Source organism: Hydrocarboniphaga sp. (assembly GCF_965279055.1).
Taxonomy (GTDB): Bacteria; Pseudomonadota; Gammaproteobacteria; order Nevskiales; family Nevskiaceae; genus Hydrocarboniphaga.
In genome coordinates this window covers 2,446,195-2,675,612 of sequence record NZ_OZ257125.1, presented here as the reverse complement: position 1 = coordinate 2,675,612, position 229,418 = coordinate 2,446,195, and the positions used below count along the sequence as shown (strand labels likewise).

Below are 229,418 nucleotides of genomic sequence, written 5' to 3'. Positions count from 1 at the left end.
GGTCGTGCGTAGCGCCGGGCTGGCGACCAGTTGCAGCGGCGTTTCCGCTGCATGCGCGAAGCGTTGCGCCATCAGCGGTGCATCGCGGCGGCCGCGCTCGTTCAGCGGTCGGTCGAAGTCGGCGAGGGCGGCGTTGTCCCAGGACGATTTGGCGTGGCGAACCAGAGTCAGCGAGCGCATCCGTGCGAATGTCAGTTAGCGGTTGTTGAGATAGACATCGTAGCGCGCCTGAGTTCCGCCGAGTTCGAGCGCCGGCTTGCGATCGCCCAGCCAGCCGGCTTTGGCGCCGCGTTTGACCGCGATCCGCCGTGCGCTGCCGGCCAGCGCCGCATCGAGCAGGGCCGCGGCATCGGCGTCGCCGCCGGTGAGGTCGCGCAGCATCTGCATGGCTTTCTGCGGCAACGCGGTCTTGCCGTCGTCGGGATACATCGGGTCCAGATGCACCGCGTCGATGAGCTCGGCGGTGTGCTGCCGCAGCCACGGGATCGCATCGGCCTCGATGATGCGAACGCGCGCCGCCGCCGCCGCCAGCATCGCCACCGGCGATTCCAGCGCGCGCCGCTGTGCGTCGCGCAGCAGCGCGGCCATGATCGGCTGACGCTCGATCAGGCTGACCGTCGCGCCCAGCGCCGCCAGCGTGAAGCCGTCGCGACCCAGGCCGGCGGTAGCGTCGACCAGGTGAATGTCGTGTTTCTTGTGCAGCCCCAGCGCGCGCGACAGCAGCTGCTTGCGGCCGCCCTGAATGCGCCGACGCACTTCGGCCGAGGTCCAGTCCAGGCTCAGCGGCTCCCAGTCCGGGCGATGCAGCGCGCGCAGGGACAGCGCGCCGGCTATGGTTTCCAGCGCAAACGAAAAACCCCGGGCGTCGCCACCCGGGGTTTGCTCGTCGCCGGCGCCGGGCGGGCCGCTGCGCTCGCCGCTTTGGGCCAAGCGGGTATCAGCCAAGCTTGCCGGCGTCGAAGATCGTGGTCATGCGCTGCGCCAGCATCAGGTCGCCGTCGACCGACAGCTTGCCGGTCATGAACGCGGTCATGCCGTTGAGTTCGCCGGTCATCAGCGCGACCAGGTCGTCGTCTTCCATCGTGATGGTGACGTCGGCGGCCGGCGAGCTGCCTTCGCGCGCTTCGCAGGTGCTGTTGGCGATCACCACATACATCGGCGTCGACACGTTGAACTGGATCGTACAGTCCACACCGGCGCCGGCGTCGGCGTCGAAAGCCTCGGGCATTCTCTTGATCAGGTCGGTTGCAGCGCTCATTGAAGTATTACCTCAGGACTGAAAGATGATGGCGCGGATACTACGTAGGCCTCGGGCGCCGGGCAACATCCGTTCGGGCGAGCCGCGGTACCGGTTCGGCTGCGATTCGGGGCGGGGCGATACAATGCGTTTTTCCCTGGCTTGCCGCACAGACCCCCGATCCGATGAGCGCTTCCGTCGAAATCTTCCGCAAGGACTACCGCCCCCCGTCCCACGTCGTCGATCGTATCGAGCTAAGCTTCGATATCCGCGAGCGGACCACGGTCGTCGCTGAAATGCAGCTGCGGCGCGTTGAGGCCGGCGATGCGGCCGCGCCCTTGCTGCTCGACGGCCGCGGCTTCGAGCTGCTGGAGATCGCCGTCGACGGCGTCGCGCTGGGTGAGTCGCGGTACCAGCGCGGCGACGAGCAGCTGACGATCGCCGATCTGCCGGACGCCTTCGCGCTGCGCGTGGTGACCCGGCTCGATCCGGATGGCAATGCCTCGCTGGAAGGCCTGTACCGCTCCGGCGCGATGCTGTGCACGCAGTGCGAGGCGCGCGGCTTTTCGCGGATCACCTATTTTCCCGATCGCCCGGACGTGCTGACCACGTTCCGCGTGCGCATCGAGGCGGACGCGCAACGCTATCCGGTGCTGCTGTCCAACGGCAATCCGGTCGAGTCCGGTGCGCTGGACGGCGGCCGTCATTTCGCGATCTGGGAAGATCCGTTCCGCAAGCCCTGCTACCTGTTCGCGCTGGTCGCCGGCGATCTGGGCCTGGTCGAGGATTTCTACACCACCGGTTCCGGACGTGAGGTAACCTTGCGCTTCTATGTCGACCACGGCAGCGAATCGCGCGTGCCCTACGCGATGGACTCGCTGAAGCGCGCGATGCTCTGGGACGAGGACGTCTACGGCCTGGAATACGATCTCGACACCTACATGGTCGTCGCCGCGCGCGACTTCAACATGGGCGCCATGGAGAACAAGGGCCTGAACCTGTTCAACGCGCGCTACGTGCTGGCCTCGCCGCAGACCGCGACCGATGCCGATTTCGAAGGCGTCGAAGCGGTCATCGCGCACGAATATTTTCACAACTGGACCGGCAATCGCGTCACCTGCCGTGACTGGTTCCAGCTGTCGCTGAAGGAGGGCCTGACGGTTTTCCGCGACCAGAACTTCTCGCAGGACATGAACGGTGCCGACGTGCACCGCATCCAGAGCGTGCGCCAGTTGCGCACCTTCCAGTTCAGCGAAGACGCCGGGCCGATGGCGCATTCGGTGCGGCCCGAGTCCTACGTCGAGATCAACAATTTCTATACCGCGACGGTGTATGAAAAAGGCGCCGAGATCGTGCGCATGATCCAGACCCTGCTCGGCCGCAAGACTTTCATCAAGGGCGTGCAGCGTTACCTGCAGTTGCATGACGGCTCCGCGGCGACGATCGAGGATTTCCTCGCCGCGCACGAGGAGGTCTCCGGCCGCAATCTCGATGGTTTCCGCCGCTGGTACTCGCAGTCCGGCACGCCACTGGTCACGATTAGCGACGAGCACGATGCGCGCGCGCAGACCTATACCCTGCGCCTGCGCCAGAGCCATCCGACCGCAAGCGCGGCGGCGCCGAAACTGCCGGTGCCGATCCCGATCCGCTTTTCTCTGCGCGACGGCAACGGCGCGCGTATCGAGGTCGCCCCGCAGGCGCCGCTGATGCCGGCCGACGACCTGCTGTTGCTCGAAGACCAGGAAGCGGTGCTGATACTGCCGAACATTCCGCAGCCGCCGACGCCGTCCTTCCTGCTCGGCTTCTCCGCGCCCGTGCGGCTCCAATACGCCTACGACTCCGAACAGCTGGTCAATCTGCTGCTGAACGAGGACGACGGTTTCGCACGCTGGGAGGCGTCGCAGCGCCTGCTGATGAATGCGTTCTTCGAGCTGCTGTCGGGTGCGCCGGGCGAAGACACGCGTGCGCTGATCCACGGCTTCCAGCTGCTCGCGGCGCGGCCGGCGGAAGACCGCGCGCTGCTGGCCGAGTTGCTGCGCATGCCCTCGGAAAGCTATCTGGCCTCGCAGCTGCAGCCGCTGGATGCAGCGCGTCTGACGTCGGCGCGCGACGCGCTGCGACTGCGCATCGCGCAGTCGCTGACCGGACCGCTGTCGGTGTGGTCGGGCTCGGCGCCGGAAGAACCGGGGCCGAACAATGCCGCGCGCCGCGCGCTGGCCAACGTCGCGCTGTGGTACCTGGCGGCGACGCGCGTGGGCCGCATTCTGGACATCTGTGCCGCGCGTGCCGACTCGGCCAACATGACCGTGTCCTATGGCGCGCTGGCTGCGATCAACGACATTGCCTGCCCGCAACGCGAGGCGGCGATGGACGCTTTCCTGCAGCGCTGGCGCGGCGATGCGCTGGTGCTGGACAAGTGGTTCGCGCTGCAGGCCGGCTCGGCGGTCGAGAACGGCGTCGAGCGCGTGCAGAGCCTGCTCCAGCATCCGGATTTCACGCCGAACCCGAACCGCCTGCGCGCGGTGCTCGGCACCTTCTGGCGCGAGAACCTGCGCGCCTATCACCGCGCCGACGGCGCCGGTTACCGCCTGCTCGGCGAGCAGATCGCGCATCTGGACCAGAGCAATCCGCAGATCGCGGCGCGGCTCGCCGATGGCCTGCTTGGCTGGCGCGATTGCGTCTCGCCACAGGACCAGCTGCTGCGCGCGGTGCTGGCCGAGCTCGCTGGTAAATCCTTGTCGGCCGATGTGAGCGAGAAGATCCAGAAGGCGCTGCTGTGAGCCTTACGCGAATGCCGCTGTCACACAGCAGTCATATAATGGCCGCCATTGCCACAAATTTGTAACACCTTGTATTTAGCATCCCGCGAATTCCTCAATAGCGCATGGGCATGTCAAACAAGCTGATACTGGTAGTCGAAGACGAGGCGCCGATCCGCGAGATGCTCAAGTTCGCGCTGGAGCGGGCGGATTTTGGCGTCGCACTGGCCGGCAATGCCGCCGAAGGCCGGCTGCGCATCGCCGATCAGCAGCCCGACCTGATCCTGATGGACTGGATGATGCCGGGCATGTCCGGCGTCGAGTTCTCGCGCGAGCTGAAGAACAACCCGACCACGCGCGACGTACCGATCATCATGGTCACCGCCCGCGTCGAGGAAGAGGACAAGGTGCGCGGCCTGAATGTCGGCTGCGACGACTATGTCTCCAAGCCGTTCTCGTTCCCGGAGCTGATCGCGCGCATCAACGCCGTGCTGCGCCGCTCGACGCCGGGCGGTGAGGAAGAAACCCTGGCCGTCGCGGGCCTTGAAGTCAACGCCGCCAGCCAGCGCGTCACCGCCAAGGGCGAGCCGGTGCGGCTCGGGCCCACCGAGTACCGCCTGCTGCATTTCTTCGTCAGTCACCAGGACCGCGTGTACACGCGCGAGCAGGTCCTGGACCGCGTCTGGGGCCAGAGTGTGTACGTGGAAGAACGTACCGTCGACGTGCACATCCGCCGGCTGCGCAAGGCGCTGGAGCCGCATGGCTTCGACGCGATGATCCAGACGGTCCGCGGCACCGGCTACCGATTCTCCGAGAAGGTCTAACAGCGGATGGCGAGCGAGCAGCCGGAAACCCTGACGGCTGCGGCTGCGCCCGCTGAAGCTAGGCCCGAGGTCGCCACCACACCGCTGGCGGTCACGACTACCGGCAGCACATTCAGACGCAGCACCAAGCGCCGGCCGTTCCGCTCCGTGGTCTGGCGGCGCGAGCTGGGCAAGCTCGCCGGCATGATCGCCGCCGGCACCCTGCTTGGCTGGATGTTCGGCAACACGCTGCTCGGCTGCACCGTGGCGATCACGCTGTATCTGGGCAATCACCTGCGGTATCTGCGACACCTGCGGCTGTGGCTGGCCGCACCCAAGCAGCATTCATTCCCGGACACTTCCGGTATCTGGGGCGAGGTTTTCGAAGCTCTGCAGGCACTCGAGATGCGCAACAGCCGTCGCAAGAAGAAACTGGCCGAGATCGTCGCCGAATTTCAGGCCTCGACCGCGGCGCTGCCCGATGGCGCCGTGGTGCTCGGCGAAAGCGGCATGATCCTGTGGTTCAACCGTGCCGCGCAGGCGATGCTCGGTCTGCGCGTCAGCCACGACATCGGCATCCGCGTCGCCAACCTGATCCGCCATCCGAACTTCACCAACTACATCGCCAGCGAAATCTACGAAGGCGAGGTGGAAGTGCCGTCGCCGATCAATCGCGCGGTGTCGCTGTCGCTGCGCATCATTCCGTATGGCAACAACCAGCGGCTGATGATCGTGCGCGATGTCTCCGAAATCCGCCGGCTGGAAACCGCCCGCCGCGATTTCGTCTCCAATGCCTCGCATGAACTGCGCACGCCGCTGACCGTGCTGCGTGGCTATCTGGACATGCTCGACCCGGAAACCCGCGAGGGTCGCAGCCTCGCCGGCTGGAAGATGCCGATTTCGGAAATGCGCCAGCAGTCGGCGCGCATGGAATCGCTGATCAACGACATGCTCAAGCTGGCGCGTCTGGAGTCCGACGCCTACGAGCACAAGCAGGAGCTGCTCGACGCCTCGATGATCCTGAACCGCTCGGTCGACGAAGGCCGCTCGATGTCGGCCGGCGCGCATCGCTTCGACGTCAGCATCCAGCCGGGCCTGAAACTGTTCGGCCGCGAAGTCGAGGCGCAGAGCATCTTCTCCAACCTGATCACCAACGCGGTGCGCTACACGCCGCCGGGCGGCAGCATTCGCGTGCGCTGGTGGAGCGACGCCGAAGGCGCGCATCTGTCGGTGGCCGACAGCGGCATCGGCATTGCCGAAGACGATATTCCGCGGCTGACCGAACGCTTCTACCGGGTCGACGTCGGCCGCTCACGCGCCAGTGGCGGCACCGGCCTGGGCCTGTCGATCGTCAAGCACGCGCTGGAGCGGCATGAGGGCAGCTTGCGCATCGAAAGCGAACTCGGCGTCGGCACCACGTTCTTCTGCGATTTTCCGCCGCATCGCGCGCACAGCGAAGTGGAGCCGGCGCGGGTGGCGCGGTCGGGCTGATTGTTCCCGAATTTTCTGCATAACCCGTTCGTGTCGAGTAGCGGGCTTGCCCGCGTATCGAGACATTGCGCAATCCCTCGATTCGCTCGCTGAAGCGAGCTACTTGGGAGGAACGCAGAACCGCTCAGGCGTTCAACGTCCGCCCGGCTTCGGCGCATCGACGCGCCTGGCCTCCACTGCGATCTCGATCGTGACCTCGTCGCCGACCAGGTTCGGCAGGTAGGCGGTCATGCCGAAATCCGAGCGCTTGATCGTCGCGTAGGCATCGAAGCCGCAGGCCCAGACGCGGAACAGCGGGTGGATCGCGCAGGCCAGATGCTGTACGTCGAGCTTCACCGGCCTGGTGACGCCATGCAGGCTCAGCTCGCCCTCGACGCTTGCCGTCGTCGCCGAGTTCAGGCTGACTTTGCTCGACGCGTAGCGCATCTCGGGGAATCGGGCGGCGTCGAAGAACTTGTCGCTGAGCAGGATCTTGTCGCGTCCGGCGTGGCCGCTGTTCAGCGAATCCACGCGGATCACTGCCTCGACCCTGCTCTTGTTGCCTTCGCGGTCGAGAACGAAGCTGCCGCTGGTGTTGTCGAAACGGCCGTGCAGCGTCGACAGCCCGGCATGATTGATCGCAAACAGCGGGTACGTGTGAGAGCCGTCGATCTGGTATTCGTCGGCGGCCCGCACCGTGCCGCTGCTGAGCGCGAACGCTGCCGCGAGAAAAACCAGCTTTTGATGGCAGCGATCCATGCGAGCACCTGCGAGCGAAAGGACGCGGCGATCATAGCCCCGTTCAGCGGGGCGACGCCCGTGCCGGGTTTTCCTTAAACTCGCGGTTTGCCGACCCTTACGGCCAGGCCCGCGCCCGGCTTCCACACGCAACCGAACAAATATAAACAGACCATGCAGAGACGAGATTTTCTGAGCGCGGCCGCCGCGCTGTCGGCCGCCGGCCTGTCCGCACCCGCCGCCTTCCTGAGCCTGACTGCCGACGCGGCCGATCTGAAGCGCCTCGGCAATGCCGAGCCTTTCAGCTACGCGGCGCTGAAAGGCCAGGCGCGGGCGCTGGCCGCGCAGCCTTACAAGTCGCACACCGGCGAGCTGCCCAAGGAAGTCGCCGCGCTGGACTGGGATCAGTACCAGGCGCTGCAGTTTCGCAACGATCACGCGCTGTGGGGCGAAGACGCGTTGCGCTTCAAGGCCAAGTTCTTTCACCTGGGCCTGTTCTTCAAGAGCCCGGTGAAGATGTATGAAATCGAGAACGGCCAAGCCAGCGCGATTGCCTACGACCCGGCGATGTTCGACTACGGCAAGAGCGGCGTGAACGGCAAGAAGCTGCCGAAAGACCTCGGTTTCGCCGGCTTCCGCCTGAACTTTCACACCGACGACACGCGCGACGTCGCCGCGTTTCTCGGTGCCAGCTATTTCCGCGCGGTCGGTGGCGAGTGGCAGTACGGCCTGTCGGCGCGCGGCCTGGCGATCGATTGCGGCAATTCGACACCCGAAGAATTCCCCAACTTCACGTCGTACTGGCTGGAGCGGCCGGCGAAAGACAGCAATACGCTGACGATTTACGCGCTGCTGGATTCGCCGAGCACCACCGGTGCGTACCGCTTCTTCCTGACGCCAGGCGGCACGCTGGTGATGGACATCGACGCGGCGCTGTATCCGCGCAAGCCGATCGACCGGCTCGGCATCGCGCCGTGCACCAGCATGTACCAGTTTGCCGAGAACGATCACCGCATGGCCAACGACTGGCGTCCGGAGATCCACGACTCCGACGGCCTGTGCATGAACACCGGCAGCGGCGAGTGGATCTGGCGGCCGCTGAACAACCCGCGCAACCTGCGCTTCAACGCCTACCAGGACGAAAACCCGAAAGGCTTCGGCCTGCTGCAGCGTGATCGCGACTTCGATCATTACCAGGACGACGGCGTGTTCTACGATCGCCGGCCCAGCCTGTGGGTCGAGCCGAAAGCCGGCTGGGGCAAGGGCTCGGTGCAACTGGTCGAGATTCCGACCAATGACGAGACTTTCGACAACATCGTCGCGTTCTGGAACCCGATCAAAAAGCCGCAGCCGGGTGACGAGCTGCTGTTCGGCTATCGCCTGTACTGGGGCGCGAAAATGCCGAGCAACCCGCCGAACGCGATCTGCGTGGCGACGCGCACCGGCCTCGGTGGCGTCGTCGGCCGCCCGCGCACCTATTTCTCATGGCGTTTCGCGATCGACTTCGCCGGCGGCGATCTGCCGCTGATCTCCGCCAAGGCCAAGGTCGAGCCGATGATCAGCGTGTCGCGCGGCAAGGTCGAAATCACGTCCGCGCGGCCGCTGGATTCGATCAAGGGCTATCGCGTGATGTTCGACGTGGTGCCGCCCGACGACAGCACCACACCGATCGACATCCGCGTGTATCTGGCGGCCAATGGCCAGTCGATGACCGAAACCTGGATGTACCAGTACACGCCGCCGCCAAAGGAAGAGCGCAAGCTGGTTTGAGTTCAGCGGACAAAGCCCCGGGTTTCACCCGGGGCTTTTCGTTTCAACGGATATAAACCGGCCCGCGCAATTCCTTGCCAATTTTCAGTCCGCCCTCGTTGGCCAGTGTCGGCTCGACGACGACGGTATAGCGGCCGGACTTGAGTCCCTTGAACAGCAGCATGCGGCGATTGCTGTTGAGCTCCCAGGCGCCCTTGGCCGGCTGGCCGTTGTCGGCCAGCAGCTTCACCGAGGACGCGAAGTCCGCGGTCTCCGCAAAGCTCGAATCGAACAGCAGGCCGACGGTGCGTTCCTTCGCTGCCTGACCGGCGTAAAGCAGATTCAGCTGGCCCGGCGTCGAACGCTCCGGCCACCACTGGCTGAGCACGTCGGCGCGCGGCGCGGACTTCGCGACCACCGCGGCTTTCGGCGCAGCGGCCGGCTTGGGCTTTTCTGCCGGAGCCGGAGCCGGCGGCGGTGCAGCTTCCGCGGCCGGCGCCGGCTCTGACTTGGCAAACGGCTCGGCTACCGGGGCGGGCTCGGCGTCGGCGAGCGCGGTCTCAGTGGGCGGCGCAGCTTTCGGCTTCACCACCGGATCCGGCGTCGGCCGCGGCAAGGGCACGGCGGGCGCTTCGGGCTTCGCAGCCGGCGGCGCTGCGGCCGCGACCGCGGGTTCGGGCGCAGCAGCCGGCGCATCAGCCGGTGTCGACGTGCTCGCGGGGCTGTCGTCCGGCATCGGAAAGTCCGAGGCGCCTTCGATCTCGACGGCGCCTTCCTTGGGCGCGTCCTTGGCAGCGGGAGCTTCGGCGGCCGGCTTGGGCGGCGCCTGGTTGTCCGGCGGCACCGCGATGTCGGGCACGCCGTGCGCGGTTGCCGCGGCGCTGCTCGGGGCGTCGGCGGCAGCGATCTGGGTCGCCGGCTCGGCCGCGGCCGGTGCAGCGGCGGTGGGCACCGGCGCGCTGCTGACGTCGCTGGCGAACACTTCGTCGACCTTGGCGCCGGCCGGCAGTTGCTCGTCGTGCTGCTTGAACGGCTTGACCAGATTCAGCACGACATAGGTGACCACGACGACGCCGACGGCGATGCCGGCGATCGTTCCAAGCCTGTTGCTCATTCCACGCTCCGCATCGTTTTTCTTGTGTGGTGTGCTGCCCGCATCGGGCCACTATTGTGGCCGGCAGCGAGCGCGTCAATCGCCATTCGGACTAGAGCCTGCTCACCGCCGACAGCCGCGCATTTGCTTAATCGGGCCAGGCGTCTGGCCGCGGTGCCAGTGTGGCCTGTGCAACGCCACTGGATAATGGCGGTCTTCTCTTGATCTATTCCTTTTCTAATCTTCTGGAGCTTTGCATGAGCGATCGTCTGCTGGACTTCACCCAAACGGCCATGGGCAAGCAGATCGCCGGCCTGCTCGGCGTGCCGACGCCGCCGAAGCTGCGCCGTGCCAAGTCCGGCTACGCGCAGCAGCCGCTCGAAGGCAAGAAGGTGTTGCTTGGCAGCGCCTCCGCCGGTGAGTTGTCGCCGGCCCTGGTCAGCGCGCTGCATGAAATGGGCGCGACCATCGTCGTCAGCACCGAGCTGCCCGGCCTGGCGCCGGTAAAGAAGGCCGCCACCGACGCCAAGATTCCGCTGAAGACCGAGGCCACGGGCGAGGGCGCCCACGCCTATGTTTTCGACGCCTCCGGCATGGAAGGCACCGCCGGCCTGCGTCAGTTGTATGACTTCCTGCAGCCGCGCCTGTCCAAGCTCGCCGCGAACGGCCGCGTGCTGCTGCTGAGCCGCGCCGCGCAAGACACCGCCTCGGTCGCCGCCTACACCGCATCGATGGCGCTGCGTGGCTTCACCAAGAGCCTGGGCAAGGAGATCGGCAAGAAGGGCGCGACCGTGAACCTGGTTGAAGTCGGCGCCGGTGCTGAGGGCACCATCGCCGGCGCGCTTCGCTTCCTGCTGACCGAGCACTCGGCCTATGTCGACGCGCAGTTCCTGGCGCTGAGCAAGCCGGCCAAGGGCGCGCTGCTGAACAGCTTCGTGCTGCCGCTGGCCGGCAAGACCGCGATCGTCACCGGCGCCGCGCGCGGTATCGGTGCCTCCATCGCCGAGACGCTGGCGCGCGAAGGCGCAAGCGTCGTCGGCATCGACCGTCCGGCCGAAGAAGGTGCGCTGGGCCTGACCATGAGCCGCATCGGCGGCCGCGGCCTGGCGCTGGACGTGACCTCACCGGACGCCGGCGACCGCCTGGCGCGCGAGATCGGCGGTCTGGATATCGTCGTCCACAACGCCGGCGTCACCCGCGACAAGATGCTGCGCAACATGCCGCAGCACTGGTGGGACCAGGTGCTGGACATCAACCTGGGCTCGATCCTGCGCATCAACGAAAGCCTGTTCCAGAACGGCCTGAACAAGGGCGGCCGCATCGTCTGCATCTCGTCGATCGGCGGCATCTCCGGCAACGCCGGCCAGACCAACTACGGCGCGACCAAGGCCGGCATCATCGGCTACGTCGAGAAGCTCGCCGAACAGATGGCCAAGAACGGCGGCGCGATCAACGCGGTGGCGCCGGGCTTCATCGAGACCCAGATGACCGCCGCGATGCCGCTGATGCCGCGCGAAGTGGGCCGTCGCCTGGCCTCGCTGAACCAGGGCGGACTGCCGGTCGACATCGCCGAGGCGGTGACCTTCATGGCCAGCCCCTTGGCGGCCGGCGTCAATGGGCGCACGCTGCGCGTCTGTGGCCAGAACTTCATGGGCGCCTGATCGGCCAACCGGGGCAGATCCTTGGGGCAAACCCAAGGGCTTGCCGGACAAGGTAAAATCGGCGGCGCCAGGACGCTCTGGCCTCCTCGCTATTGCGATGGGGCCGGCCGTCACCATCGTTCGGGCCATGATTCTCCTTCGCGTCAGGCCCTGACGCCTCCGATAAAGCCATGCTGACTTCCTCGCTACCGACCCCGGCCACCAGACGAATCCCGTTGGAAAAGATCGCCGAGTCCAAGCTGCCGACGCCGTTCGCGGAATTCCGCATCTCGGTGTTCAGGACGCCGGACGAGAAAGAGCACGTGGTGATTGCGCTCGGCGATCTGGCCAGCGGCGAGCCGCCGCTGATCCGCGTGCATTCCGAATGCCTGACCGGCGACGCGCTGTTCTCGCTGCGCTGCGACTGCGGCTTTCAGCTGCAGGCCGCGCTGGCCAGCATCGCCGAGGCCGGCCGCGGTGCGGTGCTGTACCTGCGCCAGGAAGGCCGCGGCATCGGCCTGGGCAACAAGATCCGCGCGTATGCGCTGCAGGACCAGGGCCGCGACACGGTCGAGGCCAATCACCAGCTCGGCTTTCCGGCCGACGCGCGCGACTACGGCCTGGCGGTGGATCTGCTGCGCCAGCTCGGCCTGCAGAAAATCCGGCTGATGACCAACAACCCGCTCAAGCTCGACGCGCTGGTCGCCGAAGGCATCGAGGTGACCGAGCGCGTGCCGGTGCAGTCGGGACTGAATCCGCATAACGAAGGCTATCTGCGCACCAAGGCCGAAAAAATGGGGCACTGGCTGACCTTGCCGTGAGTTCCGAGCCGTCTGCGCCCGGCGGCGGCAACTCGCCGCCTGCAAAACGCGGCGGCCTCCTGCGCGATCTCGGCTCGCTGACGGTTTCGACCTACCGGCTGACGCAGAGCCTGTCGCCGCTGCTGAAACAGCTCGGCTCCTCCGACGATGTGACGCGCGAGGATCTGGCGAAGTCCATCGATGTGATCTTCGACGCGCTGTATCGCCATCCGCTGCTGCGATCCAGCGAAAAAGTCACCGCGTTCCTGCGCTCGCGGCGGCTGATTCCGAACGAGCAGTCCACCGAAGAGCTGCTGCGATTCGTCGTCGCGCAGGCCGTCGCCCGCAGCCCGGTGCAGGTGCCGGACTCCATCGTTCAGGAGTTCTGGCGCTTCTTCGACGAGCTGTTTGCCAGCCCCGAGCTGAAGGGCCTCGGCGAGCTGACTTTGGACATGGTACGCCTGGTCGTGCGCACCTACGAACCCTTGCTGGTCGAAGTCGTCAACGTGCTCAAGGCCGGGCGCCGCTACAACGAATGGCAGGTGCGCGAACTGATGCTGCGCGCCGCATTGATCCGCGGCGACGTGACCATCGTGCAGCGGCAGATACGCGCGCTGCGCTACATCAAGCCGTTCTTCCAGACCGACGCCAAGGACTTCAAGGCGCAGGCGCAGATCATTGCCAGCATGGTGCGCGAGTTCGGGCCGTTCTTCGTCAAGATGGCTCAGGTTGCAGCGGCAAATGCGGACTTTCTGCCCGAGGAAATCGCCAGGGAACTGGCCGTTTTCCACGAAGACGTGCCGCCGATGAGCGCCGACGAAGTCGAGGCCGCGTTCCAGGAATGCTATGGCCGCCCGCCGAACGAGCTGTACATGGATTTCGACACGGCGCGGCCGGTGAAGTCCGGCTCGATCGGCAGCGTCTACGTCGCCAAGAAACCTTTCCTTGAGCATGGCCCGGATGGGGCCCGCGAAGTGCTGCGGCCGGTGGTGATCAAGGTCGGCCGCCACAACATCGACCGCGAATTCGCGATCGGCAAGCTGGTGCTCGGGCTCGCGATCATGTCGAGCCAATACTGGGCGCCGCACTCGAAGCTGACGCCGTTCCTGCGCGCGATGCAGGAGCAGGTCGACGAGTTCGTCGCCGGCTTCGTCGAAGAGCTGGACTTCGAAAAGGAAGCGCAGAACCATGCGCGTTTCTACGATCGCAGCCTGCGCAGCGGCCTGTGGAAAGTGCCGCAGCTGTATGGCCACACCCATCGCATCATCGAGATGGAATATCTGGCCGACGCCACCGGCCTGACGCGTGCGCTGCGGCGCATGAACCGCCGCGATCGCCGCCGTTTTCAGGCGCGGCTGGCCGAGCGCCTGCTGTACGCGGTGCTGTATCACGGCCTGGTTTACGGCGAAATCCACGGCGATCTGCATCCGGGCAACGTCATGGTCGGCTCCGACGGCGCGCTGCATCTGATCGACTGGGGCAACGTCGTCAAGCTCGACGGCAAGTGGGCCGCGGTCTGGGACTATCTGGCCGCCGCGGTGCTCGCCGATACCGGCCTGCTGACCGACACGCTGATCGAAATGTCGACGCATCCGGAAGAGAATCGCGCGCGTCGCAAGGAGATCAAGGCCTCGCTCGACGAGACCCTGGAACGCAAGCAGGTGACACCGCTGACGCGGCGCAACTTCATCATCGAACTGCAGCGCGGCGGCCTCGACGGCCTGTATCGCCGCGGCCAGACCGTGTTGCAGCTGATGACGAATACGCAGCAGGCCGGCCTGGTGCTGCGCCGCGATTATCTGCACCTGTCGCGCGCGCTGTTCGCCGCGGCCGGCAGCTTCGGCAGCCTCTACGAAAACGAATCGAAGACATTGCTGGCGCGCGACATCGCGATGTCGCTGGCGCGGATGCCCTTGCGCGCCAGCCAGGACTGGCTGATGTTCGAGACGCGCGGCATCGCGCGCGCGCTGGCCGACAGCCTGCCGATGCCGCAGTTCCTGCGCTCGCGGCTGATGCCGCCGCCGCGGCGCGCACAGTCGGAGCCGGTGCCGATTCCGCGGCGCGAAGCGGCGGCGAAGCACGTTGTCGATGCGCCGATGCTGGCAACGCCGGCGCCGAAGCCGCGGCCAAAAAGCAAAGCTGCCAGGAAAACCACCGCGGCGCCGAAAGCGCCGCGACGCAAGCGAGACGATCCAACACCATGACCGGGCTTTATTCGCTGGCGCGCAAGGCGCTGTTCACTCTCGACGCCGAACGTGCGCACGAAATAACCCTGGAAATGTTCCAGCGTTTTCCTAAGCTGGCGACGGCGCCGTTTGCTTCTGCCGCGGTCGAAGATCCGGTGACCCTGCTCGGCCTGCGCTTTCGCAATCGCGTCGGCCTGGCGGCCGGACTCGACAAGAACGGCGCCTGCCTGCGTGCCTGGGACCGGCTCGGCTTCGGCTTCGTCGAAATCGGCACGATCACGCCGCGGCCCCAGCCCGGCAATCCGCGGCCGCGCATGTTCCGCCTGCCCGAGCATCGCGCCCTGATCAACCGGCTCGGCTTCAACAACCTCGGTGTCGACGCGCTGCTGCGCAATGTCGCGGCCGCGGAGTTCTCCGGCGTGCTCGGCATCAACATCGGCAAGAACGCCGATACCGCGATCGAAAATGCGGTCGACGATTACCGGCTGTGCCTGCAGAAGGTTTACAGCGCCGCGCACTACGTGACGGTCAACATCTCGTCGCCGAACACCAAGAACCTGCGCGATCTCCAGGACGAGGCCAGGCTGCGTGCGCTGCTCGTCGAACTGGTTGCCACTGCCAGACAGCTGGCGCAGCAGTACGGCAAGCGCGTGCCGCTGCTGGTCAAGATCGCGCCGGATGTCAGCGAGGCGCAGCTCGACGGCATCGTCGTCGCGGCGCGCGAATCCGGTATCGACGGCCTGATCGCGACCAACACCACGATCGAGCGCGGCGCCGTGCAGGGCAGTGCGCATGCGGCGGAAATCGGCGGCCTGTCCGGCGCGCCTTTGCTGGCCCAGTCCACCGAGACGCTGCGCCGGCTGCGCCGGAAAGTTGGCCAGGACTTCGTTCTGGTCGGCGTTGGCGGCGTGATGTCGGGCGCCGACGCAAGGCTCAAGCGCGAAGCCGGCGCCGATCTGGTGCAGGTCTACAGCGGTTTCATCTATCAAGGTCCGCGGCTGATCGCCGATGCAGCGCGCGCGCTGCGAAGCTGACGACCCGCGCGCATTGAACACTCGCGAGCCTGCCATTAGAGTGGGCAGGTTGTTGCTTCGCAATAAAACAACAGTAGAAGGTCGCGATTCGGCGGCCGCAAAGGGATCGGTCGAATGAAGAAGTTAGCCTTGGGGCTGTTGCTGGCTTGCGGTTTTGTCTCGGCTGCGAACGCTGACGATGGCGTGATCGGCCCATCGACGCTGTCGCTAGGCGGCCTGTACGAATTCCCTGACAGCCATCGCGATTCCGACGACGGCTACGGTGGCCACGTCACCTTCAATATGCCGCTGCAGAGCCGCCCCAGCGAAGGCATCGAGATCGATTTCTATGGCCTGAAGCGTGACGCCGATGCCGGCGGCACCGATTCGCAGATCGGCCTGTTCGCGAATTACACCAAGGGTTTCGGCCTGTATGGCTGGGACCAGGAAGACGGCGTCGAACGCTTTCTGCCGAGCTTTTCACCCTACGGCCTGATCGGCGTCGGCGTGGTCCGCGACGATGTCGCCAACGACGAGCATTACGTGCCGGCGCTCGATGCCGGGCTTGGCCTTGCGTTCCCGCTGGGCTGGCGCGGCCTTTCGCTGCGCACCGAGGCGCGCGTGATCGGCCAGTTCAACAACGACTCGGTGCCGGACGAGGACTTCCTGCTCGACGTGCAGCTGCGCGTCGGCCTGAGCTTGCCGCTGGGCACGCCGGCGGCTGAGAACGTCGACGATACCGCGCTGAGCAAGGAATGCGGCCTGGCCGTGGTCGACCCGGTCACCGGCCGCAAGGATTGCTCGGTGGATTCGGATCGCGATGGCGTCAACGACAACGCCGATCTGTGCCCCGGTACGCCGGCCGGCACGCCGGTCGATCTCAACGGCTGCGCCGCGTCCGCGAGTTTCGACTCCGATGGTGACGGCGTGCCGGACGACGCCGACCAGTGCCCGGGCAGCCTCGCCGGCGCCGCGGTCGACATGAGCGGCTGCGCGGTTACCGGTGAGGGTACGCCGCCGCCGTCGACGCCGGGCAGCACGACGCTGGTGCTGAGCACGGTGCGCTTCGCCAAGAACTCGGCCGAGCTGACGCCGGAAGCCACCGCGCTGCTGGATCAGGCCGCGGTCGGCCTGACCGGCGACTCCGAGATCGTCGTCGAAATCGCCGGCCACACCGACAACGAGGGCAAGTCGAACTACAACCTGATGCTGTCGCTGCTGCGCGCCGACAAGGTGCGCCAGTACCTGGTCGGCAAGGGCGTCAGCCGTTACCGGCTGTTCGTCGAAGGCTATGGCGAGACCAAGCCCACCGACAGCAACGCGACCGAAGCTGGCCGCGCCCAGAACCGCCGCGTCGATCTGGACAAGCTCGACGTCAAGGTCAGCGAGCCCAAGCACTAGGCGGTTCGCTTCGACAAAAAGGCCACGCATCGCGTGGCCTTTTTCGTGATCCGTCATTCCCGCCTGCGCGGGAACGACCAGGTTGGCGCTATTTCAGATATCGCCCCGGCAATCGGGACTGACGCGCATCGACACCGCTGAAGCTTTCGCGATCCACAACCAGGTGCGCGCGAAAGCTGTCGTCGGTGGCCGCGTACATCACGTTGCCCAGACGTACCGTGCCGGCCTGGCCGTTGAAGTCGGGCAGGTACAGGTAGTACTGATCGTCGACATAGTCGTCGGCGAGCCAGGTCTGGCGATGGGCACGCGACACGAAGTACAGATAAGTGCCGGGCTCGAAGCTCACCGCCATCCAGTTCGGACCACTGGCCAGCACCACGCCGGGCGTGCCGCCGTCGATGACGACCTGGTCGACGTCGCGCGAACTGCGGTTGACCAGGCGGCCGTCACGGATGCCGGTCTCGCCCGCCGAGGCGCTGCGCACCAGGCGGATCGTGTCCGAGACGTAGTACTGCAGCAGGCGCTTCTGCTCGCTGCCGAGCTTGTATTCGGCCGAAAGTCCGTCGGTGAACGCCAGCCGCTCGGCGTAGCCCGCGCCGCCGGAGCTGGCGCAGCTGGCGAGCAGGCCCAGGCACGGCAACAGGGCGGTCCTGAGCAGGCGGCTGGCAGTGCGGGGCTTGCGCATAGGCTGTTTTGACGAGTCGGATTGTCGAATTGCCGACAGTGTAACGATAGGACGGGGCCTTGCCGCGTGGTTAAATACACTATGTCCACCGACACCCTGCAAGCCGATCGCAGCCAGCCGCCGGCGTCGCCCTGCGTCAGCGTCTGCGCGCTGGATGCCGCGGGCCAGGTCTGTGTCGGCTGCGGCCGTTCGCTGCACGAAATCGGTGAGTGGTCGGCCGCCGGCAACGCGCGCCGCTGGCAGATCGTCGAGGCGGCAGCACAGCGGCTGGCGCGGATCGCGGCGGCGTGATCACATCCATTCAAGTGTTCGAGACGGGGCCGCAATGAGTCGTGTACTGAGCAATATCGGTCTGGTGGGCTACGTGCTGCTGTCCGCGTTCGCGCTGCTGTGGTGGGCGCCGAACTTCTTTGCCGCCAATCTGCACATGTGGCCGGAGCTGAACTACCGCTACGTCTCGGCCACTGGCATCCCCTTCTCGCTGCTGCTGATGACGGTCGCCGCGCGCCAGTCGCTGATGCCGCGCTTTTCGCTGACGCTCGTGCTGCAGGCGGTGCTGGCCGGACTGGCGCTGATGCTGGGTCTGATGTCGTTCCAGTTCCTGCCGCAGGCGGTGTTCTTCTGCGCGCTGCACCTGGGCATCTGCGGGCTGGCGCTGGCCTGGAATTTGAATGCCTATCGCCGCGAACTGCAGGCCTGGAACAAGCGCCAGGCGGCGTTGCGCGCTTAGGATTTCGAGTCCGGGGTAAAACCCGGGGGCGAAGCTAGAGCCGCAGATCGCTAAACTCGCGCGCCGGCTCGGCGTGCTGCCATAGCTGCTCGAAGTCGCGCAGCTGTTCGCGCGCCAGCCCCGGCGCGTCGGCGTAATAGCTGGCTTCCAGTTCGCCCGGATCGCTGCGCAGCAGCAGGCTGCGCTGGTCGACGATGATGCAATCACCCGCCATGCTCGCCGTCGCCGTGATCGGCTGACGGAATTCGATACGGCTCGACAGCACCCGCGACAGCTCGACCATGCGATGAGCGCCCCGCATTGCCGCACGCGGATCGCCGACGATGCCGCGCAGCCGGCCGCGACGATGCTCGAGCAGGAACTTGCGCAGCGCGTCGACCAGACTCTGGTCGCCGTAGATACGGCGATCCAGATCATGGCTGCAGATGATCACTTCCTGACGGGCGCTGCGCGCCATTGCCAGCGCGCGCTCGGTGAACTCGACATGCCCGAGTACGGACTCAGGTGTCTGCGCCGGCGCGGGCTGCGACTCGCTGTGGCCGCCGGCCGAACTCATGAGCGCAGCTTGGCCTGTTCGGCTGCGTTGCCGACGTAGTGTGCCGGCGTCATCGACAGCAGGCGCAGCTTGTCGGCCTCGGGGATTTCCAGCGTCTGCACGAAAGCACGCAGCGCATCGCGGCCTATGCGCTGGCCGCGGGTCAGGCGCTTGAGCTGCTCGTAGGGCTCGGGCAGACCGTAGCGGCGCATCACCGTCTGGATCGCCTCGCCGAGCACTTCCCAGTTGTCGTCGAGATCGCGGCCGAGCTTCCAGGCATCGGCCTCGAGCTTCTTCATGCCTTTCTCGATCGCCTGGTAGGCGATCAGCGAATGGGCGGCGCCGACACCGAGATTGCGCAGCACCGTCGAATCGGTGAGGTCGCGCTGCCAGCGCGAGATCGGCAGCTTTTCGGCGAGGTGCTGCAGGATTGCGTTGGCGATGCCCAAATTGCCTTCGCCGTTTTCGAAGTCGATCGGGTTGACCTTGTGCGGCATCGTCGAGCTGCCGACTTCGCCTTCGACGGTCTTCTGGCGGAAGTAGCCCACCGAGATGTAGCCCCAGACGTCGCGGCAGAAGTCGATCAGGATGGTGTTGAGGCGCGTGATCGCGTGAAAGTACTCGGCGATGTAGTCGTGCGGCTCGATCTGCGTGGTCGCCGGTGACAGCGTAAGGCCGAGCCGGGCGACGAAGCCGCCGGCCAGCGCCGGCCAGTCCACGTCCGGATACGCGGCCAGATGCGCGCTGTAATTGCCTACCGCGCCGTTGGCCTTGCCCAGCAGCGGCACCGCGGCGAGCTGCTCACGCTGGCGCTTCAGGCGCTGCACGAACACCGCCATCTCCTTGCCGAGCGTGGTCGGCGACGCCGGCTGGCCGTGAGTGCGCGCCAGCATCGGCTGCTCGGCCAGGCGCACCGAGTTCGCGGCGATCAGCTTGATCAGCGAATCGATCGCCGGCAGCAGCACCTTGCTGCGCGCGTCGCGCAGCATCATGCCGTGGGCGAGGTTGTTCATGTCCTCGCTGGTGCAGGCGAAGTGGATGAACTCCTTCATCGCCGCCAGTTCGGCGTGATTGCCGATTTTTTCCTTCAGGAAATATTCGACTGCCTTGACGTCGTGATTGGTGGTCTGCTCGATGGTCTTGATGCGCTGGGCTTCGGCGATGTCGAAGCCGTCGATGATTTTCTCGAGGCGCTCGTTGGCGGCGGCCGACAGCGCCGGCACTTCCGGGATGCCCTCGTGCGCGGCCAGGGCCTGCAGCCAGCGCACTTCCGCCACCACGCGATAGCGCATCAGCCCGTACTCGCTGAAGATGGGGCGGAGGCTGACGGTCTTTTCGGCGTAGCGGCCGTCGACCGGCGAGATTGCGGACAGGGAGGTCAGATTCATCGTCAGGCTGGTTTCGGGACGGCGGAACAGGAACCCATTCTAGCCGAGGCGGTCAGCTTTCTAGTCCCGGGCGGCAACAAAACACCGTTTTCCTACAGCACGCCCACACAGGAGAGGTCATGGCCAGGAAGCACAGCGCGGCGCCGGCGGCGTATCGCAGCGAGCACGACAGCATGGGCGAGCTGCAGGTGCCGTCCAGCGTGCTTTGGGGCGCGCAGACCCAGCGCGCGGTCGACAACTTCCCGATCTCGGGCCTGCGGCTGCCGCGCGGCATGATCCGCGCGCTCGGCCTGATCAAGGCCACCGCGGCCGAGGTCAACCAGGGCCTGAAACTGCTCGACACGGCGCGTGCCGCAGCGATCCGCGACGCCGCTTCGGCTGTCGCCGAAGGGCTTTACGACGAGCATTTTCCGATCGACGTGTTCCAGACCGGCTCGGGCACGTCGAGCAACATGAATGCGAACGAGGTGATCGCCCGGCTGGCCAACCAGGGCGGCGGCGCGACCGTGCATCCGAACGATCACGTCAACATGGGCCAGAGCAGCAACGACGTGATCCCGACCGCGATCCATGTCGCCGCCAGCCTCGCGGTGCATGAGCAGCTGCTGCCGGCGCTGCGCCACCTGGCGAAAGCCATCGAGCGCAAGGGCAAGAGCCTGAAGCGCATCACCAAGACCGGCCGCACGCATCTGATGGACGCGATGCCGCTGCGCTTCGACCAGGAGCTGTCGGGCTGGGCGCAGCAGCTGCGCAACGGCGTCGCGCGAGTCGAGTCGGCGCTGCCGCGGCTGCAGGCGCTGGCGCAGGGCGGCACCGCGGTCGGCACCGGCATCAATGCCGACACGCGCTTCGGCGCGCGATTCGCCAAGGCGCTGGCCAGACGCACGCGAGTGGCCTTCACCACGTCGCCGAATTATTTTGAAAGTCTGTCGAGTCAGGACGCGGCCGTGGAAATGAGCGGCCAGCTGAAGACCGTGGCGGTGTCGCTGACCAAGATCGCCAACGACCTGCGCTGGATGAATTCCGGCCCGCTGGCCGGGCTGGGCGAGATCGAGCTGCCGGCACTGCAGCCGGGCAGTTCGATCATGCCGGGCAAGGTCAACCCGGTGATCGCCGAGGCTTGCCTGATGGTCTGCGCCAAGGTCATCGGCAACGACGCGACGATCACCATCGCCGGGCAAAGCGGTAATTTCCAGCTCAACGTACAGTTGCCGCTGATCGCGCACGACCTGCTGCAGTCGATCGAGCTGCTGGCCAATGTGTCGCGGCTGCTCGCCGATCAGGCGATCGCCGGCTTCACCGTGCGCCGCGATCACGTGGAGGCGACCCTGGCGCAGAACCCGATCCTGATCACCGCGGCCAACCGGGTGATCGGTTACGAGGCCGGCGCCGCGATCGCCAAGCAGGCGTACAAGGAAAAACGCCCGGTGCTGGACGTGGCACGCGAACGCACCGGCCTGGACGAGGCCACGTTGAAGCGCCTGCTCGACCCGGTGGTGCTGACCGAGGGCGGCATTCCCGATCCGGGTGCCACTGGCGGTGGCTGACAGGCCGCACCGCTGATCGGAAGCAGTCCCGGCTTCATCGGCGTGGCACCATGATCAGGCCGGGGCTCCGATAGGCTTTGGGCCATGTCAATCCGCGTCGATTAGTGAGGGGTGAGTCATGCTGGGGCTAGGGAAGAGTGCCAAGCGCGTCGTCGAACCGGCGGCCAGAACCCAGGGAACCTATCTGCACGTGGTGACGCCGTCGCTGCCCTCGGCCGACGCCGACGTGCGCGCGCTGATCGACGAAGAGCTGCCGGAAGGCATGCGCTGCGAAATCGTCGCCGGCAGCGGCGCGACGCGTTTCGACGCGCCTTTCGTGCTCAGCCTGTTCGTCGACCCGAGCCAGCTCGACGGCCTGGCGGACGCGGTGCTGGCCAAGCGCCAGGCCGGCGCCAGCACCACCTTGATCGTCGCGGTCAACTCCACCCAGCTGGCCGCACTCGGCCGCTGGCTGGATGCGCGCGCCAATGCCAACCGGCTCGCCGGCACGCGGCTGCTGCTCGCCGCCAACGTCGAGGCCGCGGTGCGCCAGCTGCCGGAGCGGCTCGGCCTGGTGACCGAGGACAACGTGATCCGCATGCCGGTGTCGCCGGAGATCGAGAACACCGCGTACAAGAATTTCTTCGTGTTCAGCCCGCAGCTGCACAAGCTGGCGAAACGCATTCGCGGCTTTGCCGAGAACGGCATCAACCGCGCCTACCTGCTCGGCGGTCCGGGTTCCGGCAAGACCAGTTTCGCGTTCTATTTCTGGCTGGTGCGCAACAAGGGCCGCTTCGTTTCGGTGAACCTGTCGGCCGAAGCCACCGGCGACAAGGCCGCGATCAAGTCCTTGCTCTGCGGCCACGTTTCCGGCGCGTTCCCCGGCGCCGGCGCCCGTACCGGCTCGTTCCTGCATGCGCGCGACGGTGTCTGCTTCATCGACGAATCACACGGCGTCATCGGACCGGTCATGGAAGTGCTGATGGAGGCGCTGGACAACGGCCAGTACCTGCCGTTCGGTGCATCCGCCAAGCAGCCGATCCAGTGCGCGATCGTGTTTGCCAGCAACCGCAGCTGGGAGCATCTGCAGAACGCCGTGAACCTCGACGAATTCACCCGCATGGGTGCGGCGATCCTGGAAGTACCCGAGCTCAACAAGCGCGAGGAAGACATGATCGCGGTCGCCGCCACCACGATCGCCAGGATGGGCGCCAAGTGCAGCTCGTGGACGGCGCCGATCGGCGTCTCCGACGGCGCCTGGCGCGCGATCAGGGAATGCCGCTGGCACGGCAACGTGCGCGCGCTGGTGCGTGTGCTCGAGGCCGCGTTCGTCGACACCGCGTCGAGCACCGGCGACCAGCTGATCCAGGCCGAGGAGATCGAGCAGGGCATCGCGCTGTGGGAGCCGAAGGACCACCACAGCCACAAGATTTACGCGGCGGCGTAACACCCCGAAAGCGCGGTCGGCGGGGACGGGCAGGGGGTAATTCCGGTAGCATTCGCGCCGGAATTTCCCTCGTCTGACCTCCCCGCCATCATGACCACGATCCGCCAGGAAGACTTCATCACGTCGATCGCCGACGCCTTCCAGTACATCAGCTACTACCATCCGCTCGATTACATCACGGCGCTGGGCCAGGCCTTTGATCGCGAGGAAAACCCGGCTGCGAAGGACGCGATCGCGCAGATCCTGACCAATTCGCGGATGAGCGCCGAGGGCAAGCGCCCGATCTGCCAGGACACCGGCATCGCCACGGTGTTTCTGAAAGTCGGCATGCATCTGCGTTGGGACGCGACCATGAGCGTTACCGACATGGTCAATGCCGGCGTCAAGCGCGCCTACGACCACCCGGACAACAAGCTGCGCGCCTCGGTGCTGGCCGACCCGGCCGGCAAGCGCATCAACACCAAGGACAACACGCCGGCGGTGATCCATTACGAGATCGTCGAAGGTGATCATCTGGAAGTGATCTGCGCCGCCAAGGGCGGCGGCTCGGAAGCCAAGTCCAAGATGGCGATGCTCAATCCCAGCGATTCCGTCGTCGACTGGATTCTGAAGACGATCCCGACGATGGGCGCCGGCTGGTGCCCGCCGGGCATCCTCGGCGTCGGCATCGGTGGCACGCCGGAGAAGGCGATGCTGCTGGCCAAGGAATCGCTGATGGCGCCGGTCGACATCCACGAACTGATCGCGCGCGGGCCGAAAACCCGCGCCGAAGAGCTGCGCCTGGAGCTGTACGAAAAGGTCAACGCGCTCGGCATCGGCGCCCAGGGCCTCGGCGGCCTGACGACCGTCGTCGACGTCAAGGTTCTCGACTATCCGACGCACGCCGCCAACCTGCCGGTGGCGATGATCCCGAACTGCGCCGCGACGCGTCACGTGCACTTCCATCTCGACGGCTCCGGCCCGGCGGTGTTGCCGACGCCGAAGCTCGAGGACTGGCCCAAGGTTACCTGGAAGGCCAACCTCGAAACCTCCAAGCGGGTCAATCTGGACACGCTGACCAAGGAAGAAGTCGCCAGCTGGAAGCCGGGCCAGACCCTGCTGCTGAACGGCAAGATGCTCACCGGTCGCGACGCCGCCCACAAGCGCATCGCCGACATGCTCGCCAAGGGCGAGAAGCTGCCGGTGGACTTCGCCAACCGCGCGATCTACTACGTCGGCCCGGTCGATCCGGTGCGCGACGAAGTCGTCGGCCCGGCCGGCCCGACCACGGCGACGCGCATGGACAAGTTCACCGAGATGATGCTGGCGCAGACCGGCCTGATCACGATGATCGGCAAGAGCGAGCGCGGCCCGACGGCGATCGAGTCGATCAGGAAGCACAAGAGCGCGTATCTGATGGCGGTCGGCGGCGCGGCCTATCTGGTCGCGAAAGCGATCCGCAGCGCCAAGGTCGTCGGCTTCGAGGACCTGGGCATGGAAGCGATCTACGAGTTCGAGGTGCAGGACATGCCGGTGACCGTCGCGGTGGATTCCACTGGCGAGTCGGTGCACGAAACCGGCCCGAAGATCTGGCGCGCGAAAATCGGCAAGATTCCGGTGACGATCGCCTGATCTGATGTAGACGTACGAGCCAACCCCCGTTCGTCCCGAGTACGCTCGCAAAAAACGCGGGCCACTCGGGGCGAACGGGGTTCGTTTAGTTTTCACAGCTTTAGGAAACCGATGCTCTTCAACTACCGCGTACTGAACCTGCTGGGCTTCGCCGGCTGCATCGGCGGCCTGCTGTTTGCGATCCTGTTCCTGCAGCAGACGCTGGGCTACGAGCCTTGCCCGATGTGCATCTTCCAGCGCGTGGCGATGTTCGCGACCGGCATTTTCTTTTTGCTCGCCGCGATCCACGGACCGAAAGGCGGCGGCCGCTGGGGCTACGCGCTGCTGACCGTGCTCGCCGCGGTGATCGGCGCGGGCATCGCCGGCCGCCATGTCTGGCTGCAGTCGCTGCCGGCCGACCAGGTACCGGCCTGCGGCCCGACGCTGGCCTACCTGATGGACATGTTTCCGCTCGGCGAGGTGATCACGATCATCCTCAAGGGCGACGGAAACTGCGCCAAGATCGACGCGCAGTGGCTGGGCGTGTCGCTGCCGGGCTGGACGCTGATCGCCTTCGTGGTGTTCGCGGTCTGGGCACTGGCGGTGCCGCTGCTGGCACGTCGTTCGCGAGTCTGAGCCGCACCCGGGAATCAACAACACAAAGAGGACGCTTCGATGTCTTACGCCACGACTGATCTCTCCGATGCCCACCCCGATGCGCCGGTGTGCGCGCCGATCTTTCGCGACTTCGGCGGCCGCATCACCTTTCACGGCCAGATCAAGACGCTGAAAGTGTTCGAGGACAACGCGATCGTGCGCTCGACCCTGGAAACCCCGGGCGAAGGCCGCGTGCTGGTGGTCGACGGCGGCGGCTCGGACCGCTGCGCGCTGGTCGGCGGCAATCTCGGCGTGCTCGGCGTCAAGAATGGCTGGGCCGGTATCGTCGTCTACGGCTACATCCGCGACTCCGAGGAAATCGGCGCGCAGGCGATCGGCGTCAAGGCGCTGGGCCTGCACCCGAAGAAGAGCGAAAAAGGCCTGCACAGCGCCCAGGCCGACAAGGTCGTGACGTTTGCGGGCGTGCACTTCCATAGCGGCCACTGGCTCTATGCCGACCGCGACGGCATCGTCGTCTCCGACAAACCGCTGCACGAATAAGCCCGGCTGCGCGCCGGCAGGCAAACTCATGGCGGCGATGCAGGACCTCACCAGCGGCTCGATCCGTGGCCATCTGCTGCGCATGGCCTCGTTCATGCTGGTGACGATGCTGGTGCAGACGATTTACGGCGTCATCGATCTGTTCTGGGTCGGTCATCTCGGCCGCGAGGCGGTGGCCGCGGTCAGCATCGGCAGCAATCTGATGATGGGCGTCATGGGTGTGTCGCAGGTGCTCGCGGTCGGCGCCTCGTCGATGGTGGCGCAGGCAATGGGGCGCAAGGACCGGCCGGCGGTGCAGCAGCTGTTCAATCAGTCGATGCTGTTCGCAGCGCTGATGGGCGTGCTGGTCGGCGGCCTGGCTTTCGCGGTGCGCCACCGCTACTCCGCCGCGCTGTCGAACGACCCGACGACGATCGCGCTGACCAGCGAGTTCCTGGCCTGGTTCGCGCCGGCGATGGCGCTGCAGATTCCGATGATGGTGCTGTCGTCGGCCCTGCGCGGCGTCGGCAACATGCGCATTTCGTCGATCGCGCAGCTGGCGACGGTGCTGTTGAACATCGTGCTGGCGCCGTTCCTGATCTTCGGCTGGGGCACCGGCGTGCCGCTGGGTGTCGGCGGCGCCGCGCTGTCGACCTTGATCGCGATCGTGCTCGGCTTCGTCGGCATGATGATCCACGTGTTGCGCAGCCCGGAATACTTCTCGACCGCCAAGGGCGCCTGGCGCGTGCAGCTGGCGTCGTGGCAGCGCATCACCACGATCGGCCTGCCGTCCGGCCTGGAACTCGGCCTGATGGCCGCGTACATGGCCGCAGTGATGGGCCTGCTGCAGGCCTTCGGCCCGGCGCAGCAGGCCGGCTTCGGCATCGGTATGCGCCTGCTGCAGGCCGGCATGATGCCGTCGATGGCGATGTGCTTCGCCGCCGCCGCGATCGTCGGCCAGAACTATGGCGCCGGCCGCGGCGACCGCGTGCGCGAGGCGTACTGGCTGTCGCTGCGCTACACGCTGATCGGCGCCAGCGGCTTCGTGCTGCTGCTGCACATCGGCCCGCATTGGCTGATCGAGCCGTTTTCCAAGGACGCCGACGTGATCACCGCCGGCGCCGATTTTCTGCGGCTGATTTCGTGGAACCTGATCGGCTCCGGCATCGTCTTCGCCTGCTTCGGCGTGTTCTCGGGGCTCGGCGATACGCGGCCGTCGCTGATCAGCTCGGCGGTGCGCATCGCGCTGATCCTGGTGCCGGCGACCTGGCTGTCGCATCGCGCCGACTTCGCGCCGCTGTGGATCTGGTACCTGTCGGTATTCGCGACGATGGTCCAGGCGCTGATGAATCTGCTGTTCCTGCGCCGACGATTCTCCGGCCTGAAAACCTCGACGTCCGCGGCACCCGAGCCGGCCTGAACCCATACCGTTTCCGCCACTGGTGGTACGCCGCGGCTTCCATATCTATTAAATATGGAAGCCGACAGTCGCAACAATGCTGCGTTGCAAAAGTCACAAACGCTCGGCTATGATTCGCGCCCTCAAATGGCCTGAGCGGCCATGCAGCCCCGCCATCACCGGCAGGCGCTGAGCTTAGGAGCCTCGGATGAGCGCGGTTGCGGTGCTTGAAGCCTGGAGCGACGGCGCTCCTGTGCCGGCTTTCACTTTCGCTCCAATGGCGACGTCGAGTCCGCTCCGTCGCAGCTCCCGCATTCAATCACCAGTGCGGTCCCGTTTTGTCGGCGTCGGCTTGCCGGCCGCCGCTGTTGCGACGCTGTAAGTAACCAACGAATCAATACCCCTCCCATAGGAAGCTGACATGACCATTAGCCGCGAAGAGCAGATCAAGGCCCTCGAAAAAGACTGGGCGACCAACCCCCGCTGGAAGGGTGTGAAGCGCACGTATTCCGCCGCCGACGTCGTGCGTCTGCGCGGCAGCCAGCAGCTCGAGTACACGCTCGCCCGGCAGGGCGCCGAGAAGCTCTGGGCCAAGATCAACGGTGGCGCCAAGAAGGGCTACGTCAACGCGTTCGGCGCGATCACCGCCGGCCAGGCGATGCAGCAGGCCAAGGCCGGGCTGGAAGCGGTGTACCTGTCCGGCTGGCAGGTCGCCGCCGACGGCAACACTAGCGAAACCATGTACCCCGACCAGTCGCTGTACGCGTACGACTCGGTGCCGACGATGGTTCGCCGCATCAACAATACCTTCAAGCGCGCTGACGAAATCCAGTGGAGCCGCGGCATCGAGCCGGGCCACAAGGACTTCGTCGACTACTTCCTGCCGATCGTGGCCGACGCCGAAGCCGGTTTCGGTGGCGTGCTGAACGCGTTCGAGCTGATGAAGAACATGATCGTCTCCGGCGCCGCCGGCGTGCATTTCGAAGATCAGCTGGCCGCGGTGAAGAAGTGCGGACACATGGGCGGCAAGGTGCTGGTGCCGACCCAGGAAGCGATCGAGAAGCTGGTCGCCGCGCGTTTCGCCTCCGACGTGCTCGGCGTGCCGACCATCGTGCTGGCGCGTACCGACGCCGAAGCGGCCAACCTGATCACCTCCGATCACGATGCCAACGACAAGCCGTTCCTGACTGGCGAGCGCACCCCGGAAGGCTTCTACCGCGTCAAGAACGGCCTGGAGCAGGCGATCAGCCGCGGCGTCGCCTACGCGCCGTACGCCGATCTGGTGTGGTGCGAAACCGGCGTGCCGGATATCGGCTTCGCCCGTGAATTCGCGCAGGCCGTGCTCAAGGACAACCCCGGCCAGCTGCTGAGCTACAACTGCTCGCCGTCGTTCAACTGGAAGAAGAACCTCAACGACAGCCAGATCGCTTCCTTCCAGGAAGAGCTGAGCGCGCTGGGCTACAAGTACCAGTTCATCACGCTGGCCGGCATTCACATCAACTGGTTCAACACCTTCCAGTTCGCCCACGCCTACGCCCGCGGCGAAGGCATGAAGCACTACACGCAGATGGTGCAGGAGCCGGAATTCGCGGCTCGCGAGAAGGGCTACACCTTCGTCAGCCATCAGCAGGAAGTCGGTGCCGGCTACTTCGACGACGTGACCACGGTGATCCAGGGCGGCGCTTCCAGCGTCAAGGCGCTGACCGGTTCGACCGAGGAAGAGCAGTTCCACTAAGCCGTTGCGGCGGGGCTGGTTCTCCAGCTTTGCCGAGTGGTTCGTAGTTCAGCTCTTACAAAAAGCCCCCGCTGACCGCGGGGGTTTTTTGTTGGTCGCGACCTGACGAAAACAATCGCTTGAAGTGCCAGGCAAGGTGATACAGGCTAGGCGCGGGGACAGTACAGCTGTACACGAAAGGGGGATGGGGCGATGCGGATACTCAAGACACTGCTGGCGGTGTTCGTCGTGCTGGCGATCGCGGCCGTCGGCGTCGGGTTCGCGTTGCCGGACCAGGCCAAGGTCGAGCGCAGCGTCGTCATCGACGCGCCACCGGCCACGGTCTACACCGTGCTCAACGGCTTTCACCAGTTCAACCGCTGGTCGCCCTGGGCGGACATCGATCCGCAGACGGTGTACACCTACGACGGCCCGCTGCTCGGCGTCGGCGCACGCAGCGCCTGGAGCAGCCAGGACCCGCAGGCCGGCTCCGGCGATCAGGAGATTCTGGAGTCCACGCCATATTCGATGGTCAAGGTGCGGCTGCGCTTCGCCGGCATGGACATGGACAACCTGCTGACCTACGCGCTCGCCGCCGAAGGCGCCGGTACCCAGCTCACCTGGACTTACCAGTCCGATTTCAACGGCAACCTGCTGAACCGCTACTTCGGGCTGTTGCTGGACCGGATGATCGGCCCGGACTTCGACAAGGGCCTGGGCCGGCTCAAGTCCTTCGCCGAGGCGCTGCCCAAGGATGATTTCACCGCGATCCAGCCGGAGCTGATCCAGACACAGCCCAAGCCGATCGCCTACCTCGCGGCGGAAGCGCCGTTCGAGACCGCGGCGCCGGTGATCGCCGCGGCCTACGGCCGCATCGGCGAATTTCTCGCCGCCAGCGGCCGGCATATGGCCGGCGCGCCGATAACCCTTACCCGCAACTTCGACGCCACCACGCGCTACTGGAAATTCGACGCGGTCATCCCCATAGACCAGGCCTGTACCGCAGCGGCGGAGGACGGCGCGATCCAGTGCGGCAACAGCCATGCGGGCTGGGTGCTGCGCGCTCGCCACGTCGGACCCTATGCGAGTATGGATCAGAGCTATCTGAAGCTGGCCGCATTCAGGACGGTCGCCGGCCTCGACGACAACGGCGCGCACTGGGAAGAGTACGTGACCGACCCCGGCACTACGCCAGCGCCATCGTTGCTGACGCTGCTCTACGCTCCAGTCAAATAGGCTGAAATCACTTGCATTCCCAGACCACTGCTGCTTCTACACGAATTTTTTCGAAGGTTGATTTGATGATCAAGATCATGCTGGTTGACGATCACCGGCTGGTCCGTGCCGGCTTGCGTCGCGTACTGCAGGAGGTGGCCGACATGGCCGTCGTCGCCGAAGCCTGTTCAGGCGAAGAGGCCCTGGAGCTGGCGCGTGACAGCAACCCCGACGTGGTGCTGATGGACATCAACATGCCCGGCATCGGCGGCCTGGAATGCACCCGCCGGCTGCTGCAGCGATCGCCGGCCACCAAGGTGATCGCGGTGTCGATGCACATGGAGGAGCCTTACCCGAGCCGTCTCCTCGCCGGCGGTGCCGCCGGCTATCTGAGCAAGGACTCGGCCGCCGACGAAGTCGTCTCGGCGATCCGTCGCGTCCATGCCGGTGGTCACTACGTCGCGGCCGATGTCGCCGGCAACCTCGCCGCCAGCCTGGTGCGCGGCGCCAACAACAGCCCGTTCGAGCAGCTGTCGCAGCGCGAAACCCAGGTCATGCTGATGGTGACCAAGGGCTACGGCACGCAGGAGATCTCCGACCGCCTGCATCTGTCGCCGAAGACGGTCAGCACGTATCGCTATCGTTTGTTCGAAAAGCTCAACGTCACCAACGATGTCGAGCTGACGCGCATGGCAATGCGCTACGGCCTGCTGGAGGACAAGGCGGAGCCGGCGGCTCGCTAGCGCTTGAGTTCCCCTCTCCCTTCGGGAGAGGGGAACTCAAGCGCGTTAAACTGTTGCCTATGGCAGCCAACAGCGAGAGTTTCGACTCCCGCGCCTTCCTCTCCCAGCTGACGACTCACCCCGGCGTTTACCGCATGTATGGTGGCGCCGACGAGCTGTTGTATGTCGGCAAGGCGCGCAATCTGAAGAAGCGGGTCGGGCAGTATTTCCTGCGCGCCTCCGGCGACGCGCGCATCGAGTCGATGGTGTCGCAGATCCGGCGCATCGAGATCAGCGTCGTCCGCACCGAAGACGAGGCGCTGACGCTCGAGAACAACCTGATCAAGGAGCTGAGTCCGCGATACAACGTGATGTATCGCGACGACAAGAGCTATCCCTACGTCCGCTTCTCGTCGCACCGATATCCGCGCATCAGTTTCTACCGCGGCGCGAAGACGCCGCCGGATCGCTACTTCGGCCCTTTCCCCAGCGCCGGCGCGGTGCGCGAGACGCTCTACACCTTGCAGAAACTGTTTCGTGTTCGGCCTTGCCGCGACAGCTTCTTTGCGCATCGTGAGCGGCCCTGCCTTCAGCACCAGATCAAGCGCTGCAGTGCGCCCTGTGTCGGGCTGATCGAGCCCGAGGATTACGCGCGCGATCTGGCCAAGGCGGCGCGCTTGCTCGAAGGCCGCGGCGACGAACTGGCGCGCGAACTCTCCGATGAAATGGAGCAGGCCGCCGAGGCACTGGATTTCGAACGCGCGGCGCGCGTGCGCGACCAGATCGCCGCGCTCAAGCGCGTGCGCGAGAACCGCGTCATCAGCGGCAGCAGCGACGCGCTCGACGTGATCGCTGTGGCGCCGCATGCATCGAGCAGCTGCGTCGTCGTCATGAGCGTGCGCGACGGTGTGAATCTCGGTCACCGCAGCCATTTTCCGAAACATCCGCCGCATACCGAAGTCGCCGAGCTGCTCGACAGCTTCATCAGCCAGCACTACAGCGCACAGCCCTGTCCGCCGGAAATCCTGATCAGCCACGACGTCGAGGACCTCGACTGGCTGGAAGAGGCCTTGAGCCAGCACGCCAAGCGCAAGGTCAGCATCAAGCTGCCGCAGCGCGGCGCCAAACTGCAGCTGATGGAGATGGCGCGCAATACCGCCGCGCAGGCGCTGTCGACGCGTCTGGTCGAGGCATCGAGCATGGACGCGCGGCTGCTGGAGCTGCAGCGCGCGCTCGATCTGGAAAATCCGCCGCGGCGCATGGAGTGCTTCGACATCAGCCACACGCGCGGCGAAAAAGCGGTGGCGAGCTGCGTGGTGTTCGGCGAAGAAGGCCCGCTGAAAACCCATTACCGCAAATTCAATATCGACGGCATCACGCCGGGCGACGACTACGCCGCGATCAAGCAGGCGGTCGGCCGGCGCTTCGCGCGCGTCAAGTCCGGCGAGGTGCAGCGCCCGGACGTGCTGTTCATCGACGGCGGCAAGGGCCAGCTCGGCGCGGCCATGGAAGCGCTGGACGAACTCGGAATCGACGACCTGCGCATCGTCGCCATCGCCAAGGGTCCGACACGCAAGCCCGGGCTGGAAGAACTGATCCTGCCGGAGATGGAGTTCCCATTGAGGCTCGCCGCCGATTCGCCGGCGCTGCACCTGATCCAGCGCATCCGCGACGAGGCGCATCGCTTTGCGATCACCGGCCATCGCGGCCGTCGCGACAAGGCGCGCGTCAGCTCGGACCTGGAGACCATCGACGGCCTGGGGCCGGCGCGTCGCCGCGCCTTGCTCAAGGCTTTCGGCGGCACTGCGCAGCTGCGCCGCGCCACGGTCGACCAGCTCGCCCAGGTCGAAGGTGTCAGCCAGACTTTGGCTGAACGCATTTACGCGTTCTATCGCGACTGAAAAACGGCGCTCACTTCGTTCAGCTGTCGCTGCGCGCCAAAAGCGCCATACTCTCGCCATGCGCCTGTCCATTCCGAATCTTCTGACCCTGCTCCGCGTCGCGGTGATCCCGGTGATCGTCGTGCTGTTCTACCTGCCGTATCCGTACATGAGGCAGCTCGCGCTGTGCCTGTACGCGGCCGCCTGCATCACCGACTGGATCGACGGCTACCTGGCGCGCAAGTGGGGTGAGACGTCCAAGTTTGGCGCGTTCCTGGACCCGGTCGCCGACAAGCTGCTGGTGACCGTGTCGCTGGTGATGCTGCTGGAGTCGGAGCCCGATGGTCTGCTCGCGGTGCTGGTGGCGATCATCATCGGCCGCGAAGTCACGATCTCCGCGCTGCGCGAATGGATGGCCGAGCTGGGCCAGCGCACCAGCGTCGCGGTCGGTGTCGTCGGCAAGCTCAAAACGATTTTCCAGATGGTCGCGATCGGTTGCATGATCTGGAAGATCCGCACTTTCGGCATTGAGTGGTACACGCTCGGCTTCTACATGCTGTTCGCGGCCGCGGTGCTGACGGTGTGGTCGATGCTGATCTACCTGCGCGCCGCCTGGCCTTACATGAAGGAAGAACACCCGGTCCCCTGAGCAATCGCCGAGCGTCGGGCGAGACGGGCAGGGCGCGTTGGAATAAAGCCTTCGGAAGTTCTTGACAGCCCACCGCCAGACGCTAAAATGCGCGCCTCTTCGCGGGAATAGCTCAGTTGGTAGAGCGCGACCTTGCCAAGGTCGAGGTCGCGGGTTCGAATCCCGTTTCCCGCTCCAGGCATTCAAAAGAAACCCCGATACACCGGGGTTTTTTATTTTCGACGCCGGCGTGGCGCGATAACATCGTTTTATTGGGCTGCGTGGCAGAACGGTCATGCAGAGGACTGCAAATCCTCGTACGTCGGTTCGACTCCGGCCGCAGCCTCCATCTTTCGACTCATTCCCCCCGTTCTACACGCATCACACTGGCAGCATGGCCGCTGCTGTTTTGCTGCCGCCTGATCGGATCGTCGCCAAGCGGTGAAACCGGTCGGCATAAGGGACTTGAGACACTGCGAGCACTTCGAGGCGCGCCCCGATTGTGAAGCCGTTCGAATTCGGTCAACGCCCTGGGGACCTGGAGCATCTGCGCCCACACCGCAGCCAAAGCCAAGCCGGGGCCAGCCAACTTGGTGGCTTACGAGGACGCGAAAGGACGATCGACGGCCGGCAGCGAGAGCAGGGCGATGCGTCGCGACTCGTCGAAAGATAGACCCAGGTTGTGCAGGGCTACGGCCGCGGCACGCTCTGGAATGTCCTCGGAACTGAGACCCAGTTGTTTAAGTTGTTTAAGCGAATCCGTCGGTTTGCCCGCGAGCTCCAACTCTGCCGCGATGGCGCCCAGCACGCCTCCGCCGATCGTGACAAAGGTCATGAAGGGATCGGGTATGTTGAATCGCCCTTTGGAGACGCCTATCAGGATGTCCCGCATCAGGCGCACGCCCAGTCCGCGCGACAGCACCCTCGCCGAGAAGCCCTCGCGGACCAGGAATCGGCCCCACAAAGGTTCTCGACGAGCGCGAAGAATCGTGTGGCGCACGCAGATGGCAATGAACTCTGCGGGGTCGTCCACATTCTTGACGAGGAGGTCGAGCGCATCGCCAAACTCTTCGAACACTGAGTCCATGACGACGGCGTAAATCGCCTCCTTGGATTCGAAGTGGTTGTAGAACGAGCCGAAGCCCACGTCTGCGGCCTCGGTGATCTCATTGATCGCCACCGCGTCCATGCCGCGCTCGGCCATCAGGCGAAAGGCGGCTTCCAGCAGTTTTTCCCGGGTCTCCCGCTTACGCCGCGCACCGCGCGGCTCACGCTCGGCCTCATCAGGAGTTGCGTTCGCGAGTGACTTGCGAGCGGCTACCGTCTCGGCGGACGCCTCGGGAGGGCGGGGGCTGGAATTGTTCACGACGATTGGCAGGTCGGTGCAGTGGGTTGGCGTCAGTATAGACTCACGGATCAAGATTGATAAAATTATCAGACTTGCTTAATGTATCACTGTGCCCGCATCTGAAGGGCGTCCTGGAGAACATCATGAGCTTCGCCACAACCCCCAATCGCGCGCTCACGACGGAGGAAATTCGCCGCTACCGCGACGACGGCGTCGTGATGATCAAGGGGGCCATCGACCCCAACTGGTTGAAGCTGATCGAGGCGGGGGTCGATAAGGCCCGGGCCAACATGTCGGTGCAGGGACGCTTCATGTCCCGCAAGACGGCTGGCTATCAGATGGACACCTTCCTCTGGAAGCACGTAGACGAAATCCGTGATGCCATCTACTACGGGCCGTTCGCGCACTGGGCGAAACAGTTGATGGGCTCGGAGCAGGTGCGCTTCTTCTACGACCAGATGTTCGTCAAGGAGCCGGGCACCGACGCGCCCACGCCCTGGCACCAAGATCTGTCGTTCTGGCCGATTCGCGGCGAGCAGATCAGCTCGTTCTGGATTCCGCTGGACCCGGTCACGCGCGAAAGCAGTGGCTTGATGTATGTGCGCGGATCTCACAAGTGGCCGCAGCGCTACAAGGCGATCTCACCGGACTACGTCGCCGCCATCATCGATGAGCAGATGGACGACGTTCCGGACATCAATGCCAATCCGGAAAAGTACGATCTGGTCGATTGGGAGATGCAGCCGGGCGACATGCTGATGTTTCACCCGCTGACCCTGCACGGCAGCTACGGTAACCATCACCGTACCCGGCCGCGCCGCGCGCTGGCGCTGCGCTGGACCGGTGACGACGTGGTGTGGGCGCCCACGTCCAAGCGCATGCCGGTGCACTACCGGCACGACTCCGTCGTCGGCGGATCGCTCGCCGGCGCCGCTTTCCCGCGCATCCTGCCGGAGCCCGTCGCGGCCGAGCGCGAATTGCGCCGGTTCCCGGAGTCGCCGAGCAAGGCCCAGCTCCTGGTCTCGCTATGGCACAACATCGCTGCGGCGGCACGACTGAAGCTGCGCTCGAAGCCCCTGCAGCTTCAGCAGACGTGGCAGGTGTCTCCAGAGGCACAGAGCGGTGCATCCGGTGAAGCGCCCCGCTTCTGATCCGAACCGGATGCTCCCGTGAAAATCCTCCTGTTTCTGCCCGTTGTACCGGTTCCGCGGCTGGCCGGCCGGTTCCGATCGTGCCCGGGCTTTAGACGCCTCCGAATGAACGGACCTGGCACCCTCGTTCGAGCTTTCAGGGATCCAAGAACGTCATGACCGAGCTCCGCACCATGCAGCCGGTCCGCCACCCGAATCCCATGGTGAAAGCCAGCTCACTGGCCTACCTGATTTTCGAGCGGCCCGATCTCGACCGGGCCGAGCAATTTCTCACCGACTTTGGCCTTGTGCCTGCAAGCCGCACGGACGAGGTTTTGTACCTGCGCGCTGCCTCGAACGCGCCCTACTGCTACCGCGTGCATCGCGCGGCCCGGGCGCGGTTCGTCGGGATGGGCTTCACCGTCGGCAGTGGTGCCGATCTGGAGAAACTCGCCAGGCTTCCTGGCGCGAGCGGGATTGAGGCGGTCACCCACCCGGGCGGTGGCGAGCGCGTGGTGCTGACGGACCCGTCCGGGTTCATGGTCGAAGCAATCCACGGCCAGACGCCGGTCGAGGAACTGCCGTGCCGCAGTCCCCTGCGCTTCAATTCCACGGGCAAGTCGGTGCGTGTCAACGGGACGCAGCGGCCCGCGCCAGAACCCCCCGAGGTGATCCGACTCGGCCACTGCGTGATCGAGGTCGCGGACTATCAGGCGACGAGTGCCTGGTACACCCAGCATCTGGGTCTTATTCCCAGCGACGTCCAGGTGCTGCCGGACGGTTCGCCCGCCGTGACCTTCTTCCGCTTGGACCTCGGCGACACGCCTGCCGACCACCACAGCCTCGCGATGGCCCAGGGGTTCATGCCGCTCTACAGCCATAGCGCCTACGAGGTCGTGGATGCGGACGCCGTCGGCATGGGCCAGCGCGTACTGCGCGAGAAAGGCTGGAAGCACGCCTGGGGTATCGGCCGGCACATCCTCGGCAGCCAGATCTTCGACTACTGGAATGATCCCTGGGGCGCCAAGCATGAGCACTACTGCGATGGGGACCTGTTCACCGCCGACCGTCCGACCGGCGTGCATCCGGGCAGCCGCGCGGCGATGTCGCAGTGGGGACAGCCGATGCCGGCCAGCTTCACCAGGCCCAAGCTCACGCCGTCCGCAATTGCGGCGTTGATCCGCAATGTGCGGCGCAGCCCCGATCTCAGCCTGAGCAAGCTGCTCACGCTCGCGAAGCTGTTCGGCTGAATTTCCTGGCCATGAGCGCTGACCGCGCCGATCCGCAACGACGCCGCCTGATCCAGGCCGGCGCTGCGGCGGCAATGGTCGGCGGCGGGGTCGCGCTTATGGCCTGCGATCCAATGCCGCGTCACCAAGAAGTCCCGAAGCCTGTCTCGCCCCCAAATCCCACCGAACGAGCCTCCGCCATGTCTCTCAACATCGTCCGCTTCGAACACCAAGGCCGCGCCCAATGGGGCGTGATTCGCGGCAGCCAGATCACGCCGGTGCCGGGCGATTTCTCCACCACCGGCGACTTTATCCGCGGCACGTCGCTGGCGGAGCTGGCGACGCTCGATGGCCCCGCTCTGGAGCGGTCCGCCGTCAAGCTGCTGTCGCCGGTGACGCAGAACCAGCAGTTCGTCTGCCAGGGTGCGAACTATCGCCAGCACATGATCGAGTCCGGCATGGACCCCGACGCGAAGACCTACAACATGATTTTCACCAAGGCGCAGAGCTGCATCGTTGCGGCCGACAGCGAGGTCATCAAACCTCGCATGGTGAAGTTCCTGGACTATGAGATCGAACTGGGTTTGATCCTGCGCAAAGCGATTCACGGCGCAGTGACGGTCACCGACGGGAACCTGCACGAGTATGTCGCCGCCGCCGTCATCGTCAACGACTACTCGGCGCGCGACGTGCAGATTCCGCAGATGCAGTTCTACAAGGGCAAGTCCTTTCGCACGTTCGGCCCGGTCGGGCCTTGGCTGACATTGCTGGATGCTTCAAGCATGGCCACGCTCAAGAACCTGCAGCTGAAACTGACGGTGAACGGTCAGGTTCGGCAGAGCGACAACACGGCGAACTTGGTCTATGGCCCGGCCGAAACGCTCACCGAGCTGTCCGCCGTGCAGGACTTCGAGCCGGGCGATCTCCTCTCCACGGGCACGCCCGCTGGATGTGCCCTGTCGATTCCTTCACCGGCGAAGCAAAAGATTGGCGCGCTGCTGCCGGAGAAGAAGAAGTGGGAGGTCTTCTTCAAGGTCCAATCCAAGCGATCACAGTATCTGAAGCCCGGCGATGTGGTCGAGGCCAGCATCCGCGCGGCGAATGGCAGCATGGACCTCGGCACGCAGCGCAACAACATTGTCGCCGAGAGCTGAAGCGATGCCCGGTATCGCCAACATCGGTGACGTCGAGGCTGCCGAGAGTCGAGGCTTGCCCGCAGATCTTCCCACCAGCACCTACGAGATGATCAGGCGCGGTGCCAGCCTGAACCCGCGGGCTCCAGCATTAAGTTTCTTCCTGACCACGGACGAGCATCGCAAGCCCGAAACCTGGAGCTACGGCGAGCTGCTCGCGCGAATTACTCAGACCGCCAACTTTTTCCACGACCTCGGAGTAGACAAGGACGACGTCATCGCCTTCGTGTTGCCCAATCTGCCTGAAACCCATTTTGTGATCTGGGGCGGGCAGGCCACGGGCATCGTCGCGGCGTTGAATCCGCTGCTGGAAGGCCCGGCGATCGCCGAGCTGCTGAACGCCGCCAATGCCTCGGTGTTGGTGACGCTCGCGCCGTTCCCCGACATCGACCTCTGGACCAAGTTGCAGCCACAGTTGGCGAGCATCAAGTCGCTGCGGCATCTGGTGCTGGTGAACCTCCCGGATCGCGTGCGCGGGCTCAAGCATTTTCCCTCCCGGTTGATGCAGCGTCGCGAAATTGCGCGGCTGCATGGCCATGCGGGCATCCGCGGCGCCGTGCCCGCCTCAATCCAGATCCACGACTTCAACCGAGGCATCCGCGCGCGGAACGCCAATCGACTGAACAGCGGGCGTCGAATCTCGGCCGACGATGACTCCTCATACTTCTGCACCGGCGGTACGACGGGTCTGCCCAAGATCGCGATGCGCCGCCACGGCAACGAGGTTGCGAATGCCTGGAGTGCGGCGCAGTTCCTGGGCGACGGTATTGGTGCCGGCAAGGTGGTGTTCTGCGGCTTGCCGCTGTTCCACGTCAACGGCGTGCTCGTCACCGGCTTGTTGCCTTTTTCCAAGGGCGCGCATGTGATTCTCGGAACGCCGCAGGGCTATCGCGGCGAGGGCGTGGTCAAGCGATTCTGGGAAATCGTCGAGCACCACCGCATCAATTTCTTTAGCGGAGTGCCCACACTCTACGCCGCGTTGCTGCAGGTCCCCATCGGCACACGCGACATCGCGAGCCTGGAGTACGGACTCTGCGGCGCGGCGCCCATGCCGGTGGAAGTGTTCCGCAAGTTTCAGGAACGGACCGGCCTGCATATCCTGGAAGGCTATGGCTTGACCGAAGCGACCTGCGTGAGCAGCGTGAACCCGCCGCTGGGTGAGCGCCGCCTGGGCTCGATCGGACTGCGCATTCCCTGCCAGAAGATGAAGGCTGTTTTGCTTAGCGAGCAGGGTGCATACCAGCGGGATTGCGCGCTGGGTGAAGTAGGCGTGCTGCTCGTGTCGGGTCCCAATGTGTTCGCCGGCTACCGCGTGCCGGAACAAAACAAGGGGCTATGGATCGACTGCGGTGATGGCCAACGTTGGCTCAACACCGGTGATCTTGCACGTCAGGATGACGGAGGCTACTTCTGGCTCACCGGCCGCAAGAAAGAGCTGATCATTCGCGGCGGGCACAACATCGATCCGGCGACCATCGAGGAGCCGCTGCACCGGCATCCGGCGGTGGCGATCGCTGCCGCGGTCGGCCGGCCTGACGCACATGCCGGTGAACTTCCAGTGGCCTACGTCCAGCTCAAAGCGGGGGCGACAGCCACCGAGAGCGAACTTGTGGAATTTCTGAAGAAGGAAATCACCGAGCGCGCTGCTTTGCCCAGGCAGGTGCGGATCATCGACCAGATGCCGTTGACCGGCGTGGGCAAGATTTTCAAACCTGCCCTGAAACATCGTGAGACCCAGGATGCCCTTGAACTCGCGCTGCGTGAGGCCCAGGTCTTGTTCCGCGATGTTTCTGTCGCCGATGACAAATCGAAGGGCCTCGTCGTCAGCGTACGACTTCAAGCAGGCATCGCCGAGGAAGCGGCGCATGTAGTGCTCGGTCGCTTCCCTTTTTCGTTCAACGTGAGTTGAAACGGCGCGTGGATAGCACACGCCCGAGACGCAACCTCAACGTCGCCGGACGGCAGCTTCCGGTGATCCTCTTGCCGATCCCGACTTTCCAGCACTGCTTCCCGGTGCTGGCCAGCACCACATTGATGGAGACAGTGCAATGAACCTTTCGAATCGTACCGCCGTGGTTAGCGGTGGCTCCTCCGGCATCGGCAAGGCGATCGTCAGCCGCCTGCATGCGCAGGGTTGGAGCGTGTATACCTGCGGTCGCGATGCGACAAAACTTGCGGCGCTGGCGCGCGAACTGCCGGGCGTGACAACGGCGGTCTGCGACGTGAGCGATCGGCTCGCGGTACGCGCGTTCGCCAGCGCCGTCGCTGCAGCCGCGCCCTCCGTGGACTTTGTCGTCAGCAACGCGGGCGGCCTGTGCGAGATCGACTTCACGCGCAGCGATCTTGCAGGCCTGGATCTGTCCGCCGAGCTGCGCAACAACACCGAGGGCGCGATAAACCTGATCGCGGAATTTCTGCCGGGCTTGCGCGCGGCCAGCCGTGCATCGGTCTTGATCGTGAGTTCCGGCTATGGACTGGCGCCGGCGACGCGCGCGCCCGTGTATTCGGCGTCGAAGGCGGCATTGCACAGTCTGTCGAAATCCTTGCGCCGCCAATTCGCGCCGCTCGGCATTGCCGTCACCGAGCTGATTCCCCCGGTGGTGGACACGCCCGCCACCGCCCATCACAAGGTACCGAAGCTTTCTGCCGAGAAGGTGGCAGCGCAGGCGGTGGATGGCGCGCTGAAAGGACTTGAGGAAGTCCGGCCCGGTGCGGTGCGCTTTCTCCCCATGCTGTTGCGCCTCGCACCGCGTATGGCAGAGCGCGTGGTCGCGAAGACCTGAGAGCCCCAATGGCAACACCCATTCCCCCAGCGGTCGACGTACTCATCGTCGGCTATGGCCCGGTGGGCGCCGCAGTGACGCTGCTGCTTGGCCGCTACGGTGTAAGTACGCTGGTGGTCGACAAGGCCAGCGACATCCTGACGGCGCCGCGCGCCATCGCGCTCGACAACGAGGCCCTGCGCATCCTTCAGATGGCGGGGCTATCGGAAGATGCGTTCGAGAAGATCGCGATTCCGTATGTGCGCATGCTTTGTCCGCAGGTGGGGGAGTTCGGGCGTATCAACACCAGCGGCAGCATTGACGGCCATCCCAAGCTGGTGACGTTCTACCAGCCCGATCTCGAACGTGCGCTGCGCCGGAAGGCGGAAAGCTGTGCCGTGGTGTCGACCTTGAGCGGCACTGAGATGTTGAGTTTCACCGAGGAGGTTGAGGGTGTTCGCGTCGTACTGCGGCTCGCGGATGGCGACGAGGTCACGGTCCACGCGCGCTACCTGATTGGAGCTGACGGCGCCGGTTCAAAGGTGCGCGGGGCTATCGGGCAAGATTTCCGGGGCAAGACCTACGCCGAGGACTGGCTGATCGTCGACGCCCAGAACGTTCCCGGCGCGTTCGATCACGTCGAGTTCATATGCGATTCCCGGCGTCCGACGCCGCACATGATCGCGCCGGGCGGCCGCGTCCGCTGGGAGTTCATGCTGCAGCCGGGCGAGACGCGCGAGGAGATGGAGAAGGACCAGACCATCACGCGGTTGCTGGCGCCGTGGGCCACGGCAAGCGAAATCAAGATCGAACGCAAAGCGGTGTACCGCTTCCACGCGAGATCCTGCGAGCGCTACAGCAAAGGTCGCGTGTTTCTGGTGGGCGACGCCGCGCACATCACGCCGCCATTTGCGGGGCAGGGTCTCGTCGCGGGATTGCGCGATGCCGCCAACCTGTCCTGGAAGCTCGCCTGGGTAGTGAAGGGGCTCGCCGCGCCAGCGGTCCTGGATACCTACGATGAGGAGCGTCGGCCGCACGCCACCAAGATGATCGCGCTGGCCAAGTTGATGGGGCGACTGGTCATGCCCGGCAGCCGGCCGATGGCGATTCTCATCCACGGCGCAATGGCGCTGCTCCGGCGCATTCCGTCGCTGCGAACATTTCTTGACGAACTCGGCGTCAAACCGAAGAACGAGTTCAATGCCGGGCTGTTCGTGAAAGGCCACGTACGACTACGCCGTGGCGGACTGTTGCCGCAGGGGCTGGTTCGGTCGGCCAGTGGCGAGATCCTGCTCAGCGACGACGCGCTCGGCAGCGAGCTTTCGCTGGTGGGCTTCGGACTTCCTGCGGAGCCTCAGCTGACAGCCGCGACGCTGGAGCTCTGGACTCGTCGTGGCGGCCGGACTGTCCAGTTCTGTCTGCGCGGTGAGTCGGTGCATCGTGGAAATCACGTCTTCGAGGATATGGACAACCGACTCGTGCCCGGCGGCGCGCCGTACGGCTGGTGCGCAGTGGTGCGACCCGACCGCACGATCCTCCACGACGGGCCGGTCGACAACGCTGATCGCATCGTGCGCGAGTCACTGGCGCTGCTCGGCAACTCCCGACCCACCTCATAGTCGAGGTGACCCATGAAGTACCGCGTCTGTTTCGCAGCCATGGTCGTGGCGACGCTGAGCGGCAGTGGTGACTAGCTTCGATTGGCGTGGCCTGCACGCGTGCAACTCGCGCGCCTGCAGTGCGGGAGGCGCCACTGCAAACCAGAAAAAAACAAAACAAAAAAAGGCGGGAGAGAGATGACGCATCTTACGAAAGCGGTGGCAGCCCACGCGGCGCAGATATTGACCGGGTTGATCCTCAGCGCCGTCAGCTTGGACTGCGCCCATGCGAACACCTTCGAGATTCCGATCGGCGACGAAAAGATCGATGCCGCTCTCAACACCAGCATCACGATGGGCGGTGGTGTCCGCGTGGAAGGCCGTAGCGACAGCCTCATCGGTAAAAGCAACCTCAACCCGCAGGTCTGCTCAGGGCCCAACGGGGCGTATCAGGCTTGCCAGGGGTTGTTCAAGAATCAGCTCTTTCCGGCGCAGCAACTGGTGGCTGCGCCGGGTGCGGCGTCGGCCAACAACGATGACGGCGATCTCAATTACGACAAGGGCAAGGTTTTCTCTGCTGTGACGAAGGTGACGTCCGATCTGAATTTGACCTTCGGCGACTTCGGTTTCTTCACTCGGGCAATGTTTTTCTACGATGCCGTCAACGAGAACTTCACTGAGACGCATCCCAATCGGATCACCAAAGACAACTACCTCGACGTTGGGCGCCGCACCTCGGCATTGCCCGTGGGGCTGCCGAACAATCCGGCTGTCTTGCTGACCCAGCCTGCCGCGCTGCTCACCGGCCTGATTGCGGGCCGTCCGTGGGGTCAGCCGACAGGCGACGGCGGACGTGTTTCTTATGGCCCTGGCGGAGTCGTCCGTGAAAAGCGTCGCGATGGCGAGACCCTGCGTCAGATTGGCACTGACTTACAGCTGATGGACGCGGTTTTCTACGGCAATCTGCGGCTCTGGGACGGACACGAGCTGACGTTAAAAATTGGCCGGCAGCTGGTCAACTGGGGCGAAAGCACCACCTTGGTCATCAACAGCATCAACCAGGCCAATCCAGTCAATGCAAACAACTTCAACCGGATCGGCAAATCGATAGAAGAGGTCTTCACGCCGGTGAACATGGTGTACGGCAGTTTCGAACCGGTCACCGATCTGAGCGTAGAGGCGTTCTATCAGCTGGAGTGGAGGAGCGTCGAAACCGCGGCGCCGGGCAGTTACTTCTCCGATTTGGACATTGGCAGTCACAACGCACTCAACAACATCAATGTCAGCACTGGCGGCGTTGCTGAAGATCCCGACATGGTCGGCACTCCTCTGGACACACCGGTATCGGGGTTGAGTAACACCACGGTCACGGTTCGCAGAGTTCGGGACGAATATCCGCGCTCCGGCGGACAATTCGGTGTTGCGTTGAAGTATTACTTCGAAGGCATCGGCAGTGGGGTGCAGACCGGCCTTTATTACATGAACTATCACTCGCGCCTGCCGATCGGGAGCTTCTACGCCGCCCATGCCAGCTGTGCCCGACGCGAAGGCAATCCGCTAGGAATCGACGCAAACGACTTGCTCAGCTTTCTTGCAACCTGCCCCGACATCCCGTTCTTGCACTCTTTGACGCATCCGGGCGATTCGGCCAGCGATGCGACCGATAATGCAGCGTCGCTCGACTCGCCTCGCTTTCAACTCGAATACCCGGAAGACATCCACTTGTTTGGCATCAGTTTCAACACCACCGTTGGTGACTATTCGATTCAAGGTGAAGTGGCCTATCGTCCGAATCTGCCACTGCAGGTCGATCTGCAAGACCTGGGTTTTGCCGCGCTCGGCCCCACACTGACACGCTGCCATGAGCGGTCGCTTGGATGCGCCGGGTCTGCACAACTTGCAAACCTGGGTATCGGTTTCGACGCCAACGGCAATGCCATCAACTATGGCAGTAGCGATTTCACCGACGCCGACGGCAACAGCCCTTATCCGGATCTGATCAGTGTCGGTATCGGCCACGTTCCAGGTTCAGCGCGCGCGTTTCCGAATTTTGTGATTCCGTATCGTGGCGGGCTTGTGGGCGAGAACACACCTTGCCCGACGAACATGAGGGAATCTGACTATCACCCCGGAGCCGACTGCTACATCCGCGGCTACGAGCGAGAACAGGTATACGAATTCAATCTCAGCACGACGCGCGTGCTGTCGCCCGATAATTGGTTTCATGCGGATCAGATCATCGTCGTCGGCGAATGGGGTGCCGAGTGGGTGCCCAAGCTGCCGCCGCTCGATCAGCTGCAGTTCGAAGCGCCGGGCACCTATTACACCGCGAGCGCTGGTGCAGACGGCTCCGGCGCCGATGGTTCCCGCCAGGCTTGTTCGACGAATCCGAGCTGCACCGTTGGTGCCGACGGCGTGCGCTTCAACCAGCATCAGCAGGATCTGAGCCTGTTCCCGGATGAGTTCTCGTGGGGCTACAGGCTGATCAGCATTTTCAGCTACGAGAGCGTGCTTCCGAAGATCAGCCTTCGACCGATTCTGAGCTGGTCGCATGATGTGGGAGGAACGGCGCCCGGGCCCGGCGGCAACTTCATCAAGGGGCGAATGCAAGCCGATAGCCTGCTGGAGACGCGCTACCGCGATTTTTTCTCGGTGACGATCGGCTATACACGGTTCATGGGCGGAGGCAGCGCCAACCTGATGCGCGATCGCGACTACGTCCAGGCCTATCTCAAATACCAGTTCTAGCTTGTTCAGCGGGCGCCCAAGGAATGAACAAGCAACCCGGCAGCAGGTGCCGGGGGTGGGGATCGTGGTTTCGTCCGGCGCCGCTCGGGTCGGCGACAAGCCGACCTCGATGGAAGTCTGCATTGTTCGAATGCAGGATCAGGCTGTCAGGAGGGAGAGGACTGAAAGTCCTCGCAGGTCGGTTCGACGCCGGCCTCAGCCTCGATTTTCTGCCTGCCGTGCCCGGTCAGAACGGCATTTCGCCTTTGGCGAAAAAGTCTTCGGCGACGATCTTGGCATGCTCGGCCGCGTCCTCCGCCGACAAACCCCAGTCCGCCTGCAGCGCCGCCGCGAACTTGCCGCGTGCGCTGTCGACCAGTTGCGGCGTCAGTGCCAGCTCGCGCAGCAGAAATACGCCGAAGCCGACGATCTCGCGCGTGTCGGTCAGAAAATCGGTGGTCTGCTGTGCTTCCTGAAGGCTCTTGTCGAGCTTGCTTTCATGGCGCTGCACGCGCGCCAGCAACTGTTGCTGCGCGCGCTCGATCTTGTCGAGGCGCTTGCCGATGTCATCGCTCATCTACGCGTCCGGTGGTTTGATCGCGCGCAGTAGACGACGCCGGCGCGCCGCGGTGCAAGACCGTCGGCGGCGTCGCGCGCAGTGCTACCATTCGCCTCCGCGCGACCGTGGCGGAATTGGTAGACGCATGAGACTTAAAATCTCCCGCCTTCTGGGCGTGCCGGTTCGATTCCGGCCGGTCGCACCAGACTTTTAAGCCCTTCCACGACCTTGACCGACCTGCTGCGAACCCAAAGCCTGAGCGTCGGTCGCGGTGATCGTGTGCTGCTGCGCGACTTCGACCTGGCGGTTGCGGCCGGCGAGCTGGTCCATCTGCGCGGCCGCAACGGCACGGGCAAGACCTCGCTGCTGGAAGTGCTGGCGGGTTTACGCCCGGCGGTTTCCGGCAAGATCGAACGACCCGCGGCAGGTCTGCATTGGCTGGGTCACAAAAACGCGCTGAACGGCGATCTGAGCGTGCTCGAGAACCTGCAGTTCTGGAGCGCGTTGCAGCACTGCGACCCGAAGACGATACCGGCGGCGCTGGAGCGCCTGGGTTTGGCCAGGCTGCGGCACCGGCCGAGCCGCACGCTGTCCGCCGGTCAGAAGCGCCGCGCCGCGCTGGCCCGGCTGCTGGTTGCACCGCGACCGCTGTGGCTGCTCGACGAGCCCCTGGCCGCGCTCGATGTAGAGGGCCTGGCTCACGTCGGCGCGCTGCTGTCGGCTCAGCTGGACGGCGGCGGCGCGGTGCTGGTCACCAGCCATCAGCCGCTGCCGGTGGACGCGGCGCGCGTGCGTTCGCTGGAGATAGGCTGATGCTGCGCGCCTTTGCCGCTGCGCTGCGCCGCGAACTGCGCCTTGCCGCCCGCCACAAGGGCGACTGGCTGCTGCCGCCGCTGTTTTATCTGATCGTCGTCACGCTGTTCGCGCTCGGCAGCAAGCCCAACGATCCGCAGCTGGCCGCGTTCGCGCCGGCGGTGCTCTGGGTCGGCGCGCTGCTGTCGGCGCTGCTGAACCTGGACCGGCTGTTCCGCGCCGATTTCGACGACGGCAGCCTGGAGCAGATGTTTCTGTCGCCGCACGGTCCGATCGCGATCGTCTACGCCAAGCTGGTCGGGCACTGGCTGCTCGGCGGCCTGCCGCTGGCGGTACTGGCCGTGCCGCTGGCGCTGCAACTCGGTGTGCCGGTCAAGGTACTGGGTACGCTGTTCGCCGGCCTGCTGCTGGGCACGCCCTTGCTCAGCCTGATCGGCGGCTTTGCCGCCGCGCTGACCGTCGGCCTGCCGCGCGCCGCGGTGCTGCTGCCGGTGCTGGTGCTGCCACTGATCGGCCCGGTGGTGATCTTCGGAGCCGGCGCCGCGCGCGCCGCCGCGGCCGGTCTGGATGCGGCCGGTCCGTTATACTTGCTGGCATCGCTGCTCGTCCTCGGGCTGTGCCTTCTGCCTCTCGCCGCGACCGCGGCCCTGCGCAACAGCTTCGACTGACCAACCCGATAACGGACCATGTGGACCTGGTTTCATAGGCTCGCGTCGCCGCCGACTTTCTATCGTCTGGCCGATCGCTTTTCGCCCTGGCTGGCGCTGCTGTCGGCGCTGCTGATCGGCTACGGCCTGGTCGGCGGCCTGGTGCTGGCGCCGGCGGATTACCAGCAGGGCGAGGCCTTCCGCATCATCTACGTACACGTGCCGGCGGCCTGGCTGTCGCTGTCGGGCTATGTCGGCATGGCGCTCGCGGCCGGCGTCGCCATCATCTGGCGGATCAAGCTGGCCGAATGCGTGGTGGTGGCGATCGCACCGGTCGGTGCCAGCTGGACCGCGCTGGCCCTGGTCACCGGCATGCTCTGGGGCAAGCCGATGTGGGGCGCTTACTGGGTCTGGGACGCGCGCCTGACCGCCGAGCTGGTGCTGCTGTTCCTGTACCTGGGCGTGATCGGCCTGAACCAGGCGTTCGAAGACCCGCGCGCCGGTGCCCGCGCCTGCGGCCTGCTGGCCCTGGTCGGCGCGGTCAACGTGCCGATCGTGCATTACTCGGTGGAGTGGTGGAACAGCCTGCACCAGGGGCCGACGGTGTCGCGCATCGGCAAGCCGTCGATCGCGCCGAGCATGCTGTGGCCGCTGCTGAGCATGACCGTCGGCTGCATGGCGTTCTTCGCATACGCGGTGCTGCGCCGGGTGCAGAACGAGCTGCTGATTCGCGAGCGCCGCAGCAGCTGGGTCAAAAACTGGCTGCGTGAACGCGAGGCCGCCGGCGATGTCTGAGGCCTTGACCCGGTTCTTCGCGATGGGCGGCTATGCCGTCTACGTCTGGGGCAGCTTCGGTGTGTTCGCCGCGGTGCTGGTATGGAATATCGTCGCGCCGCGCCGGGCGCGCAACGGCGTGATGCGCCAACTGACAGAAACCGATGAAGCAGCGCCAGGAGACCACGAGTGACCAAGCGCCAGGGCAGGATGATGTGGATCGCGGCGCTGCTCGGCGGCATCGCGATTGCGGCGGCGCTGGGCTTCACCGCGCTGCGCAAGAACATGATGTATTTCTACACGCCGAGTGACCTGGTCGCGCAGAACGCGCCCAAGCATGCGCGGCTGCGCCTCGGCGGCCTGGTGGAGCGCGGCAGCGTGCAGCGCGGCGACGGCCTGCTGGTCAGCTTCACGCTCGCCGATTGCGCCAAGACCGTGCAGGTGCGTTACGAAGGCATCCTGCCTGACCTGTTCCGCGAAGGGCAGGGTATCGTCGCCACCGGCATGCTCACCGACGACGGCGCGTTCAAGGCCGATGAAGTGCTGGCCAAGCACGACGAAAACTACATGCCGCCGGATCTGGCCAGCTCGCTGAAAACCGCCGACGGCAAGCATTCCTGCGCGCCGTTCAAGTCGGTGAATGGCAATGTCGCCAGTGCCGGGGCCGTCGAATGAAGCCTGCCGGTGTTTCCCCTCTCCCTGCGGGAGAGGGTGGCCCGGCGGGCCGGGTGAGGGCCTTGCAGTTCGCATCGGCCTTCGACGCCCTCGCCCGGCGCTGCGCGCCACCCTCTCCCGCAGGGAGAGGGAAAACAAGCGGAGCCGTCCATGGCTGAAATCGGCCATTACGCGCTGATCCTGGCGCTCGCCGTGGCGATCGCACAGAGCGTGCTGCCGGTGATCGGCTACCTGCGCCGCGATTCGCGCTGGCTGGCGATCGGCGTCAGCGGCGCGCAGACCCAGTTCGGCCTGGTCGTGCTGGCCTACGCGATGCTGACGCTGGCCTTCGTCTACAACGATTTCTCGCTGAGCTACGTCGCCAGCAATTCGCATTCGGCCTTGCCGCTGATCTACCGGCTGTCCGCGGTCTGGGGCGCGCACGAGGGCTCGCTGCTGCTGTGGCTGTTGATGCTGACCGGCTGGGGTTTCGCCGTGTCGCTGTCGAGCCGCAAGCTCCCTGCGGATATCGCCGCGCTGGTGCTGGCGACGATGGGCGCGATCAGCGTCGGCTTCATCCTGTTCATGCTGTTCACCAGCAATCCCTTCGACCGCGTTTTTCCGGTGCCGCTGGAAGGCCGCGACTTGAATCCGCTGCTGCAGGACCCGGGCCTGATCATCCATCCGCCGACGCTGTACATGGGCTATGTCGGCATGTCGGTCGCGTTCTCGTTCGCGATCGCGGCCCTGGTCACCGGCAAGCTCGACGTCGCCTGGGCGCGCTGGACGCGGCCTTACACCACGGTTGCCTGGCTGTTCCTGACGATGGGCATCACACTCGGTTCCTGGTGGGCTTACAACGAGCTTGGCTGGGGCGGCTGGTGGTTCTGGGACCCGGTGGAAAATGCGTCCTTCATGCCCTGGCTGGTCGGCACCGCGCTGATCCATTCGCTCGCGGTGACCGAGAAGCGCGGCGTGCTCAAATCCTGGACCGTGCTGCTGGCGATCCTGGCGTTCTCGCTGTCGCTGCTCGGCACCTTCCTGGTGCGCTCCGGCGTGCTGGTGTCGGTGCATGCCTTCGCCACCGATCCGGCGCGCGGCGTGTTCATCCTGGCTTTCCTGGCGACGGTGCTGGGCTCGGCGCTGCTGCTCTATGCCTGGCGCGCGCCGAAGCTGGTGTCGGACGGCGAAGTCGATCTGATGTCGCGTGAAGGCCTGCTGCTGCTGAACAACGTGTTCCTGGTCGCGGCCGCGGCGGCGGTTTTGATCGGCACCCTGTATCCGCTGGTGGGCGAGGCGATGGGCGCGAAGGTTTCGGTCGGCCCGCCGTACTTCAACCTGATTTTCCTGCCGCTGATGATGCCGCTGGCGGTGCTGGTCGGCATGTCGGCGCGCGTCGGCTGGAAACGCGCCCGCCTGCGCAGCGCGCTGTGGAGCCTGCGCTGGATGCTGCTGACCTCGCTGGTCTGCGCGGCGCTGCTGCCGTTCGTGCTCGAGCGCTCAACGAAGTGGCTGGCGATGCTGGGCACCGCGTTCGCGATCTGGGTGATGCTCGGCTCGCTGCTCGACGTCGTGCATCGCGTGCGCTCCAAGCGCGACCGCTGGCAGGGCCTGCGCTCGGTTCCGGCCGGCACCTGGGGCATGACATGCGCGCATCTGGGCCTCGGCTTCTGGATCTTCGGCGTCACCTACGCCAGCCTTTTCAGCGTCGAGAAAGATGTGCGCCTGGGCCCGCAGCAGGCCGCGGAAATCGGCCCATATACGTTCACGTTCCAGGGCACTCAGCATGTCGAGGGCGCGAACTATCGCGCCGATGTCGGCAGCGTGCTGGTCGAGCGCGAAGGCAAACTGATCGCCAAATTGCAGCCGGAAAAGCGCCTGTATCCGTCGCAGGGCAGCGTCATGACCGAGTCCGCGGTCGACCACAATCCGCGGCGCGATCTGTATGTCGCGCTGGGCGAGCCGATTGGTGAAAACGACTGGGCGCTACGGCTGTACTACAAGCCGTTCATGCGCCTGGTCTGGTTCGGCGGCGTGCTGATGTTCTTCGGCGGCATTCTCGCGGCGAGTGACAAGCGCTACCGGCTGGCGCGCCGCGCCGTCGTCGCCGGCGACGACGTCAAGGCCGCGGTCTGAGCATGCGCTTCGCGATTCCGGTCATCGTCCTCATCGGCCTGCTGGCGCTGCTCGGCTTCGGCCTGCGCCAGGACCCGCGCGAAGTGCCGAGCCCGCTGATCGGCAAGGCGGCGCCGGCTTTCGAGCTGCCGAATCTGGAAGGCACCGCGAAGCTCACGCCGCAGGATCTGAAAGGCCGGCCGGTGCTGGTGAATTTCTTCGCCAGCTGGTGCGCCGGCTGCCAGGTCGAGCATCCGGTGCTGATGCAGCTGGCGCACGAATACAACATCGAAATCGTCGGCATGGATTACAAGGACACCCGCGAAGACGCGCAGGCCTGGCTGGCTCGCCACGGTCAGCCGTATCGCAGCGTGATTGCCGATCAGCAAGGCAGCGCCGGCCTGGACTGGGGCGTCTATGGCGTACCGGAAACCTTCGTGCTCGGCGCCGATGGCCGCATCCTGTACAAGCAGATCGGGCCGATGACGATCGAGGCCTGGCGCGAGCATATTGCGCCGCTGATGGCGGGCGCTTCGTGAAGCCCCGGGTTTCACTCCGGCTACGGATGATGGCGCTGCTGTTCGCTATATGTGCGAGCGCCACTGGCGCCGATGTACCGCTCGACGCGCAGCAGCAGGAACGCTACCAGACGATGATCAGCCAGCTGCGCTGCCTGGTCTGCCAGAACCAGACCATCGCCGATTCGACCGCGCCGCTGGCGCTGGATCTGCGCGATCAGGTGCACAAGCAGATCGCCGCCGGCCGCAGCGATACGCAGATCCGCACTTATCTCACCGATCGCTACGGCGACTTCGTGCTGTACAAGCCGCCGCTGCGGCCGCGCACGTTGCTGCTGTGGTTCGGGCCTTTCGTGCTGCTGGCGATCGCGCTGGCGACGGTGGTGATGTTCACGCGGCGCTCGCGTCGCAGACCGTCGGCGACGACAGTGGATCGGCAGGCGCTGCAACGCCTGTTGTCAGAACAGCAGGATGGTCGTTGATGCAGGGCTCGATGTGGCTGTACGCGCTGATGGCGCTGTTGACGATCGTAACGGCATTGAGCCTGGCGCGGCCGTGGTGGCGGCGTCGCGCCAGCCCGGAGGTGCAGCGCCGCGCGAGCAACGTCGCGGCGTACCGGCACCGCCTGATCGAGATCGACAATGAAGTCGCGGCGAGCCTGATTCCGGCCGAGTCGGCGCAGGCGATGCGCGACGAGGCCGGCGCGCGCCTGCTCGACGATGTCGGTCCGGTCGACGTCGCCAGCGAGCCCAGGCTCAGCGTGCAGCCGCCGCGTCGCGCCGCTTTCATCCTGTTGCTGCTGCTCGGCGTATTCGCCGGCGGCTATTACTACTCACAGGGCAGCTGGCAGTTGCAGCGCCTGGTCAGCGGCGAAGTCCAGCAGCCGATGCCAACCGCCGCCGAGATGGACCAGGCGATCGCGGCGCTCGCGCAGAAACTGAAAGAGACGCCGGACGATGCCGACGGCTGGGCGATGCTCGGCCGTTCGTACTTCGTGCTGCAGCGCTACACCGAGTCGGCTGCGGCCTACGCGCAGGTGAATCGCATCACCGACAACCGTAATCCGGATGCGCTGACCAGCGAAGGCGAAGCGCTGGCGATGGCCGGCGATCGCGATCTTGGTGGCCGCCCGCGCGAGCTGTTCGAAAAAGCGCTGGCCATCGAACCGATGCACGGCAAGAGCCTGTGGTACGCCGGCCTCGCTGCCGCGCAGGCCGGCGATAGCGCGCTGGCGATCCAGCGCTGGAATGCGCTGCTGGCGCAGTCGCAGTTGCCGGACGAGCTGCGCAGCCTGATCGGCCAGCGCATCGCCGAGCTCGGCGGCGCGCCGGCCGACGCCGTGCCGCCGGCCTTGGCCGCTGCGCCAAGCGCGGCGCCCGCGCAGGCCACACCGTCGGCGGTGTCGCTGCAGTTACATTTGAGCCTGGCACCGGAACTGCGTGACAAAGCGCCGAAGGATGCCGTGCTGATGGTTTACGCGCGTGCGCAGAGCGGGCCGCCGATGCCGGTCGCGGTCAATCGTGGACCGGCGCCGGCGCTGCCTGCCGACGTGAAGCTCGACGACAGCATGGCGGTGATGCCGACGATGCGGCTGTCGCAGTTCGACAGCTGGGTGGTCACGGCGCGGCTCAGCCGCAGCGGTCAGGCCAAGGCCGAGAGCGGCGATCTGCAAGGCAGCCGCGTGGTGACGCGGGCCGAAGCCGGCGCACCGCTGGCGCTGACGATCGACCAGCTGGTGCCCTGAACAACGACTCACTTACTTTTCTCATTGCAACAGCCGCGCGGCGGCTGCACAGGAACTTGAAGCATGACCACGCAAACGCTGCCCAAACTGCCCGACGCCCGCCCGCTGCTGCTGAAGGCGCTGGGCACGATCAGCCGCAAGCCCAGCGCCGACGCCAAGATTCCAGCGCTGTCGGTCAAGGTCTCCGGGGTCAAGGCCGACGCCGCGCTGGTCGAGCGTTATCGCGAGGTCTGCGGCTTCGCCGACAGCAACGTCATGCCGATCACCTATCCGCAGGTGCTGGCGACCTCGCTGCACCTGTGGCTGATGACGCAGCCGGAATTTCCGTTCTCTCTGCTGGGCCTGGTCCATCTGCGCAACAAGATCGAGCAGGTCAAGGCGCTGCCGGTCGACGGCGTCTATGAGGTCACGGCCAGCCTGGGGCCGGCGCGGCGCATCCCCAACGGCATCATCTTCGACCTGCTCGCCGAGTTCGCCGACGAGAGCGGCGAGGTCATCTACAAGTCGGTGACGACGCCGCTGGTGCGGCTGAAGACCGACATGCCCAAGGGCAAGATGCCCGAGCCGGTGCTGAGCGGTGTCGCGGACTACAAGGCGATCAGCGCGCCGGCCGACACCGGCCGCCGTTACGCCGCGGTGTCGCAGGACTACAACCCGATCCACCTGTTCCCGCTGACCGCGCGCCTGTTCGGCTTCAAGCAGGCCATCGCCCACGGCATGTGGACGGTGGCGCGCTGCGCGGCGCTGCTGGAGGGCGACCTCGACGGCGCGCCCAAGGAACTGCAGGTCCAGTACCGCGCGCCGGTGATGCTGCCGACCAAGGGCGTGGTCAAGCGCTCGGTGACCAGCAAGGGCCACGAATTCCTGATGCTGGCCGCGAACAAGGAGCGCACCTACCTCAGCGGCTTCATCCGCTGAAGCCACGTCGACGTTTTTGGGCCGTGGCCTGATCCCAGGCCGCGGTCGTCTCCCGTCATTGCAATTTCCGAATACGGCAATAGCGCCAAAACGCATGCATTTGTCATCCTGACCGCCTAAACTGTCGCGCGCTGTGGGACCCGCCGGGCATGGACATTGCCTCCCCGGCCAGTCCCCAACAACCCAGGAGCGATGCATGCGTATTCGTAAGGCGGTATTCCCGGTTGCCGGTCTCGGCACGCGGTTTCTTCCCGCGACCAAGGCCAGTGCCAAAGAAATGCTGCCGGTCGTCGACAAGCCCTTGATCCAGTACGCGGTGCAGGAGGCGATCAGCGCCGGCGCCGAGGAGCTGATCTTCATCACCGGCCGCTCGAAGAATTCGATCATGGATCACTTCGACAAGGCCTACGAGCTCGAGGCGGAACTGAGTCAGCGCGGCAAGGAAAAGCTGCTGCAGATCATTCAGGAAATCCTGCCGCCGGGCATCACCTGCATCTTCATCCGCCAGGCCGAAGCCCTGGGCCTGGGCCACGCCGTGCTGTGCGCCTGGCCGGCAGTCGGCGACGAGGACTTCTCGGTGATCCTGGCCGACGACTTGATCGACGGCAAACTGCGCCCCTGTCTGGCGCAAATGCAGCGCGTCTACCAGGAATACGGCACCAGCGTGATCGCCACGCAGCGCGTGCCCAAGGAAGACGTGTCGCAGTACGGCATCGTCGAAACCCAGCCGGTCGGTCCTGGCCTGGGTGAAATCCGCCGCATCGTCGAAAAACCCAAGCCCGAGGATGCCAAGAGCAACCTCGCCGTGGTCGGCCGCTACATCCTGACGCCGCGCATCTTCAAGCTGCTCGAGCGCACGCCGCGCGGCGCCGGCGGCGAGATCCAGCTCACCGATGCGATCAGCATGATGATCCAGGAGCAGACCGTGCTGGCCTACGAGTTCGAAGGCACGCGCTACGACTGCGGCTCCAAGATCGGTTACCTGAAAGCCAACGTCGAATATGGCCTCAAGCATCCCGAGCTGGCCGACGAGTTCCGTGAATACCTCACCGAACTGCAGATCGGCCTGAAGCAGCCCGAGAAGGCCGAAAAAGCCGTCGCCAAGAAATAAGCCTCAACCCGCTGTGCGGGGCGGCTTTGCCGCTCTTGTCTCTGCCGCGATCCCTCAAGCGGCTCAATCGTCCCGCACAGTGTTGTCCCCGCAGCCTCAACGCAGAGCATCGCGGCAGCCAAGAAAAATGAGCGGTAACAAATATCAGAGTCTGATCGAGTCCAGTTCGATCCAGGGTGCCAACGCCACTTACGTTGAAGCCTATTACGAGCAGTTTCTGGACGATCCGGAATCGGTCGATGCGTCCTGGAGAGCCTATTTCAGGCTGATCCAGGATCAGAACGCGCCGCGCGAAGTCGCGCACAGCGACGTTCTCGCGCGCTTCGAGAAGCTCGCGCGCGACAAGAAGCCCGGCACCGTCATCAACGCGGCATCGACGGCCCAGGGCAGCTTCGACGCCCGCGCCGCCGAGAAGCAGGCCGCAGTGCTGCGCCTGCTGAACTACTACCGCGTGCGTGGTCATCAGGCCGCCCGTCTCGACCCGCTGAACATCGCGCCGCAGGTGATGATCGAAGACCTCGATCCGGCCTTCCACGGCCTGTCCGCGGACGACATGGACACGGTGTTCAACACCGGCTCCCTGATGCACGGCGGCGCCGACCGTCTGCCGCTGCGCGAGATCATCCGCATCATCAAGAATGTGTACACGGACACCATCGGTGCCGAGTACATGTACATCACCGAAACCGCGCAGAAGCGCTGGATCCAGAAGCGGCTCGAAGGCCAGGCGTTCAAGCCCAAGCTATCGGTCGAGGCCAAGCGCGACGTGCTCAAGCAGCTGGTCGCGGCCGAAGGCATCGAACGCTACCTGCACAACAAGTACGTCGGCCAGAAGCGCTTCTCGCTGGAAGGCGGCGACTCGCTGATCCCGGCGATGGACGAAATCCTGCGCGGCGCCGCCCAGCGCGATGTCGAGGAAATCGGCATCGGCATGGCGCATCGCGGCCGCCTCAACGTGCTCGTCAACGTGCTCGGCAAGTCGCCGAAGGACCTGTTCGCCGAGTTCGAGGGCAAGTATTCCGCCGAGAGCCTGTCGCGCGCCGGCGACGTCAAGTACCACATGGGCTTTTCCACCGACGTGGAAGTGCAGGGCAAACGCCTGCATCTGGTGCTGGCGTTCAATCCCTCGCATCTGGAAATCGTCAACCCGGTGGTCGAAGGCTCGGTCAAGGCGCGCCAGATGCGCCGCCACGACGATGCCGGTGACCGCGTGGTGCCGGTGCTGATCCACGGCGACGCGGCTTTCGCCGGCCAGGGCGTGGTCATGGAAACCATGCAGCTGTCGCAGTCCAAGGGCTACGGCACCGGCGGCACCTTGCACATCATCGTCAACAACCAGATCGGCTTCACCACGCCGAACCCGATCGAGGCGCAGCCCGGCCACGATTCGCGCACCTCTCGCTACTGCACGGACCTGGCGAAGATGTTCGAAGCGCCGGTGTTCCACGTCAACGGCGACGACCCCGAGGCGGTGGTGTTCGTTACGCGCCTGGCGATGGACTTCCGCAATGAATTCCACAAGGACGTGATCGTCGACATCTGCTGCTATCGCCGCCTCGGCCATAACGAAGCGGATACGCCGAGCATCACCAGCCCGCAGATGTACGAGGCGGTGAAGAAGCAGCCGACGACGATGAGCCTCTACGCGCGCAAGCTCGAGGAAGAGGGCACCATCGCCAAGGGCGACATCGACGGCCTGGTCAAGGCGTATCGCGACGGCCTCGACAAGGGCGAGAACATCGCGCGCACCACGCTCGGCCTGGTCGGCAACAAGTACACCGTCAACTGGGCCAACTACACCAAGGGCGAGTGGGATTCTCCCGCCGACACCGCGGTGAGCCTGGAGACGATCCGCACCGCCGCCGCGCGCGTCGCCAAGCTGCCGGACGGTTTCACGCTGCACAGCCTGGTGAAGAAGCTCTACGACGACCGCGCCAAGATGGCGGCCGGCGATCTGGCGATGGACTGGGGCTTTGCCGAAACCATGGCCTACGCCACCCTGGTCAACGAAGGTTTCTCGGTGCGCCTGTCCGGCCAGGACGTGCGCCGCGGCACCTTCTCGCATCGCCACGCCACCGTGCATGACGCGGTCAACGGTGAAAGCTTCACGCCGCTACGGCATCTGGACCCGGACAAGAACCGCTTCATCGCCACCGACACGCTGCTGTCGGAGGAAGGCGTGCTCGGTTTCGAATACGGCTACTCGACCACCGATCCGGATTCGCTGGTGATCTGGGAGGCGCAGTTCGGCGACTTCGCCAACGGCGCGCAGGTGGTGTTCGACCAGTTCATCTCGTCGGGCCAGGCCAAGTGGGGCCGCGCCTGTGGTCTCGCCGTGTTCCTGCCGCATGGCTACGAAGGCCAGGGTCCGGAGCATTCCTCCGGCCGTCTGGAACGCTGGCTGCAGCTGTCGGCCGGCAACAACCAGCAGGTCTGCGTGCCGTCGACGCCGGCGCAGATGTTCCACATGCTGCGCCGCCAGATGAAGCGCGGCCTGCGCATGCCGCTGATCGTGATGACGCCGAAGTCGCTGCTGCGTCATCCGCTGTCGGTGTCGACGCTGGACGATCTCACCAAGGGCAGCTTCCAGACCGTCATCGGCGACAGTGAAGTCGAGACCGACAAGATCGAGCGCATCGTGTTCTGCTCGGGCAAGGTCTACTACGACCTGTACCAGGCGCGCCTCAAGCAGAAGATCGAGAACGTCGCGATCGTGCGCATCGAGCAGCTGTATCCGTTCCCGCGCAAGGAGTACGAGAAAATCCTCGACACCTATGCGAACGCCAAAGACGTGGTCTGGTGTCAGGAAGAGCCGGAAAACCAGGGCGCCTGGTACCAGATCAAGCATCGGCTCGACGCTTACCTGAAGCCGGCGCATCGCCTGCTGTACGCCACGCGCGGCGGCATGTCGACCACTGCCGGCGGCTATCTGAAAGTACACAACAAGGAGCAGGAAGAAGTCGTCAACGGCGCACTCACTGGCGGTAAGCCAGCGGGCCACAACGCCTGAGACGCACGCTTTTAACCTGCTGCCACGATACGAAGAAGAAGAAAAGGACAAGCAACTCAAGATGAGCATCGAGATCAAAGTACCGACGCTGCCGGAATCGGTTTCGTCCGCGACCCTGGCGACCTGGCATCTGAAAGCCGGCGAGCCGGTCAAGCGCGAGCAGAACCTGGTCGACCTGGAAACGGACAAGGTCATGCTGGAAGTGCCGTCGACGGTCGACGGCATCCTCAAGGAGATCCGCATTCAGCCGGGCTCGACGGTCAACGCCGGTGACGTGATCGGCATCATCGAGGAAGGCGCCACCGCGGCCAGCCCGCCGGCCGCCGAACCCTCGGTGACGAGCAAGGCCGAAGCCAAGGCTTCCGCGCCGAGCAGTTCGACGACGACGCCGGTCCCGGCGGTCGAAGCCGGCGACGACGGCCAGAGCCCGGCCGTGCGCAAGCTGCTCAGCGAGCTGGGCCTGGGTTCGTCCGGCATTCCGGCGACCGGCAAGGGTGGCCGTCTGACCGTCGAAGACGTCAAGGCCTATGCTGCGGCGCCCAAGGCCGCCGCTCCGGCAGCAGCGCCGGCTCCGGCCGCCGCCAAGAGCGAAGCGCCGGCACCGCGTGCGCCGACCGGTGCGCGCGAAGAACAGCGCGTGCCGATGACGCGCATTCGTGCACGCATCTCCGAGCGTCTGAAAGAAGCGCAGAACACCGCGGCGATGCTGACCACCTTCAACGAAGTGGATCTCAAGGCGGTCAACGATCTGCGCGCCAAGTTCAAGGACACCTTCGAGAAGACCCACGGTTCCAAGCTCGGCTTCATGAGCTTCTTCGTCAAGGCCGCGATCGAAGCGCTGAAGAAGTACCCGCTGGTCAATGCCTCGATCGACGGCAACGACATCGTCTATCACGCCTACTACGACATCGGCGTCGCAGTCAGCAGCGACCGCGGCCTGGTCGTGCCGATCGTGCGTGACGCCGACACCTTGAGCTTCGCCGAAATCGAGAAGACCATCGCCGGCCTTGGCGCGAAGGCCAAAGCCAACAAGCTGACGATGGAAGACCTCACCGGCGGCACCTTCTCGATCACCAACGGCGGCATCTTCGGCTCGATGATGTCGACGCCGATCCTGAACCCGCCGCAGGCCGCGATCCTCGGCATGCACGGCATCTTCGACCGGCCGGTCGTGGTCGGCGGCGAAATCGTGATCCGCCCGATGATGTACCTGGCGCTGACCTACGATCACCGCATCATCGACGGCCGTGACGCGGTGCTGTTCCTGAAGACGATCAAGGAAGGGCTGGAAGATCCGTCGCGGTTGTTGCTGCAGGTCTGATCGGTAGTGGTTTGCACAAAAAAGCCCGCGAAAGCGGGCTTTTTTGTGAGTGACGGTATCGCCTCACCTGGACGGATATCACTGCCTGCGTAGGAGCGGACCCTGTCCGCGACTGTGCCATCCCAGCCTCAGTCGCGGACAGGGTCCGCTCCTACAGGGGCGGAATTCAGCTCACTGGTACCCGTCTTCCCGCCACGAAAACCCATCCCGCGTGATCAGCGTGTTCGCCGCCGTCGGTCCCCAGGTGCCGGCCGCGTAGGTCTTCGGCGGCTCGCCCAGACTGTCCCAGCCGTCGCGGATCGGGTCGATCCACTTCCACGCGGCATCGAGTTCGTCGCGGCGCATGAACAGCGTCAGCTTGCCGAGGATCGCGTCCATCAGCAGGCGCTCGTAGGCGTCCCACTGGCGCGTCTTGAACTCCTGCTTGAAGTCCAGGTTCAGGTCCACCGGCCTGACCTTCATTTCCGCGCCGGGTACCTTCACCATCAGGTACAGCATCACGCCCTCGTCCGGCTGCAGACGAATGACGAGACGATTGCCCTCGCTCGCCGACACCGGCAGGATCGCGTGCGGAACCGGGCGAAAGTTGACGACGATTTCGGCAACGCGCTCCTGCATGCGCTTGCCGGTGCGCAGGTAAAACGGCACGCCCGACCAGCGCCAGTTTTCCAGCTCGGCCTTGATCGCGACGAAGGTTTCGTTGTGGCTGTCGCCGGGAATGCCTTCCTCGTCCAGATAACCCGGCACGGCCTTGCCGTTGATCGCACCGGCGCGGTATTGGCCGCGCACGGTCTTGGCCTTGATGCAGTCCGGCGTGATCGGCTTGAGCGCGCGCAGTACTTTGAGTTTTTCATCGCGCACCGCGTCGGGATCGATGCTCGACGGCGGCTCCATCGCCAGGATGCACAGCAGCTGCAGCAGGTGGTTCTGCACCATGTCGCGCAGCGCGCCGTAGCGATCGTAGTACTCGCCGCGGCCCTCCACGCCGACCGTCTCCGCAATCGTGATCTGCACGTCCTGAATGTTCGAGCGGCGCCATAGCGGCTCGAAGATCGAGTTGCCGAAGCGCAGTGCGATCAGGTTCTGCACGGTCTCCTTGCCGAGGTAATGATCGATGCGGAAGATCTGCCGCTCCTCGAAAATCTTGCCGACCGCCTCGTTGATCTCGAAGCTTGAGGCGCGATCGCGGCCCAGCGGTTTTTCCAGCACCACGCGCGTCTGCGGCGTGACCAGGCCGGCGGCGGCGAGGTTCTGGCAGATCTGCGCGAACAGGCTGGCCGCGGTCGACAGATAGAACACGCGAATGCGCTCGCTGGAGTTCTGCAGACGCCGCGCGAGCTCGGCGTAGTCGTCGGCTTGCAGGCCATCGAGGCGCAGATATTCCAGGTGCGTGGTGAACGCGTTCCAGGCCGGCTCGTCGAATTCGCCGCCGGGAATGAAGCGCCGGCAATGTTCGTTGACCAGGTTCAGATATTCCTCGCGCGTCATCTCCTGGCGCGCGACGCCGATGATGCGCCAGCCCTGGGTCTGCTTGCTGTCGCGGAAGCGGTTGTACAGCGCCGGCAGCAGCTTGCGCATCGCCAGGTCGCCGGTGCCGCCGAAGAAGATCAGGTCGAATTCCTGCAGGCTGTTGCTGGCTTTCGCGTCCTGCGTGTTGATCACGTCGCGCTCCTTTGTGAAAACGTTTTCACAGCGGGCATTTTTGCATAGAATGGCGCGGCGATGTGAACCGGCGGCGTTCCACGGATCGGAACGTGCAAGCCAGCGAAGGGTCCATCTGCATCCCGGGCCAGCTCGTCGTGGCTCAGCTTTTGCCAGTGCGATTATCCGCACAGGGAGATGTCATGCAACACGCCCAGCTGCATCCGGTCATCGCCGCGGTCACGCAACGCATCGTCACGCGCAGCGCGCCTCTGCGCAGCGCCTATCTGGCGCGGATGAAGGCAGCGAAACTCGCCGGCACGGTGCGCTCGCACATGTCGTGCACGAACCTCGCGCACGCGTTCGCGGCGGCTGACCACGACGACAAGCAGCAGTTGCGTGCCGGTCGCTGGCCGAACCTGGCCATCGTCTCCGCGTACAACGACATGCTGTCCGCGCATCAGCCGCTGCAGCATTATCCCGAGATCATCAAGCAGGCCGCGCGCAAGGCCGGTGCGGTGGCGCAATATGCTGGCGGCGTGCCGGCGATGTGCGACGGTGTCACGCAAGGCGAGCCCGGCATGGAGCTGAGCCTGTTCTCGCGCGACGTGATCGCGATGGCCACCGCAGTTGCGCTGTCGCACAACAGCTTCGACGCGGTGCTGTGCCTGGGCGTGTGCGACAAGATCGTGCCCGGCCTGCTGATGGGAGCGCTGCATTTCGGCCATCTGCCGGTGATCTTCGTGCCGGCCGGGCCGATGACGTCCGGCATTTCCAACGACGCCAAGGCGAAGACGCGCCAGCTCTATGCCGAAGGCAAGGTCGGCCGCGAGGCGCTGCTGGAATCCGAGGCGGCTTCGTATCACGGCGCCGGCACCTGCACGTTTTACGGCACCGCGAATTCCAACCAGATGCTGATGGAGATCATGGGCCTGCATCTGCCGGGCTCGGCCTTCATCAATCCGTATACGCCGCTGCGCGATGCACTGACCGCGGCGGCAGCGGCGCGCGCCGCGAAGATCACCGCGCTCGGCGACGAGTACCGTCCGCTGTGCGACATCGTCGACGAGCGCAGCATCGTCAACGGCATCATCGGCCTGCACGCGACCGGCGGCTCGACCAATCACACCATCCACATGGTCGCCATCGCGCGCGCCGCCGGCATCCTGATCAACTGGGACGATTTCGCCGACCTGTCCGCGGTGATTCCGCTGATGGCCAAGGTCTATCCGAACGGCAAGGCCGACGTGAATCATTTCCATGCTGCCGGCGGCATGGCTTACCTGATCGCCAATCTGCTGGACAACGGCCTGCTGCATGGCGACGTCGAGACCGTCGCCGGGCATGGCCTGCGTCATTACGCACAGGAGCCGGTGCTGGTCGACGGCGCGCTGAGCTGGCGCGATGCACCGGCGCAGAGTCTCGACGACACGATCCTGCGGCCGGCGAGCGCGCCGTTCAGCGCCGACGGCGGCCTGCGCTTGCTGACCGGCAATCTCGGCCGCTCGGTGATCAAGGTGTCGTCGGTCAAGCCCGAGCATCGCATCGTCGAGGCGCCGGCGATCGTGTTCGACAGCCAGGAAGCGGTGCAGTCCGCGTTCAAGCGTGGCGAACTCAAGCGCGATTTCGTCGCCGTCGTGCGCTTTCAGGGGCCGCGCGCCAACGGCATGCCGGAGTTGCACAAGCTGACGCCGGCGCTGGGCGTGCTGCAGGACGAGGGTTTCAAGGTCGCGCTGATCACCGACGGCCGCATGTCCGGCGCGTCCGGCAAGGTGCCGGCCGCAATTCACGTGACGCCGGAATGTCTGGCCGGCGGTCCGCTGGCGCTGGTGCGCAGCGGCGACATCATTCGGCTCGATGCGGAAACCGGCGAGTGCTTCGTGCGCGTGCCGCCGTCGGAATGGGAGCTGCGCTCGCCCTCGGTGGTCGATACCAGCGGCAACGAGCACGGCATGGGTCGCGAGCTGTTCACCAACGCGCGGCTGCATGCGGCCGGAGCCGAGCAGGGCGCGCAGATCTATGCGCCTTATGAAATGCCGCAGACGGTGAACGTTTTGGAAGCCGACAAGGTCGAAGCCGCGTAAATCCGGATGGTGCCGGCTCGGCCGCAATCCCCTCTCCCTCCGGGAGAGGGGCAGGGGTGAGGGTGTTTCAGTCCAGATGGCAGCTGCATCGCTGAGAGTCCCTCATCCGGCGCTTCGCGCCACCTTCTCCCGCGGGTAGAAGGAAATACAACAGTACGAGTGCCGATATGAAGATCGACGACATCCTTGCGCTGGGCCCGGTGATTCCGGTGATCGTGGTCAAGCGCCTCGAACACGCGGTGCCACTGGCGCGCGCGCTGGTGGAAGGCGGCATTCGGGTGCTCGAAGTCACCTTGCGCACGCCGGTCGCACTCGATGCGATACGCGCGATCGGCGAGCAGGTGCCGGACGCGGTGGTCGGCGTCGGCACGATCACGCGCGTGCAGGATCTCAACGCATCGCTGGCTGCCGGCGCGAAGTTCGGCGTCAGCCCCGGGCTGACGCCGGCACTGCTCGACGCGATCCTCGCCTCCGGCCTGCCGTTCCTGCCGGGCTCGATGACACCGTCCGACGTGATGCTGCGGCGTGATGCCGGCTTCACCGCGATGAAGTTGTTTCCGGCGCAGCAGGCCGGCGGCATCGGCATGCTGAAGGCTCTGGGCAGCGTGTTCGCCGATGTGCGCTTCTGTCCCACCGGCGGCATCGACGTGACGACGGCGCCGCAATTTCTGGCGCTGCCGAATGTCGCCTGCGTCGGCGGCTCGTGGCTGGCGCCGCAGGAGATGGTCGAGCAGGGACGCTGGAGTGAGATCACCGCATTGGCAAAGGCCGCGTCGCAGCTGGCTGCGAAATAGCGTGTCGCGGCGACCGGTTCACAGCGCCGTGAGCCGGAGATTTGCCGCGATCCTCGCCCTGCTGCCGATCGCGGTCAGCGCCGCCGATCTGACATTGCCTGCAGTAGCTGCAGCACCTGCTGCACCTGCATCACCTGCTGCAGCTACTGCAGTCGCAGACGAGCCCTCGATCCTGGTTCAGGCACCGCAAGCCAGCGAACCGGCGCCGCTGGAGTTCGACGTGCTGCTGCCGCAGCAGCGCAGCCTGCGCGAGCGTGATCCCAAGTTCGATCGCATGCTCAAGAATCTGCCGGACCTCGATCCGAACAACAGCGTGCCTTTCAGGAAAGGCTGGACCGAGAACATCGCCGATGCCTTCCATCGCCAGGTGGTGAACGGTCCGGACGAATGCGAGCCGAGCCAGTGCGTCGGCGATGAAATGAAAGAACAGCGCATCAAGCAGATGGACACCGACTACGGTCCCCAGGACGACTGGACCTGGACGCCGCCGAGCCGCTGATCGGCGGCGCGGCGGCGCCAGGCGCTACTGCATGAAATCCGCCTCGACGTCTTCCTGAGTCAGCAGTCGCACGGGCACGTCGGCGACGGTCCAGATTTCCTTGCAGTACTGCGCGATCGTGCGGTCCGAAGAGAACTTGCCGGAGCGCGCGCTGTTGATGATCGCCATCTTCGCCCAACGCGCCGGGTCGCGGTAAACGCGGCTGACTTCGTCCTGGCAGGCGAGGTAGGAATCGAAGTCCGCGAGCAGGAAGTAAGGGTCGTAGTGCAGCAGCACGTCGACCAGCGGCTTGAATACGCTGGCATCACCGCGCGCGAAATAACCGCTGCTGATCAGGTCCAGCACTTCACGCAGCGCCGGGCTCTTGTCGTAGCACTCCATCGGCCGGTAACCGCGCGCCTGCCAGGCGTAGACCTCCGGTGTCAGCAGGCCGAACTGGAAGAAGTTTTCCTTGCCGACCTCCTCGAGAATCTCGATGTTGGCGCCGTCCATGGTGCCGATGGTCAGCGCGCCATTCATCTGGAACTTCATGTTGCCGGTGCCCGAGGCTTCCTTGCCCGCGGTGGAAATCTGCTCGGACAGATCGGCGGCCGGATAAATGCGCTGCCCGTTGGTGACGCTGAAGTTCGGCAGGAACACCACTTTCAGCCGATCGCGCACGTGCGGATCGACGTTCACCACATCGCCGATCGCGGTGATCAGTTTGATCATCAGCTTGGCCATGTGATAACCGGGCGCCGCCTTGCCGCCGAAGATAAACGTGCGCGGCACGATGTCGGCGTTCGGGTCGTTCTTGATGCGCAGGTACAGCGCGATGATGTGCAGCGCCGCCAGATGCTGGCGCTTGTATTCGTGAATGCGCTTGACCTGCACGTCGAACAGCGAATCCGGATCGACGTTGATGCCGAGCCGGCGATGGATGTGCGCAGCCAGCTCGGCCTTGTTGTCGCGCTTGACGGCCTGCCAGCGCCGCACGAACTCGGGATTGTCGGCATGTGCCTCCAGGCCGCGCAGCTGATCCAGATCGCGGATCCAGCCGTCGCCCAGGGTTTCGGTGATCAGCGCGCTGAGCTTGGGATTGGCCAGCACCATCCAGCGACGCGGCGTGACGCCATTGGTCTTGTTGCTGAACTTTTCCGGCCACAGCTCGTAGAAATCCTTCAGCACGTCTTCTTTCAGCAGCTCGGTGTGCAGCGCGGCGACGCCGTTGATGGCGTGGCTGCCGACGCAGGCGAGATTCGCCATGCGTACGTAACGCGGGCCGTGTTCCTCGATCAGCGACATTCTTGCCAGGCGCTCTTCATCGCCGAAGAAGCGCAGGCGCACCTGGTCGAGAAAGCGCGCGTTGATTTCGTAGATGATCTCCAGATGCCGCGGCAAGGTGCGCTGGAACAGCGGCAGCGACCAGCGCTCGAGTGCTTCCGGCATCAGGGTGTGATTGGTGTAGCCGAAGCTGCGGCAGGTGATGTCCCAGGCCGCGTCCCAGACCAGCAGGTGTTCGTCGACCAGCAGGCGCATCAGCTCGGCGACGCCGATCGACGGATGCGTGTCGTTCAACTGCACCGCGAACTTCTCGTGAAAGCGATCGACCGGAATGCCCTGGATCTTCAGGATCCGCAGCATGTCCTGCAGCGAGCAGGAGACGAAGAAATACTGCTGCTGCAGACGCAGTTCCTTGCCTTGCTCCTGCTCGTCGTTCGGATACAGCACCTTGGACAGGTTCTCGCTGACGATCTTCTGCGTCACCGCGCCGGCGTAGTTGCCGCTGTTGAACTGGCCGAAGTCGAAAGACTCCGGCGCCTCGGCCTTCCACAGCCGCAAGGTATTCGCGGTGTTGACGTGATAACCGAGAATCGGCGTGTCGTAAGGCACGCCATTGACGATGCGCGCCGGGATCCAGCGCACGCGCAGCCGGTTGTGCTCGTCGGTGTACTGTTCGGTATGGCCGCCGATCTTGATCTCGACCAGCCACTCCGGCCGCGCCAGCTCCCAGGGGTTGCCGTAGCGCAGCCATTTGTCGGTTTTCTCGGCCTGCCAGCCGTCGACCAGGGTCTGGTGAAAAATGCCATATTCGTAACGTATGCCATACCCCAGTGCCGGCACTTCCAGCGTCGCCAGCGAGTCGATGAAGCAGGCGGCGAGGCGGCCGAGGCCGCCGTTGCCCAGGCCCGGTTCTTCTTCCTGGTACAGCAGCTCTTCGATGTTCAGGCCCAGATCGTCGAGCATCTCGGCCGCGGTGTCGTATATGCCGAGGTTGATCAGGTTGTTGCCCAGATGCGGGCCCATCAGGAATTCGGCCGACAGGTAGCAGACGGTGCGCGATGCCTGCTGCGTATAGGCCGCGGCGGTGCTGATCCAGCGCTGCATCAGGCGGTCGCGCACGGTGTGCGCCAGTGCCAGGTAGTAGTCGGTCTGAGTCGCCAGGCGTGGGAACTTGCCCTGTACGTAAAGCAGGTTGTCGAGAAAGGAGCGGTGCAGCGCGCGCTTGTCCAGCGCGGCGCGTTCGCTGATCGCACGGCGTTCGGGCTCGCGCTTGTTTTCGGGTGTTGTGCTGTCCACTTCCGACTCCATCTTCTGTTCTTGTTGGTCTTGGCCTGGTCCCGTCTGCGCACAGCAAGTTTCATGCTGGGGCTCGTGCAAGCCAAGGCCATACGCTTGGCGCTACAATAGGCGTGATCAACCAGAGATAAAAATGAGCGAAAACTACGACGTTATCGTGATCGGCGGTGGTCCGGCCGGTTATCCCACCGCGATCCGCGCCGCGCAGCTTGGTTTCAAGACCGTTTGTATCGACGCCTGGCTGAACACCGACAAGACGCCGGCCTTCGGCGGCACCTGCCTCAACGCCGGCTGCATTCCTTCCAAGGCGCTGCTGGAATCGTCCGAGCTGGTGCATCGCGCCCAGCACGAATTCGAAAAACACGGCATCTCGGCCGGCCCGGTCAGTTTCGATCTCGCCAAGATGCAGGCGCGCAAGACCAAGGTGTCGCGCGATCTCACCGGCGGCATCAAGGCACTGTTCCAGGCCAACAAGGTCACCGGCCTGTTCGGCTACGGCAAGCTGCTCGGCGACGGCAAGGTCGAGTTCAAGGACCACGACGGCAAGACCCAGGAGCTGGTCGGCAAGCACATCGTCATCGCCACCGGCTCGGCGCCGGTGAACCTGAAGATCGCGCCGTTCGACGGCGACAAGATCATCGACAGCTGGGGCGCGCTGGATCTGGCCGAGGTGCCGAAGCGTCTCGGCGTGATCGGCGCCGGCGTCATCGGCACCGAGCTCGGCAGTGTCTGGAGCCGTCTCGGAGCCAAGACCGTCATCATCGAAGCGCTGCCGACCTTCCTGCCGATGGTCGATCAGGCCGTGGCCAAGGAAACGCTGAAGCATCTGACCAAGCAGGGCCTGGACATCCGTCTCGGCGCCAAGGTGCTCGGCGCCAAGGCCGGCAAGAGCGGCGTCACCGTCGAATACGACCAGAACGGCGAGAAGAAGACCGAGGAGTTCGACAAGCTGATCGTCGCGGTCGGCCGCCGTCCGTACACCGACGGCGTCAACGCCAGGGAAATCGGCGTGGCCTTCGATGAAAAGGGCTTCGTCAAGGTCGACGCGCATTACAAGACCAGCGTCGCCGGCGTCTATGCGGTGGGCGACGTCATCGGCAACCCGATGCTCGCGCACAAGGCGATCGAGGAAGGCGTCGCGCTGGCCGAGCAGCTCGCCGGGCACCACACGCAGCTCAACTACAACGCGATTCCGTCGGTGATCTACACCAATCCGGAAGTGTCCTGGGTCGGCTTGTCGGAAGAGCAGGCCAAGGCGCAGGGCTTCGAGGTCAAGACCGGCACCGCCTCGTTCGTGCCGTCCGGCCGCGCCAAGGCGATGGAACAGAACATCGGCATCTGCAAGGTCATCGCCGACGTCAAGACCGACCGCATTCTGGGCGTGCACATGGTCGGCCCGCATACGTCGGAGATGATCGCGGAGTCGGTGCTGGCGATCGAATATTCGGCCACCTGCGAAGACATCGCGCTGACCGTGCATGGTCATCCGTCGCTGTCGGAGACTTTCCACGACGCAGTGCTGCTCTGCGACAACCGTGCTGTGCACGCGGTCAACAAGCCGCCGCGCAAAGCCTGATCGGCTGGCAGGATGTCGGCAATAAAACATAAAAGGAAAACGACAATAATGACCAAGCTCCATGGATGGCTCGCTGCGGTTCTGCTCACTGCAGCGGCGCTGCCGGCGAAGGCCGAGACGCTGGATCTGAACATCAACGACGACGCGGTATTCGGCCAGTTCAGCGGGCCGCTGTCGCATGTGTTCAACAACGCCGACGGTGAATACCAGCTCGGCGGCCTGTACAGCGACGACAAGAACCTGAGCCTGACCAACCTGCACGCCGGCTTCATGCTCAGTGGCGACGCCGGTGCCCAGGAAGCCAAGCTCACCGCCGGTATTGGCCTGCGCGGCCAGTACACCGACACCAAGGTCGATACCGGTGGCGGCGCGGCGATCGGCGGCCAGTTCGATGTGCGCTTCGCCGGCTTCGACCGGCTCGGCTTCCAGGGCTATGTCTGGTATCAGCCGAAGGTGCTGGGCCTGGGCGACATCGACAGCCAGCTCGACTGGGCACTGACCGCGGACTATCAGATCCTGCGCAATGCCGCGGTGTATCTGGGCTATCGCAAAGTGCGGATTGATTCGAGCAAGAATCACGGTAATTACACCGCGGACGACGGCGCCATTTTCGGTCTGCGTCTGACGTTCTGACGTTCAAAGAACCACAAGCGAGAGGAAGGCTTCATGGGGCGTGGTCCGAGTATCGAAGGCCGCAAGAATGCGGTCGATGCGGTCAAGGCGAAGCTTTTCACCAAGCTGATCCGCGAGATCGGCTTGGCGGTGCGTGCGGCCGGCGCCGATCCGGCCGGCAATCCGCGTCTGCGCCTGGCGATGTCGCGCGCGCTCGACGTCAACATGACCAAGGACCGCATCGAGGCCGCGATCAAGCGCGCCAGCGGTGAAGGCGCCGAAGCGCCGCAAGAAGTGCGCTACGAAGGCTATGGCCCCGGCGGCATCGCGGTGCTGGTCGACTGCGTCACCGACAACCCGACACGCACCGTCGCCGAAGTGCGTCATGCGTTTTCGAAAAACGGCGGCAACATGGGCACCAGCGGCTCGGTGGCCTTCCAGTTCAGCGAAGTCGGCCAGCTGTGGTTCGATCTCAGCAGCGATGCCTCGCTGGAAGAAAAAATCATGGAAGCGGCGCTGGAAGCCGGCGCCGACGACGTGCAGGCCGACGCCGGCTGGTGCGAAGTGCTGACCACGCCGGCGGCGTTCGAGTCGGTGAAAGCCGCTCTGGTCGCGGCCGGCCTCAACCCCGCGCAGTCGCGCGTGCTGCAGCGGCCGGCGAACCGCGTCGCGGTCGAAGGCGAGGCCGCCGAGTCGCTGCAGAAGCTGCTAGAGCGCATGGAAGAACTCGACGACGTGCAAGAGGTTTATCACAACGCCGATCTGCCGGATTAGCGTTTGGCAACGGCGTCCATCCGCATTCTTGGCATCGATCCCGGATCGAGAACGACGGGCTGGGGCGTCATCGATTCCAGCGGTCACAAGAGTCTGCATGTCGCGCATGGCTGTCTTGCGGTCGGCGCCGGCGAGCTGCCGGACCGGCTGCTGAAAATCCTGCGCGGGCTGGCCGAGTTGATTGCCGAATACCAGCCGCAGGAAGTCGCGATCGAAGAGACATTCGTCAATCGCGCCAACCCGCAAAGCGCACTGGTGCTCGGCCAGGCGCGCGGCGCCGCGATCTGCGCGATCGCCGGGGCCGGCATGCCGATGGCCGAATACGCGGCCGCCCAGGTCAAGATGGCGATCGTCGGCAACGGCCGCGCCGACAAGGATCAGGTCCAGCACATGGTCAAGGTGTTGCTGAACATGCAGGCCCTGAAAATGGCCGCCGATGCCGCCGATGCGCTCGCGGTTGCACTGACCCATGCGCATGTTCGCGGCACCCGCGTGCGGGCCGGCATTGCGTTGAGCAAGAGCTGGGGTTGATTTGCTTGTCATTCCCGCGAAGGCGGGAATCCAGAGATCGGGCGCGTTGCTCGCCGTACTGGATTCCCGCCTTCGCGGGAATGACCAATTCGGCAGGCGCGGGTTTTGCTGAGCCGATTTCGTTGGGTCATCCCCCAAAAGCCGGCATACTTCCCCCATGATCGGAAGACTCAGCGGCAAACTCATCGCCAAGCAGCCACCCTTGCTGCTGCTCGACGTCGGCGGCGTCGGCTATGAGCTGGAGGCGCCGATGTCGACCTTCTACAAGCTGCCGCCGCTGGGCGAGCAAGTCACGCTGCTGACGCATCTGACGATCCGCGAGGACGCGCATCTGCTGTTCGGCTTTGGTTCGGCCGTGGAAAAGAGCCTGTTTCGCGAGCTGATCAAGGTCTCCGGTGTCGGCCCCAAGCTGGCGCTGGCGCTGTTGTCCGGCACCAGCGTCGATGATTTCTGGGCGACGGTGCGCGCCGGCGACGTCGTGCGGCTGACCAAGATCCCTGGCGTCGGCAAGAAAACCGCCGAGCGTCTGATCGTCGAAATGCGCGACAAGGCCGGGGCCGGTGGCGAAGTCGTCAGCTTGCCCGGCGCACCCGCTTCGGGCCCGGCTTCCCCGCTGCAGGAAGCGCGCACCGCGCTCGCGGCGCTCGGCTACAAGCCGGTCGAGATCCAGCGCTTCACCGAGGCCGTGCACAAGGACGGCATGAGCACCGAGCAGATCATCCAGGAGGCGCTGCGCCGTGCGGTCCGCTGAGCCTGGCTCTGAGGGGCGCGCGGTGTCGGCGCGCGTCGGCGGCACCGACGAAGAGCGCATCGAGCGCGCGATCCGCCCGCAGCGGCTCGCCGACTACGTCGGCCAGCCGGCGGTGCGCGAGCAGATGGGCATTGCCATCGAAGCGGCGCGACGCCGCAGCGAGGCCCTCGACCATGTGCTGATCTTCGGTCCGCCGGGTCTGGGCAAGACTACGCTGGCGCACATCCTGGCCCAGGAAATGGGCGTGAACCTGCGCCAGACTTCCGGCCCGGTGCTGGAGCGCGCCGGCGATCTGGCCGCGCTGCTGACCAACCTGGAGCCGCGCGATCTGCTGTTCATCGACGAGATTCACCGGCTGTCGCCGGTGGTCGAAGAAGTGCTGTATCCGGCGATGGAGGACTACCAGCTCGACATCATGATCGGCGAGGGCCCGGCGGCGCGGTCGATCCGCCTCGACCTGCCGCCGTTCACGCTGATCGGCGCGACCACGCGTGCCGGCGCGCTGACCTCGCCGCTGCGCGACCGCTTCGGCATCGTCCAGCGCCTGGAGTTCTATTCGATCGAGGATCTGACCAGCATCGTCGTGCGTTCTGCCGGCATCCTGCGCACGCCAATCGACGCCGACGGCGCTCATGAGATCGCGCGCCGCGCGCGCGGCACGCCGCGTATCGCCAACCGCCTGCTGCGCCGCGTGCGCGATTACGCCGAAGTGCGCGGGCAGGGCGTGATCACGCAAATCATGGCGAACGAGGCAATGCGCCTGCTCGACGTCGACACCAATGGCTTCGACGTGATGGACCGCAAGCTGCTGCTGATGCTGATCGAGCGCTTCGACGGCGGTCCGGCCGGTATCGACAACCTGGCCGCGGCGATCGGCGAATCGCGCGACACCATCGAGGACGTGATCGAGCCCTACCTGATCCAGCAGGGCTATCTGATGCGCACGCCGCGCGGCCGCATCGCCGGCCGGCTCGCGTACCAGCATTACGGCCTCAAACCGCCGCGCGAACTGGAAGCGCGCATCATCCCCGACCTGTTCGAAGGCCCATGAGCGACGCTAGCAAACCCAGCCCGACCCATGTCCACCCGCTGCGCGTTTACTGGGAAGACACCGACGCCTCGGGCGTGGTCTATCACGCCAACTACCTGAAGTGGTTCGAGCGCGCGCGCACCGAGTGGCTGCGCGCGCTGGGCTACAGCCAGGACAAGCTGATGGCGGAAGTCGGCATCGCCTTCACCGTCGCCAGCATCGACATCCTGTACCGGCGCCCGGCGCGGCTCGACGACCAGGTCGAGGTACATACCTCGATCGCCGAGCTGAAGAACGTCAGCCTGACTTTCAGCCAGGTCCTGCGACGTAGCGACGCGCCCGACGAGGTCCTGGCCAAAGCCAGCGTACGCGTCGCCTGCGTCGACGCCAAAACCTTCATGCCCAAGCGGATTCCGGCGCTGGGCTGGTAGCGGGCGTGCATCGCAGTGCACCATTCACCGCGGATTCATGCCCAGACTCCACAGTGTTGCCCCTATAATCGTCGTTGTTTTGCGGCCCTAGGTGCGACGGCCGGCTTTTGTGCATCTAAAATTCCAATCATCAGAAACTGAAACGTAGAGGTTATTAGGGAATGAACGGCAACCTGTCGCTGGCGCAACTGATTACGCAGGCGAGCGTCCCGGTCCAATTCATCATGGCCCTGCTGATCCTGGCTTCGGTCAGTTCCTGGGCGGTGATCTTCGCCAAACGCAGCCTGCTGTCGCGTACCCGCAAGCAGGCCGAGGGCTTCGAGAGCCGCTTCTGGTCCGGCGGCACGCTGGTCGACCTCTACGAAAGCACCCGTCGCGCCAAGGAAGACGAGGGCCTGGTGCCGATCTTCACCGCCGGCTTCGAGGAATACAGCCGCCAGCAGCAGGGCGGCCTTAGCGATCCGGAAGACGTGATCGCCGCCGTGCAGCGCCAGATGCGTGTCGCCCATGTGCGCGAAGTCGAGAAGCTCGAAGGCGGCCTGTCGATGCTGGCCACGGTCGGCTCGGTCAGCCCCTACGTCGGCCTGCTCGGCACCGTCTGGGGCATCATGAGCGCCTTCATCGCCATCGGCAGCGCCAAGAACGCCTCGCTGGCGATGGTCGCACCGGGCATCGCCGAGGCGCTGATCGCCACCGCGATCGGCCTGTTCGCGGCGATCCCGGCGGTCGTCGCCTACAACTTCTTCACCAATTCGGTCGAAAGCCTGGAAAACCGCTACACCACGTTCACCGACGAGATGATCGGCATCATCGAGCGCGCGCTGCGCACTGCCAAGGCCTGACATGGGCGCCTCGGTCAGCCCTCGCGGGGGCAAGAAGCGGCGCTTGAACGCCGAAATGAACGTCGTGCCATACATCGACGTCATGCTGGTGCTGCTGATCATCTTCATGGTCACCGCGCCGCTGCTGACGCAGGGCATCGACGTCGAGTTGCCGGAGGCCGATGCGGCCAACATCACCCAGGGCGAAGAACCGATCACGCTGTCGGTGAGCCGCGACGGCCAGTTGTTCCTCAACGTCGGCGAGAACCGCAGCTCTGCCTTGTCCGACGACGAAGTGGTGCAGCAGGCCGGTGCAATTGCGCGTAACAAGCCGCAGGAAATGTTCCTGGTCGAAGGCGACGCGAAGGTGCCTTACGAAGCTGTCGCCCGTGGCATGTCGCTGTTGCAGACGGCCGGCGTGAAGAAGATCGGCTTCGTGACGTCTCCGACTACACAGAAGAAGCGCTAAGCGCGAATGCCCGCGAATTCTCGCCATTTTGGGCTCGCGATCGTAGCCCATGTCGTGCTGTTCCTGTTCCTGCTCGTCGGCATCAGCTGCGAGCCGAAGCTGGAGCCGCCGACACCCATAACGGTTGTCATGGTCAATCCGGCATCGACCAAGGCTGCGACGCAGACGCCCACGCCGGTGGTCATCGACGAAGAAAAGCGCAACGACGAGGTCAAGCAGGTTAAGGCCGAAGAAGCGCAGAAGCGCCAGGAAGAGCAGAAGAAAGTCGAGCAGAAGAAGCAGGACGACGCGAAGAAAGCCGAGCAGAAGAAGGTCGAGCAGCAGAAGCAGGACGACCTGAAGAAAGAGCAGGCCGACCAGCAGAAAAAGGCAGACGACGCCAAGAAAGCCGCCGAAGCCGAGGCCAAGAAGCAGGCCGATCTGGCGTTGAAGAAGACCCAGGAAGAAGAACAGAAGAAGAAGGCCGAGGCTGACGCCAAGGCCAAAGCGGAGGCCGACGCAAAAGCCAAGGCGGAAGCCGAGGCCAAAGCCAAGGCCGAGGCGGACGCCAAGGCCGCGGCCGAAGCCGAGGCCAAGCGCAAGCAGGAAGCCGCGCAGAGAGCCGCCGAAGAGAAAAAACGCCAGGAAGAAGCCGCCCGCCGCGCCCAGGAAGACCTGGCGCGCCAGGCGATGGCCGAAGAATCCGCGCGCTTGGAGGCCGAGCGTATCGCCGGCATTCAGGCGACCTGGGGTCAGATACTCGCGGCCTACATCGCGCAGTACTGGGAGCGCTCGCTAAATCTGCCGAATGGTCTGAAGTGCAAGGTGTCCATCACCTTGCTGCCCAGCGGTTCGGTGCAGGACGTGCGCGTGGTGCAGCCTTCCGGTGTGCCGGCGTTCGACGATTCGGTGATTCGCGCGGTGCAACGGGCCAGCCCGTTGCCTTTGCCCAGCGATCCGAAAGCCTTCCAGCGAGTGATTGCGGCGACTTTCACTCCCGAAATGCTCAAGCAGTAAACCTTTGGTGCGCCTATGAGAACTGTGTCGATGAAAGCAATGTTCCGCTGCCTGCTGGTGCTGTCGGCCTTTGTCGCCGCGCCGGCGTTTGCCGATCTGGATATCACCGTCACCGGCGGCAAAGACGCGGCGCAGCCGATCGCGATCGTGCCGTTCTCCAGCAACGACGGCCTGCCGACGGATGTCTCCAGCGTCATCGACGCCGACCTGTCGCGCAGCGGCATGTTCAGAACGCTGCCGCGCACCGACATGCTGGAAAAGCCCGACGACCCCAGCCGCGTCGACTTCCGCAACTGGCGTTCGGTGAACATGAATAATGTCGTCGTCGGCAAGCTGATCCGCACGCCGGGCAGCGACCGCGTCGCGTCGCGCTTCTATCTGCTGGACGTGATCACCGGCCAGCAGCTGATCGCCTATGACATGCCGGCGGTGGCACCGGACCAGCTGCGTTATGTCGCGCACCAGATCGCCGATCTGATCTTCGAGCGCCTGACCGGCATCCCCGGCGTGTTCAATACCAAGATCGCCTACGTGACCTCCAGCGGCATCGGTCCCTCGCGCAACTACCAGCTGATCATTGCCGACGCCGACGGCTACAACCCGCGAACCATCGCCAGCTCACGCGAGACCTTGATGTCGCCGTCGTGGTCGCCGGATCGCAAGAAACTCGCTTACGTCGGCTACGAGCGCGGCCGCTCGGGCATCTATGTGCACGACATCGCCAGCGGCCAGGTCAAGAAGATCCTGTCGGAGAAGGGGATCAACGGCTCGCCGAGCTGGTCGCCGGACGGCACCAAGATGCTGATCACCTTGTCGTTCGAGACCAACCCGGACATCTACATTCTTGATTTGCAGAGCGGCCAGCGTAAGCGTCTGACCGACCATTACGGCATCGATACCGAGGCTTCGTTCTCGCCGGATGGACAATCGGTGGTGTTTACGTCGGATCGTGGCGGACAGCCGCAAATTTACAAAATGTCGGTGGCCGGTGGCGACGCCCAGCGCATCACTTTCGCCGGCCGGCAGAACCTCGACGCCAGTTATTCGCCCGACGGCAAGTACCTGACCCTGGTGAATCTGGACGAAGGGCGCTATCGTATCGCGCTCCTCGACTTGGCTACCGGCAATCTTCGCATTCTCAGCGAGGGTGGCCTGGATGAAAGTCCCAGCTTCGCACCCAACGGCGCCGTAATCATTTACGCGACCCAGGTCCGCGGCGGTGGTGCCGAACTTGCGACCGTCACCACCGACGGACGCGTGCGGCAAAGGCTGCATCAGCCGGGTGAGGTCAGAGAGCCGGCTTGGTCGCCTTTGGCAAAATAAGTCTTTTTGGTTTCAGCATTTCCCTAAATAATCGGGTCGTTTCTTCAGGAGTTGGAAAAATGTTCAAGCAAATTCTCGTTTCTTCGGTTGTCGTCGCGAGCCTCGCGCTCACCGCCTGCGCCAGCAGCGGCAAAAAGAATGCACCGCCGCCCCCGCCGCCGGTGAACAACAGCGGCATGTCCGGCTACGGCGCGTCCGACAGCAGCGTCAACGGTACCGGCCTCGGCGGCGGCAGCCTGGCTGACCTGGCCAACAAGAAGACCGTGTACTTCGAATACGACAGCAGCGACCTGACCTCGGAAGGCCAGGCTGTCGCCTCCGCCTGGGCCAAGTACCTCGCCGCCAATCCGAGCGTGCGCGTGCGTCTGGAAGGCAACACCGACGAGCGCGGCACCCGCGAGTACAACGTCAGCCTCGGCGAGCATCGCGGCAACGCCGTGCAGGCCGCTCTGACCGCCGGTGGTGCTTCCGCCAGCCAGCTCAGCGTCGTCAGCTACGGCGAAGAGAAGCCGGTCGCTGCCGGCCACGACGAATCTGCCTACGCGCAGAACCGTCGCGTCGACATCGTTCAGCAGTAAGCTGCTGCGTCGGTAGCGCTTTCGCAACCTGAAGAAAGGGTAGGTCGCAATGATGGGTCATCGGATTTCCGCGTTGATGGGTTTGTCTCTGGTTGCTCTCAGCGGCTGCGCGGATTTCGGTGGCCCGATCAACGGGTCCGGCCAGCCGGTGCTCTCCCCGCAGGAGCGCCGGCTGCAGGATCTGGAGAACAAGACGGCGCAGATGTCGCGCCGGCTCGACGCGATCAACTCCAGCGGCCAGGACCAGGATCTGATCCGGCTGCGCGACGAGGTCCGCGATCTGCGCGGCATGGTCGAGAAACTGCGCTACGACAGCGATCAGCGCGACCGCGCGGCCAAGGATCAGTATCAGGATCTGAACGGCCGTCTGATGCGTTTCGAAGGCACCGCTCCGCCGGTGGTTTCGGGCGCGCCGGGCACGTATCCGGGCGTCACGCCGGGCACGATTTCTTCGGCGCCGACTCCGCAGCGTCCGACCGTCGCTTCGCCGGAAGAGGAGGCCGCCTATCTGGCGACCTTCGACCTGTTGAAGAACGGCAAGTACGACGATGCGATCCGCGGTTTCAAATCGATGCTCGACCAGTGGCCGCAGGGCCGTTACGCGGACAATGCGTGGTACTGGATGGGCGAAGCCAATTACGTGAAGCGCGACTACAACGGCGCGCTGACCAGTTTCCAGTCGCTGGTGGATCGTTTCCCCACCAGCCCCAAGCTGGCCGACGGCCTGTACAAGGTCGGTCTGTGCCAGATCGAGCTCAAGCGCACCAGCGAGGCCAAGGCCACGTTGCAGCGCGTGACGCGCGAATTCCCGACGTCTAACGCCTCCAATCTGTCACGGCAGAAATTGGAACAGCTGGGCGGATAGGTTCCTGCCATGACTTCGGCCGTTGCGCAGCCGGCGCCGGCGGCGCGATTGGATCGGCTGAAGATCACCGAGATTTTTCTTTCGCTGCAGGGCGAATCCTCCTTCATCGGCTGGCCGACGGTATTCGTGCGGCTGACCGGCTGCCCGCTGCGCTGCGTGTATTGCGATACCGAATACGCGTTCTACGGCGGGCAATGGCGCGGCATGGACGAGGTGCTGGCAGAAGTGTCGAAGCACGGCGCCCGGCATGTCTGCGTCACCGGCGGCGAACCTCTCGCGCAAAAGAGCTGCATCCAGCTGCTGACGCGGCTGTGCGATCTGGGCCATAGCGTGTCGCTGGAAACCAGCGGTGCGCTCGACGCCGGCGGCGTCGACCCGCGCGTGACCCGCATCATCGACGTCAAGACGCCGGGCTCGGGCGAGCAGGCGCGCAATCACTGGGCAAATCTAGACGCGCTGCGTGCGCACGACGAAATCAAGTTCGTGCTGTGCTCGCGCGAGGATTACGAGTGGGCCAGGCAGATCGTGCAGCAGCGCGATCTGAGCAGCCGCTGCACGGTGCTGTTTTCGCCCAGCCATCATCAGGTCAGCCCGCGCCAGCTCGCGGACTGGATCATCGAAGACCGGCTGCCGGTGCGGTTCCAGATGCAGTTGCACAAGCAGTTGTGGGGCGAGGAGCCGGGACGATGAGCATCGACAAAAAGCGCGCCGTCGTGCTGCTGTCCGGTGGCCTGGACTCGGCCACGGTGCTGGCGATCGCACGCGAGCAGGGCTACGAGACCTATGCGATTTCGGTCGCCTACGGCCAGCGTCACGACGCCGAGGTCAGGGCCTCGGCCGACGTCGCGCGCAGCCTCGGCGCCAAGCGCCACCAGGTAATGCAGGTCAATCTCAACGATGTCGGAGGATCGGCGCTCACCGACCGCTCGATCGCGGTCCCGGAGTCGCCGTCCGAGGGCATCCCGGTCACCTATGTGCCGGCGCGCAACACGCTGTTCCTTTCGCTGGCCCTGGGTTGGGCCGAAGTGCTGGGTTCGACCGACATCTGGATCGGCGTCAACGCGGTGGATTATTCCGGCTACCCCGACTGCCGCCCGGAATTCATCGCTGCATTCGAGCGCCTGGCCAATGTCGCGACCAAGGCCGGTGTCGAAGGGCAAAGCTTCAAGGTGCACACGCCGCTGATCGATCTGAGCAAGGCCGACATCGTGCGCTGGGGTACCCAACTCGGCGTCAATTACGCCGAGACCGTGTCCTGCTACCAGGCCGACGACCAGGGCCGCGCCTGCGGTCGCTGCGACTCCTGCCGGCTGCGCCGCGCGGGCTTTGAAAGCGCCGGCATTGCCGATCCGACGCGCTATTACTGATCGCGTCGCTGCTATTCAACGTCGCGGCATGATCCAGTATCATGCGCGGCCCGCCGCAGCCGACAGAGGCTGTTAAGGCAGATAGTTAGATTTTTTCGGGTCGTTAGCTCAGTCGGTAGAGCAGTTGACTTTTAATCAATTGGTCGATGGTTCGAATCCATCACGACCCACCAGTTCTTCGTCCGGCCGTACCAGGACGTGATCCAAGCCCGCGACGCTGCGGGCTTTTTTGTGCGCGGTGTAGGCGTCTCAGCAGCACCCGCCGCGGTAAAGCCCGGTTGATTGCCCCCTAGGCATCAAGTCCTGGATGACGGGCTTGTCGCTGCTGGCTCCATACGGCGCGGCGCCCCGGGCGGATGACGCGATCGTCAGAGCCGACCATACTCCGGGCGCGCCGGGAGTGGCGTGGCCACGTACTGCGCGGCCCTACTATCAAAACTGGGGAGTGGGGATGAACCAGAATAGCGAAGCGCCGCTAGCTGCGGTCGCAGTGAGCGCCTGTCTGCCGGTTTCAAACCGCTGGGTTTCAGACAAGCTGACATCCTGGCTGTCGGTTGCCGCCTTGGCCGGCGCCGCGTTGTGGCCGGTACTGGCGCCCGCCGCAGTGACCGTGACCACGGAACAGTCGCGGCTGATTCCACAGCAGACCGAAGGCGACTATCAGGGCGGCTACGCGCTCGATGCCGACAACTTGGCCGTCAGCGAGTCGAGCTCCGCGAGCAGCGTGTGCCCGCACTCGATCGCGATTCGCGAACGCAATCTCGGCGGCAGCAACCAATGGGGCCTGCGCAAGGCGATCACGCCAAGCAGCAGCAACGACTGCGCGAGCTTCGGCAAGCCGGTTTCGAGCGTCGCGCTGCAGGGCGACACCCTGGTCGTCGGCAGTCCCGACGAGCGCGGCCAGAGCAGCGGCAATCTCTCGGTCGGCGCGGTGTATGTGTTCCGCCGCAATGCCGGCGGCAGCAACAACTGGGGCCAGGTAGCGCGGCTGACGCCGCCCGAGCCCCCGGGCGAACTGGGTTCGCTGCGCTTCGGCTACAACGTCGCGGTATCCGGCAACACCGTTGCTGCCGGTGTCGGCACCTATCCGAACGCCAGCGGCAACACCGTCGCCGTGGCGCTGTTCGAGCGCAATACGACGACCGATACCTTCGCTTTGTCGCGCAGCGTGTCGCGCGCGCAGGTGGGCACGAACGGCGACCTGTCGTATCTCGCCAAGCCGCAGGGCCTGGCGATCGACGGCAACTATCTGATCGTCGCCATCACCGATGCTTCCAGCAGTCACCACAACTCGGTCGCGTTTCTCGAGCGCAACAGCGGCGGCAGCAATGTCTGGGGTACGGTCAAACAACTGACTCTGTCGGGCAGCAGCGCGCCCAGTGTCGCGGTCAGCGGTTCGCGCGTCGCCGTGGGCGAATCGTTCAATGCCGGCGGCAGCGAATCGCGTGTGCATGTCTACGAGCGCGGCGCGTCGACTTGGACGGAAGTGAAGACCATCAACGGCCTTTCGCTCGGGCTCGGCGGCGGCAATGCGGCGCAGACTTATTTCGGCGCGCAGCTGCGGCTTAGCGGCGACAATCTCGCGGTCGGCAACGGCCAGATGCTGGCGCCCTCGGGGCCGATCGGCGGCGCGCTGCTGTTCCAGCGCAACAACGGCGGCACCGGCAACTGGGGGCTGGTGCGTGAATTCGTCGCCGGCGATGCTCGTGTCGACCTCAATTCACCGATGTACCTGGCCGGCGACACCGCCGCCTTCGTCGGCGCGACCGTGCCCGAAGGCCGTGTGGTCGAACTGTTCTCGATCAGCGCCGCGCCGCCGAAAGTCGTCGACTGGAGCGACGCGCCCGCGCCGTATCCGGTGGCGACGCATGTCTGGGGCAGCGGTTTGCGACTGGGTTACCTGGTCGACGTCGAGAGCGGCATTCCGGCAGCAACGGGCGAATGCCAGGACCTTGCCTTCGACGATTATCGCGGCCTGTATTTCGACGACGATTCACTGCTGAGCCAGTCTTGCGGCAGCTATCCGATCGCCACGCTGAGCATCGGCGACACCGCCGGCATCGACATCCGCACGCAAGGCGGCAGCGGCAGGCTCGATGCCTGGCTCGACAAGAACCGCGATCAGAACTGGAGCGGCGCGGGCGAGAAGATCGCCGACGGCGCGGTCGTCAACAGCTCCGACGCCGAGACCACGACCTATACCAGCGTGTCGCTGCCACTGACGCTGGCCGAAGCCGTGCCCGGCCTCAGCTGGCTGCGCATTCGCTTCTCCAGCGCCGGCACGCCGCTGCCTTCCGGCGAGGCGGCCGATGGCGAGGTCGAGGATTATCCGATCCTGCTGGCGCTACCGCAGTTCTATGCGCAATGCACGTCGGTGTCCGAAGGCAACAGCGGCAACACCAACATGCCGTGCACCATCGGCACCCAGACCATCAATGGCAAGGATCGTCGGCTGACGCATACGGTCAAGGTCGACTACACCACCAGCGCCTGTCCAGAGAGCGTGTTCAATCCGGCGACTTCGGGCCAGGACTTCGTGCCTGCCAGCGGCACCGTGACCCTGGCACCGGGCAGCACGCGCCAGACCATCAACATCCCGATCAAGGGTGACTTGATCGAAGAGCCGACCGAGGCGGTTTGCCTGAGCTTGAAGAACCCGGTCAACGCCAGCCTGTCGGACAGCCAGCCGCTGATCTACGGCAGCATTCTCAACGACGACCAAGTGACGGCGTCGCTGCTGTATGGCGGCGGCAGCTTCCCGGAAGCCGGCGGTAGCGCCTCGGTGTGCGCGGGCCTGAGCAATACCACGGATCACCAGGTCAACATCACCGTCGGCTTCACCGGCACCGCGACCAAGTTCGGCGACTACGGCCTCAACGGCAACATCATCGCGATCCCGGCGGGCAGCACCTCGGTCTGCGGCCTGCGTATCAGCGCCATCGACGACAGCGTCGCCGAAGGCGACGAGACCGTGATCGCGACGATCACCAGCGTGCAGGGCGCGGCGATCGGCACGCCGGCGTCGAACATCTATACGATCAAGGATGACGACAAGCCGATCCCCAGCCTGAGCCTGAGCATCTCGGCGGCCAGCATCAACGAGAACGCCGGCAAAGCCACGGTGACCGCCACGCTCAGCGCGGCGAGCAGCAGTGCGGTCAAGGTCGATCTGTATTACTACGGCGGCGCGCAGCGCAATATCGACTATGGCGGCGCCGTCGACAGCCTGACGATCCCGGCCAACGCCACCAGCGCCAGCTTCACGATCAACGCAATCAACGACGCCCTGGACGAGGACGACGAAAGCATCGGCATCCAGATCTCCAGCGCGAGCGGCGCGACCTACACCACTGCCGCCGTCGGCACGACGATCAAGGACGACGATGCGACGCCGAGCTTGCGCTTTGCCACGGCGAGCAGCGCGGTCGCCGAGAACGCCGGTGCCGAGGTCACGGTCGGCGTGCAGTTGTCGGGGGCCAGCAGCCGCAGCGTATCGGCGACGCTGGCGATCTCGGGCACGGCGACCCGCAACAGCGACTACAAGCTGACGACCACGGCGATCAGCTTCGCGCCCGGCGAAACCAGCAAGAGCTTCATCGTCACGCCGGTCAACGACAGCGCCGCGGAAAGCGATGAAACGGCGGTCTTCACGCTCAGCGCGCCGGTCAACGTCAGCCTGGGCTCGCCATCGGCGTATACCTTGACCATCGTCGACGACGACCTCGGCGTGATCAGCCTGAGCCCGGCGAGCGCCAGTCTCGACCTGCGCGAGCAGCAGTGCCTGAGCGCCGTCGCCAGCAATCGCAGCGGCAAGCCCTATGTCGGCGCGCCGATCAAGTTCACCCGTACTGGCGCCAATCCGGGCACGGCGACGGTGAACTCGGGCAGCGACGGCAGCGCGCGGCACTGCTGGACCGGCAGCGTCGCCGGCACCGACTCGGTGAAGGCGACTTCGGGCGCGATCAGCTCCAACGTCGCCAGCATCGTCTGGAACAAGCGCGCCAGCGCGATGAGCGCCAGCGGCTATATCTCGGCGCAGGCCGGCGGCCTGCCGAGCCTGTTGACCGTGTCGGCGAACTTGGGTGATGGCAAGACCGGTGCGGCGATCGTCGGCGCACGCGTGCGCTTCAGCGCCGGCAGTATCGCGGTCTGCGAGGCCAGCAGCGACGCGCAGGGCAAGGCCAGCTGTACCGGCACGCTGAGCGGCAGCCTGAGCGTGATCCTGGGTTTGGGCTATGACGCCAACTTCGACGGCGACGCGACCTACAAGCCGGTCGCCGCGAAAGGCAAGCTGGTCTGCGTCGGCGCGCTCTGTCTGTAGCGCGGTGAAGTCGTAACGCGAAAAAGCCGGCAAAAGCCGGCTTTTTCGTGTGTGTCGCGCGGCGGCTGCCTCAGCCGAATTTCTTGCGAGGCGGCTTGGCCTGGACACTGTCGGCCGGGCGGCGTTGCACGCCCGGCAGCGGATGGACCTTGCGCGCTGTCGACTCGGCCTCGTCTTCGGCCAGCTCCAGCTGCTCGACCGAGCTGTACTGGCCGGCGGTGGTCCAGGTAGCGAACAGGCTGGACAGGGTGGGGAACAGGCGTTTCATGGCAGGTACTCCTGAGCCTAGGGATCGCGAACATGTTGCGATGCAACACAATCTAGGCCCTCTACATGACAGTTGCTAATCGCCAGTTCGGATGTGTGGCATTGCTTTAACTGATCAAAGAGTAAGTTATCTGAATGCCCGCTGTACGGGATGCTGCACTGCGGCGCGCACGACGAGCAAAATTCCGCTTGAGTCGCCGCCATACGCCCCGTAAAGTCGCCGCTCCCCGATCGCAGGCTACTCGCGGCGTGCTCCACCGCTCCGGCATCAATCCGATCCGTTCCAGGCTGCTCATTCCATGAGTCGAATTTCGTCCCGTCTCGCTGCGGTCAAAGACCGTGGGCGCAAGGCACTGATTCCGTACATCACCGCCGGTGATCCGCACCCCAAGGAGACCGTCGCGCTGATGCACGCGCTGGTCGAAGGCGGCGCCGACATTCTCGAACTCGGCGTGCCGTTCTCCGACCCGATGGCCGACGGCCCGGTGATTCAACTGGCCTGCGAACGCGCGCTGGCGCACGGCACCAGCCTGCGCAACGTCATCGCCATGGTCGCGCAGTTCCGTCAGAAGGACAGCCAGACGCCGGTGGTGCTGATGGGCTATCTGAACCCGATCGAGCATCTCGGCATCCAGGCTTTCGCTGCCGAGGCCAGGGCCGCCGGTGTCGACGGCGTGCTGATCGTCGATCTGGCGGTGGAAGAGGCCGGCGATTTCGGCGGCCCACTGCGCGAAGCCGGCATCGACCTGATTTTCCTGATCGCGCCGACCAGCCCGGCGGCGCGCATCCAGGCCGTGGCCTCGCAGGCGGGGGGGTATCTGTATTATGTTTCGGTGAAGGGAGTCACCGGATCATCGCAATTGGACGTCGCCAGCGTGGAAACCAAGCTGAACGAAATCCGTCGCTATACCAACTTGCCGCTGGCCGTCGGCTTCGGCATTCGCGATCCACAGTCGGCCGCCCAGGTCGCCAGAATCGCGGACGGCGTCATCGTCGGCAGCGCGTTGGTCAGCGAAATCGAAAAACATCAGGCGCAGGCCCATCTTTTGCCTGAAATACTCAAGGAGAAGCTCGGCGCCATGCGCCGCGCGATGGACAACCAGGGAATGCCGTCATGAGCTGGCTCGACAAGATCGCGGGATCGCAGTTGCTGACTCATGGCGTGCGCAAGCACAACGTGCCCGAGGGGCTGTGGGTCAAATGCGACGGCTGCGCGTCGGTGCTGTATCGCGCCGAACTCGAGCGCACGCTGGAAGTTTGCCCCAAGTGCAGCGCGCATCGCCCGATCACCGCGCGTGCGCGGCTCAACCAGCTGCTGGACCAGGACGGCCGCGTCGAGATCGCCAAGAACATCGCCTCGGCCGATCCACTCAAGTTCAAGGATTCGCGCAAGTACACCGACCGCGTCAAGGAAGCGCAGGCCGACACCGACGAAAAAGATGCGCTGGTGGTGATGAGCGGCCAGATCAATGGCTTGCCGCTGGTCGCCTCGGTGTTCGAGTTCGGCTTCATGGGTGGCTCGATGGGCTCGGTGGTCGGCGAGAAGTTCGTCCACGGCGCCAATGCCGCGCTCGAAGCCGGCATTCCTTATGTGTGCTTTTCCGCCACCGGCGGCGCGCGCATGCAGGAGTCGCTGTTCTCGCTGATGCAGATGGCCAAGACTTCGGCGGTACTGGCGCGCATGTCGGATCGTGGCCTGCCGTTCATCTCCGTGCTGACGCATCCGACCATGGGCGGCGTGTCGGCGAGCCTGGCGATGCTGGGCGACATCATCATTGCCGAACCGCGTGCGCTGATCGGTTTCGCCGGCCCGCGCGTGATCGAGCAGACCGTGCGCCAGAAACTGCCGGAAGGCTTTCAGCGCGCCGAGTTCCTGCTCGAGCATGGCGCGATCGACATGATCGTCGACCGTCGTGAAATGCGCGACAAGCTGCACCGCCTGCTCGCGATGATGACCCATTGGGCGCCGTCGCCGAAGGCTTGATCCTCGACGCTCAGCCGCAATCCACCGCGTCCCCGGCGATGACCGCGCCGGCTGCCGATGCGTCCCTGGATGCGTGGCTCGACTACCAGCAGCAACTCCATCCGAGCGCGATCGAGCTCGGGCTGGAGCGTGTGCGTGCGGTCGCCGTGCGCCTGGGCCTGCCCGCGGCCGGCATCGTCACGCTCGTCGTCGGCGGCACCAACGGCAAGGGCTCCAGCGCGACGCTGGCGGCGTTGATTTACAGCCAGGCCGGCTATCGCGTCGGCCTGTACCGCTCACCGCATCTGCTGCGCTACAACGAGCGTGTCGTCATCGACGGCGTCGAGGCCAGCGACGCGGCCTTGTGCCGCGCCTTCGCCGCGATCGAGCAGGCGCGAGACGAGATTGCGCTGACCTACTTCGAGTTCGGAACGCTGGCCGCGTTGTGGTTGTTCGCCGAGGCGGGTGTGCACGCGCAGGTTCTGGAAGTCGGCCTCGGCGGCCGTCTCGACGCGGTCAATATCGTCGATGCCGATGCGGCGATGGTCACCAATATCGGCCTCGATCACGAAGACTGGCTCGGTGCGGGACGCGAAGCCATCGGCTTCGAAAAAGCCGGCATTTTTCGCGGGCAGAAGCCGGCCGTGCTGGTCGATCCGGCGCCGCCGGCCAGCCTGCTGAAACAGGCGCGACATATCGGCGCGAAGCTGCAGCAGCTGGATGTCGACTACCGCTACGAGATCGCCGCGGAGGGCTGGAGCTGGCAGTCCGCGCAGACGCGTTTTGACGCGCTGCCCCTGCCTGGCTTGCGCGGCGCGGTGCAGTTGCGCAACGCGGCCGGCGTGCTCGCCGCCATAGAAGCGCTGCAGCCGCTGCTGCCGGTGAGCGAAGCTTCGATTCGCGCGGCGCTGCCGCAACTGCGGCTTGCCGGCCGCTTCGAGAATCGCGGCCGCTGGTGGTTCGATGTCGCGCACAACACCGAGGCGGCCGAAGTGCTGGCCGACAACATCGCGCAGACGTTTGCGCCGCGCGCGCCGTGGCTGCTGCTCGGCATGCTGTCGGACAAGCCGGTCGAGAATGTCGCGCGCGTGCTCGCGCCGCATGTGGCCGGCGCGAGTTTCGTCGGCCTGCCGCCGCCGCGTGGCCTGACTGCGCAGACTTTGCAGCAGCGCGCCGCCAGCGCCGGCCTGCATGGCCGGGCCGTTCCCGAGATCGCGGACGCGATGCGCGAGGCCGCGGCGCAGGCGGGCGAGGGCGCGGCGATTCTGGTCTGCGGCTCCTTCCTGACCGTCGCCAGCGCGATCGAGCTGCTCGACCAGGGCCTGATCTCGTGAACGCGGTGCTGCTACGCCGTCTGCTCGGCGCCGGCGTGATCCTGCTGATGCTGTTCATCGCCAGCCTGCTGCTGCCGGCGCCGAGCGATCCCAAGCCCGCCGAGCCCGGCATGCGCCGGGTCGAAGTCGCCGTCGACGACACGCGGCCGATCACGATGCCGAAGGCCGATGCGACGGCGGCTCCGATGGAGCCGCAGGCCGCGCCGGCGCCGACGCCTTCGCAGCCGCTGGAGCCGGGCACGCCGGCTTCGCGCAAGGCCATCGCCGAATCGGCCGAAGCCGCCGCGAAACAATTCTCCGGACTCGGCCGCGAAACGCCGGCCAGTCCGGAGGTGCAAAGCGAAGCGGTGCAGGAAGACGACGACATCGCCGCCGCACCGTCCGCCGAAACTTCGGAAGAGCCGCCGCCGAAAGCGCCGACGCCATCCCCCTCCAAGCCTACTGCCGAAATCAAACCACCGATAAGCCAGCGCACGCCGCCAACAGCGGCGACAGGCGCGAGCAAGCCCAGGCCTGCGACACCGACGGAATCCAAACCTGCACCCGCGCAGGCTCCGGCTGCCACACGTCCGACGACACCGGCTCCGGCCGTGACGACGGCTCAGACCACGCCGCCCAAGCCCGTGATCGCGCCGCCCGCCGCCGCGCCGGTGACGACGCCGCCTGCGACGAATGGTGCAGCCAAGGGACCGCGCTGGGCCGTGCAAGCCGGCAGTTATGCCGACATCGGCAACGCGCGCCAGGTCGAAGCACAGCTCAAAGCACTGGGATTCTCCAGCTCGATTTCATTGACCGAAGCCGGAGGCAGCGCGCGCTATCGCGTGCGCAGCGGGCCTTATCCGACGCGCGAAGCCGCCGATTCCGCGCGAGCGCGCCTGCAGCAGAATCACATCTCCGCCAACGTCGTGCCCGATGGCGGTTGAGCGTCGGCAGATCCGCCGCCGCATTGTTCCCGCGCATCGCCTGCCTGCCACGCTGGACCCGGTGCTGCAGCGCGTGTACGCGGCGCGCGGCCTGATCGAAGCTGACGAAGTCGGCCTGGATCTGGCGCAGATGCTGCCGCCGGATCGGCTGCTCGGCCTGCCGCGCGCGGTCGGGATTCTGGCCGAGGCCATCACGCAACAACGTCGCATCGTCATCGCCGGCGACTACGATGCCGACGGCGCCACTGGCGTCGCGCTCGCGGTGCTCGGCCTGCGCGCGCTCGGCGCCGCGTCGGTGGACTATGTGGTGCCACACCGCGTGACCATGGGCTACGGCCTGTCGCCGGCGCTGGCGCAGACTGCGAAGGCGATGGGCGCGCAACTGCTGGTCACCGTCGACAACGGCATCGCCAGCATCGCCGGCGTCGCGACTGCGCGCGAACTCGGCATGCAGGTCATCGTCACCGATCACCACCTGCCCGGGCCGGTGTTGCCGCAGGCCGATGCGCTGGTCAATCCGAATCAGCCGGGTTGCCCGTTTCCGAGCAAGTCGCTCGCTGGCGTCGGCGTGATGTTCTATCTGCTGGCCGCACTGCGCGCGCATCTGCGTGATCGCGGCGCCTTCGCGCAACGCCCGGTGCCCAAGCTCGCCGACTGGCTCGATCTGGTGGCGCTGGGCACGGTCGCCGACGTCGCGCGGCTGGATCGCAACAACCGCATCCTGGTCGCCCAGGGCGTCGCGCGTCTGCGCAGCGGCCGCGCGCGGCCCGGCCTGCTGGCGATGCTCAGCGGGGCCGGTCGTGCATTCGAGGCGATCAGCGCGATCGATCTGGGCTTCGTGCTCGGGCCGCGCATCAACGCCGCCGGCCGGCTCGCCGATGCGCGACTCGGCATCGAATGCCTGCTGGAAGAAGACGCCGCCCGCGCGACCGAACTGGCGACCTCGCTGGAACAGATCAATCGTGAGCGCCGCGAAATCCAGCAGGGCATGACCGACACCGCGATCCAGATTGCCGGGCGCCTGCAGCCGGACGATCGCCACGGCGTTTGCGTGTTCGACGAGGACTGGCACGAGGGCGTGATCGGCCCGGTCGCGGCGCGTATCAAGGAGCGCCTGCATCGACCGACGATCGCATTCGCGCCGTCGCAGGATCGCGCGATGCTGAAGGGCTCGGCGCGTTCGGTGCAGGGCCTGAACATCCGTGATGCGATCGCCGCGGTCGACGCCGCGCATCCGGGTCTGATCGAGCGTTTCGGCGGCCATGCGATGGCGGCCGGTCTGAGCCTGAGCAAGCGCGGCTATCCGCAGTTTCGCGAAGCCTTCAACAACGCCTGCGCGGCGGCGCTGCTGCCGCTGGAGCGTGAAGCCTGGCTCGACAGCGACGGCCCACTGCTCGCGAGCGAGCTGCACATCGACACTGCGCGCTGCCTGGAACTCGGCGGCCCCTGGGGCGCCGGTTTCGGCGAGCCACGCTTCGACAACCGCTTCGAGGTGATCGATGCGCGCGTCGTCGGCGGCGATGGCACGCATGCCAAGTATCGACTGCGCCTGGTCGGTGGCAATGGCGCGGAGCTGAGCGCGATCCATTTCGGCGGCGCCGATCAGCTGTGCCGACGCGGCCAGCTGCACGCGTTCTATGCGCTGGGCATCAATCGCTATCGCGATCGCGAGAGCGTGGATCTGCGGATCGATTATCTGGAAGCGATCGCGCCGGTTTGAGCGGGCCCTGCGGCTACAGCGCGCTGCTGATTTCTCCAGCCGTTACCACGACAATCCGCTCATCCCGAGTAGCCGCGCAGCGGCGTATCGAGGGACCCGACGCGATCCGGTCCCTCGATACGCGTGAGACTTACGCCGCGTGCGGGACGAACGGCGGCTTTTTTAATAAACCGTCTCAACCGCCCGGCGCATAAAACACCACCGGAGATGGCTTGGCGATCGCCAAGCCCAGCAAATAATCCGCACCCAGACGGCGCCAGGCATCCAGCGCGCCGGCGTCGCCGAGGTTGGCGACGATGACGCGCTTGCGCAGCGTTCGCGCCAGGCGCACCAGCGATTCCGCCAGCAGCTGCTCGACCGGGTCGGTGCCAAGGCTGCGGAAGTGCAGCGCATCGATCTTGACGAAATCGATGTTCAGCCGGCGGATCAGCGCGACATCCGATGCGCTGCGCCCGGCGAAATGATCGACCGCGACGCGCACGCCGAGCGAGCGCATCGCCTCGCAGAAAATCTGCGCCTGGTTGGGGAATTCGGCGAGTGCATCTTCGCGCAGCTCGAAGCACAGCTTGCGCGGCGGCACGTCGGGATGGCGCTGAAACTGCTCGGCCAGATACTCGACCAGCGAGTGATCCGATAGCGTGCCGGCCGACAGGTTGATGCTGCAGAACGCGAGCCGCTCCAGCGTGTCCGGCGAGCGCGCCAGGTATTCCAGCGTGTTGCGGATCACCCAGCGGTCCATCTCCGGCACCAGGTGATGACGTTCGGCCACCGGCAGGAACGCAGTCGGCGAAGCCCAGAAACCTTCCTCGTCCTCCAGCGCCAGCAGGATGTCGAACACATGGCCTTCGCTCTGATGCGTCTGCGCCGGCATCGCCCATTGCGTGGTCAGGTGGAACAGGCTCTGCTCCAGGCCGGCGCGGATGCGGCGCACCCAGATCGCGTCGTCCGAGCTGCGCTCGGTGCGATCCTGGCTGGTGTCGTAAATCATCACCGCATTGCGGCCGGCACGCTTGGCCGCGGCACAGGCATCTTCGGCGCGGCGGATCAGATCGACGGGGCCATGCGTTTCGTCGGTGATCGCGGTCAGGCCGATGCTGACGGTGACGTTGACCGGCTTGGATTCCCAGTAGATGCGCGTATTGCCGAGCAGCTCGCGCAGTGCTTCGGCGAACACGCGGCCGCGTTCCTCGTCGAAGTTGCCGAGCAGTACCGCGAACTGGTCGGCGCCCATGCGGAACACTTCGCCGGCGTTGCCGACGCGCGAGACGATGGACTCGCCCAGGCGCGTCAGCACCTCGTCGCCGGCCTGCTGGCCGGCGGTGTCGTTGACGCGCTTCAGGTGATCCACGTCGATCACCAGCAGCACGTGCGGGCGCGCGGTGACGCGCACGCCGTCGAGCAGCGAGCGGATCGCGCGATCGCAGGCGATGCGGTTGGGCAGGCCGGTGACCGCGTCGATCATGCGCCGGTCCTGCAGCGCCAGATCGGCCTCGTTGACTTCGGCGGCCGGCCGGAACACGACGATCGCGCCGATCACACGATTCAGGCGCGTGCGGATCGGCGTGACCGAGACGTAGATTTCGATTTCGCGCTGGCCGTCGTTCTGCAGGAACACGCCGTTGCTGTATTCCAGGCGCGTACCGCGCTGGATCGCCAGCTCGGCAAGATTCGGCAGAGGACCGTCGGCGGCGGTGTTTTCGCGCGTCGCCTGGGCCTTGAACACTTCGGTGAAAATGCGGCCGCGCGCAGCGCGCGCGGTGACGCCGACCAGCTGTTCGGCGACCGGGTTGATGTCTTCGACCACGCCGCGTTCGTTGGTCATGATCACGCCGTCGGCGACCGCCTGTAGCGCCAGCGTCGCGCGCTCTTGCGCCTTGGCCAGCGCTTCCTGCGCGGTGCGGCGCTCGTCGGACTCGACCACCAGCTGCGAGTTGGTGGCGATGGTGCGTTCCATGACGTCGCGCAGCTGGCGCACGCGCTCGTTGTGCCAGTGCGACAGCACGCCGATTTCGTTGTCGGCATTTTCGTCGAACTGGATCTGCAGCGCGTCTTCGGCGGTGTCGGCGCTGGCCAGGTCGTTGGTCATGCGCCGCAGCGGCCGCAGCACCAGCCAGTTGATGCTCAGATAAATCAGCAGCGCGGTCATCAGCGCAGCGCCGCCGACCACCAGCAAGGTCTGGTTGAAGAAGTAGTGCACGCCGTTGAAGCCTTCGCGCTCCGACGTCACTCTGACAATCCGCCAGAAGGTTTGCGGCAGCTCGATCAGCGTCGCGAACGAGGGCTCGTCGAGCACGGCGTCGTTCTCGAAGCGCAGCATCCGCGGTGGCTCGGGCTGGGTGTCGCGTCGCGCGATCTGGTTCCAGATCGACGACAGCGCCAGCTCGGATTCCTGGCGCGACAGGTTGCGCGTGCCATCCTTGAGCGCCGACACCGTCGCCGCGTCGTACGCCGGCGACTGCACCGCAGCGCTGATGAAGGCCTCGTCCTGCTGGTGAATCGTCAGCGCCAGCGAGTTGAAGCGCGGCTGCTGCTGCGCCAGCTCGACCAGATTGGTCGGCTGCTTGGCGCCGAACTTGCGCGCGGCCACGTCGGAGATGCCGATCAGGCGCGTGTCGCGGCCGATCAGCAGGCTGTAGCCCGGGCTGCCGGCAGTGAAGCGCGCAAACATTTCGTTGAGCCGGATCACCGACAGGCTGATGGTGATCGCGCCGATGAAGCCGCGGCCGTCGCGCAGCGGCAAGCTGCAGGACACCACTTCCTGGCGGCTCAGCGGCTCGCGGTAGATCGGCGTCCAGTAGCAGCGGTCGGCGGCGGCGTAGCGTGTCGGCGTGAACCAGCTCTCTTCGTAATAGGGCGCGACGCGGGTGTCGTTGTAGTCGCCCCGCGGATTGAACACGCCGGATGCGTCGCGCTGCAGGTAGAGACTGGCGCGCTCCTGCGCAGGGTCGAAGCTGCGCGGTAGCGGCCACACGCCGACGGCGACGATCAGGCTGCTGGCGAGGCTGCGCTCGACCAGGGTCGGCGCCACGGCGGTGAACTGCGCGCGCGCCGGCGCCCCCGGCTGTACTGCCAGCGTGCCCAAGGTATTGGAGAGTTCCTGCACCTGCTCGGACAGTGCGGCCATGCGGTCGGCGACGCGCTGCGCGCTCTCGCGCTCGTAGCGGAAGCTGTCGGCCATCAGCTCGGCCTTGACCAGGTAGTCGCCCGCCAGCCAGGTCGATGCGCCGAGCACGATAAGCGTACCGGTGAGCAGCATCGACAACTTGAACTGCAGCCCCTGACGCCAGTGCAAAGGCCTCACCCGCGCCGGTGCACGCATCGGAATGCTGGGTCTGGATCGGCTCATTTGGGCGCGCAGTCTCGGTTACCAGACCTTATATCGGCATGGTTCCCCGAATAATTACACACGAGCAACGCTTTTGTGCCGTCGGGCGGATTCCCTGTCCGCCCGGAGCGCGATCAACTTAGCAGTCGGGCGGCTTTTTTCAGCGCCGCTGCGAGCTGATCGATGTCGTCGCGGCCGTTGTAGACCGCCAGCGAGGCACGCACCGTCGCCGGTACGCCGAAGCGCTCCATCAGCGGCATCGTGCAGTGGTGGCCGGTGCGCACCGCGACGCCTTCCTGATCGAGGATGGAACCGACGTCGTGCGGATGCGCCTGATCGAGCACGAAGGAGAGGATGCCGGCCTTGTCGGCGGCGGTGCCGATCAGCCGGAGCCCGGGGATGCCCATCAGTGCCTCGGTGCCGTACTCGAGCAGTTCGTGCTCGTGCGCGGCGATCGCGGCCAGGCCGACGCCGCTGATCCAGTCCAGCGCCGCGGCGAAGCCGATGGCACCACTGATGTCGGGCGTGCCGGCCTCGAACTTGTACGGCACCTCGTTCCAGGTACTGCCGCCGAAGCTGACCGTGCGGATCATGTCGCCGCCGCCCTGCCAGGGCTGCATCGCCTCCAGATGCTCACGACGCGCCCACAGCATGCCGAAGCCGGTCGGGCCATAGGCCTTGTGCGCCGAGCAGCAATAGAAGTCCGCGCCCAGTGTCGCCAGGTCGACTTGTGTATGCGCGATCGCCTGCGCGCCGTCGACCAGCACCGGAATGCCGCGTGCCTTGGCCTCGGCCACCATCTCGGCGATCGGGTTGATCGTGCCCAGCGAGTTCGACACCTGCACCACGGCGACGAGCCGGGTGCGCGGGCTCAGCAGCGCGCGCCAGGCATCGAGATCGAGGCTGCCGTCGTCGAGCACCGGCGCGGCCACGGTCTTCGCGCCGGCGAGCTGCCAGGGCACGATGTTGGAGTGGTGTTCCATGCCGGTCACCAGCACTTCGTCGCCCGGCTGCAGCCGCGGTTGCAGGAAGCTGCGCGCGACCAGGTTGATGCTCTCGGTGGTGCCGCGGGTGAACACGATCTGCTCGCGCGCGGTGTTGAAGAACGCGGCGATGCGGTCGCGCGCGGCTTCGTAGCGCGTGGTCGCGCGCGCGGCCAGTTCATGCACCGCGCGATGCACGTTCGCGTTCGCATGACGGTAGTAATCGTCGAGCGCGTGCAGCACCGCTTCGGGTTTTTGCGTGGTCGCCGCGTTGTCCAGATAGGCCAGGCGCTTGCCGTGAATCACTTCGCCCAGGATCGGGAACTGCGCGCGGATCGCGTCCAGTTGCAGAGCCGGCTGCAGTAGCGGCGGTGCGGTGAAGTCGTTCATGCCATCAGTCCTTCGACCAGTCCCTCGTACGCTGCCGATCCGGGCAGGCGGCCGGCGAGGCGGCGTTCCATCTCGACGCGGGCATCGTCGGTGGCGACGCGCGACAGCACCTCGTGCGCGAACGCGAACAGCAGCAGGTTGCGCGCGGTGTCGGCGTCGAGGCCGCGCGAGCGCAGGTAGTACAGCGCCATCTCGTCGAGCTGGCCGCAGGTGGCGCCGTGCGCGCACTTGACGTCGTCGGCGTAGATTTCCAGCTCGGGCTTGGCGTTGATTTCGGCGCCCGGCGACAGCAGCAGCGAGGCCAGATTCTGCTCCGAGTCGGTTTTCTGCGCCGCCTTCTCGACGACGATGCGGCCGTTGAACACCGCATGCGCGCGGCCGGCGACCAGGCCGCGGAATACTTCGCGGCTGGTGGTGTGCGGTGCCTGATGCAGGATGCGCGTATGCGTGTCGACGTGCGTATTGCCGCTGGGGGCGAACACACCATGCACTTCGGCGTAGGCGCCGGGTTCGGCGAGTTGCACGTTCAGATCGTGACGCACCAGGCCGCCGCCCAGATCGAGGCCGACGTATTCCAGCCGCGCATCGCGGCCGACCCGGATCTGGCTGCGGAACAGGTCGTTGGCGTTGGCGCCGGCGTCCTGGATACGTAGCAGTCGCAGCCGCGCATTGGCGCCGATTTCCACTTCGAGCACGCCGGTGGAAAGCGTCGCGCTGTCGTCGCCGCGTGTATCGATCAGCAGCGTCGCTTCGGCGCCGGCTTCCAGCACCAGGCGATGGCGCAGATGGCTCATCGCGCCGCCGGATTGCAGGCTCAGCAGATGTAAGGGCTCGGCTTTTTGATTGCGTGGGACCTGCAGATCCAGCCCATCGCGAGTCAGCGCTGCATTCAATGCGGTGACGCCATCGTCTGCGAGCAGCGCTTCCGGTGTGCGCGCCTCACCGCTCTGGCGCTGTCCATTGACGAACACCAGGCGCTGCCAGTTCTGCAGCGTCCGGTCGTCGAGCGCAGCCGCCGCGCCACCCGCAAAGCTCGCATCGTTCAGCGCGCTGAGATCGGTGTAGCGCCAGTCTTCTTCGCGCTTGCTCGGAAAGCCTTTCGCGACGAACCGTTCCCAGGCGCCGGCGCGCGCGGCGCGCAGCGACTCCGGCAGCTGTTCCCAGGCGTTTCGGTAGGCTGAGCTCACGCCGCCTCCAGCCAGCCGTAGCCGCGCTCTTCGAGTTCGAGTGCGAATTCCGGGCCGCCGGATTTGACGATCCGGCCTTGGGCCAGCACGTGGACGAAGTCCGGCTTCACGTAATCGAGCAGGCGCTGGTAATGCGTCACCAGGATCACCGAGCGCTCCGGTGAACGCATGGCATTGATGCCGTCGCTGACCATCTTCAGCGCGTCGATGTCGAGGCCGGAATCGGTTTCGTCGAGCACCATCAGCTTCGGTTGCAGGACCAGCATCTGCAGGATCTCGTTGCGCTTCTTCTCGCCGCCGGAAAAACCCTCGTTGACACCGCGCTGCAGCATCTCCGGTTTGATGCCGACTTTCTTGACCTGCTGGCGCACGAAGGCGAGAAAGTCGGTGGCTTCGATTTCGGATTCGCCGCGACGCTTGCGCTGCGCGTTCAATGCGGCTTTCAGGAAGTACATGTTCGACACGCCGGGAATTTCCACCGGGTACTGAAAGCCGAGGAAGACGCCGGCCGCGGCTCGCTCCTCGGTTTCAAGCTCCAGCAGGTTGCGGCCATCGAACGTCACCGAGCCCTGCGTGCATTCGTAGCCTTCGCGGCCGGCCAGCACATGGCCGAGCGTGGACTTGCCGGCGCCATTGGGGCCCATGATGGCGTGCACTTCACCGGGATTCACGGTGAGGTTCAGGCCTTTCAGGATTTCTTTGTCGCCGACTTTGGCGTGAAGATTGTCGATGTTCAGCATGATGTTTTTCTTTGTCCTTTGTGGCGGTCGGCTTCAGCCGACGGCGCCTTCCAGCGAAACCTGCAGCAGTTTCTGCGCTTCCACCGCGAATTCCATCGGCAGTTCCTTGAACACGTCCTTGCAGAAGCCGTTGACGATCATCGATACCGCGTCTTCCTCGCTCAGACCGCGCGAGCGCGCGTAGTACAGCTGGTCTTCGCCGATCTTCGACGTCGTCGCTTCGTGCTCGAGCCGGGCGCTCTTGTTGCGCACTTCGGTGTACGGGAAGGTGTGCGCGCCGCATTCCGAGCCGATCAGCAGCGAATCGCACTGCGTGTAGTTGCGCGCGTTCTCGGCCGAAGCCAGGATGCGCACCAGGCCGCGATAGCTCTGCTCGCCACGGCCAGCGGAAATGCCTTTGGAGATGATCGTCGAGCGCGTGTTCTTGCCGACGTGGATCATCTTGGTGCCGGTGTCGGCCTGCTGGCGGTTGTTGGTCAGCGCCACCGAGTAGAACTCGCCGACGCTGTCGTCGCCGCGCAGGATGCAGCTCGGGTACTTCCAGGTGATTGCCGAGCCGGTCTCGACCTGCGTCCAGGAAATCTTGCTGCGCGGGCCGCGGCAGTCACCGCGCTTGGTGACGAAGTTGTAGATGCCGCCGATGCCGTTCTCGTCGCCCGGATACCAGTTCTGCACGGTCGAATACTTGATCGTCGCATCGTCCAGCGCCACCAGCTCGACCACCGCTGCATGTAGCTGATTCTCGTCGCGCTGCGGCGCGGTGCAGCCTTCCAGATACGATACGTGCGCGCCTTCTTCGCAAATGATGATGGTGCGCTCGAACTGGCCGGTGTTGCGCTCGTTGATGCGGAAGTAGGTGCTCAGCTCCATCGGGCAGCGCACGCCCTTGGGCACGAACACGAAGGAGCCGTCGGTGAACACCGCGGAATTCAGCGCCGCGTAGTAGTTGTCGCCGAACGGAACCACCGAGCCCAGGTATTTCTTCACCAGCTCCGGATACTCGTGCACGGCTTCGGAGATCGAGCAGAAGATCACGCCGGCTTTTTTCAGGCTCGCGCGGAACGTGGTGCCGACCGAGACCGAGTCGAACACCACGTCGACGGCGACGTTCTGCACGCCGGCCAGCATCTCCTGCTCGCGCAACGGAATGCCGAGTTTCTTGTAGGTTTCGAGCAGCTTCGGGTCGACCTCGTCCAGCGTCTTCGGCCGGTCCTTCATCGACTTCGGCGCGCTGAAATACGAGATCGCCTGGTAGTCGATCTTCGGATAATGCACATGCGCCCAGGTCGGCTCGGTCATTTTCAGCCAGCGCTGATAGGCCTTGAGCCGGAACGCGAGCAGCCATTCGGGCTCGTTTTTCTTCGCCGAGATCAGGCGGATGGTGTCTTCGGACAGGCCGGGCGGGGCGCTTTCGGATTCGACGTCGGTGATGAAGCCCGCTTCGTACTTGCGCGCTTTCACCAGGTCCTGCATTTCTTGGGTGGCTGCCATTAGGGTTGCCGTTGGTTTGTCTTGGAGGTTGCGGCGATCACTCGGGCGTCGGCCCGAGCGAGATGGATTTGCTACCACTGGCGGGCTTCGCACGAGGGTGGAAGGTCAGCGGATTTTCATTGCCGCCGCTGCGACGCAGCGGCGCCGCTATCTGCGCCAGGCTCACCGCTTCCAGCGCCTGGCGGATCGCGGTGTTGATCAGCCGCCAGTTGGCGCGCGTGCCGCAGCTGGTTTCGATATTGCAGCTGCCGCTATGGATCGAACATTGGGTGACCGCGATTGGCCCCTCGACCGCATCGACAACGTCGGCGACGGTGATCTGCTCGGCACTGCGCGTCAGCCGGTAGCCGCCCTGGGCGCCGCGCGTGGCGTCGATCAGCCCGGCCTTGCTCAACTGCTTCAGCAGCTTGGAGACGGTTGCCGCCGGCAGATGCGAGCGTTCTGCCAGATCCTGTGCGCTATGCAGCCGCGCCGGGTCGGCCGCGATCGCGGTCATCACGACCGTCGCGTAGTCCGTCAGTTTGGCGAGCTTGAGCATGGGAAATCCGGCTGTTGATTCATACAGGACTAAATTGGTCCGGATTGAATTTTAGACCCTCGACGCCGGTCATAACAAGGCCAAGGAGTCAGTTATCGATGAAGGACGCCGACAAAGCCGCTGTCATCGCCGCCGCGATCGAGCGGAAGTGCCGGCTGCAGCTCGACTACGACGCCTCATCGCGCGTGTTCGAGCCGCATACGCTGGGCGTTGATGCCAGCGGTTTGCTGATGGTCTGCGGCTATCAGGTTCGCGGCGGCAGCCGCACAGGGCAGAGCAGCGGCTGGAAGACGTTCAGCCTAGGGCGGGTCGGCGAGCTTGAGGTTCTGGAAGAGCACTTCGGACCGCATGCGGAATATCGGCACAACGATCCGGGCTTTGCGCGGATTGATGCGCAGCTTTGAAGCAGCCCGGGTCAATCCGGCAGCAACGGACTCGGCGTACGCGGCGTCGACAGCAGGTCGAAGAACGCGCGCCACTGCGCCCAGGTCGGCTCGTCCGCGCCGGCGGTGCGCTGCATGTAGTCGTGAATCACTTTTTCGCCGTACGAGTAATTGATGATGTAGGCGCCGTAGGTGTCGAAGAACTTCAGGCGCTGCTGCGCGCGCTCCGGCGTGGTCAGGCCGTAGGTCTGCAGCCAGTCGACGGTTTCTTCCAGGCTGGACGAGCCGTCGCGATAACGCCGCGCGGCTTCCAGTACCGCGTTGCCGCTGGGTTTTGCGGCCTCGTTGATCGCGTCGTAAGTCTCGACCTCGGCCGGATCGAAGCCGGCGAGTTCGAACAGCTGGCGCTCCAGTGCCAGCCGTTCGGCCGGCGGGAAGGCCATCGTCACGCCAAAATCGGCGGTGCCTTCGGCGATGAAGGATTGCGGCGAATACAGCGGATAAACCGTGAATTCCTTCCAGCCGCGGCCTTTCACCAGCTGGTCTTCGAGCAGCACGTTGTAGACGTGATGGCCGGGATAGCCTTCGTGCGAGGCCAGGCCGATGGCGCGCGAGACCGAGATCGGCTGATCGACGTTGACCTCGATCTTGCTCAGGTAATTGCCCTGGTACCAGTTGTAGGCGCTCCAGGGTTTGCCGTTCACCAATGACAGCTCGAAGCGCTCGCCTTCGGGCAGGCGGAAGTACTTCAGCGTGCGGGCGCGGGCGGCGTTGATCGCGAACGTCATCACCGCCTCGACCTTGTCGGCGGGGATCGCGTAGCGCTCGAGGTAGCGGTTGTAGCGCTGCGACACCGTGCCTTCGCCCGGCGGCAGTAGCTTGTCCAGCGCTGCCAGCATCGGCGAGAAATCCTCGCGGCCGTAGAACGGCGCGGAGACGTCGTACAGCGCCAGCGACTCGTCGTCGAAGCTCGGCTTCCAGTTGTCGAGCATGCGCGCCTTGGCCTCGAGCGCGCCGAGCTGATTGCGCAGGAAGCGCTTGCGCAGCGCCCACAGCTCCGGCGGTACGTTCGGATCGGCCGGCGCGGTTTCGATGTCCTTCTGTAGGCGCGCATTGAAGTTCAGGATCGCCAGCAGCGAGCGCTTCTGCTTCTTCTCGTCGTCCTGCCAGGCCTTGGGGCCGTAATAGGCGTCGACGTAATTCGGGTCATGCTCGCCCATTGCGAGCACCTGGCGCACGTAGCCTTCGGCGATCTTGTCCATGCTCAGCTGCGGTGGCGGGACCGCCTTGTGCGGTCCGGAAGAAGTGCAGGCGCCGAGCGCCGCGAGCGCGAGCATGCTGCTCAGCGCGATGATCCGATAGTTCACTCAATCTTCCTCAACGCCATTCTCAGGGCGGCAGTTCGATGCTCAGTGCGCCGGGCCGCGACAGCGCGGTGAAGTGGCGCACGTTCAGTGTATACAGCACGCCGGCCTTGGCTTTCTGCGCCGCCGCCAGATGCAGGAAATCGTACAGCGCACCGCCGCGGACGCCGGCGGTCGCCGTCTTGCCGAGGGCGCTCAACAGCTCGCGTGTACTCAGATCGATCGGCTTGAGCCGCGGCGCCAGCGACTGCTGGATCAGCTCGGCGGCCAGGGCGGGTGGCACACGCAGGCCGAGCTTGCCGCCGGTCAGGGTCGCGAAGGTCTCGGCCAGCGCATGACTCCAGATGCAGGCGCTCTTGCGGGCGAGCAGGCGCAGGCTGGCTTCGTGATGGGCCTCGTCTTCGACCAGCGCCGCGACCAGTACCGATGAATCCAGCAGCACGACACTGCCGCCAGCGCTCACCGGCGCGTGCCCCGTGCTTCCTGTTCACTGCGTTCGGCGGCGACCGCGGCCGCGGCGTCCACTGCCTTGCCGGTGGCGGCCAGCACCATCAGGCCGGCCTTGCGCACCGTTGCCGGTTGCTCTTCGTCGGACACCGGGATCAGTTCGAGGCGGCCGGCGACGACAGCGGCCTGCAATCGTGCGCCACCGCTGAGGTTGAGCCGCTGGCGAATCGCCTTCGGCAACACCAGACGGCCGCTGGCGTCCATGGAGATGGTGGTATTCATGGCAGGATCTTTACCATTGTTCCTGCCATGCGACAACTCGGGCAGGCCGTGCGCCCTACGAAAAGAGGGCGGCTTGCGCCGCCCTCTTTTGCTTAGGCTGCAGCCATCTGCCGCAGCATGTACTGCAGCACGCCGCCGTGGGCGTAGTACTCCCATTCCTTCGGCGTATTGATGCGCACCTTGGCCTTGAAGCTGACGGTTTTGCCGTCGGTCTTCTTCGCGGTCACGTCCAGCGTCGTCGCGCCGGCTTTGAGGCCGGCGAAGTCGAACACTTCGGTGCCGTCCAGGCCCAGGCTCGCGGCGGACTGGCCGTCGACGAAGTTCAGCGGCAGCACGCCCATGCCGACCAGGTTCGAGCGGTGAATGCGCTCGAAGCTCTCGGAGATCACCGCCTTGACGCCGAGCAGGATCGTGCCCTTGGCGGCCCAGTCGCGCGAGCTGCCGGTGCCGTATTCCTTGCCGGCCAGCACCACCAGCGGCACGTTCTCGGCCTTGTACTTCATCGCCACGTCGTAGATCGACTCGACCGGGCCGGCGGCGCCGTTGTAATGCTTGGACACGCCGCCCTCGACGCCCGGCGTCATCGCGTTCTTGATGCGGGTGTTGGCAAACGTGCCGCGCATCATGATTTCGTGGTTGCCGCGGCGTGAGCCGAAGCTGTTGAAATCGGCCTTGGCGACGCCGTGCTCTTCCAGGAACTTGCCGGCCGGGCCGTCCTTCTTGATATCGCCCGCCGGGCTGATGTGGTCGGTGGTGATCGAGTCGCCGAGCACCGCGAGCACGCGCGCGCCGCCGATCGGCTTGATGCCCGGCGGCGTCATCGTCATGCCCTCGAAGTACGGCGGGTTGGCGATGTAGGTGCTCTTGCTGTCCCAGGGATACGTCTCGGACTTGGCCACCTTGATGCCCTGCCAGCGCGCGTCGCCCTTGAGCACGTCGCCGTAGCTGGCCTTGAACAGGTCGGAAGTCACGGCCTTGGCGACCAGGTCGGAGATCTCCTTGTTGCTCGGCCAGATGTCTTTCAGGAACACGTCCTTGCCATCCTTGCTCTTGCCCAGCGGCTCGGACGACAGATCCAGGTCGGTGCTGCCGGCGATCGCATAGGCCACCACCAGCGGCGGCGAGGCGAGGTAGTTCATGCGCACGTCCTGATGGACGCGGCCTTCGAAGTTGCGATTGCCGGACAGCACCGCCGACACGCTCAGCGTGTTGTCCTGAATGCCCTTGCCGATGGGCTCGTCGAGCGGGCCGGAGTTGCCGATGCAGGTGGTGCAGCCGTAGGCGACGATGTTGAAGCCGAGATACTCCAGGTCTTCGATCAGGCCGGCTTTCTTCAGGTATTCGGTGACCGCCTTGGAGCCCGGCGCCAGCGAGGTCTTGACCCAGGGCTGGGTCTTCAGGCCGAGCGCGCGCGCCTTCTTGGCGAGCAGGCCGGCACCGATCAGCACGTTCGGGTTGGAGGTGTTGGTGCAGGAGGTGATCGCGGCGATGACGACGGCACCATCTTTCAGCTCGAAAGTCTGGCCCTTGTGCGAGACTGTGGCCGGGCCCTTGGACGGGCGCGCTTTCTGCTCGCCCTCGAAGGCCTTGCGGAAGTTGGCTTTGACGTCGGTCAGCAGCACGCGGTCCTGAGGGCGCTTGGGGCCGGCCATCGACGGCTGGATCGTGCCTAAGTCCAGGTGCAGCACGTCGGTGTATTCGGCCTCCGGCGCGTCCGGCGTCCACCACATGCCCTGGGCCTGCGCGTAGGCCTTGACGACGGCGACATGCTCATCGCTGCGGCCGGTCAGGCGCAGGTAGTTCAGTGTCTCTTCGTCGATCGGGAAGATGCCGCAGGTGGCGCCGTATTCCGGCGCCATGTTGCCGATGGTGTTGCGATCCGAAGCCGACAGGTTCGCCAGGCCCGGGCCAAAAAACTCGACGAACTTCTCGACCACGCCGCGCTTGCGCAGCGTCTCGGTCACGGTCAGCACCAGGTCGGTGGCGGTCGCGCCCTCGGCGAGCCTGCCGGTGACGCGTACGCCGATCACTTCAGGCATCAGCATCGACGAGGGCTGGCCGAGCATCGCGGCCTCGGCCTCGATGCCGCCGACGCCCCAGCCGAGCACGCCGATGCCGTTGACCATCGTCGTATGGCTGTCGGTGCCGAAGCAGCTGTCCGGATACAGCACGCCGGCGTCGTTCTCGAACACCACGCGCGCCAGATACTCGATGTTGACCTGGTGGACGATGCCGGTATCGGGCGGCACCGCCTTGAAGTTCTTCAGCGCCTCCTGGCCCCAGCGCAGGAAGGTGTAGCGTTCCTCGTTGCGCTGGAATTCGACCTTGGCGTTGAGGTCGAGTGCTTCCTTGGTGCCGTAGTGATCGATCATCACCGAGTGGTCGATGACCAGCTCGACCGGACACAGCGGATTGACCTTGCCCATGTCGCCGCCGAGGCTCTTCATGGCGTCGCGCATCGCCGCCAGGTCGACCACGCAGGGCACGCCGGTGAAGTCCTGCAGCACCACGCGCGCCGGCGTGAAGTCGATGTCCTTCGCCGGCAGGTTCTTGAAGTCCGCGCCGGCCAGCGCCTCGATGTGCTCGCGGGTGACGTTGGCGCCGTCCTCGAAGCGCAGCAGGTTTTCCAGCAGCACCTTGTACGAATAGGGCAGACGCGACAGCTTGTATTTCGGCTCCAGCGCTTTCAGGTTGAAGTACTGATAGCTCTTGGCGCCGACCTTGAGGCTGGCCTTGGATTGAAAGCTGTCCGTCATGATTCTTTTCTCCGTAGTACGGCCGTTGCCGGTGAGGCTGATGGGTGGTGGCCGTGGGGTTTAGAGGCAGCGCAGCCTGGCAGGTTCAGTTTTGTAGCCAGTATCACCCAGACAAGGCTGCGGCCATAAAAAAAGACCCGCAGACATCAGTCTGCGGGTCCGTAGTGTCACCGGCGGTTCCCCGACACGGCCTTAAGGGCGATATCGGGGCTCATGCCGTTTGCTCGCTTCAGGCCGTGGCCACCGACTTCGCGGTCTCGACGTATTCGTCGATCTGGTTGAAGTTCAGATACTGGTAGATCTGATCCGAAGCCTTGGTGACGATGCCCATTTCGGCCAGGTACTCCGCCACGGTCGGCAGCTTGCCCATCTTCGACGCGATCGCCGCCAGTTCCGCCGAGCCCAGGAACACGTTGGTGTTCTTGCCCAGGCGGTTCGGGAAGTTGCGGGTCGAGGTCGAGATCGCGGTGGCGCCTTCGCGCATCTGCGCCTGGTTGCCCATGCACAGCGAGCAGCCCGGCATTTCGGTGCGCGCACCGGCCGTGCCGAAGGTGTTGTAGACGCCCTCCTGGGTCAGCTTGGCGGCGTCCATCTTGGTCGGCGGCGCGACCCACAGGCGCGTCGGGATGTCCTTCTTGCCTTCCAGCAGTTTGCCGGCGGCGCGGAAGTGGCCGATGTTGGTCATGCACGAGCCGATGAAGACTTCGTCGATCTTGGTGCCGGCGACTTCGGACAGGAACTTGGCGTCGTCCGGATCGTTCGGGCAGCAGACGATCGGCTCCTTGATGTCGGCCAGGTCGATCTCGATCACGGCGGCGTACTCGGCGTCCTTGTCGGCTTCCAGCAGCGTCGGCGCGGCCAGCCAGTCCTGCATCTTCTTGATGCGGCGTTCCAAGGTGCGCGCGTCCTTGTAGCCGTTGGCGATCATGTTCTGCATGAGCACCACGTTGGACTTCATGTACTCGATCACCGGCTCCTTGTTGAGCTTGATCGTGCAGCCGGCGGCGGAGCGTTCGGCCGAAGCGTCGGACAGCTCGAACGCCTGCTCGACCTTGAGGTTGGGCAGACCTTCGATCTCCAGCACGCGGCCCGAGAACACGTTCTTCTTGCCCGCTTTGGCGACGGTCAGCAGACCGGCCTTGATCGCGTACAGCGGGATCGCGTGGACCAGATCGCGCAGCGTGACGCCGGGCTGCATCTCGCCCTTGAAGCGCACCAGCACCGATTCCGGCATGTCCAGCGGCATCACACCGGTGGCGGCGCCGAAGGCGACCAGGCCGGAGCCGGCCGGGAAGGAAATACCGATCGGGAAGCGCGTGTGCGAGTCGCCGCCGGTGCCGACCGTGTCGGGCAGCAGCAGGCGGTTGAGCCAGGAGTGGATCACGCCGTCGCCCGGGCGCAGCGCGACGCCGCCGCGGTTGCTGATGAAGTCGGGCAGGTCGCGATGGGTCTTGACGTCGACCGGTTTCGGATACGCGGCGGTGTGGCAGAACGACTGCATCACCAGATCGGCGGAGAAGCCGAGGCAGGCGAGATCCTTGAGCTCGTCGCGGGTCATCGGGCCGGTGGTGTCCTGGCTGCCGACCGTGGTCATCTTCGGCTCGCAGTAGGTGCCCGGGCGCACGCCCTGGCCTTCCGGCAGGCCGACCGCGCGGCCGACCATCTTCTGCGCCAGCGTGAAGCCGGCCTTGGTTTCGGCCGGCAGCGCCGGCAGACGGAACAAGGTGGAAGCGGGCAGGCCGAGGAATTCGCGAGCCTTGCCGGTCAGCGAACGGCCGATGATCAGGTTGATGCGGCCGCCGGCGCGCACTTCGTCGAACAGCACCTGGCTCTTGAGCTCGAACTCGACGGCCAGCTTGCCGTCCTTCTCGATCCTGCCTTCATACGGAAGAATATCGATGACGTCGCCCATCTCGAACTTGCTGACGTCGACTTCGATCGGCAGCGAGCCGGAGTCTTCCTGGGTGTTGAAGAAGATCGGCGCGATCTTGCCGCCGAGGGTGACGCCGCCGAAACGCTTGTTCGGCACGAACGGAATGTCTTCGCCGGTGGCCCAGATCACGCTATTGGTCGCGGACTTGCGCGAGGAGCCGGTGCCGACCACATCGCCAACGTAGGCAACAAGATGGCCCTTCTTCTTCAGGTCATCAATGAACTGCATCGGGCCGCGCTTGCCGTCTTCTTCCGGCTTGAAGGCCGCGTCCGAGCGCGTCATCTTCAGCATCGCGAGATAGTGCAAGGGGATATCCGGGCGGCTCCAGGCGTCCGGTGCCGGCGACAGGTCGTCGGTATTGGTTTCGCCGGGAACCTTGAACACGGTGACGGTGATCTTTTTGGCGACTTCCGGGCGGCTGGTGAACCACTCGGCGTCGGCCCAGGACTGGATCACGTTCTTGGCGTTGGCATTGCCGGCCTTGGCCAGCTCGGCGACGTCGTGGAAGAAGTCGAACATCAGCAGCGTCTTCTTCAGCGCTTCGGCGGCGACCGTGCCGACTTCGGCATCGCCGAGCAGGTCGATCAGCGGCTTGACGTTGTAGCCGCCGACCATCGTGCCCAGCAGCTCGGTGGCCTTGGCGCGGGAGATCAGCTTGCAGGGCAGCTCGCCGTCGGCGACCACGGTCAGGAACGAGGCCTTGACCTTGGCGGCGTCGTCCACGCCCGGCGGCACGCGGTGCGTCAGCAGATCCACCAGAAACGCTTCTTCGCCGGCCGGCGGGTTTTTGATCAGCTCGATCAGCTCGGCGGTCTGCTGGGCAGACAGCGGCAGCGGCGGGATACCGAGGGCGGAGCGTTCGGCAGCGTGTTGGCGATAGGCTTGCAGCATGGCGATGGTGGGTCCGGTTTGGGAAGAACGTTGAACGATGGCGCCGCAGCAGCGGTCCGATCCGGTGTGGTAGGGACCCTGGGCGCCGGCACGAGCCTGGCTGGCCTCGCTACCGTAGCTCGCCATGATAATTCAATCACCGTGCCGACATCATCCGCGGGGAGCAGAAAAGCGCGCGCCAACGCGCTTTTTGGCTGGATTGGCGCTAGGCCGCGATCGCGCGGCCGCGGCGCCCCGGCGTGATCCGCGCATCCTTGACCGCATTGGCCTGGGTTTCGGTGATCTCGAACAGGTAGCCGTCGATCTCGACCTGTCGGCCCGGTTGCGGGATCTGCTCGAGACGTTCCATGACCAGGCCGTTGACGGTCTTGGGCCCGTCCAGCGGCAGCTTCCAGCCGAGGCTGCGATTGAGGCTGCGCAGGGTCACCGAGCCGGCGACGCGGTAGCTGCCGTCGGCCTCGGGGAAGAAGCTCTTCACGCGCAGGCTGGGGTCGGTGGTGAATTCGCCGACCACTTCTTCGAGGATGTCGTCGAGCGTGACCAGGCCGCGGATGTCGCCGTACTCGTCGACGACGAAGCCCATGCGCCGCCGCTGGTTCTGGAAGTTGAGCAGCTGCTGGTTCAGCGGCGTGCCTTCGGGGATGAAGTAGGGCTCGCGCACGTATTCCATCAGCCCGTCCAGATCCAGCCGGTTCTCGGCCGCCAGGCGCATCAGCCGGCGCAGGTGCACCACGCCGAGCAGCTGGTCGATCGAGCCGCGATACACCGGTAGCCGGGTGTGCTGGCTTTCGATGATCTGGTGACGCACCTCGTCCCAGGGTTCGGAGACGTCGACGCCGACGATCTCGTTGCGCGGCACCATGATGTCCTCGACCGTGCTGTGCTCCAGGTCGAGGATCGACAGCAGCATCTTCTGGTGCCGCTGCGGGATCATCGCGCCGGCCTCGGCGACGACGGTGCGCAGCTCCTCGGCCGACAGCGAGTGCTGGGCCGCGTCCTCGGACGAGACGCCGAACAGCCGCAGGATGCGGTTGCCGATGATGTTGACCAGGTCGATCAGCCAGCCCATCGCACGCAGCAGCGGCCAGTAGACATAGGCGGCCGGCAGCGCGATGCGCTCGGGGTGGATCGCGCCCAGCGTTTTGGGCATCGACTCGGAGAAAATGAAGATCAGCAGCGCGGTGGCGACGGTGGCGATGACCACCGCGGTCTCGGGATCGCCGGTCAGGCGCAGCGCGATCGCCACCAGCAGCATCGGGATCAATGCCTGGGCGATATTGTTCAGCAGCAGGATCAGGCCGATCAGGCGATCGGGGCGGCGCAGCAGGTCCTGGGCCATCCTGGCGCCGCGCTCGCCCTGCTGCGCGCGATGGCGCAGGCGATAGCGGTTCAGCGTCATCAAGCCGGTCTCGGAGCCGGAGAAAAACCCCGACAACAGCAGGCACGCGATGAGCACGGCCACCAAAACAGCGAGGGGGATATCGTTCAAGCGCCAGGCGATCGTCCGTGAAGGCCTTGCCTTGTTACTGAATCCGGCCTGAAGCTGTCAACCGCGCATGCTTTAACTTGCGTTCCAAAGCCAATGTTTCTGAAGCACTTGTTCCAGAATAATCTTGGTGCCGAAGTAGGCCAGCGTCAGTAATCCATAGCCCGAGAGCGCCCAGCGGATCGCGATCCGGCCGCGCCAGCCATAGCGCCAGCGGCCCCACAGCAGCACGCCGAACACCAGCCAGGCGATGATCGACAGGATGGTCTTGTGCGCCAGATGCTGGGCCATCCAGTCGTCGATGAACCACAGCCCGGTCAGCAGGGTCAGCGACAGCAGGCCGAAGCCGACCGCGACCATCTGGAACAGCAGCCGCTCCATCATCTGCAGCGGCGGCAGGTGGCCGCTGCGCGAGGCGATCGCATGATTGCGCAGCAGCCGCTCCTGTATCGCCAGCGCTACCGCCTGCACCGCGGCCAGGGTCAGCACGCCGGCGGCGAGCAGTGAAATCAGGATATGCAGGCTGATCTTCCAGCTGAGCATGTCGACGTCGTTGACCGGCGACGGCCAGGCCGCGACGCAGGCGGCGGACAGCGCGGCCAGTGGATAGACCGCGATGCCGTTGACCGCCACCGGCTCGCGCCAGCTGAAGGCCCACAGCAGCATCGCCGACTGCCAGGCGAACAGCGACAGCGCCTCGGTGACGCCGATATGCAGGCCGGTGCCGTGCAGCAGCTGGCCGGACAACGCGCCGGCGTGGGCGATCAGCGCGATCGCCACGGTCCACGGCAGCGAGCGGCTGTCGCGCCAGGCCAGGTAACCGGCGCCGGCGTACAGGCTGACGGCCACGGCCGTCAGCGTCAGGGTGATCTGGGATGACATTCCGCGAGAATACCGTTTTTCACCGCATATTAAGTTTTGATTTGCATCTGCACGGCGCATGGAAGGGCTGATAGCATTCCGGGTTATCCAGTAGCGGGCCAGGCCGGGCGCGACCAGCATGCGGATCAGAGTCTTGGGGTGCAGCGGTGGCGTGGGGCCCGATCTGCGGACCACCAGCCTGCTGATCGACGATCGCATCCTGATCGATGCCGGCTCCGGCGTCGGTGACCTGTCGCTGGCCGAGATGAGCGCGATCAAGCAGATCTATCTGACGCATTCGCATCTCGACCACATCTGCGGCCTGGCCTTCATGGCCGACAACCTGTTCGACCTGGTCGAAGACCCGATCGTCGTCCACGCCTTGCCGGCGACCATCGCAGCGCTGCGGGCGCACATCTTCAACTGGGTGATCTGGCCGGATTTCACCGAGCTGCCGGACAAGCAGAATCCGATCATGAGCTTCAAGCCGGTCGAGCCGCTGGTTGCGGAGACCGCGCCGGGCTCGCTGCAGGTGACGCCGTTCCCGGTGCATCACACGGTGCCCGCGGTCGGCTACAGCGTGCTCGGCGACAGCGGCGTGTTCGCCTTCAGCGGCGACACCGCGGCCAGCGACACGCTGTGGACGCATCTGAACGCGCTGCCGCGGCTGGACAAGCTGATGATCGAAATCGCCTTTCCCGACGAGCAGGCCGAGCTGGGCGCGGCATCGAAGCATTTCACGCCGTCCTCGCTGGGCGAGCAGCTGCAGAAACTGCAGCACCGCCCGCTGCTGCTGCTGACCCATCACAAGCCCGGCAGCGAGGCGCTGATCGAGAGCCAGTGCGTGCGCGCGCTGGCCGGCTGGGACTATCACCATCTGCATCGCGGCGACCTCATCGAGATCTGAAGGCTGGCGCAGGCCTCGCGTACACTCCCGGTCCGTCATAGAAGGCAAGACTTAAACCGTGTTCGAGAATCTGACCTCCCGGCTGACCCGCGTCCTCGATTCGATCCGCGGGCAGGGCCGCCTGACCGAAGAGCAGATCAGCGCCGCCGCGCGCGAGCTGCGCATGGCGCTGCTGGAAGCCGACGTCGCGCTGCCGGTGATCAAGGACTTCATCGACAAGGTCAAGGAGCGCGCGCTCGGCGCCGAGATCACCACCTCGCTGACGCCGGGCCAGGCCTTCCTGCGCGTGGTGCAGAGCGAGCTGACGGCGACGCTAGGCGGCACCGCCGAGCCGCTGAACCTGCGGGCGCAGCCGCCGGCGGTGATCCTGATGGCCGGCCTGCAGGGTTCGGGCAAGACCACGACCACCGGCAAGCTGGCGCGGCGCCTCAAGGAGGACGACAAGAAGAATGTCATCGTCGTTTCCTGCGACGTCTACCGGCCGGCCGCGATCGAGCAGCTGCGCATCGTCGCCGCCGGCGTCGGCGTCGAATTCTTTCCGTCAGAAGTCGGCCAGTCGCCGGTGGCGATCGCCAACGCGGCGCTGGCGCATGCGCGCAAGCAGTACGCCGACGTGCTGATCGTCGACACCGCCGGCCGCACTACGGTCGACCGGGAAATGATGGCCGAGATCGCGCAGCTGCATGCCGCGCTGAACCCGGTCGAAACCCTGTTCGTCGTCGACTCGATGACCGGCCAGGACGCGGCCAAGACCGCGCGTGCCTTCGCCGACGCGCTGCCGCTGACCGGCGTGATCCTGACCAAGATCGACGGCGATTCGCGCGGCGGCGCCGCATTGTCGGTGCGCCAGGTCACCGGCCGGCCGATCAAGTTCCTCGGCGTCGGCGAGAAGTCCGACAAGCTCGAAGTCTTCCACCCGGACCGCATCGCCAATCGCATCATCGGTCAGGGCGACATGCTGTCGCTGATCGAAGAGACCGCGAAGAAAGTCGACGCCGAAAAAGCCGCCAAGCTCGCCAACAAGCTCAAGAGCAAGAAGAGCTTCGACCTGGAGGATTTCCGCGAGCAGATGCAGCAGGTGCAGAACATGGGCAGCATGGAATCGCTGATCGAGAAACTGCCCGGCGGCGCGCAGATCCAGGCGCAGATGAAGAACGTCAACACCGGCAAGGAAATGGGCAAGGTGATCGCGATCATCAACTCGATGACGCCGCAGGAGCGCAAGTTCCCCGATCTGATCAAGGCCTCGCGCAAGCGCCGCATCGCCGCCGGCAGCGGCGTGCAGGTACAGGACGTCAACAAGCTGATGCGCCAGTTCGAAACCACGCGCGACATGATGAAGAAGGTCATGAGCGGCGGCATGGCGAAGATGATGCGCGGGCTCGCCGGGCGCCTGCCGCCGGGCATGATGCCGCGGCGTTGATTCGCGTAGCGCACCAGCCTTAGAGAATGAGCGGCATCCACCACCCTCCGTTCGTCCCGAGTAGCCCGCTTCAGCGGGCGTATCGAGGGATCCAGTGCACTTGGATCCCTCGATACGCCGCAAGCGGCTACTCGGGACGAACGGAGGGTGGTGGTGGCGTCACGAAAAGGCGCTCTTTCAAATGAGGATCGCGCGCACTGCCCTCATCGCTTTGGCACTACTGACCAGCAGCGCCGCCCACGCCACCAAGCCCTTCGTCGTCGGCATCGGCGACCTGGCACCCGAAGCCGCCGGCATCGTGCTGCAGGGGCCCGTCGGAACCCGGCTGAGCACGCTGCGCGGCAAGGTCGTCCTGGTGGATTTCTGGGCCTCGTACTGTGGGCCGTGCCTGGAGTCGATGCCCGAACTCAACAAGATGCGCGACGAGCTGTTCGCCGAAGGCTACGCGCAGGATTTCGAAATCCTGTCGGTGGCAACGGACAACGAGGTCGCCAAGTCGCGGCGCTTCCTGGAGCGGGTCAAGGTCGATTTTCCGGTGGTTGCCGACCAGATCGGCATCGCCATCCAGACCTATAAACTGTGGCGGCTGCCGTCGGCCTATCTGGTGGATCGCAGCGGCCGGGTGCGGATGATCTACGCCGGCTACGGCAGTGGCTACACCGCCGAGGTCAAGGACCGGATTCTGGGCCTGCTGGCCAAGCCCAAGTAGGCCGGATGCGGCGCCCGGCGGGCGCGTTCGGGAAGCCGCTCGACACTTATTTGTGTCATTAGCTTCACATTTGCGCAGGAGCGGCTACAATACGCGCCCTTCGATGGCCCGGACCCGGGTCATCCGCGTGATTCTCGATGTTCCAAGAGGCTGGATTTAGGCATGGTAAAGATTCGTTTGGCTCGCGGCGGCGCCAAGAAGCGCCCGTTCTACCACGTTGTGGCGACCGAGAGCCGTAGCTCGCGCGACGGCCGTTTCATCGAGCGCCTGGGTTACTACAACCCCAGCGCCACCGGTGGCGAACAGAAGCTGGTGCTCGACCTGGCCCGCGTCGATCACTGGACCAAGAACGGCGCGCAGGTCTCCGAGCGCGTTGCGTTTCTGGTGAAGACCGCGCCGGCTGCCGTTCCGGCCGCCTAAGGTCCAAGGTCAGGAGTACGCCGTGCGGCGGCTGGTTCTGGGCCGCATCGCCGGCGTCTACGGTGTCAAGGGTTGGGTGAAGCTGCGCTCATCCACCCGGCCCATCGAAAACCTGCTGGATTACCCGCACTGGTGGCTGTTTCATCAGGGCCGTGAATTCGAGGCCACCTTGATCGAAGGCCGCATGCACGGCGACGGTCTGGTCGCGCAGATCAGCGACGAGCAGGGCAGGCCGATCGACGATCGCGATGTCGCCGCCGCACTGATCGGCGCCGAGATCCAGGTCGATCGTGACGAGCTGCCGGAGCCGGAAGAGGGCCAGTATTACTGGTTCGATCTGGTCGGCACCTTGGTTCGCAACGAGGAAGGCGTCGAGCTGGGCAGGGTCGTCGAGATGACCAGCAACGGCGCGCAGGATGTCATGGTGTTGAAGGACGGCGAAGTCGAAAGGCTGATCCCGTTCGTGAAGGGGCCGATCATCAAGTCGGTCGATCTGGATCAGGGTCTGATCGTTGCCGACTGGCAGCCGGATTTTTGAGATGGCATGCCATCTCAAAAATCAAAAGCGACAGAATGGTTTGATTGATCCGGCAATCGTCGGTAGCGGTAGAAGGAGTCGATCTGTCACGTCGCGCCAGCGGGTTGAACGCGCTGAGCCGATTGCCGGATCAACAAGATGAAAATCGAGGTGCTGACGCTGTTTCCGGAGCTGGTGGAACAGGTCGGATCGTTCGGCATGCCGAGGGTGGCGGTCGAGCAGGGTGCGCTGCAGTTGTCGATGAGGCAGCTGCGCGATTTCAGCGGGAACCGCTGGCGTCGTGTCGATGAGCGCACTTATGGCGGCGGACCGGGCATGGTGATCCAGGCCGAGCCGCTGACTCAGGCGATCGATGCGGCCAAGGCCGCGATCGGGCCTGAGGCGAAGGTCGTCAGTCTGTCGCCGCAGGGCGAGCGCTACGATCAGAGTTGGGCGGAGCGTCTGAGCCGCGAGCCGGGTTTGATTCTGGTTTGCGGTCGTTATGAAGGGATCGACGAGCGGGTCGCACCGCAAATCGATCTGGAGCTGTCGGTGGGTGATTTCGTGCTCAGCGGCGGCGAACTGGCAGCGATGCTGCTGGTCGACAGTATCGCCAGGCTGTTGCCGGGGGTGCTGGGACACGAGCAGTCGGCAGCGAGTGATTCGTTTTCGGACGGGTTGCTCGACCATCCGCACTATTCGCGGCCGGAAGTCTGGCGCGGGCAGTCGGTGCCGGAAGTGTTGATGAGCGGGGACCACGCGGCGATTCGTCGCTGGCGTCGCAAGCAGGGTCTGGAACGCACGCTGTTGCGGCGTCCGGATTTGCTGGATTCACTGAAGTTGGATGCGGAACAGATCAAACTGCTCCGTGAAATCATTACCGAGCAGTTGTACGAGTAGGAAGATAGACATGAGCATGAGCAAGATCATTCAGGCGATCGACGCCGAGCAGATGAGCAAGGTGGTTCCGGCGTTCAACCCGGGCGACACCGTTGAAGTCAAGGTCAAGGTCAAGGAAGGCGACCGCGAGCGTCTGCAGGCTTTCGAAGGCGTGGTCATTGCCAAGCGCTCGCGCGGCATCAACTCCGCGTTCACGGTTCGCAAGATCTCGCACGGCGAAGGCGTGGAACGCGTGTTCCAGACCTACAGCCCGCAGGTTGCCGAAATCTCCGTGAAGCGCCGCGGCGACGTCGTCCGCGCCAAGCTGTACTACCTGCGCAACCTGCAGGGCCGTGCCGCTCGCATCAAGGAAAAGCTGGGCTGAGCCGCTGGCGGCCAGACCCTGGCTGCCGCTCTCACTGATGGCTGACAAGGGCCCGCCCGGCTTGCCGGCGCGGGCTTTTTGCGTTGATGCGGTTTCGCCGGCAATCGATTGCGGCGTAGCCCGGGTGAAACCAGGGGGCTTTGCTGATCGCGCCATCCCGGGTTTCACCCGGGCTACTTGAACGTGTTGGTTACAGCCCCATCAATCGCAGCACATTGATTCTTTGGATTTAGGAGACCGTTTAGAACATGACCGCCGAACGCCACGAATTTCAGGCCGAAACGCGCTCGCTGCTGCGCCTGATGATCCACTCGATGTACTCGAACAAGGAAATCTTCCTGCGAGAGCTGGTCAGCAATGCCAGCGATGCCTGCGACAAGCTGCGCTTCACCGCGACGCAGAACCCGGAAGCGGTTGGCGACGTCGAGCTGGCAGTGGAGCTGATTCCCGACAAGTTCGCCGGCACCCTGACGGTGCGCGACAACGGCATCGGCATGACGCGCGAGGACGTGGTCGACAATCTCGGCACGATCGCGCGCTCCGGCACCAAGAAGTTCATGGAATCACTGTCCGGCGACCAGTCCAAGGACGCGCAGTTGATCGGCCAGTTCGGTGTCGGTTTCTACTCGGCGTTCATCGTCGCCGATCGCGTCACCGTGAAAACGCGGCGCTTCGACTCGACCGAATCCGTGGTCTGGGAATCGACCGGCGAAGGCGAATACACGATCGAGGCCGGCGACAAGGCCGAGCGCGGCACCGAAGTGATCCTGCATCTGCGTGACGACGAGAAGGAGTTTCTCGAAGACGAGCGCCTGTCCGAGATCGTGCGCAAGTATTCCGATCACATCGGCCTGCCGATCAAGCTGGTCAAGAGCGAAGGCGAGCCGGAGACCATCAACCAGGCGCGCGCACTGTGGACGCGGCCGAAGTCGGAAATCTCCGAGGACGACTACAAGAGCTTCTACGAGCACCTGAGCCACGACTACGAGCCGCCGCTGGCCTGGACGCATCAGAAAGTCGAAGGCAACCTCGAGTACACCTCGCTGCTGTACATCCCCCGACGCGCGCCTTTCGACCTGTGGGATCGCGAGCAGCAGCGCGGCGTGAAGCTCTACGTGAAGCGCGTTTTCATCATGGATCGCGCGGCCGAACTGCTGCCGCCGTATCTGCGCTTCGTGCGCGGCCTGGTCGACACCAGCGACCTGCCGCTGAACGTGTCGCGCGAAATCCTGCAGGGCAACCGCACCGTCGACAAGATCCGCGCGGCGCTGGTCAAGCGCGTGCTCGATCTGCTCGACGATCTGGCCGCGAACAAGCCCGACGACTTCAAGACGTTCTGGACACAGTTCGGCAAGGTGCTGAAGGAAGGCATCGTCGAGGACAACGCCAATCGCGAGCGCATCGCCAAGCTGCTGCGCTTTGCCAGCACGACGACGCCGGACGCGCAGAGCGTGTCGCTGGACGAATACGTCGCGCGCATGCCGCAAGGCCAGGAAAAGATCCTGTACCTCACCGGCGAATCGCCGAGCGCGCTGCGCAACAGCCCGCATCTGGAAGGCTTCCGCAAGGCCGGCTATGAGGTGCTGCTGCTGTCCGATCGCATCGACGAATGGGTCGTCGGCCATCTGACCGAATACCAGGGCAAGAAGCTCGAATCCGCCGCGCGGGGCGATGCGGAAGCTGCGGGCAAGATCGAGACGGCCGACAAGGCGCGTCACGAGACCGAATTCAAGCAGGTGCTGGAGCTGCTGCCGAAAGCCCTGAATTCGCGTATCGCCAGCGCGCGTGTTTCGGCTCGCCTGACCGAGTCGCCGTCGTGCCTGGTGGCGCCGGAACATGGCCTGTCGCGTCAGCTGCTGGAAATTCTCAAGCAGTCGGGCGAAAGCGCGCCCGACATCAAGCCGATTCTCGAGCTCAACGCCGAGCATCCGCTGGTCGAACGTCTGAAGGAAACCTCGGGCGACGAAACCGCGTTCGCCGATCTGGCCGAGATTCTGTACGGCCAGGCGGTGCTCGCCGAAGGCGGCCAGCTCGAAGACCCGGCCGGCTTCGTCAAGCGCCTCAACAAGCTGATCCTGGGGCAGGGCGGCAGCAAGATTCTGCTGGGCTAGCTATCGCGAAACGAAACGGCGGGTCACGCCTGTCCCATGTTTCTGCAGCTGTAGGAGCGGGCTTGCCCGCGATTGTGCCGGTCGGGCACCAGTCGCGGGCAAGCCCGCTCCTACAAATCAGGATGCTTACGGAATCACCCGCACCGCATCGACGAAGCGCTTGGTCCACGACGGATCGGAGACGCTGGCGACCAGCACTTTCCTGCCATTGACCGGCGCGTGTACGGCCTGACCTTCGCCGAGGTAGATCGCCACGTGATCGACTTTTGCGCCCCGTGAAAATCGATAGAACAGCAGGTCACCCGGCTGGGCTTCGTCGAGGTCGATGATCTTGCCGAAGGCGTGCTGCTCGCTGGTCGAGCGCGGGATGTCGACGCCGGATTGCGCGTAGACATAGCGCGCCAGGCCGCTGCAATCGAATCCTTCGGGCGTGGTGCCGCCGTAGACATAGGGCCGGCCGATCTGGCCCAGGGCTTCGAGCACGATTTCGCGGCGGGTTTCGCTGATTTCGGCCGGCGGCGCGCGATGACCGAAGTTCGCGCAACCGGTCAGAAACAACAGCGACAGCAGCAGCGGCGCTGCAACACGACGGAGCAGCAAAACCCTATACCACGGGCGGCTGGCTGCGGACCATCGAAGCCCGCTGGGCAAAGCCGGTGTACCAGTTCGCCAGCGCCTCGTGCGACTTGCGCCATTCCAGATAGGGCATGCGTAAATCCAGATATCCGAGCGCGACGCCGACACTGATTTCGACGATGCTCGGCGCCTCGGGTTCGAAGCCCGAAGTCTCGGTGTTGAGTATTTCCAGCGAGCGTGCGATCAACGCGGCCTGCCGGTCGAGGTAGGCGGTGTAGACGATGCTTTCGGGGCGTCGTTTCTCCATCACCGTGGCTACCGCTGCATCAATAATCCCGTTGGCGATCTTCTCGCAACGCAAAGCCGACCAGCGTTTGCTTCCGCGGGGAAGACCGGTCACACCGCGGCCGCGGGTCAGCAGGTATTCGATGATCAGGCTGGAATCGGGCAGGGTCTCGCCGCGCTCGGTGACCAGCACCGGAATCTTCGACAAGGGATTGACAGCCAGCAGCTCGGCCGGAGAGGAATGCGGATCGACGTTGATCTCGTCGATCAGGTCGGTGAGTCCCAGCTCTGCGGCTACCACCCGGACCTTGCGCGCATACGGCGACGTCGGGCTGCAGTAGAGCTTCATCTTCATCGATGCGGGATTCTTAGGAGCGCGGGATACGCGCGATCACCGAAGGCTGCCGGTACGGGCGGGTTTTGACAAGACTTGCCAAATGCGAAATGTCGCGAACCTGAACGCAACGACCAAGAAAAAGCCCCGCATCGCGGGGCTTTTTCCTACATCGGCACGGTGTCGCCGCGTTTCAGCTCTGCGAGTCGAGCTTGTCCAGATAACGCTCGGCGTCGAGTGCCGCCTGGCAGCCGGTGCCGGCGCTGGTGATGGCCTGGCGATAGATGTGATCCATCACGTCGCCGGCCGCGAACACGCCTTCGACGCTGGTCTGCGTGGCGACACCATGGGTGCCACCCTGCACCTTGATGTAGCCGCCATCCATCGTCAGCTGGCCTTCGAAGATCGAGGTGTTCGGGTGGTGGCCGATCGCGATGAACACGCCCTTCAGCGCGATGTCGCGGCTCTCGCCGGTTTTCATGTTCTTGGCGCGCATGCCGGTCACGCCCGAGCTGTCGCCGAGCACCTCTTCCAGATGCGAATCCCAGAGGATTTCGACCTTGCCTTCGGCGACGCGCTTGAACAGCTTGTCGTGCAGGATCTTCTCGCCCTTGAACTTGTCGCGGCGATGTACGACGGTGACCTTGTTGGCGATATTGGCCAGATACAAGGCCTCTTCGACCGCGGTGTTGCCGCCGCCGATCACGGCCACGTCCTGGCCCTTGTAGAAAAAGCCGTCGCAGGTGGCGCAGGCGCTGACGCCCTTGCCGCGGAATTCCTGCTCGGTCGGAATGCCCAGATACTTGGCGCTGGCACCGGTGCAGATGATCAGCGCGTCGCAGGTGTATTCGCCCTGGTCGCCGCGCAGCTTGAACGGCCGGTTCTTCAGATCGACTTCGTGAATGTGGTCATAGACGAAATGGGTTTCGAAGCGCTCGGCGTGCTTCTGCATGCGCTCCATCAGCGCCGGGCCCATCAGGCCTTCGACGTCGCCGGGCCAGTTGTCGACCTCGGTGGTGGTCATCAGCTGGCCGCCCTGCTCCAGGCCGGTGATCAGGGTCGGCTTGAGATTGGCACGTGCGGCGTAGACCGCGGCGGTGTAGCCGGCCGGGCCGGAGCCGAGGATGACCAGGCGATGGTGACTGTTGGTGACCGTGCTCATGATGTTTCTCTTGTTTTGGTGAGGCTGGCTCGATTCGATTGGCAGAGCGGGAGCGCACACGGCTCCCGCCCATAAGGCTTACAGCTCGCTGGCGTGTTTGGCCAGGTATTGCGCGACACCGGCGGCGGTCGGCTTCATGCCTTCCTGGCCCTTCTTCCAGCCGGCCGGGCAGACTTCGCCGTACTGCTCGGTGAACTGCAGCGCATCGACCAGGCGCAGCAGCTCGTCGACTTCGCGGCCCAGCGGCAGGTTGTTGACCTGCTGGCTCTGCACGATGCCGTTCTTGTCGATCAGGAAAGTCGCGCGGAAGGCAACGCCGTCCGCATGTTCGACGCCATAGGCGCGGACGATTTCATGATTGACGTCGGCGACCATCGGGAAGCCGACTTCACCGATGCCACCTTTCTCCACCGGCGTGGCGCGCCAGGCGTAATGCGTGAACTGGCTGTCGATCGACACGCCGACCAGCTGCACGCCGCGCTCCTCGAAGGCCTTGCGGCGATTCTCGTGCGCGATGATTTCCGACGGGCAGACGAAAGTGAAGTCCAGCGGCCAGAAGAACAGCGCAACGTACTTCCCGCGCAGGTCGGACAGCTTGAAATTCTCGGTGATGCTGCCGTCGCCGAGCACCGCGGCGGCGGTGAAATCGGGGGCGCTACGGTTGACCAATACGCTCATCGTGTTACTCCTTGAAGGTGTCCGGTGCAGCGGCTGGCCGATGCAGACCGGCATTCTAGTGATCGGGTCCCGATAGGGCCAACGAAGTTAAGTTATTTCAGAGATAGGGAAGGTCTATGAATTTGCCGCGCGGCGCACGAGTCGCCCTGATATCGATGCTGGTATCGACGAGTGGTTCCCTTCAGGCCGAAACGCCGGCGGTGCCGGCATTGAAGCTGCCGCCCGGTTTCAGCGTCGAGGTCTGGGCCGGCGACGTACCGAATGCGCGCGCAATGGCGCTCGGCGACCAGGGGACGCTGTTCGTCGGCAGCCGCAGCGCCGGCAAGGTCTACGCGCTGCGCGATACCGACGGCGACGGCCGTCCAGACAGGATCACCGTGCTGGCCGAGGGCCTGAACATGCCCAGCGGCATCGCCTTCCACGACGGCGCCTTGTATGTGGCCGAGATCCAGAAGATATGGAAGCTGCCGGCGATCGAGCAGCATCTGGAGGCGCCGCCGAAGCCGGTCAAGGTCCGCGACGACCTGCCGGACAAGAGCCATCACGGCTGGCGCTACATCGCCTTCGGCCCCGACGGCAAGCTCTACCTCGCCATCGGCGCGCCGTGCAACGTCTGCAAGCTGGACACGTTCAAGCGCGACGGCAAGACCTTGCAGTTCGGCACGATCACGCGCATGGACGCCGACGGCCGTAACTGGGAGGTGGTCGCGCGCGGCGTGCGCAACTCCGTCGGTTTCGACTGGGATCCGGCGACCCAGAAGCTCTGGTTCGGCGAAAACGGCCGCGACATGCTCGGCGACGACACACCGGACTGCGAACTCGACGTGCTCGACAGGCCGGGTGAGGACTTCGGCTTCCCTTACTGCCATGCCGGCACCATCGCCGATCCGGAGTTCGGCAAGCTCGGCAGCTGCACCGCCGCCAAGGCGCCGGCGGCGCTGCTCGGCCCGCACGTCGCGCCGCTGGGCCTGGCGTTCTACCGCGGCACGATGTTCCCGGCCGGCTACCGTGGCAACGTCTTCGTCGCGCTGCACGGCTCCTGGAACCGCAGCAAGAAGAACGGCTACCGGGTGCAGCGAGTGATGATCGAAGACGGCAAGGTGGTCGGCCAGCAGCCCTTCGTCGAAGGCTGGCTGCAGGACGAGCAGGTCAGCGGCCGCCCGGCCGACGTGCTGCCGCTGCCCGACGGCTCGCTGCTGATCTCGGACGACATGGCGGGGAAGATCTGGCGCGTCAGTTATCGTGGCTCATCTTAGCGCCGCTGTTTCGTCAATGCCTTGAAAACGCTGGCATTCGTTGTAACCTTGCATTAATAGTAGGGCATTTCCGGGGCAGCACACGTGTCGCTATGCAGCCATACTGGATGCATCAGGACTTAACAAACGGATGAGGTCGCTCAGTGAGGCGTCTAACAGTTGAAAATTTCTCTTGTGTTGACCGAGCTGAGCTTATTCTTGGTCGGCTGACCGTAATTATTGGACCCCAGGGAAGTGGCAAGAGTGTCCTGTCGAAACTGACTTATTTTTTTCAAGATTTGTTGCTTGAGCAGTACAAAGTCCTAGAGGACGGAGGTGACATCCGTTCATTCAAGGAGCACATCAAGATACGGTTTAAAGAATTATTTCCGGTCAGCGCATGGGGGAATCGGAGATTTTGTATTGAATTCGAGGCGGGTGCATTCCACGTACGGATGACTCGCGTCGAACGTAATCAGATTTTGTCGGATAATATGCGAATAACATTATCGCCTTTTTTTGAAGGGCAATATAAGGACTCATTGGATGCAATAAAACATAGCGTTGAGAGAACAAGAAACTCTAATTCCGCCGACGAGTTTGACGGAATTTGGACTGTGAGGGAGGCTGCTGAGAAGCGAATTGCTGCCGAACTAGGGCAGGATCATGTTCAGGCTCAGACCTTTATACCTGCAGGTCGAGCTTTCTTTACTAGTGTGGGGAAGGCACTGGCTGTTTTTGAGAATGGCGGAATTCTAGATCCAATAATTTTGTCTTTTGGTAGATTGTTTGCAAATCTCAGGGATCGTCGCTTTTTTATAAGTTCAGCGGAACGCAGCGCTCGCAGAAATGCCAGTAATCAAAAGCAACTTGAGAGCATTTTGGGAGGAAAAATTGTATGGGGGCGGGAGAATAACTACATTGAGGCCAGTGATGGTAGGAAAGTGCCTTTTTCGGCGCTTTCATCTGGGCAGCAAGAATTAATGCCTTTATGGGTGGTTTTGGATTATCTATCCGGCAGAAGGGGAGCAAAAAGGCTCGTCTTTATTGAGGAGCCCGAGGCCCACCTTTTCCCGCTTGCTCAAAGCCATCTTGTCGAAGTCTTGGCTAGTCTTACGTTTTCCGCTACCAATTCATTAGACATGGTGCTTACTACGCATAGTCCTTATGTACTTGCTAAGATTAACAATCTAATAAAGGCTGCGTCGATCGCACAGTTAGGAGAAAGGTATCAAAGATCTGTAGCCGAAATCGTAAGGCCCACAAGTTGGGTTCCTGCGGGAGCGACGCAGGCTTATTGCATCCATCAATCCGAGTTGCTCTCAATAATTGATGATGATGGTTTAATCGATGGCAGTTACTTAGATCATGTATCTGGGGATATTAGCGAAGAATTCACCAGATTGTTGGCTATTGAGACTGAGAATGGCTGAAAATGCGTGCTTCTCGGTAACAAAGGCAACGAAGATCAAGGTCGAGGAGAATGGGCGAAAAGCTACGTTTCTAAACGAAAGGCGGCTCGAATTTATTCGCACTCAAATGGATGGCTGCTTGGTAAAAAATCAGACAGCTGCCGATTGGGTGGTTTCTCGGCGTAGCGTTGCAGATGTAATTGTTGAGTTGAAGGGCAAAGATGTGAAGCACGCGATCGATCAAATTTTGGCTAGCGCTATATATTTGACCGAAAAGGGGCTGCGAAACGGAAAGTTGGCTGGCCTCGTCGTATGTCGTCAATACCCACGCTTCGATACGACAATTCAGAGGGGCCAAATGCAGTTCGCTAAGATTTATAAGGGGCCAATTCGGATTGAATCAAAAAATAAAGAATATAATTTTGATGAGATATCTAGCTTTTAAAAGCTATGCATTGCCTACGGATTCAGGGATAGCCTTTAATGCTCTGGCTCGAGTCGTGATAGTGACGCCGAAGGCCTCAGCCGCGCGATGGTGAAACAGCTAGCTTTTTGAGGCCCCCGGGCGATAATACGCGCCCTTTTGCGTGCCCGTTGACCGGCAAACCGCAAAAACCTGTTCCCGTCTACCACCTAAAGCGAGTGTCGTGAAAGCCAACTTTCCGCGCATCCAGCGCCTGCCGCCGTACGTCTTCAACATCGTTGGTGACCTGAAGGCCGCAGCACGAGCTAGGGGCGAGGACATCATCGACTTCAGCATGGGCAACCCGGACCAGCCGACGCCCAAGCACATCGTCGACAAGCTGGTGGAAGCGGCGGTGCGCGGCACCGACAGCGACTACGTGCGCCCCGAGCTGATCGACGAAGACGGCACGCACACGCATCGCTACTCGCTGAGCAAGGGCGTGCCGCGCCTGCGCCGGGCGATGGCGCGCTGGTACAAGAACCGCTACGACGTCGATCTGGATCCGAACTCGGAAGTCATCGCCACGATCGGCTCCAAGGAGGGCCTGGCTCACCTTGCATTCGCGACGCTCGGTCAGGGCGACGTGGTGATGGTGCCGAACCCGGCGTACCCGATTCATCCCTACGGCGTGGTGCTGGCCGGCGCCGACGTGCGTCACGTCAAGATGACGCCGGACGTCGACTTCTTCGAAGAACTGCAGCGCGCGATCAAGGAAAGCTGGCCGGCGCCGAAGATGCTGATCCTGAACTTCCCGGGCAATCCGACCGCGCAGTGCGTGGAACTGGATTTCTTCGAGAAGGCGGTCGCGATCTGCAAGGAACACGAAATGTGGCTGGTCCACGACCTGGCCTACGCCGACATCGTGTTCGACGGCTACAAGGCGCCGAGCGTGATGCAGGTGCCGGGTGCCAAGGACGTCGCGGTCGAGTTCTTCACGCTGAGCAAGAGCTACAACATGCCCGGCTGGCGCGTCGGCTTCATGGTCGGTAATCCGACCCTGGTCGCGGCGCTGGCGCGGATCAAGAGCTACCTGGACTACGGCATGTTCCTGCCGATCCAGATCGCCGCGATCGCCGCGCTAGAAGGCCCGCAGGAATGCGTCGCCGAGATCACCGAGATGTATCGCAAGCGCCGCGACGTGCTCGTCGAAGGCCTGCATTCGATCGGCTGGAACGTGACCAAGCCGAAAGCGACGATGTTCATCTGGGCGAAGATTCCGGAAGCCTTCCGCGCGATGGGCTCGATCGAATTCGCCAAGCTGCTGCTCAGCGAGGCCAAGGTCGCGGTGTCGCCCGGCGCCGGCTTCGGCGATTACGGCGACGACCACGTGCGCTTCGCACTGATCGAGAACGAACACCGCACGCGTCAGGCGGTCCGCGGGATCAAGCGGCTGCTGCAGAAAGGCCCGCCCGCGGCGCCGGCAGGTGCGCCGTGAGCGCCGCGCCGCTGCGTGTCGGCCTGCTCGGCCTGGGTACGGTCGGGCAGGGCGTGATCCGCATCCTGCAGAAAAACGCCGAGGAAATCGCGCGGCGCGTTGGCCGCCCGGTGGTCGTCACGCATGCGTCGGCGCGTGACGTGTCGCGTGCGCGCGACGTGTCGCTGGCGGGCATCGAGATCGTCGCCGACCCGATGCAGATCGCGGCGCAGGCCGATGTCGACGTCATCGTCGAAGCGATCGGCGGCCTGTCGCCGGCCAAGGAGCTGGTGCTTGCGGCCCTGGAGCGCGGCAAGCCGGTGGTCACTGCGAACAAGGCGCTGCTCGCTTTGCAGGGCAACGCGATTTTCGAAGCCGCGCAGCGCCAGGGCGTGATGGTCGCGTTCGAAGCCAGCGTCGGCGGCGGCATCCCGGTGATCAAGGCGATACGCGAAGGCCTTGCCGGCAATCGCATCGAGGCGCTGGCCGGCATCATCAACGGCACCTGCAATTACATCCTGACGCAGATGACCGAAAAGGGTCAGGCATTCGAAGACGCGCTGGCCGATGCACAGCGTCTCGGCTATGCCGAAGCCGATCCGACCTTCGACGTCGAAGGTATCGACGCCGCGCACAAGCTGACGATCCTCGCCAGCATTGCCTTCGGCATGCCGCTGAGCTTCGACAAGGTCTCGGTCGAAGGCATCAGCAAGGTCACGCCGCAGGACATCAAGATCGCACAGGCGCTGGGTTATCGGATCAAGCATCTGGGTATCGCCAAGCGCACCGATGCCGGTGTGGAGTTGCGCGCCCACGCGACACTGGTGCCCGAAGACCGGCTGCTCGCCAAAGTCGACGGCGTGCTCAACACCGTGCTGCTGCAGGGCAACGCGGTCGGGCAGATCGGTCTGTACGGCCGTGGTGCCGGCGGCGATGCCACGGCTTCGGCCGTCGTTGCCGATCTGGTCGACGTCGCACGTGCGCTCGGCTCCGACGCGCGGCATCACGTGCCGGCGCTGGCGTTCCAGCCTTCGGCGGTGCGCGAACTGTCGGTGCTGCCGCTGGACGAAGTCGTCAGCGCGCATTACCTGCGTGTCACGGTCGCCGACGAACCCGGCGTGCTCAAGGCGATCACCTCGATCCTCGCCGAACTCGGCATCAGCATCGAAGCGATCCTGCAGAAGGAGCCGCATGGCGGCGCCGACGCCAGCGTCGCCGTGATCACCTCGGCAATCCCGGAGCAGCGCTTCAACCAGGCGCTGGCACGCGTGCGCGCACTGCCGTTCGTGCGCAGCGACATCTCTCGCTTCCGCGTCGAGTATTTCCTGAATTAACCGCAGCTCAACAGTAGCCCGCAAATGACACGTTATACCGGCCTTGTCGAACACTACCGCTCCCGTCTGCCGCTGTCCGCGGACACTCGCGCGATCAGCCTCGGCGAAGGCCGCACGCCGCTGATCAAGCTCGGCAACACCGCCAGGGCCGTGGGCTTCGAAGGCGAGCTGTACGTGAAGTTCGAAGGTCAGAATCCGACCGGTTCGTTCAAGGATCGCGGCATGACCGTCGCGGTCACGCAGGCCGTGCACGAGGGCGCCAAGGCGATCATCTGCGCCTCCACCGGCAACACCTCGGCGGCCGCGGCGGCCTACGCGGCGCGTGCCGGCATCACCGCCTTCGTGCTGATTCCGGAAGGCAAGATCGCGCTCGGCAAGCTGGCGCAGGCGGTGGTGCATGGCGCCGTGGTCGTGCAGATCCGCGGCAACTTCGACGACGGCATGCGCCTGGTCAAGGAAGTCGCGGAAACCGCGCCGGTGGCCATCGTCAACTCGATCAACCCGTTCCGGCTGCAGGGCCAGAAAACCGCGGCGTTCGAGATCGTCGAAGAGCTCGGCCGCGCGCCGGACTATCACTGCATTCCGGTCGGCAACGCCGGCAACATCAGTGCCTACTGGATGGGCTACAGCGAAGTCGCCGGCTTTACGACGGCCGCGATCAAGGCGCTGCCGCTGGCGGTGCAGGGCTACAACCGCGACAAGCTCACCAACACGCGTCCGGTGATGTGCGGCTACCAGGCCGCCGGCGCGGCGCCCTTCCTGCGCGGCGGCCGGGTCGCCGAGCCAGAGACCATCGCCACCGCCATCCGCATCGGCGATCCGCAGTCCTGGGATCTGGCCTGGGGCGCACAGCAGGAATCCGGCGGCTGGTTCGACGAGATCACCGACGCCGAGATCCTGCACACCCAGCGCCACCTGGCCGAACTCGACGGCGTGTTCTGCGAGCCGGCCTCGGCCGCCTCGCTGTGCGGCGCGCTGCGCGACATCGCCAGCGGCAAGATCAGGCCGGGCTCGACCGTGGTCTGCACCCTCACCGGCAACGGCCTCAAGGACCCGGACATCATCATCAAGGATGGCCTCAGGGGCGTGGTCCAGGTCGACGCCGAGCGTGGCGCGGTCGAGAAGGCGCTGCTGGCGCGGCTGGGCTGATCTGTCTATTCGTGCCGGCGACGGCCGGTGCGGTAGCGGTGCTAAAATACGTCACCGCTGCGAGTCGGACACGTAATGATCTGGGTGGACTATTGCATCGTGGGGCTGTTGGTGGTGTCCACGATCGTCGGCGTCATTCGCGGTTTTGCCCGCGAGACGCTGGGCCTGCTGACCTGGATTCTGGCGATCTGGCTGGCGGTCGCCTTCTCCGCCGCCGCCGCGGCCAAGCTCGCGCCCTACATCAGCGTGCCTTCGGTGCGCATCGCCGCGGCCTACGCGCTGCTGTTTCTCGGCGGCCTGCTGTTCGGCGGCATCATCACCGCGCTGATCGTGCGCTTCATGCGCGCCAGCGCGCTGTCGTCGACCGATCGCACGCTCGGCGGCGGCTTCGGCGTGATTCGCGGCGCGGTGCTGGTCGGCCTGTTCATCCTGATCGCCGGTACCACGCCGGCGCGACACGATCCCTGGTGGCAGAAGTCGCTGCTGCTGAATCAGTTTCAATGGGTGGCCGATGGCCTGCGCGTGCTGATACCGCCGCGCTGGATCGACCAGCTGCAGTCCGATCAACTTTCAAACGAGCTGAAGGCCGGTGATGAAACCGGGGAATCCGCCCCCATCATCGATGTGCCTGTTGCTTCGTCACCCAACTAAACCGTTAGGCACGCCCCCGAGGTCTTTATGTGTGGCATCGTCGGCATTTACTCGCATCAAAGCGCGAATCAGGAGTTGTATGACGCGCTGACGATGCTGCAGCACCGCGGGCAGGACGCTGCGGGCATCATCACCAGCGAGGGCCATCGTCTGCATTTGCGCAAGGACAACGGCCTGGTGCGCGACGTGTTCAACAAGGACGAACACATGGCGCGTCTGCGCGGGCCCATCGGTATTGGCCACGTGCGTTATCCGACTGCCGGCGCCAGTTCTTCGGCCGAGGCGCAGCCGTTTTACACCAACATGCCGTTCGGCATTTCGCTGTCGCACAACGGCAACCTGACCAATGCCGAAGAGCTCAAGCAGGAACTGTTTGCCGAAGATCGCCGGCATCTGAACACCGAGTCCGATTCCGAAGTGCTGCTGAATGTTTTCGCGCACGAGTTGCAGATCCAGAGCAAGCTGCGGCTGACGCCGGACGACATCTTCGCCGGTGTCTCCGGTGTGCATCGTCGCTGCCGCGGTGCTTACGCGGTGGTGGCGATGATCAGCGGCTATGGTCTGGTCGGCTTCCGCGATCCTTTCGGCATCAGGCCGGTCTGCTACGGCTGGCGCGACAGCGCTCAGGGCAAGGAATACATGATCGCCTCGGAGTCGGTGGCGCTGAACGCGCTCGGCTTCGAATTCCTCGACGACATCGCGCCGGGCGAGGCGATCTACGTCGACATGGACGGCAAGCTGCACAAGCGTCAGTGCGCTGCCAATCCGGTGCTGTCGCCGTGCATCTTCGAGTACGTCTATCTGGCGCGCCCGGACTCGGTGATGGACGACATCTACGTCTACAAGGCGCGTCTGCGCATGGGCATCAAGCTCGCCGAAAAAATTCTGCGCGAGTGGCCGGATCACGATATCGACGTGGTGATTCCGATACCGGACACCTCGCGCGTCGCCGGCGCCGAAGTTGCCGCGCGCCTGGGCGTGAACTATCGCGAAGGCTTCATCAAGAACCGCTACATCGGCCGCACCTTCATCATGCCCGGCCAGGCGCAGCGCAAGAAAGGCGTGCGCCAGAAACTCAATCCGGTGGACGTCGAATTCCGCGGCAAGAACGTACTGCTGGTCGACGATTCGATCGTGCGCGGCACGACCTCGCAGGAAATCATTCAAATGGCGCGCGATGCCGGCGCGCGCAAGGTGTACTTCGCTTCCGCGGCGCCGCCGGTGCGTTACCCGAACGTCTACGGCATCGACATGCCGACTGCGTCCGAGCTGGTCGCGCATGGCCGCACGATTCCTGAGCTGGAAACCCTGCTCGGTGCCGACAAGCTGATCTACCAGGATCTGCACGACCTGATCGACGCGGTGCGCCACAAGCATTCCAGCATTCAGCGCTTCGACTGCTCGGTATTCACCGGCGAATACATCACCCAGGACATCAGCCTTGAATACCTGAACCAGCTCGAGCTGTTCCGCTCGGACGCGGCCAAGGCCAAGCGCGGTTCGGCGGCTCAGTCGGTGATCGAGCTGGAGAATGCGGGGGCTCGTTAGCCGCTGTTTTTTTGCGGCATTCACCGGCCTCCGTTCGTCCCGAGTAGCCTCGCTTGCAAGGCGTATCGAGGGAGCGGACCGAACTCGCAGGCGTTCCTCCCTCGATACGCCCACAAGTGGGCTACCCGGGACATTCGGCAACGCCGCTGAAGCGGCTACTCGGGAGGAACGGGTTTTGTCATCGCTGTCTTTTTCGCGTTGACCCTCGGCAACAGCAGACCTAAACTGCCGCATGCGCCGATTTGTTCCTGATTGCGGGCGCTTTAAAGAAAAAGGCGGGCAAGCCCGCCTTTTTCTTTTGGACGGAGCGTTGTCTTGATAGAGACGGCGTGTCCGTCTTTACAAATTCGCTAAACGGGTTGTAGCGGGCTCGTTTGGCTTTGTTGAAGAGACCAGACGCCATGAGCACCGAACACGACGACATCATCGACGACTCCGAATGGGGCTTTGCCACGCTCGGCATTCGTCATGCGGAGCTGCGCAGCCCCGAGCGCGAGCATTCGCCGGCGATCTATCCGACGTCGAGCTTCACGTTCCGCAGCGCCGCCGAAGCCGCCGCGATTTTCTCCGGCGAAAAGCCCGGCAATATCTACGGCCGCTTCACCAATCCGACCGTACAGGCTTTCGAAAAACGCCTTGCGCGGCTCGAAGGTGGCGAGAGCTGCGTCGCCACTGCCAGCGGCATGGCGGCGATCATGACCCTGGTCCTGACGGTGTTGAAAACCGGCGATCATCTGCTGGTGTCCAACGGCCTGTTCGGTTCGACGATCAACCTGTTCAACAATTACATCGCCAAATTCGGCATCGAAATCGGCTATGCGGATCTGTCCGATCTGGCGTCGTGGAAAGCGGGGCTCAGGCCGAATACGAAGTTGTTGTTCCTGGAGACACCGTCGAATCCGCTGACCGAAATCGCCGACATCGCCGCGATTGCCGAACTCGCACACGCGCATGGCGCGCTGCTCGCGGTCGACAACTGTTTTCTGACGCCGGTGTTTCAGCAGCCTTTGAAGCTCGGCGCCGATTACGTGATTCATTCGGCGACCAAGTTCATCGACGGGCAGGGACGTTGTCTTGGCGGTGCGATCGTCGGCGACGCGACGCGCGTCGGCAAGGACATCTTCGGTTTCATGCGCACGGCGGGCCCCTGCCTGTCGCCGTTCAATGCCTGGGTGTTTCTGAAAGGCCTGGAAACGCTCGCAGTGCGCATGCGCGCGCACGAGCAGAATGCCGCGCGGATCGCGCAGTGGTTGACTACGCAAGCGCAGGTCGAGCGTGTGCATTTCCCTGGCCTTGATTCGCATCCGCAACACGAACTCGCCAGGCGTCAGCAACGCGGCTTTGGCTCGATCGTGTCGTTCGACGTGCGCGGTGGCCGCGAGGCCGCGTGGAAAGTGATCGATCAGACGCGGCTGTGCTCGATCACCGCCAATCTCGGCGACACGCGTACCACGATTACGCATCCGGCGACGACCACGCACGGCCGCATCAGCGCGGAGGCGCGCGCAAAAGCCGGTATCGGCGAGGGGCTGATCCGGCTGTCGGTAGGCCTGGAAGACGAGGCGGACCTGATTCGCGACCTGCACAATGCGCTGAAACCCTGAACGGAAGCTGCAAAGTGCTAGACAAGGTCTGCCTGATTTTCGTGTTTGCCTGGTTTGCGATCGGCGGTGTCGGACACTTCGCCGGCACCGAATTTTTCGTCTCGATCGTGCCGCCCTACGTTCCGCAAGCGCGGCTGGTGGTGCTCGTCAGCGGCGTGTTCGAGCTGCTCGGCGCCGCCGGACTGTTGTATCGGCCGACACGCAAAAGCGCTGCTTTTGGGCTGTTTTTGCTGACTTTGTGCGTCACCCCGGCTAACGTTTACATGTGGCAGCATGCGGACAAGTTCGCGAGCATTCCGCCAGTCTTGCTCGGTATCCGTCTGCTGGTGCAACTCGTGTTGCTGGCCGCGATCCTGCGGGTTGCGACCAGCGCCCAGCGATCGAACCAACGGGCCTGAACGCAGTCCGATACGGATCGGGGACAATCGGCATCGTTGCCTGGATATGCCGGGAGGGAGCACGTCGCCGCTCTCCCGTGTAAGCTTGCGCACCGCGAAAGCGGCACCATTCGAATCAGTTACTGAACCTCAAAGTTCACCCCTTAAGAAAAAGGAGATCAGCATGGCCACTAAGCAAGTCGACGGCACCGCGACCACGAAAGCCGCTCCGCGTGGCGGCATTTCGCAGTTGGTCAAGCCGGACGCCGCGCTGGCCGAGATCGTCGGTTCCGACCCGATCACCCGCGCCGACCTGACCAAGAAGGTCTGGGATTACATCAAAAAGCATGACCTGCAGGACGCGAAGAATCGCCGCGCGATCAACGCCGACGCCAAGCTCAAGCCGGTTTTCGGCGGCAAGGATCAGGTCACCATGTTCGAAATGACCAAGCTGGTCAACCAGCACGTCAGCAAGTAGTGCCGGCGTAGCAGCACGCGTTTCATGGCAGCTGCAATCGACGGGACCACCCGCGCTCTCGATCGATTGCGGCATGCCTTGCAGTGTTGCGATCCGGCCGCCAAATGCGCGGCCGTCGCCAGTCTCGTCATCGACGACGACTCTTATTCGACACAATCACGGATTCGCGTAGCGCCGGGGCGTCCCGAGCGTCTTCAGCTGGTGCGTCCGCGAGACGTGCCGGTGCGCGGGCTCGGTACACCGGAAGGCCGTACGGCGCTGGTGCATGCGATCGCGCATATCGAATTCAATGCGATGAACCTGGCGCTGGACGCCTGTCTGAGTTTCGGCGGCATGCCGGACGACTATTACGAAGACTGGCTCAGCGTCGCGCGCGACGAGGCCCGGCATTTTGCGTTGCTGTCGGCACGTCTGCAGACGATGGGCCATGAATACGGCGATTTCCCGGCGCATAACGGCCTGTGGGAACAGGCCGAGAAAACCGCGCACGACGTGCTGGTGCGCATGGCGCTGGTGCCGCGCGTGCTGGAGGCGCGCGGTCTCGACGTGACGCCGGGCATGATTGCGCGGCTCAATGAAGTGCGCGATCAGCAAACGGCCGCGATTTTGCGCGTGATCCTTGACGAGGAAGTGCGCCATGTCGCGATCGGCACGCAGTGGTTTCGCTGGTGTTGCGAGCAGCGCGCGCTGGAGCCGGATGCGACCTTCCTGCAATTGCTGGCGGACAGCCAGACGCGCATTCGCCCGCCGGTGAACTGGCCGGCGCGGGTCGAGGCGGGTTTCAATCTGCGCGAGTTGCCGGCGGACGTCGGCGCGATGCTGTAACGGCGGGAGCGGGGCTTGCTGGCGACTGTCCGCTACCCGGTCGCGGGCAAGCCCGCTCCTACAGTCGAGGCGTCATTGTCGTTCGAGAGGCGTTTCCCATTTGAACCCTGTAGGAGCGGACCCTGTCCGCGATCGAGGCCTTGCAGAGCACCGTCGCGGACAGGGTCCGCTCCTACAACTCCCGTATCAAACCAGATTGACCCGCCGCCGCTGGCCGCCGCTGATCTCCAGATACTCGCGTCTGTCCTCACGCCAGTCGGCGAGCACCACCCGTACGCCGCCAGCGCCGCCGCGGGCGACCGCATGATCCGCGGGCCGATGCGTGTGCCCGTGAATCACATACAGCGTTTGCGCCTCGTGCAGACCGCGCGCGACGGCCGCTGCGTTGACATCCATGATCGCCGCGCTTTTGCCGGCCTTGGCATCGTGGCTGCCGCCGCGCACGCCGCCCGCGATGCGCTCGCGCCAGCGCCGCGGCAAGCGCGTAAAAATCGCCTGAGCCAGCGGATTGCGCGAGAAGCGCCGCCATTTCTGGTACGCGACGTCGTCGGTGCAGAACGCGTCGCCATGCGTCAGCAACCAGCGTTCGTCGTCGATGTCGACGACGCTGGGATCGGGCAGCAGGCGCGCGCCGCTGGCGCGTTCGAACGCGGCTCCGAGCAGAAAGTCGCGGTTGCCGTGCTGCACCCACACCGCGACGCCGCTGTTGCTCAGCGCGCGCAGATGCGCGATTTCCGCCGCATAAACCGCCAGCCCGACATCGTCGCCGATCCAGTATTCGAACAGGTCGCCGAGGATGTAGACCGCGGTCGCATCACGCGCCGGCCCGTCGAGAAACGCAATGAAGCTGTCGCGCAATACCGACGGTTGCGGCGGCAGATGCAGATCGGACAGCAGCAGCGTGCTCATGCGTCGCGCTGCCGCTGTCGCGACAGCGTTTAGATGAGCTTCGCGGAGTTGATCAGGATCTGCGTCGTCGGCACGTCGCGGCCGAACGGGCGTGCCGAGCCGGTGGCGACGTTGGCGATCTTGTCGACGATGTCGAGGCCGGCGGTGACTTCGCCGAACACCGCGTAGCCCCAGCCGTCCTGGCCCGGGTAGTCGAGGAAGTCGTTGTCGCCGTGGTTGATGAAGAACTGGCTGCTCGCCGAGTGCGGGTCGCTGGTACGCGCCATCGCCACCGTGCCGCGCTTGTTCTTCAGGCCGTTCTTGGCTTCGTTCTCGATCGAGGCCTTGGTGCGCTTCTGGTTGTATTCGGCGTCGTAGCCACCGCCCTGAATCATGAAGCCCTTGATCACGCGGTGGAACACCAGGCCGTCGTAGTGGCCGGCTTTGACGTAGTCGACGAAGTTGGCGACGGTCTTCGGCGCCTTGGCGGCGTCGAGCTTCAGCGTGATGTCGCCAGCGCTGGTGCTGAGCAGGACCTGCACGTCGGTGGTATCGGACATTTCGTTGTTCCTATCTTTCTGGATTTATGGGTTATGCGGGGCGACTACAGCGGCCGGCGCGTCCGTGATCTTCATGCTGGTGATCAGGATCGGCGTCTGCGGTACATCGGTCGGGAACGGGCCGCCGGGGCCGGTCGGGATCGCTTCGATCTTGTCGACCACGTCCATGCCTTCGATGACGCGGCCGAACACCGTGTAGCCCCAGCCATCGAAGCTCGGATAATCGAGGTTGGTGTTGTCGGCGAAGTTGATATAGAACTCGCTGGTCGCCGAATGCGGCATGCCGGTGCGTGCCATCGCAATGCTGCCGCGCACGTTCTTCAGGCCGTTGTCGGCCTCGTTGCGCACCGCGGGCTGCATCTTGCGCTGCCGATAAGCGCTGTCGTAGCCGCCGCCCTGGGCCATGAAGCCGGCGATCACGCGGCTGAAAACCAGGCCGTCGTAATAACCGCTCTTCACGTAGCCGACGAAGTTGGCGACGCTCTTGGGCGCGTGCTGCGGATCGAGCTGCAGCACGATGCGGCCCAGCGAGGTCTCCATGCGCACGTAGACCGGCGCGGCATCCGCTGCGACCTTCAGCGGCGCAGCGCCCTGCGCCATCGCGCCGCCGGCGCAGATCAACAGCAGCAGGGAACTCAGCAGACGCATCATCGATTGCATTCCGTTGTCGTCGTGGTGGCGCGATGGTTCAGCACGGCGCCAGGGCAGGCATTATGCCGCGACGCGCTGATCGTCGGCGTCCAGCGGCCCGCTTGTGGCAGGGATCGCGTTGATCAGCACGTGGATGTCCGCGCCGGGCTTGTGCGCCTGCTCCGACAGCGTGCGCCGGAACTGGCGGCCACCGGCCTGGCCGCGATACAGGCCCAGCAGATGACGCGTGATGTGCTTAAGCGGCGTGCCGGCGGCGAGCTGGCGCTCGACATAAGGCCGATACGCCTGCAGCACCTCGTCGCGCGTCGGCAACGCGCCGGCTTGCGTGCCGAACACCGCCGCGTCGATCGCGGCCAACGCATAGGGGTTCTCGTAGGCTTGGCGACCGATCATCACGCCGTCGACCTGGGCCAGATGCATTTCGCAGTCGGCAACACTGCGAATGCCGCCATTGATGACGATGCGCAGCTGCGGGAATTCCTGCTTCAGCCGGTAGACGTGCTCGTAAGTCAGCGGCGGAATTTCGCGGTTTTCCTTCGGCGAAAGCCCCTGCAGCCAAGCCTTGCGCGCATGCACGACGAACACCGTGCAGCCGGCCGCGGCCACGGTCTCGACGAAGTGCCGCATGAACGCGTAATCCTCGCAGTCGTCGACACCGACGCGGTGTTTGACGGTGACCGGCAACGAGGTCGCGCGCCGCATCGCCGCGACGCTGGCGGCGACTCGCCCGGGTTCGCGCATCAGGCAGGCGCCGAAGCTGCCTTCCTGCACGCGATCCGAGGGGCAGCCGCAATTCAGGTTCACTTCGTCGTATTGCCAGGCCTCGGCGAGTTCGGCGCAGCGGGCCAGGGCGTCGGGCTCCGAGCCTCCCAGCTGCAGCGCCAGCGGATGTTCGGCGGCGTCATAACGCAGATGCCGCGCGACGTCGCCATGCAGCAGCGCGCCGGTAGTGACCATCTCGGTGTACAGCAGCGCATGCGGCGCCAGCAGCCGGTGAAAGCTGCGGCAATGGGTATCGCTCCAATCCATCATTGGTGCGATCGAGAGGCGGCGAGCGGTGTCGATCAAGACAAAAAACCAAGCGAACAAGACGTCCATTTTGCCATGCCTGCGCCGGGCTGCGCCCGGTACAGGTCGGGTGGTGCTGGGAGGGCTGACGTCGGCCGGGGGATTGCCGGCCTCTACGGGATCACGGGCGCGGATGGGCTCAGTCGTGCGAGGAACGACTTGAAAGCCGATAATCGCACATATTTGATAGGCCGCCGATCCGCCGGGCTGGCTGAGACCCCGGTAAATAATCTGCCCCTGTAGGAGCGGACCCTGTCCGCGACGGTGCCGTCTGGGCCTCAGTCGCGGACAGGGTCCGCTCCTACAGTGCGGTGGTAACGATCAGGCCGCTGCTTTCGGCCGCGACCGCAAAACCCGCGACAGATTCTCCTCGATCCAGTCGACCAGCACCTCGACTTTCTTCGCCACCTCGATGCCCATCGGTGTCAGTGCGTACTCGACTTTCGGCGGCACCACCGGATACGAAGTACGCAGCACGAAGCCGTCGTTCTCCAGCCATTGCAGGGTCTGCGCGAGCATCTTCTCGCTGACGCCGCCGACCTTGCGCCGGAGGTCGCTGAAGCGATGCGTGCCGCCGAGCAGTGCCACCAGTAGCAACACGCCCCATCGGCTGGTGACGTGCTGCAGCACCTCGCGGGAGGGGCAGTCCGCGGCAAACAGCTCGCCGCGCTGCAGCTTTGCCGAAAGGGAGTTTCTCGGGCTCTGCGCCATCGCCACTAACCTTAAGGTGCGTACTTACTAAAAGTTAGTTTAGAGAATAATGTGCGCGTCCGATAGCCACCAGGACACTCAACATGATCGTCGTCACCGGAGCCAACGGCCAGCTCGGCCGTCTCGTCATTCAAGGCCTGCTGCAGAAACTGCCGGCCGCTTCCATCGTCGCCGCGGTGCGCAGTCCCGACAAAGCCCAGGATCTGGCCGCACTCGGCGTGCAGCTGCGCCAGGCCGACTACACGCGGCCGGCGACGCTGGATGCCGCATTCCAAGGCGCCAGCAAGCTGCTGCTGATCTCGTCCAGTGAAGTCGGGCAGCGCGTGCCGCAGCATCGCGCGGTGATCGATGCGGCGGTGCGAGCCAAGGTCGGCCTGCTGGCCTATACCAGCGTGCTGCATGCGAATTCATCGCCGTTGGGCCTTGCCGCCGAACATCTCGAAACCGAGGCGATGCTGCAGGCCTCCGGCCTGCCGTACGTGCTGCTGCGCAATGGCTGGTACACCGAGAACTACCTGGCGGGCCTGGCGCCGGCGATCGAGCACGGCGCGCTGATCGGCAGTGCAGGCGGGGGACGCATTTCGTCGGCGGCACGTGCCGATTACGCGGCGGCTGCCGTGGCGGTGCTGACGAGCACGCAGAATCTTGCCGGCCGCATCTACGAACTCGCCGGTGACAGCGCCTATAGCTTGAGCGACCTCGCCGCCGAGATTGCGCGTCAATCCGGCAAGGCCGTCGCGTATCGCAACTTGAGCGAGGCGGACTACAAGGCTGCGCTGATCGGCGTCGGCCTGCCGGAGCCGGTCGCCGGCCTGATTTCGGACTCCGATGTCGGCGCATCCAAGGGTGGCTTGTACGACGACCGCCATCTGCTCAGCGAGCTGATCGGCCGCCCGACGACGCCGATGGCGGTGCAGCTGGCGGCAGCGTTGAAGGCTGGCGCGTAAGGCGGTCGCGGATAGGATTCGCTCCTACAAGTTGCGCCTAACTGTAGGAGCGGATCCAATCCGCGACTGTGCTCTCGACGATCTAACCGACGCCCAACCAACGCCGCATATGCTCGCCGCTGTAATGGAACAGCTCGCCGTTCATCGGCTTGGGCATGCTCCACAAATCGCCCGGCTGCAGGCCTTCGAGCTGCAGCCGTAGCGCGCGGATGACGAAGCCGTGCGCGATCAGCAGCACGATCTTGTCCGGAAACAGTTGCGCGATTTCGCGAATGCCGCCGCCAGTGCGCGCGACCAGATCGTGCAATGGCTCGGCACCCGGTGGCTGTTCGTCGAACGAGAAGATGCCGCCGCGGTCGAATAGCTCGGTGTCGAGTGCGCGCGCCTCGGCATAGGTCAGGCCTTCCCAGCGGCCGAAGCCGCGTTCGCGGAACGCCGCGTGCGTCATCGTCGGCACCTGCAGCGCGTCGATCACCGGCGCGGCCGTCTGCTGCGCGCGCTTCAGCGGCGACACCACGATCTGCTCGATCGTGCGTGGCACCACGGCGGCGAGTTCGATCGCCTGTTCGCGTCCGCGTGCGTTCAGCGGCTCGTCGTAGGTGCCCTGGTAGCGGTCGCCGATGTTCCAGTCGGTCTGGCCGTGACGCGCGAGATACAGTTCCATCAGGCGACCTGCAGGCTGAGTTCGCGCGAGATGCGCAGCAGCTCGGGAAGATAGCGCGACTGCAGCTCGGATACCGGCACGCGCGCCGACTGCGTGCCGATGTTGATCGCCGCGACCGCACGGCCGCCGGCCCCGTAGACCGGAACCGCGATCGAGCGCAGGCCGATCTCCAGCTCCTGGTCGACGATCGCATAGCCCTGCTCGCGCACTTTGTGCAGCGTCGCCAGCAGGGTGTCCGGCGCGACCTGGGTCTTGGACGTGCGCTGCAGCAGCGGCGTGCGCGCGAGATAGGCGCGCTGCTCGTCCAGCGACAGATGTGACAGCAGCACGCGGCCCATCGACGTGCAGTACAGCGGCAAACGGCTGCCGACGCGCAGCGCCACCGACATGATGCGCGCGACCTCGCTGCGCACGACGTAGCAGATTTCATCGCCCTCGATCACGCCCAGGGAACAGGACTCGCGCAAGCCGTCGCGGATCTGGTCGAGCAGCGGCTGTGCGGTAACCGACAGTGAACTGGAAGACAGATACGCATACCCGAGCGCCAGCGCTTTCGGCCGCAGCGAAAAATGCTGCTCGTCCTGTTGCGCGTAACCCAGCTTGACCAGCGTGTGCAGGCAGCGCCGTACCGAGGCGCGGGTGATGCCGGTGCGCTGCGCGGCCTGGCTGATGGTCATCGGCTTGCGGTGCTCGGCGAAGCAGCTGAGCACGGCGAGGCCGCGCGCCAGCGAGGTCATGAAGTCGGGGTCGCCGGTGATTTCGTCGATCTCGTCGGAGCGGCTCGGCTTCAGCGCCGGATTGGCCGCGATCACTTCGGGCGGTAGCGCGACGACAGCGGATTTGGGGGCGCGGGGCGGCATGCGGGCTCCTGTTGCCGGGATGAAGTCGTTCGATAATAGAACGGTTAGTCGATAATCGCATTGACCCTGCGCGGGCCGCCGCTTAACTTCAGCCCCAGATTTTAATCGAACACGAAGTGCGATAAACGCACGGCCTGGAGGAACTTCCTTGATCGACAAGAGCATCGCCACGCCCGAGGCGGCGGTGGCCGACGTGTTCGACGGCGCGACGGTGATGATCGGCGGCTTCGGCACCGCCGGCATGCCGGACCAGCTGATCGAGGCGCTGATTGCCCACGGCGCGCGCGATCTGACCATCGTCAACAACAATGCCGGCAATGGCGAAACCGGTCTGGCCGCTTTGCTCAAGACCGGGCGCGTGCGCAAGATCGTCTGCTCGTTTCCGCGGCAGAGCGACTCGCATCATTTCGACGCGCTGTATCGCGCCGGCAAGATCGAGCTGGAGCTGGTACCGCAGGGCAATCTGGCCGCGCGCATCCAGGCTGCCGGCGCCGGCCTCGGCGGCATCTTCACGCCGACCGGCTACGGCACCTTGCTGGCCGAGGGCAAGGAGACGCGCCGCATCAATGGCCGCGACTACGTGTTCGAGCTGCCGATCCATGCCGACTTCGCGCTGATCAAGGCGCAGCAGGGCGATCGCTGGGGCAATCTGGTGTATCGCAAAACCGCGCGCAATTTCGGCCCGATCATGGCCACCGCTGCCAAATGCACCATCGCCCAGGTCGGCGAGATCGTCGCGCTCGGCGCGATCGATCCGGAACATGTGATCACGCCCGGCATTTTCGTGCAGCGCCTGGTCGCGGTGTCTCCCGTCGTCGCGGTTGCGGCCTGAGCCCGAGATCAAGCGATGAACAAACTCAACCGCGAACAGATGGCCGCGCGGGTCGCCCGCGACATTCCCGAAGGCGCCTACGTGAACCTCGGCATCGGCCTGCCGACCGTGGTCGCGAACTTTCTGCCGGCCGACAAGGAAATCTTCCTGCAGAGCGAAAACGGCCTGCTCGGCATGGGCCCGGCTCCTGCCAAAGGCCTTGAAGATCCCGAGCTGATCAACGCCGGCAAGCAGCCGGTGACCTTGCTGCCCGGCGGCTGCTTTTTCCACCATGCCGACTCGTTCGCGATGATGCGCGGTGGCCATCTGGACATCTGCGTACTCGGCGCGTTTCAGGTTGCGGCCAACGGCGATCTCGCCAACTGGCACACCGGCGCGGCCGACGCGATCCCGGCCGTCGGCGGCGCGATGGATCTGGCGATCGGCGCGAAGAAAACCTACGTGATGATGGAGCTGCTGACCAAGAGCGGCGAAAGCAAGCTGGTCGAGCGCTGCACTTATCCGGTGACGGGCCTGGGCTGCGTGTCGCGGGTCTATACCGACGTCGCGGTGTTCGAGATCGAGGCCGATGGCGTCCATGTGCTGGAGATGGTCGACGGCCTGAGTCTCGATGAGTTGAAACGGCTGACGGGCTTGCCGCTGCGGCGGGTCTCGTGAGCTTCAACCACGCTGCGTTCGTCCCGAGTAGCCGCTCGCGGCGTATCGAGAGGTCCGATCGCATCCGGTCCCTCGATACGCCCGCAACCGCGCGGGCTACTCGGGACGAACGGGGTTCTGCTGCTACTGGAAAAGGCGCATGAATCAAGCCTATATCTGCGATGCCATCCGCACCCCGATCGGCCGCTACGGCGGCATTCTCGCCGGGGTACGCGCCGATGATCTGGGCGCTCTGCCTTTGCAGGCGCTGCTCGCACGCAACCCGCAGCTCGACCCGGCGGCGATCGAGGAGGTGTTCTACGGCTGCGCCAACCAGTCCGGCGAAGACAACCGCAACGTCGCGCGCATGAGCCTGCTGCTGGCCGGGCTGCCTTACACGGTGCCGGGCGTGACCTTGAATCGTCTGTGCGCGTCGGGACTCGAAGCCGTCGGCAGCGCGGCGCGCGCGATCGGCATGAACGAGATGCAGCTGGCGATCGCCGGCGGCGTCGAATCGATGAGCCGCGCGCCGTTCGTGATCGGCAAGCCGGACAGCGCCTATGGCCGCAGCCAGGTCATGGAAGACACGACCATGGGCTGGCGCTTCATCAATCCCGGCCTGCGCGCGCAGTACGGCGTCGAGACGATGCCGCAGACCGGTGAGAACGTCGCCGTGCAGTTCGGCATTTCGCGTGCCGATCAGGACGCTTTCGCGCTGCGCAGTCAGCAGCGCGCCGTTGCCGCTCAGGACAATGGTTTCCTCGGCGAGGAGATCATCGCGGTCAAAGTAGCCGGCAGGAAGAAAGGCGAAATGCTCGAAGCGGTGCGCGACGAACATCCGCGCTCCGACAGCTCGATCGACGCCTTGAGCAAGCTCAAGCCGCTGTTCGGCGGCGATGCGACCGTGACCGCCGGCAACGCCTCGGGCATCAACGACGGCGCCGCGGCGATGATCATCGCCAGCGAAGCCGCGGCGCAGCGCTACGGACTGACGCCGCGTGCGCGCATCCTCGGCATGGCCAGCGCCGGTGTCGAGCCGCGCATCATGGGCATGGGCCCGGTGCCGGCGACGCGCAAGCTGCTGACGCGACTCGGTCTGAAAATAAGTGACTTCGACGCGATCGAACTCAACGAGGCTTTCGCCAGCCAGGCGCTGGCGGTGCTGCGCGAACTCGGCCTTCGCGACGACGCGGCGCAGGTCAATGCCAACGGCGGCGCGATCGCGCTCGGCCATCCGCTGGGCATGAGCGGCGCGCGCCTGGCGATGACCCTGGTGCATCAGCTGCAGAAGACCGGCGGCCGTCGCGGCCTGGCAACGCTGTGCATCGGCGTCGGCCAGGGCCTGGCGCTGGCGGTCGAGCGCGTTTGAGCGAAACTACCGGTATCGAGGCGGCGCCGCAGCGCGGGCCGCATGGAGAAACAGCATGAGCGTCGACCAAAACCAGAAACTCCGCGGCTACCGCCGTCCGTTCTGGAACACGCAGCCTGAATACCTGTTCGCGCCCTATGGCTCGACCTTGAGGCGCGGCATCACTCAGGCGCCGATCGCGCTGCCGGCGAGCCTGTCCGAAGTCACCGGCCCGCGGCCGACGCTGACGCTCGGCGCCAGTGCGGCCGATCTGACCGCGGGCCACAAGGGCGAGCCGCTGGGCGAGCGCATCATCGTCAGCGGCCGCGTCATCGATGAAAACGCCCGGCCCTTGCGCAACTCGCTGGTCGAGGTCTGGCAATGCAATGCCGCCGGCCGCTATCAGCACAAAAAGGATCAGCACGACGCGCCGCTGGACCCGAACTTCACCGGCGTCGGCCAGGTGCTGACCGACGACGATGGTCGCTACCGCTTCAAGACGATCCGGCCGGGCGCCTATCCCTGGCGCAATCACTACAACGCCTGGCGCCCGGCGCATATCCATTTCTCGCTGTTCGGCGAAGGCTTCGCGCAGCGCCTGATCACGCAGATGTATTTCCCCGGCGACCCTCTGCTGGAAGTCGATCCGATCTTCAATTGCGTGCCCGATGCCCATGCGCGGCAACGCATGGTGTCGCGCTTCGACTGGGAAAACTGCGCCAGCGAATACGCGCTCGCCTATCGCTTCGACATCGTGCTGCGCGGCCGTCACGAATCGGTCTGGGAGAACTAGCGTGAGCCTGCAAACCACCCCCTCGCAGACCGTCGGCCCGTACTTCCGCATCGGCGTCGAGCCGCTGTACCGCGACGACATCGCCGGCCCGGAAGCGCTCGGCGAGCGCATCGGCATCAGTGGCAGCATCCGTGATGGCGACGGCGTGCCGGTGAGCGACGCCTTCATCGAAATCTGGCAGGCGGACGCGGCCGGTGTCTATCGCCACAGCGAGGATCCGCGCGCAGCGGCTGCGAACTCCGCGTTCGGCGGCTTTGGCCGCGTCGCGATGGACGAGCAGGGCCAGTTCAGGTTCAGCACGATCAAGCCCGGCCGCGTACCCGGCGCGGACGGCCAGCCGCAGGCGCCGCATCTGAGCGTGCTGATCTACATGCGCGGCATTCTCAAGCCAGTGCTGACCCGGATCTATTTCGGCGACGAAGCCCAGGCAAACGAACGCGATCCGGTGCTGGCGCTGGTGCCGGTGACGCGCCGCGCGACGCTGATCGCGACGCCCGACGGCGACCGTGCTTACGCCTGGCATGTGCACATGCAGGGTGAGCATGAGATCGTGGCGTTCAGCGTTTGATCCGGGCATGCCGCACACACGCCGTTGCTCCCCGGGCAGGCTCGCGGGCGAGCCGTACCGGCGGACGCACCGCGGCGCAGCTGCGATAATCCGCGCATGAGCGAATCCAGCGACAGCGGCAACTGGTCGGCACGGATGTTCGGCGACGCCGCGATGAGCGCGCTGTTCAGCGATCGCGCACGCTTGCAGCGCATGCTCGATTTCGAGGCCGCGCTGGTGCGCGCGGAGGCACGCTGCGCGGTGGTGCCGCAATCGGCGGTCGCGGTCATTGCGACGCATTGCAGGGCCGAAGCTTTCGATCTTGATGCGATCGGCGACGACGCGCGCCTCGCCGGCAATCCGGCGATCCCGATGGTCAAGCGACTGACCGCTGCGGTGAAGGCCGACGACGCCGAGGCCGCGCGCTGGGTGCACTGGGGCGCGACCAGCCAGGACGCGATCGACACCGGCCTGGTGCTGCAGTTGCGCGATGCACTGGCGCTGATCGATGACGGCTGCGCCGCGCTGGTCGACGTACTGGCCAGGCTGGCCAACGAACATCGCGCCAGCCTGATGGCCGGCCGCACCTGGCTGCAGCAGGCCGTGCCGGTGACCTTCGGGCTCAAGTGCGCCGGCTGGCTCGACGGCCTGCTGCGCAATCGCCAGCGCATTGCCGAACTGCGGCCGCGCTTGCTGGTACTGCAGTTCGGCGGCGCAGCCGGCACACTGGCCGCGCTCGGTGATCGCGGACTCGATGTCGCAAAGGTGCTGAGCGAGGAACTCGCGCTGTCGCTGCCGGCGACGCCCTGGCATAGCGCGCGTGATCGCATCGCCGAGGCTGGTAGCGTCGTCGGCCTGCTGGCCGGCAGCCTGGGCAAGATCGCGCGCGATCTGTCGCTGATGATGCAGACCGAAGTCGCCGAAGTGTTCGAACCGGCCGCGGAAGGCAAGGGCGGCTCGTCGACGATGCCGCACAAGCGCAATCCGGTCGGCTGTTCGATCGTGCTCGCCAACGCCGTGCGCGTGCCCGGCCTGGTCGCGAGCCTGTTCGCTGCGATGACGCAGGAGCACGAGCGCGGTCTCGGCAACTGGCCGGCGGAATGGGAAACGCTGCCGGAAATTTTTCGCCTGGCTGCCGGCAGTCTTGCTGTGTTGACGCCGACTTTGGCCGGCCTGGAAGTCGACACCGCGCGCATGCGCGAGAATCTGGATGCGACACGCGGCCTGCTGTTCGCCGAGCGCGTGACGATGGCGTTGGCCGAGGCGATGGGCAAGCCGGCCGCGCATCATCGTCTCGAATCGCTATCGCGCCGCGTCGTCGCCGAGCGGCGCCATTTGCGCGAGCTGCTGGCCGAGGATTCGCAGCTGTCGCTGCTGCTGTCCGTCAAACGGCTCGATGAGCTGTTCGATCCTGCCGCCGCGCTCGGCGTCGGCGACGCCTTCATCGACCGCGTGCTCGCCGCCGCGGCGCAGATCAACTAAAGCCTCGAATGTCCCAGATCGAAATCAACGGCAACCCGGTCCGCTACCGCGTCGACGGCGCCGCCGACGCACCGGTGCTGATCCTGTCGAATTCTCTGGGCACGACCCTGGAGATGTGGGACACGCAAATGCCGGCGCTGACGCCGCATTTCCGCGTTTTGCGCTACGACACGCGCGGTCACGGTGGTTCACGGACCACGCCAGGCGAGTACAGCGCGCCGCTGCTCGGTGGCGACGTGCTGGCCCTGGCCGATGCGCTGGATATCGGTACGTTTTCCTATTGCGGGCTGTCGATGGGCGGCGCGATCGGCCAGTGGCTGGGCCTGAATGCCGGGCCGCGTCTGAGCAAGCTGGTGCTGTGCAACACCGCGGCGAAGATCGGCAGCGTCGACGGCTGGAATGCGCGCATCGACATGGTGAGACGCGACGGCATGGCCGAAGTCGCCAGCGGCGCAATCGCGCGCTGGTTCACGCCGGAGTTCGCTGCCGCCGAGCCGCAGCAGGTCGAGGTGGTACGCCAGCAGTTGCTGGGCTGCGATCCGGCCGGCTATGCGGCGAACTGCGCGGTGGTCCGCGACGCGGATTTTCGTGGCCAGCTCGGTGCGATCACGGCGCCGCTGTTGTTCATCGCCGGCGCACGCGATCCGGTGACTTCGGTCGCGGACGGCGCAGCCGTGGTCGCCGAAGTGCGTGGCAGCCGGCTCGTCGTGCTGGACGCGGCGCATCTGTCCAACATCGGCGCGCGCGCGGCTTTCGACGCGGCCCTGCTCGAATTTCTGAGGAGCTGATCGTCATGGATGAGAAAGACCGTTACGAGGCTGGAATGAAAGTGCGTCGCGCGGTGCTCGGCGATGCGCATGTCGACCGGTCCCTGCAGAAGCTCAGCCCGCTGACCGAAGAATTTCAGGACTACATCACGCGCAACGCCTGGGGCAGCATCTGGACGCGTCCCGGCCTGCCGCGGCATACGCGATCGCTGTTGACGATTGCGATGATGGTCGCGCTCGGCCATGACGAGGAACTCAAGCTGCATCTGAACGCCGCACGCAATAACGGCGTCAGCCGCGACGAGATCAAGGAAGTGCTGCTGCAGGCCGCGGTCTACTGCGGCGTGCCGGCGGCCAATCATGCCTTCGCGCTGGCCGGCGAGGTGTTTGCGACTCAGGACGCAGCTGCTTAGCGATTCGAGCGCTGCAGTTCAGGCGGCCGGCCACCCTCGCAATCAGTGACCGCTTGATGGGTGTGAAATAGATTCGGCATCAAGGGTCAATCGATTCGTTCGATTCGTTCGATTCGTTCGTTTCCCGAGGCTATGACGCTGCCCGATGCATTCGCCGAGTTTGCGTACCCGAACGACATCGGCCCTGGCTGGCAGGAGCTGCCCATTGCGTGGCGCCCGAATCATCCGGTCGGTGCCTGGAACTCGGGGATGAAGATTGTCCGCGCGCAACCAGGCAACGGCCGTTCTATACGGCGCCAAGCTTCATCAGTGCGCCTTGGGTCAGATAGCGATCGTAGATGGCCGGATCGTTGGCGCCGCTCTTGTAACGGCCTTCGAGCGACTGTACCTGCTCAAGGCGCGTGACCCTGCCGGTCTGAATGTCGGACGAGGTCACGTGCGTCCAGCTCCAGTAGGGATGCTGGCCGTCCTTCACGGTTTTATCGCCGGCCTCGTATAGCGTGTAGGCGCCGTCGAACGAGCGATACGGCAGGCCCTTGCGGTCGTAAGTCATCATGCCGACGACAACCTGGTTGCGCGCGTCGAACCAGACGCGCTTGCGCGACACCGGCGCGCGCGGAAAGCGGCTCGGCTCGGCCTCGACGATGATCGCTTCGGGAATCAGCTCGACTTCGCAGTCCCAGAACGACTGGCCGCTGTTGCCGCCATGTGTCTTGTGCTCCCAGTTCGGGCTGGCCGGGTCCCAGTTGCCGGAAATCGCCGCGAGAAACGGCCCGCGGCCGACAATCTTGTAATTGCCCCAGGTGTACAGCGGATCGCCGGCGGCCCAGGCATCCGACAGGTACATGCACGAGCCCGGCACCAGCGGCTCAAAGCGCTGATCGGTCGGGAACTGGCGGATGCGGCGGAACTCCGGCACATAGCCGTAGAGCAGCGGAAACGTGCTTTGGTCGTAGTCCCAGACGTTCAGAAACGAGGTGCCGCGAAACCCCTGCGGCGCCAGAAAGAACACCGACTGGAAGCGCAGCTTGTCCTCGTGCCCGGGCCAGTAGGGCCGTGGCTCCATGCTGACTCTGGCGACCGGCGACATCTCGGCCCAGCCGCCGAGGTAGTTGAACTCGACGCTGCCAGCCGGCGAGATGTCGTATTCCTTGAACGCGTAGAACGAGGCGTCGTGACGGCCCCAGCTCAGGGTCTGTGCGGCGAACAGTTCGACGGCGGATTTCGGATCGGGGAAAGGGTTGCCGCCGATCCAGGGCCTGCCGTCGGCGGCGTTGACGATATTGCCCTTGGCATCGAAGCCGGCCTTGCCGCTGTTTTTCAGGGTCGCTTCGATGTAGTCCCAGGGCGACAGCCGCATGATGTCGGTCGTGGTCTTGCGCAGCTTCAGCCGCCGGCCGCTTTTCAGGATCTGCTGGTAGCGCACCGGCTCCAGCAGGTCCTTCACCAGCTCGACATTGCTCGCATCGATGATGTCGCCGGCCTTGAGCCGGCCCCTGCTGTAGTTCTCGATCGACAGCAACTCGTCCGGATAAGCCGCGCTGGCGTCGCCGGTGCGGGCGATCGCTTTCGACAGCGGCATCAGCACGCCGGTGGACAGCAGGCCGCGGGCGGCGTCGGCCATGAACTTGCGGCGACTGTAAGCCCGGTCGTAGCGGATCGGCGTCATGGCGTGCGGCGCATCAGCCTTCGATCTTCAGTTCGACGCGGCGATTGAGTTCGCGGCCTTCGTCGGTGGCGTTGTCGGCCACCGGCTTTCTCGCGCCGTAACCGGCGGTGTTCAAGCGATCGGCGGCGATGCCGCGGCCACTCAGATACTGCTTGACGGCTTCGGCGCGGCGCTGCGACAGCTTCTGGTTGTAGGCGTCGCTGCCGCGGCCGTCGGTGTGGCCGCCGACTTCGACCTTGATGCTCGGCGCCGCGATCAGCGCATCGGCGACCATGTCGAGGATGGTCTTCGCGTTCGCGGTCAGCGTGGCCTTGTCGAAATCGAAGTTGACGCCGCGCAGCACGATCACGTCGCCTGTTGCGCAGCCGCTCATGTCCAGCTTTTCGCCGGCTTCCGGCGTCTTGCACGGCGCGGCCGGGGGCGGCAGCGGGCAGCCGCTGGCATCGACGGTGCTGCCGGCAGGTGTATCCGGGCATTGGTCCGCATCGTCGGCAACGCCGTCGCCGTCGCTGTCGGCGACCGCCACCACGGCGGCTTCCGGTTCGGCCGGCGGCGCGACCGGCTCGTCTTTCTTTTCCGGAAACAGCGCGAACGCAAGGCCGGCGCTGAATACGAAGTCGTCGAAATACTGCTCGCCGTAATTCGAATCAAGGCGCTCGTGCGAGTCGATGCGATACACGGCCTGAATGCGCGCCGCGGCTTCCAGGCCGAACACACTGAAAGGCTGCATCAGGCCGACGCCGGAGCTGAAAGCGAGGCCGTCGATGTCTTCACGCGTCGTCACCGGCGCGTTGCCGAGCAGGCCGCCGCCGGTTGGCGTGGTGAAGTTCTCACCCTTGGTTTCGCTGTATTGCAGGCCGAACAGCAGATACAGGTTGATCGGCGCGCTCTTCAGCGGGAACAGCAGCGCGTTGACGCCATAGCCGCTGATGTCGGCGCTGCCGCCGCTGTCCTTGTTGTCGAGACTGGCATAGTCGCCACTGGCTTCGATGGCGAGGAAATTGAACACCCGCGTACCCACGGCCAGCGAGCCGCCGACGCCGTCGTCGACCTTGCGGCTGCCGTCGGCGAGGGTGTAGGTCGCCATCGGCGAAACATAAAGCGGCCGCCCCATGCGCATGATCGCGCGGTCCTCGCCCGCGGCATTGTCCTGTGCCTGAGCCTGTTCGATGCTGCCGACCGACAGCGCGGCCAGCGCTGCGAGCAGCGCTGCCTTGAAATGCTTCGTCATCGCTTTCTCCTCTCTATTCGTTATGGTCGATGCTTAGTTGACCGCGCGAGCGCGCCCTTCCCAGAACGGCTTGCGCAACTCGGTCTTCAATATTTTTCCGGCGCCGGAAATCGGCAGCGCGTCGCGCACTTCGAGGCTGCGCGGGCTTTTGTAGGCGGCGATCAGCTGGCGGCAATGCGCCTGCAGCGCCTCGATGCTCAGGCTCGTGTCCGGCTTCAGCACCAGCACCGCATGCACCGACTCGCCCCATTCGGCGCTGGGCACACCGATCACCGCGCAGGACGCGACCGCCGGATGCTTGGCGATCGCGTTCTCGACTTCGGCGCAATACACGTTTTCGCCGCCGGAAATGATCATGTCCTTGAGCCGGTCGACGATGAACACATAGCCCTGCTCGTCGATGTAGCCCATGTCGCCGGTGTGCATCCAGCCGCCGCGCAGCGCTGCCGCGGTCGCCTCGGACTTGTTCAGATAGCCCTGCATCACGTTCGGCCCCTGCACCAGGATTTCGCCGACGGCGCCGCGCGGCAGGTCGCGATCGTCGTGGTCGACGACACGCGTCAGCAAATGGCAGAAGCCGCGTCCGGCCGAGCGCAGATGGCCGCCGCTGCGCGCGGCCGGCGCATGTGCCTTCGGCGGCAGCAGTGTCGCGGTCGCGGCGAGTTCGGTCATGCCGTAGACCTGGTAGAAGTCGACGCCGGGCAGCGCCATCATCGCGCGATCGATCAGCGACTCCGAGGCCGGCGATGCGCCGTAGACCAGCATGCGCACACTGCTGACGTCGTAGCGCCTGAACTCGGGATAGTCGACGACCGCCTGCATCATCGCCGGCACCAGCAGCAGATCGGTGACGCGGCAGGTCTCGATGATTTTCAGCGCGACATCGGGCCGGAACGCCGGCAGCATCACATGGGTGCCGCCGCGCAGCAGCAGGCAGCTGGTCATCATCATGTCGGCGAGGTGGAACATCGGCGCCGCATGCAGGCCGGTGCCGCCTTCGGCGAACAGGCCTTCGGAGAGCATCGCCAGTGCCGAGCTGGCGATGTTCCGGTGCGACAGCAGCACGCCCTTGGGCGCGCCGGTGGTGCCGCCGGTGTAGAACACGCCGTAGGTTTCGTCGTCTTCGCCGTCGACTTCGGCGATCGCATCGGCCCCGGCGATCAGCTGCTCGTAGTCGATCAGGTCGGGCGGGCAGGGACCGTCGCCGCAGAAGATCAGGTGACGCAGCTGCGGACAGGCCGCGCGCAGCGCCGGCGCATGCGGCGCGAACGCATCGTCGAGCAGCAACGCCACCGATTCGGAATCGCGCAGCGAATAGATGATCTCGTCCAGGCTCCAGCGGAAATTAACCGGATTCACCACCGCGGACAGCCACGGAACCGCGAGGTAATACTCCAGATAGCGATCGGAGTTGAACGCCAGCATCGCCACGCGCTGATGCTCGCGCACACCGAGCGAACGCAGCCCACCGGCCAGTCGCGCGACGCGCGCCTGCAGCTGCGTGAACGTGGTGATGCGGCCGTTGCAGATCGTCGCGGTCGCGTCGGGGCTGCGCTGCAGCGCGCGATATAAGCCTTGTGTGAAGCGCATGGTGATCCTGCCGGCCTAGCTGATCTTGGCGATCACGGACTTGCTTTCGAGGTAGTGCGAGAACACGTCCTCGCCGTTCTCGCGGCCCCAGCCGGATTGCTTGAAACCGCCGAAGGGAATCGCCGGGTCGGGTGCCAGCTGGGTGTTGATCCAGATCGTGCCCGCCTGGATCTTGCGCGCGAGCCGGTGCGCTGCCGACAGCTCACGCGTGTAGATGTGCGCAGCCAGGCCGTAGTCGGAATCGTTGGCCATCGCCGCGATATCGTCGATATCGTCGTAAGGCGTCGCCGTCAGCACCGGGCCGAACAGCTCTTCGCGAAACGCCGGGTTCTGCGCGTCTTCGGTGACCAGGATCGTCGGCTCGATGAAATAGCCCGGGCGCGACAGGCGTTGGCCGCCGCTGAACACCGTGGCGCCGGCCTTGATGCCGGCCTGCATTTTCGCCATCACCGAATCGGCCTGGCGCTCGCTGATCACCGGGCCCAGCATGGTGTCGGGTTCGAGTCCTGCGCCGATCTTGAAGCTGGCGCCGACACCGGCGATGCCTTCGAGCACCTGATCGAAGACCTTGCGCGGCGCAAACAGCCGCGTGCCGGCGAAGCAGATCTGTCCGGAGTTGACGAACACCGCCTGCGCCGCGCCGGGGATCGCCGTGCTCAAGTCCGCGTCCGGCAGGATCACCGTCGGCGACTTGCCGCCGAGTTCCAGCGTCACGCGCTTCAGATCCCTGGCGACGCTGCTCAGGATGCGCTTGCCCACCGGCGTCGAGCCGGTAAACGAAATCTTGGCGATGCCCGGATGGTCGACGATCGCCTGGCCGGTGACGCCGTCACCGAGCACGACGTTGAACACGCCTTTGGGAAAGCCGGCCTCGTCGGCAAGCTGTGCCAGGCGCAGTGCGGAGTACGGCGTCTGCTCCGCCGGCTTCAGCACGATGGTGCATCCCGCGGCCAGCGCCGGCGCGATCTTCCACACCGCCAGCACGAGAGGAAAATTCCACGGCACGATCAGGCCGACGACGCCGACCGGTTCGCGCAAGGTGTAGCAGTGATGCTCCGGACCGTGGATCGCCGGCGTCAGCGACTTGCCGTGCAGCTTGGTCGGCCAGCCGGCGAAGTAACGCAGCCAGGCCACCGAGTACGGCACGTCGAGCATGCCGGAAAACATCACCGGCTTGCCGTTGTCGAGGCTTTCAATCTGCGCCATTTCCTGCGCATTGGCCTCGAGCAGATCGGCGAAGCGATGAATCAGCCGCTCGCGCGCCAGCAGCGGCAGATCGCGCCAGGCCGGATTTTCGAATGCCGCCTGCGCGGCTTTCACCGCGCGGTCGACCGCGGCCGGCGTGCTGCGCGGAATCTGGCCGATGAGCGCTTCGGTGGCCGGATCGCGCACCTCGATGCGCTCGGCGGCGGTGTCGTCCTGCCAGTCGCCGTTGATGAAATTCAGTGACGGCGGCAGGCGCACGGCGGCCTGCGCGGGCATGGGCATGTTCAATGCTGTTCTCCTCGTTTTTTTCGATACCGCTCGCGCCGCGACTGTGTGCGCATCGGGCACCGGCCTCCCCAAACTTTAGGAGGGCTGCTAGCCGGTGATGTCGCGGCCGAAGATGTGGCGGGCGATGACCCAGCGCTGGACTTCGTTGGCGCCTTCGTAGATTTCGCCGATCTTGGCGTCGCGATAGATCGACTCCAGCGGAAAGGTCTCGCCGGTGGCGGACAGGGTCTGCACGAAGCCGTAGGCGCCGCAGGCCTGGATCGCGTCGCGTGCCATGTCGACCGCCAGCTCGGAACCGGCGACCTTGGCCATCGCCGCCTCGGTCTCGGCGTTGCCGGTCTTGTCGTAGAGCAGCGCCGCTTTCTGGTAGAGGCTGCGCGCCATCTCGATGCGCATCGCGTAGTCGGCGTAGCGGAACTGCCAGTGCTGGAAAGCGGCGACCGGCTTGCCGAACACCTTGCGCCGGCTGATGTAGCCGGACGAGAAATCGAACGCGGCCTGCGCCATCGCCACGCCGATCGCGCCGATGCCCATGCGGCCGAGCATCAGCGCGCCGAGTGCGGCGCGCAGGCCGGCGTTCTCGTTGCCGATCACGTGATCGTCGGCGACGAACACGCGGTCGAAGTTGACGTCGGCGGTGAGCTGCACGTAGTTGCCCATCTTGCGATCCGGATCGCTGACGCTGATACCGGGCGCGCGCATGTCGGCGAACAGAAAAGTCTGGCGCTGCCCGGTCTTGCACAGCACCGCGATGTAGTCGGCCGCCACCGAGTTGGTGATCCATCGCTTGGTGCCGCTGATGCGGAAGCCGCCTTCGACTTTCTCGGCAATGGTCTGCATGTTGCCCGGTGACAGGTCGGTGCTGGCCTCGGGCTCGCTGGTGGCGAAGCTGCCGACGAATTCGCCGCGCACCAGCTTCGGCAGATATTTTTCGCGCAGCAGCGGCCCGGCGTGCTCCAGGGTCTGGCCGACCAGGATCGCCTGGCCGTCGAACAGCGCCGACGCCAGGCTCGGCGAGTGGTAGCCGAGTTCTTCGAGCACGGTCACCGTCGCCAGCGTCGGGAACTCCAGGCCCAGACCGCCGACGTCGGCGCCGAACGGGATCTTGTAAAGCCCGGCGGCGCCCATCGCCTTGAACAGCGGATGCGGAAAAGACTGGCGCGATTCCGGCGTGGTGTTGAGCCGGTGCGCGACCGGGCGCACCACGTCGTCGGCGAACTGGCGCACTTCGCGGCGGATGCGCCGCGTCTCGTCGGGCAGGAAGACGTCGTTGAACAGCTGGTCGGCATGGCGGATCGGGGCGGTCATCGTGTCTGTCTCAGGCGACGGCTTCGTTATCGTTTGCGCCAGCCTAGTGAGGCCGTGGCTGAGCAGACCCAGTCGAAAGTTGGGGCGCGGCGGGCGGCAGTGGTCGATGATCGCGGCGACAAACCATAAGGAAAAACACCATGAAGACTCGAGTGACCGAGCTGCTCGGTACGCGCTATCCGATCGTGCAGGGCGGCATGATGTGGGTCGGCCGCGCCGAACTCGCCAGCGCGGTATCCAATGCCGGCGGCCTCGGCGTGCTGACCGCGCTGACGCAGCCGACGCCGGAGGCGCTGGCGCAGGAAATCGCGCGTTGCCGCTCGATGACCGACCAGCCGTTTGGCGTCAACCTGACCATCCTGCCCAGCGCCAAGCCGCCGCCCTACGAGGCCTACCTGGACGTGGTCATCGCCAGCGGCGTCAAGGTGCTGGAAACCGCGGGCAACAATCCGAAAGAGTTCATCGTCAAGGCCAAGGCCGCCGGCGTGAAGATCATCCACAAATGCACCGCGGTGCGGCATGCGCTATCCGCAGAACGCAATGGTGTCGACGCGGTGTCGATCGACGGCTTCGAGTGCGCCGGGCATCCGGGTGAAGACGGCATCGGCGGCCTGATCCTGTTCGCGCTGGCCGCGCGCCAGGTGAAAATTCCGTTGATCGCCTCCGGCGCGATCGCCGACGGCCGCACGATGGCGGCCGCGTTCGCACTCGGCGTCGAAGGCGTCAACATGGGCACGCGCTTCTGCGCGACCCGGGAAGCGCCGATCCACGACGATATCAAGCAGCTGCTGGTCGACAAGAACGAGCGCGATACCAACCTGATCTTCCGTACGCTGCACAACACCGGCCGCGTACTGAAGACCGAGATCTCCGACGCCGTGGTCGCGATCGAGAATCGTGCCGGCGGTTGCGAGTTCAAGGACGTGCAGCACCTGGTCGCCGGAGCGAAAGGTCGCGAGGCACTGGAAACCGGTGATGCCTCGAAAGGCTTGATCTGGGCCGGGCAGAGTGTCGGTCTGATCGACGATATCCCGAGCTGCGCCGAGCTGATCGAGCGCATGGTGGCGGAGTGTCGCGAACATCTGCGGACCGCCGTGCGCCTGACGGCATGACGCCATGCTGCAGGAGCGGCCGGAGACCGCTCCTGCAGCGGGCGGCCTCAGAACCGCAGCACCGACTTGATCACCGAGCCGTCTTCCGACGCATGGATCGCCGCCTCGATGTGCTCGAACGGAAACGTCCTGATCAGGCGATCGAACGGAAACTTGCCTTCACGATAAAGCTGCAACAAGCGCGGGATGAAAACCTGCGGCTGGCTGTCGCCTTCGAGAATCGCCTTGATGCCGATGCCGCGCATGATCATGCTCATGATGTTGACTGGCAGCGTGGCGTCCATCGGCGACACGCCGACCAGGCCGAGCAGGCCGTTCGGTAGCAGTGCCTCGGCCGCGGTGGCGATCACTGCCGGAATGCCGGTGGTGTCGAAAGCGCGATGCACACCGCCACCAGCGTGTTCGCGGATCACGGCGAGCACGTCGGCGCCGGCTTTCGGATCGATCACCGCATCGGCGCCGAGTTCGGTCGCCAGCGCGCGACGCGACGCGTTCGGCTCGACCACGATCAGCGGCCCGGCGCCGACCGCCTTGGCGGCCATCAGCGCACTCAGGCCGACGGCGCCGCCGCCGAAAATCGCCAGCGACAGACCAGCCTTCATGCCCAGCGAATTCAGCGCGGCGCCGGCGCCGGTCTGGATGCCGCAGCCCAGCGGGCCCAGCAGTTCCAGCGGCAGATCGGCATCGACGCGCACGGTGTTCGATTCGCGCGCGATCGCATAAGTCGCGAACGAGGACTGGCCGAAGAAGTTGCCGTGGATCCGTTCGCCGCGCTGGCTCAGCGCCGAGCTGCCGTCCGGACGCTGGCCGCCGAAATTCAGCGGCATGAACTGATGGCAGTACGCGGCCGCCTCGTGCTCGCAGTTGTGGCAATGGCCGCAGGCATTGAACGACAGCACGACGTGATCGCCGACTCGCAGGCCGGACACGCCGCTGCCTACCGCTTCGACCACGCCCGAGCCTTCATGACCGAGCACGATCGGCATCGGCACCGGGAATGCGTCGCGGCAGACCAGATCGGTATGGCATACGCCGACACCGACCATGCGCACGCGCACTTCGCCGGACAGCGGTGCAGCGACTTCGATCGGCTCCAGGTTCAGCGGGCCGCCGGCCTGCCGGACGACGGCGGCCGTCGCGGCGATTGGGGATGACATGGGTTCCTCCAGCTTGTGGTTTTGAAGTGGAGGCGATGTTCGGGGCTGCGTTCCCAACCCCGCCTATACCAAAGGTTGGGGTGGCTTCCGACGGATCGGCAAGACTGATCCGGCAGTCAGCGTGGACCCCGGATCGACAGGGCCGACGCCGGCCGCAGACAAAGCACCTGGCCACCGGGACCGACGAACAGCCGTCTGGCACCGAGAGAGAGCAGGGCGTACACGAACGACAGGATGGAGAGCTTAGTGAACGGACCGCAGCCGCTGCGTTTTCGTCTGGCCAAATGGATCATGGATCGTCGCGGCGTCGTCGCGATCGGCTTCGTACTGGTGACCCTGGCCTTCGCCGCCGGCTTTCCGCGCGTGGAGATCCGCACGATCTTCAAGGATCTGCTGCCGTTGGACGATCCCTTCGTGCAGGTCTACAACGACCATCCCAACTTCGGCAATCCGCTGACGATGTCGATCATGGTCAAGACCAAGACCGGTGACATCTACAACAGCGAAACGCTGAAAAAAGTCTGGAAGCTGACCCGCGACATCGACCTCGCGCCCGGCGTCGATCACGACCAGATCATCTCGATCGCGACCGAGAAACTGCGCTTTGCCGAGGCCACGCCTTTCGGCATCGACATGCGGCCGCTGATGGACGATCACGTGCCGAGCACGCCGGACGAAGTGCGCGACTTCAAGCGCCGCATCGAGCAGTCGCCGAACGCGCGCACGTTCTATGTCTCCGGCGACGACACCTCGACCCTGATCAACGCCACGTTTCTGGACTCGGTCGAATACGGCAAGGCCTTCGACTACGCGCAGGGCCTGATCAAGGCCGCCGCCGACGACAATCACGAAGTCTACCTGGCCGGCCAGCCGGTGCTCACCGGCTGGGTCTACCAGCTGCAGAAGCAGACCTACAAGATCTTCGGCGTCACGCTCGGCCTGCTGACGCTGGCGCTGCTGCTGTACATGCGCAATATCGCCGGTGTGGTCACGCCCATCGTCTGCGCGCTGGTCGCGGCGATCTGGGGCTTTGGTTTCATCGGCTGGATCGGCCGGCCGATCGAGCCATTGTTGATGATCGTGCCGCTGCTGCTGGTCGCGCGCACGTTCTCGCACTGCATCCAGTACACCGAGCGCTACTACGAAATCCTCGGCCATGTGAAAGACCGCAGAAAAGCTGCGGAAATCACCATGGGCGTGATGATGGCGCCGTCGATTCTCGGCATCATGACCGACGTCTTCGGCATCGTCTTCATTGCGGTCGCGCCGATCACGACGATGTACAACCACGCGCTGTTCTGCGGTGCCTGGGCGCTGTGGATCATCCCGACCGGCGTATTCCTGATTTCGATCCTGCTGTCCTACCTGCCGGCGCCGCGCAACCTGGAGCAGATCGCCGGCGGCGCGTCCAAGGAATCCGGCATTCATCTGTTCCAGAAGCGCGTGCTCGAACACACCGCGCGCATCACCCATGGCAAGGCGGCGAAGATCACCACCGCCGTGGTCTGCGTGCTGTCGCTGTGGTCGATCTACCAGGCCTTCCAGATCAAGATCGGCAACCCGGTCGAGGGCAGCAACCTGCTTTGGGAAGACTCCGAGTACAACACCGCGGTGCGCGCGATCAATGCGCATTTCCCCGGCATGAATACCCTGGAAATCGTGCTCGAAGCCAAGCAGCGCGATCCCAATGATCGCATCGCGCGCACGCCGGAAGTGGCGGCGGTGTCGGCGCAGATCCAGGCGATGGTCGAGGCCGATCCGGTGCTGCCGCCGCGCGCGACGCTGTCGTTCACCGATTACGCGATGGAAGGCAATCGCCTGTTCTCCGGCGGCAACCCCAAGTTCCTGCCTCTGGACCCGACCGTGTCCGCGGTGCGCGCCGCCGGTACCGCGGTGACCTTTGGTACCAACCCGGTCAACTTCGGCCACATCTCCGACTTCGAATTCCAGAACTCGACGATTTCGCTCTGGTACAAGGACAACAAGCAGGAGACGGTCGACGCCGCTCTGGCCAGTGCGCAGCGCGCGGTCGACGCGGTCGGTGTCGATCACGCCAAGTTCACGGTGCGCATGGCCAGCGGTTTCATCGCGCTGCAGCAGGCGATGAACAACGTCGTGCATCGCTATCACTGGTTCATTCTCGGCCTGGTCAACATCGCGATCCTGGTGATCTCGGCCTACGCCTACCGCTCGCTGGTCGCGGCGGTGATCCTGCTGATTCCGGTGAACCTGTCGAACTTCATGCTGATGGCGGCAATGCACAAGCTCGGCATCGGCCTGGACATCAACGCGGTGATCGTCGCGGTGATGGGCGTCGGCGTCGGCATCGACTACGGCATCTACATGCTGTCGCGCATCTGCGAGGAATACACCGCGCGCGGCAAGCGCTGGGACCTGGCGATCGACGCGGCGCTGACCACCACCGGCAAGGCGATCATGTTCACCGCGACGATCATGCTGCTCGGCATCCTGCCGTGGTACTTCCTGTCGGACCTGAAGTTCATGGCCGACATGGGCCTGCTGCTGGTCGCGATCATGCTGATCAACATGGTGCTGTCGCTGGTGGTGCTGCCGCTGCTGGTGTGGCTGGTCAAGCCCGCTTTCGCCGGCCGCGAAGACCTGATCGTCGGCGAAGGCGTCGACCTGTCGCAGTTCCAGGATGCGCCCGGCGCCGATCCGAAAAGCCCCTCGGCCGCCTCGTCTTTGATTGCAGCGAAGTAGGTCGTCCGGTGTTGCCGTTGCCGAGGAAACGCTGAAGCCATCATTCCCGCTTGCGCGGGAGTGATGGACAGAACTTCAGATCATCAAAAAAATTCACGCGAGGAGATTTCCATGCATATCCGCAAATACGATTTCAATTATGGCCGCCGCCAGTTGATGAAGAACACCGCGCTCGGCGCCGGCGCCGGTGTGCTGATGCCGCTGGAGAAACTGATGGCGGCCGGCAAGGACATCGCCAAGGCCTATCCCGAAGAGCTGATGTCGATCGAGGCGATCACCAAGGGCAAGGTCAAGACCGGCGACTACATCACCGCGGCCAACGTCGAGCACGTGAAGGATCTGCTCGATCCCATCGTCTACGGCCAGGTCAAGGATCTTGGCCGCAAGATCAAGATCAAGGCGACCTCGCGCAATCCCTCCGACATGTTCCCCGGCGAGTTCTACGAGGCCATGCAGCGCAATGCCGGTAACGGCATCACCGGCAAGTTCGACGGTAATGGCAATGTCGTCACCAACGACGGCAAGCCCTGGGTCGGCGGCCTGCCGTTCCCGGACGCGAAAAACGGCTTCGAGTTGCAGGCCAACATGGCGATGAGCTGGGGCCGCGGCGACTACAACCAGTACGCGATCAAGGAAACCGACATCAATCCGGACGGCAATGTCGCCTACAACTACGACATCGTCTGGACCGAGCTGCAGACGCAGGCGCGCATGGACGGCAAGATCTTCAAGGACATGAAGGATCTGCTGCGTTTTCAGACCGTGCTGTTCACATCCACCGCCGACGTCGCCGGCAGCTCGTTCCTCAGCACCTGGTATTACGACCAGCGTAAATTCCCGGACCTCTACGGCTACCTGCCGCAGTTCAAGCGCGTGCGCCAGTTCCCGACCAACCAGCGTTTCGAGCCGCTGATCCCCGGCGTGACCTGGTTTTTGACCGACCCGTGGGCGGCCGGCGATCCGATGCTGACCTGGGGCGATTTCAAGATCATCGAGCGCAAGCCGATGCTCGGCGCGTACAACACCACCTGGAGCGGCGACAAGCCGAACTGGGAAAAGCCGGTGCACGGCGGGCCCAAAGGCATCACCTTCTTCGACACCGAATACGAGCTCGCGCCGGAAGTCGCGATCCTGGAATCCAAGCCCACCGGCTACCCGCGTGCGCCGGTCGGCCGCCGCCTGGCCTATGTCGACGTCCGCAATTCGCTGTACAGCGGCAACATCCGCTTCGATCGTCAGGACAAGCCCTGGGTCAGTTTCGAAACCGGTTTCGGCCAGTACAAGAACGGCAGCAAGGTCGTCACCGGCGCCGACGGCAAGACGCCGGCGTACTCGTGGATCTACGTGCTCAGCTACGACTGCCAGAACAAGCGCATGAGCCGCGCAATGCACTCGGAAAGCTGCTTCGGCGGCTACAAGAGCCTGTTCAAGGGCGACAACGAGGCGATGTACAACAAGTTCTTCACGCAGCAGGCGCTGCAGCGTCTCGGCCAGGTCTGATCGCCGCACGCGCATTGCCAAGCAAAGGTGAAGAAGCCATGAAGCACTACCACAAAGCGATCGGTCTCGCCGCCGCGCTGGCCACGATGGTGACCGCGCAGGCGACGACCTCGTCGGCGATTTCCGCAGCGAACCAGGCTGAGCCGATCGAGCTGTTGCGCGGCATCCCGCACCAGGCGTTGTTCGACGTGGCCTTCGACGGCAGCCACGGTATCGCCGTCGGTGCCGGCGGCGAAATCGTCGTCAGCCAGGATGCCGGCCAAAGCTGGGCGCCGCAGAAATCGCCGAGCCAGCTGAGCCTGCTCGGCGTGGCGACACGCGGCGCGCGCACCATCGCGGTCGGGCAGATGGGAATGATCCTGGTCAAGAACGGCAACGCCGACTGGCAGGCGATCAAGACCGATACCACCGAGCGCCTGATGGCGGTCGACCTCAACGCGCAAGGTCTCGCGGTCGTCGTCGGCACGTTCGGTACGGTGCTCAAATCGACTGACGGTGGACAGAGCTGGCACAACGCGGCACCGGACTGGTCGACGATGTTCACCGCCGAATCGGCGACCCTGGGCGACGCGTTTCATCCGCATCTGTACGGTGTCAAGGTGGGTGACGACGGCAAGGTCACCATCGCCGGCGAGCTGTCGCTGATCATGACCTCGAAAGCCGGCGCGCCCTGGCAGCTGGCGCACCGGGGTGCGGTCAACGACGGCCGGGTCGATCCGTCGATTTTCGGACTCGACATTCGCGACGACGGCGTCGGCTTTGCGGTGGGCCAGTCCGGAATGATCCTGAAAACCGTCAACGGCGGCGCAAGCTGGCTGCCGCAGCCCGGCGGCGGGACGGCGATTCTGCTCGGTGTCGAGTCCGGCGCCGATCATCGCGTGCTGATCACCGGCATGCGCGAAATGCTCGCCAGCGACAACGACGGCGCCAGCTGGCGGCAAGTGGTCGGCGGCGATATCGCCACCGCCTGGTACAGCGCCGCGGTCAGGCCGGCCGGCTCGGACCGGATCCTGGTCGCAGGGCAGTCCGGAAAAATCATCAGCGTCAAATAAGTCAGTGGTCCGTGATGGGAGCCGCGCCGACGCGCGGCATCCCGCCCGATTGAAAAACACAGCGGCATCAGCGTGAGGAGAGCGTGATGAACAATGGGGGTAGGGGGGAGCTGCGTCTTGCAGCCGCCGTTGGATTGAGTCTGAGCAGCCTGAGCGCGCACGCGGGCTGGTTCAGCGATACGTTTCCCGATTTCAGCTGGGACTACGGCGGCTTCGTTCGCCAGGAGACCGCGATCAGCACGGTCAGCGACGAGAACCCGAACAATCAGGGCGGCAATACGTTCCAGAACCAGACCGCGACCCGGCAGGCCTACCTGCCGCCGGCGCTGATTCCGGGCGGTCAGCTGATCAACTGGGGCGCGGTGCCGCTGCCGTACCGCGATACCGTGAAGCGCTCCGACTTCGTGCAGAGCACCGACAACGACTTCAACTACGTGGTGTTCCGCGGCGAGCTGGAATTCGGCGCCAAGTTCGGCGAGAAGTGGGACTTCATCGCGCGTCTGCGCGGCCTGTACCAGCCCGACGCCTACGACGACTTCGACGCCGCCAGCGTGTCCGGCCTGCAGGGCGGCATCACCGGCGGTGATCCGCGGCTGTATCACGGCAAGGTCAACTACTTCGACTACATCACCGAAGGCGGCAGCAAGGGCAATCCGCTGGAATGGAGCGGCCGCAACTACCAGCTGTATTTGCCGGCAGCGGTACTGAACTACCGCGACGGTGGCTTGAACGTGCGTGTCGGCAACCAGACCATTGCCTGGGGGCAGTCGATTTACCTGCGCGTGTTCGACGTCCCCAATGGCCTGGACCTGCGCCGCCATCTGATCTTCGATCGCGGCTTCGAGGAGTTCTCCGACAAGCGCGTACCGTCGCTGTCGGCGCGCGTCACTTATCAGCTGACCGACAGCGTGCTGCTCGACAGTTACGTCGAGAAATTCCAGCCGTCGATCTTCGGCAATCCGAACACGCCGTTCAACGTGATCCCCGCGCAGTTCACTGTGCGCGATCTGTACAAGGAAGACGGCGACGACACCAAGCTCAGCGCCGGATTCCGCCTCAAGGCCGACTACGGCGACTGGGGCTGGCAGGCCGCCTACGTCAACCGCATGAACCCGGACGGCGCATTCCGCTGGACCGAAACCGGCGTCAGCAAGCCCTTGCAGGGCGGTGTCGGCAGCCTCGGTTCGGTGGTCAACACCGCGTACAACGCCAAGCTGCCGGCGGCGGCCTGCGGCGGCCTTTACGATCCGTCGCTGTGCCGCCTGTATGCGGACAGCGGTGAGGCGCTGTCGCATTCGCCGCTGGAAGTGGCGCCGGCCGGTGTTTACAGCGCGGACGAATGGTTCGACTACGCGGCCCAGGTGCGGCTCAACGGCGTGACCGGCCTCAATGCGGCGATCAACGATTTCTCCGGCTCCAAGGACTTGTACGCCACGCCGGTGGACAACTACGAGCAGGCGGCGAGCGAACTCAACACCTTCTTCATCGCCGCAGGCGGCAGCCTCAGGGGCCATATCGCGCGCGAGTACTTCCGCGAGAACGTGCTGATGCTCGGTGGCAGCTACGTCAACTCCAGCGACAACGACTTCCTGAACGAGCTGATCTTCAACGTCGAGGCGCAGTACATTCCGGACCGCACCTTCACCGCCACCGATCTGAACACCGGCTTCAAGAAGACCGACGAATACACGATCTCGCTGGTCGTCGACAAATGGCATCGCTTCTTCAACGAATTCCCCGGCACCTACATCGTGTTCGAAGCGCTGACCAAGAACCGCAGCGATCTGGTCGGGCGCCTGCTCGAAGGTTACGGCGGTGATCGCAATCACGCCGCGCCGGGCAAGAAGGGCAATGCCAACTACGTGGTGTTCGGCTTCCTGCAGCCCTGGCCCAACAAGCTCTACGAGTTCGAGCTTGCGACCCTGTACGACCCCGATGGCGGCATCTTCATCCAGCCCGGGCTGCGCTGGCATCCGGGCCACGACATCACCGTCGAAGGCTTCTACAACTACACCAACGGCCACCTGTACGGCGACCCCAACGGCAACCTGATCGCCGGCCTGGAATTCGCGCAGGAATTCACGATGCGTTTCTCCTACCAGTTCTAAAGCGCGGTTCTTCGACTTCAACGGCCCTCCATTTGCGGCCGGCCGTCTCTGCCCGCGGCAGAGACGCCTTGTACAGGGCGATGGCGCCTCCGCCGTCGCGTCGGCCTACTTTTTGGGCATCGTGCAAGGTGGTGTGTGATGAATCCGATGGTCAAGGCGCATCTGGCACAGCGAGCCCGTGGTCCCGGCGGGCGGGTGTTGCCTTACCGGGGTGGTCCGTCGCACGCTGTCGGCATGATCCAGGTTCAACAGGGGCTCAGTCCGCCGTTCTTCGCGTTCGCGCCGGTCAAGACCGCGATCCAGGCAGAGCTGACCGCCGACGATCGTCCGCCGGTCAAACTGGTCTCGATCACCGCGCCCACCGGCTACGGCAAAACCGTGCTGCAGTCGGCGATGTACGAGCACTATCGCGCCGCCGGTGCGGAGTGCCACTGGCTGGCGCTGGACGATCGCGACGTCAGCGTGCAGCGCGTGCTCGGTCACCTGGAAACCATCCTGGTGCCACGCGATGGCGAGGTCGAGCCGGCGCAGGCTCTGCACCAGGGCGACGAGTCGATCGACGAGCGCATCGCGACCCTGATCGAGGCGCTGGCCCTGGTCAGCGATCCGACCGTGATCTTCATCGATAACCTCAACTACTGCACCGACGAGACGCTCGATCCGTTGATCGATGCGCTGGTGTTCAGGACGCCTTCCTGGGCGCATTTTGTGCTGTCGAGCACCGGTGACCAGTCTTTCGATCGTGCCAGGGCCAAGCTCGAGGGGCGTGTGCGCCTGGTCGGTTTCTCCGATTTGAGCCTGAGCGAGGCGGAAACCGAGCAGTTGCTCGGGGCGTCGTTGTGCGCAAGGCTCAGCCAGGACGCGGTGCGCGCCATCGTGCGCCAGACCGAGGGCTGGCCGGCGGCGGTGCGGCTGATGCAGATTATCCTCAATGCGGCCGAATCGCCGGAAGCGGCGCTGTCGCAGTTCTCCGGTGCCGACGAGGATCTTGCCGCACTGCTGAACCGGCAGGTGCTGCAGGGATTCGACGCGGCGTCGCGCAAGTTCCTGCTGGAGATTTCGCTGCTGCGTACGTTCGGCGTCAACCTGAGCCAGCACGCCACGGGCGACGCGCATGCCGCGGCGCACATCCAGCGCCTGCTGAAGCAGAACGTCTTCGTGATTCCGCTGGATCGCCGGCGTAGCTGGTATCGGCTGCATTCGTTGTTCCGCGAGTTTCTGATCGACGAAGCGCAGCGCCAGATTCCGCTGGATCGCCGGCGCCAGCTGCTGTGCCGTGCGGCCGAATGGTGCGAGCACGCCGGACGCTGGCAGGACGCCATCGACTATGCGCTCGACGCCGACGCCGCCGAACTCGCCGTCGGCATCCTCGAACGCGTCGCAGTGATGTTCGTGCGTGATCGCGGCGATCTGCACCAGTACATCGAGTGGGCCGAGAAGCTGCACGCGATGGGCGTGCGCGGCGGCTGGGAGGTCGACTACTGGTACGTGTGGGCGCTGGTGTTCCACCGGCGCTACGAATACGCGCGCCGCCAGCAGGAGAAATTCAGCGAGCGTATCCGCAGTGAAGCCGACAGCAGCGGCCGGCGGGAAGAGGCGCAGCTGCTGCAGCGCCGCATCGAGGTGATCGGTTTCGCGATCGACGCCTATACCGATCACCTCGCTCGCGCCTACGACAACGGCATGCGCTGGCTGGAGCGCACCGGTGGCGACGATCCCTTCGATGTCGCCACCATCGTCGTCGGCTCATGCTTCTATAAGATCGGCGACTTCGAGCTGGTGGACGCGCGCGGCATGCTGCGCATGGCGCAATCGCATATCGCTCAGGCGCAGAGTTCGTACGGCGAAGCCTGGGTTGCGACGGCCACCGCGGCGGTGCAGTTGCACGAAGGCGATTTTCCGTTGGCGCATCAGGATCTGCTCGCGGCGCTTTCAAAGAGCAAGGCGACGCTCGGCGACAATGCCGGTATTACCAGCACTCTGGCCCTGGAAGCGGCGAAAAGTGCCGTGGAAATGGGGCTCGACGGCGAAGCCCGAGACCTGCTGGCGATGGGCATGCGGCGTATCCAGTCGCATGGCCTGGTCGATACCGCGGCCTTTGGTCTCGATGCCGCGATCAAGCTCTGGGACGGCGCAGCTGCCGGCGGCCTGTCGGTCGGGCAGTTCAGGGAAATCGCAGCAGCCTATCCGCCGCGGCTGTCGCTGATGCTGTCCTGTTTCCTGATCCGGCGCTTGCTGCGACTGGGGCGCAGCGACGAAGCCCTGGCCGAAGCCGCGCAGATCGGGCTGGTGCCCGAGCGCGGCTACGAATCCTTCCGGCTGGCCGAGCGCGACTCGATCGCCTGCATGCGCTCGCTGGTCGCTGCGGTACAGATCGAACTCGACATCGTCGGCGGCCGGCTCAAGCAGGCGACGGCGCTGATCGCCGAAGAGACCCGGCTGGCACGCGCCGACGGCCGCTACGGCCGTCTGGTCGAACTGGCGCTGGACGAGGCCGCGGTCAGCCTGTGCTCACACAACCCGGCGCCTGCCGCACGACATCTGGCGCGCGCGGTCGGGCTCGCCGCCAAGCGTCGCTACCTGCGGCCGTTCCGCGATCGCGGCGAAATGGTCGCGGCGCTGGTCAACGAGACCAAGTCCAAGGACTGGGGCTTCGCGCTGGACGAGGACCGGCGCTTCTTCGCCGAAATCTGTCGCGGTCTGCCGGTTTCCGCCGGCGACGCGATCGAAGGGGTCGACGCCAGCGCGCTGGCGGAAACACCCACCGCGCGCGAGCTGGAGCTGCTGTCGCTGGTCGAGGCCGGGCTGTCGAACCAGCAGCTCGCCGATCGGCTGTCGGTGTCGGTGGCGACGGTCAAATGGCATCTGTACAACCTCTACACCAAGCTCGGCGTCTCCAGCCGCGGCGCCGCGCTGGCGCGCGCGCGCGCGCTGAATTTACTGGTGCGTTAGCCATCCCATGGCCGGCCCAACTATTGGTTGGGGCCGGCCGCGGTGCGATCACCGAAGCTGAGCCTCACACGGTAGCGGACCTCGTATCCGCGCCCAACAGCGAAGGAGATGGCAATGCTGGACTACTTCAAATACACGGTGTCGGCAGTGATCCTGCTGGCCGCCGCCTACGGCATCTGGATCGGCGATCAATACGTGTGGCTCGGCCTCGGTGTGCTGGTCGGCGTGCTCGGCTTCGACGCGTTTTTGCCGCCGGATCACTCCGAGCGCGACCAGCGCTACCCCTGGCTGTACGACGCGATCATCTCGTTCAATCTGGCGCTGGGTTTCGGCCTGGTGTTCCTGTATGCGCATCTGGTCGGTAGCGACCATTTCACGACGACCAGCTCGGCCGTCGGCGCCTTCCTGAGCATGATGTTCGTGCAGTTCGTCGTCACCGCACCGGCGCTGCACGAGCTGTTTCATCGCGAGAACCTGCTGCTGCGCACTTACGGCCGCTTCGGCCTGGTGCTGATCTTCGATCCCTGGCGCGAGATCACCCACGTCGTCACGCATCACATGCGGGTTGGCACGCCGGACGATCCGGACTACGCGCGTCGCGGCGACACCGTCTACGGTCACCTGCTTCGCACGTTCAAGGGCCAGATCGTCGAGTCCTATCATCTGGAGCGCGCAATGTGGACCAAGCGCGGCCGCCGCTGGTACGACCCGCGCAACGGCTGGGTGCAGCGCGCCGCCACGCTGGTGGTGTTCGTCGCCGCGCTGCTGGCGGTCGGTGGGCCGAAAGGCGCGGCGATGGTGGTCGCCGTGTGTCTGGCCGGGCCGCGTCTGTTTCTGGAAGTGTTCAACTACACCCAGCACTACGGCCTGGTCACCGGTACGCCGGGCCGCTTCGAAAAGCGCCATACCTGGAACCATCTGACGCCGTTCGTGCGGTTGCTGGCGCTGGAAATCACCAATCACACCGGCCACCACGAAGACAGCTACAAGCCGTTCTACGGCCTGGTGCCGGACCCGACCGGCCCCAAGCAGCCGCAGTTCCTGCTGTGCGTGATGCTGGCCTTCGTGCCGCCGCTGTGGTTCATGATGATCAAGCCGCTGCTGAAGGACTGGGACGAGCGCTACGCCAACCAGCAGGAGCGCGAGATCGCTCGCGCCGAGAACGCGCGCGCCGGCTGGCACGATCTGAATGACGACGACGCCATTGTGCCTGGCGGCGCCTACGCCGCAGCACGCTGACCGGAGCCTTCTCACCATGTCGTCGAATCAGGCCGCTGTCGTGGCCGATGAGGCCGCGCGCCCGGGCCGTTGCCGGATCACCGTCGAAAGCGACCGGGCCGCATCCTTCGATGTCGGCAGGAACGAACTGCTGCTGTTATCGGCGATCGCGCAGGGCGTGGAGTATCCGCACAATTGCAGGGTCGGCACCTGCGGCCGCTGCAAGACGCGGCTGATCAGCGGGCGCATCAGCCCGATGGTGGATTTCGCACTGTCGCCGCTGAGCAATCAGGAACTGAAAGACGGCTACATCCTCGCCTGCCAGGCCAAGGTGCGCGGCGATCTGGTGATCGACGTCAAGCTCGGCGGCACCTCGGTCCTGCCGGTGCGTACGGTGTCGTCGCGCGTCGTGCGCTGGGAGCGCTTGCCGGGCGAGGTCATCGATCTGCGTCTGAAGCTCGACGAGCCGCTGCGCTTCAACGCCGGCCAGTACTGCACGATCGCCGAGTCCGGTTCGTTCGTGCGGCGCTCGTACTCGTTCTACGACGCGCCGCCTGCGGCCGACAGTGAGGGCGCGCAGGAAGTCGGCTTTCTGGTCAAGCGCCTGCCGGGCGGGCAGTTCTCCGAATGGTTGTTCGAGCGGGATCGTGTCGGCACCAAGGTCTGGCTCGAAGGGCCGTTCGGCATGATGGGGGTCGCCGACCACGATCGCGACGGCCTGTGCGTCGCCGGCGGTACCGGGCTGGCGCCGATCCTGTCGATCGTCGCCGATCGTTTGCAGCGGTCGACGGGTGCGCGCTTCACCATCGTCTTTGGCCTGCGCACTTCGCGCGATGTCTTTGCCAACGAGGCCCTGCAGCAGCTGCTCGCGCGCTATCCCGAGCGTCTGCGCCTGGTCACGATCCTGTCTCACGAGCCGGCCGGTTCGAGCTGGCAAGGCCCGCGCGGCCTGATCACCGCGGCGCTCGATGCGCAGCTCGGCGTCGACTATCGCGACGTCACGGCCTTCGTCTGCGGCAGCCTGCCGATGGTCGAGGCGGTGGAGAAAACCCTGCAGCGCCTGGGCCTGCCGCCCGAACGCATTCACGCCGACAAATTCCTGCCGACCGGCTATTGACGGCGGCTCATTACTCAGGAGAACCCATGGCTACGGCCTATATCTACGATCACGTGCGCACGCCGCGCGGCCGCGGCCGCGCCGACGGCGCGCTGCACGAGGCGACTTCGGTACACCTGGGCGCTACCGTGCTTTCTGCGCTGCGCGACCGCCATGCGCTGGACACCCGACTGGTCGACGATGTGATCTTCGGCGTCGTCGCGCCGGTCGCCGAGCAGGGCCAGTGTCTGCCGCGCATGGCCGCGATTGCGGCCGGTTACGCGCAGGAAACCGCCGGCGTGCAGATCAATCGCTTCTGCGGCTCGGGCCTGGAGGCGGTCAACATGGCGGCCGGCAAGATCGCCGCGGGCGCGGCGGATTTCGTCGTCGCCGGCGGCTGCGAATCGATGTCGCGCGTGCCGATGTTTTCCGACGGCGGCGCCTGGAGCGTCGACCCGGCGCTGGCGTTTGCGAGCCACTTCATCCCGCAAGGCGTCAGTGCCGATCTGGTCGCGAGCAAATGGGGCTATACGCGCGATCGCGTCGATGATTTTGCGGTGCAGAGTCATCGGCGCGCGGCTGGCGCGTGGGCCGAAGGCCGCTTCGACCGCTCGGTGGTCGCGGTCAGGGACGTGCTCGGCGATGTGCTGCTGGCACGCGACGAAACCGTGCGCGCCGGCTGCACGCGCGCCGATCTGGCCAAGCTGAAGGCTTCCTTCGCCGAACTCGGCGCCAAGGCCGGCTTCGATGCGATGGCGATTTCGCGCTATCCGGAAGTCGAGCGCGTCCATCACGTGCATCATGCCGGCAATTCTTCGGGCATCGTCGACGGCGCCTGCGCGATGCTGCTCGGCAGCGAGGCCGCCGGCAAAGCCGCGGGGCTGAGGCCGCGCGCGCGCATTCGCGCCTTCGCCGAGATCGGCTCGGAGCCGACGATCATGCTGACCGCGCCTTCGTACGCGGCCGAAAAGGCGCTGAAGCGCGCCGGCATGAAGGCTTCGGACATCGACCTGTTCGAGATCAACGAGGCTTTCGCCGCAGTTGCGATCCGCTTCACCGAAGCGCTGGGGCTGGACCCGGACATCGTCAACGTCAACGGCGGCGCGATCGCGATGGGTCATCCGCTGGGTGCGACCGGCGCGATCATTCTCGGCACCGTGCTCGACGAGCTGGAGCGCACCGGCAAGACCACCGCGCTGGCCACGCTATGCATCGGCGCCGGCATGGGCGTCGCCACCATCATCGAGAGAATCTGATGAGCCACGACCTCAATAACGCGAGCGCGGGCCCGATGGTCCGCAGCGACATCCAAGACGGCATCGCCACGCTGACCATCGACATGCCGGGCCGGTCGATGAACGTGATCGCACCGGAACTGGCCGCCGAACTGCGCCAGCGTTTCGATGCGGCGATCGCCGATGCGAGCGTCAGCGGCATCATCATCGCCAGCGGCAAGTCCAGCTTCATTGCCGGCGCCGATCTGAGCCAGATGGCCGCGTTCGCCGAGCCCGGTCTCACGCCGCAGCAAGCGGCGATCAAGATCGGTTACCTGAGCGAGCTGTATCGGCACATCGAAACCGCCGGCAAGCCGGTGGTCGCCGCGGCCAGCGGCACCGCGCTCGGCGGCGGCCTGGAGCTGATGCTGTGCTGTCACTATCGCATTGCCGCCGACAATCCCGGTGCGCAGTTCGGCACGCCGGAAGTCAAGCTCGGACTGTTGCCCGGCGCTGGCGGCACACAGCGTCTGCCGCGGCTGATCGGGGTGGTCGCGAGCCTGCCGCTGCTGACGCAGGGCACGTCGCTGTCGCCGACGGCCGCACTGAAAGCGGGCCTGTTGAATGAAGTGGTGCCAGCCCCGGAACTGCTGGCGGCCGCCAGGCGCGCGCTGCTCGAAGGCCGCGTCAAGGCGATCGCGCCCTGGGATGAAAAGGGCTATCGCATTCCAGGTGGCGATGCCTACGCGCCGGCGGTTGCGGCGGCTCTGACCGCGGCCAACGCGAGCCTGCACGCGGCGACGCGCGAGCACACGCCCGCGCCGCTGGCGATTCTGCGCTGCCTGTACGAAGGCCTGCGCCTGCCGATCGCCAAGGGGCTCAAGCTGGAGATCCAGCATTTCGTCACCCTGGTGCAGGGCCGCGTCGCGCAGAACCTGATCCGCACGATGTTCTTCGCCAAGCAGTCCGCCGACAAGCTCGCGCGGCGACCGAAGCAGGTGCCGGCGACGACGGTGCGCAAGCTCGGCATCCTCGGCGCCGGCTTCATGGGCGCCGGTGTCGCTCAGGTTTCGGCGCAGGCCGGTATCGACGTCGTGCTGCTCGATCGTGATCTGGTGACCGCGCAGCGTGGCCGCGACGGCATCGTCAAGGCGCTGGAGAGCGACGTGGCAAAAGGCCGCCTCGCGGCGGACAAGAAGGATCAGATCCTGTCGCGCATCTCTGCCGCCGAGGGTTACGAGGCCTTCGCCGACTGCGATCTGGTCATCGAAGCGGTGGTCGAGGATGCCGGTGTCAAGGCCCTGGTGACGCGTGCAGCCGAGGCGGCGATGCGCGGCGATGCGATCTTCGCGTCGAACACCTCGGCGCTGCCGATCGGCGATCTGGCGGCGGTCAGCACCCGGCCAGGGCAGTTCATCGGCCTACATTTCTTCTCGCCGGTACCGCGCATGGCGCTGGTCGAGGTCATCGTCGGCCGCGCGACATCGGACGAAACCCTGGCGCGCGCGCTCGACTACATCAAGCAGATTCGCCGCACGCCGATCGTCGTCAACGACGGCCCCGGCTTCTACACCACGCGCTGCGTCGACGCTTATCTGCGCGAAGGCATGCGCCTGCTCGCCGATGGCGTCGATCCGGTGCTGCTGGAAAACGCGGCGGTCGCGCTCGGCATGCCGGTCGGGCCGCTGGCGCTGGCCGATGAAGTCGGCATCGACGTCGCGCATCACATCGCCCACTTTCTGCGCGGCAGGGAAAGCGGCGCCTGTGCCGACGACCGGCATGCGTCGAACGCGGTGCTCGATCGCCAGGTCGCGCTGCAGCACTGCGGTCGCAAGAGCGGTCGCGGCTTCTATCGGTATCCGCAGGACGAGCCCAAGCATCTGGATCCGACGCTGCGCGAGAGCCTGCGCGCCGAGCAACCGTCCAGCGCGCAGGTGCAGGAGCGGCTGTTGCTGGCGCAGGTGCTGGAAGCCGCACGCTGCTGGGCCGAAGGCATCACCCCCGATGCCAGTGACGCCGACCTCGGCGCGATACTCGGCTGGGCGTTCCCGGCGTATCTCGGCGGCCCGATGTCGGTGATCGACGATCGCGGCGCCGCCGCATTCGTCGCCCGCTGTGATGAACTCAGGGCCAGTCTCGGCGCCCGCTTCGAAGTGCCGGCGCGGCTGCGCGACTTTGCCGCCAGCGGCGCGCGCTTTCACCCGGTCAGGTCCTGATGTCGCTGGCAGAGCTGCAACGCGATGCCAGCACCGGCATCGCCACGATCACGGTCAATCGTCCGCAGGTACTCAATGCGATCGACGTGCCGACCGCGAAAGCGATCCGTGCCGCGGTCGAGCCGCTGCAGGGCGACAGCTCGGTGCGCTGCATCGTGCTGCGCGGCGCCGGCCGTGCCTTCGTCGCCGGCGGTGACCTGGGCAAGTTCGCCGAGGATTTCCGGCGCGCGGCCGACGTGGTCGACGATCTGCTCGACGCGCTGCATCCGGCGATCAGGATCCTGCGCGCGCACGACGCGCCGGTGATTGCCAGCGTACAAGGTGCGGTCGCCGGCGCCGGCCTGAGCCTGATGGCGAGCTGCGATCTGACGATCGCCGCCGAAGGCACGCGCTTCATCGTCGCTTACGATCGCATCGGCGCGACTCCGGATTGCGGCGGCACCTGGTTCCTGCCGCGGCTGCTCGGCAGCCGTCGCGCCGCGCAGTTCATGCTGCTCGGCGAAACCTGGGATTCGGCGACCGCCCGCGAGATGGGACTGGTCAACTACGTCGTGCCGGCCGAGGAGCTGGAGCAGCAGACCCTGGGATTTGCGCAGCGTATCGCGGCGGGTCCGACTCGCGCCTACGGCTCGTACAAGCGGCTGGCGGCGCAGGCGCTCGGCGAAGGCCTGCCGGCGCACCTGGAACGCGAGCGCGAGGCGTTCAAGGCGGCGACACGCACCGACGATTTCCGCGAAGGCGTCAGCGCCTTCCTCGGCAAGCGCGCGGCCGCGTTCAAGGGGCATTGATCGTGCTGACCGATGACCAGAGGATGATCGCCGACGCGGCGCGGCGATTTGCGCGCGAAGTGCTGGCCCCGGGCGCGGCGCTGCGCGAGCAACGCGCTGCGATCGAGCCGGAAGTATTCCGGCAGATGGCCGACATGGGCCTGCTCGGCATGACCGTGTCGACCGACTATGACGGCGCCGGCGCGGACTACGTCAGCTATGCACTGGCGCTGATGGCGGTGGCCGAGGGCGACGGCGCGATTTCGACGGTGATGAGCGTCCACAACGCGCCGTTCTGCGCGATCCTGGAGCGCTACGGCAGCGAGGCGCAGAAACACAGCGTGCTGAAGCCGGCCGCGCGCGGCGAATTCATCGGTGCCTTCGCGCTGACCGAAAGCCAGGCCGGATCGGATGCCAGCGCGCTGCGCACGCGCGCGCAGCGACACCGCGGCGGCTGGCGCATCGACGGCAGCAAGCAGTTCATCACCAGCGGCAGGATCGCTGGCTACGCGGTGGTGTTCGCGGTCACCGATGCGGCCAACCCGAAGCGCGGCATCAGCGCCTTTCTGGTGCCGACGGATACGCCGGGCTATCACGTCACGAAGATCGAACACAAGACCGGACAGAAGGCCAGCGACACCTGCAGCCTCGCGTTCGACGCGATGGAGCTGCCGCCGGAGGCGCTGATCGGCGCCGAAGGCGAGGGCTACCGTATCGCCTTGTCGAGTCTGGAAGCCGGGCGCATCGGCATCGCGTCGCAAAGCGTTGGCATGGCGCAGGCGGCGCTGGATCATGCGATCGCCTACGCGGCGCAGCGCAGCTCATTCGGCAAGCCGCTGCTCGATCACCAGGCGGTGAACTTCCGCCTGGTCGAGGCGAAGACGCAGCTTGAGGCCGCGCGCCAGCTGGTGCTGTCGGCGGCGCGTCTGAAGGACGCCGGACAGCCCTGCCTGGAGCAGGCCTGCATGGCCAAGCTGTTCGCTTCCGAAACCGCCGAGTCGGTGTGCTCGATCGCGATCCAGACCTTCGGCGGCTACGGCTATTTGCAGGACTTTCCAGTCGAGCGCATCTGGCGCGATGCACGCGTCTGCCAGATTTACGAGGGAACGTCCGACATCCAGAAAATCATCATCGGCCGCGGCCTCGCCGCGGCTTGAACGATCGCGGGGAGAAATTCGGTGAAGCTGATGCAAGTGGCGTTTCTGCTGTTCGCCGCCGTCGCCGCGGGCGGCGTGTTGCTGAGCCTGTTGGTCGGCCTGCGTCTGCGCTTCCCGGCCTGGCTGGGCAGCGCGCATGGGCTCGCCGGCCTGGGGGCGCTGGCGTTTCTGTTTGCGACCAACCTGCTTGGGGGTGCCGAGACGACGCCACGCGCCTGGTGGGCGCTCGGCGTCTTCACCAGTGGTTTCTTCGGCGGCCTGCTGCTGTTCCGCGTGATCTTCAAACAGCGCGCGACGCTGCCGCTGGCGCTGATGCACGGCAGCCTCGGCGCACTGGGCCTGTATCTGCTTTACGGCGCGGCGTTCGTGGGCTGAGATCGTCGCGTCATCACCATCGAAATATTCGGGAGAACGTCATGGATGTGAAGAACCAGACCGCGCTGGTCGTCGGCGGAGCCTCGGGGCTGGGCGCGGCCACCGCGCGCAAGCTCGCGCAACTCGGCGCACGCGTCGCGGTGCTGGATTTCAATCTCGACGCAGCGCGTGCGGTCGCCGAGGAAATCGGTGGCCAGGCTTTCGTCTGCAACGTCACCAGCGCGGAAAGTGCGGAAGCCGCGATTGCCGCGGCGCGCGAGGCGCTCGGCGCGGCGCGCATCCTGGTCAACACCGCCGGTATCGCGCCGGGCGCGAAGATCGTCGGCAAGAACGGACCGATGCCGCTGGACGAGTTTCGCAAGGGCATCGAGGTCAACCTGGTCGGCAGCTTCAACACGATGCGTCTGGCGGCAGCCGAGATGATCAAGCTCGATCCGCTGCAGGATGGCGAACGCGGCCTGATCATCAACACCGCTTCGGTCGCCGGTTATGAAGGGCAGGTCGGTCAATCGTCCTATGCCGCGTCGAAGGGCGGCGTGATCGCGTTGACGATACAGGCGGCGCGCGAATTGGCTCAGCATGGCATTCGCGTCTGCACGATCGCGCCCGGCCTGTTCGAGACGCCGATGATGGCCTCGCTGCCGGAGAACGTCCGCGCCGGCCTCGGCAGCAGTGTTCCGTTTCCGCCGCGGCTGGGACGAGCCGAAGAATATGCGCGTCTGGTCGCCGCCATCGCCGACAACGTGATGCTCAACGGAGAAACCCTGAGGCTCGACGGTGCGCTGAGAATGCAGGCACGTTAGCGCCCCATCCCTGTTTGCAGTGGCCGCCGCCGGACGTGGAACTCGACCTGGCCGGCAGCGGCCGTACTGCCGGAGCGGAGCGTCGGCCGCTAGCGGGAGCGCGGTGACCTCGTCGGCAAGCCCGCACTGCAGTGATAGATTCACCGGTCTCGCCACACCGAGCCCGCCATGTCCGCCAGCCAGCACACACGCCACCACCTGCGCTTCTATGTTGCGCTGCTGATCGGCGCGCTGACCTGGTTCGCGGCGAGCCTGCTGTCACCGAAGCTGGCGCCGATGGCCGCCGGTGACGTGTTCTTCGCTTCCTATCTGCTGATGATGTCGCGCTTCGTCGCCGGTACCAGCGTCGACGATCTGCGCCGTCGCGCGGACTACGAGGACGAAGGCGCGCCCATCATTTTTGCGCTGACTGGTATCGCCATCGCGTTCTGCCTGGGCTCGATTTTCACTTTGCTCAACGGCAAGCCCGGCCAGGTGCATCTGCTGGTGTCGCTGGCCAGCGTGCCGCTGGGCTGGCTGACCTTGCACACGATGCTGGCGCTGCACTACGCGCGACTGCACTACGCGCCGAAGTCCGCGGCAAAGCGGCGCGAGGATCGCGGCGGCCTCGCGTTCCCCGGCACCGAGGAGCCCGACGCCTGGGACTTTCTGTACTTCTCCTACGTGATCGGCATGACCGCGCAGGTTTCCGACGTGCAGGTCGAAGACAGCGGCACGCGCAGGCTGGTGCTGGCGCACAGCGTCGCCTCGTTCTTCATCAATACCGTGCTGGTCGCGCTGGCGGTCAATGTCGCGATCAATGCGTCGCAGTGAGTTGGTTGGCGCTGTGTCCCTCGATACGCCGGATGAAGCCCGGCTACTCGGGAGGAACGGGTTCACGGATATCCCCCGTTCCTCCCGAGTAGCTCGCGCCGGCGCCAGCGTATCGAGGGACGCAAGCCAGGATCAGGCCGCTTGCGGCAGTTCCAGCGCGGCGCCGCCGACCATCCGATCCAGCGCCGCGCAATCCTGCAGCTGCCGCAGCTGCACGAACAGCGCCTCGGCTTCCGGATAGTTGCGTCCCAGCCATTTCAGCCACTGCTTGAGCCGGCCGGGCGCGAAGCCGTGCTGGAGCTGGCTGCACTGCTGCTGCCAGAAACGCTGCACCAGCGACAGGATCTGCGGCCACTGCAGTGGCTGGTAGTCGCGGCCGGAACGCGCCGCGGCGATCTGCAGCGCGAGGTCGGGGCAGGCGACCAGGCCGCGGCCTAGCATGTAGTGCTCGGCGCCGCTGATCGCGCGGCAGCGGCGCCAGTCGGCGACGCTCCAGATCTCGCCGTTGGCGTAGACCGGCACCTTGACCACGTCGGCGATGCGCGCGATCCATTCCCAGTGCGCCGGCGGCCGGTAGCCGTCGGTCTTGGTGCGTGCATGCACGACGATCATCTGCGCGCCGCCGTCGGCCAGTGCGCGCGCGCAGTCCAGCGCGCGGTCGGTGTTCTCGTAGCCGATGCGCATCTTCGCGGTCACCGGGATCGCGGCCGGCACCGCGCAACGTACCGCGCGCAGGATCGTGTGCAGCAGCTCGGGCTCCTGCAGCAGCACCGCGCCGCCGCGTGAACGGTTCACGGTCTTGGCCGGGCAGCCGAAGTTGAGGTCGATCACCGGCGCGCCGAGTTCGCAGGCCAGCGCCGCGGTTTCGGCCAGGGTGCTCGGATTGGAGCCGAGGAACTGCACGCGCAGCGGCGTGCCGGCGGCGGTGCGCGCGCCGCGCGCCAGCTCCGGCGCGTCGCGGCGGATCACGTGCGCCGGCAGCAGCGCATCGTTGACGCGGATGAACTCGGTCACGCACCAGTCGACGCCGCCGACGCGCGTCAGCACGTCGCGCAGCGCTTCGTCGACGAGGCCCTCCATCGGGGCGAGTGCGAGTTGCATCGGGGTTCACGGCGTGGCGTTGCAGGGCGCGCAGCTTAGCGCAGCTGCGATACTCTGCGGATGAATCCGACCCGGGGTAGCGGCGGCATGCGCGGAAAGCGGCAGACGAGGATCGCGGCGATGCTGGCCTGCCTGTCGATCGCCGGCTGCCAGAGCGTCGTCACCGATACGGCTGCGCTGGGTTTCGTCTCGAACGCGGTGATCGCGACCGAGGGCGGCGCCGCGGTGTTGATCGTGCATCGCGGCGGTGACGCCCGCGGCGCGGCCTCGCTGCGCTACACCACGATCGACGGCAGCGCCAAGGCCGGCAGCGACTACGCCGCGGCCCGCGGCGAGCTGCGCTGGGCCAGCGGCGACAGCGCCGACAAAAGCATCACCATCGCGCTGAGCGCCGACGGTGTGTTCGAGGAAGACGAAAGCTTCGAGCTGCAGCTGTCGGATGCGCGCGGTGCCGGCCTCGACCAAGCGGCGGCGAGCGCCACGGTGACGATCGCCGACAACGATCCGGTGCCGCTGCAGCTGCTGTCGTTCAACGACTTCCACGGCAACCTGAATCCGCCCGGCGGCACGATACGCGCGCCCGATCCCGCCGATCCGGCCAGGACCGTGAACCTGCCGGCCGGCGGCGTCGAATACCTGGCGACGCTGGTCAGGCAGCTCAAGGCGCGCACGCCGCGCAGCACCGTGGTCGCGGCCGGCGACCTGATCGGCGCCAGCCCGCTGGTGTCCTCGCTGTTCCACGACGAGCCGACCATCGAATCCCTGAACGCGCTGGGCCTGGAATACAGCTCGGTCGGCAATCACGAGTTCGACGACGGCAGCGGCGAGTTGCAGCGCGTGCAGCACGGCGGCTGCTTCGGCGAGGTCGGCGATGCGACCAGCTGCCAGAACGGGCCGTTCAAGGGCGCCGCGTTCCAGTACCTGGCGGCGAACGTGGTCGACAGGCAAACCGGCGCGACGATTTTCCCGCCGTACGCGATCAAGCCGTTCGACGTCGGCGGCGGCCGCAGCATCGGCGTCGCCTTCATCGGCCTGGTGCTGCGCAATACGCCGAACATCGTCACGCCCAGCGGCGTCGCCGGCCTGCGCTTCACCGACGAGGCCAGCGCCGCCAACGCGCTGCTGCCGCAGATCAAGGCGGCCGGCGTCGAGGCCATCGTCGTGCTGATTCACGAGGGCGGCATGACCAGCGGCCTGTACAACGACAAAAACTGCCCGGACCTCAGCGGCGACATTCTGCCCATCGTCGACCGGCTCGATCCGGCGATCGACATCGTCATCAGCGGCCACACCCACGCCGCCTACAACTGCCGGCGCAACGGCCGCGTGCTGACCAGCGCCAGCTCCTTCGGCCGCGTGCTGACCTCGATCGATTTCAGCCTGGACCGCAGCACGCGCGACATCGTCGTCGGCAGCGTCGACAACCACGTCGTGGTCAACGACTTCGCGCCGAATCCGGCGCCGGCGGCGTATCCGAGCCTGGCGAAAGACCCGCAGCAGACGCAGATCGTCGGCCTGTACAACCGCCTGGTCGCGCCGCTGGCCGGGCAGGTGATCGGCCGCATCAGCTCCGATCTGCGGCGCACGCAGAACGCCGCCGGCGAATCCATGCTCGGCGACGTCATCGCCGACAGCCAGCTCGCGGCGACGAAGGCGCGCAGGGACGGCGGCGCCGTCGCGGCGTTCATGAACATCGGCGGCGTGCGCTCCGATCTGCTGCTGGCCGAAACCAGCGGCGGCGAAGGCCCGGGCGAAATCACCTACGGCGAGGCGGCCACGGTGGCGCCCTACGGCAACATCCTGATCACGCTGAGCCTGACCGGCGCGCAGATCAAGACCCTGCTCGAACAGCAGTTCCCGCCGACGCAGACCGCGCCGCGCATGCTGCAGGTGTCGCGCGGCTTCACCTATCGCTACGACGCCAGCGGCCCCGAGAACGCCAAGGTCGATGCCGGCAGCATCCGCATCAACGGCGTGCGCGTGCGCGCCACGCAGCGCTACCGCATCACCGTCAACAGCTTCCTGGCGGCCGGCGGCGACAACTTTCTGGTACTGAAGGACGGCAAGCGCGCGCGCGGCGGTGTGCTCGACCTGGACGCGCTGATGGCCTACTTCAAGACGCATTCGCCGATCGCGCCGGAGACGGTGCCGCGGATCGTGCGGGTAGATGGGCCTTAGCTCCGCTTTTTTTGATCGCTGATCGAAACCCTGTTCGTCTGGATGGTCCTCGGCTTTTTTGATCTCCCACCGAAACTGCGTTCGTCCCGAGTAGCCGGGCTTGCCCGGCGTATCGAGGGAGCGGACCGCGGCTCGGGCCCCTCGATACGCGGGCACCAGGCCCGCTACTCGGGACGAACGGAGTTTGTTTGTGACCGGCCAAGTCAGCGACGACTCATGGCCTGCTTCAAGACGCATTCGCCGATCGCGCCGGAGACGGTGCCGCGGATCGTGCGGGTAGATGGGCCTTGGCTCGGCTTTTTTTTGATCTCCCACCGAAACTCCGTTCGTCCCGAGTAGCCGGGCTTGCCCGGCGTATCGAGGGAGCGGACCGCGGCTCGGGTCCCTCGATACGCGGGCACCAGGCCCGCTACTCGGGACGAACGGAGTTTGTTTGTGACCGGCCAAGTCAGCGACGACTCATGGCCTGCTTCAAGACGCATTCGCCGATCGCGCCGGAGACGGTGCCGCGGATCGTGCGGGTAGATGGGCCTTGGCTCGGTTTTTTTTTGATCTCTCACCGAAACTCCGTTCGTCCCGAGTAGCCGGGCTTGCCCGGCGTATCGAGGGAGCGGACCGCGGCTCGGGTCCCTCGATACGCGGGCACGAGGCCCGCTACTCGGGACGAACGGAGTTTGTTTGTGACCGGCCAAGTCAGCGACGACTCAGCGCCTGCATGGCCTCATAATCGGCCAATGTCCGACACCCCTTTGCCGCGCAGCACGCTGGTGCCGCTGATCGTCGCCTGCGCGCTGTTCATGGAGAACCTCGACTCCACCGTCATCGCCACCGCGCTGCCGGCGATCGCGGCGACCATGCAGGAAGATCCGCTGCATCTGTCGCTGGCGATCACCGCGTACCTGCTGAGCCTGTCGATCTTCATTCCGCTGTCGGGCTGGATGGCGGATCGCTATGGCGCGCGCCGCGTGTTCCGCAACGCCATCCTGATTTTCGTGCTCGGCTCGATCGGCTGCGCGGCCTCGCAGAGCATCGGCCAGATGGTCAGCGCGCGCATGTTCCAGGGCCTGGGCGGCGCGATGATGGTACCGGTCGGGCGGCTGGTGCTGCTGCGTGCGGTGGACAAGCGTCAGCTGGTCAGCGCGATGGCCTATCTGACGATCCCGGCGCTGATGGCGCCGATCATGGGCCCGCCGGTGGGCGGCCTGATCGTCACCTACGCCTCATGGCGGCTGATCTTCCTGATCAACGTGCCGATCGGCATGCTCGGCTGGTATCTGGTCACGCGCTTCATCGAAGACACGCACGAGGACCAGCAGCCGCCGCTGGATCTGGCCGGCTGGATGATGCTCGGCGGCGGCCTCGCCGGCGTGGTGTTCGGCTTCGAAAATCTCGGCAAGAGCGTGCTGCCGGATTTTGCGGCGCCGGTGGTGCTCGGCGTCGGCATTCTGTTGCTGCTGCTGTACGCCCAGCACGCGCGCCACGAGCGCTCGCCGATCCTGCGGCTGTCGCTGCTCAAGGTCGCCACGTTCCGCGCGTCGGTCACCGGCGGCTCGCTGTTCCGCATCGGCGTCGGCGCGTTCTCGATCCTGATGCCGATGATGCTGCAGCTGGGCTTTGGCCTGAGCGCGGTCGAATCCGGACTGATCACCTTCGCCAGCGCCGTCGGCGGCCTGATGATGAAGACCATGGCCAAGCGGCTGACGCGGCGCTTCGGCTTTCGCCGGCTGCTGGTGATCAACACCCTGGTCTGCGGCAGCGCGCTGATCCTGTGTGGCTGCCTGCGGCCGTTCATGCCCTACGCGATGATGATCAGCTTCCTGTTCGTCACCGGCTTTCTGCGCTCGCTGCAATTCACCTGCGTCAACGCGATGGCCTTCGCCGACATCGACGAAGACGACATGAGCCAGGCCACCAGCTTCTCGGCCACCGCGCAGCAGCTGGCGCTGAGCGTCGGCGTCGGCATCGGCGCGCAGGTGCTCAACGTCAGCCTGGCGCTGCGCCAGGCGCAGGTGCTGACCAACGTCGATTTCACGATCGCGTTCCTGGTCGTCGGCCTGATTTCGCTGTCGTCCTGGTACAGCTTCCGCCGCCTGGCACCGGACGCCGGTGCGATGGTCAGCGGCCATCGCGAGGCGCTGGCGCACGAGCCGCCGAGCGCGACGGTCAGTCACTAGTTTTTTGACGACCCAGCATCACTCCGTTCGTCCCGAGTAGGCCCGCTCGCGGGCCGTCTCGAGGGAGCGGACCAAGCTCGCAGGCGTCCCTCGATACGCCGATGAAACCCGGCTACTCGGGAGGAACGGGCTTTGGTGTCGGCATTCGACGCCGCAAACGGCCCTTCCTTTTCCGCCGCGCAAATGCTCTGCTTGCCGCAAGCGCCGCTACAGGCGCAGCCGAGGAGCAGCATGGACAAGCCGTGGCAGATGCAGCACATGCCGGATCAGAGCGGGCGGGTGGCGATCATCACCGGTGCCAACATCGGCCTTGGCTACGAGGCGGCGCTGGCGCTGGCGCGGTGCAAGGCCAAGGTGATCCTGGCCTGTCGCTCGGTGCCCAAAGCCGAGGCCGCGGTGCAGCGCATCCGGCTGGAGCTGCCCGAGGCCGATCTGCAGATCGTGCCGCTGGACATCTCCGACATCGACAGCGTGCGCGCCTTCGCCAAGCGCCTGCGCGGCTCGCTGACCCGGCTCGATCTGCTGATCAACAATGCCGGCGTGATGGCGATACCGCGGCAGCTGACGCGCGACGGTTTCGAGATGCAGTTGGCGACCAACCATCTCGGCCATTTCGCTTTGACCGGTCTGTTGCTGCCCTTGCTTCAGGCCGCGCCCGCAGCGCGCGTGGTGCCGGTGTCCAGCATCGCCGCCCGCCATGCCACGATCACGTTCGACAACCTGATGGGCGAGCGCGGCTACCAGGCCTGGAAAGCCTACAACCAGAGCAAGCTGGCCAATCTGATGTTCGGCCTGGAGCTGCAGCGGCGGCTGGCACGGGCCGGTTCGACGACGACGGCGGTGATCGCGCATCCGGGTTCGGCGACCACCAATCTGTTCGCGACACCGGGCGCGCGCCTGGTCAAGCAGGTGCTGATCCCGATCGTCGCCAGCCGGCTGTTCCATGCGCCGGATCGCGGCGTGCTGCCGATCCTGTTCGCGGCGACCGCGCCGCAGGCGCATCCGGGCGGCTACTACGGGCCGGATGGTTTTCAGGAGCTCAAGGGCGATGTCGCGGCCGCCTACGTGCCCAAGGCGGCGCGCGACAAGCCGGCGGCGGCGCGTTTGTGGAAGGTGTCCGAGAGTCTGACCGGCGTGGATTATCTATCCGGCTGAAACTATCCTCCTCGGCCTGCGCGAGATCGAGGTGCTGCGCCGCGTCGCCGGCGGCAACGCCAACAAGCAGATCGCGGTGCAGCTCGGCATCTCCGAGGAGACGGTAAAAGCGCACATGAAAAACATCCTGGCCAAGCTCCACGCCGATGACCGCACGCATGCGGTGACGATTGCGTTGAAGCGGGGGATTCTGGAAGTCTGAGCGCGCCCGCGCCGCTTTCTGTAGGAGCGGACCCTGTCCGCGACTGAGGCTACAACGGCGCGGTCGCGGACAGGGTCCGCTGCTACAGTCGTAGCGAGAGTACTGGTTTTTCACCGCACAGCAGCGCACATTAGGCGCCGTCGCCGACAGCGGAAAGCCCCCGTATCGGCGACGCTGGATCGCAGCGAGGGAAGGCAATGAAAGAATGGACTCTGTCGGGCAGCATCGCCGCTGCCGCGTTCGCCGCTTTGGTCGGCAGCCAGCTGGCTTTCGCCGCCGGCCCGTTCGCGCATCCCGAGCGCGTGCGCGAGTACGACCTGCAGGTTTCGCACAAGAACCTGGTCGCCGCCAACAAGGAAGTCGACGCCGACGATCTGGCCATGCTCAAGCCCGATGGCAGCCTGGCCCAGTACCCGATCGCCGATTTCCCGTGGCACACGGCCGAAGAAGCCTTGAACGCCTATCCGCAGTTTCTCGGCCGTGTCGACGGCATCGATCTGCCGTTCTATTACGTGCCGGCCGAGAGCCGCAAGGCGCCGGTGCTGCTGCTGACGCAGAGTACGCCGGGTTCGATCCTGCAGCTGCTGGCCACGGTCGACAGCCTGACCCATCCGGCGCGCCACGGCGGCAAGGCGGCCGATGCCTACACCGTCGTCATCGCCGCGCTGCCGGGTTCGAGCTTCTCGTCGCTGACGCGTTCGGCGACCTCGGATATCGCCACCGCCAAGCTATGGAACGAGCTGCTGACCGTGGTCATCGGCGTGCCGCGCTACCAGGTGTACGGCGAGGGCCTCGGTGCCGGCGCGATGGCGCAGCTGCAGAAGCTGTATCCACGCAGCGTCAGCGCCAGCAAGGCTGGCCGGCCGCCGGCAGCAGCCGACGACCAGCTGCTCGCCGACCTGCTGCTGTCGCGCCTCGACCAGAACGGCATGGAACGCAACATGCGCCTGTTCGCGGGCGCGCAGACGCATGGCGATCAGGGTTTCTGGCCGAACGCGATCAGCAATCCGATCGTGCTGGCGAAGATGAAAGTCGAAGTCTCCGACGCGATCAAGGGCAAGAACAAGGGCGCCGCCACCGAGTAGCGCCGGGCCCGCGCCGGCCTCGAACGAGCCGGCGCTGCGTCTGTCCCTATACTGATCTTTTCAGCCACGGGCAGGAGCATCGCGTGAAGTACCACAAGCTTGGCAACACCGGCCTCGATGTGTCGCCGCTGATCCTCGGCTGCATGACCTACGGCGTGCCCGAGCGCGGCAATCATCCCTGGACCCTGAACGAGGAAAGCAGCCGGCCGCTGATCCGCCAGGCGCTGGACCTGGGCATCAATACTTTCGATACCGCCAACAGCTATTCCGACGGCACCTCGGAAGAAATTGTCGGCCGCGCGTTGAAGCAATACGCGCGCCGCGACCAGATCGTGATCGCGACCAAGGTGTATTTCCCGATGAGCAAGGGCCCGAATGCGATGGGCCTGTCGCGCAAGAACATCCTGCAGTCCATCGACGACAGCCTGCGCCGCCTCGGCACCGACTACGTCGATCTGTACCAGATCCACCGCTGGGACTACCGCACGCCGATCGAGGAAACGCTGGAGGCGCTGCACGATGTCGTCAAGGCCGGCAAGGTGCGCTATATCGGCGCCTCGTCGATGTACGCGTACCAGTTCGCGCAGGCGCTGTATACGCAACGCCTGCACGGCTGGACCGAGTTCGTCAGCATGCAGAACCACCTGAACCTGCTGTATCGCGAAGAACAGCGCGAGATGCTGCCGCTGTGCGAAAGCGAGGGTATCGCGGTGATTCCCTGGAGTCCGCTGGCGCGCGGCCGGCTGACGCGCGACTGGGACGCGGTCACCGAACGCCAGGCCAGCGACGCCTACGGCAAGGGCCTGTATGCGCATACCGAAGATGCGGATCGCAAGGTCGTCGACGCGGTGGCTTCGGTGGCCAGGGCCCGCGGACTGCCGCGGGCGCAGATCGCACTCGCCTGGCTGCTGCAGCAAGCGGCAGTGACCTCGCCGATCATCGGCGCGTCCAAGCCGGCGCAACTCGAAGACGCGGTCGCGGCACTGCAGGTGCAGCTCAGCGACGAGGAGATCGCGCAGCTCGAGGCGCCGTATGTGCCGCATGCGATAGCGGGGTTCGAATAGGCCACCGTCGCGTACAGCATCCGCTGCTGACGGAATGATCCAGTGTCGGCAAAAAAGCCTGCAGGAGCGGGAGCTGTCCGCGGTCGGTTCAAGATCAACCACCCGCACGGGTAGGTAGGAAACCTTCCGCGCCAGTCCTATCATCGCCGCCTCAATCGATAAGCAGAGGTCGCAGGACCCATGACGCAGATCAATCAGCTGTTCAAGCTCGCCGCGCGCCCGGTCGGCCTGCCCAAGCGCAGCGACTGGAGCTTCGAGGAAGCGACGGTTGCGCCGCCCGCCGACGGCCAGATCCTGGTGCGGGTCACGCATATCTCGCTGGATCCGGCGATGCGCGGCTGGATGAATGACGCGCGCTCGTATATCGCGCCGGTCGCGCTCGGCGAAGTCATGCGCGCCGGTGGCGGCGGCGAAGTGATCGCCTCGCGCAACCCGAAGTTCGCGGTCGGCGACCAGGTCGTCGGCGTGTTCGGCGTGCAGCGTTATGCGCTCAGTGACGGCAAGGGCGTCGACAAGGTCGACACCAGCCTCGTGCCGCTGCCGGTGTACATCGGCACGCTCGGCATGCCGGGCATGACGGCGTATTTCGGCCTGCTCGACGTCGGTGAACTGCAGGACGGCGACACCGTCGTCGTCTCCGGCGCCGCCGGCGCGGTCGGCAGCGTCGTCGGCCAGGTCGCGAAGATAAAAGGCTGCAAGGTCATCGGTATCGCCGGCGGCGCCGACAAGTGCCGCTATCTGGTCGACGAGCTCGGCTTCGACGCCGCGATCGACTACAAGGCGCAGGATCTGAAGAAGGCGCTGCGCGAACATTGCCCCAAGGGCATGAACGTATTCTTCGATAACGTCGGTGGCGAGATTCTCGACTCCGCGCTGACCTGTCTTGCGCGCGGCGCACGCATCGTCATCTGCGGTGCGATCTCGCAGTACAACAACACCACGGCAGTGAAAGGGCCGAGCAACTACCTGTCGCTGCTGGTGTACCGCGCCAGCATGAAGGGCATGGTGGTGTTCGACTATGCCAGCCGCTACGGCGAGGCGATGCGCGAAATGGCCGGCTGGATGGCCGCCGGCAAGCTCAAGAGCCGCGAGCACATCGTCGAAGGTCTGGAGACCTTTCCCGATGCGCTGCTGAAACTGTTCGCCGGCGAGAACACCGGCAAGCTGGTGCTGAAAGTCGGTTAGCGGCCGGTGAGGCGTGGGTTGCCGTAGCCCGGCTGCGACCCGGGTTTCACCCGGGCTACGCCGGCACCACGCTGAAGCGCGGCAGGCTCGCGCTGCGATCGTACGGTGGGCGGCTGCGTTCACGCGGGCGCAAGCGTGGCACATGCAATCTGCGTTCGTCTTCTCCCCTAAGACACGCCTGTTCCCCGACCCGGCAGGCATTCCAAGCCCCGTGCCCCCGCGGGGCTTTTTCTTGCGCGGTCTCAGTGCGCCGGCGCAGCCTTGTCGCCATAGAGCTGCTTCAGGCGCGCGTCGCGGCCGCAGGCCCGACGATAAATCTGGTACTGGATGTCGCGCTTGCGGAAATAATCCTGGTGGTAGTCCTCGGCCTCGTAGAATGTTGAGGCTGCCGTGATCTCGGTGACGATCGGCGCTTTCAGAACGCCGGATTTGGCCAGTGCCTCACGCGAGCCTTCGGCGAGTTTTTTCTGCTCGTCGCCGTGGTAGAAAATCGCGGTGCGGTACTGGTCGCCGCTGTCGCAGAACTGGCGTTTGGGCGTGGTCGGATCGACGCTGTGCCAATAGATGTCCAGCAGTTTTTCGTAGGTGATCTTCTTCGGGTCGTAAATGATCTGCACCGCTTCGGCATGGCCGGTATCGCCGGACGATACCTGCTCGTAGCTGGGATGCTTGACGTGGCCGCCGGTGTAGCCGGAAATCACCGAGGCGACACCGGGCTGCTCGACGAAGGGCCCGACCATGCACCAGAAGCAGCCGCCGGCGAACGTCGCGACCTGCTGTCCGTCTTTTGGTCCCGGCGCTTCCGCCTGAGCCGAGGAGTTGTGCGGTATGGCGATGAAAGCCACCGCGATCAGCGCGGCGACGGCGGCCAGGATTTTGATCGGTTTCACCAGGGCGGACCTCAGGCGATCCTGCTGAATTTGAGCGACACCGAGTTCATGCAATAACGCAAACCGGCGGGCCGCGGCCCGTCGTTGAAGACGTGGCCCAGATGAGCGTCGCAGCGCGCGCAGGCCACCGCGGTGCGCGTCATGAACGCGCTGTGATCGGTGATTTCCTGCACGTTCTGCTTGGCGATCGGCTGCCAGAAGCTCGGCCAGCCGGTGCCGGAATCGAACTTGGTCTTCGAGCTGAACAGCGCGGTATCGCAGCAGATGCAACGGAAGATGCCGGCTTCCTCCAGGTTCCAGTAAGCGCCGGAGAACGAGCGCTCGGTGCCTTCATGGCGCGTCACCTGGTAGGACAGCGGCGACAGCATCGCCTTCCAGTCGGCATCGCTTTTGACGATCTTTTCCACGCTGCTGGCCGGCAGCAGTTCGCCGCTGGCGGAGACCGGCACGATCGTCACCTTGCCGGCATCGGCCATCGCCGCGAACACCGATTGCGGCCTGATCGCGAGGGTCCATGTCGCCAGCGCGCTGCCGACAATGAAGTGGCGGCGGCTGATCGGGTTGTGCATGCGAATGTTCATTGCCTGTTACCTCGGCGGGGCCGTGTGTACGTGTGCGCCGGGCCATCGTCGTCGATGCGGCATGGCCTGGCTATGAAGGCGCGTCCGGCGTTCATGTCCATTAGTACGCGCGAGCGGTGCGATGGATGCGCCTTCGGGCGCCGCCTGCCTGCACAGCGCTTGTACGACGGCTACTCCGAGGTCGAGGTGTAGCGCTCGCCGTCGTATTGATACTGGATTGATTTGCTGCCGTAGAAAACCGCGAGGTCGGGAAGGCCGTGGCTGCTGCTGTCGAGCACCTGCAGCGCCTCGCGGCGGCCGCTCATGACCAGCTTCGGCGGCTGCGCCGGCGCGTTAAGGAACAGCCAGAATGAGATCGCGCGCGCGCCGATGAAGGCGTAACAATACTTCGTCGGCAGCACCAGCAAGGCTGGAGGGGTGGCACCACCCAGATCGACTTTGACCGCAGTGAAATAGCTCGCCATCTGTTCGTCGCTGGCGCCGAGTTGTTGCTGGCAGTCACGCAGCTTCGCCGCTTCGGATTCGGCCAGTGCGGTGCGGATCGCGGCCGGCGGTGGCTGCGGCTGCGACGTGGCCTGCAGCTGCTCGAACGAATACAGCGTTGCTGCCGAGGCATGAGCGGCAACGCCAAACAGCGCGATCAGCAAGTACCTGCCGAGCGGCCTAGTCATGATGATCATCGCCGGTGTCGTGCGGCACGCCCCAGGATTGGCAGCTGCCGCCATACGGCGCGGCCATTGCGGAAATCTGCTGCTGCATCGTGCCCAGCCAGTCGTAGCTCAGCTGCGATTCGACGGTGAACAGCAGGTAGCCGTCGTCATCGCCATCGGGTTCGATCGCTTGCACCTCCGGATACAGCGCGGCGAGTTCGGCGACGAACACGGCCGACGGTGGCCAATGGTCGAAGTCGACGTGAAAGTCGACGCGGTGCCGCGCGTCGAAGTCGAAGCCGTAGGCATGCAGTTGCCGCAGCGCATCGCCGTCGGCGTCGTCGGGCCAGTAGAGCAGGGTGGTGGCGTTCATTCGCGCCATTGTCGCATCAGCCTACGCCATCTGGATTCCCGCCTTCGCGGGAATGACAGAACCAGCCGTTTACGTCGAGCGGAACCCGATTCTCGCGTGGCTGTTGTCGCAGAACGGCTTGGTGTTGCTGGCGCCGCAGCGGCATAGCCGCGCCTGGCTGACACGCGACACCACGCGGCCGGTGCCGCTGGTGATTTCCAGGTTGCCGCGCAGCGCCAGCGGCCCGTCGAGTTCCGGCTCGATCTGCAGATCGCCGTCGCGTACGTCGAGCATCGCGGTGCCGGTATCGGCGACGCCGGTGGCCGGTTCGCCGCTGGCGGCGAAGCCGACGTCGTGGTGCGAGCCGTCGCAATACGGCTTGTTCTTCGACGCGCCGCAGCGGCATAGCGTGGCGCGAAAGCCGCTGAACTGGCCTTCGATCATCAGCGGGCCGCGCACCGCGTAGGGCCCGGCTTCGCGTATCGCGATCAGATTCACCGGCGGCGCTTCTTCGTTGGGACGGCCGTCCTTGCGCGTGTAGCGGATCGCGCCGGAGGGGCAGGCGTGGGCGATGTCGGCGAGGCGCTCCACGTCCATCGCATCCGGATGGATCCACGGCCCCTGCACGTTGGCCAGAAATACTTTCGGCGCACCGGTCACGCAAAAGCGCGCGTGGATGCAGCGCTTGCCTTCGTACAGCAGGGTGAGTTTTTCGCCTTCGATGCTGTCGACGCCGTCGATCGTCGTCGGCACCGGCGCCGCGACCGGTTTTTCCGGCGCGGCTGCGCGGACAGCGACAGCCACTTTCGGCGCGAAGCCCTGTCGTTGCGCGCGCTGCGTGCGTGTGGCCAGCGACGCCAGCATCGCCGAGGCGCGCTGTGTGCGCTCGTTGTTGGCGCTCAATGCCAGCGCGGCGCCGGCACGCGCCAGATCGGCCATGCGCTCGCCGAAAAAGCGCCAGCTCGACGCACCCAGCGGCAGCGGCGCCGCGTCGCGCAGCGCGGTGTAGGACATGCCGGCGTGGCATTGCGGATTCGACGGCCCGGCCGGCAGCCGTGCGGCGTGTTCGGCCAGCGGCGTGCAGGCGCGCATCAGGCACAGCGCCAGGTCCACGGCCAGGGATTTTTCATCCGACGGCCCCGGCACCACGTAGGCGTAGGCCATCAGACGCAGCATCAGGCCGTAACAGGCGTTGGCCAGATCGACGGTTTCGATCGCCTGCGCGTCCTCCAGCCAGACCCGGCCTTCCGGGCGCGGCGGCCGGCGCAGCACCGGGTTGGTCGCGGCCGGAAACGCCGGCGTGAAATGCGCGTCGGCGGCCAGCAGCTGCTGGTATTGGCTGCGGATCGCAGCGAAGCGCGCGTAGTGCGAATGCGCCGAGGATTCAGGCGAGCCTTCGCCTTCGAGCACGATCGCCTCGAAAGCCTGCAGCGCGGTCTTCAGGCACAGCACCGGCCGCGCGCCGAGCAGTTTCAGCTCGGCCGGCGACAGCTGTAGCGCACGATCGCCGCAGAAAGTCACGTCGTCGCCGAGCACGGCCGAGATGCGCCGCAGCTTGTTCGACAGGCCGTTGTAGAACACGCCGACGGTCTGGTAATCCACCGCCATCGGTGTCAGCCGCGGCGCGTCCGAGCCGCGCAGGAAGCGCAGTTGCGGTTCGAATCCGGCGCCGTCGGGCTCGTCGGAACCCTGAGGCCGTTCCAGGTGGATGAAGTGCTGCAGGGTGTCGGGATTGAACGGCGCCAGCTTGACGACGATGCCGGCCGGCAGGGCGCCGGGGTCGAGCGGAAAATTGGCGCGGCCGAAACGCGGTGTGCCGCCGAGCGCGGCGGTGATGTTCCACACCGCGGCGAGATGGCTCATTTCCTCGATCGACACGGCGATGATCTCGCGTCGCCAGCGGTTGGTCGCCTCGGCCTGTTCTGCGGTCAGGCCCTCCTCGACGCTGGTTTTCAGGCTCGCCGCCGCGTACAGGTAGGTGCACATCAGGCAGTGTTCGAGCTCGGCGGCCTCGTACAGCGAATGCAGCAGCTGCTCGCGGCTAGGCGCGAGGTTGCTGCACTGCTGGTCCATCGGGTCGATCGTCGGCTGTGGGTTCTGCGGGTCCATCGCGATGCGGCTCCTGGCTGCGCCCTCGGGCGTGGCTTTGCGTGACCGCAGCAGCATGCCGCAGTGGCCGGCTTCGCGCACGCATCGGCGTGCTGTTCGACCGCCGTGCCGCCGCCGTTACTGGTCGATCGGCGTCAGGATCACCGGGAAAATCGGCTGTTTGACGCCGACGCGCGCCACATAGGCGGCCCAGTCCGCGGTCAGCGCGCTGACGATGTCCGGATGCGTGGCGGCGAGGTCGCGGGTTTCGCCGCGATCGGCGTCCATGTCGTAGAGCTGCCAGTCGTGGCTGATATTCGCGGCCGCCGACGGCACCACGTAATTCACCACGCGCGTCATCTTCCACTTGCCGCGGCGCACGTAGCGGATGTCGTTGACCTCGTCGGCCATCACTTCGTCGTCGGCATGAATGCCGGCGCTGCCGCGCAACGCCGGCAGCAGCGAGCGGCCCTCTATCGTCGCGATGCCGCGGCCCTGGTAGCTCGGACCCGGTTGTGCGACGCCGGCCAGATCGAGAATCGTCGGCACGATGTCGCGCAGCGTGGAGAGAGCCGTGCTGGGCGCGGCGCCGCCGTTCTGCTTCGGCAAACGCGCGATCGTCGGCACCGACAGGCCGCCTTCGGCGGTAAAGCCCTTGAACAGCCGCAGCGGTGCGGTGCCGGCTTCGGCCCAGCGCGTGCTGCGGAAGATGAAGGAGCCGGGCCTGCCGTAATTGGCCAGCGAATTGTCGATGTCCAGATTGCCGGTACCGTCGACGTAGGGAATGAAGCCGTAGCCCATGCCGTCGGCGCCGTTGTCGCCGGTGAACACGATAAACGTATTGTCGTACTCGCCGATTTGCTTCAGGTACGCGATCAGCCTGCCGACGTTGTCGTCGAGATTGCTCAGCATGCCGGCGAACACTTCCATGATGCGGGCCTCGCTCTGCTGGTCCGACGCCGACAGCGAGTCCCAGTCGCCGTTGGTCAGCACGCCGGGCTGGCCGAAGCGCAGCATCAGTGCCTCGTCACCGGGGTTGGCGCTGAAGTCCTGCGGCACGATGCCGAGATCCTTTTGTTTCTGCAGCCGCGTCGCGCGGATGGCGGCATAACCGGCGTCGTATTTACCCTTGTAGCGGTCCAGGTAAGCGTCCGGAACCTGCAACGGAAAATGCAGCGCCTGGAACGCCAGGTAGGCGAAGAACGGCTTGCCGTCGCCGTGCCCCTGGCCGATGTACTGGATCAGCTTGTCGGTGAAATAGTCGGTCGAGAAAAAGTCGTCCGGCAGCGTCGCCTCGACGCCGTTCTCGTAGTACGGCTTGGCCGCGGATTCGGCGCGCTCCGCCGTCGCCTTGTAGTTGCTGGCGAAGGCCGCGGCATAATCCAGCGAGAAGGATTGCTCGAAGCCGACGCTCTTCGGCCCGTCGCCGCCGAGGTGCCATTTGCCGGCCATGTAGGTGTGATAGCCGGCGTCGGCGAGCAGCTGCGCGACGGTCGGCGCGGCGTCGTTGAGCGAGCCCTTGTAATTGTCTTCGCCCGGATAGAACACGCTGCTCTCGGACAGGGTGCCGACGCCGACCAGGTGATGATCGACGCCGGTCAGAAGCTCGGCGCGCGAAGTCGCGCACAGCGGCGTGGTGTGGAAGTTGGTCAACACGCGGCCATCGCGCGCGATGGCGTCGATGTTCGGCGTCGCGATCTCGCTGCCGAAGGCGCCGATGTCGGAATAGCCGAGGTCATCGACCAGGATCACCAGCACGTTGGGTTTTTTCGACGACGAAGACGCGCCGGGTGCGGAGGCGTCGCAGGCACTCAGCAGCAAAGCCGCCACGCCGGCGGCAAGCGCCGAGCGGCGCCAGTTCGATCTGCTCATCAGGAAAAGCCCCCGGCCGCTTATTGTTATCTAGTGCGGCAATTATCCGGCGCGGCAGCCGCCAGGATCTGGTCCGGTCGGACGGGGTCGATGATGTTCTAAGCTTAAAACGAGCCCCTGTGGGAGCGGGCTTGCCCGCGACTGAAACGACACCGTCGCGGGCAAGCCCGCTCCTGCAGATGCAGACAGCGACTAGTCGATATACAGCGTCGCCGGATGCTCCAGCAGCGCCTTGATCGCCTGGATGAACTCGGCGGCGTCGAAGCCGTCGACGATGCGGTGATCGAAGGACGAGCTCAGGTTCATGATCAGCCGCGGCACCAGGATGCCGTTCTTGTACATCGGGCGTTCGAGCATCTTGTTGACGCCGATGATCGCCACTTCCGGTGCATTGATCACCGGCGTGGTGACGATGCCGCCCATGGCGCCGAGGCTGGTGATGGTAATCGTCGAGCCGCTGAGTTCCTCGCGCTTGGCCTTGCCGGCGCGCGCGGCGTCGGCGAGTCGGCGGATCTCGGCGGCCGCGCCCCACAGGTCCAGGCGCTGCGCATTGCGCGCCACCGGCACGACCAGGCCCTGCGGCGTCTGCGTGGCGATGCCGATGTGCGAGGCCGCATGACGATGAACGATGTTGGCCTCGTCATCGTAGATCGCATTGATCTGCGGAAAGCGCGAGCGCACCTTGACCAGCGCGCGGACCAGGAACGGCAGCAGCGTCAGCTTGCCGCGCGTCTTGCCGTGGACGTTGTTCAGATGCTGGCGCAGCGCTTCGAGCTCGGTGACGTCGATCTCTTCGACATAGGCGAAATGCGGAATGCGCTGCATCGTGCGCTGCATGGTCTCGGCGATCTTGCGACGCACGCCGATCACCTTGATCGCCTCGACCGCGTCGTCGGCGGCCACAACCGAGCTCCGTTCATCCCGAGTAGCCCGCGCTTGCGCGGGCGTATCGAGGGACGCAGACGTCGATTGCTGCGCATGGCCGACGACGTCGTCGAGCGTGATGCGCCCGCGCGGCCCGCTGCCGGGCACCGCGTTCAGATCGACGTCGAGTTCGCGGGCGCGCTTGCGCACCGCCGGCGAGGTCTGCGGCTTTTCGCCGTCGGGACGTATCGAGACGGCGACCGGCGCGGCAGCAGCAGGTGCGGCTTTCGCGGCGGCCGCAACGGGCGCGGCGACCTCGGCCTTGGGCGCGACGATGGCGTCGATTTTCCCCGACTCGACATGGTCCGCCGCCGTTTCGATTTCCAGCAGCGGCCCGCCGACCGCGACCTTGTCGCCGGCCTCGCCATGCAGCGCGACGATCACGCCCGCCACCGGCGACGGAATTTCCACCGCGGCCTTGTCGGTCAGCATGTCGACCAGCGGCTGGTCTTCGGTCACGCGTTCGCCCAGCTTGACCCGCCAAGTCGCGATTTCGCATTCGGCGATGCCTTCGCCGACGTCCGGAAGCTTGAATACGTAGCGCGACATTTGTCAGGCCTCCGCGGTTTTCTTGAGCGCCTTGGCGACGCGATCCGGGCCGGGGAAATAGGCCCATTCCAGCGCATGCGGGTAGGGCGTGTCCCAGCCGGTGACGCGCTCGATAGGCGCCTCCAGCGACCAGAAGCAGTTCTCCTGCACCACCGCCATCAGCTCGGCGCCGAAGCCGCAGGTACGCGTGGCCTCGTGCACGATCACGCAGCGGCCGGTTTTCTTGACCGAGTCGACGATGGTGTCCAGATCCAGCGGCAGCAAGGACCGCAGATCGATCACTTCGGCGTCGACCTGGGCCAGCTCCACCGCGGCCAGGCAGACGTGCACCATCGTGCCGTAGGTGATCACGGTGAGCTTCTCGCCGGGGCGCACGACCGCCGCCTTGCCCAGCGGAATCTTGTAATAGGCCTCGGGCACTTCGCCCATCGGGTGCTTGGACCACGGCGTCAGCGGGCGCTCGTGATGGCCGTCGAAGGGGCCGTTGTAGATGCGCTTGGGCTCGAAGAACACGACGGGGTCGTCGTCCTCGATCGCCGAAATCAGCAGGCCTTTGGCGTCGTACGGGTTCGACGGCATCACCGTCTTCAGGCCGCAGACATGGGTGAAGATGCTTTCCGGGCTCTGGCTGTGGGTCTGGCCGCCGAAGATGCCGCCGCCGCAGGGCGAGCGCACCGTCAGCGGCGCAAAGAATTCACCGCCACTGCGATAACGCAGGCGCGCCGCTTCGGATACGAGCTGGTCGAAGGCCGGGTAGATGTAGTCGGCGAACTGGATTTCGGTGACCGGGCGCAGGCCATACACACCCATGCCGATCGCGGTCGCCATGATGCCGCCCTCGGAGATCGGCGAATCGAAAACCCGATTTTTGCCGTACTTTTTCTGCAGGCCGGCGGTGCAGCGGAACACGCCGCCGAAGTAGCCGACATCTTCACCGAAGACCACGACGTTGTCGTCGCGCTCCATGGTGATGTCGATCGCCGAGTTGATCGCCTGGATCATGTTCATTGCGGCCATGGTCTAGCGCTCCACTGCGAAAGATGCGGCAAGAATTTTCAACAAAACCCCGTTCCTCCCGAGTAGCCGCTTGCGGCGTATCGAGGGACACGAAGACGGCGAGGTGTCCCTCGATACGCTCACTGCGTGAGCTACTCGGGAGGAACGGCAGGCGCGCTGTGATTCGAGCGGAAAAGCCATGGCTCAACCCTCCAGCATTTCGCGGCGCTGCCGCTGCAGATGCAGCGGCACGTCCTTGAACACGTCGTCGAACATGCTCGCCGGGTCGTGCTTCGAAGTCCCGAGCGTGCCGTGGCTTTCGGCCTCTTTCAGCTGCGCTTTCACGTAGTCGTCGAGTTCGGTGATCAGGGCCTGGTGCTGGTCCTCGCTCCAGGCGCCGAGTGCGATCAGGTGGCCTTTGAGGCGCTCGATCGGATCGCCCAGTGGCCACTGCGCGGCCTCGGCGGCCGGCCGGTACGCGGCCGGATCGTCGCTGGTGGAATGTGGCGCGACGCGGTAGGTGACCAGCTCGATCAGCGTCGCGCCCAGATTGCGGCGCGCACGCTCCGCGGCCCAGGCGGTGACCGCGTAGACCGCGAGAAAGTCATTGCCGTCGACGCGCATGCCGGGGATGCCGAAGCCCAGTGCGCGCTGCGCGAAGGTCGCACGCTCGCCGCCGGCAAAGCCCTGGAACGAGGAGATCGCCCACTGGTTGTTGACCACGTTGAGCAGCACCGGCGCGCGGTAAACACTGGCGAACGTCAACGCGTGGTGGAAGTCGCCTTCGGCGGTGGTGCCGTCGCCGACCCAGGCCGCGGCGATACGCCGGTCGCCCTTCATCGCCGAGGCCATCGCCCAGCCCACGGCCTGCGGGAACTGCGTGCCGAGATTGCCGGAAATCGAGAAGAAGCCGGCATCCTTGACCGAATACATGATCGGCAGCTGGCGGCCCTTGAGGCGGTCCTGACTGTTGTTCAGCACCTGGTTCATCATGTCCAGCAGCGGCCAGTCGCGCGCCACCAGCAGCCCCTGCTGGCGATAGCTCGGGAACAGCATGTCGCCGCGATCCAGCGCCATCGCCTGCGCCGCCGACACCGCTTCTTCGCCGGTGCTCTTGACGTAGAAACTGGTCTTGCCCTGGCGCTGCACCTTGACCATGCGTTCGTCGAAGGTGCGCGTCAGCAGCATGTAGCGCAGGCCGCGCTGCAGCGTCGCGATATCGAGCTTCGGGTCCCAGTCGCCGAGCGCCTGGTGCGCGTCGTCCAGTACCCGGACCAGCTGGTAGGGATAGGCGCGCAGCTCGGTTTCCGGTGCGGTCGGCGCGGGGCGCCGGATCGCGCCGGCCGGCGACAGCAGCATGTCGCCGAAGTCGGGCGTCTGGCCGGGGCGGGCCTTGGGCTCCGGGATATGCAGGGAAAGCGGCGGCAGTTCGCCGCCGCCCTCGGTGTTGGGGTGCTGCATCGGATTCTCCTCCGAAATGGCCGGGTTCTTTTGGCCGCCGTTGTCAGATCATTTTATGCGGGTGCCAGTGGAATAAGGTTCCTTTGTTCTGGTTTACGATAGCAAGATCGGAACACTGTTCCCGGAATGGCGGCAAAATGAGTAAGGAAGTTCCACGGCTGGACGCGCTCGACGTGCGCATCCTCGAGCAGCTGCAAACCGACGAGACGCTGCCGGTCGCCGAACTGGCCGAGCAGGTCGGCTCGAGCAAGACCGTGGTCTGGCGACGCATCCAGCGGCTGCAGGACCTGGGCGTGATCCGCGGCCGCGTCGCGCTGCTGGATCACAAGAAGGTCGGCCTGCCGATTATGATCTTCGCCCACATCAAGATGACGCGGCACGATCGCGACGTGCTGCCCAAGTTCATCGAAGCGGTCGACGCGCTACCCCAGGTCATCGAGGCCCACACGCTGATGGGCAATGTCGATTTTCTGCTGAAAATCGTCATGAGCAGCCTTGAAGACTACGAGCATTTCGTCTGGCAGAAGCTGTCCAAGATCGACGGCGTGAGGGAAATCAGCTCGTCGATTTCCTTGAGCCAGAACGTCAATCGGACTCGACTGCCGCTGCGGCCCGGCTGAATGGATGGCGGCACGCTGCCGCCCACGGGTGCCGCTTTCAGCTTTTCTTGTCGCTGCGGGTTTTCTTCTTCTTCTCGGCGTGATGCAGCACGTGCTCGTACTTGGTCCTCAGCGCATCCAGCGATTTCTGGTCGAGCTTCTCGATGTCGATCATCTCGTTGCTGGCGCTGCTCATCGCGAACAGCAGTTCATCGAGCTTGAGCTGCACCGCCTCGGAATCGCGGTTCTGCTGGTTCTGTATCAGGAACACCATCAGGAAGGTGATGATCGTGGTGCCGGTGTTGATCACCAGCTGCCAGGTTTCGCTGAAGCCGAACAGCGGCCCGGTCAAGGCCCAGACCACGACCGAACCGGCCGCGAGCATGAACGCGACCGGCGAGCCGACCGCCTTGGCGATCCTGCACGACAGATCGCTGAACACTTTGCTGATCGTCATTGCCTTACTCCGCTGAAGAATCCTCGGGACTATGGCGCGTACAAGCCGTATCGAGGCTGATCGGCGGCCGGGTTAGTATCCGGCGATGAACGAGGAACCCAGCCACCGCATGCAGCCCGGTCTCGGCGTGATCGAGTGGCAGTCGCGCATCGTGGTGTACCAGATGGACGGCCAGCGCATCGCCTGGGCCTGCTATCTGGGCGAGAACCGCATCGAGGTCGATGCGGCCCTGCGCAGCGCCATCGAGGCGGATCGTCAGCGCTCGCTGTGAGACCAGAAGCGGTCGGGCAATAAAAAGCCCCGCGAGCCAGGGGGAGGACTCGCGGGGCACAGCTCCGGCTCGGGGAAACCGGACCCGCCAGGGAGAGAGGCGGGAGGAGCGAGTAGGGAGAGACTCACTCCTGCACGAATAGAGTCGTGACGCCGGGAGAAAGTTCAAGGGCGGTTGCAGAAAAATCCGGACGGACGGTATTCGGCTGGCGCCGGGCTCGCCGCCACGGGGGCACCCGGCCCGCAGCGGAACCACCATGCCGGCGTTCGCGGAAAACCGGCCGGCCAGGCCCGGGCCGTGGTCGATGATCGCCCGTCTGGCATCGGGCGCCGCGCCGGCAGCGTGCTCCGAGTAGGCACGGGCAGACATGGAGACCCGGTCGAGGGCTGCCGCCTTCGGGCCGATGGCGCACGAAATATCGTCGCTTGACTGCATCCGAGTGGCGCCGGCCTACGAAGCGAAAAGTAACGCGGCGGATACAAGCCGCGAAAAAGACCAACGCTAACGGGATTGGACGAGGATGGCCTCACGAGCTACAGGGGGGACCGCGGACGCACAGCAAGGCGCCAAGCGGCCGAGTCAGGCACGCACGCCGCAGCTGGAACGCGGTAGGGCGCGGGTCGCCTCGCTGCTGGCGGCCGGCGCCCGGGTGTTCGCCGAAAAAGGCTACGACGCCGCCACCATGACCCAGATCGCGGCCGAAGCCGGCGCCTCGATCGGCTCGCTGTACCAGTTCTTTCCGACCAAGGTGCTGCTCGCCGAGGCATTGCATGGCGAGCAGCGCGTGCGGCTGGCCGGCATGCTCGACAAGCTCGGCGGCGACGCGCGCAAGCTGTCGGCGGCCGATCTGGCCGACCGCGTGTTCGCGGTGATGGCCGAATTCCTGATGCTGCATCCGGCGTACACCACCCTGGTCGAGCGCCGCGACGTCGATCCGCAGCGCAAGCGTGAAAGCCGCGCGCAGATGGAGAACCGCATTGCCGACCTGCTGGCGCAGACCACGCCGCCGCTGCCGCGGGGCCGGCCGCAGGTGATCGCCGTGGTCATCATCGAGCTGATGAAGGCGATCGTCACGATCAGCACCTACGAGGAAGACGCCATGCGCGCCGCCGCGATCAACGAGCTGCGCGTGATGCTGAAGACGTATCTGCGCGCGGTCTGCAACGCGATCAGAGTGTAGGTCCGGAAGCCGGCCCGGCTTCGGCCGCCACGGCCACGGCGCGCCGCCGCAGCGCGAAGCCGATCGCAACCACCAGCAGGATCAGCAGCAGCGCGGTCGCCGCGCGCAGCCACTGCTGCTGCGCCAGCGAGTCGCCGAACCAGGCCAGCAGCGCGGTGCGCGGCAGCAGGCCGATCAGCGTCGCAACCGCAAACGGCAGGCCGCGCATCGCCGACAGACCGCAGGCGACCTGGGCGACACCCAGCGGCGTCGCCGGGAACGCGGTGTACAGCGCCACCAGGCGCGCGCTACGCCGCTGGCCGAAAGCCCGATCGACTTTCGCCAGCCGTCCGCCGAGCCGGCGCTCGACGAAGTCGCGGCCGAGACTGCGCGCCAGCCAGAACGACATCGCGCCGCCGAGCGCGCCGCCGATGCTGCCGAGCACGGTGCCGCCGAGGACGCCGAACAGCGCGCCGCCGGCGGTCATCACCAGCGCCGAGGGCATCAGCAGGAACGGCCGCAGCACCATCACCACGATGAAAGCCAGCGGCGCCAGCGGCCATTGTTCGATGAAGGCGCGCAGCGAATCGCCCGACCATTGCGCGTGCTCGCGGTGCAGCCACAGCGCACAGCCCACGCCGACGGCGACCAGCAGCAGCGCGAGCACGCGGGAGATCTTTTTGCTGCGGCGCGCTGGGGCTGGCGTCATTGGCGGTGTCCGGCGATCAAGCAGGGAGCTGAGGATATTGCCTGCTGGAGCGGCCGCGCGCTGCGGACATGGCGCCGGTTTCGCATCCGGGCCGCCTGCCGGCTCTACAGCTGGCTCATACCGCCGTCGGCGATGATTTCGGTGCCGACGATGAACGCCGACTCCGGCGAGGCCAGGTGCAGCACGGTCGCGGCGATCTCCTGCGGCGTGCCGAAACGGCCCAGCGGAATCTGGCTCTGGATCTGCCCGGCGGTGGCTTCCAGTGTCTTGGCATCGAGGCCGAGCTTGCCGTACAGCGGCGTGCGCACCGGCCCGGGGCTGAGCACGTTGACTCGTGCGCCCTGCGCCAGCAACTCGGCCGACAGCGTCTTGGCCAGCGAAATCAGCGCCGCCTTGCTCGCCGCGTAGACCGAGGAATGGGGCATGCCGATATGCGCGTTGATCGAGCCGTTGAGAATGATCGAGGCGCCGGGATTCAGCAGCGGCTGCAGCGCCTGGATCTGGAAGAACGCGCCCTTGACGTTGCTGTTGAACGTCAGGTCCCACAGGGCTTCGTCGACTTCGCCGAGCGACGCGAACCTGGCGAGGCCGGCATTGATGAACACCGCATCGAGCCGGATGCCGGCGTCGGCGATGCCACGGCCGAGTGCCCTGGCGTCGGCGAGGCTGCCGCTGTCCAGCCGTAGCGCCAGCGTATCGCCGCCGATCTGCGCCCTGGCTTGTTCCAGGGCGTCGGCGTCGCGGCCGGTGATGATCACGCGGGCGCCTTCGGCGGCGAAGGCCTGGGCGGCGGCGAGGCCGATGCCGCTGCTGCCGCCGGTGACCAGGACAGCCTTGTTGGCGAATCTGTTCATGAGCCTTTTCTCCGATGTGTCGCGGCGGCTGCCGTGTGCCCACATAGTGACGCGGCCTGCCGCGTTTGCCGTTCCAGCCGGGCGATGGAGTCGTTCGAAGGCTTCGAACGAGGCGCGGTATAGTGCATCGGCCATGTCCGTGCTCCGCTACTTCAACGCCTACCCCGCCGCGACCCAGGCACAGGTGCGTGAGTTGATCGAGAACGGGCGACTCGACGACTACCTGCAGCGGCGTTATCCGCAGCGCCACGACATCCGCAGCGACCGCGCCTTGTACGACTACACCATCGAACTCAAGCAGCAGTACCTGCGCAGCTCGGCTGCGCTGCACAAGGTGGTTTACCAGAACAAGATGGACGTGTTGCGCAACGTGCTCGGCCTGCACACGACGATCTCGCGAGTGCAGGGCGGCAGGCTCAAGTCCAAGCAGGAAATCCGCATCGCGTCGCTGTTCAAGGAGGCGCCGCCGGAGTTTCTGGAGATGGTGGTCGTGCACGAACTCGCACATCTGAAAGAGTCCGACCACAACAAGTCCTTCTACCAGCTGTGCTGTCACATGCTGCCGGATTACCACCAGGTCGAGTTCGATCTGCGGCTGTATCTGGCGCAGCAGGAGTTGCTCGGCGACAAACAGCCTTTGTAGGAGCGGACCCTGTCCGCGACTGTGCCGGTGGGGCATCAGTCGCGGACAGGGTCCGCTGCTACAGGTGCAGCAGGATCAGGCCGCCTTGCTGAACTCCATGACCCCGTCATTGACCCGCGTGTACTTCATCAGCGCCAGGTCCATCACGTAGTTCTGGTGCACCAGCCACGGCGCTTTCGAGCCCTGGCGCGGCACCAGGCCCTGGGCGCGCAACAGATACCCCGACTGCAGGGTTTTCATCGGCTCGCTGCCCAGCGCGCGGTCGAGCTGGCGCGGCGTGCACTGGGTGATGCCGTTGCGATCCATGTGCTTCAGCAGCCGGCACACGTACTGCGCGGTCAGGTCGCACTTCAAGGTCCACGAGGCGTTGGTGTAGCCGAAAGCGAAGGCCATGTTCGGCACGTCGCTGAGCATCATGCCCTTGTAGATCAGGTGATCGGCGAGCTTCACCGGCTGCTCGTCGACGAGCATCTGCATGCCGCCCATCAGCTTGATGTTCAGGCCGGTGGCGGTGACGACGACGTCCGCATCCAACATCTGGCCCGAACGCAGCTGGATGCCGCCCGCTACGAAGCGCTCGATGTGATCGGTGACGATCGCCGCCTGGCCCGAGCGCAGCACCTTGAACAGATCGCCATTGGGCACCAGGCAGACGCGTTGATCCCAGGGCTTGTAGCTGGGCGAAAAATGCGTGTCGACATCGATCGCCGGCGCCAGCTGGCGGCGCAGCAGCGACAGGATTTTCTGCTTGGTGACTTCGGGTTTGCGTTGCGCGTACTGGTAGAAAAAGATGCTCATGCCGACGTTCTTCCAGCGTGTCAGCTTGTCGGCAACGCGATTCGGCAGCCGGTCGCGCATCCAGTTGGCGATCTTGTCCTTGGCTGGCATCGAGACGATGTACGTAGGCGAACGCTGCAGCATGGTCACCTGCGCGCCCTGCCTGGCCAGCGACGGGATCAGCGTGACCGCAGTAGCGCCGCTGCCGATCACGACGACTTTCTTGCCGCCGAAATCCTGGCCTTCCGGCCACTGCTGCGGGTGGACCAGCTGGCCGCGGAAATCATCCAGGCCGGCGAAATCCGGCGTGAAGCCCTTGTCGTAGTCGTAGTAGCCGCAACACAGCGACAAGAACGAGCAAGTCAGCTCGAACGCCGTGCCGCCGGCCTCGCCTTCGACGGTCCAGCGCGCGTCCTGCGACGACCAAGCCGCGCGGGTGATGCGATGGCCGTAGCGGATTTTCTTGTCGATGCCGAACTCGGTCGCGGTATCGACGATGTACTGGCGTATCGACTCGCCCGAGGCGATCGAAATGTCGGCGCGCCAGGGGCGGAAAGGAAAGCCCAGCGTGTACATGTCCGAATCCGAACGAATGCCGGGATAGCGGAACAGATCCCAGGTACCGCCGATCGCGCCGCGGGCTTCGAGGATCGCGTAGTGCTTGTCCGGGCATTCGCTCTGCAGGCGATAGGCGGCGTCGATGCCGGACAGGCCGGCGCCGACGATCAGCACGTCGAAGTGTTCGAGATTGGAAGGCGGGCGTTTTTTCATGTCGACGAAATGAGCCTTGTTTTAGGTGCTGCTTTGTTTTTTTGCGGCGCGTTTCAGATTGGCCAGCACCAGCTCCAGCAGCTTCGGCACCAGGGCTTCCGGCAGGTCGTGGCCCATGCCGTCGATCAGTTCGAGCTTGGCCCCGGGAATCAGCTTGGCCGAGCGCAGGCCGCTGGCCAGACGCACCATCGGATCCTGGATGCCGTGGATGATCGCGGTCGGCGCGGTAACTTTCGGCAGCAGCTTTTCGATGCTGCCGGTGGCGAGGATCGCATGGGTCTGGCGCAGGATGCCGCCGGGGCGGAAGGCGCGATCGAAGTCGCGGCCGGCCATGCGGCGCATCTCGTCTTCGCTGGTCGGATAGCCGGGGCTGGCGAGCAGCTTGCGCATGACCACGCCGCGCGCGACGGTGGCCTCGCGCGACAGGTCGGCGCGCTTGCCGAACATCAGGCGCGTGATCGCGAAGACCGGCCCCGGGCTCCAAGGATGATTACTGCCGGACATGATCGAATTCAGGCTGAGCACGCGCTGCGGCGCGGTGCCGGCGACGACCTGCGCAATCATGCCGCCCATCGAGGTGCCGGCCAGATGCGCGCGCGGCAGCTTCAGCGCGTCCATCAGCGCGAGCACGTCGGCGGCCATGTCCTGCAGCGTGTAGTCGGCGACGATGGGCAGGCGCAGGCGGTTGCGCAGGATGCTGCGCATCATGTCGAACTTGATGCCGCGCTTGGCCTCGCCGGACAGGCCGGCGTCGCGGTTGTCGAAGCGCAGCACGCGATAGCCGGCGGCGAGCAGGCCGTTGCAGAACGACTCCGGCCAGTCGGTCAGCTGCCGCGACAGGCCGGCGATCAGGATCACGGGCTCGGCGGATTCCGGGCCGGCCATCTCCCAGTAGATTTCGACGCCGTTGCACAGCGTGCGGCCGCTGCTCCATAGCGCGGCGGGCGCGGATGCGTCTGACATGGTGTAGCCCTTTATTCGAATGGATTGCTGGCAGGACCGCGGCGCAGTATCGGCCAGCGCCTGGCGGCGAGCATTATCCGTGAAGCCGGGGGGTGCTGGCCGCGATGTTCACCCCTCTCCCTCCGGGAGAGGGGCAGGGGTGAGGGAGTCTCCGACACAACGGAAGCGGGTTTGCGCTTGCAAGGCCATCACCCGGCGCTGTCGCGCCACCTTCTCCCGGTGGGAGAGGGCAAGACCTAAGCCGCCTCGACTTCCACCGCCACGCCGTTGAGCGCCGCATTGCCCGACACATCCAGCTCCAGCTCGTCGGTCAGATCGTTGGCGCTGGCGCCGGGCTGGCGCTGCGCGTTGTCCATGCGGATGCCGGCGCGGTCGTGGCCCCAGCCGTGCGGCAGCGACACCACGCCGGGCATCATCTGCTCGCTGGAAGCGACTTCGACGACGATCTCGCCGGTACGCGAGCGCACGCGCACCTTGCTGCCATCGATCAGCGCGCGCGACAGCAGGTCCTGCGGATGCATCAGCAGCTGGTGGCGCGCCGGGCCCTTGGTCAGACGCGTGCTGTTGTGCATCCACGAGTTGTTGCTGCGCACGTGGCGACGGCCGATCAGCTTCAGCTCGCCGGTCACGCTGCTGGCGGCTTGCGCGAGTTCAGCGTGATAGCGCCGCAGCTCGGCCAGCATTTCCGGCGGCGCGCAGCGGATGCGCTTGTCGCCATGCACCAGTCGCTGCGGCAGGCTCGGTTCCAGTGCGCCGAGGTCGATGCCATGCGGCGCCGCGCGCAGCGCCTTCATGCTCAGCTTCAACGGATGGCCCTGCATCGCGCCGTAGGGGCCGGATTGCAGGCCCATGTCGATGATCTGGTCGGGTCGCATCGCCGGCCGAGGTTTATTGCCCAGGCGTGCCGCGACTCTTTCGCCGAGCTGCGTGAAAATCTCCCAGTCGTGCAGCGCGCCTTCGCTCCTGTCGAAAGCCGGCGGCGACCAGCGCGTGGTGTTGCGCACCGCGAACACATGAAAGATCAGGTCGTACTGGTCGTGCTGCATGGCCGGCGTCGGCGGCAGGATCACGTCGGCGTGGCGCGTGGTCTCGTTCAAGTACAGATCGATCGACACCATGAACTCCAGCGAGTCCAGCGCGCGGTCGAGCTGGCGGCCGTTGGGCGTCGACATCACCGGATTGCCGGCATTGGTCACCAGCGCCCGCACCTGGCCCTGGCCCGGCGTCAGGATTTCTTCGGCCAGCGCGGCGACGGGCAATTCGCCGCCAAATTCCGGCAGGCCGCGCACGCGGCTGCCCCAGCGGCCGAAGCTGCCGGGCTTGCCGGCGGCGCCGCCGACCAGATCCACCGCCGGCCTGGTGAACAGCATGCCGCCGACCCGATCCAGATTGCCGGTGACGATGTTGATCACCTGGATCAGCCACTGGCACAAGCTGCCGTGACGCTGCGTCGACACGCCCATGCGGCCGTACATCGCGGCGCCGTCGGCGGCGGCGAATTCGCGCGCCAGGCGACGCGTCGTCGCGCTGGCTATGCCGCTTTGCGCGGCGAGCGTGTCGAGATCGAAAGCGGCGAGGGCGTCGGGCAGCTGCTCGAGTCCGTCGCTGAATGCAGCGAGGCGGCCGGGCCGCGACAGCTGCTCGTCGAACAGCGTTTTGAGGAAGGCGAGCAGGAAGGCCGCATCGCCGCCGGGACGCACCGCGTGATGCTCGTCGGCGACCTCGGCGGTTTCGCTGCGCCGCGGATCGAGCACCACCATCTTGCCGCCGCGCGCCTGCAGCGCCTTCAGCCGTGCGCGGAAATCCGGCACCGTCATCAGGCTGCCGTTGCTGGCCATCGGGTTGGCGCCGAGCACGAAGAAATATTGCGTGCGGTCGATATCGGCGATCGGCACCAGCAGCTGATGCCCGTACATCCAGTAGACCATCAGCTGGTGCGGCAGCTGGTCGACCGAGGTCGCGCTGTAGCGGTTCCTGGTTTTGAAATGGGCGAGAAAATGCGAGGAATGCGTCATCGAGCCGTAGTTGTGCACGGTCGGATTGCCGAGATAGCTGGCGATCGCGTCGGCGCCATTCTCGTTGTGAATCTGCACCAGGCGATCGGCGACCAGGTCCAGCGCCTCGTCCCAGCTGGCCTGGCGGAAGCCGCCGCCGGCTTCGCGAATCAGCGGATGGCGCAGCCGGTCGCTGTCTTCAAAGATGTCCTTCAGCGCGACCGCTTTCGGGCAGATGTGGCCGCGCGACAGCGGGTCGGCGTCGTCGCCGCGAATGCTGAGGATTTCTCCGTCACGCACGCGAAATTCCAGCCCGCAGATCGCTTCACACAGATTGCAGGCGCCGTAGTGCAGGCGCTCCGGCTGCTCGTTCATTGTTTTTTTCTCCTTTTCCGCAGACGCCCAGCATCGCCGCGCAGGGCGGCGGCGTCCACTGCCCGATGCGGCTCAGCGCTGCAGCGCGGTCACCAGGGCAATGCCGATGAAGGTCATCAGCAGCGAGCCGAACAGATGCGTGCCCACGGTCGCCGCGGCCCAGCCGATGCGGCCGTCCTGCAGCATCAGCACGACTTCGGCCGAGAACGCCGAAAACGTGGTGAAGCCGCCGCAAAAGCCGGTGATCACCAGCAGCCGCCAGGCCGGATCGAGCGTCGGCATCTTCGCGAAGAACGCGACCGCGATGCCGATGATCAGGCCGCCGACCAGGTTGACCAGCAAGGTGCCGAGCGGCAGGTTCGGGTACAGCGCATTGAACTTCAGTCCGGCCAGATAGCGCAGCACGCAACCGATCGAGCCACCGAGGATGACGGCGAGCAGGGATTTGGTCATGGGCGTGGATCGGGGGACGTGAAACCGGAGTTTAGGGCGGGTCGTGACCCGCCGTCTTTTCCCGAAGGCACAACGACGGGTCGCGAGCCGCCCTACCTCAGCTGCAGGCTCGTCGCCAGCAACTGAGAGCGATCCGCGCACGGCCCGACCAGCACCTCGACTTCGCCGGCCTCGAACACCGGCTTCAGGTCGATGCCGAGGAAGCGCAGCTCGGAGGCGGCGAGTGTCAGCGTGACCGTGCCGGATTCGCCCGGTTTCAGCGTGATCTTGCCGAAGCCGCGCAGTTCCAGCAGCGGCCGCGCGACGCTGGCGACCTTGTCGTGGGTGAACAGGAAAACGGTTTCGGTCGCAGCGTGCTTGCCGCTGTTGGTCAGGTCGACGGTCACCGTGATCGCATCGGCCTCGCGCGCGCTGTCCGCACTGATCCGCAGATTGCGGTACGCGAACTCGCCGTAAGTCAGCCCGTGCCCGAACGGATACAGCGGCGTATTCGCCACGTCCAGGTACTTGCTGGTGAAGAAATCGTCCGGATTCATCGGCCGGCCGCTGTTGCGCTGGCCGAAGAAGATCGGCACCTGGCCCAGAGCGCGCGGCCAGCTCATCGGCGTGCGGCCGCTCGGCGACACCGCGCCCTTGACCACGTCGGCGATCGCATTGCCGGCCTCGGTGCCGAGGAACCAGCAGGCCAGCAGCGCATCGGCTTTTTCGGCGAGCTGCGGAATCACCAGCGGCCGGCCGGAGAACAGCACGACGATCACCGGCACGCCGCGCTCGCGCGCGTATTCGAACACCGCCTCGGCCAGCGCCAGCTGCGAGCCGGGCAGCTGCGGATACGCGCGGCTCGCGGCTTCTCCGCTCATCGCGGTGGCTTCGCCCAGGCACAGCAGCACCGCGTCGGTGTCGTTGCACAGCTTCAGCGCGGCGGCGATGTCGCTGTGGTCGGCGCTGTCGATGCCGGTGCCGGCGGCGTGGCGGATCTCGGTGTCGGGAAAGCCCTTGCGGATGCCTTCGAGCACGCCGACATGCGGCTCCTTCTCGCCGGCGCCCCACCAGCAGCCGCGCATTTCCGGGCCGGCATCGGCCAGCGGGCCGATCACGCTGAGGCGCTTGATCTGCGGAGACAGCGGCAGCGTGTCGCGCTCGTTCTTCATCATCGTGATCGCCTGTGCGCCGATCTTGCGCGCGAGCTGGCGGCGTTCGGCGAAGGCCTGCTCGGTCTGCGGCGTTGCGCCGCGGCGATAGGGATCGTCGAACAGGCCGAGGTCTTCTTTCAGCTTCAGCACGCGGCGCACGCAGACGTCGATGTCGTCCATCGTCACCGTGCCGCGCTCCAGCGCGACCGGTAAGCCCTTGCGATAGCCGTCGGCCATCATGTCGATGTCGACGCCGGCTTTCAGCGCCAGCGCGGCCGCGTCGGCGAGGTCGGCGGCGACGCCGTGGCGGATCAGCTCACCGATCGCGTTGTAGTCGCTGACCAGTACGCCGTCGAAGCCGAGCCGGTCGCGCAGATAGTCCTTCAGCAAGGCCTTGTGCGCGGTCATCGGAATGCCGGCCAGGTCGGTGAACGCCGGCATGATCGTCGCGACGCCGGCCTCGACCGCGGCCTCGAACGGCGGCAGATGCACCTCATGCAGCGTGCGCTCGGAAATGTCCACGGACGCGTACTCGCGGCCGGCAGTGACCGGGCCGTAGGCGCAGAAATGCTTGGCACAGGCGGCGACCGCATCGGCCTTGCTCAGATCGCTGCCCTGGAAGCCGCGCACTTTCGCCCGCGCCATGCGCGTCGCCAGCCAGCCGTCCTCGCCCGAACCTTCGGCGGTGCGGCCCCAGCGCAGGTCGCGCGATACGTCGAGCATCGGCGCAAACGTCATCGCCAGGCCGTCGGCGGCGCCTTCGATCGCGGCTTCGCGCGCGGTCAGCTCCCAGGCGGCTTCGTCGAACAGCGCGGCCTCGGCCAGCGGAATCGGGAACAGCGTCTTGTGGCCGTGAATGATGTCCAGGCCGATCAGCAGCGGAATGCCGAGCCGCGTGTGCTCGATCGCCAGCTTCTGCATCTCGCGGGTCGGGCCGGGGCCGACCATGTTCAGCAGATTGCCGATGGTGCCGTCCTTGATCGACTCGGTGGAATCTCCGGCGATGATCGGCCCGGTCACGGCGTAGCTCGAGGCGGTCATCGTCAGCTGGCCGAGTTTTTCGGCCAGGGTCATTTCGCTCATCAGTTTGTCGATGCGGCTGCTCATGCGATCCGGTCCCGGGTGTGCGTTGCCCGCATGATAGGTGTCTGGCGCGGATTCGTCAGACAGCCTGGATTCATCGCGGGTATGCAGCACGCGGCTACTCGCAAATGCATTTCCCCTCTCCCTTCCGGGAGAGCGGCAGGGGTGAGGGACTCGCAGCTCAGCGCGGACTTCGAGTCCCTCATCCGTCCCTGCGGGACACCTTCTCCCGGAGGGAGAAGGGAACAATGCGGCGCAATGTGCCAAGCTTTGAAACATTCAAGAACCAACAGGAGACGATGGATGCCAACAGCGGACACGCGCAGCCCCGCCGAACTCGCCGCTTTGCCGGACGAGCTGCTGATCGACGCGGTGCAGCGCCAGACTTTCCGCTTCTTCTGGGAAGGCGCGCATCCGGTCAGCGGCCTGGCGCCGGACCGGCGCACGACGAGGGACGAGCCGGTCGACGACCTGGTCGCGATCGGTGGCAGCGGCTTCGGCGTGATGGCGATCATCGTCGCGGTCGAGCGCGGCTGGGTCACGCGCATCGAGGCGGTCACGCGCATCAACCAAAGTCTCGACGTGCTGTGCAAGGCGCGCTGCTACCACGGTACCTATCCGCATTTCATGAACGGCCTGACCGGTGAGACGATTCCGTTCGGCCGCAAGGACGATGCCGGCGACCTGGTCGAAACCGCCTTGCTGATGCAGGGCCTGCTGTGCGCGCGCCAGTATTTTCAGCAGGAAACGCCGGGCGAAGCCTCGATCCGCAATCGCATCACCCAGCTATGGGAAGAAGTCGAGTGGGACTGGTACACCCAGGGCGGGCGCAAGCTGCTGTACTGGCACTGGAGCCCGTACAACGGCTGGGCGATGGATCACGAGATCCACGGCTGGAACGAGTGCCTGACGACCTACCTGCTGGCGGCCTCGTCGCCGCGTTATCCGGTCAGCGCCGAGGTCTACCATCGTGGCTACGCCGCAGGGCGCGACTTCATCAACGGCAAGTCCTACTACGGCATCGAGCTGCCGCTGGGCCAGCCCTACGGCGGACCGCTGTTCTTCGCGCATTACTCGTTCTGCACGCTCGATCCCCACGGGCTCAGGGACCGCTACGCGAACTACTGGGAACTGAACCTCGCGCACGTGAAGATCAATCACGCGCACTGCGTCGCCAACCCGAAAAAGTTCAAGGGCTACAGCGCCGAGTGCTGGGGCCTGACCGCCAGCGACGATGCCTTCGGCTATGGCGCGCATGCACCGGACAACGACAACGGCACGATCTCGCCGACCGCGGCGCTGTCCAGCCTGCCGTATGCGCCCCGCGAGGTGATGGCCGCGCTACGGCACTTCCTGACCGAGCACGGCGACAGGCTATGGAAGCGCTACGGCTTCGTCGACGCGTTCAGCGTGCACCACAACTGGGCCGCCGATACTTTCCTGGCGATCGACCAGGGGCCGATCGTGGTGATGATGGAGAACTACCGGACCGGGCTGATGTGGAAGCTGTTCATGAGCATCCCGGAAATTCAGGGCGGCCTGCGCAAGCTCGGCTTCAGCAGCCCGTATCTCGACGACAAGGCCGCTTGATGGTTTCATCACCCGATGGGCTCGAGCAATGGATGGCTCGCGAGTATCGTTATGCGGCGCGGGCGATGCAGAAGAGCATTTCCGCCACCGACATCGTCAAGACACGGCCGGGTTTCGGCACGACGATACGCGCGGCGAAAGGCTCGATCATCGCCTCGCCGGTGCTGGCGTCCTACGATCCCGACCCGGACTACTTCTTCCACTGGTTCCGCGATTCGGCGGTGGTCATCGACGCGCTGCGGCTGTTGCTGGAGGCGGGCGAGGTCGGCGTCGAGGCGAAGCAGACGTTCGCCGATTTCCTCGGCTTCGGTCTGTCGCTGCGTCAGCTCGACGGCGGCGAGCGCGTCGCGGATAAAACCTGGCGCAGCAGGGCGGCGCCGGACTTCGTCAAGTTTCTGCGCGACGATGCCGATCTGGCCGGCGCGCGCGGCGAGTTCGTCGTCGCCGAAACCCGCGTCAATCCCGATGGCACGCTCGACATCAGCAAGTGGGCGCGGCCGCAACACGACGGTCCGCCGCTGCGCGCGCTGGCCATGCTCGGCTGGGCGCGCAGTCAGCAGTTCGATGAACCGACGACGGCGCAGTTGAACGAGCTGCTGCGCGCGGATCTGGCATTCACACACCAGCACTGGCATGCCGCGTCCTACGACATCTGGGAAGAAGACAAGGGCCTGCATTACTACACCCTGCGCGTGTCGGCGGCGGCGCTGGACCAGGGCGCGGACTGGCTCGCCGGGCAGGGCGAGGCGGAGCTGGCGCAGGCCTATCGCAGCGAGGGCGAGGCGATCGGCAAGGTGCTCGACGGCTTCTGGCTGGACGACGATGGCTACTATCGCTCGCGCATTCTGGAAGGCGGCGCGCGCTCGCAAAAAGACCTGGATATCGCGGTGATCCTGTCGGCAATCCATGCCGGCGGCGAGGGTGATGCGCACACCGTGCACGATCCGCGCATGCAGGCGACCCTGGCGCATCTGGAAGCGCTGTTCGACGAGAAGTATCCGATCAACCATCGCCGCGGCGACGCGCTCGGCCCGGCGATGGGCCGCTACGACGGCGACGTCTACTACTCCGGCGGCGCCTATTTCTTCTCGACCCTCGGCGCCTGCGAATTCTGCTATCGCGCCGCACTCGGCAACGGGGACGCGGACGACTGGATCGCGCGCGGCGACGCCTATCTGGCGACGGTCAGAAAGTACACGGCGGACAGCGGCGACCTGTCCGAACAGTTCGATCAGAAAACCGGCGAGCAGACCTCGGCGCGGCATCTGGCCTGGAGTTATGCGGCCTTCATTTCGACCGTCGCCGCACGTCGCGCCGCGCTGGCGCAACGCCGATGAGCGACGCCGCGCCGCCGACCGTGCCCAGTCCGGCCGCTGCCAAGGCGATGCTGGCTCAGGCCGGTCTGTTGAAGCAGATCGGCCAGCTGCTCGGCGCGGTGCGCGCATCGGCGGTCGGCACGCGGCTGATGCAGCTGGCCGGCTGCATCCTCGTCGCGGTGCTCGCCACCGCTTATTGCCAGGTGCGCTTCAATGCCTGGAACAAGGCGTTTTTCGACGCGCTGTCGCGCCGCGATTTCAAGGACTTCATCTACCAGCTCGGCGTGTTCGCGGTGATCGTCGCCTGCCTGATGATTCTCGACGTGACCCAGCGCTGGCTGCGCGAGACCATGAAGGTAAAGCTGCGCGAAGGCCTGGTGCGCGATCTGACCGGCCGCTGGATGATGCCGCGCCGCGCGTTCTGGCTCGCCAATGCCGGCGAAATGGGCGTGAATCCCGATCAGCGCATGACCGACGACACCACGGTGCTGTGCAACCTGTCGATCGATCTGGTCATGGGTCTGCTGCAGGCGACGATCCTGTTCATCAGCTTCGCCGGCATTCTGTGGGTGCTGTCCGAGGATTTCAGTTTCCGCGTCGGCGATTCCGACTACGCGGTGCCGGGCTTCATGCTGTGGGCCGCGATCCTGTATGCCGGTTTCGGCTCGCTGCTGAGTTATGTCGTCGGCCGCAGCCTGGTCGCGCGCAGCGCCAATCGCTATGCGCGCGAGGCCGATTTGCGTTTCACGCTGGTGCGCATCAACGAGCATCTCGACGGCATTTCGCTGGCCGCGGGCGAGGCCGACGAGCGGCGTCGCATCGAGGCGTCGTTGAGCGAAGTCATGGGCGCGATGAACCGCCTGGTGCTCGGCTGGACCAACCTGACCTGGGTCACCGCCGGCTTCGGCTGGATCACGCAGGCCGCGCCGATCCTGGTCGCCGCGCCGCTGTTTTTCTCCGGCAAGATTTCACTCGGCGGCCTGGTTGCCGCCGCTGCGGCGTTCACGCAGGCGCAGGCGGCGCTGCGCTGGTTCGTCGACAACTTCAGCGTGATCGCCGACTGGCGTGCGACGCTGATTCGGGTCTCCGGTTTTCGCCAGGCGCTGATCGCCAACGAAGACCAGCTCGATTTCGGCAGCCGCATCACCTACAAGCAGAACAGCGATGAGCGCCTGACGCTGTCGAATCTGCATCTGGAATCGCCGGCCGGCCGCGACATGCTGCAGGAGCCGCATGCGGAGATCGCCGCCGGCGAGCGCGTGCTGATCGTCGCCGACGCCGGCACCGGCAAGACCCTGCTGTTCCGCGCGCTGGCCGGTCTGTGGCCCTGGGGCTCGGGCGAAATCGCCAATCCGGCCGCTTCGCCGATCTATTACATGCCGCGCGGCACGCCCTATCTGCCGACCGGCAGCTTGCGCGAAATCCTGGCGTACCCGACGGCGGTTTCGGCCCATGACGAGGCCGCGTTTGCCGCCGCTCTGGCGCGGCTGGATCTGGAGCGCCTGGTGCCGATGCTCGACGCCTCCAAGCGCTGGGATCGCGAGCTGAGCCAGGACGAGCAGATGAGCCTGGCGTTCGCGCGCATCGTGCTGCAGGCGCCGCGCTGGGTGCTGATCGACGACGCCTTCGGCTCGCTCGACAACGACACCTTGAGCCGGGTCGTGGACCTGTTCGACAAGGAGCTGGCGCAGACCACGCTGGTTCACATCGGCAGCGCGGTACAGGGCCATGAGGCGATGTTCGGCCAGACGCTGCACCTGGTAAAAGACGCGGCAGCACCGCGCGCGGCGGGCTCGCCATGAGCGCGCTGCGTCGGCTGTGCTTGCTCATGCTGCTGGCGCTGATCGCGCCGGCTCATGCGCAGAACCAGAACCAGAATTTCGATTTCAAGACGCCGGCCAGCGTCGGCGATGCGGCGACTCCCGCGGCGATGCGCGATCTGGCCGAGCGTATCCTGCCGGTGTATCAGGACGCCGATATCGAGCGTTATCTGGCGACGCTGTCGGTGCTGCAGATCGCCGCCGGCAACTACATCGCGGCCAACGACACGCGCGAGACGCTGAGCAACCGGCGTCGCGCGATCGACGCCGGCCGCGCGCCGGGCCGCGGCCTGCTGATCGATCTGTACGCGCATGCCAAGGCGATTGAAACCGGCGACGCGGTGCCGTTCGCGCAGGCGTTCGCCGAGTCCTTCCGCGAGGTCGTGCCCAAGCTCGGCGACCGCGACGCCTATACGGTGACATCCTGGATGCGCGGATCACAGGCGCTTTATCAGGACGCGCTGCAAAAAGCATTCGATCGTCAGCGCAGCAGGACCTCGCTGAACACCGCCGAGGGCATCGAGCTGATCCGCAACTGGCTGTCGTACGCGGCGTATCGCAGCTTCGGCCCGCTGGCCGATACGCTCGCGGCCGAGGACGAGGCGCAGCGCTACATCGTCGAGGAGAAAGTGCCGATCAGGGGCGCCGGTGGCGCGCGGCTTTATGCGCGCGTGGTCAGGCCGAAGAAGCTCGGCAAGCCGCTGCCGGCGCTGCTCGAGTTCACCATCTTCGTCACCGAGGACGACGCCAAGGCGGCTGCAAGCCACGGCTACGTCGGCGTCGTCGCCTACGCGCGCGGCAAGAATGTGCCGGACGATGTAATGGCGCTGAAGAAGGCCGGCGCCGGTAGCGCCTTCGTGCCGTTCGCGCACGACGGCGAAGACGCACGTGCGGTGATCAAGTGGATCGTCGCGCAGCCCTGGAGCGATGGCAGGGTCGGCATGATCGGCGCCGGCTACAGCGGCTTCGCCGCCTGGGCTGCGGCGAAGAAGCTGCCGGCGGCGCTGAAGGCGATCGCGACTTCGGACGCGATGGCGCCGGGCATCAGCTTCCCCAACGAAGGCCGCGTGTTCAAGAACTCGGCGCTGCGCTGGGCCTACACCAACATCGTCGGCGTCGACGACATCAGCCGCGACGAGGCGCGCTGGGCGGCGCTGGATCAACGCTGGTTCGCCAGCGGCAGGATGTATCGCGAGCTGGATCGCGTCGCCCGGCTGAAAAACCCGGCGCCGGGGCATGTGTTCCGCACCTGGCTGACGCATCCGAGCTTTGATCGCTGGTGGCAGAAGTACGTGCCGTTCCGCCAGCAGTTCGCCAGCATCGACATCCCGGTGCTGTCCACCGCCGGCTATTACGGCAGCGGCGCCGTGGGCGCGCTGTACTACTTCGGCGAGCAGCTGCGCTACAAGCCCGACGCCAACCACACGCTGCTGCTCGGCCCTTACGATCACACGACATCGCTGTCGCGGCCGGCCGGTGTGCTGCGCGGCTATTCAGTCGACAACGCCGCTCTGCTGGATCTTCGCGAGCTGCGCCTGGACTGGTTCGACTACGTGCTCAAGGGCGCGGGCCGGCCGGCGATGCTGAAGGACCGCGTCAATTACCAGGTGATGGGCGCCAACGAGTGGAAGCACGCGGCGACGATCGCGGCGATGGCCAATGCCAGCCTGAAGCTGTACTTCGACAGCGCCGACAGCGGCGGCCGCCTGCGACTGAGCGCGGCCAGGCCCGCCGACGCGCCGCTGATCGAGCAGACCGTCAAGCTGGCCGACCGCAGCGCGCCGGCCTTGCCGGGCAACGATATCCTCGCGCGAAAACTGCAGATCAACGACGCGCTGCTGTTCGTCGGCGAGCCGCTGAAAGCGGCGACCGAAATCAGCGGCCTGCTGTCGGGCGAGCTGGACTTCGTGATGAATCGCCAGGATCTGGATCTGAACGTGACGCTGTACGAGCTGACCGCGGCCGGCGACTACCTGCAGCTCGCCGATCCTTACGAGTTTCGCGCCAGCTACGCGCAGGACCCGGCGCTGCGTCATCTGCTGCGCGCCGGCGAGCGCCAGCAGCTGAAGTTCCGCAGCGAGCAGATCGCCAGCCGTCGGCTGGCGGCGGGCAGCCGCATCGTCTTCGTGCTCGGCATCAACAAACGCGCCGATCGCGAGATCAACTACGGCGCCGGCGGCAATGTCAGCGAGGAAACCATAGCGGCGGCCAAGCCGCCTCTGCGGATACGCTGGTATACGGGGAGCTTTATCGAGTTGCCGGTTAGGCGATAACGGCACCGGTAGGAGCGGCCCTGGCCGCGACCGTGCCGGTGAAGCCTGAATCGCGGCCAAGGCCGCTCCTACAGGTGAAGACGCAGACCGGTCTAAGCGCCGCCTAAGCCCACGACGTCGAATAGCGCCATCGGGCATGCCGGTATTCAGCCGTCGCACCTAGCATGAAATTTCACGGTGCGAGGAGCGCAACATGTCGGACGAGCCCAGCAGTCGCGGCAGCCAGGACCGGCGCCGCATCAACGTCAACCAGGACTTCGAGCTGCGTTACTGGTCGCATGCGCTCGGTGTCAGCGCAGCGGCGATTCGCGCCGCGGTCAAGGCTGTCGGGCCGATCGCATCGGACGTCAGGCGCGAGCTCGGACTGGTGCCGCGACGCATCGGCACTCAGGCCTGAGTGCTACGCTAGGCAGGCTCGCCGGCGACCGGCTGCGCCACGCCGCTGCCGCCGTTCTGCGCGAGGTTCTCGCGCACGAAGCGGATATGCCGGCGCAGCACGTAGATCTGGTCCGCAAATGCGCCCGGCGTCTTGAAGCTGATGATGCCCTTCTCGATCTCGTCCAGTCGTGCCAGCAAGGTCGCCCGCTGCTCGGGCGTCAGCGGCTGTAGCGCGGCGCGTTCCAGCGTCATCAGCTCGCCGTAACGCTTGTAGATGCGCCGGTTGATGCGCCAGCCATACAGGTTGGGCGCATAGCGCAGGCCGGGAATCAACACCACCAGGATCGGCACCAGAATGACCGCGGCGCGGCTGACCAGGCTCGCCAGCCAGAACGGCAGATAGCGATACGCCACGCCCTTGCCGGATTTGTAATAGCGCGCGGCATCGGCGCCGATCGGATAATCGTGCGGCAGCGGCGATGGAAACGCGCCGGGGTCGGCCAGCAAAGTGCCCTTGCCGTGAATTTCGTGGGCCGCCTCGACCAGCAGATCCGACAGTGCCGGATGCAGGTCGGAATGCGCCAGCAGTTCCACCGACGGCGCCATCAGCGTCAGCGACTGCGCCGGCAGATTTTCGCCGAGATCGAAAGTGCCGGCCGGCAATTGCAGCTTGCTCAGATAGCGGAAGCGCCGCTCGTAGGCGTCACCCTGGACGAAGTCGAACAAGCGGATCTGGTCAGCGTGCATCAGCTCGCGCAGCGTGCCGATGCCGGCGGAGTCACCGGACAGGAAGATCGCGTCGATCTGTTTGGCCAGCAGCGCCTGGCGCGCGTTTTCGCCTTCCAGATCCAGCAGCGTGGTCTTGCCGCCGGGCTCGATGCCATTGGCCTTCAGCAGCGCCAGTGCCAGAAAGCGCGTGCCGGTACCTTCGCCGCCGATGGCGATGCGCTTGCCCTCGAAATCCGACAGCCGCGCCAGCGGCTTGGCGCTGCGATAGAACACTGTCAGCGGTTGCGGGAACATGCTGCCCAGCGAAATCAGGTCGCCGGTATAGGCCTCGGTGGTGACGCCGGACTGGACCATCGCGATATCGACGCCGCTGTCCGGGTCGCTGAGCTTGTTCAAATTGTCCAGCGAGCCGCGCGAGGCGACGATGCGGATTTCGACGCCGTTGCGCGCGAGGATGGTCTTGTAGCGCTCGGCGATCAGCCGGAAATTGCTGCCCTCGGCACCGCCGGCCATGACCAGGTGGCCCGGAGGCGCGGGGCGGATGAAATGCAGCGTCGCGGCAATCGCCAGCGCGCTGATCGCCACGATCGGCAGCAGGGTCGCGAACAGGTCGCGCCACGAAGTCTGCTGCACGCGCAGCAGCTGCCGTCGCCATTTGGCGATGTCTTTCCTGGTCTGCGGCGGCGTTGCGGTGTCGGTCATGGCGCGATCTCAGGCGCGCAGTCGTCGCGTCTTGAACGTATGCCAGCCGTTCTCGATCATGCCGACGGCGAAGGACTTGAGCCCGGATTCTTTCGGCTGCGGCTCGCGGCCGTCGCCGATGCGGCGCAGCTGGCGCGAGTACCAGGCGACTTCCATCAGCGCCATGCGATCGACCAGGCCGATGCCGGTGCTGATCGGCTTGATCTGATGCTGCGGGTCTTCACCGCGCAGCAGCCGCGCCGGCAGCTCGGGCTCGATCGCCAGCAGCCGCGCCAGGCCGACCAGGTCGATCGCACCGCTGTTCAGTGCCGCATTCATGCCGGCGACGCTGCGGAAGCCGCCGGTCAGCATCAGCGGTACTCGGCTGGCGGCACGCACTTTCTCGGCGAACTCGATGAAGTAGGCCTCGCGCGCGACCGTGCTGGCCTTGGCATCGCGGCCGGTCATCGCCGGCGCCTCGTAAGTGCCGCCGGAAATTTCGATCAGGTCGATACCGCCGTCGACCAGCGCGGCTATCGTCGCCAGCGACTCTTCCTCGGTGAAACCGCCGCGCTGAAAATCCGCCGAGTTCAGCTTGATGCCGACAGGGAAGTCGGCGCCGACCTGGCGACGCATCTCGGCCAGCACCGCCAGCACGAAACGCTGGCGGTTTTCGATGCTGCCGCCCCAGCGATCCTTGCGCTGATTGTGATGCGGCGACAGGAACTGGCTGACCAGATAGCCATGCGCGCCGTGAATCTGCACGCCGCTGAAACCCGCCAGCTTGGCGATGCGCGCGGTGTTGCCGAAGCGCGTGATCAGTTCTTCGATTTCCGCATCGGCGAGTTCCCGCGGCGTGTCGAAGAACGCCGCCATATCCTTGCGGAACGGGATCGCCGACGGCGCCACGTTCTCGCGGTTCAGGCCCTTGGGCGACTGCTTGCCGGGATGATTGATCTGCATCCACAACTGCGTGCCGCCACGCGTGCCGGCCTGGGCCCAGCGGCGCAGCGCGGGCAGGTCGGCTTCGTTTTCGACCGCGACATTGCCGGGCTCGCCGAGCGCGCGCCGGTCGATCATCACGTTGCCGGTGATGCACAGGCCGATGCCGCCTTCGGCCCAGCGCGCATACAGCCGCTCCAGCCGCGGCGTCACGCGATTGTCCATCGTGCCGAGAGCTTCGCTCATGGCCGACTTGGCCAGGCGATTGGGGATGGTCGCGCCGCAGGGCAGGCGCAAAGACTGTGCAAGCAAGGCAAGCTCCGGAGAAAGAATTCCCCTAGTGTAGCCGCCGTGGCCCGGCCGCGACCCGGGTTGCAGCCGTGCCAGGCTGCCTCACATGAGCTGCCGGACGAGACTCAGCAACTCCGGCAGCCTGGCGATCACGCTGTCCGGCTGGTGCGGGTAGTGCGCGGTGCCGGGGAAGATCTTGGCGATCCAGTCGGCGTCCCAGCCGACGCCGTTGTAGAAGATCGTGCTGACGCCGGCGTTGCTGCCGGACACGATGTCGGCGACGCTGTCGCCAACGTACCAGCAGCTGGCGTCGGCGGGCAGCGCCAGCTCGTCCAGCGCTTTCAGGATCAGGTCGGGGAAGGGCTTGCGCCGCGCCACGTCGTCGCCGCAGACGATGGTGTCGAACAGCTCGTGCCAGCCGGTGCTGTCGATGGTGTAGACCTCGTGCGCGGTGAAGCGGCGCGCCCGGTTGGTCAGCACGCCGAGCTTCAAACCCAGGCCGCGCAGTGCCAGCAGATGCGCGCGCGCATCGGCCTCCATCGGCTTGACGATGCCGAAATGGCGCTCGTAACTGCGGTCGAATTCGCGATGCGCGATCTTCTTGGCTTCTTCGTCCTCGCCGAACAGCAGTTCGAAAATATCGGTGCGCGAAATGCGTCGCTGCGAGGTGATCTTGGGGTGCAGGCTGTGATTCTCGCGCACGTAGCGCACCAGCTTTTCGTCTTCGACCGTCTTGGACTTTCCCGGAGGCACCAGGCGCTCGATCAGGCCCAGCGGCGCCAGCCGCGGCATCACTTCGTCCAACGCGTAGTACATCGCGTCCATGGTGTCGGCCAGCGTCGCGTGCCAGTCGAACAGGATCACTTTGGGCCGTGCCCGCTGCAGCTGCAGCATGCTCATCGTCGGTGTCCTCGCGCGCTGTTGTTTTGTTTTTGATGACCGCGATGATCGCGCTTTCCTCAATCGCCCGACGCGCCGAAATACACCGATACGCCGAAGCCGGTCTGCAGGTCGGTGCTTTTGTCGGTCAGCCCGAAGTCGGCGTAGAGGTCGAGCTGCACTCGGGGCAGCAGCATCCAGGTGAAACCGCCACCGCCGACGTAGTCGTCATCCCCGGCGTGGGTGAAACTCGCGCCGGCTTCGATGAAGGCGCCCAGGCTGTCGCTGAGCTCGAACGACATGTCGGACGCCAGCGTCAGGGTGTTGCGATCGTCGAGGCGATCGAGGTTGGCGTACAAGGACAGCGCCTGCTGATCGCTCAAGGCGAACGTCGCGGTGCTTCCCAGCGACACGGTCGGCTTGCCGCCGCTGAACTCGCGGTCGCCTGTCGGGAACAGCACGCTGCCGAGAACCGCCAGCGAGCGTTGCCCGTTGTTGCCGGGCAGGCCGAGCTTGACAGCCAGACCGGTATCGCCGCTGCCGTCGAAATGCTCGCTGCCGCTGCTGTCGTGGGTATCGAGCCGGTTGTACAGCGAGGTGATCAGCTGCAACTCGGCATGCTCGCCGACACCGACACGCACGACGCTGTCGAACGCGCTTTCGGTGCTGCGCAGTCCGGCGCCGGAGTCGTAACTCAGATCGGGCAGGCCCTGCTCGAAGGCGATGCCGCCGACCGGGATCGTGCTGGTCGGGAACGAAATGCCGGGACGGTCGAACTCCGGTGTTTCGGCCAGCGCGCATGACGCGCTGCCGAGCAGAGCAACGCCGATCCATGCTGTCGACCAACCGCCTGCTGCCTGCCTGCGCATCGTGGTTCTCCCCGGCGTCGGTGGTGTGCTGCCGTTGCGCGCCCGCCAGGAAAATAGCCGCATCGCGGTCGCAATGAAACATTTCTTTACTTGGCGCGCCGCGTGTCGCTGCAGAGGGCGCGGGCATAATCTGCGGGGCATCCGGGTACCCGTCGACACGAGCTTCGTTAACGACTCGACCGTGGGCTACTGTGGGCTATTAGCAGGGCTCTACCGTGGTCTATGATCCGGCCACTCAAATAGTCCTAAGTTTGCTCGATCTGCCGAGCCAGTAGCGACGAAGGTCTCAGCCGCAACGCGCTTGAGACCGGGTCGTCTTCCAGCGGTGACGGATCGGCCACATGGTCGCACGCGCGGTCCGGTTTTCTGCGGATCGCGCGGCGGATGGACCATAACGATGGAAGGAAGACCGATGTCCAAGTTCAGGATCGCGAGCAGCAATCCGGAGCCCGAGGACGCGCCCGTCAGCAGCGCGGCCGTCGCGGCGATCCAACTCAGCGCCAGGGCCAGACTCGACGCGATCAAGCGCGCGATCGAAGCACGCCGCCTGCAGAAGCGCGCGCGCAGCCGCTGAGGTCGTGCAGGGCCTCGGGCTCAGGGTGCGTCGAAGGACTCCTCGTCGTCTTCGCTCAGCATTTCCACCGCGATCCCCAGATGCGGCAGCTCCACCGGTGAGATCACGTAGCTGCTGTCGTCGTTGTCCTGGCGGATCACGAAGCCGAAAGTGAAGCTGCCGGCGACCGGCAGCCAGAACACCAGTGGTTCGTTGCCGGGTTCGCCTACCCAACCGGCGGCCGTCGCGGCGTCCTTGGCGCTTTCCCAGGCGTCGATGAACTCTTCCATGTCCGGCGGCGGCACATCACCGCCGTGCACTCGTGCCTCGGCATCGTTGATCGCGATTTCTCGCACCGTTTCTCGCACCGTCTTCAGATATTCCCAGTTGGAATCGACCGGGACGACGTCGTAGGCAAACCATTTCATCGGATTTCTCTGCAGATCTGCCGCGGGCGAGTCTTGTAGCACAGGCTCCCGGTGCGGGTTCGATCGGGGAGCGCACGGCAAACGCCGAACATAAAAAAACCCCGCGAGCCGGGGGAGACTCGCGGGGTACTGACTCCGGCGGGGAGGTGCCGGATCCGCCCTCGGGGGAGTGAGGCGGAGAACGTGGAATGGGGATATCCACGTTCGCGGTATTGGAGGCAAGGACGGGCCGATAGTTCAGCGCCGCAGCGTAACGAAATGTAAACCCAAGGCGATCAATGCGGCGTTGCCGGGCGACGCACGCCGGTGTCGTGTTCGACCCAGTGCATGTCGACGAAGTTGCCGTTGCGGGGGACCTCGTTGCGCGCCAGCGGCCGCGACTCCTTCCACAGCCGGCGCCACTCGGCGTCGTACTCGCTGGCGAAGTTCGCATGATTGCGCACCACCATCGCGTTCTCGGCATTGCCCCTGGCCGCGACCGAGGTATAGCTGAAGGAGCCGGTCTGTACCGTGTGCGAGTCGATCACCATGAACTTGTCGTGCATCGCCGCGTATTCGGAGTCGATGCGCACCGGGATCCCGGTGTTGGCCAGATATTGCGCGGCGCCGAAACGCTCGCCGAGGTTGGATTTGTCCAGCACCGCCTGCACGTCGACACCGCGGCGCTTGGCGGCGAGCAGGGCGCGGGCGATCGGCTTGGAGGTGAAGGCGTAGGCGGCGAGGCGGATACTGTGCTGGGCGGTGCCGATGGTTTCGATCACCAGTTCCTCGGCATTGAGGTCGCCGATGCCGGGCGAGAACGCGACTGCGACTTCGGCGGCGCCCGCCGGCTTGACGCTGACGAGCGTGGCGGCGGCGACGAACCAGACATAAATCCATTTGAAATTAGCGGTCTTCATTGCAAGGCACCGAAGCTGGATGAGGTTGTGGTTGCGCCCGGACACCGGGCCAAGAGATACTACCACTATTGGTAGTGCCCGCAATGGCAGGAACGGACAAAATCATGCAACTCGCTGCTCTGACTGAAAAACAAACCAAGGTGCTGGCCTTTTTGCAGCACTACATGCAGCAGAAAGGGCGCCCGCCGACCCAGGCTGAGATGGGCGACGCGCTCGGTTTCACGCGCTCGATGGCGCGGCTGCATCTGGCGGCGCTGGCCGAGAAGGGCTACATCTCGGCCGAGGACTCCACCGCACGCGGATTGAGGATCCTGCAGAGCACGATCGCCGCGCTGCCGCCGAACAGCCTGCCGGTCATCGGCCGCATCGCCGCCGGCACGCCGGTGATGAGCGACGAGAACGTGGAGGAGTATCTGACCGTCGAGCCGACGCTGTTCCGGCCGCGTGCGCAGTTCCTGCGCCGGGTCGAGGGCTGGTCGATGCGCAATGCCAACATCTTCGATCGTGATCTGGTCGGCATTCACCAGACCCACGAAGCCAGCAATCGCCAGATCGTCGCGGTGCGCATCCCCGATCCACAGACCGGCGACATGACGATGACGCTGAAGCGCTACACCCGTGACGGCAGGTACGTGGTGCTGCTGTCGGAGAACGACGACCAGGAGCGCTACGCTCCGATCCGCATCGATACGCACAACACCGAGTTCGCGATCGAGGGACTGTATGCCGGCCTGATCCGCCCTGCCGGCGGGCCGACGCCCTAGCGCCGGCGTAACGAGGCCATCGCCGACAGCACGCCGTCGCCGCGGATCAGGCCGTGAAACAGCGCCGCGCCCAAGTGCGCCAGCACGGTGAAGAACAGCAGGTAGGCGAGCAGCGCGTGCGCGCTGCGCAGATGCGCGTAAGTCATCGCGTCGGCCGGCATCAGCGGCGGCAGGTGCAGACCGCCGTAGATCAGGATCGGATAACCCTCGGCGGACAGCATCGCCCAGCCGACGATCGGCAAGGCCAACATCAGCGCGTACAACAGCCAGTGCGAGGCGTGAGCCGCGAATTTCTGCAAGGCCGGCAGATCCGCCGGCAACGGCGGCGCCGGATGCAGCAGCCGGTAGATCAGCCGGACCGCGGCCAGCACCAGGATCAAAATGCCGATGCTCTTGTGCACGCGCACCAACGCCGCGTAGTGCTCGGGCGCGCCGGCGATCATGCCGGCACCGATGAACAGCATCGCGACGATCAGCGCCGCCATGCTCCAGTGCAGCAGCCGCGCCAGCGGCGTGAAGCGCGTCTGCGTGCTCATGGCTCGCTCCCGGCCTTGCGGCCGTGCAAGGCACTGTCGCCCGGCGGCTCGCCGGCGCGGCGCCGGTACGACACCGCATAGGTATCCGAGCGCGCGCTGAGCAGCGGATCGTCCGAGCCCTGGATGCCCGAGGGCAGCACCAGAGGGTCGTAGACGATGTCGCGGCAGTCGCCGAGGTTTTCGCTGCTGGCGCCGGTGATGGTCAAAGTGCCGACATCGACCTGCTCGCGATCCTCGGGCCACGGCACCGCTGCCTGGTTGCTGGCATCGCCGGCGCCGGCAACGGTCACGATCAGATGCCAGACCAGCGGGCCGCGATCGAGCCTGGCCAGCAGATCGTCGAACAGCGCGTCGCGAGCCGGCGCGTCGGCGGACGAGGCCGTGGCCGGCTCGAACGACAGCTGCGGTTTCAGGCTCCAGCGAACGACATGACGCGCGCCGTCGCCGCCAATGAACACGAAGGCGTTGATGCTGTTGTAGGTGTCGTTGGCGAAACTCGACGAGTGCGGACGCGCGGCCATGCGCGCGCCGAAGGCGACGAATTCCGGATGTGCGTCGGCGAAAGCCCGCATCAAAGCCGGATCGGGCTTGCCGGTGGCCGGGTCGGGCGTGGAAGCGAGCGTCAGTTGCTGGAACGCCTGAGGCGTCGACACCGGAAAGCCGGGGATGTCGTTCATGCCGGTGCGCCATTCCTGCCCGTCGGGCAGACGCAGCTGCAGCGCGATGCTGCGCACCGGCACCGCGGCGTCGGCGGCGTAGGGATTGCCGCCGGCCAGCGCCAGCCGGCCGACCACGGTCGCGCGGGTTTTCTCGAAGAACGCAGTCGACGACAGCCGCGTGCCGTTGCCGTTGCCGACGAAATTTCCGCTGATGCAGATGCCCTTGGCGTGATTGCGGCGAAAGCCCGGATGCGGCCCGGCGCTGGCCTGCAGCGCGTCGACCATCGCGGCGCCGGACAGGCCGCGGCCACCGAGCCAGCCGCCGGTCCAGGCGAACGCGGCGCCGCACAACAGCAGCACCACGGCGATCAACAGCAGCCTGGCCAGCGTCGACACGGTCGACGCAGAGCGGGGTGTTCGAGACATGCGCGTCATTCCCTGCGAGCGTCCGCAATGCGGAGAATCTAGCGCATCTGGTTTCGGCCGTGTCATTGATCGTTTTCGCGCGGTCGCTGCGGGTGCTGATCTGGTTCGCCGCGGCGATGCAGCGCTGGTCGACCCCCCGTCTGCTGGCTCGCACGCACCTCGATCCGTCCACGCGTGAAACCGTCGGCGCGCTGGTGCGATATTCGGTGCTGGTATCCGGTTTCATGATCGTGATGCAGACGATCGGCATCAATCTCACCTCGCTGTCGGTGATCGCATCGAAGTCGGCGGTTTCGAAGGCGACTTGCTGTCGATCGGCATTGCTCGACGCCATTCACCAGCAGCTGGCGCAGCGCGAAATCAAGGCGGCCTGATCGGCTTGGGTTTGTCGATCACGCCGAGGTAACACTGCCGGCGCGACGATGTGCAACCATTGCGGCCGATGCGCGGTCCACGTACCGCACGCAACGGGCAGGGAGCACGCTTGAAACCTGGAATTCTGGCGGTCGACATCGGTGGTAGCGGCCTCAAGGCAGCGGTGCTGGATGAGCGCGGTACGATGCGCAGCGAGCGCGTCCGCATCGAGACGCCGCAGCCTTGTCCGCCCGATCTGCTGGTCGCCTCCGTCGCCGCGATGGTGCAGCCACTGCCGGCCTATGACCGTATTTCGATCGGCTTTCCTGGCGTGATCCGCAATCGGAAGGTACTGACCGCGCCGCATCTGGACACCGAACTCTGGGCGGGTTTCGCGCTGGCCGATGCGCTTTCCAAAAAGCTCGGCGGCTATCCGTCGAAGATCGTCAACGACGCCGAGATGCAGGGCCTGGCGCTGATTCGCGGCAAGGGTCTGGAACTGGCGATCACGCTTGGCACCGGCGTCGGCACCGCGCTGTTCCGCGACGGCGAAATGATGCCGCACATGGAGCTGGCCCATCATCCGCTGCGCGACGACAAGACCTACGATGAAGTACTCGGCAATGCCGCATATGAAAAGAGCGGCAGGAAGCGCTGGAACAAGCATCTGCGCAAGGCGCTGAAGTTTGTCGACGTGCTGCTGCATCCGGATCACATCATCATCGGCGGTGGCAACGCGCGCCACGTCGACAGCGAAGACCTGCCGGCAACGGTCAGCATCGGCTCCAACGCTGCCGGTATCGAGGGCGGCGCCGCGTTGTGGCGCGCCACCGACAAGCGGGCTCGCCGGTGAGCGGCGATCACCGGCGCCGTGTGCTTGGGCACGGGCGTACTCGAACCGCCGCCGTGGTCGCGCTAAAAGCAGCAGGCGGGCCAGGTTACACACCGGTACTTCCTGGCCGCGCCTCTGCCCCAAAAGGGCAGGTCTGATTCAGCTTCGTTCAGTAACATCACCCGGATCGCGCGGCAGGACGCCGTTGCATCCGACCATGCCGTTCAATGGAGCAGAACATGAGTGAGCAGCCGATCGATCGCCTGTGCATCGACACGATTCGTACGCTGGCGATGGACGCGGTGCAGAAAGCGAACTCCGGCCATCCCGGCACGCCGATGGCGCTGGCGCCGGTGGGCTACACGGTGTGGAAGCAGTTCCTCAAATATCATCCCGAGCATCCGGACTGGCCGAATCGCGATCGCTTCGTGCTGTCGGTCGGCCATGCCTCGATGCTGCTGTATTCGCTGTTGCATCTGGCCGGCATCCCGGAGATCGACGCCGACGGCAAGCGCAGCGGCAAACCGGCGGTGAGCCTCGACGACATCAAGGCGTTCCGCCAGCTCGACTCGAAAACGCCGGGCCATCCGGAATACCGCATGACCACCGGCGTGGAAACCACGACCGGCCCCTTGGGCCAGGGCTGCGGCAACAGCGTCGGCATGGCGATGGCCGAGCGCTGGCTCGCGGAGCGTTTCAATCGCGACGGCGGCCCGATCTTCGACTACAAGGTCTATGTGCTGTGCGGCGACGGCGACATGATGGAGGGCGTGTCCAACGAGGCCGCCTCGGTCGCCGGGCATCTGAAGCTGTCCAACCTGTGCTGGATCTACGACAACAACACCATCAGCATCGAGGGCCACACCGAGCTGGCCTTCAGCGAAGACGTCGCGATGCGGTTTCGCGGCCTTGGCTGGAACACGCTGCATGTGAAAGATGCCAACGACACCGCCGCGCTCGCGGCCGCGATCGAGACCTTCAAGAAAACCGGCGACAAGCCGACCCTGATCGTCGTCGACAGCGTCATCGGCTACGGCTCGCCGAACAAGCACAACACCGCGGCGGCGCATGGCGAACCGCTGGGCGCGGACGAAATCAAGCTGACCAAGAAAGCCTATGGCTGGCCGGAGGACTCCAGCTTCCTGGTGCCGGACGAGGCACGCCATGTATTGCGCGACGCGATGATCGAACGCGCCGGGCCGGCGTTTGAGCAATGGCAGCGCAACTACGACAAGCTCAAGGCCAGTGAGCCGACGTTGTACGACGAGCTGCAGCGCATGCGCCAGGGGCAGATGCCGCAGGACTGGGCCCGGGCCGAGCTGAGTTTCGACGCGGATGCCAAGGGCATCGCCACGCGCGAATCCGGCGGCAAGGTGCTCAACGAGTTTGCTAAAGCGGTGCCGTGGCTGCTCGGAGGCTCTGCCGACCTGTCGCCGTCGACCAAGACCAATCTGAAGTTCGAGGGCGCCGGCAGCTTTCAGGCAAAAAGCTACGGCGGCCGCAATCTGCATTTCGGCGTTCGCGAGCATGTGATGGGCTCGATCGCCAACGGCCTGGCGCTGAGCTATCTGCGGCCTTACACCTCGACTTTCCTGGTCTTCAGCGATTACATGAAGCCGCCGATCCGGCTCGCCTCGATCATGGAACTGCCGGTGATCTTCGTGTTCACGCACGACTCGATCGGCGTCGGCGAAGACGGGCCTACGCATCAGCCGATCGAGCACCTGTCGGCGCTGCGCGGCATTCCCGGCCTGATCGTGCTGCGCCCCGGCGACGCCAACGAAACCGCCGAGGCCTGGAAGCTGGCACTGGCGCAGACCCATCGGCCGAGTTGCATCGTGCTGACGCGCCAGCCGCTGCCGACGCTGGATCGCAAGAAATACGCAGCGGCCAGCGGCCTGAATCGCGGCGGCTACGTGCTTGCCGACGCCGAAGACGGCAAGCCGGACGTGATCCTGATCGGCACCGGCAGCGAGGTGTCACTGTGCATCGAGGCGCACGAGAAGCTCAAGGCCAGCGGCATCAAGTCGCGCGTGGTGTCGCTGCCGAGCTGGGAAATCTACGAGCAGCAGGACGCTGCGTATCGCGAGTCCGTGTTGCCCGCGGCGGTCACCGGCCGCGTCGCGGTGGAGCAGGCCGGGCCGCTGGGCTGGGACCGCTACGTTGGCAACAGCGGCGCCAAACTGGTAATGAACTCCTTCGGCGCCTCGGCGCCGATCGGCAAGCTGCAGGCCAAGTTCGGCTTCACCGTCGACAACCTGGTCAAGCTCGCCACCGAACAGGCATCGAGACAATAGGAAAACAGCATGAGTAATTTGCAAAAGCTCAGTGAGGCCGGGCAGTCGCCCTGGCTGGATTTCGTCAGTCGAGAATTCCTCAACAAGAAAGGCCTGCAGAAACTGGTCGCGGAGGACGGTCTCGGCGGCGTCACCTCCAACCCGTCGATCTTCGAGAAGGCGATGGGCCAGGGCAGCGACTACGACGAAAGCCACCAGGCCTTCCTCGACAAGAACCCCGACGCCGAGGTCGTCGATGTTTACGAGCACCTGGCGATCGAGGACATCCGCGTCGCGGCCGATGCGCTGCGCCCGGTCTACGACAGGACGAAGGCGCTCGACGGTTATGTCAGTCTCGAAGTCTCGCCGTACCTGGCGTTCGATACCGAAGGCTCGCTGGCCGAGGCGCGCCGGCTGTGGAAGATGGTGGACCGGCCGAACCTGATGGTGAAGATCCCGGGCACCGCCGAAGGTGTGCCGGCGATTCGCCAGGCGATCGCCGACGGCATCAACATCAACGTGACCCTGCTGTTCTCGCTGGACTCGTACAAGGCGGTCGCCGAAGCCTTCATCGCCGGGCTCGAAGAGCGCGCGAAGGCCGGCAAGAGCGTCGAGCGCATCGCCAGCGTCGCCAGCTTCTTCGTCAGCCGCATCGACGCCAAGATCGACGCGAAGATCGACGCCAGGCTCAAGGCCGGCGCCGGTGCCGACGAGGCGCTGCTGAAGTCGCTGAAGGGCAAGGTCGCGATCGCCAACGCCAAGCTCGCCTACCAGTACTACGAGCAGTTGATCGCCGAGCCGCGCTGGAAGGCGCTGGCCGCGAAAGGCGCGCAAGTGCAGCGCCTGCTGTGGGCGTCCACCGGCGTCAAGAATCCGGACTATCCGGACACGCTGTACGTCGACACGCTGATCGGCAAGGACACCGTCAACACGATGCCGCCGAAGACCATGGACGCGTTCCGCGATCACGGCACCGTGGCGATCACGATCACGCAGGACCTGGACGCGGCGAAGCAAGTACTGGCCGATGCCGAACGCCTGGGCCTGGATCTGGCGGGCGTTACGGCCGACCTGGTACCGGACGGCGCCAAGCAGTTCACCGATGCCGCCGACGCGCTGCTGGCCGCCGTCGGTGCCAAGCGCACCGCATTTCTCGGCAAACGCCAGAACGGCGCCCGCTTCGATCTGCCGGAGCCGCTCAAAAAAAAAATTGAAACGCGACTAGTTCAGGCGCGCCAGGACGGGTGGTCGCGCCGTCTGTGGCAAGGCGACGCCTCGTTGTGGACCGGCCGCGACGAAGCCCAATGGCTGGGCTGGCTCGCCGCCGCCGAAGGCAAGCAGGTCGACGCGAATGCGCTGAACCAGCTCGGTAAGGACATCGCCGCCGAAGGTTACAAGGATGCGGTGCTGCTCGGCATGGGCGGATCGAGCCTGGGGCCCGAAGTGCTGTCGCTGACGCTGGGCTCGGTCAAAGGCTCGCCGCGCCTGCACGTGCTCGACTCCACCGATCCGCAGCAGATCGCGGCGGTGCAGGCGAGTGTCGATTTGAGCAAAACCCTGTTCATCGTTTCGAGCAAATCCGGCTCGACGCTGGAGCCGGAAATCTTGCGCGCCTACTTTCACGCGGCCGTGGTCAAGGCGGTCGGTGAGGGGCAGGCCGGCCGGCAGTTCATCGCCATCACCGATCCCGGCTCCAGGCTCGAAGCCGCCGCAAAACGCGACGGCTATCGCGCGATCTTCAGCGGCGATCCGACGATCGGCGGCCGTTACTCGGTGCTGTCGGCGTTCGGTGCGGTGCCGCTGGCGGTGACCGGTCACGACGTCGCCGCGTTCTATCAGCGCGCCCAGGCCATGGTTCGTGCCTGCGGCCCGAGTGCGCCGCCGGCGATCAATCCCGGTGTCGAGCTGGGCGCGGTGATCGGCGAAGCCGCGGTCGCCGGCCGCGACAAGCTGACGATCTTCGCCTCGCCGAAGCTGTCCAGCATCGGCTACTGGCTGGAGCAGCTGCTGGCGGAATCCACCGGCAAGCACGGCAAGGGCATCGTGCCGGTCGCGGCCGAGCCGATCGCGGCGCCTTCGGCTTATGGCGCGGATCGCTTGTTTGCGTATATCAAGCTCGACGGCGACGCATCGGCCGATCTCGACGTCAAGGTCGCCGCGCTGGCCAAAGCCGGCCATCCGGTGGTGACCATCACGCTGGCCGACGCCCAGCAGATTGGCCAGGAATTCGTGCGCTGGGAAGTCGCCACCGCGATCGCTGGCGCCGTGATCGGCATCGATCCTTTCGATCAGCCCGACGTCGAGGCCAGCAAGATCAAGACGCGTGCACTGACCGACGATTACGAGAAAAGCGGCAAGCTTGCAGCGGAATCGCCGCTGGCCGAAGACGGTGCGCTGGCTTTCTACGGCGACACGGCGCTGAAAGCCGATGGCTCGCTGAAAGGCGTGCTCGCCGCGCATCTGGCGCGCTTGAAAGCCGGCGATTACGCGGCGCTGCTCGCCTATGTCGAGCGCAAGCCCGAGCACGAGTCGCTGATCGAGGGCATGCGTGTCGCGATCCGCGACAGCAGACACAATGCGACGGTCTCCGGCTTCGGCCCGCGGTTCCTGCATTCCACCGGCCAGGCCTACAAG

At 65.4% G+C, this 229,418-nt stretch carries 201 protein-coding genes, 4 tRNA genes and 1 pseudogene (2 of these 206 only partly in view); 137 read left to right on the top strand and 69 right to left on the bottom strand.

Going from position 1 to position 229,418, the window contains the following annotated elements; translation table 11 throughout:
- The 3 genes in view from ACQZF9_RS12060 to ACQZF9_RS12050 are tightly spaced (at most 15 nt apart) and all read right to left on the bottom strand, a layout consistent with a single transcriptional unit that may run on beyond the window.
- Positions 1-180: the 5' portion of a SixA phosphatase family protein gene (locus tag ACQZF9_RS12060; protein WP_428309218.1), read on the bottom strand. Its footprint begins 315 nt before the window's first position; 180 of the gene's 495 nt are visible here — the first part of the coding sequence; its start codon is at positions 178-180; its stop codon lies beyond the left edge, outside the window.
- Positions 181-195: 15 nt separating this feature from the next.
- Positions 196-930, bottom strand: coding sequence for a class I SAM-dependent methyltransferase (locus tag ACQZF9_RS12055; protein ID WP_428309217.1), 735 nt, complete (start codon positions 928-930; stop codon positions 196-198).
- A gap of 7 nt (positions 931-937) precedes the next feature.
- Positions 938-1,258, bottom strand: a complete 321-nt coding sequence (locus tag ACQZF9_RS12050; protein ID WP_428309216.1) for an SCP2 sterol-binding domain-containing protein — start codon at positions 1,256-1,258, stop codon at positions 938-940.
- A gap of 164 nt (positions 1,259-1,422) precedes the next feature.
- Here ACQZF9_RS12050 and pepN point away from each other — a divergent pair, with 164 nt between their 5' ends.
- From pepN to phoR, 3 genes are all read left to right on the top strand, one after another.
- Positions 1,423-4,017 carry an aminopeptidase N gene (gene pepN / locus ACQZF9_RS12045; RefSeq protein ID WP_428309215.1) on the top strand — a complete coding sequence of 865 codons (2,595 nt, stop codon included), beginning with the start codon at positions 1,423-1,425 and terminating at the stop codon, positions 4,015-4,017.
- A gap of 104 nt (positions 4,018-4,121) precedes the next feature.
- Positions 4,122-4,820 carry a phosphate regulon transcriptional regulator PhoB gene (phoB, locus tag ACQZF9_RS12040; protein ID WP_428309214.1) on the top strand — a complete coding sequence of 233 codons (699 nt, stop codon included), beginning with the start codon at positions 4,122-4,124 and terminating at the stop codon, positions 4,818-4,820.
- Positions 4,821-4,826: 6 nt separating this feature from the next.
- On the top strand, positions 4,827-6,290 hold the full coding sequence (gene phoR, locus ACQZF9_RS12035; RefSeq protein ID WP_428309213.1) for a phosphate regulon sensor histidine kinase PhoR: 1,464 nt from the start codon (positions 4,827-4,829) through the stop codon (positions 6,288-6,290).
- 132 nt (positions 6,291-6,422) lie between these two features.
- Here phoR and ACQZF9_RS12030 read toward each other — a convergent pair whose 3' ends face one another.
- Positions 6,423-7,028 carry a YceI family protein gene (locus ACQZF9_RS12030; protein WP_428309212.1) on the bottom strand — a complete coding sequence of 202 codons (606 nt, stop codon included), beginning with the start codon at positions 7,026-7,028 and terminating at the stop codon, positions 6,423-6,425.
- Positions 7,029-7,181: 153 nt separating this feature from the next.
- Here ACQZF9_RS12030 and ACQZF9_RS12025 point away from each other — a divergent pair, with 153 nt between their 5' ends.
- On the top strand, positions 7,182-8,777 hold the full coding sequence (locus tag ACQZF9_RS12025; RefSeq protein WP_428309211.1) for a glucan biosynthesis protein: 1,596 nt from the start codon (positions 7,182-7,184) through the stop codon (positions 8,775-8,777).
- 43 nt (positions 8,778-8,820) lie between these two features.
- Here ACQZF9_RS12025 and ACQZF9_RS12020 read toward each other — a convergent pair whose 3' ends face one another.
- Positions 8,821-9,870: a hypothetical protein gene (locus tag ACQZF9_RS12020; protein WP_428309210.1), complete on the bottom strand. Its 1,050-nt coding sequence runs from the start codon at positions 9,868-9,870 to the stop codon at positions 8,821-8,823.
- Between the two features lie 236 nt (positions 9,871-10,106).
- Here ACQZF9_RS12020 and ACQZF9_RS12015 point away from each other — a divergent pair, with 236 nt between their 5' ends.
- The 5 genes from ACQZF9_RS12015 to ACQZF9_RS11995 all read left to right on the top strand — a co-directional run bounded on the left by ACQZF9_RS12015 (position 10,107) and on the right by ACQZF9_RS11995 (position 16,889).
- Complete coding sequence (locus tag ACQZF9_RS12015; protein WP_428309209.1) at positions 10,107-11,510, top strand: 3-oxoacyl-ACP reductase; 1,404 nt, start codon at positions 10,107-10,109, stop codon at positions 11,508-11,510.
- Positions 11,511-11,680: 170 nt separating this feature from the next.
- Positions 11,681-12,310: a GTP cyclohydrolase II gene (gene ribA, locus ACQZF9_RS12010; protein ID WP_428309208.1), complete on the top strand. Its 630-nt coding sequence runs from the start codon at positions 11,681-11,683 to the stop codon at positions 12,308-12,310.
- The gene (locus ACQZF9_RS12005; RefSeq protein ID WP_428309207.1) at positions 12,307-14,493 is read left to right on the top strand and encodes an AarF/UbiB family protein; all 2,187 of its coding nucleotides are present in this window, start codon (positions 12,307-12,309) and stop codon (positions 14,491-14,493) included. The genes ribA and ACQZF9_RS12005 overlap by 4 nt, the downstream gene beginning before the upstream one ends.
- Entirely contained in the window at positions 14,490-15,509 is a 1,020-nt protein-coding gene (locus tag ACQZF9_RS12000; protein WP_428309206.1) for a quinone-dependent dihydroorotate dehydrogenase, read from the top strand. The genes ACQZF9_RS12005 and ACQZF9_RS12000 overlap by 4 nt, the downstream gene beginning before the upstream one ends.
- 114 nt (positions 15,510-15,623) lie before the next feature.
- Entirely contained in the window at positions 15,624-16,889 is a 1,266-nt protein-coding gene (locus ACQZF9_RS11995; protein WP_428309205.1) for an OmpA family protein, read from the top strand.
- A gap of 88 nt (positions 16,890-16,977) precedes the next feature.
- On the opposite strand, the gene ACQZF9_RS11990 is transcribed toward ACQZF9_RS11995, so the two are convergent.
- A complete protein-coding gene (locus ACQZF9_RS11990; protein WP_428309204.1) occupies positions 16,978-17,574 on the bottom strand; it encodes a hypothetical protein in 597 nt (198 codons plus the stop codon).
- Between the two features lie 81 nt (positions 17,575-17,655).
- On the opposite strand from ACQZF9_RS11990, the gene ACQZF9_RS11985 reads away from it, so the two are divergent.
- Both ACQZF9_RS11985 and ACQZF9_RS11980 read left to right on the top strand, forming a co-directional pair.
- Complete coding sequence (locus ACQZF9_RS11985; RefSeq protein WP_428309203.1) at positions 17,656-17,865, top strand: DUF1289 domain-containing protein; 210 nt, start codon at positions 17,656-17,658, stop codon at positions 17,863-17,865.
- Positions 17,866-17,899: 34 nt separating this feature from the next.
- The gene (locus ACQZF9_RS11980) at positions 17,900-18,304 is read left to right on the top strand and encodes a hypothetical protein (protein WP_428309202.1); all 405 of its coding nucleotides are present in this window, start codon (positions 17,900-17,902) and stop codon (positions 18,302-18,304) included.
- Between the two features lie 34 nt (positions 18,305-18,338).
- Here the strand turns inward: ACQZF9_RS11980 and ACQZF9_RS11975 are convergent, their stop codons facing one another.
- Positions 18,339-18,860: a hypothetical protein gene (locus ACQZF9_RS11975; RefSeq protein ID WP_428309201.1), complete on the bottom strand. Its 522-nt coding sequence runs from the start codon at positions 18,858-18,860 to the stop codon at positions 18,339-18,341.
- Complete coding sequence (purB, locus tag ACQZF9_RS11970; RefSeq protein ID WP_428309200.1) at positions 18,857-20,227, bottom strand: adenylosuccinate lyase; 1,371 nt, start codon at positions 20,225-20,227, stop codon at positions 18,857-18,859. The genes ACQZF9_RS11975 and purB overlap by 4 nt, the downstream gene beginning before the upstream one ends.
- A 119-nt stretch (positions 20,228-20,346) precedes the next feature.
- Between purB and ACQZF9_RS11965 the strand changes: the two genes are divergently transcribed.
- The 13 genes from ACQZF9_RS11965 to ACQZF9_RS11905 all read left to right on the top strand — a co-directional run bounded on the left by ACQZF9_RS11965 (position 20,347) and on the right by ACQZF9_RS11905 (position 33,834).
- Positions 20,347-21,774: a class II fumarate hydratase gene (locus ACQZF9_RS11965; RefSeq protein WP_428309199.1), complete on the top strand. Its 1,428-nt coding sequence runs from the start codon at positions 20,347-20,349 to the stop codon at positions 21,772-21,774.
- Positions 21,775-21,892: 118 nt separating this feature from the next.
- Positions 21,893-23,200, top strand: a complete 1,308-nt coding sequence (locus ACQZF9_RS11960; protein ID WP_428309198.1) for a sigma 54-interacting transcriptional regulator — start codon at positions 21,893-21,895, stop codon at positions 23,198-23,200.
- 90 nt (positions 23,201-23,290) lie between these two features.
- Positions 23,291-24,811, top strand: a complete 1,521-nt coding sequence (locus ACQZF9_RS11955) for a fumarate hydratase (protein ID WP_428309197.1) — start codon at positions 23,291-23,293, stop codon at positions 24,809-24,811.
- Positions 24,812-24,922: 111 nt separating this feature from the next.
- Entirely contained in the window at positions 24,923-25,426 is a 504-nt protein-coding gene (locus tag ACQZF9_RS11950) for a disulfide bond formation protein B (RefSeq protein ID WP_428309196.1), read from the top strand.
- 39 nt (positions 25,427-25,465) lie between these two features.
- Positions 25,466-25,948 carry a ribonuclease E activity regulator RraA gene (rraA, locus tag ACQZF9_RS11945; RefSeq protein WP_428309195.1) on the top strand — a complete coding sequence of 161 codons (483 nt, stop codon included), beginning with the start codon at positions 25,466-25,468 and terminating at the stop codon, positions 25,946-25,948.
- Positions 25,949-25,976: 28 nt separating this feature from the next.
- Complete coding sequence (locus ACQZF9_RS11940; RefSeq protein WP_428309194.1) at positions 25,977-27,347, top strand: MATE family efflux transporter; 1,371 nt, start codon at positions 25,977-25,979, stop codon at positions 27,345-27,347.
- Positions 27,348-27,747: 400 nt separating this feature from the next.
- Positions 27,748-29,061, top strand: coding sequence for an isocitrate lyase (aceA, locus tag ACQZF9_RS11935; RefSeq protein ID WP_428309193.1), 1,314 nt, complete (start codon positions 27,748-27,750; stop codon positions 29,059-29,061).
- 192 nt (positions 29,062-29,253) lie between these two features.
- Positions 29,254-30,276: an SRPBCC family protein gene (locus ACQZF9_RS11930; protein WP_428309192.1), complete on the top strand. Its 1,023-nt coding sequence runs from the start codon at positions 29,254-29,256 to the stop codon at positions 30,274-30,276.
- 65 nt (positions 30,277-30,341) lie between these two features.
- Positions 30,342-30,998 carry a UvrY/SirA/GacA family response regulator transcription factor gene (gene uvrY / locus ACQZF9_RS11925; RefSeq protein WP_428309191.1) on the top strand — a complete coding sequence of 219 codons (657 nt, stop codon included), beginning with the start codon at positions 30,342-30,344 and terminating at the stop codon, positions 30,996-30,998.
- Positions 30,999-31,057: 59 nt separating this feature from the next.
- Positions 31,058-32,878, top strand: coding sequence for an excinuclease ABC subunit UvrC (uvrC, locus tag ACQZF9_RS11920; protein ID WP_428309190.1), 1,821 nt, complete (start codon positions 31,058-31,060; stop codon positions 32,876-32,878).
- Between the two features lie 58 nt (positions 32,879-32,936).
- Complete coding sequence (gene pgsA, locus ACQZF9_RS11915) at positions 32,937-33,506, top strand: CDP-diacylglycerol--glycerol-3-phosphate 3-phosphatidyltransferase (protein ID WP_428309189.1); 570 nt, start codon at positions 32,937-32,939, stop codon at positions 33,504-33,506.
- 101 nt (positions 33,507-33,607) lie between these two features.
- A tRNA-Gly gene (locus ACQZF9_RS11910) sits at positions 33,608-33,683 on the top strand.
- 77 nt (positions 33,684-33,760) lie between these two features.
- Positions 33,761-33,834, top strand: a tRNA-Cys gene (locus ACQZF9_RS11905).
- Positions 33,835-34,083: 249 nt separating this feature from the next.
- Here ACQZF9_RS11905 and ACQZF9_RS11900 read toward each other — a convergent pair.
- Positions 34,084-34,851 carry a TetR/AcrR family transcriptional regulator gene (locus tag ACQZF9_RS11900; protein WP_428309188.1) on the bottom strand — a complete coding sequence of 256 codons (768 nt, stop codon included), beginning with the start codon at positions 34,849-34,851 and terminating at the stop codon, positions 34,084-34,086.
- A gap of 125 nt (positions 34,852-34,976) precedes the next feature.
- On the opposite strand from ACQZF9_RS11900, the gene ACQZF9_RS11895 reads away from it, so the two are divergent.
- The 7 genes from ACQZF9_RS11895 (at position 34,977) to ACQZF9_RS11865 (ending at position 45,493) form a co-directional block, all read left to right on the top strand.
- The gene (locus ACQZF9_RS11895) at positions 34,977-35,984 is read left to right on the top strand and encodes a phytanoyl-CoA dioxygenase family protein (RefSeq protein WP_428309187.1); all 1,008 of its coding nucleotides are present in this window, start codon (positions 34,977-34,979) and stop codon (positions 35,982-35,984) included.
- Between the two features lie 155 nt (positions 35,985-36,139).
- The gene (locus tag ACQZF9_RS11890; protein WP_428309186.1) at positions 36,140-37,213 is read left to right on the top strand and encodes a VOC family protein; all 1,074 of its coding nucleotides are present in this window, start codon (positions 36,140-36,142) and stop codon (positions 37,211-37,213) included.
- Between the two features lie 179 nt (positions 37,214-37,392).
- Positions 37,393-38,346 carry a fumarylacetoacetate hydrolase family protein gene (locus tag ACQZF9_RS11885; RefSeq protein ID WP_428313420.1) on the top strand — a complete coding sequence of 318 codons (954 nt, stop codon included), beginning with the start codon at positions 37,393-37,395 and terminating at the stop codon, positions 38,344-38,346.
- A 4-nt stretch (positions 38,347-38,350) separates the two neighbouring features.
- Positions 38,351-40,294: an acyl-CoA synthetase gene (locus ACQZF9_RS11880; protein WP_428309185.1), complete on the top strand. Its 1,944-nt coding sequence runs from the start codon at positions 38,351-38,353 to the stop codon at positions 40,292-40,294.
- A gap of 139 nt (positions 40,295-40,433) precedes the next feature.
- Complete coding sequence (locus tag ACQZF9_RS11875; protein ID WP_428309184.1) at positions 40,434-41,168, top strand: SDR family NAD(P)-dependent oxidoreductase; 735 nt, start codon at positions 40,434-40,436, stop codon at positions 41,166-41,168.
- Between the two features lie 8 nt (positions 41,169-41,176).
- The gene (locus ACQZF9_RS11870) at positions 41,177-42,766 is read left to right on the top strand and encodes a bifunctional 3-(3-hydroxy-phenyl)propionate/3-hydroxycinnamic acid hydroxylase (RefSeq protein WP_428309183.1); all 1,590 of its coding nucleotides are present in this window, start codon (positions 41,177-41,179) and stop codon (positions 42,764-42,766) included.
- A 177-nt stretch (positions 42,767-42,943) separates the two neighbouring features.
- Positions 42,944-45,493 carry a DUF1302 domain-containing protein gene (locus ACQZF9_RS11865; RefSeq protein ID WP_428309182.1) on the top strand — a complete coding sequence of 850 codons (2,550 nt, stop codon included), beginning with the start codon at positions 42,944-42,946 and terminating at the stop codon, positions 45,491-45,493.
- A 226-nt stretch (positions 45,494-45,719) separates the two neighbouring features.
- Here the strand turns inward: ACQZF9_RS11865 and ACQZF9_RS11860 are convergent, their stop codons facing one another.
- Entirely contained in the window at positions 45,720-46,049 is a 330-nt protein-coding gene (locus tag ACQZF9_RS11860) for a hypothetical protein (RefSeq protein ID WP_428309181.1), read from the bottom strand.
- A 101-nt stretch (positions 46,050-46,150) separates the two neighbouring features.
- Here ACQZF9_RS11860 and ACQZF9_RS11855 point away from each other — a divergent pair.
- From ACQZF9_RS11855 to odhB, 14 genes are all read left to right on the top strand, one after another.
- Positions 46,151-46,236 (top strand) — tRNA-Leu (locus ACQZF9_RS11855).
- 23 nt (positions 46,237-46,259) lie between these two features.
- Positions 46,260-46,844 carry a heme ABC exporter ATP-binding protein CcmA gene (gene ccmA, locus ACQZF9_RS11850; RefSeq protein ID WP_428309180.1) on the top strand — a complete coding sequence of 195 codons (585 nt, stop codon included), beginning with the start codon at positions 46,260-46,262 and terminating at the stop codon, positions 46,842-46,844.
- The gene (gene ccmB, locus ACQZF9_RS11845) at positions 46,844-47,512 is read left to right on the top strand and encodes a heme exporter protein CcmB (protein WP_428309179.1); all 669 of its coding nucleotides are present in this window, start codon (positions 46,844-46,846) and stop codon (positions 47,510-47,512) included. The genes ccmA and ccmB overlap by 1 nt, the downstream gene beginning before the upstream one ends.
- A gap of 18 nt (positions 47,513-47,530) precedes the next feature.
- On the top strand, positions 47,531-48,286 hold the full coding sequence (locus ACQZF9_RS11840) for a heme ABC transporter permease (RefSeq protein WP_428309178.1): 756 nt from the start codon (positions 47,531-47,533) through the stop codon (positions 48,284-48,286).
- Entirely contained in the window at positions 48,279-48,458 is a 180-nt protein-coding gene (gene ccmD / locus ACQZF9_RS11835; protein WP_428309177.1) for a heme exporter protein CcmD, read from the top strand. The genes ACQZF9_RS11840 and ccmD overlap by 8 nt, the downstream gene beginning before the upstream one ends.
- A gap of 20 nt (positions 48,459-48,478) precedes the next feature.
- The gene (gene ccmE, locus ACQZF9_RS11830; protein ID WP_428313419.1) at positions 48,479-48,940 is read left to right on the top strand and encodes a cytochrome c maturation protein CcmE; all 462 of its coding nucleotides are present in this window, start codon (positions 48,479-48,481) and stop codon (positions 48,938-48,940) included.
- 150 nt (positions 48,941-49,090) lie between these two features.
- Positions 49,091-51,055 (top strand): heme lyase CcmF/NrfE family subunit, encoded by a 1,965-nt coding sequence (locus tag ACQZF9_RS11825; protein ID WP_428309176.1) that lies wholly within the window; start codon positions 49,091-49,093, stop codon positions 51,053-51,055.
- 2 nt (positions 51,056-51,057) lie between these two features.
- The gene (locus ACQZF9_RS11820; protein ID WP_428309175.1) at positions 51,058-51,573 is read left to right on the top strand and encodes a DsbE family thiol:disulfide interchange protein; all 516 of its coding nucleotides are present in this window, start codon (positions 51,058-51,060) and stop codon (positions 51,571-51,573) included.
- A 29-nt stretch (positions 51,574-51,602) separates the two neighbouring features.
- On the top strand, positions 51,603-52,034 hold the full coding sequence (locus ACQZF9_RS11815; RefSeq protein ID WP_428309174.1) for a cytochrome c-type biogenesis protein: 432 nt from the start codon (positions 51,603-51,605) through the stop codon (positions 52,032-52,034).
- Positions 52,034-53,296 carry a c-type cytochrome biogenesis protein CcmI gene (gene ccmI, locus ACQZF9_RS11810; protein WP_428309173.1) on the top strand — a complete coding sequence of 421 codons (1,263 nt, stop codon included), beginning with the start codon at positions 52,034-52,036 and terminating at the stop codon, positions 53,294-53,296. Before ACQZF9_RS11815 ends, ccmI begins: the two co-directional genes overlap by 1 nt.
- Positions 53,297-53,359: 63 nt before the next feature.
- Positions 53,360-54,214, top strand: a complete 855-nt coding sequence (locus ACQZF9_RS11805) for a MaoC family dehydratase (RefSeq protein ID WP_428309172.1) — start codon at positions 53,360-53,362, stop codon at positions 54,212-54,214.
- A 196-nt stretch (positions 54,215-54,410) separates the two neighbouring features.
- Entirely contained in the window at positions 54,411-55,325 is a 915-nt protein-coding gene (gene galU / locus ACQZF9_RS11800; RefSeq protein ID WP_428309171.1) for a UTP--glucose-1-phosphate uridylyltransferase GalU, read from the top strand.
- Between the two features lie 127 nt (positions 55,326-55,452).
- Complete coding sequence (locus ACQZF9_RS11795) at positions 55,453-58,335, top strand: 2-oxoglutarate dehydrogenase E1 component (protein ID WP_428309170.1); 2,883 nt, start codon at positions 55,453-55,455, stop codon at positions 58,333-58,335.
- A gap of 61 nt (positions 58,336-58,396) precedes the next feature.
- Positions 58,397-59,656 carry a 2-oxoglutarate dehydrogenase complex dihydrolipoyllysine-residue succinyltransferase gene (gene odhB / locus ACQZF9_RS11790; RefSeq protein WP_428309169.1) on the top strand — a complete coding sequence of 420 codons (1,260 nt, stop codon included), beginning with the start codon at positions 58,397-58,399 and terminating at the stop codon, positions 59,654-59,656.
- 171 nt (positions 59,657-59,827) lie between these two features.
- Here odhB and zwf read toward each other — a convergent pair whose 3' ends face one another.
- Positions 59,828-61,234, bottom strand: coding sequence for a glucose-6-phosphate dehydrogenase (gene zwf, locus ACQZF9_RS11785; RefSeq protein ID WP_428313418.1), 1,407 nt, complete (start codon positions 61,232-61,234; stop codon positions 59,828-59,830).
- 266 nt (positions 61,235-61,500) lie between these two features.
- Between zwf and edd the strand changes: the two genes are divergently transcribed.
- The 3 genes from edd (at position 61,501) to ACQZF9_RS11770 (ending at position 64,674) form a co-directional block, all read left to right on the top strand.
- Complete coding sequence (gene edd, locus ACQZF9_RS11780; RefSeq protein ID WP_428309168.1) at positions 61,501-63,381, top strand: phosphogluconate dehydratase; 1,881 nt, start codon at positions 61,501-61,503, stop codon at positions 63,379-63,381.
- A 167-nt stretch (positions 63,382-63,548) separates the two neighbouring features.
- Entirely contained in the window at positions 63,549-64,175 is a 627-nt protein-coding gene (eda, locus tag ACQZF9_RS11775) for a bifunctional 4-hydroxy-2-oxoglutarate aldolase/2-dehydro-3-deoxy-phosphogluconate aldolase (protein ID WP_428309167.1), read from the top strand.
- 28 nt (positions 64,176-64,203) lie between these two features.
- A complete protein-coding gene (locus ACQZF9_RS11770) occupies positions 64,204-64,674 on the top strand; it encodes a hypothetical protein (RefSeq protein WP_428309166.1) in 471 nt (156 codons plus the stop codon).
- Positions 64,675-64,698: 24 nt separating this feature from the next.
- On the opposite strand, the gene ACQZF9_RS11765 is transcribed toward ACQZF9_RS11770, so the two are convergent.
- The gene (locus ACQZF9_RS11765; RefSeq protein WP_428309165.1) at positions 64,699-67,245 is read right to left on the bottom strand and encodes a glycogen/starch/alpha-glucan phosphorylase; all 2,547 of its coding nucleotides are present in this window, start codon (positions 67,243-67,245) and stop codon (positions 64,699-64,701) included.
- 121 nt (positions 67,246-67,366) lie between these two features.
- On the opposite strand from ACQZF9_RS11765, the gene lpdA reads away from it, so the two are divergent.
- The 17 genes from lpdA (at position 67,367) to ACQZF9_RS11680 (ending at position 83,678) form a co-directional block, all read left to right on the top strand.
- Positions 67,367-68,809, top strand: coding sequence for a dihydrolipoyl dehydrogenase (gene lpdA, locus ACQZF9_RS11760; RefSeq protein ID WP_428309164.1), 1,443 nt, complete (start codon positions 67,367-67,369; stop codon positions 68,807-68,809).
- 48 nt (positions 68,810-68,857) lie between these two features.
- On the top strand, positions 68,858-69,442 hold the full coding sequence (locus ACQZF9_RS11755) for a YfaZ family outer membrane protein (protein WP_428309163.1): 585 nt from the start codon (positions 68,858-68,860) through the stop codon (positions 69,440-69,442).
- A gap of 33 nt (positions 69,443-69,475) precedes the next feature.
- On the top strand, positions 69,476-70,195 hold the full coding sequence (locus ACQZF9_RS11750; RefSeq protein ID WP_428309162.1) for a YebC/PmpR family DNA-binding transcriptional regulator: 720 nt from the start codon (positions 69,476-69,478) through the stop codon (positions 70,193-70,195).
- 3 nt (positions 70,196-70,198) lie between these two features.
- Entirely contained in the window at positions 70,199-70,726 is a 528-nt protein-coding gene (gene ruvC, locus ACQZF9_RS11745; RefSeq protein WP_428309161.1) for a crossover junction endodeoxyribonuclease RuvC, read from the top strand.
- A gap of 157 nt (positions 70,727-70,883) precedes the next feature.
- Positions 70,884-71,477 (top strand): Holliday junction branch migration protein RuvA, encoded by a 594-nt coding sequence (gene ruvA / locus ACQZF9_RS11740; RefSeq protein WP_428309160.1) that lies wholly within the window; start codon positions 70,884-70,886, stop codon positions 71,475-71,477.
- A gap of 22 nt (positions 71,478-71,499) precedes the next feature.
- Positions 71,500-72,528, top strand: coding sequence for a Holliday junction branch migration DNA helicase RuvB (ruvB, locus tag ACQZF9_RS11735; RefSeq protein ID WP_428309159.1), 1,029 nt, complete (start codon positions 71,500-71,502; stop codon positions 72,526-72,528).
- Positions 72,525-72,938, top strand: coding sequence for a tol-pal system-associated acyl-CoA thioesterase (gene ybgC, locus ACQZF9_RS11730; RefSeq protein ID WP_428309158.1), 414 nt, complete (start codon positions 72,525-72,527; stop codon positions 72,936-72,938). Before ruvB ends, ybgC begins: the two co-directional genes overlap by 4 nt.
- A gap of 161 nt (positions 72,939-73,099) precedes the next feature.
- Positions 73,100-73,780, top strand: a complete 681-nt coding sequence (gene tolQ / locus ACQZF9_RS11725) for a protein TolQ (RefSeq protein WP_428309157.1) — start codon at positions 73,100-73,102, stop codon at positions 73,778-73,780.
- 43 nt (positions 73,781-73,823) lie between these two features.
- Positions 73,824-74,228: a protein TolR gene (tolR, locus tag ACQZF9_RS11720; RefSeq protein ID WP_428309156.1), complete on the top strand. Its 405-nt coding sequence runs from the start codon at positions 73,824-73,826 to the stop codon at positions 74,226-74,228.
- A gap of 6 nt (positions 74,229-74,234) precedes the next feature.
- The gene (tolA, locus tag ACQZF9_RS11715; protein ID WP_428309155.1) at positions 74,235-75,224 is read left to right on the top strand and encodes a cell envelope integrity protein TolA; all 990 of its coding nucleotides are present in this window, start codon (positions 74,235-74,237) and stop codon (positions 75,222-75,224) included.
- Positions 75,225-75,254: 30 nt separating this feature from the next.
- Complete coding sequence (gene tolB, locus ACQZF9_RS11710; protein WP_428309154.1) at positions 75,255-76,547, top strand: Tol-Pal system beta propeller repeat protein TolB; 1,293 nt, start codon at positions 75,255-75,257, stop codon at positions 76,545-76,547.
- A 59-nt stretch (positions 76,548-76,606) separates the two neighbouring features.
- A complete protein-coding gene (gene pal / locus ACQZF9_RS11705; protein ID WP_428309153.1) occupies positions 76,607-77,125 on the top strand; it encodes a peptidoglycan-associated lipoprotein Pal in 519 nt (172 codons plus the stop codon).
- Between the two features lie 76 nt (positions 77,126-77,201).
- Positions 77,202-77,990: a tol-pal system protein YbgF gene (gene ybgF, locus ACQZF9_RS11700; protein WP_428309152.1), complete on the top strand. Its 789-nt coding sequence runs from the start codon at positions 77,202-77,204 to the stop codon at positions 77,988-77,990.
- Positions 77,991-77,999: 9 nt separating this feature from the next.
- Positions 78,000-78,680, top strand: a complete 681-nt coding sequence (gene queE / locus ACQZF9_RS11695; protein WP_428309151.1) for a 7-carboxy-7-deazaguanine synthase QueE — start codon at positions 78,000-78,002, stop codon at positions 78,678-78,680.
- On the top strand, positions 78,677-79,357 hold the full coding sequence (gene queC / locus ACQZF9_RS11690) for a 7-cyano-7-deazaguanine synthase QueC (RefSeq protein WP_428309150.1): 681 nt from the start codon (positions 78,677-78,679) through the stop codon (positions 79,355-79,357). Before queE ends, queC begins: the two co-directional genes overlap by 4 nt.
- 97 nt (positions 79,358-79,454) lie before the next feature.
- Positions 79,455-79,530 (top strand) — tRNA-Lys (locus ACQZF9_RS11685).
- Between the two features lie 278 nt (positions 79,531-79,808).
- On the top strand, positions 79,809-83,678 hold the full coding sequence (locus ACQZF9_RS11680; protein WP_428309149.1) for a Calx-beta domain-containing protein: 3,870 nt from the start codon (positions 79,809-79,811) through the stop codon (positions 83,676-83,678).
- 70 nt (positions 83,679-83,748) lie between these two features.
- Here ACQZF9_RS11680 and ACQZF9_RS11675 read toward each other — a convergent pair whose 3' ends face one another.
- Complete coding sequence (locus ACQZF9_RS11675; protein WP_428309148.1) at positions 83,749-83,946, bottom strand: hypothetical protein; 198 nt, start codon at positions 83,944-83,946, stop codon at positions 83,749-83,751.
- Between the two features lie 298 nt (positions 83,947-84,244).
- Between ACQZF9_RS11675 and trpA the strand changes: the two genes are divergently transcribed.
- From trpA to recJ, 5 genes are read left to right on the top strand one after another with little or no spacing between them, the layout of a single operon-like run.
- Positions 84,245-85,063, top strand: coding sequence for a tryptophan synthase subunit alpha (trpA, locus tag ACQZF9_RS11670; RefSeq protein ID WP_428309147.1), 819 nt, complete (start codon positions 84,245-84,247; stop codon positions 85,061-85,063).
- Positions 85,060-85,929: an acetyl-CoA carboxylase, carboxyltransferase subunit beta gene (gene accD, locus ACQZF9_RS11665; protein ID WP_428309146.1), complete on the top strand. Its 870-nt coding sequence runs from the start codon at positions 85,060-85,062 to the stop codon at positions 85,927-85,929. Before trpA ends, accD begins: the two co-directional genes overlap by 4 nt.
- Complete coding sequence (gene folC / locus ACQZF9_RS11660; protein ID WP_428309145.1) at positions 85,905-87,242, top strand: bifunctional tetrahydrofolate synthase/dihydrofolate synthase; 1,338 nt, start codon at positions 85,905-85,907, stop codon at positions 87,240-87,242. The genes accD and folC overlap by 25 nt, the downstream gene beginning before the upstream one ends.
- Positions 87,239-88,165, top strand: coding sequence for an SPOR domain-containing protein (locus ACQZF9_RS11655; protein WP_428309144.1), 927 nt, complete (start codon positions 87,239-87,241; stop codon positions 88,163-88,165). The genes folC and ACQZF9_RS11655 overlap by 4 nt, the downstream gene beginning before the upstream one ends.
- Positions 88,155-89,885, top strand: a complete 1,731-nt coding sequence (gene recJ, locus ACQZF9_RS11650) for a single-stranded-DNA-specific exonuclease RecJ (protein ID WP_428309143.1) — start codon at positions 88,155-88,157, stop codon at positions 89,883-89,885. The genes ACQZF9_RS11655 and recJ overlap by 11 nt, the downstream gene beginning before the upstream one ends.
- A 175-nt stretch (positions 89,886-90,060) precedes the next feature.
- Here the strand turns inward: recJ and ACQZF9_RS11645 are convergent, their stop codons facing one another.
- From ACQZF9_RS11645 to ACQZF9_RS11620, 6 genes are all read right to left on the bottom strand, one after another.
- Complete coding sequence (locus ACQZF9_RS11645) at positions 90,061-93,231, bottom strand: EAL domain-containing protein (protein ID WP_428309142.1); 3,171 nt, start codon at positions 93,229-93,231, stop codon at positions 90,061-90,063.
- Positions 93,232-93,344: 113 nt separating this feature from the next.
- Complete coding sequence (locus ACQZF9_RS11640) at positions 93,345-94,583, bottom strand: aminotransferase class V-fold PLP-dependent enzyme (protein WP_428309141.1); 1,239 nt, start codon at positions 94,581-94,583, stop codon at positions 93,345-93,347.
- Entirely contained in the window at positions 94,580-95,770 is a 1,191-nt protein-coding gene (sufD, locus tag ACQZF9_RS11635; protein WP_428309140.1) for a Fe-S cluster assembly protein SufD, read from the bottom strand. The genes ACQZF9_RS11640 and sufD overlap by 4 nt, the downstream gene beginning before the upstream one ends.
- Complete coding sequence (sufC, locus tag ACQZF9_RS11630; protein WP_428309139.1) at positions 95,767-96,510, bottom strand: Fe-S cluster assembly ATPase SufC; 744 nt, start codon at positions 96,508-96,510, stop codon at positions 95,767-95,769. Before sufC ends, sufD begins: the two co-directional genes overlap by 4 nt.
- 33 nt (positions 96,511-96,543) lie before the next feature.
- A complete protein-coding gene (sufB, locus tag ACQZF9_RS11625) occupies positions 96,544-98,001 on the bottom strand; it encodes a Fe-S cluster assembly protein SufB (protein WP_428309138.1) in 1,458 nt (485 codons plus the stop codon).
- A gap of 37 nt (positions 98,002-98,038) precedes the next feature.
- Complete coding sequence (locus ACQZF9_RS11620; RefSeq protein WP_428309137.1) at positions 98,039-98,539, bottom strand: SUF system Fe-S cluster assembly regulator; 501 nt, start codon at positions 98,537-98,539, stop codon at positions 98,039-98,041.
- A gap of 98 nt (positions 98,540-98,637) precedes the next feature.
- On the opposite strand from ACQZF9_RS11620, the gene ACQZF9_RS11615 reads away from it, so the two are divergent.
- Positions 98,638-98,943, top strand: coding sequence for a WYL domain-containing protein (locus ACQZF9_RS11615; RefSeq protein WP_428309136.1), 306 nt, complete (start codon positions 98,638-98,640; stop codon positions 98,941-98,943).
- Between the two features lie 11 nt (positions 98,944-98,954).
- Here the strand turns inward: ACQZF9_RS11615 and ACQZF9_RS11610 are convergent, their stop codons facing one another.
- The 7 genes from ACQZF9_RS11610 to ACQZF9_RS11580 all read right to left on the bottom strand — a co-directional run bounded on the left by ACQZF9_RS11610 (position 98,955) and on the right by ACQZF9_RS11580 (position 108,963).
- Positions 98,955-100,289: a hypothetical protein gene (locus tag ACQZF9_RS11610; RefSeq protein WP_428309135.1), complete on the bottom strand. Its 1,335-nt coding sequence runs from the start codon at positions 100,287-100,289 to the stop codon at positions 98,955-98,957.
- A gap of 22 nt (positions 100,290-100,311) precedes the next feature.
- Entirely contained in the window at positions 100,312-100,749 is a 438-nt protein-coding gene (locus tag ACQZF9_RS11605) for a PIN domain-containing protein (RefSeq protein WP_428309134.1), read from the bottom strand.
- Entirely contained in the window at positions 100,746-101,015 is a 270-nt protein-coding gene (locus ACQZF9_RS11600) for an AbrB/MazE/SpoVT family DNA-binding domain-containing protein (protein WP_428309133.1), read from the bottom strand. The genes ACQZF9_RS11605 and ACQZF9_RS11600 overlap by 4 nt, the downstream gene beginning before the upstream one ends.
- Positions 101,016-101,107: 92 nt before the next feature.
- Positions 101,108-103,771, bottom strand: coding sequence for an aconitate hydratase AcnA (gene acnA, locus ACQZF9_RS11595; RefSeq protein WP_428309132.1), 2,664 nt, complete (start codon positions 103,769-103,771; stop codon positions 101,108-101,110).
- A gap of 229 nt (positions 103,772-104,000) precedes the next feature.
- Positions 104,001-106,595 carry a bifunctional aconitate hydratase 2/2-methylisocitrate dehydratase gene (acnB, locus tag ACQZF9_RS11590; RefSeq protein ID WP_428309131.1) on the bottom strand — a complete coding sequence of 865 codons (2,595 nt, stop codon included), beginning with the start codon at positions 106,593-106,595 and terminating at the stop codon, positions 104,001-104,003.
- A 205-nt stretch (positions 106,596-106,800) separates the two neighbouring features.
- Positions 106,801-108,084, bottom strand: coding sequence for an HlyC/CorC family transporter (locus ACQZF9_RS11585; protein WP_428309130.1), 1,284 nt, complete (start codon positions 108,082-108,084; stop codon positions 106,801-106,803).
- Positions 108,085-108,156: 72 nt separating this feature from the next.
- On the bottom strand, positions 108,157-108,963 hold the full coding sequence (locus tag ACQZF9_RS11580; protein ID WP_428309129.1) for a cytochrome C assembly family protein: 807 nt from the start codon (positions 108,961-108,963) through the stop codon (positions 108,157-108,159).
- A gap of 151 nt (positions 108,964-109,114) precedes the next feature.
- Here ACQZF9_RS11580 and ACQZF9_RS11575 point away from each other — a divergent pair, with 151 nt between their 5' ends.
- The 8 genes from ACQZF9_RS11575 to htpG all read left to right on the top strand — a co-directional run bounded on the left by ACQZF9_RS11575 (position 109,115) and on the right by htpG (position 116,293).
- Complete coding sequence (locus ACQZF9_RS11575) at positions 109,115-109,849, top strand: 3',5'-cyclic-nucleotide phosphodiesterase (RefSeq protein ID WP_428309128.1); 735 nt, start codon at positions 109,115-109,117, stop codon at positions 109,847-109,849.
- 58 nt (positions 109,850-109,907) lie between these two features.
- A complete protein-coding gene (gene ffh, locus ACQZF9_RS11570; protein WP_428309127.1) occupies positions 109,908-111,272 on the top strand; it encodes a signal recognition particle protein in 1,365 nt (454 codons plus the stop codon).
- Between the two features lie 211 nt (positions 111,273-111,483).
- Positions 111,484-111,981 (top strand): TlpA family protein disulfide reductase, encoded by a 498-nt coding sequence (locus ACQZF9_RS11565; RefSeq protein ID WP_428309126.1) that lies wholly within the window; start codon positions 111,484-111,486, stop codon positions 111,979-111,981.
- Between the two features lie 162 nt (positions 111,982-112,143).
- Positions 112,144-112,401, top strand: coding sequence for a 30S ribosomal protein S16 (gene rpsP, locus ACQZF9_RS11560; RefSeq protein WP_428309125.1), 258 nt, complete (start codon positions 112,144-112,146; stop codon positions 112,399-112,401).
- Positions 112,402-112,423: 22 nt separating this feature from the next.
- The gene (gene rimM, locus ACQZF9_RS11555) at positions 112,424-112,939 is read left to right on the top strand and encodes a ribosome maturation factor RimM (RefSeq protein ID WP_428309124.1); all 516 of its coding nucleotides are present in this window, start codon (positions 112,424-112,426) and stop codon (positions 112,937-112,939) included.
- A gap of 138 nt (positions 112,940-113,077) precedes the next feature.
- Positions 113,078-113,818, top strand: a complete 741-nt coding sequence (gene trmD, locus ACQZF9_RS11550; RefSeq protein WP_428309123.1) for a tRNA (guanosine(37)-N1)-methyltransferase TrmD — start codon at positions 113,078-113,080, stop codon at positions 113,816-113,818.
- A gap of 16 nt (positions 113,819-113,834) precedes the next feature.
- Positions 113,835-114,182, top strand: a complete 348-nt coding sequence (gene rplS / locus ACQZF9_RS11545; protein ID WP_428309122.1) for a 50S ribosomal protein L19 — start codon at positions 113,835-113,837, stop codon at positions 114,180-114,182.
- 248 nt (positions 114,183-114,430) lie between these two features.
- Positions 114,431-116,293 carry a molecular chaperone HtpG gene (gene htpG, locus ACQZF9_RS11540; RefSeq protein WP_428309121.1) on the top strand — a complete coding sequence of 621 codons (1,863 nt, stop codon included), beginning with the start codon at positions 114,431-114,433 and terminating at the stop codon, positions 116,291-116,293.
- A 126-nt stretch (positions 116,294-116,419) separates the two neighbouring features.
- Here htpG and ACQZF9_RS11535 read toward each other — a convergent pair whose 3' ends face one another.
- The 4 genes from ACQZF9_RS11535 to ACQZF9_RS11520 form a co-directional block, all read right to left on the bottom strand.
- A complete protein-coding gene (locus ACQZF9_RS11535; RefSeq protein WP_428309120.1) occupies positions 116,420-116,893 on the bottom strand; it encodes a C40 family peptidase in 474 nt (157 codons plus the stop codon).
- 4 nt (positions 116,894-116,897) lie between these two features.
- On the bottom strand, positions 116,898-117,509 hold the full coding sequence (locus ACQZF9_RS11530) for a glutathione S-transferase family protein (RefSeq protein ID WP_428309119.1): 612 nt from the start codon (positions 117,507-117,509) through the stop codon (positions 116,898-116,900).
- Positions 117,510-117,681: 172 nt separating this feature from the next.
- Positions 117,682-118,650: a thioredoxin-disulfide reductase gene (gene trxB / locus ACQZF9_RS11525; protein WP_428309118.1), complete on the bottom strand. Its 969-nt coding sequence runs from the start codon at positions 118,648-118,650 to the stop codon at positions 117,682-117,684.
- Positions 118,651-118,728: 78 nt separating this feature from the next.
- Complete coding sequence (locus ACQZF9_RS11520; RefSeq protein ID WP_428309117.1) at positions 118,729-119,328, bottom strand: peroxiredoxin; 600 nt, start codon at positions 119,326-119,328, stop codon at positions 118,729-118,731.
- A 116-nt stretch (positions 119,329-119,444) separates the two neighbouring features.
- Here ACQZF9_RS11520 and ACQZF9_RS11515 point away from each other — a divergent pair, with 116 nt between their 5' ends.
- The 12 genes from ACQZF9_RS11515 (at position 119,445) to ACQZF9_RS11460 (ending at position 131,821) form a co-directional block, all read left to right on the top strand.
- Positions 119,445-120,584, top strand: coding sequence for a PQQ-dependent sugar dehydrogenase (locus ACQZF9_RS11515; RefSeq protein ID WP_428309116.1), 1,140 nt, complete (start codon positions 119,445-119,447; stop codon positions 120,582-120,584).
- A 143-nt stretch (positions 120,585-120,727) separates the two neighbouring features.
- On the top strand, positions 120,728-121,996 hold the full coding sequence (locus ACQZF9_RS11510) for an AAA family ATPase (RefSeq protein WP_428309115.1): 1,269 nt from the start codon (positions 120,728-120,730) through the stop codon (positions 121,994-121,996).
- Entirely contained in the window at positions 121,989-122,420 is a 432-nt protein-coding gene (locus ACQZF9_RS11505; protein WP_428309114.1) for a hypothetical protein, read from the top strand. The genes ACQZF9_RS11510 and ACQZF9_RS11505 overlap by 8 nt, the downstream gene beginning before the upstream one ends.
- Positions 122,421-122,622: 202 nt before the next feature.
- On the top strand, positions 122,623-123,876 hold the full coding sequence (alaC, locus tag ACQZF9_RS11500) for an alanine transaminase (RefSeq protein WP_428309113.1): 1,254 nt from the start codon (positions 122,623-122,625) through the stop codon (positions 123,874-123,876).
- Positions 123,873-125,189, top strand: coding sequence for a homoserine dehydrogenase (locus ACQZF9_RS11495; protein ID WP_428309112.1), 1,317 nt, complete (start codon positions 123,873-123,875; stop codon positions 125,187-125,189). Before alaC ends, ACQZF9_RS11495 begins: the two co-directional genes overlap by 4 nt.
- A gap of 24 nt (positions 125,190-125,213) precedes the next feature.
- Positions 125,214-126,338: a threonine synthase gene (thrC, locus tag ACQZF9_RS11490; protein ID WP_428309111.1), complete on the top strand. Its 1,125-nt coding sequence runs from the start codon at positions 125,214-125,216 to the stop codon at positions 126,336-126,338.
- A 75-nt stretch (positions 126,339-126,413) separates the two neighbouring features.
- A complete protein-coding gene (locus tag ACQZF9_RS11485; RefSeq protein WP_428309110.1) occupies positions 126,414-126,989 on the top strand; it encodes a CvpA family protein in 576 nt (191 codons plus the stop codon).
- A gap of 27 nt (positions 126,990-127,016) precedes the next feature.
- On the top strand, positions 127,017-128,537 hold the full coding sequence (gene purF, locus ACQZF9_RS11480; RefSeq protein ID WP_428309109.1) for an amidophosphoribosyltransferase: 1,521 nt from the start codon (positions 127,017-127,019) through the stop codon (positions 128,535-128,537).
- A 401-nt stretch (positions 128,538-128,938) separates the two neighbouring features.
- Positions 128,939-130,141 carry an O-succinylhomoserine sulfhydrylase gene (locus ACQZF9_RS11475; RefSeq protein WP_428309108.1) on the top strand — a complete coding sequence of 401 codons (1,203 nt, stop codon included), beginning with the start codon at positions 128,939-128,941 and terminating at the stop codon, positions 130,139-130,141.
- 14 nt (positions 130,142-130,155) lie between these two features.
- On the top strand, positions 130,156-130,539 hold the full coding sequence (locus tag ACQZF9_RS11470; RefSeq protein ID WP_428309107.1) for a DoxX family protein: 384 nt from the start codon (positions 130,156-130,158) through the stop codon (positions 130,537-130,539).
- Positions 130,540-130,702: 163 nt separating this feature from the next.
- On the top strand, positions 130,703-130,996 hold the full coding sequence (locus tag ACQZF9_RS11465) for an SWIB/MDM2 domain-containing protein (RefSeq protein ID WP_428309106.1): 294 nt from the start codon (positions 130,703-130,705) through the stop codon (positions 130,994-130,996).
- A 24-nt stretch (positions 130,997-131,020) separates the two neighbouring features.
- Positions 131,021-131,821 carry a ferritin-like domain-containing protein gene (locus ACQZF9_RS11460; RefSeq protein ID WP_428309105.1) on the top strand — a complete coding sequence of 267 codons (801 nt, stop codon included), beginning with the start codon at positions 131,021-131,023 and terminating at the stop codon, positions 131,819-131,821.
- A 186-nt stretch (positions 131,822-132,007) separates the two neighbouring features.
- Here the strand turns inward: ACQZF9_RS11460 and ACQZF9_RS11455 are convergent, their stop codons facing one another.
- The 5 genes from ACQZF9_RS11455 to ACQZF9_RS11435 form a co-directional block, all read right to left on the bottom strand.
- Positions 132,008-132,730 carry a UDP-2,3-diacylglucosamine diphosphatase gene (locus ACQZF9_RS11455; protein WP_428309104.1) on the bottom strand — a complete coding sequence of 241 codons (723 nt, stop codon included), beginning with the start codon at positions 132,728-132,730 and terminating at the stop codon, positions 132,008-132,010.
- 29 nt (positions 132,731-132,759) lie between these two features.
- Entirely contained in the window at positions 132,760-133,269 is a 510-nt protein-coding gene (locus ACQZF9_RS11450) for a peptidylprolyl isomerase (RefSeq protein WP_428309103.1), read from the bottom strand.
- A gap of 24 nt (positions 133,270-133,293) precedes the next feature.
- Positions 133,294-133,920 (bottom strand): peptidylprolyl isomerase, encoded by a 627-nt coding sequence (locus ACQZF9_RS11445; protein ID WP_428309102.1) that lies wholly within the window; start codon positions 133,918-133,920, stop codon positions 133,294-133,296.
- Between the two features lie 60 nt (positions 133,921-133,980).
- Positions 133,981-135,018 carry a tRNA dihydrouridine(20/20a) synthase DusA gene (gene dusA / locus ACQZF9_RS11440; protein WP_428309101.1) on the bottom strand — a complete coding sequence of 346 codons (1,038 nt, stop codon included), beginning with the start codon at positions 135,016-135,018 and terminating at the stop codon, positions 133,981-133,983.
- 291 nt (positions 135,019-135,309) lie between these two features.
- Positions 135,310-135,699, bottom strand: a complete 390-nt coding sequence (locus tag ACQZF9_RS11435) for a winged helix-turn-helix transcriptional regulator (RefSeq protein WP_428309100.1) — start codon at positions 135,697-135,699, stop codon at positions 135,310-135,312.
- Between the two features lie 83 nt (positions 135,700-135,782).
- Between ACQZF9_RS11435 and ACQZF9_RS11430 the strand changes: the two genes are divergently transcribed.
- Positions 135,783-136,646 (top strand): SDR family oxidoreductase, encoded by an 864-nt coding sequence (locus ACQZF9_RS11430; protein WP_428309099.1) that lies wholly within the window; start codon positions 135,783-135,785, stop codon positions 136,644-136,646.
- Between the two features lie 82 nt (positions 136,647-136,728).
- On the opposite strand, the gene ACQZF9_RS11425 is transcribed toward ACQZF9_RS11430, so the two are convergent.
- A complete protein-coding gene (locus ACQZF9_RS11425; protein ID WP_428309098.1) occupies positions 136,729-137,310 on the bottom strand; it encodes a histidine phosphatase family protein in 582 nt (193 codons plus the stop codon).
- On the bottom strand, positions 137,310-138,170 hold the full coding sequence (locus ACQZF9_RS11420; protein ID WP_428309097.1) for an IclR family transcriptional regulator domain-containing protein: 861 nt from the start codon (positions 138,168-138,170) through the stop codon (positions 137,310-137,312). Before ACQZF9_RS11420 ends, ACQZF9_RS11425 begins: the two co-directional genes overlap by 1 nt.
- A gap of 148 nt (positions 138,171-138,318) precedes the next feature.
- On the opposite strand from ACQZF9_RS11420, the gene ACQZF9_RS11415 reads away from it, so the two are divergent.
- The 8 genes from ACQZF9_RS11415 to pcaC all read left to right on the top strand — a co-directional run bounded on the left by ACQZF9_RS11415 (position 138,319) and on the right by pcaC (position 144,988).
- Complete coding sequence (locus ACQZF9_RS11415; protein ID WP_428313350.1) at positions 138,319-139,002, top strand: 3-oxoacid CoA-transferase subunit A; 684 nt, start codon at positions 138,319-138,321, stop codon at positions 139,000-139,002.
- 15 nt (positions 139,003-139,017) lie between these two features.
- Positions 139,018-139,659 (top strand): 3-oxoacid CoA-transferase subunit B, encoded by a 642-nt coding sequence (locus ACQZF9_RS11410; protein WP_428313349.1) that lies wholly within the window; start codon positions 139,018-139,020, stop codon positions 139,657-139,659.
- Between the two features lie 139 nt (positions 139,660-139,798).
- On the top strand, positions 139,799-141,007 hold the full coding sequence (pcaF, locus tag ACQZF9_RS11405; protein WP_428313348.1) for a 3-oxoadipyl-CoA thiolase: 1,209 nt from the start codon (positions 139,799-139,801) through the stop codon (positions 141,005-141,007).
- A 55-nt stretch (positions 141,008-141,062) separates the two neighbouring features.
- Positions 141,063-141,779, top strand: a complete 717-nt coding sequence (gene pcaH, locus ACQZF9_RS11400; RefSeq protein ID WP_428313347.1) for a protocatechuate 3,4-dioxygenase subunit beta — start codon at positions 141,063-141,065, stop codon at positions 141,777-141,779.
- A gap of 1 nt (position 141,780) precedes the next feature.
- Positions 141,781-142,347 carry a protocatechuate 3,4-dioxygenase subunit alpha gene (gene pcaG / locus ACQZF9_RS11395; protein ID WP_428313346.1) on the top strand — a complete coding sequence of 189 codons (567 nt, stop codon included), beginning with the start codon at positions 141,781-141,783 and terminating at the stop codon, positions 142,345-142,347.
- 96 nt (positions 142,348-142,443) lie between these two features.
- The gene (locus tag ACQZF9_RS11390; protein WP_428313345.1) at positions 142,444-143,808 is read left to right on the top strand and encodes a 3-carboxy-cis,cis-muconate cycloisomerase; all 1,365 of its coding nucleotides are present in this window, start codon (positions 142,444-142,446) and stop codon (positions 143,806-143,808) included.
- Positions 143,809-143,816: 8 nt separating this feature from the next.
- Positions 143,817-144,596: a 3-oxoadipate enol-lactonase gene (pcaD, locus tag ACQZF9_RS11385; protein ID WP_428313344.1), complete on the top strand. Its 780-nt coding sequence runs from the start codon at positions 143,817-143,819 to the stop codon at positions 144,594-144,596.
- A 5-nt stretch (positions 144,597-144,601) separates the two neighbouring features.
- On the top strand, positions 144,602-144,988 hold the full coding sequence (pcaC, locus tag ACQZF9_RS11380) for a 4-carboxymuconolactone decarboxylase (RefSeq protein WP_428313343.1): 387 nt from the start codon (positions 144,602-144,604) through the stop codon (positions 144,986-144,988).
- A gap of 286 nt (positions 144,989-145,274) precedes the next feature.
- Here pcaC and ACQZF9_RS11375 read toward each other — a convergent pair whose 3' ends face one another.
- The 5 genes from ACQZF9_RS11375 to ACQZF9_RS11355 all read right to left on the bottom strand — a co-directional run bounded on the left by ACQZF9_RS11375 (position 145,275) and on the right by ACQZF9_RS11355 (position 152,280).
- Complete coding sequence (locus ACQZF9_RS11375) at positions 145,275-146,657, bottom strand: DUF1329 domain-containing protein (protein WP_428313342.1); 1,383 nt, start codon at positions 146,655-146,657, stop codon at positions 145,275-145,277.
- A gap of 13 nt (positions 146,658-146,670) precedes the next feature.
- Positions 146,671-147,888: an OmpA family protein gene (locus ACQZF9_RS11370; RefSeq protein ID WP_428313341.1), complete on the bottom strand. Its 1,218-nt coding sequence runs from the start codon at positions 147,886-147,888 to the stop codon at positions 146,671-146,673.
- A 33-nt stretch (positions 147,889-147,921) separates the two neighbouring features.
- On the bottom strand, positions 147,922-149,478 hold the full coding sequence (locus ACQZF9_RS11365) for a long-chain-fatty-acid--CoA ligase (protein WP_428313340.1): 1,557 nt from the start codon (positions 149,476-149,478) through the stop codon (positions 147,922-147,924).
- Positions 149,479-149,493: 15 nt separating this feature from the next.
- Entirely contained in the window at positions 149,494-150,966 is a 1,473-nt protein-coding gene (locus ACQZF9_RS11360) for an aldehyde dehydrogenase family protein (protein WP_428313417.1), read from the bottom strand.
- A gap of 93 nt (positions 150,967-151,059) precedes the next feature.
- Positions 151,060-152,280 (bottom strand): acyl-CoA dehydrogenase family protein, encoded by a 1,221-nt coding sequence (locus tag ACQZF9_RS11355; protein WP_428313339.1) that lies wholly within the window; start codon positions 152,278-152,280, stop codon positions 151,060-151,062.
- Positions 152,281-152,420: 140 nt separating this feature from the next.
- On the opposite strand from ACQZF9_RS11355, the gene ACQZF9_RS11350 reads away from it, so the two are divergent.
- On the top strand, positions 152,421-153,392 hold the full coding sequence (locus tag ACQZF9_RS11350) for an NAD(P)H-dependent flavin oxidoreductase (protein WP_428313338.1): 972 nt from the start codon (positions 152,421-152,423) through the stop codon (positions 153,390-153,392).
- 47 nt (positions 153,393-153,439) lie between these two features.
- Here ACQZF9_RS11350 and ACQZF9_RS11345 read toward each other — a convergent pair whose 3' ends face one another.
- Complete coding sequence (locus ACQZF9_RS11345) at positions 153,440-154,537, bottom strand: NAD(P)-dependent alcohol dehydrogenase (protein WP_428313416.1); 1,098 nt, start codon at positions 154,535-154,537, stop codon at positions 153,440-153,442.
- Positions 154,538-154,795: 258 nt separating this feature from the next.
- On the opposite strand from ACQZF9_RS11345, the gene ACQZF9_RS11340 reads away from it, so the two are divergent.
- From ACQZF9_RS11340 to ACQZF9_RS11275, 14 genes are all read left to right on the top strand, one after another.
- On the top strand, positions 154,796-157,270 hold the full coding sequence (locus ACQZF9_RS11340; protein ID WP_428313337.1) for an efflux RND transporter permease subunit: 2,475 nt from the start codon (positions 154,796-154,798) through the stop codon (positions 157,268-157,270).
- A 111-nt stretch (positions 157,271-157,381) separates the two neighbouring features.
- Positions 157,382-158,770: a DUF1329 domain-containing protein gene (locus tag ACQZF9_RS11335; protein ID WP_428313336.1), complete on the top strand. Its 1,389-nt coding sequence runs from the start codon at positions 157,382-157,384 to the stop codon at positions 158,768-158,770.
- Positions 158,771-158,808: 38 nt separating this feature from the next.
- The gene (locus ACQZF9_RS11330; RefSeq protein ID WP_428313335.1) at positions 158,809-159,822 is read left to right on the top strand and encodes a WD40/YVTN/BNR-like repeat-containing protein; all 1,014 of its coding nucleotides are present in this window, start codon (positions 158,809-158,811) and stop codon (positions 159,820-159,822) included.
- A gap of 134 nt (positions 159,823-159,956) precedes the next feature.
- Positions 159,957-161,930 carry a DUF1302 family protein gene (locus tag ACQZF9_RS11325; RefSeq protein ID WP_428313334.1) on the top strand — a complete coding sequence of 658 codons (1,974 nt, stop codon included), beginning with the start codon at positions 159,957-159,959 and terminating at the stop codon, positions 161,928-161,930.
- A 234-nt stretch (positions 161,931-162,164) separates the two neighbouring features.
- On the top strand, positions 162,165-164,882 hold the full coding sequence (locus ACQZF9_RS11320; RefSeq protein WP_428313333.1) for a LuxR C-terminal-related transcriptional regulator: 2,718 nt from the start codon (positions 162,165-162,167) through the stop codon (positions 164,880-164,882).
- 114 nt (positions 164,883-164,996) lie between these two features.
- Positions 164,997-166,121 carry a fatty acid desaturase gene (locus ACQZF9_RS11315; protein ID WP_428313332.1) on the top strand — a complete coding sequence of 375 codons (1,125 nt, stop codon included), beginning with the start codon at positions 164,997-164,999 and terminating at the stop codon, positions 166,119-166,121.
- A gap of 16 nt (positions 166,122-166,137) precedes the next feature.
- Positions 166,138-167,217, top strand: coding sequence for a 2Fe-2S iron-sulfur cluster-binding protein (locus ACQZF9_RS11310; RefSeq protein WP_428313331.1), 1,080 nt, complete (start codon positions 166,138-166,140; stop codon positions 167,215-167,217).
- Between the two features lie 26 nt (positions 167,218-167,243).
- Positions 167,244-168,452: an acetyl-CoA C-acetyltransferase gene (locus ACQZF9_RS11305; protein WP_428313330.1), complete on the top strand. Its 1,209-nt coding sequence runs from the start codon at positions 167,244-167,246 to the stop codon at positions 168,450-168,452.
- Positions 168,452-170,626, top strand: a complete 2,175-nt coding sequence (locus ACQZF9_RS11300; protein ID WP_428313329.1) for a 3-hydroxyacyl-CoA dehydrogenase NAD-binding domain-containing protein — start codon at positions 168,452-168,454, stop codon at positions 170,624-170,626. Before ACQZF9_RS11305 ends, ACQZF9_RS11300 begins: the two co-directional genes overlap by 1 nt.
- Entirely contained in the window at positions 170,626-171,414 is a 789-nt protein-coding gene (locus tag ACQZF9_RS11295; RefSeq protein ID WP_428313328.1) for an enoyl-CoA hydratase/isomerase family protein, read from the top strand. The genes ACQZF9_RS11300 and ACQZF9_RS11295 overlap by 1 nt, the downstream gene beginning before the upstream one ends.
- Positions 171,411-172,550 carry an acyl-CoA dehydrogenase family protein gene (locus ACQZF9_RS11290; protein WP_428313327.1) on the top strand — a complete coding sequence of 380 codons (1,140 nt, stop codon included), beginning with the start codon at positions 171,411-171,413 and terminating at the stop codon, positions 172,548-172,550. The genes ACQZF9_RS11295 and ACQZF9_RS11290 overlap by 4 nt, the downstream gene beginning before the upstream one ends.
- Before the next feature lie 21 nt (positions 172,551-172,571).
- Positions 172,572-172,925: a hypothetical protein gene (locus ACQZF9_RS11285; RefSeq protein WP_428313326.1), complete on the top strand. Its 354-nt coding sequence runs from the start codon at positions 172,572-172,574 to the stop codon at positions 172,923-172,925.
- A gap of 41 nt (positions 172,926-172,966) precedes the next feature.
- Positions 172,967-173,728 (top strand): SDR family NAD(P)-dependent oxidoreductase, encoded by a 762-nt coding sequence (locus tag ACQZF9_RS11280; RefSeq protein WP_428313325.1) that lies wholly within the window; start codon positions 172,967-172,969, stop codon positions 173,726-173,728.
- Positions 173,729-173,896: 168 nt separating this feature from the next.
- Positions 173,897-174,541: a DUF1345 domain-containing protein gene (locus tag ACQZF9_RS11275; protein ID WP_428313324.1), complete on the top strand. Its 645-nt coding sequence runs from the start codon at positions 173,897-173,899 to the stop codon at positions 174,539-174,541.
- A 132-nt stretch (positions 174,542-174,673) separates the two neighbouring features.
- On the opposite strand, the gene ACQZF9_RS11270 is transcribed toward ACQZF9_RS11275, so the two are convergent.
- Complete coding sequence (locus tag ACQZF9_RS11270; RefSeq protein WP_428313323.1) at positions 174,674-175,642, bottom strand: tRNA dihydrouridine synthase; 969 nt, start codon at positions 175,640-175,642, stop codon at positions 174,674-174,676.
- A 60-nt stretch (positions 175,643-175,702) separates the two neighbouring features.
- On the opposite strand from ACQZF9_RS11270, the gene ACQZF9_RS11265 reads away from it, so the two are divergent.
- From ACQZF9_RS11265 to ACQZF9_RS11235, 7 genes and pseudogenes are all read left to right on the top strand, one after another.
- Positions 175,703-177,820 (top strand): 5'-nucleotidase C-terminal domain-containing protein, encoded by a 2,118-nt coding sequence (locus ACQZF9_RS11265; protein ID WP_428313322.1) that lies wholly within the window; start codon positions 175,703-175,705, stop codon positions 177,818-177,820.
- Positions 177,821-178,554: 734 nt separating this feature from the next.
- On the top strand, positions 178,555-179,994 hold the full coding sequence (locus ACQZF9_RS11260; protein WP_428313321.1) for an MFS transporter: 1,440 nt from the start codon (positions 178,555-178,557) through the stop codon (positions 179,992-179,994).
- 231 nt (positions 179,995-180,225) lie between these two features.
- A complete protein-coding gene (locus ACQZF9_RS11255; protein WP_428313320.1) occupies positions 180,226-181,149 on the top strand; it encodes an oxidoreductase in 924 nt (307 codons plus the stop codon).
- Positions 181,150-181,159: 10 nt separating this feature from the next.
- Positions 181,160-181,351 (top strand): annotated as a pseudogene (locus ACQZF9_RS11250) (response regulator transcription factor); the annotation flags it as partial.
- 197 nt (positions 181,352-181,548) lie between these two features.
- Positions 181,549-182,436, top strand: coding sequence for an epoxide hydrolase N-terminal domain-containing protein (locus tag ACQZF9_RS11245; protein ID WP_428313319.1), 888 nt, complete (start codon positions 181,549-181,551; stop codon positions 182,434-182,436).
- Positions 182,437-182,519: 83 nt separating this feature from the next.
- Positions 182,520-183,500 carry an aldo/keto reductase gene (locus tag ACQZF9_RS11240; RefSeq protein ID WP_428313318.1) on the top strand — a complete coding sequence of 327 codons (981 nt, stop codon included), beginning with the start codon at positions 182,520-182,522 and terminating at the stop codon, positions 183,498-183,500.
- Between the two features lie 180 nt (positions 183,501-183,680).
- A complete protein-coding gene (locus tag ACQZF9_RS11235) occupies positions 183,681-184,685 on the top strand; it encodes an NADP-dependent oxidoreductase (RefSeq protein ID WP_428313317.1) in 1,005 nt (334 codons plus the stop codon).
- Between the two features lie 242 nt (positions 184,686-184,927).
- Here the strand turns inward: ACQZF9_RS11235 and msrA are convergent, their stop codons facing one another.
- The 9 genes from msrA to ACQZF9_RS11190 form a co-directional block, all read right to left on the bottom strand.
- The gene (gene msrA, locus ACQZF9_RS11230) at positions 184,928-185,566 is read right to left on the bottom strand and encodes a peptide-methionine (S)-S-oxide reductase MsrA (protein WP_428313415.1); all 639 of its coding nucleotides are present in this window, start codon (positions 185,564-185,566) and stop codon (positions 184,928-184,930) included.
- 20 nt (positions 185,567-185,586) lie between these two features.
- Positions 185,587-186,156 carry a peptide-methionine (R)-S-oxide reductase MsrB gene (gene msrB / locus ACQZF9_RS11225; RefSeq protein WP_428313316.1) on the bottom strand — a complete coding sequence of 190 codons (570 nt, stop codon included), beginning with the start codon at positions 186,154-186,156 and terminating at the stop codon, positions 185,587-185,589.
- Positions 186,157-186,326: 170 nt separating this feature from the next.
- Entirely contained in the window at positions 186,327-186,836 is a 510-nt protein-coding gene (locus ACQZF9_RS11220; protein ID WP_428313315.1) for a hypothetical protein, read from the bottom strand.
- Entirely contained in the window at positions 186,820-187,179 is a 360-nt protein-coding gene (locus tag ACQZF9_RS11215) for a ribonuclease E inhibitor RraB (RefSeq protein ID WP_428313314.1), read from the bottom strand. The genes ACQZF9_RS11220 and ACQZF9_RS11215 overlap by 17 nt, the downstream gene beginning before the upstream one ends.
- 69 nt (positions 187,180-187,248) lie before the next feature.
- Entirely contained in the window at positions 187,249-189,267 is a 2,019-nt protein-coding gene (locus tag ACQZF9_RS11210; RefSeq protein WP_428313313.1) for a ferritin-like domain-containing protein, read from the bottom strand.
- Between the two features lie 117 nt (positions 189,268-189,384).
- Positions 189,385-191,118, bottom strand: a complete 1,734-nt coding sequence (locus ACQZF9_RS11205; protein ID WP_428313312.1) for an arylsulfatase — start codon at positions 191,116-191,118, stop codon at positions 189,385-189,387.
- Between the two features lie 192 nt (positions 191,119-191,310).
- Positions 191,311-192,591, bottom strand: a complete 1,281-nt coding sequence (locus ACQZF9_RS11200) for a dihydrolipoamide acetyltransferase family protein (RefSeq protein ID WP_428313311.1) — start codon at positions 192,589-192,591, stop codon at positions 191,311-191,313.
- A 3-nt stretch (positions 192,592-192,594) separates the two neighbouring features.
- The gene (locus ACQZF9_RS11195; protein WP_428313310.1) at positions 192,595-193,608 is read right to left on the bottom strand and encodes an alpha-ketoacid dehydrogenase subunit beta; all 1,014 of its coding nucleotides are present in this window, start codon (positions 193,606-193,608) and stop codon (positions 192,595-192,597) included.
- A gap of 183 nt (positions 193,609-193,791) precedes the next feature.
- A complete protein-coding gene (locus tag ACQZF9_RS11190; protein WP_428313309.1) occupies positions 193,792-195,048 on the bottom strand; it encodes a thiamine pyrophosphate-dependent enzyme in 1,257 nt (418 codons plus the stop codon).
- A 137-nt stretch (positions 195,049-195,185) separates the two neighbouring features.
- On the opposite strand from ACQZF9_RS11190, the gene ACQZF9_RS11185 reads away from it, so the two are divergent.
- Entirely contained in the window at positions 195,186-195,668 is a 483-nt protein-coding gene (locus ACQZF9_RS11185; RefSeq protein ID WP_428313308.1) for an Lrp/AsnC family transcriptional regulator, read from the top strand.
- Positions 195,669-195,705: 37 nt separating this feature from the next.
- Here the strand turns inward: ACQZF9_RS11185 and ACQZF9_RS11180 are convergent, their stop codons facing one another.
- Entirely contained in the window at positions 195,706-196,104 is a 399-nt protein-coding gene (locus tag ACQZF9_RS11180; RefSeq protein ID WP_428313307.1) for a low affinity iron permease family protein, read from the bottom strand.
- 85 nt (positions 196,105-196,189) lie between these two features.
- Here ACQZF9_RS11180 and ACQZF9_RS11175 point away from each other — a divergent pair, with 85 nt between their 5' ends.
- On the top strand, positions 196,190-196,375 hold the full coding sequence (locus tag ACQZF9_RS11175) for a hypothetical protein (RefSeq protein ID WP_428313306.1): 186 nt from the start codon (positions 196,190-196,192) through the stop codon (positions 196,373-196,375).
- 520 nt (positions 196,376-196,895) lie between these two features.
- The gene (locus ACQZF9_RS11170; RefSeq protein ID WP_428313305.1) at positions 196,896-197,555 is read left to right on the top strand and encodes a TetR/AcrR family transcriptional regulator; all 660 of its coding nucleotides are present in this window, start codon (positions 196,896-196,898) and stop codon (positions 197,553-197,555) included.
- Here ACQZF9_RS11170 and ACQZF9_RS11165 read toward each other — a convergent pair.
- Positions 197,545-198,243 (bottom strand): TVP38/TMEM64 family protein, encoded by a 699-nt coding sequence (locus ACQZF9_RS11165; protein ID WP_428313304.1) that lies wholly within the window; start codon positions 198,241-198,243, stop codon positions 197,545-197,547. The genes ACQZF9_RS11170 and ACQZF9_RS11165 overlap by 11 nt on opposite strands.
- Before the next feature lie 104 nt (positions 198,244-198,347).
- The gene (locus ACQZF9_RS11160; RefSeq protein ID WP_428313303.1) at positions 198,348-199,097 is read right to left on the bottom strand and encodes an SDR family oxidoreductase; all 750 of its coding nucleotides are present in this window, start codon (positions 199,095-199,097) and stop codon (positions 198,348-198,350) included.
- Between the two features lie 133 nt (positions 199,098-199,230).
- On the opposite strand from ACQZF9_RS11160, the gene ACQZF9_RS11155 reads away from it, so the two are divergent.
- Positions 199,231-199,740, top strand: a complete 510-nt coding sequence (locus ACQZF9_RS11155) for a M48 metallopeptidase family protein (protein WP_428313302.1) — start codon at positions 199,231-199,233, stop codon at positions 199,738-199,740.
- 75 nt (positions 199,741-199,815) lie between these two features.
- Here the strand turns inward: ACQZF9_RS11155 and ACQZF9_RS11150 are convergent, their stop codons facing one another.
- From ACQZF9_RS11150 to ACQZF9_RS11130, 5 genes are all read right to left on the bottom strand, one after another.
- Positions 199,816-201,288 carry a flavin-containing monooxygenase gene (locus tag ACQZF9_RS11150; RefSeq protein ID WP_428313301.1) on the bottom strand — a complete coding sequence of 491 codons (1,473 nt, stop codon included), beginning with the start codon at positions 201,286-201,288 and terminating at the stop codon, positions 199,816-199,818.
- A 21-nt stretch (positions 201,289-201,309) separates the two neighbouring features.
- Complete coding sequence (locus ACQZF9_RS11145; RefSeq protein ID WP_428313300.1) at positions 201,310-202,251, bottom strand: alpha/beta fold hydrolase; 942 nt, start codon at positions 202,249-202,251, stop codon at positions 201,310-201,312.
- Positions 202,252-202,487: 236 nt separating this feature from the next.
- On the bottom strand, positions 202,488-204,620 hold the full coding sequence (locus ACQZF9_RS11140; RefSeq protein ID WP_428313299.1) for a molybdopterin-dependent oxidoreductase: 2,133 nt from the start codon (positions 204,618-204,620) through the stop codon (positions 202,488-202,490).
- A gap of 72 nt (positions 204,621-204,692) precedes the next feature.
- Positions 204,693-205,073: a fluoride efflux transporter CrcB gene (crcB, locus tag ACQZF9_RS11135; protein WP_428313298.1), complete on the bottom strand. Its 381-nt coding sequence runs from the start codon at positions 205,071-205,073 to the stop codon at positions 204,693-204,695.
- A gap of 92 nt (positions 205,074-205,165) precedes the next feature.
- Positions 205,166-207,313, bottom strand: coding sequence for a glycoside hydrolase family 3 N-terminal domain-containing protein (locus ACQZF9_RS11130; protein ID WP_428313297.1), 2,148 nt, complete (start codon positions 207,311-207,313; stop codon positions 205,166-205,168).
- A gap of 279 nt (positions 207,314-207,592) precedes the next feature.
- Here ACQZF9_RS11130 and ACQZF9_RS11125 point away from each other — a divergent pair, with 279 nt between their 5' ends.
- From ACQZF9_RS11125 to ACQZF9_RS11105, 5 genes are all read left to right on the top strand, one after another.
- Positions 207,593-208,879, top strand: coding sequence for a glucoamylase family protein (locus ACQZF9_RS11125; protein ID WP_428313296.1), 1,287 nt, complete (start codon positions 207,593-207,595; stop codon positions 208,877-208,879).
- Positions 208,879-210,216, top strand: coding sequence for a glycoside hydrolase family 15 protein (locus ACQZF9_RS11120; protein WP_428313295.1), 1,338 nt, complete (start codon positions 208,879-208,881; stop codon positions 210,214-210,216). Before ACQZF9_RS11125 ends, ACQZF9_RS11120 begins: the two co-directional genes overlap by 1 nt.
- Positions 210,213-211,997 (top strand): ABC transporter ATP-binding protein/permease, encoded by a 1,785-nt coding sequence (locus tag ACQZF9_RS11115; protein WP_428313294.1) that lies wholly within the window; start codon positions 210,213-210,215, stop codon positions 211,995-211,997. Before ACQZF9_RS11120 ends, ACQZF9_RS11115 begins: the two co-directional genes overlap by 4 nt.
- Positions 211,994-214,288 (top strand): CocE/NonD family hydrolase, encoded by a 2,295-nt coding sequence (locus ACQZF9_RS11110; RefSeq protein ID WP_428313293.1) that lies wholly within the window; start codon positions 211,994-211,996, stop codon positions 214,286-214,288. The genes ACQZF9_RS11115 and ACQZF9_RS11110 overlap by 4 nt, the downstream gene beginning before the upstream one ends.
- A 193-nt stretch (positions 214,289-214,481) precedes the next feature.
- Complete coding sequence (locus ACQZF9_RS11105; protein ID WP_428313292.1) at positions 214,482-214,685, top strand: DUF3606 domain-containing protein; 204 nt, start codon at positions 214,482-214,484, stop codon at positions 214,683-214,685.
- Between the two features lie 8 nt (positions 214,686-214,693).
- Here ACQZF9_RS11105 and ACQZF9_RS11100 read toward each other — a convergent pair whose 3' ends face one another.
- From ACQZF9_RS11100 to ACQZF9_RS11085, 4 genes are read right to left on the bottom strand one after another with little or no spacing between them, the layout of a single operon-like run.
- Entirely contained in the window at positions 214,694-216,097 is a 1,404-nt protein-coding gene (locus ACQZF9_RS11100) for a TAXI family TRAP transporter solute-binding subunit (RefSeq protein WP_428313291.1), read from the bottom strand.
- A 9-nt stretch (positions 216,098-216,106) separates the two neighbouring features.
- Entirely contained in the window at positions 216,107-217,351 is a 1,245-nt protein-coding gene (locus ACQZF9_RS11095) for an NADH:flavin oxidoreductase/NADH oxidase family protein (protein ID WP_428313414.1), read from the bottom strand.
- A 60-nt stretch (positions 217,352-217,411) separates the two neighbouring features.
- The gene (locus tag ACQZF9_RS11090; RefSeq protein WP_428313290.1) at positions 217,412-218,209 is read right to left on the bottom strand and encodes an HAD family hydrolase; all 798 of its coding nucleotides are present in this window, start codon (positions 218,207-218,209) and stop codon (positions 217,412-217,414) included.
- 59 nt (positions 218,210-218,268) lie between these two features.
- Positions 218,269-219,057 carry a transporter gene (locus tag ACQZF9_RS11085; RefSeq protein WP_428313289.1) on the bottom strand — a complete coding sequence of 263 codons (789 nt, stop codon included), beginning with the start codon at positions 219,055-219,057 and terminating at the stop codon, positions 218,269-218,271.
- A gap of 412 nt (positions 219,058-219,469) precedes the next feature.
- Here ACQZF9_RS11085 and ACQZF9_RS11080 point away from each other — a divergent pair, with 412 nt between their 5' ends.
- Positions 219,470-219,631, top strand: coding sequence for a hypothetical protein (locus tag ACQZF9_RS11080; RefSeq protein ID WP_428313288.1), 162 nt, complete (start codon positions 219,470-219,472; stop codon positions 219,629-219,631).
- Positions 219,632-219,651: 20 nt separating this feature from the next.
- Here the strand turns inward: ACQZF9_RS11080 and ACQZF9_RS11075 are convergent, their stop codons facing one another.
- Positions 219,652-220,038, bottom strand: a complete 387-nt coding sequence (locus ACQZF9_RS11075) for a hypothetical protein (protein WP_428313287.1) — start codon at positions 220,036-220,038, stop codon at positions 219,652-219,654.
- 275 nt (positions 220,039-220,313) lie between these two features.
- On the bottom strand, positions 220,314-220,937 hold the full coding sequence (locus ACQZF9_RS11070) for a phospholipase D family protein (protein ID WP_428313286.1): 624 nt from the start codon (positions 220,935-220,937) through the stop codon (positions 220,314-220,316).
- A 104-nt stretch (positions 220,938-221,041) separates the two neighbouring features.
- Between ACQZF9_RS11070 and lexA the strand changes: the two genes are divergently transcribed.
- Positions 221,042-221,701, top strand: a complete 660-nt coding sequence (gene lexA / locus ACQZF9_RS11065) for a transcriptional repressor LexA (RefSeq protein ID WP_428313285.1) — start codon at positions 221,042-221,044, stop codon at positions 221,699-221,701.
- Here lexA and ACQZF9_RS11060 read toward each other — a convergent pair.
- Positions 221,698-222,237: a cytochrome b gene (locus ACQZF9_RS11060; protein WP_428313284.1), complete on the bottom strand. Its 540-nt coding sequence runs from the start codon at positions 222,235-222,237 to the stop codon at positions 221,698-221,700. The genes lexA and ACQZF9_RS11060 overlap by 4 nt on opposite strands.
- Positions 222,234-223,322, bottom strand: coding sequence for a catalase family peroxidase (locus ACQZF9_RS11055; protein WP_428313283.1), 1,089 nt, complete (start codon positions 223,320-223,322; stop codon positions 222,234-222,236). The genes ACQZF9_RS11060 and ACQZF9_RS11055 overlap by 4 nt, the downstream gene beginning before the upstream one ends.
- A gap of 59 nt (positions 223,323-223,381) precedes the next feature.
- Between ACQZF9_RS11055 and ACQZF9_RS11050 the strand changes: the two genes are divergently transcribed.
- From ACQZF9_RS11050 to ACQZF9_RS11035, 4 genes are all read left to right on the top strand, one after another.
- The gene (locus ACQZF9_RS11050) at positions 223,382-223,696 is read left to right on the top strand and encodes a hypothetical protein (protein ID WP_428313282.1); all 315 of its coding nucleotides are present in this window, start codon (positions 223,382-223,384) and stop codon (positions 223,694-223,696) included.
- A gap of 68 nt (positions 223,697-223,764) precedes the next feature.
- Positions 223,765-224,529: an ROK family protein gene (locus tag ACQZF9_RS11045; protein ID WP_428313281.1), complete on the top strand. Its 765-nt coding sequence runs from the start codon at positions 223,765-223,767 to the stop codon at positions 224,527-224,529.
- Positions 224,530-224,747: 218 nt separating this feature from the next.
- A complete protein-coding gene (gene tkt / locus ACQZF9_RS11040) occupies positions 224,748-226,805 on the top strand; it encodes a transketolase (protein WP_428313280.1) in 2,058 nt (685 codons plus the stop codon).
- 9 nt (positions 226,806-226,814) lie between these two features.
- Positions 226,815-229,418: the 5' portion of a bifunctional transaldolase/phosoglucose isomerase gene (locus tag ACQZF9_RS11035; protein WP_428313279.1), read on the top strand. Its footprint extends 228 nt past the window's final position; only the first 2,604 of its 2,832 coding nucleotides appear in the window; it begins with the start codon at positions 226,815-226,817; its stop codon lies off the right edge, out of view.

Bases quoted from the DNA above. Each gene is read 5' to 3' on its own strand.
- ACQZF9_RS12050 (WP_428309216.1), bottom strand. From the start codon at position 1,258: ATGAGCGCTGCAACCGACCTGATCAAGAGAATGCCCGAGGCTTTCGAC.
- pepN (WP_428309215.1), top strand. From the start codon at position 1,423: ATGAGCGCTTCCGTCGAAATCTTCCGCAAGGACTACCGCCCCCCGTCC.
- phoB (WP_428309214.1), top strand. From the start codon at position 4,122: ATGGGCATGTCAAACAAGCTGATACTGGTAGTCGAAGACGAGGCGCCG.
- phoR (WP_428309213.1), top strand. From the start codon at position 4,827: ATGGCGAGCGAGCAGCCGGAAACCCTGACGGCTGCGGCTGCGCCCGCT.
- ACQZF9_RS12030 (WP_428309212.1), bottom strand. From the start codon at position 7,028: ATGGATCGCTGCCATCAAAAGCTGGTTTTTCTCGCGGCAGCGTTCGCG.
- ACQZF9_RS12025 (WP_428309211.1), top strand. From the start codon at position 7,182: ATGCAGAGACGAGATTTTCTGAGCGCGGCCGCCGCGCTGTCGGCCGCC.
- ACQZF9_RS12020 (WP_428309210.1), bottom strand. From the start codon at position 9,870: ATGAGCAACAGGCTTGGAACGATCGCCGGCATCGCCGTCGGCGTCGTC.
- ACQZF9_RS12015 (WP_428309209.1), top strand. From the start codon at position 10,107: ATGAGCGATCGTCTGCTGGACTTCACCCAAACGGCCATGGGCAAGCAG.
- ribA (WP_428309208.1), top strand. From the start codon at position 11,681: ATGCTGACTTCCTCGCTACCGACCCCGGCCACCAGACGAATCCCGTTG.
- ACQZF9_RS12000 (WP_428309206.1), top strand. From the start codon at position 14,490: ATGACCGGGCTTTATTCGCTGGCGCGCAAGGCGCTGTTCACTCTCGAC.
- ACQZF9_RS11995 (WP_428309205.1), top strand. From the start codon at position 15,624: ATGAAGAAGTTAGCCTTGGGGCTGTTGCTGGCTTGCGGTTTTGTCTCG.
- ACQZF9_RS11990 (WP_428309204.1), bottom strand. From the start codon at position 17,574: ATGCGCAAGCCCCGCACTGCCAGCCGCCTGCTCAGGACCGCCCTGTTG.
- ACQZF9_RS11985 (WP_428309203.1), top strand. From the start codon at position 17,656: ATGTCCACCGACACCCTGCAAGCCGATCGCAGCCAGCCGCCGGCGTCG.
- ACQZF9_RS11980 (WP_428309202.1), top strand. From the start codon at position 17,900: ATGAGTCGTGTACTGAGCAATATCGGTCTGGTGGGCTACGTGCTGCTG.
- ACQZF9_RS11975 (WP_428309201.1), bottom strand. From the start codon at position 18,860: ATGAGTTCGGCCGGCGGCCACAGCGAGTCGCAGCCCGCGCCGGCGCAG.
- purB (WP_428309200.1), bottom strand. From the start codon at position 20,227: ATGAATCTGACCTCCCTGTCCGCAATCTCGCCGGTCGACGGCCGCTAC.
- ACQZF9_RS11965 (WP_428309199.1), top strand. From the start codon at position 20,347: ATGGCCAGGAAGCACAGCGCGGCGCCGGCGGCGTATCGCAGCGAGCAC.
- ACQZF9_RS11960 (WP_428309198.1), top strand. From the start codon at position 21,893: ATGCTGGGGCTAGGGAAGAGTGCCAAGCGCGTCGTCGAACCGGCGGCC.
- ACQZF9_RS11955 (WP_428309197.1), top strand. From the start codon at position 23,291: ATGACCACGATCCGCCAGGAAGACTTCATCACGTCGATCGCCGACGCC.
- ACQZF9_RS11950 (WP_428309196.1), top strand. From the start codon at position 24,923: ATGCTCTTCAACTACCGCGTACTGAACCTGCTGGGCTTCGCCGGCTGC.
- rraA (WP_428309195.1), top strand. From the start codon at position 25,466: ATGTCTTACGCCACGACTGATCTCTCCGATGCCCACCCCGATGCGCCG.
- ACQZF9_RS11940 (WP_428309194.1), top strand. From the start codon at position 25,977: ATGGCGGCGATGCAGGACCTCACCAGCGGCTCGATCCGTGGCCATCTG.
- aceA (WP_428309193.1), top strand. From the start codon at position 27,748: ATGACCATTAGCCGCGAAGAGCAGATCAAGGCCCTCGAAAAAGACTGG.
- ACQZF9_RS11930 (WP_428309192.1), top strand. From the start codon at position 29,254: ATGCGGATACTCAAGACACTGCTGGCGGTGTTCGTCGTGCTGGCGATC.
- uvrY (WP_428309191.1), top strand. From the start codon at position 30,342: ATGATCAAGATCATGCTGGTTGACGATCACCGGCTGGTCCGTGCCGGC.
- uvrC (WP_428309190.1), top strand. From the start codon at position 31,058: ATGGCAGCCAACAGCGAGAGTTTCGACTCCCGCGCCTTCCTCTCCCAG.
- pgsA (WP_428309189.1), top strand. From the start codon at position 32,937: ATGCGCCTGTCCATTCCGAATCTTCTGACCCTGCTCCGCGTCGCGGTG.
- ACQZF9_RS11895 (WP_428309187.1), top strand. From the start codon at position 34,977: ATGAGCTTCGCCACAACCCCCAATCGCGCGCTCACGACGGAGGAAATT.
- ACQZF9_RS11890 (WP_428309186.1), top strand. From the start codon at position 36,140: ATGACCGAGCTCCGCACCATGCAGCCGGTCCGCCACCCGAATCCCATG.
- ACQZF9_RS11885 (WP_428313420.1), top strand. From the start codon at position 37,393: ATGTCTCTCAACATCGTCCGCTTCGAACACCAAGGCCGCGCCCAATGG.
- ACQZF9_RS11880 (WP_428309185.1), top strand. From the start codon at position 38,351: ATGCCCGGTATCGCCAACATCGGTGACGTCGAGGCTGCCGAGAGTCGA.
- ACQZF9_RS11875 (WP_428309184.1), top strand. From the start codon at position 40,434: ATGAACCTTTCGAATCGTACCGCCGTGGTTAGCGGTGGCTCCTCCGGC.
- ACQZF9_RS11870 (WP_428309183.1), top strand. From the start codon at position 41,177: ATGGCAACACCCATTCCCCCAGCGGTCGACGTACTCATCGTCGGCTAT.
- ACQZF9_RS11865 (WP_428309182.1), top strand. From the start codon at position 42,944: ATGACGCATCTTACGAAAGCGGTGGCAGCCCACGCGGCGCAGATATTG.
- ACQZF9_RS11860 (WP_428309181.1), bottom strand. From the start codon at position 46,049: ATGAGCGATGACATCGGCAAGCGCCTCGACAAGATCGAGCGCGCGCAG.
- ccmB (WP_428309179.1), top strand. From the start codon at position 46,844: ATGCTGCGCGCCTTTGCCGCTGCGCTGCGCCGCGAACTGCGCCTTGCC.
- ACQZF9_RS11840 (WP_428309178.1), top strand. From the start codon at position 47,531: ATGTGGACCTGGTTTCATAGGCTCGCGTCGCCGCCGACTTTCTATCGT.
- ccmD (WP_428309177.1), top strand. From the start codon at position 48,279: ATGTCTGAGGCCTTGACCCGGTTCTTCGCGATGGGCGGCTATGCCGTC.
- ccmE (WP_428313419.1), top strand. From the start codon at position 48,479: ATGTGGATCGCGGCGCTGCTCGGCGGCATCGCGATTGCGGCGGCGCTG.
- ACQZF9_RS11825 (WP_428309176.1), top strand. From the start codon at position 49,091: ATGGCTGAAATCGGCCATTACGCGCTGATCCTGGCGCTCGCCGTGGCG.
- ACQZF9_RS11820 (WP_428309175.1), top strand. From the start codon at position 51,058: ATGCGCTTCGCGATTCCGGTCATCGTCCTCATCGGCCTGCTGGCGCTG.
- ACQZF9_RS11815 (WP_428309174.1), top strand. From the start codon at position 51,603: ATGGCGCTGCTGTTCGCTATATGTGCGAGCGCCACTGGCGCCGATGTA.
- ccmI (WP_428309173.1), top strand. From the start codon at position 52,034: ATGCAGGGCTCGATGTGGCTGTACGCGCTGATGGCGCTGTTGACGATC.
- ACQZF9_RS11805 (WP_428309172.1), top strand. From the start codon at position 53,360: ATGACCACGCAAACGCTGCCCAAACTGCCCGACGCCCGCCCGCTGCTG.
- galU (WP_428309171.1), top strand. From the start codon at position 54,411: ATGCGTATTCGTAAGGCGGTATTCCCGGTTGCCGGTCTCGGCACGCGG.
- ACQZF9_RS11795 (WP_428309170.1), top strand. From the start codon at position 55,453: ATGAGCGGTAACAAATATCAGAGTCTGATCGAGTCCAGTTCGATCCAG.
- odhB (WP_428309169.1), top strand. From the start codon at position 58,397: ATGAGCATCGAGATCAAAGTACCGACGCTGCCGGAATCGGTTTCGTCC.
- zwf (WP_428313418.1), bottom strand. From the start codon at position 61,234: ATGCGCAAGCTGCTGCCGGCGCTGTACAACCGCTTCCGCGACAGCAAG.
- edd (WP_428309168.1), top strand. From the start codon at position 61,501: ATGCAACACGCCCAGCTGCATCCGGTCATCGCCGCGGTCACGCAACGC.
- eda (WP_428309167.1), top strand. From the start codon at position 63,549: ATGAAGATCGACGACATCCTTGCGCTGGGCCCGGTGATTCCGGTGATC.
- ACQZF9_RS11765 (WP_428309165.1), bottom strand. From the start codon at position 67,245: ATGGAGTCGGAAGTGGACAGCACAACACCCGAAAACAAGCGCGAGCCC.
- lpdA (WP_428309164.1), top strand. From the start codon at position 67,367: ATGAGCGAAAACTACGACGTTATCGTGATCGGCGGTGGTCCGGCCGGT.
- ACQZF9_RS11755 (WP_428309163.1), top strand. From the start codon at position 68,858: ATGACCAAGCTCCATGGATGGCTCGCTGCGGTTCTGCTCACTGCAGCG.
- ACQZF9_RS11750 (WP_428309162.1), top strand. From the start codon at position 69,476: ATGGGGCGTGGTCCGAGTATCGAAGGCCGCAAGAATGCGGTCGATGCG.
- ruvA (WP_428309160.1), top strand. From the start codon at position 70,884: ATGATCGGAAGACTCAGCGGCAAACTCATCGCCAAGCAGCCACCCTTG.
- ybgC (WP_428309158.1), top strand. From the start codon at position 72,525: ATGAGCGACGCTAGCAAACCCAGCCCGACCCATGTCCACCCGCTGCGC.
- tolQ (WP_428309157.1), top strand. From the start codon at position 73,100: ATGAACGGCAACCTGTCGCTGGCGCAACTGATTACGCAGGCGAGCGTC.
- tolA (WP_428309155.1), top strand. From the start codon at position 74,235: ATGCCCGCGAATTCTCGCCATTTTGGGCTCGCGATCGTAGCCCATGTC.
- tolB (WP_428309154.1), top strand. From the start codon at position 75,255: ATGAAAGCAATGTTCCGCTGCCTGCTGGTGCTGTCGGCCTTTGTCGCC.
- pal (WP_428309153.1), top strand. From the start codon at position 76,607: ATGTTCAAGCAAATTCTCGTTTCTTCGGTTGTCGTCGCGAGCCTCGCG.
- ybgF (WP_428309152.1), top strand. From the start codon at position 77,202: ATGGGTTTGTCTCTGGTTGCTCTCAGCGGCTGCGCGGATTTCGGTGGC.
- queE (WP_428309151.1), top strand. From the start codon at position 78,000: ATGACTTCGGCCGTTGCGCAGCCGGCGCCGGCGGCGCGATTGGATCGG.
- queC (WP_428309150.1), top strand. From the start codon at position 78,677: ATGAGCATCGACAAAAAGCGCGCCGTCGTGCTGCTGTCCGGTGGCCTG.
- ACQZF9_RS11680 (WP_428309149.1), top strand. From the start codon at position 79,809: ATGAACCAGAATAGCGAAGCGCCGCTAGCTGCGGTCGCAGTGAGCGCC.
- ACQZF9_RS11675 (WP_428309148.1), bottom strand. From the start codon at position 83,946: ATGAAACGCCTGTTCCCCACCCTGTCCAGCCTGTTCGCTACCTGGACC.
- trpA (WP_428309147.1), top strand. From the start codon at position 84,245: ATGAGTCGAATTTCGTCCCGTCTCGCTGCGGTCAAAGACCGTGGGCGC.
- accD (WP_428309146.1), top strand. From the start codon at position 85,060: ATGAGCTGGCTCGACAAGATCGCGGGATCGCAGTTGCTGACTCATGGC.
- recJ (WP_428309143.1), top strand. From the start codon at position 88,155: ATGGCGGTTGAGCGTCGGCAGATCCGCCGCCGCATTGTTCCCGCGCAT.
- ACQZF9_RS11645 (WP_428309142.1), bottom strand. From the start codon at position 93,231: ATGAGCCGATCCAGACCCAGCATTCCGATGCGTGCACCGGCGCGGGTG.
- ACQZF9_RS11640 (WP_428309141.1), bottom strand. From the start codon at position 94,583: ATGAACGACTTCACCGCACCGCCGCTACTGCAGCCGGCTCTGCAACTG.
- sufC (WP_428309139.1), bottom strand. From the start codon at position 96,510: ATGCTGAACATCGACAATCTTCACGCCAAAGTCGGCGACAAAGAAATC.
- sufB (WP_428309138.1), bottom strand. From the start codon at position 98,001: ATGGCAGCCACCCAAGAAATGCAGGACCTGGTGAAAGCGCGCAAGTAC.
- ACQZF9_RS11620 (WP_428309137.1), bottom strand. From the start codon at position 98,539: ATGCTCAAGCTCGCCAAACTGACGGACTACGCGACGGTCGTGATGACC.
- ACQZF9_RS11615 (WP_428309136.1), top strand. From the start codon at position 98,638: ATGAAGGACGCCGACAAAGCCGCTGTCATCGCCGCCGCGATCGAGCGG.
- ACQZF9_RS11600 (WP_428309133.1), bottom strand. From the start codon at position 101,015: ATGAATACCACCATCTCCATGGACGCCAGCGGCCGTCTGGTGTTGCCG.
- acnA (WP_428309132.1), bottom strand. From the start codon at position 103,771: ATGACGGACAGCTTTCAATCCAAGGCCAGCCTCAAGGTCGGCGCCAAG.
- acnB (WP_428309131.1), bottom strand. From the start codon at position 106,595: ATGCTGCAAGCCTATCGCCAACACGCTGCCGAACGCTCCGCCCTCGGT.
- ACQZF9_RS11580 (WP_428309129.1), bottom strand. From the start codon at position 108,963: ATGTCATCCCAGATCACCCTGACGCTGACGGCCGTGGCCGTCAGCCTG.
- rpsP (WP_428309125.1), top strand. From the start codon at position 112,144: ATGGTAAAGATTCGTTTGGCTCGCGGCGGCGCCAAGAAGCGCCCGTTC.
- trmD (WP_428309123.1), top strand. From the start codon at position 113,078: ATGAAAATCGAGGTGCTGACGCTGTTTCCGGAGCTGGTGGAACAGGTC.
- rplS (WP_428309122.1), top strand. From the start codon at position 113,835: ATGAGCAAGATCATTCAGGCGATCGACGCCGAGCAGATGAGCAAGGTG.
- htpG (WP_428309121.1), top strand. From the start codon at position 114,431: ATGACCGCCGAACGCCACGAATTTCAGGCCGAAACGCGCTCGCTGCTG.
- ACQZF9_RS11530 (WP_428309119.1), bottom strand. From the start codon at position 117,509: ATGAAGATGAAGCTCTACTGCAGCCCGACGTCGCCGTATGCGCGCAAG.
- trxB (WP_428309118.1), bottom strand. From the start codon at position 118,650: ATGAGCACGGTCACCAACAGTCACCATCGCCTGGTCATCCTCGGCTCC.
- ACQZF9_RS11520 (WP_428309117.1), bottom strand. From the start codon at position 119,328: ATGAGCGTATTGGTCAACCGTAGCGCCCCCGATTTCACCGCCGCCGCG.
- ACQZF9_RS11515 (WP_428309116.1), top strand. From the start codon at position 119,445: ATGAATTTGCCGCGCGGCGCACGAGTCGCCCTGATATCGATGCTGGTA.
- ACQZF9_RS11505 (WP_428309114.1), top strand. From the start codon at position 121,989: ATGGCTGAAAATGCGTGCTTCTCGGTAACAAAGGCAACGAAGATCAAG.
- thrC (WP_428309111.1), top strand. From the start codon at position 125,214: ATGACACGTTATACCGGCCTTGTCGAACACTACCGCTCCCGTCTGCCG.
- ACQZF9_RS11485 (WP_428309110.1), top strand. From the start codon at position 126,414: ATGATCTGGGTGGACTATTGCATCGTGGGGCTGTTGGTGGTGTCCACG.
- purF (WP_428309109.1), top strand. From the start codon at position 127,017: ATGTGTGGCATCGTCGGCATTTACTCGCATCAAAGCGCGAATCAGGAG.
- ACQZF9_RS11475 (WP_428309108.1), top strand. From the start codon at position 128,939: ATGAGCACCGAACACGACGACATCATCGACGACTCCGAATGGGGCTTT.
- ACQZF9_RS11465 (WP_428309106.1), top strand. From the start codon at position 130,703: ATGGCCACTAAGCAAGTCGACGGCACCGCGACCACGAAAGCCGCTCCG.
- ACQZF9_RS11460 (WP_428309105.1), top strand. From the start codon at position 131,021: ATGGCAGCTGCAATCGACGGGACCACCCGCGCTCTCGATCGATTGCGG.
- ACQZF9_RS11455 (WP_428309104.1), bottom strand. From the start codon at position 132,730: ATGAGCACGCTGCTGCTGTCCGATCTGCATCTGCCGCCGCAACCGTCG.
- ACQZF9_RS11450 (WP_428309103.1), bottom strand. From the start codon at position 133,269: ATGTCCGATACCACCGACGTGCAGGTCCTGCTCAGCACCAGCGCTGGC.
- ACQZF9_RS11445 (WP_428309102.1), bottom strand. From the start codon at position 133,920: ATGATGCGTCTGCTGAGTTCCCTGCTGCTGTTGATCTGCGCCGGCGGC.
- dusA (WP_428309101.1), bottom strand. From the start codon at position 135,018: ATGGACGTCTTGTTCGCTTGGTTTTTTGTCTTGATCGACACCGCTCGC.
- ACQZF9_RS11435 (WP_428309100.1), bottom strand. From the start codon at position 135,699: ATGGCGCAGAGCCCGAGAAACTCCCTTTCGGCAAAGCTGCAGCGCGGC.
- ACQZF9_RS11430 (WP_428309099.1), top strand. From the start codon at position 135,783: ATGATCGTCGTCACCGGAGCCAACGGCCAGCTCGGCCGTCTCGTCATT.
- ACQZF9_RS11425 (WP_428309098.1), bottom strand. From the start codon at position 137,310: ATGGAACTGTATCTCGCGCGTCACGGCCAGACCGACTGGAACATCGGC.
- ACQZF9_RS11420 (WP_428309097.1), bottom strand. From the start codon at position 138,170: ATGCCGCCCCGCGCCCCCAAATCCGCTGTCGTCGCGCTACCGCCCGAA.
- ACQZF9_RS11410 (WP_428313349.1), top strand. From the start codon at position 139,018: ATGAACAAACTCAACCGCGAACAGATGGCCGCGCGGGTCGCCCGCGAC.
- pcaF (WP_428313348.1), top strand. From the start codon at position 139,799: ATGAATCAAGCCTATATCTGCGATGCCATCCGCACCCCGATCGGCCGC.
- pcaH (WP_428313347.1), top strand. From the start codon at position 141,063: ATGAGCGTCGACCAAAACCAGAAACTCCGCGGCTACCGCCGTCCGTTC.
- ACQZF9_RS11390 (WP_428313345.1), top strand. From the start codon at position 142,444: ATGAGCGAATCCAGCGACAGCGGCAACTGGTCGGCACGGATGTTCGGC.
- pcaD (WP_428313344.1), top strand. From the start codon at position 143,817: ATGTCCCAGATCGAAATCAACGGCAACCCGGTCCGCTACCGCGTCGAC.
- pcaC (WP_428313343.1), top strand. From the start codon at position 144,602: ATGGATGAGAAAGACCGTTACGAGGCTGGAATGAAAGTGCGTCGCGCG.
- ACQZF9_RS11375 (WP_428313342.1), bottom strand. From the start codon at position 146,657: ATGACGCCGATCCGCTACGACCGGGCTTACAGTCGCCGCAAGTTCATG.
- ACQZF9_RS11370 (WP_428313341.1), bottom strand. From the start codon at position 147,888: ATGACGAAGCATTTCAAGGCAGCGCTGCTCGCAGCGCTGGCCGCGCTG.
- ACQZF9_RS11365 (WP_428313340.1), bottom strand. From the start codon at position 149,478: ATGCGCTTCACACAAGGCTTATATCGCGCGCTGCAGCGCAGCCCCGAC.
- ACQZF9_RS11360 (WP_428313417.1), bottom strand. From the start codon at position 150,966: ATGCCCATGCCCGCGCAGGCCGCCGTGCGCCTGCCGCCGTCACTGAAT.
- ACQZF9_RS11355 (WP_428313339.1), bottom strand. From the start codon at position 152,280: ATGACCGCCCCGATCCGCCATGCCGACCAGCTGTTCAACGACGTCTTC.
- ACQZF9_RS11350 (WP_428313338.1), top strand. From the start codon at position 152,421: ATGAAGACTCGAGTGACCGAGCTGCTCGGTACGCGCTATCCGATCGTG.
- ACQZF9_RS11335 (WP_428313336.1), top strand. From the start codon at position 157,382: ATGCATATCCGCAAATACGATTTCAATTATGGCCGCCGCCAGTTGATG.
- ACQZF9_RS11330 (WP_428313335.1), top strand. From the start codon at position 158,809: ATGAAGCACTACCACAAAGCGATCGGTCTCGCCGCCGCGCTGGCCACG.
- ACQZF9_RS11320 (WP_428313333.1), top strand. From the start codon at position 162,165: ATGATCCAGGTTCAACAGGGGCTCAGTCCGCCGTTCTTCGCGTTCGCG.
- ACQZF9_RS11315 (WP_428313332.1), top strand. From the start codon at position 164,997: ATGCTGGACTACTTCAAATACACGGTGTCGGCAGTGATCCTGCTGGCC.
- ACQZF9_RS11310 (WP_428313331.1), top strand. From the start codon at position 166,138: ATGTCGTCGAATCAGGCCGCTGTCGTGGCCGATGAGGCCGCGCGCCCG.
- ACQZF9_RS11305 (WP_428313330.1), top strand. From the start codon at position 167,244: ATGGCTACGGCCTATATCTACGATCACGTGCGCACGCCGCGCGGCCGC.
- ACQZF9_RS11300 (WP_428313329.1), top strand. From the start codon at position 168,452: ATGAGCCACGACCTCAATAACGCGAGCGCGGGCCCGATGGTCCGCAGC.
- ACQZF9_RS11295 (WP_428313328.1), top strand. From the start codon at position 170,626: ATGTCGCTGGCAGAGCTGCAACGCGATGCCAGCACCGGCATCGCCACG.
- ACQZF9_RS11280 (WP_428313325.1), top strand. From the start codon at position 172,967: ATGGATGTGAAGAACCAGACCGCGCTGGTCGTCGGCGGAGCCTCGGGG.
- ACQZF9_RS11275 (WP_428313324.1), top strand. From the start codon at position 173,897: ATGTCCGCCAGCCAGCACACACGCCACCACCTGCGCTTCTATGTTGCG.
- ACQZF9_RS11270 (WP_428313323.1), bottom strand. From the start codon at position 175,642: ATGCAACTCGCACTCGCCCCGATGGAGGGCCTCGTCGACGAAGCGCTG.
- ACQZF9_RS11265 (WP_428313322.1), top strand. From the start codon at position 175,703: ATGAATCCGACCCGGGGTAGCGGCGGCATGCGCGGAAAGCGGCAGACG.
- ACQZF9_RS11260 (WP_428313321.1), top strand. From the start codon at position 178,555: ATGTCCGACACCCCTTTGCCGCGCAGCACGCTGGTGCCGCTGATCGTC.
- ACQZF9_RS11255 (WP_428313320.1), top strand. From the start codon at position 180,226: ATGGACAAGCCGTGGCAGATGCAGCACATGCCGGATCAGAGCGGGCGG.
- ACQZF9_RS11245 (WP_428313319.1), top strand. From the start codon at position 181,549: ATGAAAGAATGGACTCTGTCGGGCAGCATCGCCGCTGCCGCGTTCGCC.
- ACQZF9_RS11235 (WP_428313317.1), top strand. From the start codon at position 183,681: ATGACGCAGATCAATCAGCTGTTCAAGCTCGCCGCGCGCCCGGTCGGC.
- msrB (WP_428313316.1), bottom strand. From the start codon at position 186,156: ATGAACATTCGCATGCACAACCCGATCAGCCGCCGCCACTTCATTGTC.
- ACQZF9_RS11220 (WP_428313315.1), bottom strand. From the start codon at position 186,836: ATGATCATCATGACTAGGCCGCTCGGCAGGTACTTGCTGATCGCGCTG.
- ACQZF9_RS11215 (WP_428313314.1), bottom strand. From the start codon at position 187,179: ATGAACGCCACCACCCTGCTCTACTGGCCCGACGACGCCGACGGCGAT.
- ACQZF9_RS11210 (WP_428313313.1), bottom strand. From the start codon at position 189,267: ATGGACCCGCAGAACCCACAGCCGACGATCGACCCGATGGACCAGCAG.
- ACQZF9_RS11205 (WP_428313312.1), bottom strand. From the start codon at position 191,118: ATGAGCAGATCGAACTGGCGCCGCTCGGCGCTTGCCGCCGGCGTGGCG.
- ACQZF9_RS11200 (WP_428313311.1), bottom strand. From the start codon at position 192,591: ATGTCGCGCTACGTATTCAAGCTTCCGGACGTCGGCGAAGGCATCGCC.
- ACQZF9_RS11195 (WP_428313310.1), bottom strand. From the start codon at position 193,608: ATGGCCGCAATGAACATGATCCAGGCGATCAACTCGGCGATCGACATC.
- ACQZF9_RS11190 (WP_428313309.1), bottom strand. From the start codon at position 195,048: ATGCAGCACCCCAACACCGAGGGCGGCGGCGAACTGCCGCCGCTTTCC.
- ACQZF9_RS11185 (WP_428313308.1), top strand. From the start codon at position 195,186: ATGAGTAAGGAAGTTCCACGGCTGGACGCGCTCGACGTGCGCATCCTC.
- ACQZF9_RS11180 (WP_428313307.1), bottom strand. From the start codon at position 196,104: ATGACGATCAGCAAAGTGTTCAGCGATCTGTCGTGCAGGATCGCCAAG.
- ACQZF9_RS11175 (WP_428313306.1), top strand. From the start codon at position 196,190: ATGAACGAGGAACCCAGCCACCGCATGCAGCCCGGTCTCGGCGTGATC.
- ACQZF9_RS11170 (WP_428313305.1), top strand. From the start codon at position 196,896: ATGGCCTCACGAGCTACAGGGGGGACCGCGGACGCACAGCAAGGCGCC.
- ACQZF9_RS11165 (WP_428313304.1), bottom strand. From the start codon at position 198,243: ATGACGCCAGCCCCAGCGCGCCGCAGCAAAAAGATCTCCCGCGTGCTC.
- ACQZF9_RS11160 (WP_428313303.1), bottom strand. From the start codon at position 199,097: ATGAACAGATTCGCCAACAAGGCTGTCCTGGTCACCGGCGGCAGCAGC.
- ACQZF9_RS11155 (WP_428313302.1), top strand. From the start codon at position 199,231: ATGTCCGTGCTCCGCTACTTCAACGCCTACCCCGCCGCGACCCAGGCA.
- ACQZF9_RS11150 (WP_428313301.1), bottom strand. From the start codon at position 201,288: ATGAAAAAACGCCCGCCTTCCAATCTCGAACACTTCGACGTGCTGATC.
- ACQZF9_RS11145 (WP_428313300.1), bottom strand. From the start codon at position 202,251: ATGTCAGACGCATCCGCGCCCGCCGCGCTATGGAGCAGCGGCCGCACG.
- ACQZF9_RS11140 (WP_428313299.1), bottom strand. From the start codon at position 204,620: ATGAACGAGCAGCCGGAGCGCCTGCACTACGGCGCCTGCAATCTGTGT.
- crcB (WP_428313298.1), bottom strand. From the start codon at position 205,073: ATGACCAAATCCCTGCTCGCCGTCATCCTCGGTGGCTCGATCGGTTGC.
- ACQZF9_RS11130 (WP_428313297.1), bottom strand. From the start codon at position 207,313: ATGAGCAGCCGCATCGACAAACTGATGAGCGAAATGACCCTGGCCGAA.
- ACQZF9_RS11125 (WP_428313296.1), top strand. From the start codon at position 207,593: ATGCCAACAGCGGACACGCGCAGCCCCGCCGAACTCGCCGCTTTGCCG.
- ACQZF9_RS11120 (WP_428313295.1), top strand. From the start codon at position 208,879: ATGGTTTCATCACCCGATGGGCTCGAGCAATGGATGGCTCGCGAGTAT.
- ACQZF9_RS11115 (WP_428313294.1), top strand. From the start codon at position 210,213: ATGAGCGACGCCGCGCCGCCGACCGTGCCCAGTCCGGCCGCTGCCAAG.
- ACQZF9_RS11110 (WP_428313293.1), top strand. From the start codon at position 211,994: ATGAGCGCGCTGCGTCGGCTGTGCTTGCTCATGCTGCTGGCGCTGATC.
- ACQZF9_RS11105 (WP_428313292.1), top strand. From the start codon at position 214,482: ATGTCGGACGAGCCCAGCAGTCGCGGCAGCCAGGACCGGCGCCGCATC.
- ACQZF9_RS11100 (WP_428313291.1), bottom strand. From the start codon at position 216,097: ATGACCGACACCGCAACGCCGCCGCAGACCAGGAAAGACATCGCCAAA.
- ACQZF9_RS11090 (WP_428313290.1), bottom strand. From the start codon at position 218,209: ATGAGCATGCTGCAGCTGCAGCGGGCACGGCCCAAAGTGATCCTGTTC.
- ACQZF9_RS11085 (WP_428313289.1), bottom strand. From the start codon at position 219,057: ATGCGCAGGCAGGCAGCAGGCGGTTGGTCGACAGCATGGATCGGCGTT.
- ACQZF9_RS11080 (WP_428313288.1), top strand. From the start codon at position 219,470: ATGTCCAAGTTCAGGATCGCGAGCAGCAATCCGGAGCCCGAGGACGCG.
- ACQZF9_RS11075 (WP_428313287.1), bottom strand. From the start codon at position 220,038: ATGAAATGGTTTGCCTACGACGTCGTCCCGGTCGATTCCAACTGGGAA.
- ACQZF9_RS11070 (WP_428313286.1), bottom strand. From the start codon at position 220,937: ATGAAGACCGCTAATTTCAAATGGATTTATGTCTGGTTCGTCGCCGCC.
- lexA (WP_428313285.1), top strand. From the start codon at position 221,042: ATGCAACTCGCTGCTCTGACTGAAAAACAAACCAAGGTGCTGGCCTTT.
- ACQZF9_RS11060 (WP_428313284.1), bottom strand. From the start codon at position 222,237: ATGAGCACGCAGACGCGCTTCACGCCGCTGGCGCGGCTGCTGCACTGG.
- ACQZF9_RS11055 (WP_428313283.1), bottom strand. From the start codon at position 223,322: ATGTCTCGAACACCCCGCTCTGCGTCGACCGTGTCGACGCTGGCCAGG.
- ACQZF9_RS11045 (WP_428313281.1), top strand. From the start codon at position 223,765: ATGCGCGGTCCACGTACCGCACGCAACGGGCAGGGAGCACGCTTGAAA.
- tkt (WP_428313280.1), top strand. From the start codon at position 224,748: ATGAGTGAGCAGCCGATCGATCGCCTGTGCATCGACACGATTCGTACG.